201 protein-coding genes, 6 tRNA genes, 3 rRNA genes and 5 pseudogenes (2 of these 215 running past the window's edge) are annotated in these 229,353 nt (G+C 60.6%); 101 read left to right on the top strand and 114 right to left on the bottom strand.

Going from position 1 to position 229,353, the window contains the following annotated elements; translation table 11 throughout:
• The 3 genes in view from PSH91_RS04330 to PSH91_RS04320 are tightly spaced (at most 50 nt apart) and all read right to left on the bottom strand, a layout consistent with a single transcriptional unit that may run on beyond the window.
• A protein-coding gene (locus PSH91_RS04330) for a heme ABC transporter ATP-binding protein (RefSeq protein WP_305467402.1) crosses the window boundary here: on the bottom strand, positions 1-536 show its 5' portion. 232 nt of this gene lie to the left of the window's left edge; 536 of the gene's 768 nt are visible here — the first part of the coding sequence; its start codon is at positions 534-536; its stop codon lies beyond the left edge, outside the window.
• Positions 536-1,519, bottom strand: coding sequence for an iron ABC transporter permease (locus tag PSH91_RS04325; RefSeq protein WP_171061425.1), 984 nt, complete (start codon positions 1,517-1,519; stop codon positions 536-538). The genes PSH91_RS04330 and PSH91_RS04325 overlap by 1 nt, the downstream gene beginning before the upstream one ends.
• A gap of 50 nt (positions 1,520-1,569) precedes the next feature.
• The gene (locus PSH91_RS04320; protein WP_107322943.1) at positions 1,570-2,448 is read right to left on the bottom strand and encodes a hemin ABC transporter substrate-binding protein; all 879 of its coding nucleotides are present in this window, start codon (positions 2,446-2,448) and stop codon (positions 1,570-1,572) included.
• Positions 2,449-2,711: 263 nt separating this feature from the next.
• Between PSH91_RS04320 and PSH91_RS04315 the strand changes: the two genes are divergently transcribed.
• Positions 2,712-3,035: a Rieske (2Fe-2S) protein gene (locus PSH91_RS04315; RefSeq protein ID WP_107322944.1), complete on the top strand. Its 324-nt coding sequence runs from the start codon at positions 2,712-2,714 to the stop codon at positions 3,033-3,035.
• Here PSH91_RS04315 and sfsA read toward each other — a convergent pair.
• Together sfsA and PSH91_RS04305 are read right to left on the bottom strand one after the other, a co-directional pair.
• Positions 2,985-3,725, bottom strand: a complete 741-nt coding sequence (gene sfsA / locus PSH91_RS04310; protein WP_107322945.1) for a DNA/RNA nuclease SfsA — start codon at positions 3,723-3,725, stop codon at positions 2,985-2,987. The two genes, PSH91_RS04315 and sfsA, sit on opposite strands and share 51 nt — an antisense overlap.
• A complete protein-coding gene (locus PSH91_RS04305) occupies positions 3,725-4,897 on the bottom strand; it encodes a pyridoxal phosphate-dependent aminotransferase (protein ID WP_047229843.1) in 1,173 nt (390 codons plus the stop codon). The genes sfsA and PSH91_RS04305 overlap by 1 nt, the downstream gene beginning before the upstream one ends.
• Before the next feature lie 342 nt (positions 4,898-5,239).
• Here PSH91_RS04305 and dksA point away from each other — a divergent pair, with 342 nt between their 5' ends.
• The 15 genes from dksA (at position 5,240) to PSH91_RS04230 (ending at position 25,360) form a co-directional block, all read left to right on the top strand.
• The gene (dksA, locus tag PSH91_RS04300) at positions 5,240-5,683 is read left to right on the top strand and encodes an RNA polymerase-binding protein DksA (protein WP_047229844.1); all 444 of its coding nucleotides are present in this window, start codon (positions 5,240-5,242) and stop codon (positions 5,681-5,683) included.
• Between the two features lie 233 nt (positions 5,684-5,916).
• Complete coding sequence (gene gluQRS / locus PSH91_RS04295) at positions 5,917-6,807, top strand: tRNA glutamyl-Q(34) synthetase GluQRS (RefSeq protein ID WP_047229881.1); 891 nt, start codon at positions 5,917-5,919, stop codon at positions 6,805-6,807.
• A 77-nt stretch (positions 6,808-6,884) separates the two neighbouring features.
• Positions 6,885-7,061 (top strand): hypothetical protein, encoded by a 177-nt coding sequence (locus PSH91_RS04290; RefSeq protein ID WP_003176118.1) that lies wholly within the window; start codon positions 6,885-6,887, stop codon positions 7,059-7,061.
• Positions 7,045-9,999, top strand: a complete 2,955-nt coding sequence (locus tag PSH91_RS04285; RefSeq protein WP_305467397.1) for a sensor histidine kinase — start codon at positions 7,045-7,047, stop codon at positions 9,997-9,999. Before PSH91_RS04290 ends, PSH91_RS04285 begins: the two co-directional genes overlap by 17 nt.
• 22 nt (positions 10,000-10,021) lie before the next feature.
• Positions 10,022-11,452 carry a sigma-54 dependent transcriptional regulator gene (locus PSH91_RS04280; RefSeq protein ID WP_076386346.1) on the top strand — a complete coding sequence of 477 codons (1,431 nt, stop codon included), beginning with the start codon at positions 10,022-10,024 and terminating at the stop codon, positions 11,450-11,452.
• 714 nt (positions 11,453-12,166) lie between these two features.
• Positions 12,167-13,564, top strand: coding sequence for a polynucleotide adenylyltransferase PcnB (locus PSH91_RS04275; protein ID WP_047229847.1), 1,398 nt, complete (start codon positions 12,167-12,169; stop codon positions 13,562-13,564).
• Positions 13,565-13,567: 3 nt separating this feature from the next.
• On the top strand, positions 13,568-14,053 hold the full coding sequence (folK, locus tag PSH91_RS04270; RefSeq protein WP_047229848.1) for a 2-amino-4-hydroxy-6-hydroxymethyldihydropteridine diphosphokinase: 486 nt from the start codon (positions 13,568-13,570) through the stop codon (positions 14,051-14,053).
• Between the two features lie 402 nt (positions 14,054-14,455).
• The gene (gene panB, locus PSH91_RS04265; protein WP_047229849.1) at positions 14,456-15,256 is read left to right on the top strand and encodes a 3-methyl-2-oxobutanoate hydroxymethyltransferase; all 801 of its coding nucleotides are present in this window, start codon (positions 14,456-14,458) and stop codon (positions 15,254-15,256) included.
• Positions 15,253-16,113: a pantoate--beta-alanine ligase gene (panC, locus tag PSH91_RS04260; RefSeq protein ID WP_305467394.1), complete on the top strand. Its 861-nt coding sequence runs from the start codon at positions 15,253-15,255 to the stop codon at positions 16,111-16,113. The genes panB and panC overlap by 4 nt, the downstream gene beginning before the upstream one ends.
• Before the next feature lie 240 nt (positions 16,114-16,353).
• The gene (panD, locus tag PSH91_RS04255) at positions 16,354-16,734 is read left to right on the top strand and encodes an aspartate 1-decarboxylase (protein ID WP_047229851.1); all 381 of its coding nucleotides are present in this window, start codon (positions 16,354-16,356) and stop codon (positions 16,732-16,734) included.
• A gap of 316 nt (positions 16,735-17,050) precedes the next feature.
• The gene (gene pgi / locus PSH91_RS04250; protein WP_076386350.1) at positions 17,051-18,715 is read left to right on the top strand and encodes a glucose-6-phosphate isomerase; all 1,665 of its coding nucleotides are present in this window, start codon (positions 17,051-17,053) and stop codon (positions 18,713-18,715) included.
• Between the two features lie 205 nt (positions 18,716-18,920).
• Positions 18,921-20,858, top strand: a complete 1,938-nt coding sequence (gene acs / locus PSH91_RS04245) for an acetate--CoA ligase (RefSeq protein WP_047229853.1) — start codon at positions 18,921-18,923, stop codon at positions 20,856-20,858.
• A 134-nt stretch (positions 20,859-20,992) separates the two neighbouring features.
• Positions 20,993-22,009: a class I SAM-dependent rRNA methyltransferase gene (locus PSH91_RS04240; protein ID WP_047229854.1), complete on the top strand. Its 1,017-nt coding sequence runs from the start codon at positions 20,993-20,995 to the stop codon at positions 22,007-22,009.
• 119 nt (positions 22,010-22,128) lie between these two features.
• The gene (locus PSH91_RS04235) at positions 22,129-25,062 is read left to right on the top strand and encodes a DUF748 domain-containing protein (RefSeq protein ID WP_305467392.1); all 2,934 of its coding nucleotides are present in this window, start codon (positions 22,129-22,131) and stop codon (positions 25,060-25,062) included.
• Position 25,063: 1 nt separating this feature from the next.
• Complete coding sequence (locus tag PSH91_RS04230; protein WP_047229856.1) at positions 25,064-25,360, top strand: DUF2845 domain-containing protein; 297 nt, start codon at positions 25,064-25,066, stop codon at positions 25,358-25,360.
• A 323-nt stretch (positions 25,361-25,683) separates the two neighbouring features.
• Here the strand turns inward: PSH91_RS04230 and PSH91_RS04225 are convergent, their stop codons facing one another.
• Positions 25,684-26,037, bottom strand: a complete 354-nt coding sequence (locus PSH91_RS04225; protein WP_047229857.1) for a BON domain-containing protein — start codon at positions 26,035-26,037, stop codon at positions 25,684-25,686.
• Positions 26,038-26,317: 280 nt separating this feature from the next.
• Positions 26,318-26,737 (bottom strand): pilin, encoded by a 420-nt coding sequence (locus PSH91_RS04220; RefSeq protein WP_047229858.1) that lies wholly within the window; start codon positions 26,735-26,737, stop codon positions 26,318-26,320.
• 225 nt (positions 26,738-26,962) lie between these two features.
• Between PSH91_RS04220 and pilB the strand changes: the two genes are divergently transcribed.
• From pilB to yacG, 5 genes are read left to right on the top strand one after another with little or no spacing between them, the layout of a single operon-like run.
• Entirely contained in the window at positions 26,963-28,663 is a 1,701-nt protein-coding gene (pilB, locus tag PSH91_RS04215; protein ID WP_047229859.1) for a type IV-A pilus assembly ATPase PilB, read from the top strand.
• Between the two features lie 2 nt (positions 28,664-28,665).
• A complete protein-coding gene (locus PSH91_RS04210; protein ID WP_076386354.1) occupies positions 28,666-29,883 on the top strand; it encodes a type II secretion system F family protein in 1,218 nt (405 codons plus the stop codon).
• A gap of 1 nt (position 29,884) precedes the next feature.
• On the top strand, positions 29,885-30,754 hold the full coding sequence (locus tag PSH91_RS04205) for an A24 family peptidase (protein WP_047229861.1): 870 nt from the start codon (positions 29,885-29,887) through the stop codon (positions 30,752-30,754).
• Between the two features lie 11 nt (positions 30,755-30,765).
• Positions 30,766-31,389: a dephospho-CoA kinase gene (gene coaE / locus PSH91_RS04200; RefSeq protein WP_047229862.1), complete on the top strand. Its 624-nt coding sequence runs from the start codon at positions 30,766-30,768 to the stop codon at positions 31,387-31,389.
• A complete protein-coding gene (gene yacG / locus PSH91_RS04195) occupies positions 31,386-31,586 on the top strand; it encodes a DNA gyrase inhibitor YacG (protein WP_047229863.1) in 201 nt (66 codons plus the stop codon). Before coaE ends, yacG begins: the two co-directional genes overlap by 4 nt.
• Before the next feature lie 32 nt (positions 31,587-31,618).
• On the opposite strand, the gene PSH91_RS04190 is transcribed toward yacG, so the two are convergent.
• Positions 31,619-31,834 (bottom strand): hypothetical protein, encoded by a 216-nt coding sequence (locus PSH91_RS04190; RefSeq protein WP_092402997.1) that lies wholly within the window; start codon positions 31,832-31,834, stop codon positions 31,619-31,621.
• A 63-nt stretch (positions 31,835-31,897) separates the two neighbouring features.
• On the bottom strand, positions 31,898-32,584 hold the full coding sequence (locus tag PSH91_RS04185; protein ID WP_047229865.1) for an energy-coupling factor ABC transporter permease: 687 nt from the start codon (positions 32,582-32,584) through the stop codon (positions 31,898-31,900).
• A 145-nt stretch (positions 32,585-32,729) separates the two neighbouring features.
• Between PSH91_RS04185 and PSH91_RS04180 the strand changes: the two genes are divergently transcribed.
• Genes PSH91_RS04180 through PSH91_RS04165 form a run of 4 tightly spaced genes read left to right on the top strand, consistent with a single transcriptional unit; the run spans position 32,730 to position 35,465 of the window.
• Complete coding sequence (locus PSH91_RS04180; RefSeq protein WP_305467387.1) at positions 32,730-33,356, top strand: DUF1780 domain-containing protein; 627 nt, start codon at positions 32,730-32,732, stop codon at positions 33,354-33,356.
• On the top strand, positions 33,353-33,880 hold the full coding sequence (locus PSH91_RS04175) for an MOSC domain-containing protein (RefSeq protein ID WP_047229867.1): 528 nt from the start codon (positions 33,353-33,355) through the stop codon (positions 33,878-33,880). The genes PSH91_RS04180 and PSH91_RS04175 overlap by 4 nt, the downstream gene beginning before the upstream one ends.
• Positions 33,881-33,932: 52 nt before the next feature.
• Entirely contained in the window at positions 33,933-34,106 is a 174-nt protein-coding gene (locus tag PSH91_RS04170; protein ID WP_076386361.1) for a DUF3094 family protein, read from the top strand.
• 60 nt (positions 34,107-34,166) lie between these two features.
• Entirely contained in the window at positions 34,167-35,465 is a 1,299-nt protein-coding gene (locus PSH91_RS04165) for an NAD(P)/FAD-dependent oxidoreductase (RefSeq protein ID WP_047229869.1), read from the top strand.
• A gap of 90 nt (positions 35,466-35,555) precedes the next feature.
• Here the strand turns inward: PSH91_RS04165 and PSH91_RS26655 are convergent.
• From PSH91_RS26655 to rluD, 9 genes and pseudogenes are all read right to left on the bottom strand, one after another.
• Positions 35,556-36,155 (bottom strand): annotated as a pseudogene (locus tag PSH91_RS26655) (methyl-accepting chemotaxis protein); the annotation flags it as partial.
• A gap of 303 nt (positions 36,156-36,458) precedes the next feature.
• A pseudogene (locus PSH91_RS26650) lies at positions 36,459-37,181 on the bottom strand (MCP four helix bundle domain-containing protein); the annotation flags it as partial.
• A 144-nt stretch (positions 37,182-37,325) separates the two neighbouring features.
• Positions 37,326-37,402, bottom strand: a tRNA-Pro gene (locus tag PSH91_RS04155).
• Between the two features lie 94 nt (positions 37,403-37,496).
• Positions 37,497-37,572: transfer RNA gene (locus tag PSH91_RS04150), tRNA-Lys, on the bottom strand.
• A 5-nt stretch (positions 37,573-37,577) separates the two neighbouring features.
• Positions 37,578-37,654, bottom strand: a tRNA-Pro gene (locus PSH91_RS04145).
• Positions 37,655-37,661: 7 nt separating this feature from the next.
• Positions 37,662-37,737: transfer RNA gene (locus tag PSH91_RS04140), tRNA-Asn, on the bottom strand.
• Positions 37,738-38,053: 316 nt separating this feature from the next.
• Positions 38,054-40,618, bottom strand: a complete 2,565-nt coding sequence (clpB, locus tag PSH91_RS04135; protein ID WP_047229871.1) for an ATP-dependent chaperone ClpB — start codon at positions 40,616-40,618, stop codon at positions 38,054-38,056.
• A gap of 130 nt (positions 40,619-40,748) precedes the next feature.
• Positions 40,749-41,474: a peptidoglycan editing factor PgeF gene (pgeF, locus tag PSH91_RS04130; protein ID WP_305467384.1), complete on the bottom strand. Its 726-nt coding sequence runs from the start codon at positions 41,472-41,474 to the stop codon at positions 40,749-40,751.
• A complete protein-coding gene (gene rluD, locus PSH91_RS04125) occupies positions 41,471-42,433 on the bottom strand; it encodes a 23S rRNA pseudouridine(1911/1915/1917) synthase RluD (RefSeq protein ID WP_047229873.1) in 963 nt (320 codons plus the stop codon). Before rluD ends, pgeF begins: the two co-directional genes overlap by 4 nt.
• A gap of 151 nt (positions 42,434-42,584) precedes the next feature.
• On the opposite strand from rluD, the gene PSH91_RS04120 reads away from it, so the two are divergent.
• From PSH91_RS04120 to PSH91_RS04105, 4 genes are all read left to right on the top strand, one after another.
• The gene (locus tag PSH91_RS04120) at positions 42,585-43,601 is read left to right on the top strand and encodes an outer membrane protein assembly factor BamD (protein ID WP_047229874.1); all 1,017 of its coding nucleotides are present in this window, start codon (positions 42,585-42,587) and stop codon (positions 43,599-43,601) included.
• A 123-nt stretch (positions 43,602-43,724) separates the two neighbouring features.
• The gene (locus PSH91_RS04115; protein WP_047229875.1) at positions 43,725-43,958 is read left to right on the top strand and encodes a PP0621 family protein; all 234 of its coding nucleotides are present in this window, start codon (positions 43,725-43,727) and stop codon (positions 43,956-43,958) included.
• A complete protein-coding gene (locus tag PSH91_RS04110) occupies positions 43,948-45,540 on the top strand; it encodes a nitrogen regulation protein NR(II) (RefSeq protein ID WP_139051188.1) in 1,593 nt (530 codons plus the stop codon). Before PSH91_RS04115 ends, PSH91_RS04110 begins: the two co-directional genes overlap by 11 nt.
• Positions 45,537-46,883, top strand: coding sequence for a sigma-54 dependent transcriptional regulator (locus PSH91_RS04105; RefSeq protein ID WP_076386371.1), 1,347 nt, complete (start codon positions 45,537-45,539; stop codon positions 46,881-46,883). Before PSH91_RS04110 ends, PSH91_RS04105 begins: the two co-directional genes overlap by 4 nt.
• Before the next feature lie 96 nt (positions 46,884-46,979).
• Here PSH91_RS04105 and PSH91_RS04100 read toward each other — a convergent pair whose 3' ends face one another.
• The 8 genes from PSH91_RS04100 to PSH91_RS04065 all read right to left on the bottom strand — a co-directional run bounded on the left by PSH91_RS04100 (position 46,980) and on the right by PSH91_RS04065 (position 55,465).
• A complete protein-coding gene (locus tag PSH91_RS04100) occupies positions 46,980-47,345 on the bottom strand; it encodes a DUF6124 family protein (protein WP_139051190.1) in 366 nt (121 codons plus the stop codon).
• Positions 47,346-48,678: 1,333 nt separating this feature from the next.
• On the bottom strand, positions 48,679-49,779 hold the full coding sequence (gene thiO, locus PSH91_RS04095) for a glycine oxidase ThiO (protein ID WP_047230179.1): 1,101 nt from the start codon (positions 49,777-49,779) through the stop codon (positions 48,679-48,681).
• A gap of 55 nt (positions 49,780-49,834) precedes the next feature.
• Positions 49,835-50,236, bottom strand: a complete 402-nt coding sequence (locus PSH91_RS04090) for a type IV pilin protein (RefSeq protein ID WP_076386375.1) — start codon at positions 50,234-50,236, stop codon at positions 49,835-49,837.
• Positions 50,237-50,246: 10 nt separating this feature from the next.
• Complete coding sequence (locus PSH91_RS04085) at positions 50,247-53,348, bottom strand: pilus assembly protein (RefSeq protein ID WP_160893360.1); 3,102 nt, start codon at positions 53,346-53,348, stop codon at positions 50,247-50,249.
• Entirely contained in the window at positions 53,335-53,814 is a 480-nt protein-coding gene (locus PSH91_RS04080; RefSeq protein WP_076386379.1) for a PilX N-terminal domain-containing pilus assembly protein, read from the bottom strand. Before PSH91_RS04080 ends, PSH91_RS04085 begins: the two co-directional genes overlap by 14 nt.
• A 9-nt stretch (positions 53,815-53,823) precedes the next feature.
• Positions 53,824-54,537, bottom strand: coding sequence for a PilW family protein (locus PSH91_RS04075; protein ID WP_160893358.1), 714 nt, complete (start codon positions 54,535-54,537; stop codon positions 53,824-53,826).
• Entirely contained in the window at positions 54,534-54,995 is a 462-nt protein-coding gene (pilV, locus tag PSH91_RS04070) for a type IV pilus modification protein PilV (protein ID WP_047230174.1), read from the bottom strand. Before pilV ends, PSH91_RS04075 begins: the two co-directional genes overlap by 4 nt.
• Positions 54,992-55,465 (bottom strand): GspH/FimT family protein, encoded by a 474-nt coding sequence (locus tag PSH91_RS04065; protein ID WP_047230173.1) that lies wholly within the window; start codon positions 55,463-55,465, stop codon positions 54,992-54,994. Before PSH91_RS04065 ends, pilV begins: the two co-directional genes overlap by 4 nt.
• Before the next feature lie 114 nt (positions 55,466-55,579).
• On the opposite strand from PSH91_RS04065, the gene PSH91_RS04060 reads away from it, so the two are divergent.
• A complete protein-coding gene (locus tag PSH91_RS04060) occupies positions 55,580-56,095 on the top strand; it encodes a GspH/FimT family pseudopilin (protein WP_305467377.1) in 516 nt (171 codons plus the stop codon).
• Here PSH91_RS04060 and ispH read toward each other — a convergent pair.
• The 6 genes from ispH to murJ all read right to left on the bottom strand — a co-directional run bounded on the left by ispH (position 56,072) and on the right by murJ (position 63,550).
• Complete coding sequence (gene ispH, locus PSH91_RS04055; RefSeq protein WP_047230171.1) at positions 56,072-57,019, bottom strand: 4-hydroxy-3-methylbut-2-enyl diphosphate reductase; 948 nt, start codon at positions 57,017-57,019, stop codon at positions 56,072-56,074. The two genes, PSH91_RS04060 and ispH, sit on opposite strands and share 24 nt — an antisense overlap.
• 128 nt (positions 57,020-57,147) lie before the next feature.
• The gene (gene fkpB / locus PSH91_RS04050) at positions 57,148-57,591 is read right to left on the bottom strand and encodes an FKBP-type peptidyl-prolyl cis-trans isomerase (RefSeq protein ID WP_281459551.1); all 444 of its coding nucleotides are present in this window, start codon (positions 57,589-57,591) and stop codon (positions 57,148-57,150) included.
• Positions 57,584-58,105, bottom strand: a complete 522-nt coding sequence (lspA, locus tag PSH91_RS04045) for a signal peptidase II (protein WP_047230169.1) — start codon at positions 58,103-58,105, stop codon at positions 57,584-57,586. Before lspA ends, fkpB begins: the two co-directional genes overlap by 8 nt.
• A complete protein-coding gene (ileS, locus tag PSH91_RS04040) occupies positions 58,098-60,929 on the bottom strand; it encodes an isoleucine--tRNA ligase (RefSeq protein WP_305467374.1) in 2,832 nt (943 codons plus the stop codon). The genes lspA and ileS overlap by 8 nt, the downstream gene beginning before the upstream one ends.
• Positions 60,930-60,942: 13 nt before the next feature.
• Complete coding sequence (gene ribF / locus PSH91_RS04035) at positions 60,943-61,881, bottom strand: bifunctional riboflavin kinase/FAD synthetase (protein ID WP_047230167.1); 939 nt, start codon at positions 61,879-61,881, stop codon at positions 60,943-60,945.
• 130 nt (positions 61,882-62,011) lie between these two features.
• On the bottom strand, positions 62,012-63,550 hold the full coding sequence (gene murJ / locus PSH91_RS04030) for a murein biosynthesis integral membrane protein MurJ (RefSeq protein ID WP_076386390.1): 1,539 nt from the start codon (positions 63,548-63,550) through the stop codon (positions 62,012-62,014).
• 254 nt (positions 63,551-63,804) lie between these two features.
• Between murJ and rpsT the strand changes: the two genes are divergently transcribed.
• The gene (gene rpsT / locus PSH91_RS04025; RefSeq protein WP_003185593.1) at positions 63,805-64,083 is read left to right on the top strand and encodes a 30S ribosomal protein S20; all 279 of its coding nucleotides are present in this window, start codon (positions 63,805-63,807) and stop codon (positions 64,081-64,083) included.
• A gap of 181 nt (positions 64,084-64,264) precedes the next feature.
• Here the strand turns inward: rpsT and PSH91_RS04020 are convergent, their stop codons facing one another.
• The 5 genes from PSH91_RS04020 to rplU all read right to left on the bottom strand — a co-directional run bounded on the left by PSH91_RS04020 (position 64,265) and on the right by rplU (position 68,157).
• Complete coding sequence (locus tag PSH91_RS04020) at positions 64,265-64,729, bottom strand: CreA family protein (RefSeq protein WP_305467372.1); 465 nt, start codon at positions 64,727-64,729, stop codon at positions 64,265-64,267.
• A 9-nt stretch (positions 64,730-64,738) separates the two neighbouring features.
• Positions 64,739-65,857: a glutamate 5-kinase gene (gene proB / locus PSH91_RS04015; RefSeq protein ID WP_047230164.1), complete on the bottom strand. Its 1,119-nt coding sequence runs from the start codon at positions 65,855-65,857 to the stop codon at positions 64,739-64,741.
• A 278-nt stretch (positions 65,858-66,135) separates the two neighbouring features.
• Positions 66,136-67,359 (bottom strand): Obg family GTPase CgtA, encoded by a 1,224-nt coding sequence (gene cgtA / locus PSH91_RS04010; protein ID WP_047230163.1) that lies wholly within the window; start codon positions 67,357-67,359, stop codon positions 66,136-66,138.
• A 190-nt stretch (positions 67,360-67,549) separates the two neighbouring features.
• Positions 67,550-67,807, bottom strand: a complete 258-nt coding sequence (gene rpmA / locus PSH91_RS04005; RefSeq protein WP_003205738.1) for a 50S ribosomal protein L27 — start codon at positions 67,805-67,807, stop codon at positions 67,550-67,552.
• 35 nt (positions 67,808-67,842) lie between these two features.
• Entirely contained in the window at positions 67,843-68,157 is a 315-nt protein-coding gene (gene rplU / locus PSH91_RS04000) for a 50S ribosomal protein L21 (RefSeq protein WP_003176051.1), read from the bottom strand.
• A 239-nt stretch (positions 68,158-68,396) separates the two neighbouring features.
• On the opposite strand from rplU, the gene PSH91_RS03995 reads away from it, so the two are divergent.
• The 3 genes from PSH91_RS03995 (at position 68,397) to PSH91_RS03985 (ending at position 70,355) form a co-directional block, all read left to right on the top strand.
• Positions 68,397-69,365 (top strand): polyprenyl synthetase family protein, encoded by a 969-nt coding sequence (locus PSH91_RS03995; protein WP_076386394.1) that lies wholly within the window; start codon positions 68,397-68,399, stop codon positions 69,363-69,365.
• Positions 69,366-69,553: 188 nt separating this feature from the next.
• Entirely contained in the window at positions 69,554-69,895 is a 342-nt protein-coding gene (locus PSH91_RS03990; RefSeq protein ID WP_076386396.1) for a zinc ribbon domain-containing protein YjdM, read from the top strand.
• A 202-nt stretch (positions 69,896-70,097) separates the two neighbouring features.
• Complete coding sequence (locus PSH91_RS03985; RefSeq protein WP_047230160.1) at positions 70,098-70,355, top strand: hypothetical protein; 258 nt, start codon at positions 70,098-70,100, stop codon at positions 70,353-70,355.
• Positions 70,356-70,482: 127 nt separating this feature from the next.
• Here PSH91_RS03985 and PSH91_RS03980 read toward each other — a convergent pair whose 3' ends face one another.
• From PSH91_RS03980 to PSH91_RS03965, 4 genes are all read right to left on the bottom strand, one after another.
• The gene (locus tag PSH91_RS03980) at positions 70,483-71,100 is read right to left on the bottom strand and encodes an FKBP-type peptidyl-prolyl cis-trans isomerase (protein WP_025215564.1); all 618 of its coding nucleotides are present in this window, start codon (positions 71,098-71,100) and stop codon (positions 70,483-70,485) included.
• 205 nt (positions 71,101-71,305) lie between these two features.
• Positions 71,306-71,794, bottom strand: coding sequence for a TIGR00645 family protein (locus PSH91_RS03975; protein WP_047230159.1), 489 nt, complete (start codon positions 71,792-71,794; stop codon positions 71,306-71,308).
• Between the two features lie 132 nt (positions 71,795-71,926).
• On the bottom strand, positions 71,927-72,268 hold the full coding sequence (locus tag PSH91_RS03970; RefSeq protein WP_047230158.1) for a hypothetical protein: 342 nt from the start codon (positions 72,266-72,268) through the stop codon (positions 71,927-71,929).
• A gap of 346 nt (positions 72,269-72,614) precedes the next feature.
• On the bottom strand, positions 72,615-75,053 hold the full coding sequence (locus PSH91_RS03965; protein ID WP_047230157.1) for a Lon protease family protein: 2,439 nt from the start codon (positions 75,051-75,053) through the stop codon (positions 72,615-72,617).
• A 272-nt stretch (positions 75,054-75,325) separates the two neighbouring features.
• On the opposite strand from PSH91_RS03965, the gene PSH91_RS03960 reads away from it, so the two are divergent.
• The 4 genes from PSH91_RS03960 (at position 75,326) to PSH91_RS03945 (ending at position 78,791) form a co-directional block, all read left to right on the top strand.
• Entirely contained in the window at positions 75,326-75,814 is a 489-nt protein-coding gene (locus tag PSH91_RS03960; RefSeq protein WP_047230156.1) for a DUF3015 domain-containing protein, read from the top strand.
• A gap of 89 nt (positions 75,815-75,903) precedes the next feature.
• Entirely contained in the window at positions 75,904-77,757 is a 1,854-nt protein-coding gene (locus PSH91_RS03955; protein ID WP_305467369.1) for a DUF4105 domain-containing protein, read from the top strand.
• Positions 77,758-77,875: 118 nt separating this feature from the next.
• Positions 77,876-78,229 carry a hypothetical protein gene (locus PSH91_RS03950; protein WP_047230154.1) on the top strand — a complete coding sequence of 118 codons (354 nt, stop codon included), beginning with the start codon at positions 77,876-77,878 and terminating at the stop codon, positions 78,227-78,229.
• Positions 78,230-78,299: 70 nt separating this feature from the next.
• A complete protein-coding gene (locus PSH91_RS03945; RefSeq protein WP_047230153.1) occupies positions 78,300-78,791 on the top strand; it encodes a GreA/GreB family elongation factor in 492 nt (163 codons plus the stop codon).
• A gap of 290 nt (positions 78,792-79,081) precedes the next feature.
• On the opposite strand, the gene ettA is transcribed toward PSH91_RS03945, so the two are convergent.
• The gene (gene ettA / locus PSH91_RS03940) at positions 79,082-80,746 is read right to left on the bottom strand and encodes an energy-dependent translational throttle protein EttA (RefSeq protein ID WP_047230152.1); all 1,665 of its coding nucleotides are present in this window, start codon (positions 80,744-80,746) and stop codon (positions 79,082-79,084) included.
• Positions 80,747-81,016: 270 nt separating this feature from the next.
• Between ettA and PSH91_RS03935 the strand changes: the two genes are divergently transcribed.
• The 3 genes from PSH91_RS03935 (at position 81,017) to PSH91_RS03925 (ending at position 87,089) form a co-directional block, all read left to right on the top strand.
• On the top strand, positions 81,017-84,865 hold the full coding sequence (locus PSH91_RS03935) for an EAL domain-containing protein (RefSeq protein WP_047230151.1): 3,849 nt from the start codon (positions 81,017-81,019) through the stop codon (positions 84,863-84,865).
• A 239-nt stretch (positions 84,866-85,104) separates the two neighbouring features.
• A complete protein-coding gene (glyA, locus tag PSH91_RS03930) occupies positions 85,105-86,358 on the top strand; it encodes a serine hydroxymethyltransferase (RefSeq protein ID WP_047230150.1) in 1,254 nt (417 codons plus the stop codon).
• 200 nt (positions 86,359-86,558) lie between these two features.
• Positions 86,559-87,089 (top strand): hypothetical protein, encoded by a 531-nt coding sequence (locus PSH91_RS03925; RefSeq protein ID WP_305467368.1) that lies wholly within the window; start codon positions 86,559-86,561, stop codon positions 87,087-87,089.
• On the opposite strand, the gene PSH91_RS03920 is transcribed toward PSH91_RS03925, so the two are convergent.
• Complete coding sequence (locus PSH91_RS03920; RefSeq protein ID WP_156893538.1) at positions 87,070-87,231, bottom strand: hypothetical protein; 162 nt, start codon at positions 87,229-87,231, stop codon at positions 87,070-87,072. The genes PSH91_RS03925 and PSH91_RS03920 overlap by 20 nt on opposite strands.
• Before the next feature lie 150 nt (positions 87,232-87,381).
• On the opposite strand from PSH91_RS03920, the gene PSH91_RS03915 reads away from it, so the two are divergent.
• Genes PSH91_RS03915 through PSH91_RS03905 form a run of 3 tightly spaced genes read left to right on the top strand, consistent with a single transcriptional unit; the run spans position 87,382 to position 90,201 of the window.
• Complete coding sequence (locus tag PSH91_RS03915) at positions 87,382-88,695, top strand: C4-dicarboxylate transporter DctA (protein WP_076386402.1); 1,314 nt, start codon at positions 87,382-87,384, stop codon at positions 88,693-88,695.
• A gap of 59 nt (positions 88,696-88,754) precedes the next feature.
• Complete coding sequence (locus PSH91_RS03910; RefSeq protein WP_047230147.1) at positions 88,755-89,459, top strand: FadR/GntR family transcriptional regulator; 705 nt, start codon at positions 88,755-88,757, stop codon at positions 89,457-89,459.
• A gap of 22 nt (positions 89,460-89,481) precedes the next feature.
• A complete protein-coding gene (locus PSH91_RS03905) occupies positions 89,482-90,201 on the top strand; it encodes a GntR family transcriptional regulator (RefSeq protein ID WP_305467365.1) in 720 nt (239 codons plus the stop codon).
• Here the strand turns inward: PSH91_RS03905 and yjiA are convergent.
• The 4 genes and pseudogenes from yjiA to PSH91_RS03885 all read right to left on the bottom strand — a co-directional run.
• Positions 90,193-91,161, bottom strand: coding sequence for a GTPase (gene yjiA, locus PSH91_RS03900; RefSeq protein WP_047230146.1), 969 nt, complete (start codon positions 91,159-91,161; stop codon positions 90,193-90,195). The genes PSH91_RS03905 and yjiA overlap by 9 nt on opposite strands.
• Positions 91,162-91,465: 304 nt before the next feature.
• Entirely contained in the window at positions 91,466-91,663 is a 198-nt protein-coding gene (locus tag PSH91_RS03895; RefSeq protein WP_047230563.1) for a YbdD/YjiX family protein, read from the bottom strand.
• A gap of 50 nt (positions 91,664-91,713) precedes the next feature.
• Positions 91,714-92,352: a carbon starvation CstA 5TM domain-containing protein gene (locus PSH91_RS03890; protein WP_305468496.1), complete on the bottom strand. Its 639-nt coding sequence runs from the start codon at positions 92,350-92,352 to the stop codon at positions 91,714-91,716.
• 222 nt (positions 92,353-92,574) lie between these two features.
• A pseudogene (locus PSH91_RS03885) lies at positions 92,575-93,746 on the bottom strand (carbon starvation CstA family protein); the annotation flags it as partial.
• A 159-nt stretch (positions 93,747-93,905) separates the two neighbouring features.
• On the opposite strand from PSH91_RS03885, the gene PSH91_RS03880 reads away from it, so the two are divergent.
• Positions 93,906-94,274 carry a PilZ domain-containing protein gene (locus PSH91_RS03880; RefSeq protein WP_076386406.1) on the top strand — a complete coding sequence of 123 codons (369 nt, stop codon included), beginning with the start codon at positions 93,906-93,908 and terminating at the stop codon, positions 94,272-94,274.
• A gap of 31 nt (positions 94,275-94,305) precedes the next feature.
• Here the strand turns inward: PSH91_RS03880 and radA are convergent, their stop codons facing one another.
• The 3 genes from radA to katB form a co-directional block, all read right to left on the bottom strand.
• Positions 94,306-95,673: a DNA repair protein RadA gene (radA, locus tag PSH91_RS03875; RefSeq protein WP_030140305.1), complete on the bottom strand. Its 1,368-nt coding sequence runs from the start codon at positions 95,671-95,673 to the stop codon at positions 94,306-94,308.
• 43 nt (positions 95,674-95,716) lie between these two features.
• Positions 95,717-96,268 carry an ankyrin repeat domain-containing protein gene (locus PSH91_RS03870; RefSeq protein WP_370695174.1) on the bottom strand — a complete coding sequence of 184 codons (552 nt, stop codon included), beginning with the start codon at positions 96,266-96,268 and terminating at the stop codon, positions 95,717-95,719.
• Between the two features lie 148 nt (positions 96,269-96,416).
• Positions 96,417-97,958 carry a catalase KatB gene (gene katB, locus PSH91_RS03865; RefSeq protein ID WP_047229581.1) on the bottom strand — a complete coding sequence of 514 codons (1,542 nt, stop codon included), beginning with the start codon at positions 97,956-97,958 and terminating at the stop codon, positions 96,417-96,419.
• Positions 97,959-98,240: 282 nt separating this feature from the next.
• Here katB and mscL point away from each other — a divergent pair, with 282 nt between their 5' ends.
• The gene (gene mscL / locus PSH91_RS03860) at positions 98,241-98,654 is read left to right on the top strand and encodes a large-conductance mechanosensitive channel protein MscL (RefSeq protein ID WP_047229580.1); all 414 of its coding nucleotides are present in this window, start codon (positions 98,241-98,243) and stop codon (positions 98,652-98,654) included.
• A gap of 56 nt (positions 98,655-98,710) precedes the next feature.
• Here mscL and PSH91_RS03855 read toward each other — a convergent pair whose 3' ends face one another.
• Entirely contained in the window at positions 98,711-99,487 is a 777-nt protein-coding gene (locus tag PSH91_RS03855; protein ID WP_076386408.1) for a ferredoxin--NADP reductase, read from the bottom strand.
• Between the two features lie 291 nt (positions 99,488-99,778).
• On the opposite strand from PSH91_RS03855, the gene PSH91_RS03850 reads away from it, so the two are divergent.
• Together PSH91_RS03850 and PSH91_RS03845 are read left to right on the top strand one after the other, a co-directional pair.
• Positions 99,779-100,492, top strand: coding sequence for an autoinducer binding domain-containing protein (locus tag PSH91_RS03850; RefSeq protein WP_047229578.1), 714 nt, complete (start codon positions 99,779-99,781; stop codon positions 100,490-100,492).
• Positions 100,493-100,674: 182 nt separating this feature from the next.
• Positions 100,675-101,814 carry a methyltransferase gene (locus PSH91_RS03845; protein ID WP_076386410.1) on the top strand — a complete coding sequence of 380 codons (1,140 nt, stop codon included), beginning with the start codon at positions 100,675-100,677 and terminating at the stop codon, positions 101,812-101,814.
• A gap of 20 nt (positions 101,815-101,834) precedes the next feature.
• On the opposite strand, the gene PSH91_RS03840 is transcribed toward PSH91_RS03845, so the two are convergent.
• Genes PSH91_RS03840 through PSH91_RS03830 form a run of 3 tightly spaced genes read right to left on the bottom strand, consistent with a single transcriptional unit; the run spans position 101,835 to position 104,471 of the window.
• Complete coding sequence (locus tag PSH91_RS03840) at positions 101,835-101,999, bottom strand: DUF2474 domain-containing protein (RefSeq protein WP_076386412.1); 165 nt, start codon at positions 101,997-101,999, stop codon at positions 101,835-101,837.
• 21 nt (positions 102,000-102,020) lie between these two features.
• On the bottom strand, positions 102,021-103,028 hold the full coding sequence (cydB, locus tag PSH91_RS03835; protein ID WP_047229576.1) for a cytochrome d ubiquinol oxidase subunit II: 1,008 nt from the start codon (positions 103,026-103,028) through the stop codon (positions 102,021-102,023).
• Between the two features lie 3 nt (positions 103,029-103,031).
• A complete protein-coding gene (locus tag PSH91_RS03830; RefSeq protein WP_047229575.1) occupies positions 103,032-104,471 on the bottom strand; it encodes a cytochrome ubiquinol oxidase subunit I in 1,440 nt (479 codons plus the stop codon).
• 503 nt (positions 104,472-104,974) lie between these two features.
• On the opposite strand from PSH91_RS03830, the gene PSH91_RS03825 reads away from it, so the two are divergent.
• Complete coding sequence (locus tag PSH91_RS03825; protein WP_047229574.1) at positions 104,975-106,213, top strand: MFS transporter; 1,239 nt, start codon at positions 104,975-104,977, stop codon at positions 106,211-106,213.
• Here the strand turns inward: PSH91_RS03825 and PSH91_RS03820 are convergent.
• Genes PSH91_RS03820 through PSH91_RS03810 form a run of 3 tightly spaced genes read right to left on the bottom strand, consistent with a single transcriptional unit; the run spans position 106,210 to position 109,918 of the window.
• Positions 106,210-108,411 (bottom strand): xanthine dehydrogenase family protein molybdopterin-binding subunit, encoded by a 2,202-nt coding sequence (locus tag PSH91_RS03820; RefSeq protein WP_305467357.1) that lies wholly within the window; start codon positions 108,409-108,411, stop codon positions 106,210-106,212. The two genes, PSH91_RS03825 and PSH91_RS03820, sit on opposite strands and share 4 nt — an antisense overlap.
• Positions 108,411-109,400 (bottom strand): xanthine dehydrogenase family protein subunit M, encoded by a 990-nt coding sequence (locus PSH91_RS03815; RefSeq protein WP_305467355.1) that lies wholly within the window; start codon positions 109,398-109,400, stop codon positions 108,411-108,413. Before PSH91_RS03815 ends, PSH91_RS03820 begins: the two co-directional genes overlap by 1 nt.
• Positions 109,397-109,918 carry a (2Fe-2S)-binding protein gene (locus PSH91_RS03810; RefSeq protein WP_047229571.1) on the bottom strand — a complete coding sequence of 174 codons (522 nt, stop codon included), beginning with the start codon at positions 109,916-109,918 and terminating at the stop codon, positions 109,397-109,399. Before PSH91_RS03810 ends, PSH91_RS03815 begins: the two co-directional genes overlap by 4 nt.
• A gap of 203 nt (positions 109,919-110,121) precedes the next feature.
• Between PSH91_RS03810 and PSH91_RS03805 the strand changes: the two genes are divergently transcribed.
• Together PSH91_RS03805 and PSH91_RS03800 are read left to right on the top strand one after the other, a co-directional pair.
• Entirely contained in the window at positions 110,122-110,400 is a 279-nt protein-coding gene (locus tag PSH91_RS03805; protein WP_188252417.1) for a type II toxin-antitoxin system RelE/ParE family toxin, read from the top strand.
• Between the two features lie 14 nt (positions 110,401-110,414).
• Complete coding sequence (locus PSH91_RS03800) at positions 110,415-110,702, top strand: HigA family addiction module antitoxin (protein ID WP_139051201.1); 288 nt, start codon at positions 110,415-110,417, stop codon at positions 110,700-110,702.
• A gap of 6 nt (positions 110,703-110,708) precedes the next feature.
• Here the strand turns inward: PSH91_RS03800 and PSH91_RS03795 are convergent, their stop codons facing one another.
• A complete protein-coding gene (locus PSH91_RS03795) occupies positions 110,709-111,275 on the bottom strand; it encodes a DJ-1 family glyoxalase III (RefSeq protein ID WP_047229570.1) in 567 nt (188 codons plus the stop codon).
• Positions 111,276-111,350: 75 nt separating this feature from the next.
• Complete coding sequence (locus tag PSH91_RS03790; RefSeq protein ID WP_076386416.1) at positions 111,351-111,806, bottom strand: DUF4879 domain-containing protein; 456 nt, start codon at positions 111,804-111,806, stop codon at positions 111,351-111,353.
• Between the two features lie 204 nt (positions 111,807-112,010).
• Here PSH91_RS03790 and PSH91_RS03785 point away from each other — a divergent pair, with 204 nt between their 5' ends.
• From PSH91_RS03785 to PSH91_RS03770, 4 genes are all read left to right on the top strand, one after another.
• Positions 112,011-113,306: an NCS2 family permease gene (locus PSH91_RS03785; RefSeq protein WP_305467351.1), complete on the top strand. Its 1,296-nt coding sequence runs from the start codon at positions 112,011-112,013 to the stop codon at positions 113,304-113,306.
• Entirely contained in the window at positions 113,303-114,382 is a 1,080-nt protein-coding gene (gene trmA, locus PSH91_RS03780; protein WP_305467349.1) for a tRNA (uridine(54)-C5)-methyltransferase TrmA, read from the top strand. Before PSH91_RS03785 ends, trmA begins: the two co-directional genes overlap by 4 nt.
• A 295-nt stretch (positions 114,383-114,677) precedes the next feature.
• Positions 114,678-115,118, top strand: a complete 441-nt coding sequence (aroQ, locus tag PSH91_RS03775) for a type II 3-dehydroquinate dehydratase (protein ID WP_305467346.1) — start codon at positions 114,678-114,680, stop codon at positions 115,116-115,118.
• 5 nt (positions 115,119-115,123) lie between these two features.
• Positions 115,124-115,975: a shikimate dehydrogenase gene (locus tag PSH91_RS03770; RefSeq protein ID WP_370695173.1), complete on the top strand. Its 852-nt coding sequence runs from the start codon at positions 115,124-115,126 to the stop codon at positions 115,973-115,975.
• Between the two features lie 110 nt (positions 115,976-116,085).
• Here the strand turns inward: PSH91_RS03770 and PSH91_RS03765 are convergent, their stop codons facing one another.
• Together PSH91_RS03765 and quiC are read right to left on the bottom strand one after the other, a co-directional pair.
• Positions 116,086-116,763 carry a TetR/AcrR family transcriptional regulator gene (locus tag PSH91_RS03765; protein ID WP_047229564.1) on the bottom strand — a complete coding sequence of 226 codons (678 nt, stop codon included), beginning with the start codon at positions 116,761-116,763 and terminating at the stop codon, positions 116,086-116,088.
• Between the two features lie 105 nt (positions 116,764-116,868).
• A complete protein-coding gene (gene quiC, locus PSH91_RS03760; protein WP_305467344.1) occupies positions 116,869-118,770 on the bottom strand; it encodes a 3-dehydroshikimate dehydratase QuiC in 1,902 nt (633 codons plus the stop codon).
• A 273-nt stretch (positions 118,771-119,043) separates the two neighbouring features.
• On the opposite strand from quiC, the gene PSH91_RS03755 reads away from it, so the two are divergent.
• The gene (locus PSH91_RS03755; protein ID WP_107322969.1) at positions 119,044-120,381 is read left to right on the top strand and encodes an MFS transporter; all 1,338 of its coding nucleotides are present in this window, start codon (positions 119,044-119,046) and stop codon (positions 120,379-120,381) included.
• A 136-nt stretch (positions 120,382-120,517) separates the two neighbouring features.
• Here the strand turns inward: PSH91_RS03755 and PSH91_RS03750 are convergent, their stop codons facing one another.
• Entirely contained in the window at positions 120,518-121,396 is an 879-nt protein-coding gene (locus PSH91_RS03750; protein WP_047229561.1) for a DMT family transporter, read from the bottom strand.
• Between the two features lie 51 nt (positions 121,397-121,447).
• The gene (locus PSH91_RS03745; RefSeq protein WP_305467341.1) at positions 121,448-122,224 is read right to left on the bottom strand and encodes an IclR family transcriptional regulator; all 777 of its coding nucleotides are present in this window, start codon (positions 122,222-122,224) and stop codon (positions 121,448-121,450) included.
• 233 nt (positions 122,225-122,457) lie between these two features.
• Between PSH91_RS03745 and PSH91_RS03740 the strand changes: the two genes are divergently transcribed.
• A complete protein-coding gene (locus PSH91_RS03740) occupies positions 122,458-123,342 on the top strand; it encodes a neutral zinc metallopeptidase (RefSeq protein ID WP_173407405.1) in 885 nt (294 codons plus the stop codon).
• Positions 123,342-124,289 carry an alpha/beta hydrolase gene (locus tag PSH91_RS03735; protein ID WP_173407406.1) on the top strand — a complete coding sequence of 316 codons (948 nt, stop codon included), beginning with the start codon at positions 123,342-123,344 and terminating at the stop codon, positions 124,287-124,289. Before PSH91_RS03740 ends, PSH91_RS03735 begins: the two co-directional genes overlap by 1 nt.
• A 140-nt stretch (positions 124,290-124,429) precedes the next feature.
• Here the strand turns inward: PSH91_RS03735 and PSH91_RS03730 are convergent, their stop codons facing one another.
• The 4 genes from PSH91_RS03730 to PSH91_RS03715 form a co-directional block, all read right to left on the bottom strand.
• On the bottom strand, positions 124,430-125,023 hold the full coding sequence (locus PSH91_RS03730) for an HAD family hydrolase (RefSeq protein WP_047229557.1): 594 nt from the start codon (positions 125,021-125,023) through the stop codon (positions 124,430-124,432).
• The gene (tesB, locus tag PSH91_RS03725; RefSeq protein WP_047229556.1) at positions 125,020-125,889 is read right to left on the bottom strand and encodes an acyl-CoA thioesterase II; all 870 of its coding nucleotides are present in this window, start codon (positions 125,887-125,889) and stop codon (positions 125,020-125,022) included. The genes PSH91_RS03730 and tesB overlap by 4 nt, the downstream gene beginning before the upstream one ends.
• 102 nt (positions 125,890-125,991) lie before the next feature.
• Positions 125,992-126,561: a GNAT family N-acetyltransferase gene (locus PSH91_RS03720; RefSeq protein ID WP_047229555.1), complete on the bottom strand. Its 570-nt coding sequence runs from the start codon at positions 126,559-126,561 to the stop codon at positions 125,992-125,994.
• A 200-nt stretch (positions 126,562-126,761) separates the two neighbouring features.
• On the bottom strand, positions 126,762-127,427 hold the full coding sequence (locus PSH91_RS03715; RefSeq protein WP_076386424.1) for a GntR family transcriptional regulator: 666 nt from the start codon (positions 127,425-127,427) through the stop codon (positions 126,762-126,764).
• Positions 127,428-127,705: 278 nt separating this feature from the next.
• On the opposite strand from PSH91_RS03715, the gene PSH91_RS03710 reads away from it, so the two are divergent.
• From PSH91_RS03710 to PSH91_RS03675, 8 genes are all read left to right on the top strand, one after another.
• Entirely contained in the window at positions 127,706-128,938 is a 1,233-nt protein-coding gene (locus PSH91_RS03710) for an NRAMP family divalent metal transporter (protein ID WP_076386749.1), read from the top strand.
• A 28-nt stretch (positions 128,939-128,966) separates the two neighbouring features.
• Positions 128,967-129,737, top strand: a complete 771-nt coding sequence (locus PSH91_RS03705) for a LamB/YcsF family protein (protein ID WP_305467337.1) — start codon at positions 128,967-128,969, stop codon at positions 129,735-129,737.
• Complete coding sequence (locus PSH91_RS03700; RefSeq protein ID WP_305467335.1) at positions 129,734-130,540, top strand: putative hydro-lyase; 807 nt, start codon at positions 129,734-129,736, stop codon at positions 130,538-130,540. The genes PSH91_RS03705 and PSH91_RS03700 overlap by 4 nt, the downstream gene beginning before the upstream one ends.
• 9 nt (positions 130,541-130,549) lie before the next feature.
• The gene (locus PSH91_RS03695; RefSeq protein WP_305467333.1) at positions 130,550-132,166 is read left to right on the top strand and encodes a 5-oxoprolinase/urea amidolyase family protein; all 1,617 of its coding nucleotides are present in this window, start codon (positions 130,550-130,552) and stop codon (positions 132,164-132,166) included.
• Positions 132,163-133,902 carry a biotin carboxylase N-terminal domain-containing protein gene (locus PSH91_RS03690; RefSeq protein WP_076386432.1) on the top strand — a complete coding sequence of 580 codons (1,740 nt, stop codon included), beginning with the start codon at positions 132,163-132,165 and terminating at the stop codon, positions 133,900-133,902. Before PSH91_RS03695 ends, PSH91_RS03690 begins: the two co-directional genes overlap by 4 nt.
• A 152-nt stretch (positions 133,903-134,054) precedes the next feature.
• Entirely contained in the window at positions 134,055-135,296 is a 1,242-nt protein-coding gene (locus PSH91_RS03685; RefSeq protein ID WP_047229549.1) for an OprD family porin, read from the top strand.
• A gap of 56 nt (positions 135,297-135,352) precedes the next feature.
• Positions 135,353-137,236 (top strand): methyl-accepting chemotaxis protein, encoded by a 1,884-nt coding sequence (locus tag PSH91_RS03680; protein WP_047229548.1) that lies wholly within the window; start codon positions 135,353-135,355, stop codon positions 137,234-137,236.
• 76 nt (positions 137,237-137,312) lie between these two features.
• The gene (locus tag PSH91_RS03675) at positions 137,313-138,554 is read left to right on the top strand and encodes a TIGR03862 family flavoprotein (protein ID WP_305467329.1); all 1,242 of its coding nucleotides are present in this window, start codon (positions 137,313-137,315) and stop codon (positions 138,552-138,554) included.
• A 112-nt stretch (positions 138,555-138,666) separates the two neighbouring features.
• On the opposite strand, the gene PSH91_RS03670 is transcribed toward PSH91_RS03675, so the two are convergent.
• Positions 138,667-140,004, bottom strand: a complete 1,338-nt coding sequence (locus PSH91_RS03670) for a DEAD/DEAH box helicase (protein ID WP_047229546.1) — start codon at positions 140,002-140,004, stop codon at positions 138,667-138,669.
• A 57-nt stretch (positions 140,005-140,061) separates the two neighbouring features.
• Positions 140,062-140,964 carry a drug/metabolite exporter YedA gene (gene yedA / locus PSH91_RS03665; protein WP_076386438.1) on the bottom strand — a complete coding sequence of 301 codons (903 nt, stop codon included), beginning with the start codon at positions 140,962-140,964 and terminating at the stop codon, positions 140,062-140,064.
• Positions 140,965-141,125: 161 nt separating this feature from the next.
• Here yedA and PSH91_RS03660 point away from each other — a divergent pair, with 161 nt between their 5' ends.
• Positions 141,126-141,578 carry an Lrp/AsnC family transcriptional regulator gene (locus PSH91_RS03660; protein WP_047229544.1) on the top strand — a complete coding sequence of 151 codons (453 nt, stop codon included), beginning with the start codon at positions 141,126-141,128 and terminating at the stop codon, positions 141,576-141,578.
• Between the two features lie 133 nt (positions 141,579-141,711).
• Here the strand turns inward: PSH91_RS03660 and PSH91_RS03655 are convergent, their stop codons facing one another.
• The 3 genes from PSH91_RS03655 to PSH91_RS03645 all read right to left on the bottom strand — a co-directional run bounded on the left by PSH91_RS03655 (position 141,712) and on the right by PSH91_RS03645 (position 143,712).
• Positions 141,712-142,323 carry a PolC-type DNA polymerase III gene (locus PSH91_RS03655; RefSeq protein WP_047229543.1) on the bottom strand — a complete coding sequence of 204 codons (612 nt, stop codon included), beginning with the start codon at positions 142,321-142,323 and terminating at the stop codon, positions 141,712-141,714.
• A 22-nt stretch (positions 142,324-142,345) separates the two neighbouring features.
• On the bottom strand, positions 142,346-142,825 hold the full coding sequence (locus tag PSH91_RS03650) for an NYN domain-containing protein (RefSeq protein ID WP_003185707.1): 480 nt from the start codon (positions 142,823-142,825) through the stop codon (positions 142,346-142,348).
• Between the two features lie 125 nt (positions 142,826-142,950).
• Positions 142,951-143,712, bottom strand: a complete 762-nt coding sequence (locus PSH91_RS03645) for a DUF2076 domain-containing protein (RefSeq protein ID WP_305467325.1) — start codon at positions 143,710-143,712, stop codon at positions 142,951-142,953.
• 177 nt (positions 143,713-143,889) lie between these two features.
• Between PSH91_RS03645 and PSH91_RS03640 the strand changes: the two genes are divergently transcribed.
• Both PSH91_RS03640 and PSH91_RS03635 read left to right on the top strand, forming a co-directional pair.
• Complete coding sequence (locus PSH91_RS03640) at positions 143,890-144,552, top strand: membrane protein (RefSeq protein WP_047229541.1); 663 nt, start codon at positions 143,890-143,892, stop codon at positions 144,550-144,552.
• Positions 144,553-144,643: 91 nt separating this feature from the next.
• Complete coding sequence (locus PSH91_RS03635) at positions 144,644-145,723, top strand: endonuclease/exonuclease/phosphatase family protein (RefSeq protein WP_047229540.1); 1,080 nt, start codon at positions 144,644-144,646, stop codon at positions 145,721-145,723.
• A gap of 59 nt (positions 145,724-145,782) precedes the next feature.
• Here the strand turns inward: PSH91_RS03635 and PSH91_RS03630 are convergent, their stop codons facing one another.
• The 3 genes from PSH91_RS03630 to hrpB form a co-directional block, all read right to left on the bottom strand.
• Entirely contained in the window at positions 145,783-146,943 is a 1,161-nt protein-coding gene (locus PSH91_RS03630) for a mandelate racemase/muconate lactonizing enzyme family protein (RefSeq protein WP_139051215.1), read from the bottom strand.
• A 162-nt stretch (positions 146,944-147,105) separates the two neighbouring features.
• Complete coding sequence (locus PSH91_RS03625; RefSeq protein ID WP_139051216.1) at positions 147,106-148,158, bottom strand: LacI family DNA-binding transcriptional regulator; 1,053 nt, start codon at positions 148,156-148,158, stop codon at positions 147,106-147,108.
• A 110-nt stretch (positions 148,159-148,268) separates the two neighbouring features.
• Complete coding sequence (gene hrpB, locus PSH91_RS03620) at positions 148,269-150,785, bottom strand: ATP-dependent helicase HrpB (RefSeq protein WP_076386450.1); 2,517 nt, start codon at positions 150,783-150,785, stop codon at positions 148,269-148,271.
• Between the two features lie 95 nt (positions 150,786-150,880).
• On the opposite strand from hrpB, the gene PSH91_RS03615 reads away from it, so the two are divergent.
• Together PSH91_RS03615 and PSH91_RS03610 are read left to right on the top strand one after the other, a co-directional pair.
• A complete protein-coding gene (locus PSH91_RS03615) occupies positions 150,881-151,300 on the top strand; it encodes a hypothetical protein (RefSeq protein WP_047229536.1) in 420 nt (139 codons plus the stop codon).
• Positions 151,301-151,328: 28 nt separating this feature from the next.
• A complete protein-coding gene (locus tag PSH91_RS03610) occupies positions 151,329-152,222 on the top strand; it encodes a cation diffusion facilitator family transporter (RefSeq protein WP_047229535.1) in 894 nt (297 codons plus the stop codon).
• 135 nt (positions 152,223-152,357) lie between these two features.
• Here PSH91_RS03610 and PSH91_RS03605 read toward each other — a convergent pair whose 3' ends face one another.
• Complete coding sequence (locus tag PSH91_RS03605; RefSeq protein ID WP_047229534.1) at positions 152,358-153,338, bottom strand: DUF6515 family protein; 981 nt, start codon at positions 153,336-153,338, stop codon at positions 152,358-152,360.
• A 415-nt stretch (positions 153,339-153,753) separates the two neighbouring features.
• Here PSH91_RS03605 and PSH91_RS03600 point away from each other — a divergent pair, with 415 nt between their 5' ends.
• Complete coding sequence (locus PSH91_RS03600; RefSeq protein WP_047229533.1) at positions 153,754-154,233, top strand: Lrp/AsnC family transcriptional regulator; 480 nt, start codon at positions 153,754-153,756, stop codon at positions 154,231-154,233.
• Positions 154,234-154,326: 93 nt separating this feature from the next.
• Here PSH91_RS03600 and PSH91_RS03595 read toward each other — a convergent pair whose 3' ends face one another.
• Positions 154,327-155,238 (bottom strand): LysR family transcriptional regulator, encoded by a 912-nt coding sequence (locus PSH91_RS03595; RefSeq protein WP_076386452.1) that lies wholly within the window; start codon positions 155,236-155,238, stop codon positions 154,327-154,329.
• Positions 155,239-155,347: 109 nt separating this feature from the next.
• Positions 155,348-155,938, bottom strand: a complete 591-nt coding sequence (locus PSH91_RS03590; protein WP_047229531.1) for an NAD(P)H-dependent oxidoreductase — start codon at positions 155,936-155,938, stop codon at positions 155,348-155,350.
• A gap of 196 nt (positions 155,939-156,134) precedes the next feature.
• Between PSH91_RS03590 and PSH91_RS03585 the strand changes: the two genes are divergently transcribed.
• Positions 156,135-156,449 (top strand): putative quinol monooxygenase, encoded by a 315-nt coding sequence (locus PSH91_RS03585; RefSeq protein WP_305467317.1) that lies wholly within the window; start codon positions 156,135-156,137, stop codon positions 156,447-156,449.
• Here PSH91_RS03585 and PSH91_RS03580 read toward each other — a convergent pair.
• Positions 156,439-157,203 carry a sulfite exporter TauE/SafE family protein gene (locus PSH91_RS03580; protein WP_305467316.1) on the bottom strand — a complete coding sequence of 255 codons (765 nt, stop codon included), beginning with the start codon at positions 157,201-157,203 and terminating at the stop codon, positions 156,439-156,441. The two genes, PSH91_RS03585 and PSH91_RS03580, sit on opposite strands and share 11 nt — an antisense overlap.
• A 217-nt stretch (positions 157,204-157,420) precedes the next feature.
• On the opposite strand from PSH91_RS03580, the gene PSH91_RS03575 reads away from it, so the two are divergent.
• Both PSH91_RS03575 and PSH91_RS03570 read left to right on the top strand, forming a co-directional pair.
• Positions 157,421-158,305 (top strand): LysR substrate-binding domain-containing protein, encoded by an 885-nt coding sequence (locus PSH91_RS03575; RefSeq protein ID WP_047229528.1) that lies wholly within the window; start codon positions 157,421-157,423, stop codon positions 158,303-158,305.
• A 97-nt stretch (positions 158,306-158,402) separates the two neighbouring features.
• Entirely contained in the window at positions 158,403-158,747 is a 345-nt protein-coding gene (locus PSH91_RS03570) for a cupin domain-containing protein (RefSeq protein ID WP_047229527.1), read from the top strand.
• A gap of 88 nt (positions 158,748-158,835) precedes the next feature.
• Here the strand turns inward: PSH91_RS03570 and mmsB are convergent, their stop codons facing one another.
• Together mmsB and PSH91_RS03560 are read right to left on the bottom strand one after the other, a co-directional pair.
• Positions 158,836-159,723, bottom strand: a complete 888-nt coding sequence (mmsB, locus tag PSH91_RS03565; RefSeq protein ID WP_047229526.1) for a 3-hydroxyisobutyrate dehydrogenase — start codon at positions 159,721-159,723, stop codon at positions 158,836-158,838.
• A gap of 10 nt (positions 159,724-159,733) precedes the next feature.
• A complete protein-coding gene (locus tag PSH91_RS03560; protein WP_047229525.1) occupies positions 159,734-161,260 on the bottom strand; it encodes a CoA-acylating methylmalonate-semialdehyde dehydrogenase in 1,527 nt (508 codons plus the stop codon).
• Between the two features lie 143 nt (positions 161,261-161,403).
• On the opposite strand from PSH91_RS03560, the gene PSH91_RS03555 reads away from it, so the two are divergent.
• Positions 161,404-162,351: a LysR family transcriptional regulator gene (locus PSH91_RS03555; RefSeq protein WP_107322983.1), complete on the top strand. Its 948-nt coding sequence runs from the start codon at positions 161,404-161,406 to the stop codon at positions 162,349-162,351.
• Positions 162,352-162,593: 242 nt separating this feature from the next.
• Here the strand turns inward: PSH91_RS03555 and PSH91_RS03550 are convergent, their stop codons facing one another.
• Together PSH91_RS03550 and PSH91_RS03545 are read right to left on the bottom strand one after the other, a co-directional pair.
• Entirely contained in the window at positions 162,594-163,808 is a 1,215-nt protein-coding gene (locus tag PSH91_RS03550; RefSeq protein ID WP_305467311.1) for a lysozyme inhibitor LprI family protein, read from the bottom strand.
• A gap of 226 nt (positions 163,809-164,034) precedes the next feature.
• Positions 164,035-164,252: pseudogene (locus PSH91_RS03545) on the bottom strand (hypothetical protein).
• 137 nt (positions 164,253-164,389) lie between these two features.
• Here PSH91_RS03545 and PSH91_RS03540 point away from each other — a divergent pair.
• From PSH91_RS03540 to PSH91_RS03530, 3 genes and pseudogenes are all read left to right on the top strand, one after another.
• The gene (locus PSH91_RS03540) at positions 164,390-165,733 is read left to right on the top strand and encodes an STAS-like domain-containing protein (RefSeq protein WP_305467309.1); all 1,344 of its coding nucleotides are present in this window, start codon (positions 164,390-164,392) and stop codon (positions 165,731-165,733) included.
• Between the two features lie 156 nt (positions 165,734-165,889).
• On the top strand, positions 165,890-166,660 hold the full coding sequence (locus PSH91_RS03535; RefSeq protein WP_305467307.1) for a hypothetical protein: 771 nt from the start codon (positions 165,890-165,892) through the stop codon (positions 166,658-166,660).
• Positions 166,661-167,336: 676 nt separating this feature from the next.
• A pseudogene (locus tag PSH91_RS03530) lies at positions 167,337-167,474 on the top strand (LysR family transcriptional regulator); the annotation flags it as partial.
• On the opposite strand, the gene PSH91_RS03525 reads toward PSH91_RS03530, so the two are convergent.
• From PSH91_RS03525 to PSH91_RS03465, 13 genes are all read right to left on the bottom strand, one after another.
• Positions 167,471-167,974: an OmpA family protein gene (locus PSH91_RS03525; protein WP_107322984.1), complete on the bottom strand. Its 504-nt coding sequence runs from the start codon at positions 167,972-167,974 to the stop codon at positions 167,471-167,473. The pseudogene PSH91_RS03530 and the gene PSH91_RS03525 overlap by 4 nt on opposite strands.
• Positions 167,975-167,977: 3 nt before the next feature.
• Positions 167,978-169,246 (bottom strand): diguanylate cyclase domain-containing protein, encoded by a 1,269-nt coding sequence (locus PSH91_RS03520; protein WP_107322985.1) that lies wholly within the window; start codon positions 169,244-169,246, stop codon positions 167,978-167,980.
• Positions 169,243-169,818 carry a YfiR family protein gene (locus tag PSH91_RS03515; RefSeq protein ID WP_076386458.1) on the bottom strand — a complete coding sequence of 192 codons (576 nt, stop codon included), beginning with the start codon at positions 169,816-169,818 and terminating at the stop codon, positions 169,243-169,245. The genes PSH91_RS03520 and PSH91_RS03515 overlap by 4 nt, the downstream gene beginning before the upstream one ends.
• 139 nt (positions 169,819-169,957) lie before the next feature.
• Positions 169,958-172,054 (bottom strand): exodeoxyribonuclease V subunit alpha, encoded by a 2,097-nt coding sequence (recD, locus tag PSH91_RS03510; RefSeq protein WP_305467305.1) that lies wholly within the window; start codon positions 172,052-172,054, stop codon positions 169,958-169,960.
• Positions 172,051-175,740, bottom strand: a complete 3,690-nt coding sequence (gene recB, locus PSH91_RS03505; protein WP_305467303.1) for an exodeoxyribonuclease V subunit beta — start codon at positions 175,738-175,740, stop codon at positions 172,051-172,053. Before recB ends, recD begins: the two co-directional genes overlap by 4 nt.
• Positions 175,737-179,189 (bottom strand): exodeoxyribonuclease V subunit gamma, encoded by a 3,453-nt coding sequence (gene recC / locus PSH91_RS03500; RefSeq protein ID WP_305467301.1) that lies wholly within the window; start codon positions 179,187-179,189, stop codon positions 175,737-175,739. The genes recB and recC overlap by 4 nt, the downstream gene beginning before the upstream one ends.
• A 154-nt stretch (positions 179,190-179,343) precedes the next feature.
• Positions 179,344-179,459, bottom strand: a 5S ribosomal RNA gene (rrf, locus tag PSH91_RS03495).
• Between the two features lie 150 nt (positions 179,460-179,609).
• Positions 179,610-182,496, bottom strand: a 23S ribosomal RNA gene (locus PSH91_RS03490).
• 239 nt (positions 182,497-182,735) lie between these two features.
• A tRNA-Ala gene (locus PSH91_RS03485) sits at positions 182,736-182,811 on the bottom strand.
• A gap of 10 nt (positions 182,812-182,821) precedes the next feature.
• Positions 182,822-182,898, bottom strand: a tRNA-Ile gene (locus tag PSH91_RS03480).
• A 123-nt stretch (positions 182,899-183,021) separates the two neighbouring features.
• A 16S ribosomal RNA gene (locus PSH91_RS03475) occupies positions 183,022-184,556 on the bottom strand.
• Together the 16S, 23S and 5S rRNA genes with 2 tRNA genes alongside form the textbook arrangement of a ribosomal RNA operon.
• 629 nt (positions 184,557-185,185) lie before the next feature.
• Positions 185,186-186,679: a CoA-acylating methylmalonate-semialdehyde dehydrogenase gene (locus PSH91_RS03470; protein WP_305467299.1), complete on the bottom strand. Its 1,494-nt coding sequence runs from the start codon at positions 186,677-186,679 to the stop codon at positions 185,186-185,188.
• 72 nt (positions 186,680-186,751) lie between these two features.
• Positions 186,752-188,101, bottom strand: coding sequence for an aspartate aminotransferase family protein (locus PSH91_RS03465; protein ID WP_076386464.1), 1,350 nt, complete (start codon positions 188,099-188,101; stop codon positions 186,752-186,754).
• Positions 188,102-188,223: 122 nt separating this feature from the next.
• Between PSH91_RS03465 and PSH91_RS03460 the strand changes: the two genes are divergently transcribed.
• The 6 genes from PSH91_RS03460 (at position 188,224) to PSH91_RS03435 (ending at position 194,649) form a co-directional block, all read left to right on the top strand.
• Positions 188,224-189,144 (top strand): LysR family transcriptional regulator, encoded by a 921-nt coding sequence (locus tag PSH91_RS03460; RefSeq protein WP_047227434.1) that lies wholly within the window; start codon positions 188,224-188,226, stop codon positions 189,142-189,144.
• Between the two features lie 131 nt (positions 189,145-189,275).
• Positions 189,276-189,926, top strand: coding sequence for a TetR/AcrR family transcriptional regulator (locus PSH91_RS03455; RefSeq protein ID WP_047227433.1), 651 nt, complete (start codon positions 189,276-189,278; stop codon positions 189,924-189,926).
• A gap of 7 nt (positions 189,927-189,933) precedes the next feature.
• Positions 189,934-190,515 (top strand): YigZ family protein, encoded by a 582-nt coding sequence (locus PSH91_RS03450; RefSeq protein WP_139051233.1) that lies wholly within the window; start codon positions 189,934-189,936, stop codon positions 190,513-190,515.
• A 537-nt stretch (positions 190,516-191,052) separates the two neighbouring features.
• Positions 191,053-192,606: an ABC transporter ATP-binding protein gene (locus tag PSH91_RS03445; protein ID WP_305467296.1), complete on the top strand. Its 1,554-nt coding sequence runs from the start codon at positions 191,053-191,055 to the stop codon at positions 192,604-192,606.
• Between the two features lie 10 nt (positions 192,607-192,616).
• Positions 192,617-193,723, top strand: coding sequence for an ABC transporter permease (locus PSH91_RS03440; RefSeq protein WP_305467294.1), 1,107 nt, complete (start codon positions 192,617-192,619; stop codon positions 193,721-193,723).
• The gene (locus PSH91_RS03435) at positions 193,723-194,649 is read left to right on the top strand and encodes an ABC transporter permease (protein WP_047227429.1); all 927 of its coding nucleotides are present in this window, start codon (positions 193,723-193,725) and stop codon (positions 194,647-194,649) included. The genes PSH91_RS03440 and PSH91_RS03435 overlap by 1 nt, the downstream gene beginning before the upstream one ends.
• 66 nt (positions 194,650-194,715) lie before the next feature.
• Here PSH91_RS03435 and PSH91_RS03430 read toward each other — a convergent pair whose 3' ends face one another.
• Positions 194,716-195,156 carry a hypothetical protein gene (locus PSH91_RS03430; protein WP_047227428.1) on the bottom strand — a complete coding sequence of 147 codons (441 nt, stop codon included), beginning with the start codon at positions 195,154-195,156 and terminating at the stop codon, positions 194,716-194,718.
• 81 nt (positions 195,157-195,237) lie between these two features.
• Here PSH91_RS03430 and PSH91_RS03425 point away from each other — a divergent pair, with 81 nt between their 5' ends.
• From PSH91_RS03425 to PSH91_RS03415, 3 genes are all read left to right on the top strand, one after another.
• Positions 195,238-195,588, top strand: coding sequence for a MerR family transcriptional regulator (locus PSH91_RS03425; RefSeq protein WP_047227427.1), 351 nt, complete (start codon positions 195,238-195,240; stop codon positions 195,586-195,588).
• 25 nt (positions 195,589-195,613) lie between these two features.
• Positions 195,614-196,300 carry an SDR family oxidoreductase gene (locus PSH91_RS03420; RefSeq protein WP_047227426.1) on the top strand — a complete coding sequence of 229 codons (687 nt, stop codon included), beginning with the start codon at positions 195,614-195,616 and terminating at the stop codon, positions 196,298-196,300.
• A 247-nt stretch (positions 196,301-196,547) separates the two neighbouring features.
• Positions 196,548-197,906 (top strand): 8-oxoguanine deaminase, encoded by a 1,359-nt coding sequence (locus tag PSH91_RS03415; RefSeq protein WP_047227425.1) that lies wholly within the window; start codon positions 196,548-196,550, stop codon positions 197,904-197,906.
• A 102-nt stretch (positions 197,907-198,008) separates the two neighbouring features.
• Here the strand turns inward: PSH91_RS03415 and PSH91_RS03410 are convergent, their stop codons facing one another.
• Positions 198,009-199,100: a calcium:proton antiporter gene (locus PSH91_RS03410; RefSeq protein ID WP_047227424.1), complete on the bottom strand. Its 1,092-nt coding sequence runs from the start codon at positions 199,098-199,100 to the stop codon at positions 198,009-198,011.
• Between the two features lie 291 nt (positions 199,101-199,391).
• Between PSH91_RS03410 and PSH91_RS03405 the strand changes: the two genes are divergently transcribed.
• From PSH91_RS03405 to PSH91_RS03395, 3 genes are all read left to right on the top strand, one after another.
• On the top strand, positions 199,392-200,474 hold the full coding sequence (locus PSH91_RS03405) for a BMP family ABC transporter substrate-binding protein (protein ID WP_305467291.1): 1,083 nt from the start codon (positions 199,392-199,394) through the stop codon (positions 200,472-200,474).
• 144 nt (positions 200,475-200,618) lie between these two features.
• Positions 200,619-201,584 (top strand): 2-oxoglutarate and iron-dependent oxygenase domain-containing protein, encoded by a 966-nt coding sequence (locus PSH91_RS03400; RefSeq protein ID WP_305467289.1) that lies wholly within the window; start codon positions 200,619-200,621, stop codon positions 201,582-201,584.
• Positions 201,585-201,667: 83 nt separating this feature from the next.
• On the top strand, positions 201,668-202,621 hold the full coding sequence (locus PSH91_RS03395; protein ID WP_305467288.1) for an adenosine deaminase: 954 nt from the start codon (positions 201,668-201,670) through the stop codon (positions 202,619-202,621).
• Positions 202,622-202,741: 120 nt separating this feature from the next.
• Here PSH91_RS03395 and PSH91_RS03390 read toward each other — a convergent pair whose 3' ends face one another.
• From PSH91_RS03390 to PSH91_RS03380, 3 genes are all read right to left on the bottom strand, one after another.
• Complete coding sequence (locus tag PSH91_RS03390; RefSeq protein ID WP_139051239.1) at positions 202,742-204,124, bottom strand: MFS transporter; 1,383 nt, start codon at positions 204,122-204,124, stop codon at positions 202,742-202,744.
• 88 nt (positions 204,125-204,212) lie between these two features.
• Entirely contained in the window at positions 204,213-204,947 is a 735-nt protein-coding gene (locus PSH91_RS03385; RefSeq protein WP_047227419.1) for a helix-turn-helix transcriptional regulator, read from the bottom strand.
• Positions 204,948-205,148: 201 nt separating this feature from the next.
• On the bottom strand, positions 205,149-206,078 hold the full coding sequence (locus PSH91_RS03380) for a LysR family transcriptional regulator (RefSeq protein WP_305467287.1): 930 nt from the start codon (positions 206,076-206,078) through the stop codon (positions 205,149-205,151).
• 113 nt (positions 206,079-206,191) lie between these two features.
• On the opposite strand from PSH91_RS03380, the gene PSH91_RS03375 reads away from it, so the two are divergent.
• Together PSH91_RS03375 and PSH91_RS03370 are read left to right on the top strand one after the other, a co-directional pair.
• Positions 206,192-207,205 (top strand): zinc-binding alcohol dehydrogenase family protein, encoded by a 1,014-nt coding sequence (locus tag PSH91_RS03375; protein ID WP_047227417.1) that lies wholly within the window; start codon positions 206,192-206,194, stop codon positions 207,203-207,205.
• 222 nt (positions 207,206-207,427) lie between these two features.
• On the top strand, positions 207,428-207,598 hold the full coding sequence (locus PSH91_RS03370; protein ID WP_171061426.1) for a hypothetical protein: 171 nt from the start codon (positions 207,428-207,430) through the stop codon (positions 207,596-207,598).
• Between the two features lies 1 nt (position 207,599).
• Here the strand turns inward: PSH91_RS03370 and PSH91_RS03365 are convergent, their stop codons facing one another.
• Positions 207,600-208,802 carry a multidrug effflux MFS transporter gene (locus tag PSH91_RS03365; protein ID WP_076382806.1) on the bottom strand — a complete coding sequence of 401 codons (1,203 nt, stop codon included), beginning with the start codon at positions 208,800-208,802 and terminating at the stop codon, positions 207,600-207,602.
• A gap of 96 nt (positions 208,803-208,898) precedes the next feature.
• On the bottom strand, positions 208,899-209,096 hold the full coding sequence (locus PSH91_RS03360) for a heavy-metal-associated domain-containing protein (protein ID WP_047227415.1): 198 nt from the start codon (positions 209,094-209,096) through the stop codon (positions 208,899-208,901).
• 148 nt (positions 209,097-209,244) lie between these two features.
• Between PSH91_RS03360 and PSH91_RS03355 the strand changes: the two genes are divergently transcribed.
• From PSH91_RS03355 to cueR, 3 genes are all read left to right on the top strand, one after another.
• The gene (locus PSH91_RS03355; RefSeq protein ID WP_047227414.1) at positions 209,245-209,628 is read left to right on the top strand and encodes a hypothetical protein; all 384 of its coding nucleotides are present in this window, start codon (positions 209,245-209,247) and stop codon (positions 209,626-209,628) included.
• A 128-nt stretch (positions 209,629-209,756) separates the two neighbouring features.
• Positions 209,757-212,150: a heavy metal translocating P-type ATPase gene (locus PSH91_RS03350; protein WP_305467286.1), complete on the top strand. Its 2,394-nt coding sequence runs from the start codon at positions 209,757-209,759 to the stop codon at positions 212,148-212,150.
• Positions 212,147-212,560: a Cu(I)-responsive transcriptional regulator gene (gene cueR / locus PSH91_RS03345; RefSeq protein WP_047227412.1), complete on the top strand. Its 414-nt coding sequence runs from the start codon at positions 212,147-212,149 to the stop codon at positions 212,558-212,560. The genes PSH91_RS03350 and cueR overlap by 4 nt, the downstream gene beginning before the upstream one ends.
• Before the next feature lie 874 nt (positions 212,561-213,434).
• Here cueR and PSH91_RS03340 read toward each other — a convergent pair.
• Both PSH91_RS03340 and PSH91_RS03335 read right to left on the bottom strand, forming a co-directional pair.
• Entirely contained in the window at positions 213,435-214,328 is an 894-nt protein-coding gene (locus PSH91_RS03340; protein WP_047227411.1) for a PA4780 family RIO1-like protein kinase, read from the bottom strand.
• Positions 214,329-214,553: 225 nt separating this feature from the next.
• Positions 214,554-215,345 carry a helix-turn-helix transcriptional regulator gene (locus PSH91_RS03335; protein ID WP_305467284.1) on the bottom strand — a complete coding sequence of 264 codons (792 nt, stop codon included), beginning with the start codon at positions 215,343-215,345 and terminating at the stop codon, positions 214,554-214,556.
• A 79-nt stretch (positions 215,346-215,424) separates the two neighbouring features.
• Here PSH91_RS03335 and PSH91_RS03330 point away from each other — a divergent pair, with 79 nt between their 5' ends.
• Positions 215,425-216,453, top strand: coding sequence for a bile acid:sodium symporter family protein (locus tag PSH91_RS03330; protein ID WP_305467282.1), 1,029 nt, complete (start codon positions 215,425-215,427; stop codon positions 216,451-216,453).
• Here PSH91_RS03330 and PSH91_RS03325 read toward each other — a convergent pair.
• The gene (locus tag PSH91_RS03325; RefSeq protein WP_305467281.1) at positions 216,440-217,717 is read right to left on the bottom strand and encodes an acetyl-CoA C-acetyltransferase; all 1,278 of its coding nucleotides are present in this window, start codon (positions 217,715-217,717) and stop codon (positions 216,440-216,442) included. The genes PSH91_RS03330 and PSH91_RS03325 overlap by 14 nt on opposite strands.
• 145 nt (positions 217,718-217,862) lie before the next feature.
• Here PSH91_RS03325 and PSH91_RS03320 point away from each other — a divergent pair, with 145 nt between their 5' ends.
• Both PSH91_RS03320 and PSH91_RS03315 read left to right on the top strand, forming a co-directional pair.
• The gene (locus PSH91_RS03320) at positions 217,863-219,215 is read left to right on the top strand and encodes a 3-oxoacyl-ACP reductase (protein ID WP_076382814.1); all 1,353 of its coding nucleotides are present in this window, start codon (positions 217,863-217,865) and stop codon (positions 219,213-219,215) included.
• A 2-nt stretch (positions 219,216-219,217) separates the two neighbouring features.
• Positions 219,218-220,072 carry a MaoC/PaaZ C-terminal domain-containing protein gene (locus PSH91_RS03315; protein WP_139048470.1) on the top strand — a complete coding sequence of 285 codons (855 nt, stop codon included), beginning with the start codon at positions 219,218-219,220 and terminating at the stop codon, positions 220,070-220,072.
• A 295-nt stretch (positions 220,073-220,367) separates the two neighbouring features.
• Here the strand turns inward: PSH91_RS03315 and PSH91_RS03310 are convergent, their stop codons facing one another.
• Genes PSH91_RS03310 through PSH91_RS03295 form a run of 4 tightly spaced genes read right to left on the bottom strand, consistent with a single transcriptional unit; the run spans position 220,368 to position 222,640 of the window.
• Positions 220,368-220,925 carry a DUF4136 domain-containing protein gene (locus tag PSH91_RS03310; protein ID WP_047227405.1) on the bottom strand — a complete coding sequence of 186 codons (558 nt, stop codon included), beginning with the start codon at positions 220,923-220,925 and terminating at the stop codon, positions 220,368-220,370.
• A gap of 20 nt (positions 220,926-220,945) precedes the next feature.
• Positions 220,946-221,563, bottom strand: a complete 618-nt coding sequence (locus PSH91_RS03305) for a DUF4136 domain-containing protein (protein ID WP_076382818.1) — start codon at positions 221,561-221,563, stop codon at positions 220,946-220,948.
• A gap of 25 nt (positions 221,564-221,588) precedes the next feature.
• Positions 221,589-222,338 (bottom strand): methyltransferase domain-containing protein, encoded by a 750-nt coding sequence (locus tag PSH91_RS03300; RefSeq protein ID WP_305467280.1) that lies wholly within the window; start codon positions 222,336-222,338, stop codon positions 221,589-221,591.
• On the bottom strand, positions 222,335-222,640 hold the full coding sequence (locus PSH91_RS03295) for a MazG-like family protein (RefSeq protein ID WP_076382820.1): 306 nt from the start codon (positions 222,638-222,640) through the stop codon (positions 222,335-222,337). Before PSH91_RS03295 ends, PSH91_RS03300 begins: the two co-directional genes overlap by 4 nt.
• A gap of 164 nt (positions 222,641-222,804) precedes the next feature.
• Between PSH91_RS03295 and PSH91_RS03290 the strand changes: the two genes are divergently transcribed.
• Both PSH91_RS03290 and PSH91_RS03285 read left to right on the top strand, forming a co-directional pair.
• Entirely contained in the window at positions 222,805-223,098 is a 294-nt protein-coding gene (locus PSH91_RS03290) for a hypothetical protein (protein ID WP_047227401.1), read from the top strand.
• A gap of 209 nt (positions 223,099-223,307) precedes the next feature.
• On the top strand, positions 223,308-224,657 hold the full coding sequence (locus PSH91_RS03285) for an MATE family efflux transporter (protein WP_305467278.1): 1,350 nt from the start codon (positions 223,308-223,310) through the stop codon (positions 224,655-224,657).
• A gap of 5 nt (positions 224,658-224,662) precedes the next feature.
• On the opposite strand, the gene PSH91_RS03280 is transcribed toward PSH91_RS03285, so the two are convergent.
• The 4 genes from PSH91_RS03280 to PSH91_RS03265 all read right to left on the bottom strand — a co-directional run.
• Positions 224,663-225,460 (bottom strand): DUF4123 domain-containing protein, encoded by a 798-nt coding sequence (locus tag PSH91_RS03280; RefSeq protein WP_305467276.1) that lies wholly within the window; start codon positions 225,458-225,460, stop codon positions 224,663-224,665.
• Complete coding sequence (locus tag PSH91_RS03275; RefSeq protein WP_305467274.1) at positions 225,457-226,773, bottom strand: type VI secretion system Vgr family protein; 1,317 nt, start codon at positions 226,771-226,773, stop codon at positions 225,457-225,459. The genes PSH91_RS03280 and PSH91_RS03275 overlap by 4 nt, the downstream gene beginning before the upstream one ends.
• A 234-nt stretch (positions 226,774-227,007) precedes the next feature.
• Positions 227,008-228,921, bottom strand: coding sequence for an arginine decarboxylase (gene speA, locus PSH91_RS03270; RefSeq protein WP_047227397.1), 1,914 nt, complete (start codon positions 228,919-228,921; stop codon positions 227,008-227,010).
• Between the two features lie 223 nt (positions 228,922-229,144).
• A protein-coding gene (locus tag PSH91_RS03265; RefSeq protein ID WP_047227396.1) for a translation initiation factor Sui1 crosses the window boundary here: on the bottom strand, positions 229,145-229,353 show its 3' portion. Its footprint extends 163 nt past the window's final position; 209 of the gene's 372 nt are visible here — the last part of the coding sequence; the start codon falls outside the window, past its right edge — the gene reads right to left on this strand; the stop codon is at positions 229,145-229,147.

The raw sequence follows: 229,353 nt of genomic DNA, 5'->3' as shown, positions 1-229,353 counted from the left end.
TGCAGGATGGTGTGCTGGTGCAGTGGATCGAGCATCGAGGTCGGTTCGTCGAGCAGCAGGGTCTGCCCCGCTTCCCCTGGCCACAACTGTGCCAAGACCCGCGCCAGGTGCACCCGCTGACGCTCGCCTCCCGACAGCGCCAGGTAACTGCGACCGTGCAGATGTGCCGCGTCTGCAGCGTGCAACGCCAAGGCAACGATTTGCTCGTCACGCACTCGACCACACTGATGAGGCAGGCGCCCCATGCCGACCACTTCTTCGACGCGGAAGGCAAAATCCAGGGTCGATGACTGCGGCAATACCGCCAGGCGGCGGGCACGCTCGGCGCCGTCCCACTGGGACAAAGGCCGATCATCGAGCCAGACCTGTCCCTGCGCAGGAGGCAATTGACCGCACAGCCCCGCCAGCAAAGTACTTTTACCTGCACCGTTGGGCCCGAGCACGCCCAGCACCTGGCCGGGATGCAGCTCAAGATTGACATCAGCCAACACGGTCTCGCGACCCCGCTGGATGTGCAGATTCTGCGCTCGTAACATCAGGCGCGTCCTCGCAGCAATAAATAGAGGAAGAACGGCGCCCCGATGAATGCCGTGACGATGCCGATCGGCAGTTCCGCCGGAGCCAGCGCCAGACGCGCCACCAGATCGGCGAACAGCAGCAGGCTCGCCCCCGCCAGCACCGAAGCCGGCAACAGAACGCGATGATCGGGGCCGGCCATCAACCGTACCAAATGCGGCACTACCAGCCCGACAAAGCCGATCATGCCCGCCGCCGCCACTGCCGCGCCAACCCCCAGGGCCGTGCAAAACACCAGTTCACGCTTGAGCCCTTCGACATCAACGCCCAAATGGGCGGCTTCGGATTCACCCAGCAACAGAGCATTGAGTGCCCGGGCCCGTCGTGGCAGCCAGAGTGCTACGCCAACGCTGACCAGCAACAGCGGCCACAACCGCGCATAGCTGGCACCATTCAGGCTCCCCAGGTTCCAGAACGTCAAGGTGCGCAGGGTCGCGTCGTCCGCCAGGTAAGTGAACAGGCCCACCGCCGAGCCGGACAGCGCGGTCAGGGCGATACCGGCCAGGAGCATGGTCGCGACATGGGTCTGGCCGTTGCGCCGGCCGAGGCGATAAACCAATGCCGTAACCCCAAGCCCGCCGAGGAACGCACACAATGACAGCACATAGGGGCCGAACGCTTCGGGCAAGCCGCCCAGCGCCGAGCCGCCAACAATGGCGAACGCCGCGCCCAGCGCCGCACCGCTGGACACCCCGACCAGCCCCGGGTCGGCCAACGGGTTGCGGAACAGCCCCTGCATCGCCACCCCGGATAATGCCAATACCCCGCCCACCGCCAACCCCAACAGCGTGCGTGGCAGACGGATCTGACCGAGGATCAGTTCGGCCTGCTCCAGACCCTCGGCGGCCACTGGCAAGCCCATCAAGCGCAACGCGGCGCGCAAGGTATCGAACAGCGGCAAACTCACCGGCCCCAGGGCCAGGGACAGCCAGATCGCCAGCAGACACAACAGGGCCAGGCCAATGAACAAGGTGCGCGGTTTGACCAGAGGGGTCATGGTGCCTTGGCCGGTTCGGTCGGGTAAAAACCGGCCGTCAGCTTCACCAGACTTTGCGGTAACCGGGGGCCTAGCCCGCCGACCAACAGTGTCGGGTCAAGCTCGATAACGCGCCCGGCCCTGGCGGCACGGGTGGAGGAAAGAATCGGATTTTCCCTGAACAACGCCGCACGCGCTTCTTCGCCACTCAACGCGCGATCGGCGAACACCAGTACTTCGGGATTCAGGCTGGCCAGGCTCTCCACCGAAAATGCCTTGTAACCATGGTGTGTCGCCAAGTTGTGACCGCCGGCCTGCTGCACCAGCCAATCGGCGGAGGTGCCCAGGCCTGCGACCATCGGCTTGCCGCCGGAGCTTGCGACCAACAGCAACACGCCGGGGGCCTGTTGCTCAAGCTGGATTTTACTCACTCGAGCTTTCTGTTGGCTGAGCTGCTGTTGATAACTGTCGAACAACTGCGCGGCTTTGGCCTCGGCGCCCAGCAGTTGACCCAGGTGCCGCAGATTGCCCTGAAGGGTCGACAGGTCGGGCGTGGCCGAGAACAGTTCAACCTGTACCCCGGCGCTGCGGATCTGCGACAGCACCGGTGGCGGCCCCATTTCTTCGGTGCCTACGAGGATCTGCGGACGCAGGCTCAATACCCCCTCGGCCGAAAGTTGTCGCTGATAACCGATGCTGGGTAAATCCCGCAAGGCTTCGGGATGCTGGCTGGTGGTGTCCACGCCCACCAGTTTCGACTCACCGCCCAGCGCGCTGACCCATTCGGACACTGCCCCGCCGGCACTGACCCAGCGCTGCGGCAGTTCAGCCGCCACCAAGCCCTGGCTGGCCAACATGACAACACAGAGCGTGACAACACGGATATTCAGGCGCATCGGGCAGCTTCCTCGAAGAAATGTTCACAGGGCCGGGCATGAACCCCGCAGGCAAAGTATCCTCAGCCCCCTGCGAAGGAGGCGCCATTTGATAATTGTTTTCATTTGGACGTCAAGCACGAACCTTTGGGGGGTTGCCTCTGTGGGAGCGAGCCTGCTCGCGATTAGCGGTGTGTCGACCCATTGCTGCTGGCTGATCGACCGCTATCGCGAGCAGGCTCGCTCCCACATAAACTCGCCCACTCATAACCATAGAGACCCACATGAAGTTTCTTTGTACCGGCGCCGAATTGCCCGACAACAGCAGTCGCGGTTTCGACCTCGATGGGCGCAAGCTGCTGGCGGTGCGTCGCGCCGGCCAGGTGTATGTCTATCTCAACCGCTGCCCGCACCGCGGCGTACCGCTGGAATGGCGGCCCAATGAGTTTCTCGACCCCAGCGCCAGCCTGATCCAGTGCGCCACCCACGGCGCACTGTTTCTGATTGAAAGCGGTGAATGCGTCGCCGGCCCTTGCGCCGGGCAGTCCCTGGCTGCGTTAGAGAGCCGGGAGGACGAGCAAGGCATCTGGGTCGAGCAGCACCGGTAACGGCCGATCCACCCACATTTGCTCGGGCGTCAGCGTCACCCCGTAGGCCAGCACTTCCACGCCCGCGGCCACAGCGTCGCGCAACGCCGCCGCGTACAGCGGGTCGATTTCCTGTGCCGGGCGCACGGCGTCGATCCCGCTCAGGTTGACACAATACAACTGCACCGCCCGCACGCCGTCCCGGGCCAGGTGAGCGAGTTCGCGCAGATGCCTGGCTCCCCGCTGGGTCACCGCATCGGGAAACGCCGCCACGGTCGTGCCGTCAAAACCCAACGTGACACTTTTGACTTCGACCCAGGCAGAGCCTTCGTCGTAGTCCAGTCGGAAATCGATACGACTGTTTTCCTGACCGTAAGCCACTTCACGCTTGAGCCCGGTAAAACCGTTCAGCTCGCTGATGACCCCGGCACGCAGGGCCTCTTCGATTAGCGGGTTGGCTCGCGCGGTATTGATGCAGGCCAACCGCCCCTGGGGGGTTTCGCCTATTTCCCAGGTGCCGGGCAATTTGCGCTTGGGGTCGCTGGAACGACTGAACCAGACTCGCGCACCTTCGGCCATGCAATTGAGCATCGAACCGGTGTTGGGGCAATGAATCGTCAGCAGTTCGCCATGAACGGTCTCGATATCGGCAAGAAAACGCTTATAACGTCGAATCAGCCGGCCTTCTTCCAGCGCAGGTGAAAAAAGCATCAGCCTTGCCAACTCCGCAGTCCGCGCTCGATTCGCTCCACCGCTTCCTGGAGCCGCGGCAAGCTCTGGGTGTAGGCGAAACGCACATGGTGCCCAGCCTGATGGCGACCGAAATCCAGCCCCGGCGTGAACGCCACATGCTCGGTCTCCAGAAAGTGCTGGCAGAACGCAAAAGCATCGCCGCCGAATGCACTAATGTCGGCATACAGGTAAAACGCCCCTTCCGGCTCCACTGCGATGCCGAACCCCAGATCACGCAAGGCCGGTAGCAGAAAGTCGCGCCGCAGCGCGAACTCGGCCCGGCGCTGCTCGAATATCTCGATTGTCGCCGGTTCGAAACAGGCCAACGCCGCGTACTGGGCCATGCTCGGCGCACTGATGTAAAGGTTCTGCGCCAGCTTCTCCAGCTCACCAACAGCCGCCGAAGGGGCCACCAGCCAGCCCAGTCGCCAGCCGGTCATGCCGAAATACTTGGAAAAGCTATTAAGGACGAAAGCTTCGTTGTCGACTTCCAGCACGCTCGCGGCATCGGTGCCATAAGTCAGGCCGTGATAGATCTCATCCACCACCAAGTGACCGTTGTGGCCCTTGATTGCCTTGGACAGGCCGGCCAGTTCGTCTCGGCTGAGAATCGTCCCGGTCGGGTTGGCCGGCGACGCGACCAGCGCCCCCACGCTGTTCGAGTCCCAATAGCGGTTCACCAGGTCCGGGGTCAGCTGGTAGCGCACGTCCGGGCCTACCGGCACCAATTGAGCTGTACCTTCCACCAGCCGCAGAAAGTGGCGATTGCAGGGGTAACCGGGGTCCGCCAACAGCCAGTGCTTGCCCGGGTCCACCAGCAACGCGCTGGTCAGCAGCAACGCGCCGGATCCGCCCGGCGTGACCAGGATGCGCCGTGGGTCTATGTCCACACCGTAGCGCTGCCCATAGAAACCGGCGATGGCTTCGCGCAGCTCGGGGATGCCACGGGCCGCCGTGTAACGGGTCTTTCCCGCCGCCAGCGCGGCCTGGCCGGCCTGGATGATCGGCTCAGCCGTGGTGAAGTCCGGCTCGCCGATCTCCAGGTGGATGACATCGTGCCCGGCGGCCTGCAGCTCATTGGCACGGGCCAGGAGCGCCATCACATGGAAAGGTTCGATGGCGCGGCTACGCGCACTGTAGGGCTGAGCCATTAGCCTTCCTTCTGGTAAAAAAGAACCGATTCTACCTAACTCTCCGGCCAACCCAGAAACAACTGCGCAAGCGAGCACGAACTCAGGGCCCGGCCGCTTGCAGCAAATGTCTCCAGCGATCGGCTCAGGCTTGACTAGAATCAAGCATTGAGCAGGTTTGTCACTCCACCGGACTGAACTTGACCACGCTTTGCAAGCCCCGGCCACCGCAGGCTCGACAACCGGGAGTAGCGCGGCCCGATTTGATCTGGTAAGTTCGCCCGCTTGCAGCCGCAGGGCCGGCAGGTGTCGGTGATGGAGCAATCCTGCGTAGTGGATTACAAGAGTAGAGGCGGTCCATTCATGCCCACCCAAGCAAAGCAGAATCAAAATCAGTCGCTCAGCGGGTTTGAGCCGTACGTGCCGCAAGCTGGCGAAGAGTACATGGGCGCCCCCATGCGCGCGCACTTCACCAAGATCCTGAACAAGTGGAAACAGGACTTGATGCAGGAAGTCGACCGCACTGTGGATCACATGAAAGACGAAGCGGCGAACTTCCCTGACCCGGCCGACCGTGCCAGCCAGGAAGAAGAATTCAGCCTCGAACTACGCGCCCGCGACCGTGAGCGCAAGCTCATCAAGAAAATCGACAAGACGTTGCAACTGATCGAAGACGAAGAATACGGTTGGTGCGAGTCCTGCGGCGTCGAGATCGGCGTCAAGCGGCTGGAAGCACGTCCGACCGCCGACATGTGTGTCGACTGCAAGACCCTGGCGGAAATCAAGGAAAAACAGGTCGGCAAGTAAATTGCCTGGGCTGTCATCGAAAAACGGAGCGTTCACACGCTCCGTTTTTTGTTTCTGATACTTCCCGCACACCCGGTTCCCTTGTGGGAGCGAGCCTGCTCGCGATAGCGGTGGGTCAGCCACATCAATGCCCACTGATAAGACGCTATCGCGAGCAGGCTCGCTCCCACAGAGGGGTGGCTTCGTCAGCAGGATATGTATTCCAACAGCCCGGACCCAGTAACATTCGCTTTATGACCGCCACTGCCCCCTACATCGGCCGCTTCGCCCCCACACCCAGCGGCCACCTGCACTTTGGCTCCCTGGTCGCCGCGCTGGCGTCCTATCTGGATGCCCGGGCCGCGGGCGGGCGCTGGTTGCTGCGCATGGAGGACCTTGACCCACCACGGGAAGAGCCTGGCGCGCAAGCGGCAATCTTGAAGGCACTGCAAAGCTACGGGTTTGAATGGGACGGCGAGATGGTCCGTCAGAGTGAGCGCCATGAGGCCTACGACCAGGTCATCAATCGCCTGCTCAGCCAGGGTCTGGCCTATGCCTGCACCTGCTCGCGCAAACAACTGGAGCCGTATCAGGGCATTTATCCGGGCCTGTGCCGCAACGCCGGTCACGACACCAAAGACGCGGCCATCCGCCTGCGCGTTCCTGAGTTGGCGTATCACTTCAACGACCGAGTACAAGGCCCGTTCCGCCAGCACTTGGGCCGTGAAGTCGGCGATTTCGTGATTCGCCGTCGCGACGGGCTCTATGCTTATCAACTGGCGGTGGTGCTGGACGACGCCTGGCAGGGGGTCACCGATATCGTGCGCGGTGCCGACCTGCTGGACTCCACGCCACGTCAGCTGTACCTGCAAGAGCTGCTTGGCTTGCCACAACCGCGCTACCTGCATGTGCCGCTGATCACCCAGCCGGACGGGCATAAACTCGGCAAGTCCTACCGCTCGCCACCGCTGGCGGCCGATCAGGCCACGCCATTGTTGTTGCGGGCACTGCGCGCGCTGGGCCAACAGCCAGGCCCCGAACGGGTCGACGCCAGCCCCCGGGACCTGCTGGACTGGGGCATTCGCCATTGGGATGCGGGGAAGATACCGCGCACTTTGACCCTGCCAGAGGCGCAAATACGTTGACGGCGCTTGCAGCTTGGCCCCCATCCGTTACCATCGCCGCACGTTTTCGGGCACGCGTTTAAAAAAGAGAGGCCGGGATGTACATCTATCGCTTGGTCCTGCTCCTGGTAGTGGGGATTTATCTGTTCTCCCCGGCCATCATGGATTGGTGGATCGACGCCACGGGTGCCTGGTATCGGCCCTATCTGCTTTGGCTGATCCTGATCGTCGTGACCTTCATCCTGCAGAGCCAAAAAGATGCCGATGAGCTTTAGCCTGACCCAGATGATCCTGATCAGCGCAGCCTACCTGGCAGTGCTGTTCGGCGTCGCCTGGATCAGCGAACGGGGCATGATCCCCCGGGCGATCATCCGCCACCCGCTGACCTACACCCTGTCGCTGGGCGTCTATGCCAGCGCGTGGGCGTTCTATGGCACGGTCGGGCTGGCCTATCAGTACGGCTACGGTTTTCTGTCCAGCTACCTGGGTGTATCGGGGGCATTCCTGCTGGCACCGGTGCTGCTCTACCCGATCCTGAAAATCACCCGCACCTACCAGCTATCATCCCTGGCCGACCTGTTCGCCTTTCGCTTTCGCAGCACCTGGGCCGGCGCGCTGACCACGATTTTCATGCTGGTGGGCGTATTGCCGTTGCTGGCCCTGCAGATCCAGGCGGTGGCCGACTCCATCAGCATCCTCACCCGCGAACCGGTGCAGCACCGGGTCGCACTGAGTTTCTGCGCGCTGATCATTCTCTTCACGATTTTCTTCGGTTCCCGCCACATCGCCACCCGGGAGAAACACGAAGGCCTGGTGTTCGCCATCGCCTTCGAATCGGTGATCAAACTGATCGCCATCGGCAGCGTCGGCCTCTATGCCCTGTACGGCGTATTCGATGGCCCGCAACAACTGGAGCTGTGGCTGCTGCAGAACCAGACCGCCCTCGCCGCCCTGCACACACCCCTGCAGGAAGGCCCGTGGCGCACGCTGTTGCTGGTGTTCTTCGCGTCAGCGATCGTCATGCCGCACATGTACCACATGACCTTTACCGAAAACCTCAACCCGCGCTCACTGGTGAGCGCGAGCTGGGGCCTGCCGCTGTTCCTGCTGCTGATGAGCCTGGCGGTGCCGCTGATCCTGTGGGCCGGACTGAAGCTGGGAGCCAGCACCAATCCTGAGTATTTCACCCTCGGCATCGGCATCGCCGCCAACAGCAAGGCCCTGGCGTTGCTGGCCTACATCGGTGGCCTGTCGGCGGCCAGCGGCCTGATCATCGTTACCACGCTGGCGCTGTCGGGCATGGCGCTCAACCATCTGGTGCTGCCGCTCTACCAGCCGCCAGCCGAGGGCAATATCTACCGCTGGCTGAAATGGACCCGCCGCGCACTGATCGTCGCCATCATCATGGCCGGCTACGGCTTTTACCTGATGCTGGGCGACGGACAGGACCTGGCCAACCTCGGCATTGTCGCGTTCGTCGCCACCTTGCAGTTCCTGCCCGGCGTACTGTCGGTGCTGTATTGGCCAACAGCCAACCGCCGTGGTTTTATCGCCGGTCTGCTCGCGGGGATCCTGGTGTGGCTGGTCGCCATGCTGTTGCCACTGCTGGGCAACATGCAGGGCTTCTATATCCCGTTGCTGAACATGATCTACGTGCTCGACGACACCAGTTGGCACATGGCGGCCATCGCCTCGCTGGCGGCGAACGTGCTGATGTTCACCCTGATTTCACTGTTCACCAACGCCAGCAGCGAAGAGGCCAGCGCCGCCGAAGCCTGCGCGGTGGACAACGTTCGCCGCCCTCAGCGCCGGGAACTGCACGCCGCCTCACCCCAGGAGTTCGCCACGCAACTGGCCAAGCCCCTGGGCGCCAAGGCCGCGCAAAAAGAAGTCGAACAGGCCCTGCGCGACCTCTACCTGCCCTTCGATGAACGCCGTCCATATGCCCTGCGTCGCCTGCGGGACCGGATCGAAGCCAACCTGTCCGGCCTGATGGGCCCCAGCGTGGCCCAGGACATGGTCGAGACGTTCCTGCCCTACAAGGCCGGCGGCGAGAACTATGTCACTGAAGACATCCACTTCATCGAGAGCCGCCTGGAAGACTACCACTCGCGCCTCACCGGCCTGGCCGCCGAACTGGACGCCTTGCGCCGTTATCACCGCCAGACCTTGCAGGAACTGCCGATGGGCGTGTGCTCCCTGGCCAAGGACCAGGAAATCCTGATGTGGAACAAGGCCATGGAGGAACTGACTGGAATCGCCGCCCAGCGCGTGGTCGGTTCACGCCTGAGTACCCTGAGTGAGCCGTGGAAAGGCCTGCTGCAAGGCTTCATCGACCTGCCGGATGAGCATTTGCACAAGCAGCACCTGGCCCTCGACGGCCAGACTCGCTGGTTGAACCTGCACAAGGCGGCGATCGACGAGCCGCTGGCGCCGGGTAACAGTGGCCTGGTATTGCTGGTGGAAGACCTCACCGATACTCAGATGCTCGAAGACAAGCTGGTCCACTCCGAACGGTTGGCAAGCATCGGTCGGCTGGCCGCCGGGGTGGCCCACGAAATCGGCAACCCGATCACCGGCATCGCCTGCCTGGCGCAAAACCTGCGCGAAGAGCGCGAGGACGACGGCGAACTGACGGAAATCAGCGGCCAGATCCTCGAACAGACCAAGCGTGTGTCGCGTATCGTCCAGTCACTGATGAGCTTCGCCCATGCCGGCGGCCACCAGCACAACGACGAGCCCGTCTGTCTGGCCGAAGTGGCCCAGGACGCCATTGGTCTGCTGGCCCTGAACCGGCGCAATTTCGAGGTGCAATTCTTCAACCTGTGCGACCCGGATCACTGGGTCGACGGCGATCCCCAGCGGCTCGCCCAGGTACTGATCAACCTGCTCTCCAACGCCCGCGACGCCTCACCTGCGGGCAGCGCGGTGCGGGTCAAGAGCGAAGCCAGCGAACACACGATCGACCTGATCGTCGAAGACGAAGGCAGCGGTATCCCCCAGAACATCATGGACCGATTGTTCGAACCTTTCTTCACCACCAAGGACCCGGGCGAAGGCACCGGTCTGGGCCTTGCACTGGTCTATTCCATCGTTGAAGAGCATTATGGACAAATCACCATCGACAGCCCGGCCGATGTACAAAGCCAACGCGGCACCCGTATACGGGTGACCTTGCCGCGTCATGTCGAAGCGACGTCCGCTGTGAACTGAGACCGTCGAGAGAATCGAATCAATGCCGCACATTTTGATCGTCGAAGACGAAACAATTATCCGCTCCGCCTTGCGCCGCCTGCTGGAGCGCAATCAGTACCAGGTCAGCGAAGCCGGTTCAGTGCAGGAAGCACAAGAACGTTTCAGCATTCCAACGTTTGACCTGATCGTCAGCGACCTGCGCTTGCCTGGCGCCCCCGGCACCGAACTGATCAAGCTCGGCCAGGGCACGCCGGTGCTGATCATGACCAGTTACGCCAGCCTGCGCTCGGCGGTGGACTCCATGAAAATGGGCGCGGTGGACTACATCGCCAAGCCGTTTGACCACGACGAGATGCTCCAGGCCGTGGCCCGCATCCTGCGCGACCGACAGACGGCGGCCAGCCATGCGCCGGAACCGGCGAGCAAGGCGACAGCCTCCACCAAAGGCGGCGCCGGCAACCATAACGGCGAAATCGGCATCATCGGCTCCTGCCCGCCCATGCAGGACTTGTACAGCAAGATCCGCAAAGTGGCGCCCACCGACTCCAATGTCCTGGTCCAGGGCGAGTCCGGCACCGGCAAGGAGCTGGTAGCCCGTGCGCTGCATAACCTGTCCCGACGGGCCAAGGCCCCGATGATTTCGGTGAACTGCGCGGCGATCCCGGAAAGCCTGATCGAGTCCGAACTGTTCGGTCACGAAAAGGGTGCGTTCACGGGTGCCAGCGCCGGGCGCGCCGGGCTGGTGGAAGCGGCGGACGGCGGGACGCTGTTCCTCGATGAAATCGGTGAACTCCCCCTTGAAGCCCAGGCACGTTTGCTGCGGGTGCTTCAGGAAGGCGAGATCCGTCGGGTCGGGTCGGTGCAGTCGCAGAAAGTCGACGTGCGCCTGATCGCGGCCACGCACCGCGATCTCAAGAGCCTGGCGAAGATCGGCCAGTTCCGTGAAGACCTGTATTACCGTTTGCACGTCATCGCCTTGAAGCTGCCGGCCCTGCGCGAGCGTGGCGCCGACGTCAACGAAATCGCCAATGCTTTCCTTGCCCGCCAGAGCGCGCGGGTCAACCGCACCGATCTCAAGTTCGCCCCGGATGCCGAACAGGCCATCCGTCACTACGCCTGGCCGGGTAACGTTCGAGAGCTGGAAAACGCGGTAGAGCGAGCAGTGATCCTCTGCGAGAGCCCGGAAATCTCGGCCGACCTGCTAGGCATCGACATCGAGCTCAGTGACCTGGACGATGACGAGTTCATCGGCCTGGCCCCGCAACAGGGTGGTGCCAACAACTCCAGTCACGAGCCTACCGAAGACTTGTCCCTGGAAGATTACTTCCAGCATTTCGTCCTCGAACACCAGGACCACATGACTGAGACCGAACTGGCGCGCAAGCTGGGGGTTAGCCGCAAATGCCTGTGGGAACGCCGCCAGCGCCTGGGTATCCCACGCCGCAAGACCGGGGTCGCCAGCGAAAGCTGAGGTGCGCGGGTAACACCGCCCAATGTGAAAAAACTGTTACCTCAGCTTTTTCACGTAACAGAAGCCGGGGTTTACGGTAACGAAACCCCGGCTTTTTTTCGCCCCGAAATAACCAGCAACCCCGCCAGCCCCCGACTTTGCTGGGGTTCGCAAAAGTTGGCACGCACCCTGCTATAGCTTTGGTACAAGAACAATAACAAACCGTGTAAACGACAATAAAAATAAGACGAATCGACTCACGCACAATAAAAACAAGACGGCGAGAGGCGCAGCTAACTGATTCTTTTGGAGAGGCGTTGTATTTGGGGCTTGCCCCACAACCAGGCCGAGAACAATAAAACTGTCCCAAGACAGGTGCCTGAACTGGTTGGATCGATTGATCACTGCAACACAGCGACCAAAGCAATCCGTTTGCTCTTGACTCCCGAATGGGAGTGTCACGCAGGGAAAACCTCGTGGCGCGGGCACTCAACAAAAACAAGAAGCCCGAAATCAATAATAAAAACAGAGCACGCAACTAATTCTGGGGGAGCTTCGGCTCCCCCTGTGGTTTCCGGCATTCCCCTTCCCTTAAAGCCTACAAGGCTTGTCGCTCAAGCTTGCAGCTCAAAACTGCTCCGTCCTACACCATCCCTCGACTAAATGCTAGAATCCCCGCCCATCATGCGGTCACTCTTCGTTTTTGGCCGAATATTCCTTCAAACAGTGCATCCCATGCTGAAGAAGCTGTTCCAGTCATTCCGTTCTCCCTTGCGTCGTACGCAACACATTCGCAGCACGCCTGAAGTGCTCAACAGTGGCCAGCATTCGTTGCAAAAGGCCCAGTTCAGCCGTTACGCGGTGAACATCGTCGAACGCCTGCAGAACGCCGGCTACCAGGCTTATCTGGTGGGCGGATGTGTGCGTGACATGCTGCTCAACATCACGCCCAAGGATTTCGACGTCGCCACCAGCGCCACGCCGGAACAGATCCGCGCCGAATTTCGCAACGCACGGATCATTGGCCGGCGCTTCAAGCTGGTCCACATCCACTTCGGCCGCGAAATCATCGAAGTGGCGACATTTCGCGCCAACCACCCGCAAAACGATGAAGAAGAAGACAGTAGCCAGTCTTCGCGCAACGAGAGCGGGCGCATCCTGCGCGATAACGTCTACGGCACGCTGGAAGAAGACGCGCAACGCCGCGACTTCACCATCAACGCCCTGTATTACGACCCGGTCAGCGAACGCATCCTCGACTACGCCAATGGCGTACACGACATCCGCAATCGCCTGATCCGCCTGATCGGCGACCCCAAGCAGCGTTACCAGGAAGACCCGGTGCGCATGCTGCGAGCCGTGCGTTTCGCCGCCAAGCTGGATTTCGGCATCGAAAAACACAGCGCCACGCCGATCCGCGAATTGGCGCCGATGCTGCGGGAAATCCCGTCGGCCCGTCTGTTCGAGGAAGTGCTCAAGTTGTTCCTGTCGGGCAACGCGGCGGACACCTTTGAAATGCTGGTGGACCTGCAACTGTTCGACCCGCTGTTCCCGGCCAGCGCCGAAGCGCTGGAGCACAACCCGACCTACACCCACACCCTGATCAGCGAAGCGTTGATCAACACCGATCTGCGCATCAAGCAGAACAAACCGGTGACCCCGGCCTTCCTGTTTGCCGCACTGCTCTGGCCTGCCCTCCCGGCCCGGGTGCTGCGCCTGCAGGAGCGCGGCATGCCGCCAATCCCTGCCATGCAGGAAGCCGCCCACGAGCTGATCAGCGAACAGTGCCAGCGCATCGCGATTCCGAAACGCTTCACGATGCCGATCCGCGAAATCTGGGACATGCAGGAACGCCTGCCACGGCGCAGCGGCAAACGTGCCGACCTGCTGCTGGACAACCCGCGTTTCCGGGCTGGCTACGACTTCCTGCTACTGCGTGAAAGCGCCGGCGAACAAACCGATGGCCTCGGTGAATGGTGGACTGACTACCAGGACGCCAACGACAGCGAGCGCCGCGACATGATCCGCGAACTCAGTGGTAAGGACGACGGTGCCAGCGGCCCGCGCAAGCGTCGTCGCAGCAGCGGCGCCAAGCGTAAACGTGCCGGTGTCCCGAGCGCTTCGGACGAGTAATCGATGGAGCGCATCTACATCGGCATGGGCAGCAACCTCGCCGAGCCCGCCGAACAATTGCGCAGCGCTGTCCAGGCGCTGGCGCAACTGCCCGACACGCAACTGGCGGGCGTGTCAGCGTTCTACCAGAGCGACTCCCTGCTGCCCGGCCAGCCACGCTACACCAATGCGGTCGCGGCGCTGGACAGTCGCCTGGCGCCGCTGGACCTGCTCGATGCGCTGCAAGCCATCGAAACCGGGCAAGGTCGCGAACGCCTGGAGCGCTGGGGTCCGCGCACCCTGGACCTGGACATTCTCCTGTTCGGCGATCGCCTGATCGACGAGCCCCGCCTGAAAGTCCCTCACTACCACATGCATGCCCGGGCCTTCGTACTCTATCCCCTCGCAGAACTGGCACCCGCCGACCTGCGCCTGAGCGATGGACGCCTGCTCAAGGACCTGCTTGCAGTGTGCCCGTTTGTCGGCCTGGAACGCTTGCCCTCCAACTGACGTAGATAGCCTGTGGGAGCGAGCCTGCTCGCGACAGCGGTGATTCAGCCAATGCAAATGTCGACTGACACACCGCAACCGCGTGCAGGCTCGCTCCCACAAGATTCGGACCCTACAGTCACTTTCGAGACTCTCCCCCACGCTGAAACGCATCAGTAACCCCGGTAACACCCGGCGGTAACACATCCAATTGACTTCCCGGGTACTCCTCACGACTATAGGCGTCCCGTCGCCGCCAACGCGGCGCTAAAGGGCGCAATCCAGGCCTTACAAGCACCACGCATAGAGGGTGCGCCTGTATAAATGACGAATCATGCGCGTTACTCGCAGTAGTTCAAGGAGGTGTTCTCAGTCAGGGAAACCGATTGAGAACATCCCCTGGCGCCTAATGAGGACTTTTTCATGCCAGCTATTACCCTTACCACGCTGCAAGGTCTCAAGCAAAAAGGTGAAAAAATCACCATGCTGACCTGCTATGACGCAACTTTCGCCCACGCCTGCAATGAGGCCGGTGTCGAAGTGCTGCTGGTGGGCGATTCCCTCGGCATGGTGCTGCAAGGTCACGACAGCACGCTGCCGGTGACCACCGCCGAGATGGCCTATCACGTGGCCGCCGTCAAACGCGGTAACACCGATGCACTGATCCTTGCCGACCTGCCATTCATGGCCTACGCCACCCTCGAACAAACCATGACCAACAGCGCCATGCTGATGCAGGCCGGCGCCCACATGGTGAAAGTAGAAGGCGCGTTGTGGCTGGCCGATTCCATTCGCCTGCTGGCCGAACGCGGCATCCCGGTGTGCGCACACCTGGGCTTGACGCCCCAAGCGGTGAACATCCTCGGTGGCTACAAGGTTCAGGGCCGCAATGAAAACCAGGCCCGTCAGATGCGCGCCGATGCGATCGCGCTGGAGCAGGCGGGTGCCGCGATGTTGCTGCTCGAATGCGTGCCCAGCGAACTGGCGGAGGAAATCACCCAGGCGGTGAAGATCCCGGTCATCGGCATCGGCGCCGGCAGCGCCACCGACGGCCAGGTACTGGTGCTGCATGACATGCTCGGCTTGTCGATCACCGGTCGCGTACCCAAGTTCGTGAAGAACTTCATGGCCGGGCAAGCGACCATCCAGGCCGCCCTGGGCGCCTACGTTGCCGAAGTCAAAGCGGCGACCTTCCCTGGCGTCGAGCACGGATTTTCTGCATGAACACCGTCAAAACCGTACGCGAACTGCGGGCCGCCGTGGCCCGCGCCCGCAGCGAAGGCAAACGCATTGCTTTCGTGCCGACCATGGGCAACCTGCACAGCGGCCATATGGCGCTGATCACCAAAGCGGCGCAGCGGGCCGACTTCGTGGTGGCGAGCATTTTCGTCAACCCGCTGCAATTTGGTGCCGGCGAAGACCTGGACAAATACCCGCGCACTTTGGCTGCCGATCAGGAAAAACTGCTCCAGGCCGGCTGCCATCTGCTGTTCGCTCCAACCGTCGAAGAAATGTACCCCGACGGCATGGCCGGACAGACCCGGGTCAGTGTCCCGCAACTGTCCGAAGGCCTGTGCGGCGCCAGCCGTCCGGGGCATTTCGAGGGCGTGGCAACGGTGGTCAGCAAACTGTTCAACATGGTCCAGCCTGACCTTGCGGTGTTCGGCCAGAAGGACTTCCAGCAACTGGCGGTGATCCGCGCGCTGGTCCATGACCTGAACATGCCGATCCAGATCATCGGCGAGCCGACCGTTCGCGCCGAAGATGGCCTGGCGCTGTCGTCACGCAACGGCTTCCTCAGCCCTGAACAACGCGCGGTGGCACCAGAGGTCTATCGCAGCCTGAGCCAGATTGCCGAGGCGATCAGGCTGGGGCGGCGGGATTTCCCGGTGCTGGTGGCCGAGCAGGTCAAGCAACTGGAAACTGCCGGCTTGCGTCCTGATTATCTGGAAGTCCGCCACGCCCGTACCTTGCGTCCGGCCACGGCCGAGGATCGTGATCTGGTGATTCTGGTTGCCGCTTTCCTGGGCACCACCCGGTTGATCGATAACCTGCACCTGGACCTCGACGCACTCGCCTGAACACCCTAGCCCAATGGGGGCCTTGTGGGAGCCAGGCTTGCTCGCGATAGCAGTCTAAAAGTCGACATATGTGTTGAATTTGACGGCGTCATCGCGAGCAAGCTTTGCTCCCACAGCCTTCGCTTCCACAAGGGATAGACGGTGTTTTACAGACTGCATTCTCACATCTCTTGTGTATTGCTGCCTCCAGAGCCTTCGGGCAAACTGCCCGCCGTTCGGACCCGACCAGAGGAAACATTCATGCACGCCATCATGCTCAAGGCCAAGCTGCACCGCGCCGAAGTCACTCACGCCGTGCTCGACTACGAAGGCTCCTGCGCCATTGATGGTGAGTGGCTGGACCTGTCGGGTATCCGCGAATACGAACAGATCCAGATCTACAACGTCGACAACGGTGAACGCTTCACCACCTATGCAATCCGTGGCGAAGAAGGCTCGCGAATGATTTCGGTCAACGGCGCTGCGGCGCACAAGGCCAAGGTGGGTGACCGGGTGATCATCTGCGCCTACGCCCATTACAGCGAAGCCGAACTGGCCAACTTCAAGCCCCGCATGCTGTACATGGCCCCGGGCAACGAACTGAGCCACACCAGCAATGCCATCCCGGTTCAGGTCGCCTGACCGAACCCTGTGCCGCTCCCTCGGTGTGCAAGCTTGGGGAGCACGCTTTGCTCCCACAGCGGGCATTCCCCAGAATAGGGATTTTGTGCCAGGGAACATCGCCGCGCTTCCGTCTGTCGGACCAATCCCGCCCCTGTTGTATAAAAAAGTACCGGGAAACGGTCTGACAAAGCCAAGACAGATCGCAACGCGAGGTTTACTGTAGTCGCCCTGTGCCCATAGATCGTGTCGACGCAGTTGTCCGGACGCCCCCAGAGGCCATGCCGGAATTTTTAGTGTACAAAAGGTCGTTCAAGTAAAAAGGAAACCCGCAGCGATGGCGTATTACCGAACCCCTCACGACGTGACCGCTCTGCCTGCTTGGCAAGCGCTGAATGACCACCGCAAAGCCATGCAGGATTTCAGCATGCGCGAAGCGTTCCATGCCGATCCGCAGCGTTTCAATCAATTCACTCTGTCGAGCTGCGGCCTGTTTCTCGACTACTCAAAGAACCTGATCAACGCCCAGACCCGTGACCTGCTGGTGTGCCTGGCCAATGAAGTCGACCTCAAGGGCGCGATCAAGGCGCTGTTCGAAGGCGAAATCGTCAATGCCTCCGAGAGCCGCCCGGCCCTGCATACCGCGCTGCGCCGCCCTGTGGGCGATAAACTGCTGGTGAACGGCACCGACGTCATGCCCGACGTACACAAGGTGTTGAACCAGATCACTGATCTGGTGGGGCGCATCCATGACGGCCTGTGGCGCGGCTACACCGAGAAACCGATTACCGACGTGGTGAACATCGGCATCGGTGGCTCTTTCCTCGGCCCGGAACTGGTCTCCGAAGCGCTGCTGTCTTACGCGCAAAAAGGCGTGCGCTGTCACTACCTGGCGAACATCGACGGCAGCGAGTTCCATGAACTGACCATGAAGTTGCGCGCCGAGACCACGCTGTTCATCGTCTCGTCGAAATCCTTCAACACCCTCGAAACCCTGAAGAACGCCCAGGCTGCCCGTGCCTGGTACCTGGCCCAGGGCGGTTCCGAAGCCGAGCTGTACCGCCACTTCATCGCCGTATCGAGCAATAACGCCGCCGCCGTGGCCTTCGGCATCCGCGAAGAAAACATCTTCCCGATGTGGGATTGGGTCGGCGGGCGCTACTCGCTGTGGTCGGCCATCGGCTTGCCGATCGCCCTGGCCATCGGCATGTCGAACTTCAAGGAATTGCTCTCCGGCGCCTATTCCATGGACCAGCATTTCCAGAGCGCGCCGTTCGAACAGAACATGCCGGTACTGCTGGCGCTGCTGGGCGTGTGGTACGGCAACTTCTGGGGCGCGCAAAGCCACGCGATCCTGCCGTACGACCACTACCTGCGCAACATCACCAAGCACTTGCAGCAACTGGACATGGAATCCAACGGCAAGAGTGTGCGCCAGGACGGCACGCCGGTGTCTACCGACACAGGTCCTGTGATCTGGGGCGGCGTCGGTTGCAATGGTCAGCACGCCTACCACCAGTTGCTGCACCAGGGCACCCAATTGATCCCGGCAGACTTCATCGTGCCGATCGTCAGCTTCAACCCGGTTTCCGATCACCACCAGTGGCTGTACGCCAACTGCCTGTCCCAGAGCCAGGCACTGATGCTGGGCAAGACCCGCGCCGAAGCCGAAGCGGAACTGCGTGACAAAGGTGCGAGCGAAGAAGACGTGCAGAAACTGGCCTCCCACAAGGTGATCCCGGGCAACCGTCCGAGCAACACCTTGGTGGTCGAACGCATCAGCCCACGTCGCCTTGGCGCATTGGTAGCGCTGTATGAACATAAAGTGTTCGTGCAAAGCGTGGTCTGGGGTATCAACGCGTTCGACCAATGGGGCGTGGAGCTGGGCAAGGAATTGGGCAAGGGCGTCTACAACCGTCTGGTGGGCAGCGAAGAAAGCGCGGCCGAAGACCCTTCGACCCAGGGCTTGATCAACTACTTCCGCGGGCGTCATCGCGGCTGATCCTCAAGTAGTTATCAAGGCCCGCGTTACCTTTGTGGGAGCGAGCCTGCTCGCGATGGCGGTGGATCAGTTGACACAGATGTTGACTGACACAGCGCCATCGCGAGCAGGCTCGCTCCCACAGTTGATTTGTACATGACTTGAACCCTCCGGCTACTCGGCGCATCTTTATGACTTGTCGCAAAAACAAGAATAAGGAACCGTCATGTTCGATATCAGCCAGTACCCCCAAGCCGATGCCGTCCGCCGGGCTGCGCAACTGAGTCAGGACGAGTACACGCGGCTCTACAAAGAATCCATCGAACATCCCAGCGCTTTCTGGGGCGAGCAGGCCACGCGCTTTCTCGACTGGATGACGCCTTGGCAAACCGTCCAGCGCTATGACCTCAAGATCGGCGACGCCACCTGGTTCGCCGGGGGCAAGCTGAACGTCAGCGCCAACTGCATCGACCGCCACCTGGAGACACGTGGCGACCAGACGGCGATCATCTGGGAAGGCGACAACCCCGCCGAATCGGCAGAAATCACCTACAAAAAACTTCATCACCATGTTTGCCGCCTGGCCAACGTGCTGAAAAGCCGCGGCGTGAAGAAAGGCGATCGGGTCTGCATCTACATGCCGATGATCCCTGAAGCGGCCTACGCCATGCTTGCCTGCACACGGATTGGCGCGGTGCATTCGGTGGTGTTCGGCGGTTTTTCACCGGACTCGCTGCGCGACCGGATTCTCGACGCCGATTGCCGCACCGTGATCACAGCCGACGAAGGCGTGCGCGGCGGACGATTCATACCGCTCAAACGCAACGTCGATAAGGCCCTGGAAAGTTGCCCGAACGTCAGCACCGTGCTGGTGGTCGAGCGCACCCAGGGCGAAGTGGCCTGGGTCGAAGGCCGCGACCTGTGGTACCACCAGGCCATGCACGACATGAGCGACGATTGCCCGCCGGAACCGATGGACGCCGAGGACCCGCTGTTCATCCTCTACACCTCCGGCAGCACCGGCAAGCCCAAGGGCGTACTGCACACCACCGGTGGTTATCTGCTGCAAGCGGCGATGACGTTCAAGTACGTGCTCGATTACCGCGACAACGAAGTGTTCTGGTGCACCGCCGACGTCGGCTGGGTCACCGGTCACAGTTACATCGTCTACGGCCCGCTAGCCAACGGCGCCACCACGCTGATCTTCGAAGGCGTACCGAGCTACCCCAGCAGTTCGCGCTTCTGGCAGGTGATCGACAAACATCAAGTCAATATTTTCTACACGGCCCCGACTGCCCTGCGAGCGCTGATGCGCGAAGGTGCCGGACCGTTGCAGGAAACGTCGCGCAAAAGCCTGCGATTGCTCGGCAGCGTCGGTGAGCCGATCAACCCGGAAGCGTGGGAATGGTACTTCAACGTGGTCGGCGAACAGCGCTGCCCGATTGTCGACACCTGGTGGCAGACCGAGACCGGCGGCATCATGCTCAGCCCGCTGGTGAGTGCGCCGCGGCTCAAGCCGGGCTGCGCCACCCGACCGATGTTTGGCGTGCAACCGGTGTTGCTGGATGAAACCGGCAAGGAAATCCATGGCGCCGGCAGCGGTGTGCTGGCGATCAAGGCGAGCTGGCCGGGGCAGATTCGCAGCGTTTATGGCGACCACTCCCGCATGGTCGACACCTATTTCAAGCCCTACCCCGGCTATTACTTCACCGGCGACGGCGCCCGTCGAGACGAAGATGGCGATTACTGGATCACCGGGCGCATCGACGATGTGATCAACGTCTCCGGTCACCGCATCGGCACTGCCGAAATAGAAAGTGCCTTGGTGCTGCACGACAACATCGCCGAAGCGGCAGTGGTCGGTTACCCCCACGACCTCAAAGGCCAGGGCATCTACGCTTTCGTCACGCCGATGGACGGAATCGAGGCCAACGACGCGTTGAAAAAGGAATTGCTGGACCACGTCAGCAAGGAGATCGGCAGCTTCGCCAAACCGGAACTGATCCAGTGGGCGCCGGCACTGCCCAAGACCCGCTCGGGCAAGATCATGCGGCGCATCCTGCGCAAGATTGCCTGCAACGAGCTCGACAGCCTCGGTGATACCTCGACCCTGGCCGATCCAAGCGTGGTGGAGGGGCTGATCGACAAGCGCCTTAATCGCTGAGCGAATGACTCGGTTCCCCTGAGGCATCGAGTCCTTGCGTCGCTGGACTGTGGGAGCACAGCTTGCTCCCACAAATCCCCTCGCCACAGAAACTGCTAAACTCCCGCGCCTCATTTCCTTAAGGCGCGCCCGGCATGTCTTCCTTGAATCAGGCGCTGCGCGCCGCCCTCGATCAGCGTCAGGACCTGCTCGGCCAATTGCACCAGCAAGGCACCGATTGCTATCGCTTGTTCCATGGCAGCCAGGAAGGCGCCCCTGGCCTGACGGTCGACCGCTACGGCCCGCAATTGCTGGTGCAAAGTTTCCATCAGTCACTGGAACGCGATGCCTTGCTGCAATTGCACGGTATCGTCAACGAGTGCCTGGGCCTGGACACCCTGCTGGTCTACAACGATCGCGCCCGGGGCAATTCGCGCGTCGACCGCCAGGACACCGTTTACCAGGCTGACGAAGCCGCCCTGCAAGACCTTGTCGGCCGTGAATGGGGCCTGAACTACCGCGTGCGCGGGCGCCATGCCGGGCAGGATCCATTGCTGTTTCTCGACCTGCGCAACGCCCGGGGCTGGGTCAAGGAACACAGCCGTCACAAAAGCGTGCTGAACCTGTTCGCCTACACCTGCGGCGTCGGCCTGAGCGCCGCGGCCGGTGGCGCGCGCGAGGTGTGCAACCTGGACTTTGCCGAAGGCAACCTGGCGGTGGGGCGCGAGAACGGTTTGCTCAACCCTGATCTGCCGCCCATGGATTTCGTGCAATCGGATTACTTCCCGGCCATCCGCCAACTGGCCGGCCTGCCCATCAGTCAGCGACGCGGGCAGAAGCTGCCAGGTTATGTGCGCCTGGAGCAACGCCAGTACGACCTGGTGTTGCTCGACCCGCCCGCCTGGGCCAAGAGCGCGTTCGGCACTGTCGACCTCTTGCGCGATTACCAGAGCCTGCTCAAGCCGGCGCTGCTCACCACCGCTGAAAATGGCGTGCTGATCTGTTGCAACAACCTGGCAAAAGTCTCCATGGACGACTGGCGCGAGCAGGTGCTGCGCTGCGCGGAAAAGGCCGGCCGCCCGGTGCGCGAATGGAAAATACTGACACCCGGCAGCGATTTCCCCTCGCGGGACCAGCAGCCGCCACTCAAGACGTTGATCCTTCAGCTCTGAACCAGCGGTTCAACTCCTACGCCGAAAACGGACAAATCTGATAAATCACAGTGGCTTCGGAACCGTAAACGCATGCCATACTCCAAGGCACTCCGAATTCACACCAGATGAAGCCGCACATGCCCAAAGGATTGATTCGCGCTTTCGGCGCCCTGTTGACCGTACTGGCCCTCTACAGCCTGCTGGGTTTTCTGATATTACCCGGTGTCGCCTTGCGGATCGCCAATCAACAACTGGCCGACCATGCAACGGTGCCAGCCCAGATTCAGCGTATCGAGCTCAATCCCTTCAGCCTCGAAGTCACGCTTTGGGGCCTGAATGTCGGCGAACCGGGCAAGGAGCAGGTCGCCTTCGAACGGCTGTACACCAACCTGCAGCTCGACAGCCTCTGGTCCGGCGCCCTGCACCTGACCGATATCGAGCTGGACAAGCCCAAGACCGAGATCATGTTCGCCAAGGACGGTCAGTTGAACCTGTTGGGCCTGTTCAAGCTGCCGGCCAGCGAAACCACCCCGGTCGACCCCGACGCCAAGCCGTTTCCCCTGCGAATCGACCGGATCAAACTGGCCGGCGGTTACCTGCATTTTCAGGACCTGCGTCCCAGCGAGCCCATCGAGTTTCTGTACGACACCCTTGATTTCGAGCTCAAGAACCTCAGCACACTGCCCGACGACAACGCCGACATGACCCTGGTGGCCGTCAGCCCTCAAGGCGGCCGGGTCGACTGGACCGGCAACTTCAGCCTCACGCCGATCGCCTCCGAGGGCAAGATCAAAGTCACCGACGGCCAGATGAAAGTCTGGTGGCCCTACGTACGCGACGCGGTACCGCTGGTGCTGGAAAACGGCGTGCTGAACCTGAGTACCGACTACAAGCTCAACCTGGCCAAGGGCACCGAACTGCTGCTCAACAACGTGGCCGTCAGCATGGCCCCCTTCTCCATCAAGGCGCCGGATGGCCGTCCATTGGCGAAGCTCGAACGCCTGGATGTGAGTGATACAACCGTCGACCTGGCCAAGCAACAAGTCATCGTCGGCAAGATCCGCAGCCAGAAGCTGGAAACCTGGGCCGCGCGCGAGGCGGATGGGCAACTGGACTGGCAAAAACTCTTCGCCAGTCAGCCGGCCAAACCGCAGGTCAAGGTCGAGCCGGCGTCGGCCCCGGCAGCCGCCGACTCGCCCGAGCCTGAACCCCAGGCACCGAGCAAGCCCTGGCAGGTGCTGTTGAAGGACGTGCAACTGCGCAATTACCAGGTGCACCTGGCCGACCGTCAGGCGCAGCCGGCGGTGGCCCTGGAGGTCGGCCCGCTGAACCTCGACCTGCAGAACTACGACACCCTCAACGGCTCACCCTTTACCCTCAAGCTGGATACCGGGATAGGCAAACAGGGCAAGATCCTGGCTGACGGCGAGGTCAACCTGAACCCGATCACCGCCCGGCTCAAGGTCAAGACCCAGGACATCGACCTGCGGGTCGCCCAGGCCTACATCAACCCGTTCATTCGCCTGGAACTGCGCTCCGGGATGCTCGGCAGCGACCTGGCGGTGGACCTCAAGAGCACCGAGCCACTGGCATTCGCCGTCACCGGTCGCGCCCAGGTCGATCAACTGCACACCCTCGATACCCTCAGGACCCGGGACTTCATCAAGTGGAAACAGTTGGTGCTCGAAGGGCTCAACTATCAGCACGGCGACAGCCTGTCGATCGACAAGGTCAACCTGTACCAGCCTTACGCGCGATTCATGATCAACCCAGACCGCACCACCAACGTCGATGACCTGCTGATCCCGCAACCGGCCGACAGTGGTACGAACAACAGCCCGGCAAAACCGGCATCCCAGGAGAAACCGCTGGGCATCCACGTCGGCGGCATTGCCATCAACGATGGCTCGGCCAACTTCGCCGACTTCAGCCTGACGCCGAACTTCGCCACGGCTATCCAGCAGCTCAACGGCCAGATCGGCACCATCGACAGCCGCCAGGCCAAGCCGGCCACCGTGGACATCAACGGCAAGGTCGACCGCTACGCGCCTGTCACCATCAAAGGGGCGCTCAACCCCTTCGACCCGATGGCCAGCCTCGACATCGCCACCAGTTTCAAACGGGTCGAACTGACGACCCTGACACCCTATTCCGGCAAATTCGCCGGCTATCGCATCCGCAAGGGCCGACTCAACCTCGACCTGCACTACCGGATCACCAAAGGCAAGTTGCTGGCCGACAACAAAGTGGTGGTCGAGCAACTGCAACTGGGGGAAAAGGTCGACAGCCCGGACGCCGTGAGCCTGCCGCTCAAGCTGGCCGTCGCGCTGCTGAAGGATTCCGAAGGCAGGATTTCCATCGAGCTGCCGGTTTCCGGCGACCTCAATGACCCGCAATTCAGCGTGATGCCAATTGTCTGGCAAACCCTGCGCAACCTGGTGGTACGGGCGGCCCAGGCGCCATTCAAACTCATCGGTGGGCTGGTGGCCGGGGGTGCCTCGCAAGACTTGGGCAGCGTGTCATTCGCCCCGGGCTCAAGCGAACTGAACCCGGACAACGAAGGCACGCTGCTCAAGTTGTCCGAAGCCCTCGGTAAACGTCCGGAGTTGCGCCTGGAGATCGAAGGCACCGCCGCCCAAAGCAGCGACGGTCCGCTGCTCGCCGCCCAGCGTCTGGAACGCGAATACCAGTACAACTACTACAAGATGCTGCAGCGCAGAGGCGACAAAGTCCCTGCCAAGGCCTCGCTGCTGGAGGTGCCCGAGGATGAAAAGGCACCGCTGCTCGAAGGCATCTATCGCACCCGTCTCAAGACCCAGCCACCGGTCGAATGGACGCAACTGGATAAAAAGGCCCGCACGGAAAAACTGCGCGAAGGCGTGATCTCGTTCTGGAGTGGCAACGAAGTGCTGTTGCGCCAGCTGGGACAGGAGCGCGCCAGCAGCATCAAGGATTTCCTGGTGGACAAAGGGCAATTGGCCGATGACCGTGTGTATTTCATCGACGCCAGCCTCGGTCAGGCCGAAAGCGACGGGCGCGTGATCACCCCCATGCATCTGGACGCCGAATAAGATGAAACGTCTGTACGGGCTTAGCCTGATCTTGCTGCTCGCCAGCGGCCAGACGTCGGCAGCCGATACATTGCGCTGTGGCAGCCAGTTGATCAGCGTCGGTGACCGCTCCAGCGAAGTCCTGCAAAAATGCGGGCAACCCGCGGCGCGGGATGACCTGGGCTACAAACGCAGCGTCAATCGCCGGGAAGAATACCCGGTGGAAGAATGGACCTACGGCCCCAACAGTGGCATGTACCAGTACCTGCGTTTCGAGGGGAATCGGTTGGTGCAGATCACCAGCAAGCGGGGGCGCTGAGCGGTTCTGTCATTCAGGTTGAGATGGCGTGGGATGTGCCGCCGCCAATCGCGAGCAGGCTCCCTCCCACATTCGAACGCATCTTGCCGAAGAAGCTCGTCCACTGTGGGAGCGAGCCTGCTCGCGAAATCGGCCAGTCGATTTCCCAGATGGGTCCCTGAATACTTTTCCATTGCGCAATAGAACAGGCCCCCGGCACGAATGCCGGGGGCCTGTAATGGCCACTTCCGTGTGGCCTTCGCATGAACTCCAAAGCAACGGCAAACGTATGTCTCAGCCCGCTTGCCGTGCCTTCTCCCGGTCCAGGCGAGAAGCCTTGAGTCTTACTCGGATTTCAGGCCGTCAGCCGAAACGTCTCGGACGCCTTTGATTTTCTTGGTAATCGCCACGGCGGTGTCTTTTTGCGCGTCGGTCAGGACAGTAGTCGACGACAGCGACACTACGCCTTTATTGGTTTCTACCTTGATATCGGAACCTGGGATGCCTTTTTCAGTGACCAGATCGGCTTTGACCTTGGTGGTGATCCAGGTATCAGAAACATCTTCTTTGGCTTCTGTCACTTCACCAGCAGCCAGCATCATCGGAGCCTGAGTTGCTTGAGTGGTCTCGGCGAAAGCGCTAGCCATGGTCAGAGTCAGGGCGGTGGCAGCTGCGGCAGTGATAGCGAACTTCTTCATACGAGTAACTCCTGTTTTTCTCAAAAACTGCCGGAGGTGTTTCCCGGCAGGGTTATCAGGAGTAGTGCGAAGGCTGTGCCAGTTTTCACGAATTAATTAATTCTTTTAAAATCAAATAGTTAAGCGAAACGGCAATTTTCACAATCATGCAAAATGCATGGCCTGCTGATTTGGGACATGCAAGTTGCGGCTTTTTCGGCGCTCCCTAAGTTTATGAATTGTTGAGGTTTTCCTGGGCAAGGGGAAAAGCCCCTCGCCACCGGCTCAACCAGACCCAAAATCAGGGTGCAGCGGCCCCCGTGCAACCGGCGGGCAAGAATTCCTGGACGGCCGTCGAAGCGCAGGTCCAGACACCGGCTGCTGAACGGGAAAGGGTGATTGCCTTGCCGAGAACGGGAGCTGGCGCATTCAGCAGGGTGCATGCAATGGTTCCGGTTCCGTCCGCTGCAGTACCTGAAGCGGTCAGGGTGCAATTGCTGGTGGGCGATGTTCCGCCGATGTTGGCTAACGTCGGGTTGGTTCCCTGGTTCATGACGTCCTCGAACGGCACCTTCAACGCGGAGACTTCCGCCAGCCCCGCCGTAGCTTTCGCCCGCGCTTGATACTTGGAATACTGCGGCAACGCAAACGTCGCCAGGATGCCGATGATCGCCACAACGATCAGCAACTCGATCAAGGTAAAACCGTTTTGCTTATTCATAGATAATCTCCAAAGCATGAGGTGGAGTCTCATGACCTGAGGAGGCCATTGCATGGCATGTGCCAACCCTGTCGCGCCCGCTGGCAAGGGACTTCGACCCGCCGCGTCCCTATGTCCTACCCCAACAAGCGCACTATCTGACGTTTTTTGTCACTGCGCCCCGCTGGTTTGGTCTGGATGCTTGACTAGGCTATAAGTCATGAACTGTCCGCGTCCGGGATTCCCATGAATGACATCGCCTTAAGCGGTCTGGCCAAGCAATTGGTGCTGGCCGAACTGATCACCGAGCAAAGTGCGCAGCAGGCGTACCAACAAGCCCAAAGCAGTCGCATGCCCCTGGTCAGTTACCTGGTGCAGAACAAACTGGTCCAGAGTCGCCAGGTGGCGGAAATTGCCTCGGAGCATTTCGGCGTCGCCCTGCTGGACCTCAACAGCCTGGACAAGGAAACCCAACCCACCGGCCTTGTCAGCGAAAAACTGGTGCGCCAGCATCACGCCCTGCCGCTGTGGCGGCGTGGCAACAAGCTGTTCGTGGGCATCTCCGACCCCACCAATCACCAGGCCATCAATGACATTCAGTTCAGCACCGGCCTGACCACCGAAGCCATCCTGGTGGAGGACGACAAGCTCAGCGACGCCATCGAAAAGTTTTTCGAATCCACCAGCACCGGCCTGGAAGGCATGGGCGATGTCGACCTCGACGGCCTGGACATCGAGTCGATCGATGATCACAAGCAAGACTCCATCGCCGGCCAGGACACCGACGATGCGCCGGTGGTGCGGTTCGTCAACAAGATGCTGCTGGACGCGATCAAGGGCGGCTCCTCCGACCTGCACTTTGAACCCTATGAAAAAATCTACCGGGTGCGGGTGCGTACCGACGGCATGCTGCGAGAGGTGGCCCGCCCGCCGATCCAGTTGGCCACCCGCATCGCCGCGCGCCTGAAGGTCATGGCCAGCCTTGATATTTCCGAGCGGCGCAAACCCCAGGACGGACGCCTGAAAATGCGCCTGTCGAAAAACAAGTCCATCGACTTCCGGGTCAACACCCTGCCGACGCTCTGGGGTGAAAAAGTGGTGATCCGGATCCTCGACCCCTCCAGCGCGCAGATGGGTATCGATGCCCTGGGCTACGAGCCGGACCAGAAAGAGCTGTACATGGCGGCGCTCAAACAACCACAAGGGTTGATCCTGGTGACCGGGCCCACCGGCTCTGGCAAAACCGTGTCGCTCTATACCGGGCTCAATATCCTCAACACTGTGGACATCAATATTTCCACCGCTGAGGATCCGGTGGAAATCAACATGGAAGGCATCAACCAGGTCAACGTGAATCCGCGCCAGGGTCTGGATTTCGCCCAGGCCCTGCGCTCGTTCCTGCGCCAGGACCCGGACGTGATCATGGTGGGCGAGATCCGCGACCTGGAAACCGCCGAAATCGCCATCAAGGCCGCCCAGACCGGACACATGGTGCTCTCCACCCTGCACACCAACAGCGCCGCCGAAACCCTGATCCGCCTGCACAACATGGGCATTCCCGGCTTCAACATCGCCACGGCGGTCCACCTGATCATCGCCCAGCGACTGGCGCGCAAGCTGTGCCCGCATTGCAAAAGGGCCATCGAGATTCCCGAGGAAACCCTGCTCAAGGAAGGCTTCCCCCGGGAACGCATCGGCTCGTTCACGATCTATGAGCCGGTCGGTTGCGAACAGTGCAACAACGGCTACAAGGGGCGCGTGGGGGTTTACGAAGTGGTCAGGAATACGCCCGAGCTGCAACGGCTGATCATGGCCGAGGGCAACTCGTTGGAAATCGACCTGCAAATGCGCAAGGACGGTTTTAATGACCTGCGCGCCTCGGGACTGCTCAAAGTGATGCAAGGCATCACCAGCCTCGAAGAAATCAACCGGGTCACCAAGGATTGAACATGGCGGTCAAGGCAATAAAAACCGACGTTTACACGTGGGAAGGCAAAGACCGCAAAGGCACGAAAATGACCGGCGAACTGACTGGGCAGAGCCCGGCCCTGGTCAAGGCCCAGTTGCGCAAACAAGGCATCAACCCAGGCAAGGTTCGCAAGAAGTCCACCTCGATATTCAGCAAGGGCAAGCGTATCAAGCCATTGGATATCGCCCTGTTCACTCGTCAGATGGCGACCATGCTCAAGGCCGGCGTGCCCTTGTTGCAGGCGTTCGACATCATTGGCGAAGGCTTCGACAACGCCAACATGCGCAAGCTGGTGGACGAGGTGAAACAGGAAGTCGCCGCCGGCAACAGCTTCGCCGCGTCGTTGCGCAAGAGCCCGCAATACTTCGACGAACTGTACTGCAACCTGGTGGACGCCGGTGAACAGGCCGGCGCCCTGGATACGCTGCTGGAGCGCGTCGCGACCTACAAGGAAAAAAGCGAAGCCCTCAAGGCCAAGATCAAGAAGGCCATGACCTACCCGGCGGCCGTGGTGCTCGTCGCCGCCGTGGTCACGGGTATTCTGCTGGTCAAGGTGGTGCCGCAGTTCGAATCGGTATTCTCCGGGTTCGGCGCCCAACTGCCGGCCTTCACGGTGATGGTCATCGGCCTGTCGGAGTTCATGCAGCAGTGGTGGTGGATGCTGCTGGGCGGCGCGGTGGCGGCGTTCTTCGGTGTCAAACATGCACTCAAGCGCTCCCAGGGCTTGCGTGACTGGCGCGATAAATGGCTGCTCAAACTGCCGCTGATCGGCACCCTGATGTACAAATCCGCCGTGGCCCGCTACGCCCGGACCCTGTCCACGACATTCGCGGCCGGCGTGCCGCTGGTGGAAGCCCTGGACTCGGTATCAGGCGCCACCGGTAACGTGGTGTTCAAACGCGCGGTACAACGCATCCGGCAGGATGTCTCGACCGGCATGCAATTGAATTTTTCCATGCGTGCTTCAGGCATATTCCCGAACATGGCGATCCAGATGACCGCCATCGGCGAGGAGTCCGGCGCGCTGGACGACATGCTCGACAAAGTGGCGAGCTTTTATGAAGCCGAGGTGGACAATCTGGTGGACAATCTCACCAGCCTGATGGAACCGTTCATCATGGTGGTCCTGGGGGTGGTCGTCGGCGGCCTGGTGGTTGCCATGTACCTGCCCATCTTTCAACTCGGCTCTGCGATCTGACATGCCCCTGACCGAATTTTTCGCGCTGTATCCCCTGGCCTTTGTGCTCGCCGCTTTACTGCTCGGACTGATCATCGGCAGTTTCCTCAACGTCCTAGTGTGGCGCCTGCCCAAGATGCTCTCGCGCGAATGGCGGCTGCAAGCCCATGACTTGCTGGGCCTGCCCGCCGAAGCCCCTGGCCCGGTCTACAACCTGATGCTGCCGCATTCCCAGTGCCCGCACTGCGGCCACCGCATCCGGGCCTGGGAAAACATTCCGCTATTGAGTTACCTGGCATTGCGCGGTCGTTGCTCCAGTTGTGCCGCGCCCATCGGCCGGCGCTATCCCCTGACCGAACTGGCCTGCGGCATCCTGTCGGCGTTCGTCGCCTGGTATTTCGGCTTTGGCTGGCAGGCCGCAATGGTGATGGTGCTGACCTGGGGCCTACTGGGCATGAGCCTGATCGATGCCGAGCACCAATTGTTGCCCGACACCCTGGTGCTGCCATTGTTGTGGCTGGGCTTGATCGTCAACAGCTTCGGCTTGTTCGTCCCCTTGAATCAGGCGATGTGGGGCGCCGTGGCCGGCTATCTGGCGCTGTGGTCGGTGTTCTGGGTGTTCAAATTGATCACTGGCAAGGAAGGCATGGGCTACGGGGATTTCAAGCTGCTGGCGATGCTGGGCGCCTGGGGTGGCTGGCAGATCCTGCCGCTGACGTTGCTGTTGTCATCGCTGGTGGGCGCCGTTATCGGGGTCATTGTGCTGCGCCTGCGTGATGCTCCGACATCGACGCAAATCCCCTTTGGGCCCTATCTGGCCATTGCCGGCTGGATTGCCTTGCTCTGGGGTGGTCAAATAACCGACTTCTATTGGCAGTCTGTCGGTTCCTAATGTCGATTTTAATGAATAGTCCCGCAGAAAAACCCTGGATTCTCGGCCTGACTGGCGGTATCGGCAGCGGCAAAAGCGCGGCGGCCCAGCACTTTATCGACCTGGGCGTACACGTCGTCGACGCCGATCACGCGGCGCGCTGGGTGGTCGAACCCGGACGCCCGGCGCTGGCCAAGATCGCCGAACATTTTGGCCCCGGCGTATTGCAGGCCGACGGCACACTGGACCGAGCGGCCCTGCGCCAACTGATTTTCGAAGATGCCGAGCAACGCCGCTGGCTCGAGGCGCTGCTGCATCCGTTGATCGCCGAGGAAATCGCTCATCATCTGGCCCAGGCACAATCACCCTACGCGATTCTGGTGTCGCCGCTGTTGATCGAGTCCGGCCAGTACGCCATGACCCAGCGGATCCTGGTGATCGATGTACCGGAACAACTACAGATCGAACGCACCTTGCAGCGCGACAAGACCAGCGAGCAACAGGTCCAGGCGATCCTCAAGGCCCAGTCCAGCCGTCAGGATCGCTTGAGCCATGCCGACGACGTGGTGGTCAATGACCGCGACCTCGCCTGGCTGCACAGCGAGGTCGAGCGCCTGCATCACTTTTACCTTACTTTGCGTGGAGGCCAGTCATGAGCCAAACCCCAACCGTTGATTGCCCAACCTGTGGCGCCCCTGTGGAATGGAGCCCGGAAAACACCTTCCGGCCCTTCTGCTCCGACCGCTGCAAACTGATCGACCTGGGCGCCTGGGCGTCGGAAGAACACAAGATCCCGGTCAGCCCCGATGCCGAGGACGACCTGTTCAGCGAAGAGTTCGAGCCTCGCCACTAGGGAGCCATGAGTTTCCCCACCGCGTTGTCGCCTTAAGGCCGCATGAAGCCGTAGTCCTGTTCATCGTCGAGATTCTCCGCCAGGAAACTCAGTTCATCGGCCAGGTCTTCAACACTGCGCACCGCCTTGCTCTGCTGCACGATCGCACTGAGCAAGGCCCGCAGGCTAAGGCCCGGGTCGAAGCCGATTTCCACTGCCGCATCCTGGCTGCGCCTGATCTCTTGTCTCGCCCACTCATAAACACTCATGGTTGTGCTCCTGGAATTTTTCCAGAGCATGAAGCGCACCCGGCTGCTCAGCCTTGATGTGAATCAAGGCTTGTCGTCATCCTTCCAGGGGGCCGACAGATAGCGCGTACGGTTGAAGGTCTCCAGCCATTCGGGGCTGAACACCACCAACGCACTGACCACCATGCCGTTGATAAACGCCTCGGGAAAGATGATCAGCCAGAGGTAGCCGATGAAATCTTCCAGCCAGTAAGGCATGGCGAACACCCCGTCGTACCACAGCAGGCCAAGCCCCACCAGCAAGCACAACAACGCCGAAAGCGCGGCGGCGAGAAATCCCGAACAGAAGATGTACACGAACAGATTGCGCGGTTGGGCGCGTTCCACCAGGATCGCGCAGCACTCGGTGACCAGCACCGGCAGCAAAATCAGCAACGCACCGTTGATACCCACCGCCGCCATGTCCTGGCGTCCCAGCAGCACCAGGGCCAGCTGGGCGCAAAGGCCGCCGAGAATCGCCAGCGGCCAGTCCAGCAGCAGTGTCACGGCGGTCATGCCGATGAAGTGATACGAGACGCCGGTATCGAAATCCCGTCGCACCAGCCACAACATGAACACGGCCAGGACTGTGCCGAACAGCAAGTGCTGGCGACGGCTGTCGGTGAACAGCTCCACCCATGGCGCCCGTGCTACGGCCCAGGCCAGCACCGGCACATAAATCAGCCAGCCGACCGTCAACGTCTGCGCAGACAGCAGTTCGGCACCGATCATGGCGCTACTCCTCTGGCTTGTCCTTGCATCAAAGACTCCATGATCACCTCAGGATTCAAGCCAGCAGTCTACACCCCACCCTTAACCGGCCATAAATCAATGCAACGCTTCCAGCTTGTCGCAATTGAACGCTAAGCTTGGGCTCATGGATGATTCCGATTATTTACGCCTGCTGACCATCGCGGCCGAGCAAGCCAACGCCTTTCTCTCCAATGCCCGCAAATGGGAGCGTGAGCGTTGGGTCTGCCAGCGTCTGCTGCAAGGGCTGAACGTACCCTATCGCGCCGACGAGTTCGCCCCTGCGGGAGAGCCGCCGGACGTATTGTTTCGCGATGCCAACTTCGAGGTGTTTTTTGTCCTCGACGAAGGCCGTCGCCTCAATGACGAATGGCGCGACGAGCTGCAGCGCCGCCGTAGCGCTTTCTCCCTGAGCCAACTGGTGCGCCGCGAAGCCAAGCCCCGACGCATCCCGGCCAATGAATTCCTGCTGCGCCTGGCCCCGACCCTGCGCAAGAAAGCCCACAACTACACCGAACGCGGCATGGATCTGGGGGAGCTGGACATCATCGCCTTCGCCAGCCTCAAGCGCGAAGTGCTGGACCTCAACAGCCATTTCCCGCCGCCGACCGAATACCTGCGCCAGGGTTGGCGCTCGCTGTCGCTGGTGGGGCCGACGTTTGGCCGGGTGCTGTTCGCCCATCCCGATGCGCCGGATTTCCTGCGCAGCAATCTGGGGCGCAGCATCGTGTTCGATGTCGGGATCAGCCTGTGAGCCCGTTGCAGGAACTGATTGCCGCTGTGCCCCAGCAAGGCCGCGTACGCTGGATAGGCGTGCGACCCCAGGGCCATGCACCCATGATTGCACTGGACGCCGTGGAGGCACGCCTGGAAGCCGGTCTGACGGGCGATCATGCCCGTCCCGGCGTGCGCAATGCCCGGCAAGTCACCTTGATTCAGTGGGAACACCTGGCCGTGATCGGTTCACTGATGGGCCGCCCGGTGGATCAGCCGGTGTTGCCGCAAGAGCTGCGACGCAACCTGGTGGTCAGCGGTATCAATCTGTTCAGCCTCAAGGGCCGGCGCTTTCGCATCGGCCAGGCCATCTTCGAAACCACCGGCTGGTGCCAGCCGTGCGCGCGACTGGAGCGCAACCTCGGCGAAGGGACGTTCCAGGCCGTGCGCGGCCATGGCGGAATCACCGCACGGGTGTTAAAAAGTGGAATCATTCGCCTGGACGACAGCTTGAGTGTCGAACCTGTTCCGGCGAGCGGCTACGCTGCTTTCAATGCCGGATAGCCAGACGCTGTAGCGTCTATACCTTTCGCAACGTCTACCTGCCGAGGCCTTTATGACCAGCCGCCTGAACCCGGAAGACCAGAAGCATGTCGAAGAGTACCTGCAACTGTCCCAGCACCGAGTCGAGCGCCGGCCTTTCCGGCCGTGGATGCTCCTGGTGGTGGTACTGGCCATCACCATCGGCCTGGGCCTGTTGAGCCGACTGATCAGTTACCTGACGCTATGAGCCGCTTGATGCTCGCGCGGGTAACGGCACCGATTTCCTTTAGCCTTGCGAGATATCCCCATGACTCATCGTATTGTCATCGTTGGCGGCGGCGCCGGCGGTCTGGAGTTGGCTACCCGTCTGGGTAAGACTCTGGGCAAGCGCGGCACGGCCAGTGTGATGCTGGTCGACGCGAACCTGACCCATATCTGGAAACCGCTGTTGCACGAAGTGGCTGCCGGTTCCCTGAACTCCTCCGAAGACGAACTCAACTACGTCGCCCAGGCAAAATGGAACCATTTCGGGTTCCAGCTGGGGCGCATGAGCGGTCTGGATCGCGAGCGCAAGAGCATCCAGCTGGCCGCCACCTATGACGAGGCGGGCCTGGAACTACTGCCGGCTCGTGAACTGGGTTACGACACTCTGGTGATCGCCGTCGGCAGCACCACCAATGACTTCGGCACCGAAGGCGCGGCGCAGCATTGCCTGTTCCTCGACACGCGCAAACAGGCCGAGCGTTTCCATCAGCAATTGCTCAACCATTATCTGCGCGCCCATGCCGGGCAAACCGACGTGGTCGAACGCATCAGCGTTGCCATCGTCGGCGCCGGTGCGACGGGGGTTGAACTGGCGGCCGAGCTGCACAACGCCGCCCATGAGCTGGCAGCCTATGGCCTGGACCGGATCAAACCGGAGAACATGCACATCACCCTGATCGAAGCCGGACCGCGAGTCCTGCCGGCCTTGCCGGAGCGCATCGGCGGCCCTGTGCACAAGACCCTGGAGAAACTTGGGGTCAATGTCATGACCAACGCCGCTGTTGGCCAGGTGACAGCCGACAGCCTGATCACCGTCGATGGCAAGGTCATCGACGCGAGCCTGAAAGTCTGGGCCGCCGGGATTCGCGCCCCGGACTTCCTCAAGGAAATCGACGGTCTGGAGACCAACCGGATCAACCAGCTGCAGGTGCTGCCGACGCTGCAGACCACCCGTGACGAGAACATCTTCGCCTTCGGCGATTGCGCCGCCTGCCCGCAACCCGGCAGCGATCGCAACGTTCCGCCCCGTGCCCAGGCCGCGCATCAGCAAGCCTCGCTGCTGGCCAAATCCCTGAAGCTGCGGATCGAAGGCAAGGCCCTGCCGGAATACAAATACACCGACTACGGTTCATTGATTTCGCTGTCGCGCTTCTCAGCGGTGGGTAACTTGATGGGCAACCTGACCGGCAGTGTGATGCTCGAAGGCTGGCTGGCGCGGATGTTCTATGTCTCGCTGTACCGCATGCACCAGATGGCGCTGTACGGCATGTTCCGCACGGCCATGCTGATGCTGGGCAGCAAGATCGGGCGTGGGACCGAGCCTCGGCTGAAGCTGCATTGAGTCAGCAGTACTGACATCGAATGCTCGCGATGGGGGCGGTACAGTCAATACTTGAGCTCGGGCAGGATCACTGTCCGAGCCATCCATCGATCAAACCTGAAACCGCTGCACCATGGTGCGCAATGAATTCGCCAGTTGCGACAACTCATGGCTGGACGCGCTGGTCTGGTCCGCACCGGTGGCCGAGCGCACCGACAGATCCCGAATGTTCACCAGGTTGCGATCCACCTCCCGAGCCACTTGCGCCTGTTCTTCAGCGGCGCTGGCGATCACCAGATTGCGTTCGTGGATCTCGTTGACCGACGCCGTGATGGTCTGTAGCGCCTCCCCTGCCCGCTCCGCCATTGCCAGAGTGCTGGCGGCACGACTGGAGCTGGCCTGCATCGAATCCAGCGCCTGGGTGGCGCCGCTGCGCATGCCCTGGACCATCTGCTCGATTTCCTGGGTCGATTGCTGCGTGCGATAAGCCAGCGCCCGCACCTCATCGGCCACCACCGCAAACCCACGACCGCTTTCGCCAGCCCGGGCCGCCTCGATGGCCGCGTTGAGGGCCAGCAGGTTGGTCTGCTCGGCGATGGCCCGGATCACGTCCAGCACCTTGCCGATATCCTGCGATTGGTTGGCCAGGGACTGCACCAGGCCGCCAGTCACCTGCACATCACTGGCCAGGGCGCCGATGGCGTCGACCGTGTCGCTGACCCGCTGCTGCCCAAGGGACGCCGACTCACTGGACTGACGCGTGGCATCGGAGGTGGAAACCGCATTGCGCGCGACTTCCTCCACGGCGGTGGTCATCTCGGTGACGGCGGTGGCGGCCTGTTCAATTTCGTTATTCTGCTGTTGCAGGCTGTGGGTGCTATCGACCGTGACCGCGTTCAGCTCATCGGCGGCGGTCGCCAGTTGGGTAGCTGAGCCGCTGATGCCCTGCAAGGTTTCACGCAGGTTCTGCTGCATGGTCGCCAGCGCCTTGAGTAAGCGGCTGACTTCGTCGCTGCCGTGGGTCTTGATCGGTCGGGTCAGGTCACCTCGGGCGACGTTTTCGGCGGCATTCAACGCCTCGCCCAAAGGCTTGACGATACTGCGAGTAAGCAGCATGGCCAGGGCCACCGTCGCCAAGGCGGCGAGCACAATGAACAGGCTGACGATCATCCGGGAATTGACGTAGTGTTCCTGGGATTTCTGGCTCTCGATGGAGACTTGTCTGGAGAACAGTTCCGCCAGATCGTTGAGCTGTTTGCCGGAACCGTCCACCACGGTCTTCATGTCCACCAGCAGCAGCTTGATCAACTCGTCCCGACGCCCCTGCTCTGCCAGGGCGAAGGATTGGGCGATGCCCGTGCGGTAAGCAGCAAAGGTTTGCTTGAACTGGTCATAAAGCGCCTTGCCTTCAGGCGTGATGACGAGCTTTTCGTAACTGACGATTTTTTCGCTCAGTTCTTTGTCGCGGGTGTCCATTTGCCCACGGTACACCGGGATGTTCTTCGGGTCCTGGTCCAAGGCCATGCGCAGGGAAATGGTGCGGATGCGCAACATCAATTCACGGATCTCGTCACCGCCGCGAATACTGGGCAACCACTGAGTTTCTACCGCGACTTCACTGTCACGGATACTCGACATCTGTCCTAGCGCAAACACCCCGAGCAACGCCACCAACACGGCGATCAAAGCGAACCCCAACGCGGCACGGGGGGCGATATTCAGTTGACGAAGAACCATGGGGAGCGCCTTTTTTATTTTGGCCTGAAGTGGGGCCACGCCCCTGTCGGTGGGTTATCGGCAGGTTGTACGATGACTTAAGGCAATCTGCTTTATCGCAGGCAAAAAAAATCCCCGTATCTTTCGATACGAGGATTTTTAATATGGTCGGGGTAAGGGGATTCGAACTCCTGACATCCTGCTCCCAAAGCAGGCGCGCTACCGGACTGCGCTATACCCCGGTAAAAAAAAGGCGACCTTCGCAAGTCGCCTTCCTCGATCAGCGCTTTTGGCCTCTGATCTTAAGATTCGATTCCAGCGAACTGGTTTCAAAAATGGTGGGTCGTGTGGGATTCGAACCTACGACCAATTGGTTAAAAGCCAACTGCTCTACCAACTGAGCTAACGACCCAAAAATGGTCGGGGTAAGGGGATTCGAACTCCTGACATCCTGCTCCCAAAGCAGGCGCGCTACCGGACTGCGCTATACCCCGATTGAAATGGCTCCGTGACCAGGACTCGAACCTGGGACCCAATGATTAACAGTCATTTGCTCTACCGACTGAGCTATCACGGAACTGATATTTCAAGTTACTGCTATTTGAAGCTACAACATTGAAGCCAGCTTCAACCTCTTCTACCCGTTCGCATCGCTGCGTTCGTGTGTCTGAGGCGCGCTATTCTACAATCTTAAAAACCTCTGTCAACCCCTTAAATTGCTTTCAAGACAATGATTTGCAACTTATTTCGGGTTGCTTCTCACAGAGAAGTGGCCCTTGGGGGTGACGTACTGCGGGGCGCACTTTACAAGCCTTTTCCTTTGAGTTCAACGGCCTGATGAAAAAAATGGCCTCGCAGTGCGAGGCCATTCCAATCACCCGATCCGCAGGCTTTCAGTTGAAGACGATTTCGTCGTTCTCCACCGTGCCGGTCACGGTTTCGCCCGGCATGAAGCGCCCGGACAGAATCAACTGTGCCAGCGGGTTTTCGATCCAGCGCTGGATGGCACGTTTGAGTGGCCGCGCGCCATAGACCGGGTCGTAACCCACCGCGATCAGCTTATCCAGTGCCTCGTCACTCAATTGCAGCTTCAGCTCGCGCTCGGTCAGACGGCTACGCAGACGTCCCAGCTGGATCTCGGTGATGCCCGCGATCTGATCACGAGCCAGCGGCTCGAAGATCACCACTTCGTCCACCCGGTTGATGAACTCCGGTCGGAAGTGAGTGGAGATTGCATCCATCACCGCCGCGCGTTGCGCCTCGCGATCACCCACCAGCTCCTGGATCTGCGCCGAGCCCAGGTTGGAGGTCATCACGATCACGGTATTGCGGAAGTCCACCGTGCGTCCGTGGCTGTCGGTCAAACGACCATCCTCCAACACTTGCAGCAGAATGTTGAACACATCCGGGTGGGCCTTCTCGACTTCATCGAGCAGGATCACCGAGTACGGCTTGCGTCGCACAGCCTCGGTCAGGTAACCGCCCTCTTCGTAGCCGACATAGCCCGGTGGTGCGCCGATCAGCCGCGCCACGGAATGCTTCTCCATGAACTCGGACATGTCGATGCGCACCATGGCCTCTTCGGTGTCGAAGAGAAACTCGGCCAGCGCCTTGCACAACTCGGTTTTACCGACACCGGTCGGGCCGAGGAACATGAACGAGCCACTCGGACGGTTAGGGTCCGACAGCCCGGCTCGAGACCGGCGCACGGCGTTGGAAACCGCCACTACCGCTTCTTCCTGACCGATCACGCGCTGGTGCAGCAGGCTTTCCATCTTCAGCAGTTTGTCGCGCTCGCCTTCGAGCATTTTCGACACCGGAATGCCGGTCCACTTGGAAACCACTTCGGCAATTTCTTCTTCGGTGACCTTGCTGCGCAGCAACTGGTTTTCGCTCTTGCCGTGCTGGTCGACCATTTGCAGGCTGCGCTCCAGATCCGGGATCACCCCATATTGCAGCTCGGCCATGCGGTTGAGGTCGCCTTTACGACGGGCCGCTTCCAGTTCCTGGCGGGACTGTTCGATCTTTTGCTGGATCTGCGCCGAGCCCTGGACTTCAGCTTTCTCCGAATTCCAGATTTCCTCGAGATCGGAATACTCGCGCTCGTGGCGAACAATCTCTTCCTGCAACCTTTCCAGGCGCTTCTTCGCCGCTTCGTCGCTTTCTTTCTTCAAGGCCTGGGATTCGACCTTGAGTTGAATCAGGCGCCGCTCCAGACGATCCAGCACTTCCGGTTTGGAATCGATTTCCATGCGGATGCGGCTGGCGGCTTCGTCGATCAGGTCAATGGCCTTGTCCGGCAACTGACGGTCGGTGATGTAGCGATGGCTGAGCTTGGCCGCCGCAATGATCGCGCCATCGGTAATCGCCACCTTGTGGTGAACCTCATAGCGTTCTTTAAGGCCACGCAGGATGGCAATGGTGTCTTCTTCGCTGGGCTCTTCCACCAGCACTTTCTGGAAACGCCGCTCCAGCGCCGCGTCCTTCTCTATGTATTGGCGGTACTCGTTGAGCGTTGTCGCACCGACGCAATGCAGCTCGCCACGGGCCAGCGCAGGCTTGAGCATGTTGCCGGCGTCCATCGAGCCTTCGCCCTTGCCCGCACCGACCATGGTGTGCAACTCGTCGATGAACAGAATGATCTGCCCTTCCTGCTTGGACAATTCATTAAGCAAGGCTTTGAGCCGCTCTTCGAACTCGCCGCGGTACTTGGCACCGGCAATCAACGAACCCATGTCCAGGGACAACAGTCGCTTGCCCTTGAGGCCATCCGGCACTTCGCCATTGATGATGCGCTGGGCCAGGCCTTCGGCGATGGCGGTTTTACCCACGCCAGGCTCACCGATCAGCACCGGGTTATTCTTGGTGCGACGCTGCAGCACCTGGATTGTGCGGCGGATTTCGTCGTCACGGCCGATCACCGGGTCAAGCTTGCCTTCCTCGGCACGCTTGGTCAGGTCGACGGTGTATTTGTCCAGCGCCTGGCGGGACTCCTCGTGGTTGGCGTCGTTTACCGCTTCGCCGCCACGCAGGTTGTTGATGGCATTTTCCAGGGCCTTCTTGCTCACGCCCTGGCCGAGCAACAGCTTGCCCAGCTTGCTGTTCTCGTCCATGGCGGCAAGCAGCACCAACTCACTGGAGATGAACTGATCGCCCTTCTGCTGGGCCAGGCGGTCGGCCTGGTTGAGCAGGCGCGCCAGATCCTGGGACATGTTCACGTCCCCTGTCGGATTCTGGATCTTGGGTAGCTGGTCGAGCTCTTTGGCCAGCTCTTTACGCAGGCTGCTCACGTCAAAGCCCACCTGCATCAGCAGTGGCTTGATGGAGCCGCCCTGCTGCTCGAGCATGGCTTGCATCAGATGCGCCGGCTCAATGCCGGGATGGTCCAGGCCGACAGCCAATGACTGGGCATCGGACAGGGCCAATTGCAACTTACTGGTTAAACGGTCAATACGCATGGGTCACCTTCCTTTTGAGCAGGCCGGACCTTAAAAACATCCTGAATGAAGAAACCTGCCAGATACCGCTATAGATGTGGACGATTCTGGAAGATTCAAGCAGTGCGCTATTGATACAGATCAGAGAAGTCTAGCGGTCGAGCCAGATCAGGGAGGCGAAGCGACCGGTACGCGAGTTGCGCCGATAGGAAAAGAAGCGTGGGTCGGTCACCGTGCACTGGCCGCCACCATAGACCGCCGTGACACCGCGCGCCGCCAGCCGTTGGCGGGCCAGTGCATAAATATCGGCCAGGAACTTGCCGGCAGTGTCGCCAGGCACGAAGGCGTCTGCCGCCCTAGGCAGTTGCGCCATGAACGCTTCACGCACCTCTGGCCCCACTTCAAAGGCTTGCGGACCGATGGCCGGGCCGAGCCAGGCAAGGATTTCGTCGGCCGGGACCTGGAGACTGTCGAGAGTCGCTTCCAGTACGCCGTTGGCCAGCCCGCGCCAACCGGCATGGGCTGCCGCGACGCGGGTGCCGGCACGGTTGCAGAACAGCACCGGCAGGCAGTCCGCCGTCATCGCCGTGCAGGCGATACCCGGTGTGACGGTCCAGCTGGCATCGGCGATGGCCACCTGAGCCGGATCAGCCTCGACCACGGTAATACCGTGGACCTGCTGCAACCAGGCCGGACGGATGGCAAATCGATCGGTGAGGCGGCGACGGTTCTCAGCGACGGCCGTGGGTTCATCGCCCACATGGTCGCCCAGGTTGAGGCTGTCGAACGGAGCCAGGCTGACGCCGCCAGTACGGGTAGTGACGCAGGCCTTTACCCAGGCCGGCGCGGGCCAGTCGGGTATCAGCCAGTCATTCATCCGATGAACGCCTCGCGGTCCTGCTTGAGCAACGTCAGCAGCCAGACGAAGTCATCCGGCAGCGGCGATTCCCAGCTCATGCGCTTGCCGGTGGTCGGATGATCCAGCTCCAGGAAACGTGCATGCAGCGCCTGGCGCGGGAAGTTTTTCAACGACTCGACCATGGTGATGCTCGCGGCCGGCGGAATGCGGAAACGTCCGCCATAGGCCGGATCGCCCACCAACGGGAAGTTGATGTGGGCCATGTGCACGCGGATCTGGTGGGTACGACCGGTTTCCAGCTTGACTCGCACATGCGTATGGGAACGAAAACGCTCCAGCACGCGGTAGTGGCTGACCGCCTGCTTGCCGCCTTCCATCACCGCCATGCGCTGGCGCTGCTGGCCGTGACGACCGATGGGGGCGTTGATCTTGCCACCGGCGGTGACCACGCCGATCACGATGCATTCATAAATGCGGCTGACGCTGCGACTTTGCAGCTGTGTGACCAGTTGTGTCTGCGCCTGAATGGTCTTGGCCACCACCATCAGACCGGTGGTGTCCTTGTCCAGGCGGTGCACGATGCCCGCGCGGGGCACGTTGACGATGTCCGGCACGTGGTGCAACAAGGCGTTGAGCAGGGTGCCATCGGCATGACCGGCGGCCGGATGCACCACCAGGCCCGCAGGCTTGTTGATCACCAGGATGTCGTCGTCTTCATAGACGATGTCCAGGGCAATGTCCTGGGCGACCCATTCTCCCTGGGCCTCCTGCTCGGCAGTCAGTTCGAGGATGGCGCCGCCATGGACGATGTCGCGCGGGCGGATCACCGCCCCATCCACAGTCAGGCGGCCGTCCTTGATCCAGGCGGAAAGGCGCGAGCGCGAGTGCTCGGCGAAGAGTTGTGCGGCGACTTGATCGAGGCGTTGGCCGCCCAATTCGGACGGCACCTCTGCGCGAAGTTCTATTTTATCGGACATGCTCGGACTAGGCGTCGGCACAGCCTTTGGTTTCGGCTGCGCGCTTGTGGTTAAATACGGCGTCTTTTGCCCCGAGGCTTCTCAACGGGGCGCTCATCATAACAGGACGGCCCCGCCCAAGACAGCGGCCGTCATAGGGACGCAAGCCGCCATGCAAGTGAAACACCTGCTGCTGATCGCCATCCTCGCATTGACTGCTGCTTGCTCGTCGAAGGAAGTCGTAGACGAAAACCTGAGCGAAGTCGAACTGTACCAACAGGCGCAGACCGACCTGGACAACAACAGCTATACCAGCGCCACGGCCAAGCTCAAGGCCCTGGAGTCGCGGTATCCGTTTGGTCGCTATGCCGATCAGGCCCAGCTGGAGCTGATCTACGCCAACTACAAGAACGCCGAGCCGGAAGCTGCGAAATCCGCCGCCGAGCGCTTCATTCGTCTGCATCCGCAGCACCCGAACGTCGATTACGCTTACTACCTCAAGGGCCTGACCTCCTTCGACCAAGACGTCGGCCTGCTGGCGCGCTTCCTGCCGCTGGACATGACCAAGCGGGACCCGGGCGCCGCGCGCGACTCCTACAACGAGTTCGCCCAGCTGACCAGCCGTTTCCCCAACAGCCGTTATTCGCCGGACGCCAAGCAGCGCATGATCTACCTGCGCAACCTGCTGGCCGCCTACGAAATCCACGTGGCTGACTACTACCTGACCCGTCAGGCCTACGTCGCTGCCGCCAACCGTGGCCGCTACGTGGTGGAAAACTTCCAGGAAACCCCCTCGGTGGGCGACGGCCTGGCAGTGATGACCGAAGCCTACCAGCGCCTGCACCTGGACGACCTGGCCGCCACCAGCCTGGAAACCCTCAAGCTCAACTACCCGGATCACCCGTCCCTGGAGGATGGTCAGTTCACTCCACGAGTTGACGAGGCCGACAACCGTTCGTGGCTGAGCAAGGCGACCCTGGGCCTGATCGAATCCCGTCCACCTCTGCCGCCGGGCGAAACCCGCGCCAACCAGGACGTTCAGCGCCAGTTCCAGGATGCCAAGGAAGCCATTCCAAACGAGCTCAAGCCCAAGGACGAAAATGGCGACGTGCTCGAAGAAGAAGAGCCTGAGAGCGAATCCAGCGATCGCTCCTGGTTCAGCTACATGACCTTCGGCCTGTTCGACTGAGGCCAGGTGTCAGCAAAAGGGAGGCCCGCGGGTCTCCCTTTTTTGTGCCTGGATTTTATAGCGCTGTGCGCCGTTCCTGTCCTTGGCTAAACTGCCTGATCATTAGCCAAAAAGCCGCCCATCATGCTTCGTTTACTGTTCTGGATCGCCCTGATTGCCGCCGCGATATGGTTGTGGCGCAAGTTCAAGGGGACCTCTGCCGCGCCGAACTCCCCTCGGGAACAGGACGCACCACCCATGGTCCGTTGCGCCCATTGCGGCGTGCACCTGCCGCGAGATCGGGCACTGGCCCTCGAACAACAGTGGTATTGCAGCCAGGCTCACCTCGAGCAAGGCCCGGGCACTCGTGACCGCTGAGCAAGCCTCAAGCCCTCGCGTCAAACAGGCGCAGCGCCTGCTGCGTCTCTATCACCTGTACCGTCTAAGCATCGGCATCACCCTGGTGCTGCTGATCTCCAGCAACATGGACAACCGCCTGCTGGAGTTCGCCAACGACGATTTGCTGCGCAGCGGCAGCTGGTTGTATCTGGTGCTGAATATCCTGCTGGTGGTGTTTCTTGAAAATACCCGCCGCCCAGCCCGGCTGTTCGGCCTGGCTCTGACCGACGTGCTGTTGTTGTCGTGGCTGTTCTACGCTGCCGGCGGCGCCCCCAGCGCCATCGGCAACCTGCTCATCGTCTCGGTGGCCATCGGCAATACGTTGTTGCGAGGCCGAATTGGCCTGTTGATTGCAGCTGTCGCTACGCTGGGCATCGTCGGGTCGAGCTTCTTCCTTGACCTCAGCGATTCGAGCCGTCCCAGCAGTTATCTGCAGGCCGGTACCCTGGGGGCCTTGTGTTTTGCCGCCGCGCTGCTGGTGCAAGGCCTGACCCGACGCCTGGAAGCCAGTGAAATCCTCGCCGAACAACGGGCCAGCGAAGTAGTCGGTCTGGAAGCGCTCAACGCACTGATCCTGCAACGCATGCGCACCGGCATCCTGGTGCTCGATCGCCAGCGCCGGGTGCAATTGGCTAACGAAAGCGCATTGAACCTGTTGGGCATGCACGACCTGGTCGGCCAGCGGCTCGACGACTGCTCCGGCGCCCTGGTGGAGCGGCTACAGCTGTGGTTGAACAACCCCAGCCTGCGTCCGCAAAGCCTGACCATTAACGGCACCGGCCTGACCTTGCAACCGAGTTTCATTGCCCTGGGGCATCACGATCAGCATCAGATCCTGGTCTTCCTCGAAGACCTGGCCCAAGTGGCCCAACACGCCCAGCAGTTGAAACTCGCCTCCCTGGGGCGCCTCACCGCCGGTATCGCCCATGAAATCCGCAACCCGCTGGGAGCGATCAGCCATGCGGCGCAATTGCTGCGCGAGTCCGAGGAACTGAACAGCGCGGATCGGCGTCTGACGCAGATCATCCAGGATCACTCCCAACGAATGAACCGCGTCATTGAAAACGTCCTGCAACTGTCCCGCCGCCAGCAGACCACGCCGCAGCGCCTGGATCTGCGGATCTGGCTCGACCAGTTCGTCCGACAAGCCCGGGAAAACGCGGCTGGGCATCAGCACTTGCACCTGAGCATCGACCCGGGTGACTACCTCACGCTGATGGACCCCGATCAGTTGACCCAGGTGCTCGACAACCTGCTGCGCAACGCCTGGCGTCACAGCGCGATGGCCCATGAAGAGGCCGAGGTCTGGCTGAAGCTGTTCATCGACCCCCACAGCCAGCTGTCCACGCTGGACATTATCGACAACGGCCCCGGCGTGACACCGGACCAGCAAGCGCATTTGTTCGAACCTTTCTTCACCACCAGCAGCCAGGGCACCGGCCTTGGGCTCTATCTGTCCCGTGAGCTGTGCGAAAGCAACCAGGCCCGCCTAGACTTCAAACCACGCCAAGGCGGCGGCTGCTTTCGCATCACTTTTGCTCACGGACGGAAACAGATTTGACTACGCGCTCACGGCAACGAATCCTGATCGTCGATGACGAACCGGACATCCGCGAACTCCTGGACATTACCCTGGGCCGGATGAAACTCGACACCCGCAGCGCCGAGAACCTTGCCCAGGCCCGGGCCCTGCTGGCTGAAGACACCTTTGACCTGTGCCTGACCGACATGCGCCTGCCCGACGGCACTGGCCTGGAGCTGGTGCAACATATCCAGCAACGCTACCCGCAATTGCCCGTAGCAATGATCACCGCCTACGGGAGCCTGGAAACCGCCATCGACGCCCTCAAGGCCGGCGCCTTCGACTTTCTGACCAAACCGGTCGACCTGGGACGGCTGCGTGAGCTGGTCACCAGCGCATTACGCCTGCCGTCGGTCGCCATCCCGGCGGCGTCCATCGAGCGCTGTCTGCTGGGCGACTCCCCGCCGATGCACAACGTCCGCAAACAGATCGAAAAACTCGCTCGCAGTCAGGCGCCGGTCTACATCAGCGGGGAATCGGGTTGCGGCAAGGAACTGGTCGCCCGGTTGATCCATGAGCAAGGCCCGCGTTCCGCCCAGCGTTTTGTGCCGGTCAACTGTGGGGCGATTCCCACGGAGCTGATGGAAAGCGAGTTTTTCGGCCATCGAAAAGGCAGCTTCAGCGGCGCCATCGAAGACAAACCGGGGCTGTTCCAGGCCGCCCACGGCGGGACCTTGTTCCTTGACGAAGTGGCCGACCTGCCCCTGGCGATGCAAGTCAAATTGCTGCGCGCCATCCAGGAAAAAGCCGTGCGGGCCGTTGGCGGCCAGCAGGAAGAAGTGGTGGATGTACGAATTCTTTGCGCCACCCACAAGGACCTGGACGCCGAAGTCACCGCCGGGCGCTTTCGCCAGGATCTGTACTATCGACTCAACGTCATCGAACTGCGCGTCCCGCCGCTGCGCGAACGCCGCGAAGACATCGAATCGCTCGCCAATCACACCCTCCAGCGCCTGGCCGCCAACACCGGCAGCCCCGCGGTCAAGCTCCATCCCCAAGCCCTGGACGCCCTTCGAAACTACCGCTTTCCGGGCAACGTTCGGGAACTGGAAAACATGCTCGAACGCGCCTACACCCTTTGCGAGCACCAGTTGATCGAAGCCCACGACCTGCGCCTGGCCGAGGGCATCAGCACCACCGACGCAGGCAGCCCCGACCTGATGCGGGTCGATAACCTGGAAGACTATCTGGAGGACGTCGAACGCAAACTCATCCTCCAGGCTTTGGAGGAAACCCGCTGGAACCGCACGGCGGCGGCCCAGCGGTTGAAGTTGTCGTTTCGGTCGATGCGGTATCGGTTGAAGAAGTTGGGGTTGGATTGAGGCGCGGTCCTGAAGCCCCCTACTTAACCTGTGGCGAGGGAGCTTGCTCCCTCGCCACAGGTTCGGCGTTCGCCTTGGCTGATTTGCACCCCTTCTCTAGCCCTCCGGCACTGGTACCCGTTCGTCCAGAACACGATTGGCCAGTAATTCACTCAACTCAATCAACTGCTGTACCCCCAAGGCGATATGCCGTCGCGAGCCTTCAAGCTCGAAGGCCAGGTCGCTGACGGTTGCGTTGGCTGAGGCCAGGGTTTCGCTGAGGTTGGCGAGCAGGCATTCGGTGTCTATGCCGTCCACGACGGTGAATAGCTGGTTTGAGGCGGGTTTCTTTTTGGCTTCGGGCTTTGGGCCGAGGTAATAGTCGAGGGCGCGCTTGGCGGCTTCATCAAGCTGTTTTGGGTTAAGGCTGGAGTATGGGGACTCGTTATTGGTTTCTGAAGCGGATGGAGATTTGTCACACATTGCGGTACTCCAAAGGAAGGAATGGATTACCAAGTTTGCGGGCCGCGACGCCCGGTCGCTGAATTGGCAGCGACGGGAAAAGGTTAACGAGAGACCTTCCCACCCGGCAACCGCCAGAACTCGTCGGAAAATTCGGCTCGAATTAGGGGCCTTGTCCGACCATTCCCACAAATTCTGGTTGGCTGTGAAGGCGCTATTGTGAGTGTGTATATCCATTTCTGCGGTAACGGCTACTTAGGGTTCCGCCCTTACGGCGGCTCACTTTTGAACAGCGCAAAAGTAAGCAAAACGCTTCTGCCCCACCACTCGGCACCTCGCTTAGGCTCGGTGTGCCCTCACTCCGGCATTGCTCCGTGGACCCGCCGCGAAGGGCCATCCATGGCCCAGCGCGGCTATCCCGGCATCCATGCCGGGATGCCCACTCCACAATGCCTGCGTTCGGCCAGCGTGGTTAACGGGGCGCCGAGATCAACGTCCTCCGCGAGGCGGCCTGACAGCCGGCCTGGTTTTGGGCGAACGCGTTTCTCCTGTGGGAGCGAGCCTGCTCGCGATAGCGACACCTCGGTTGCATCGAGGGTGGATGGGCTGACATCGCGAGCAGGCTCGCTCCCACACTGGGATAGGGCTACGCCCGCAAGAGACAGGTCGGCTGTCAGACCGCTTTCGCGAGCAGGCTTTGCTCCCACAGGTCCGGCTCAACATGTCTGATGGGTGTACACCCGCAAAAAACAGGCCGACTGTCAGGCCGCCTCGCGAGCAAGCTTTGCTCCCACAGGTCCGGCTCACAGGTCTGATGGGTGTACACCCGCAAGAACAGGCCGGCTGTCAGGCCGCCTCGCGAGCAGGCTTTGCTCCCACAGGTCCGATGGGTGTACACCCGCAAAAAACAGGCCGGCTGTCAGGCCGCCTCGCTTTTGATTTTGATCTGGGGCGCCCCGTTAACCACGCTGGCCGAACGCAGGTATTGTGGAGTGGGCACCTCGGCATGGATGCCGAGGTAGCCGCGCTGGGCCATGGATGGCCCTTCGCGGCGGGCCCACGGAGCAATGCCGGAGTGAGGGCATGCCGAGCCTAGGCGAGGCACCGAGTGGTGGGGCAAGAGCGTTTTGGTTACTTTTGCGCTCTTCAAAAGTGACCCGCCGTAAGGGCGGAACCATAAGTAGCCGTTACCGCAGAAACGGATATATACCCAACCAACAAAACCCTGGCCGGCTGTCAGGCCGCCATCGCGAGCAGGCTCGCTCCCACAGTTGGATCCGGGTACAACCGTGAGAGACAGGCCGGCTGTCAGGCCGCCTCGTCACCAAGCTCACCCCCAAGCCAAAGCCGAACCCTACAACCGCCCCGCCGGCGCATACGGCGCAGGATCAATCACCGGCTCACGCCCCAACATCACATCAACAAACAACCGACACGACGCCGGAGCCAACACCAACCCATTGCGATAATGCCCACAGTTCAACCACAACCCGGAAAACCCCGGCACTTCACCAATATAGGGAATGCCCTCCGGCGATCCAGGCCGCAAGCCGGCCCAATGCCCGACCACCTCGGCGTCCGCCAGCGCAGGAATCAGCTGCTGCGCCGACGCCTTCAAACTATCGAGCGCAACATCGGTCGGGGTCTTGTCGAAGCCTTCGCGCTCCAGCGTACTGCCCACCAGAATATGCCCGTCGCGACGCGGAATCGCATAACGGCCCTTGGCCAGGACCATGCTCGATAGAAAATCCGACGCACATTTGTACAGAATCATCTGGCCCTTGACCGGCTCGACCGGCAACTTCAGCCCCAGAGTCTTGAGCAATTCACCGCTCCAGGCGCCCGCCGCCAGGACCACCTGATCGCCAAGGATCGGCCCCTCGGAGCTGTTAACCCCCACAATACGCCCACCGTCGCGGATGAACCCGCCGACCTCGCATTGCTCATGCAGCGTGACATTGGGTAGCGCCAGCAACGCAGCCTTGAGGGACTTCACCAACCGGGGATTGCGCACATTGGCCACATCGGCCATGTGGATCGCCCGGGAGAAACCCGCGCCCAGTACTGGCACCGCGTCATGGACAGCCGAGATTTCCACAGCCCGCAACGGGCGCCCTTCCCGCTCGGCCCAGGCCAGTGCTTCGGCCTGATCGTCCAGGTCCAGCCAATACAGACCGGTGACATGCACCTGCGGATCAACCCCCGTGGCCGCGAACAGACGCTGGGCCAGCTGTGGATAAAAGTCCTGCGACCAGTGGGCCAGTGCGGTGACCGCCGGGCTGTAGCGCCAGGGGTACAGCGGCGAAACAATACCGCCGCCGGCCCAGGACGATTCCTGGCCGACACTGGAGCGGTCCAGCAGCACCACGCGCTGCCCTTCGGACGCGAGATTGAACGCCGTCAGCAGGCCAATGACTCCGCCGCCGACAATCACCACTTGCTGTTGCCTGGTCATGTTCTATTTCAACTCACAAGACAAAGGGCGCAGGACAGCGCCCGAAAAAATAAACTCAGCGACCCCAGCAATCCTTGGCAGTCAGCCCGGCAGCAGCGTTGATGATGCTTCGCGCGCCCGTGTTGTTGATGGTGAAATCACCGCACTTGTCGGTGGCCATGGACGAGGCGCTGTTGCGCACGGCAGTCAGGGTGAAACTCTGATCCATGAGCGTCTGGGTAATGGTGTAGAAATCATTACCGCTGCTCAGCCCGGTCGCGTTGGTGTAGACATTGTTCTTGGAGTAATGGCGCTCAAGAATCTGCGCCTGCTCCGATAGCAGCCCGGCGATTTCGGCCCTTCGGCCCTTTTTCATGTATTCGGTCAGGCTCGGATAGCCGACGGTGATCACGATACCGATGATGGCGATCACGATCATGATTTCGATCAAGGTGAAACCCCGGTTGGATCTGCGCATACCTTATCTCTCATTGTATTTGCCGCCACATGATGCGGCGGCTGCCGCCGACGGATTTCCCCAGCAGGTCGGTGATACCGCCACCGGAGTCGTTCACGATCATGTTGGTGGCCCCGTTGGCACTGACGACAGCGCTCAAGGTCGGGATCCCGCCCGTGAAAATCACTCCGCTGGAGACCGTGTCGAGGCTGTTGAGCATGCCGTCACCGTTGGTGTCGAGCACCGCGTAGTTGAGCATCTTACCGTTGAACGCATCCACCTCGATCAGTTTGCCAGTACCAAAGCTGGCGCAGGGATCGGTGGTGTCCACCGCGGCCGTGGTGAAAACCACGCGCCCGAGCACCAGACTGGCCGGGTTGATCACCCGTTCCCCAGTCAATGCGTTGTTGTACACCAAGGGCAGATACCAGCCATTTTTTGCAGGATACGTCACGTCGGTCTGGCTGGTCGTCACGAATTGCCCGGTGCTGCCTGAGAACACCCCGGTGATCGACTGGGCTTGCAGGCTCGAAACCGGGATTTGTCCGGTACCGCCGACGGCGTCCCAGATCGAATAGAACCCCTGCAGATCCTTATTGAGCTTGTCCACCGCTTCGTTGAATTTGCCCGTGCCGAAAAAAACCTGGGTCCCGCCCTGAGGGTTTTCCGCCAGCAACGGCTGGACGGTGATGGGCTGGGTTGCACCACCGGGCGCGGTGAACAACGGCTGCCCGGCAAACGCAACGCCCCAGGCGGTGGGGGAAGTGCCGCTGAGGTCGAATTTCCACATCCGCCCTTTCAAGTCGCCACCGTACGCGGCCTGCACCACGTTCTGGGAATTGACCCGAAGCTTGACCGACGACAGGCCGTTACCCGTCTCGCTGTTATTGACCGTGATTTTCCTGATCAGCGAACCATCTCGGATATCCACCACGTACAGCGCCGCCACGCCGGTGTTGCTGCCATAGCCATTGGCGATGAACGCGGCCCAGCGACCATCGGCCAGGCGCGCGACTTCGGGACGCGCATAGGCGTAGCCCAGGTCATTGAAGGCGTTGGCCGTATTGGCGACGGTCGGTGCGCTGATTTCCCACAACGCCCGGAGCGCATTGCCTGCCGCTGCGTCGAACAATTGCACCGCATAGAACGCTTTGCCCCCGGCTCCGGTCCCGCCCAGGGCAACGGTCTTCCAGGCATTGCCCAATTGCGCATCGAATACGCCGATCTGCCCATCCACCAGGAACTTGTGACTCACGCCGTTGATGTAATTGGTGTCAGCGATGTCCCGCAACGAGGGCAGGACGCTCGAGGGCATATAAGCGTAACGCCGCGTGCCGTTTGCGCTGTTGATGACGCTGAAGAAACCATCGTTGGCATTCACCACGAGATTGGCGTTCATGTTCGCCGCCTTGGTTGCCAGGTAAGTGCTGTAGCTGGTGTCGTTCAGCAGGTCCGAGGCGGTCTGGTCGTTCGGCGAGGCCAGGAGCAGTGGCGAGTTGATAATGTCCCCCAGCAACGCGCTGCGCACCTTCAGCCCGGTTTTATTGACACCTTTGCTCCATTCCACCAGATCGCTGCCGGTGATCCCCGTGGGCAGGCCCTGGCTGAGGCTGGTTTGCTGGGCCGGTGAAAAGTTGCCGTAGGCCAAGGTTACCGGCGTGTTGGTCGCGGTGTTCCAGGACTGATAGGTCGGTGCCGTGGCACCCGGCACGATGCTGGTGTTGGTGGTCCATTGCACGGCCGCCGTATCGACCGTCCCCGCCGAGGTAAAACCGAATGCGCGGATGGTGCCTCGCCAGTCCTTGGGGTCATAGGTGGTCTGGTAATAGCTGGAGGTGGTGGACAACGTTGCACCGTTGGTGGTGCCGCCGCCCCCCGATCCGGCCTTGGAGGTGATGTCACTCAAGGCCGATGACAAGGCCGAGTTCAGGCCTTCGCTGTCGGACGCTGGATAATATTTACCCGCGCCGTAGCGAGCGGCGTCGGACAGCATCGTATTGGTGACGGCAAAACCCACGGTGTAGGTATTGAGGTACTGCCGGGGAAAATCCGTGGCATTCCAGCTCTGGCCAGTGACGTCGGTGCCGGTGGAACGCATGTCGATGTCGAAAGCGAACTTGGCGATATCGTCCAGATAAAGCGTATCGCCCTCAGCGTCACCGTTGCGGTCAGCACCATCGTTGGTACTGATGCCATCCCAGTTCGGCAGACGGGATCCGCCTAACGGATCGTTGGTGGGAAAGGTACGGTCGTAGGTGGGCAAGCCGTCGGTGATCACCACACCGAAATTCTTCTGGCACCGGTACTGGATCGGGCTGGTGTAGGTGCTGGGGCTATTGTTGTGGTACGGCGCCATGCCCCTGAAATAACGGGTGACCTCGTAATAGCTCTCGGCCAATGGCGTATTGGCGACCGCGCCCAGACCGTTGATGGCGTTGATCAGGGCACTGTAGTTGGCGTTGGCCTGGGTCTGGGTCACGCTGCCGCTGACGGGTGACAGATCGCTGACGACACGGGCGATGTAGCCCCCCGGGCCGGAGTTGCTGAAGTTGGGAGGATTGAAGGTGGCAAGCCCGATGCGCAAGGCACGGTTGTTGGCGACCAGGTCGTTGGAGACATCCCGTGCCACGTTGATTCGATAATCCCTGGGGATTGAGCCATTGGTGTAGTCCCGGTTCGAGCCGTTGGCCAGGGTTACCAGATACGCCAGGTACTTGGCGGTGTAGCGTGTATCGCCCCCACCCACCGGGTCTGGCAGCCGCAGACAGATCCGACCAAGGCCGGGCCGGTAGAAACCGTACCAGCCAGACGAGCAACCGCCCCGCAACAGGCTCATTAACAGAATGTTCGAGTCATCCAGATCCAGTTCATACCTATCGTTGCAATTGCTACTGGCGCTGCATGCATAAGTGCGCGTTTGCGTCACCGTCGGATCAAACCCCGACGCCCAAATGATGTTGTTCATACTCCCCGAGTCATCGATCAGCAGCATCACGTTGGGCGTGACTGCGGCGGCACTCAGCAACGGCGAATCCGAAGGCGTGAAAGCATAGGCCGGTGCAGCCAGGTACAGGCTGAGCAGCACACCCCACAACGCCTGCTTCCAATCGCGACGCACCTTAATATTTCGCATAGATGCTCTCCACGACGCTGCGCTGGTTATTTCCCACCACGGCCACCGCCGTGATCCGGTACAGCGTCGCCGACGTATTGATCGGCACGTTGACCGCCGTCAGCGTGGTGCCCAGATTCTGCACGCCATAGAACCCGCCAGGGACGGCGATCCAGGTCACCCCCGACGATGAATTGCGCCCGGCCGTCGTGAGGGTTGCCGATTCAGCCGGCGGCGCACACTGGGTCGCGGTGGTACACACCGGCAGGGAGTAGGCCTCGGCCTGTACCGCGCTTTCACCAACCCGCAGCGCTGCCTCGGCCAACTGGAAGGACTGGTTGCGTAGCATGACGCTACTGGTCATTTTTTCCTGAAGGGTGGCGCTCTGCATCGACGACAGGCCGATCAGCGTCAGGAGCAGCAGGAAAACCAGGCTGACCAGCAATGCCATACCGCGCTGGCGATGCTTGATGGGCGTTGAATTCATCAGTCGCCCTCACAGAAGCCGGTTGCGCAAAGCGGCAACCACGTTGAAGGTCTGCTCACGCACGTTGTTCTTCGGATCAAAGAGCGTGAGGGTCAGGCGCACGCTGCGGATCAGGGCCGGATTGCTCGGGTTGCGGCTGTAGCTCGATGCCGCGATGTCTGTCGCGCTGCTGGCCACCCCAAATGTCACATCGAATGCCCGGACGTTATCCACCAGCACCGCCTGGGTCGGGTTGCCAGCCCCGGTGCCCATCAACAACTGGTTATTGCTGAAACTGTAGACCAGCCGCCGTATCGGAAACGCCATTTGCCCGGCCGCCGGTATCCGCGCCCCGGTATAGGCGGTCGCCGTGTTGCGACAATCCGAGATCACGGTCCAGGTCGGCACGCCGCCGCTGTTGCCGACATCCGTCGTCACCAGGGTCAGCTTCAGATTGGCATTGTCCCAGCTGATCGGCGTGACCTTGCTGGCATTGAAATCCCCCGCCGAGGACGCGTCGAGGACGGTCTCCAGGCAACCGAACATGCCCACCATACGAAGCTCCTGGACCATCTTGCTCAGAGCGAACCGCGCATCCTCCTGCATCACCGCCGCCGCACCCTGGCTGACGTAGGTGTTTTTGGCGGCGATGAAAATCTGCACCACACCCAGCACGACAATCAGGCTGAGCACCAAAGCGATCATCAGCTCAATCAGGCCGAATCCCCGGCAATGCCTGTTCATGGCGTCGCCCCGGGTGGGTCGACGGCGACGCGACTGGTCAGCACGAAACTGCGTCGCGCCTCGGCGGCGTTGGTCGTGTTGGCGGCCCGGGCGTCATCCCAGGAGATGGTAATGGTGTAGACCCGCTGGTGCAGCGCAACAGTGCCGGTGGCCGTGGCGCCGCCGAAGCTGACGATGTTGGTCTTGAAATCGTAGAGATCCTGGTCCCGGGCTACGTTGAGATTGGGTGAACTGGGCGGCGTAACCGTGTAATCGGCGCCGGAGTTGGCACGAATGCGGTCGAGCATGTCGTAGGCGATGAAGCTGGCCTGGCTGGTCATGCGCGAGCTGTCGGTATATTTGAGGGCATTGAGCTGAACCATCGCCGCTCCCAGCAAGCCCACGCCAAGAATCAGCACCGCCACCAGCACCTCGATCAGTGTCATGCCATCCTGTGCCTGTTTACTGCAACCCTTCATCCGCAACTTCCACCCAATACGATTCGTCCATTGAGGCAAACACTCAGTGTCCTGCTCTGCGCCCCCCTTACATAATTGAAAGTCACCGGCGTGGCCGGTGCCGACAACCCGCCGAGGTTGTTGAAATCAATGCTGGTCACGTCTGAGGTTAGCGTCAGAGTCGCGCCGCTGCTCATCGCTGGAACAACCCGCAATACATTGGGCTCAGCGCCAGTACTGTCATACACCGTCAGCTCGCTGCTCCATACGCTGCCCTGGACCGTGGGGCGAATCCGTGTGGTGACACCACGGTCGATCGCCGTCATCCGGGCGAAGTTCAGTGCCCGGCGCAGGTCGTCAATATCGGTATCGGCCTTGGTGCCCTGCACCGAACCGGTAAGGGCCGGTACCGCCAGGGTGATCAGGAGCAGCAGCACGCCAAGGGCGACCAGCACCTCAATCAGCGTGAAACCTTTTGTACGAAGATCCATCGATGCCCTCCGTCGCCATTGGCTATACCTGCTTCTACACGCTAGAACAAACGACTGCCTGTGGCGAGGGAGCTTGCTCCCTCTCTACAACAAGCCCTCCAGGGAGGAGACGTCATGTATCAACAGGGCTTTAGCCTGATCGAACTGCTCATGGGACTGGCGATTGCCGCGATTGTTCTGCCGTGGGCCGGTTCCGGATACAAAGCCCTGGTGGAATCCACTGACCGCGACGACGCCGCACGGCTGCTGGCCAGCGGTCTGCGCAGCGCCCGCAGCGAAGCAATCACGCGCAATCGGACAGTGACGATTCAAGGAATAGACAACGATTGGAGCCTGGGCTGGCAAATCATGCTGGACGGCGATGACCAGCAACTGCTGACGCAGCACAGCCGCCATGCTCGAATCATTGGCAACGGGCCGGTAAAACACTCGGTGAGATTCGCAAGCCAGGGGGAGCCGCTCCTGCCCAGCGGCGCATTTCAGGCGGGAACGTTACACGTTTGTGCACACCATAAGCCGGTCAGTCACCACCAGGTGGTCCTGTCGCGCAGCGGCCGCGTCAGCCTGCGCAGCGAGAAAACCGAGCAGGCCTTGTGCGAAATGGACTCAAAGCAAGGAGCGCACGCGTAGTTCCTTGGGCATGGAGAAGGTGACGTTCTCCTCGCGACCGGACAATTCATCGGCACCGGTTGCCCCCCAGGCCTGCAGTTGCTGGATCACGCCGCGCACCAACACTTCCGGCGCTGAAGCACCGGCGGTAATGCCGATACGCTCGACGCCGTCAAACCAGCTGCGCTGCATGTCTTCAGCGCCGTCGATCAGGTACGCCGGAGTGGACATGCGCTCGGCCAGCTCACGCAGGCGATTGGAGTTGGAGCTGTTCGGGCTACCGACTACCAGCACGACATCACACTCGTCGGCCAGTTGCTTGACCGCATCCTGACGATTCTGGGTGGCGTAGCAGATGTCATCCTTGCGTGGCCCACCGATGGCCGGGAAGCGCGCACGCAGGGCGTCGATCACTCGACTGGTATCGTCCATGGACAGGGTGGTCTGGGTGACAAACGCCAGCTTTTCCGGGTTACGCACCTGAAGGGCGGCGACGTCCTCTTCATCCTCGACCAGGTAGATCGCGCCACCATTGCTGGCGTCGTACTGGCCCATGGTGCCTTCGACTTCCGGATGGCCCTCGTGGCCGATCAGAATGCACTCACGACCGTCACGGCTGTAACGGGCCACTTCGATATGGACCTTGGTCACCAAGGGGCAGGTCGCGTCGAATACCTTCAGGCCACGGCCGGCGGCTTCGGTACGCACTGCCTGGGAAACCCCGTGGGCACTGAAGATCACGATGACGTCGTCTGGCACCTGGTCCAGTTCCTCGACGAAGATCGCCCCGCGGCTACGCAGGTCTTCGACGACAAATTTGTTGTGGACCACTTCATGGCGCACATAGATGGGCGGCCCGAAAACTTCCAGGGCGCGGTTGACGATTTCGATCGCCCGGTCCACGCCGGCGCAGAAGCCACGGGGGTTGGCGAGTTTGATTTGCATGCTGTGCCTCGTGTCTGTGGGAGCGAGCCTGCTCGCGATGCGGCAGAACAGTCAACTCGATGGTGGCTGTGATTCAGCCATCGCGAGCAGGCTCGCTCCCACAGGTATGGTGGGGGCGGTAACTGCCGTTAAATCTCAACTGCCTTCACTTCGATGATTTCCACTTCGAAGTTCAAGGTCTTGCCCGCCAACGGATGATTGAAGTCCACGGTCACCTGGGCGTCGTCGAACGCCTTCACCACGCCCGGCAGTTCGGTATTGGCCGCATCGTTGAAGATCACCAGCAACCCTTCGGACAGTTCCATGTCCTGGAACTGGGAGCGTGGCATGGTCTGCACGTTTTGCGGGTTGGGCTGACCAAAGGCGTTTTCCGGTGGAACCACCACGGTGCGCTTGTCACCGGCCTTGAAACCGAAGATCGCCGCCTCGAAGCCCGGCAGCAGGTTGCCGTCGCCAACCTTGAACACGGCCGGAGCCTTGTCAAAGGTGCTGTCGACGGTGTCGCCGTTTTCCAGGTGCAGGGCGAAGTGAAGCTTCACTTCAGTGTTTTGAGCGATACGCTGCTCAGTCATGGACGGCTTCTCCGGGTTTCTTGCTCTTGAACATGTCCAGGGCGAGCATTACGGCGCCCACGGTGATGGCGCTGTCGGCAAAGTTGAACGCCGGGAAGTACCAGCGGTTCTGCCAATGCACCAGGATGAAATCGATCACGTGGCCCAAGGCAATCCGGTCATAAAGATTGCCCAGCGCGCCCCCAAGCACCAATGCCAGCGCCACGGCGAGCCAGGTCTCATCGCGACCCAGGCGTTTGAGCCAGACCACCAGCACGCCGCTGACCACGACAGCGATCAGGGCGAACAGCCAGCGCTGCCAGCCCGAACTGTCGGCCAGGAAGCTGAACGCCGCGCCCGTGTTGTAAGCCAGGGTCCAGCTGAAGTAGTCGGGGATGACCACGATCTGCTGGTACATGGTCAGCGAGTTTTCGAAGTGGAACTTGCTGGCCTGGTCAATGACCAGCACCAGCAAGCTCAACCACAGCCAGCTCAGCCGGCCGAAACGGCTCGCCACGTTAGACGCACTAGGCATAGTGACGAACCTCACCAGTGCCGCTGATGTTGTCGACGCAACGGCCGCAGATCTCCGGATGCTCCGGACTCACGCCGACGTCTTCGCGGCAGTGCCAGCAACGGGCGCACTTGGTGTGGTTCGACTTGACGATCTTCAGCTTCAGGCCGCTGACTTCAGTGACGACCGCATCGGCCGGCGCCTGCACCAACGGTGCGACACTGGCGGTGGAAGTGATCAGCACGAAACGCAGCTCGTTGCTCAGCTTGGCCAGATCGGCACTCAGGGCTTCTTCGGCGTAGAGCGTCACTTCGGCCTGCAGGTTGCCACCGACGGCCTTGGCCGCGCGCTGGATCTCCATTTCCTTGTTGACCGCCGCCTTGACCGCCATGATCCGGTCCCAATAGGCACGGTCCAGCTCGAAACCTTGCGGCAGTTCGGTCAGGCCTTCGTACCAGGTGTTGAGCATCACCGACTCGTTGCGCTCGCCCGGCAGGTACTGCCACAGCTCGTCGGCGGTGAATGCCAGGATCGGCGCGATCCAGCGCACCAGGGCTTCGCTGATGTGGAACAGCGCGGTCTGGCACGAACGGCGCGCCTTGCTGTTGGCGCCAGTGGTGTACTGACGGTCCTTGATGATGTCGAGGTAGAAACCACCCAGCTCCTGCACGCAGAAGTTGTGGATCTTGGAGTAGACGTTCCAGAAACGATACTCACCGTAATGCTCCTGCAATTCGCGTTGCAGCAACAGGGTACGGTCCACGGCCCAGCGGTCCAACGCGAGCATTTCTTCGGCTGGCAGCAGGTCGGTGGCCGGGTTGAAACCGGTCAGGTTCGAGAGCAGGAAGCGCGCGGTGTTACGGATCCGCCGGTAGGCGTCCGCGCTGCGCTGCAGGATCTGCTCGGAAACGGCCATCTCGCCGGAATAGTCGGTGGAGGCGACCCACAAGCGCATGATGTCGGCGCCCAGGGTGTCGTTGACCTTCTGCGGGGCGATCACGTTGCCCAGGGACTTGGACATCTTGCGGCCGGACTCATCGACGGTGAAGCCGTGGGTCAGCAACTCGCGGTACGGTGCGTGGTTGTCGATGGCGCAACCGGTCAGCAACGAGGAGTGGAACCAGCCGCGATGCTGGTCCGAACCTTCCAGGTACAGGTCGGCACGCGGGCCGGTTTCATGGCCCATCGGGTGCGAGCCACGCAGCACATGCCAGTGGGTGGTGCCGGAATCGAACCAGACGTCCAGGGTGTCGCTGATCTTGTCGTACAGCGGCGCTTCGTCGCCCAACAGTTCGGCGGCGTCCATCTTGAACCAGGCTTCGATGCCTTCGACTTCGACGCGCTTGGCCACCTCTTCCATCAGTTCGACGGTGCGTGGGTGCAGTTCGCCGCTTTCCTTGTTCAGGAAGAACGGGATCGGCACGCCCCAATTGCGCTGGCGGGAGATGCACCAGTCAGGACGGTTGGCGATCATCGAGTGCAGGCGCGCCTGGCCCCAGGCCGGCACGAACTTGGTGTCCTCGATGGCTTTGAGGGAGCGCTGGCGCAGGGTGTCGCCAGTGGTTGGCTGCTTGTCCATGCCGATGAACCACTGCGCGGTGGCGCGGTAGATCAGCGGGGTCTTGTGGCGCCAGCAGTGCATGTAGCTGTGTTCGATGACGGTGGTGTGCAGCAGCGCGCCGACTTCGGTCAGCTTGTCGACGATGGCCGGGTTGGCTTTCCAGATGAACTGGCCGCCAAAGAACTCCAGCGACGGCACGTACACGCCATTGCTCTGTACCGGGTTGAGGATGTCGTCGTTGACCATGCCGTACTTCTTGCAGGTCACGAAGTCGTCAACGCCATAGGCCGGCGCGGAGTGAACCACACCAGTGCCTGCGCCCAGCTCTACGTAGTCGGCCAGGTACACCGGCGACAGGCGGTCATAGAACGGATGACGGAAATTGATCAGTTCCAGCGTCGAACCTGGCGCGGTAGCCAGCACCGAGCCTTCGAGGTTGTAGCGGGCCAGGCAGGACTCGACCAGTTCTTCGGCCAATACCAGCAGCCTGTCGCCAACATCGACCAGGGCGTAGTTGAATTCCGGGTGAACGTTCAACGCCTGGTTGGCCGGGATGGTCCACGGGGTGGTGGTCCAGATCACGATCGACGCCGGTTTGCTCAGCTTGCCCAGGCCGAAAGCGGCGGCGAGCTTGTCTTCATCGGCGATCGGGAACGCGACGTCGATGGTCGACGACTTCTTGTTTTCGTACTCGACTTCCGCCTCGGCCAAGGCCGAACCGCAATCGAAGCACCAGTTCACGGGCTTGAGGCCCTTGAACACAAAGCCGCCCTCGACGATTTTCGCCAAGGCCCGGATTTCGCCGGCTTCGTTTTTGAAGTCCATGGTCTTGTAAGGGTTGGCGAAGTCGCCCAGCACGCCGAGGCGGATGAATTCGGACTTCTGCCCTTCGATCTGCTCGGTGGCGTAGGCACGGCACAATTCGCGGGTCTTGTCCGCGCCCAGGTTCTTGCCGTGGGTCACTTCAACCTTGTGCTCGATCGGCAGGCCATGGCAATCCCAGCCCGGGATATACGGCGCGTCGAAACCCGACAGGGTCTTGGAGCGCACGATCATGTCCTTGAGAATCTTGTTCAGCGCGTGACCGATGTGGATCGTGCCGTTGGCGTACGGAGGGCCGTCGTGCAGGACGAACTTCGGACGATCCTTGCCAATCTCGCGCAACTTTCCGTACAGGCCAATGCTGTCCCAACGCTGCAGAATCTGTGGTTCGCGCTGAGGCAGGCCGGCCTTCATAGGGAAGGCGGTGTCCGGAAGGTTTAGCGTGGCTTTATAGTCGGTCATTTAAGGCTCTTCATTAGCGATTGGCGCTGGTTGCGACAAGGGCACGGGCGGCGGCGATATCTGCATGGATCGCCGTCTTGAGCGCCTCCAGAGAGGCAAAACGCTGCTCTTCACGCAGCTTTTGGTGGAAAACCACCGTCAAACGCCGGTCATACAGATCGCCGGCAAAATCCAGAACATGTACTTCGAGGTGGGCCTTGCCATCCCCCTGGACCGTGGGCCGGACGCCGATATTGGCGACACCGGGCCAGGTCTTGCCGTCGATCTCGACACTCACCAGGAACACCCCGGTCAGCGGTACACGACGACGCTTGAGTTGCACGTTGGCCGTCGGCGTGCCCAGTTGGCGCGCCAGTTTCTGCCCGTGCAGGATCCGTCCGGCAATCCGGTACGGCCGGCCGAGCAAACGCTCGGCCAATTCGAAGTCGGCAGCCGCCAGGGCATTGCGGACCTGGGTACTGCTGACGCGCATGCCATCCATCTCGACGGTCTGCGCCGCTTCGACGGTAAAGCCCCGGGCCTTGCCGGCCTGTTGCAGGTAATCGAAATCCCCTGCCCGGTCGCAGCCGAAACGGAAATCATCACCGACTTCCAGATGTTTTATGTCCAGACCGCCCACCAGGATGGTCTCGACGAATTCGGCGGCACTGAGCTTGCTCAGGCGCTGATTGAAGGCCAGGCACAAGACCCGGTCGACGCCTTCGGCGGCCAGCAGATGCAGCTTGTCCCGCAGCCGGGCCAGACGGGCCGGCGCGGTGTCCGGGGCGAAAAATTCCCGGGGTTGCGGCTCGAAGATCACCACGCAACTGGGCACGCCCAATTCCTGGGCACGCTCGCGCAACCGCGCCAGGATAGCCTGGTGGCCACGGTGAACACCGTCAAAGTTGCCAATAGTGGCGACACAGCCCCGATGCTGGGGGCGCAGGTTGTGGAGGCCTCGAACCAGCTGCATAACGCGCTTCTTGCTCATAAAGTGGCCGATTATAACCACACCCGGCGGCCGACGACAGGCAACACCGTAACCCAAAGTGATCGAGCCGACAAAACCACTGCCCGGCCCGGGATTATCGAGGGTAAACCCCTCAGCTCAAGCCCTTGCGGTTGAAGTCGCGCAGGCGAAAGCCCATCAGCAGCAGCATGCCGAAATACGCCACCACACCCGCCGCGACCAGTACACCCAGGCGCAGGAAACGCTCGAGCATCTGTCCTTCACCCCAGGCTGGCATGAAATGCATCGCCCCCAGCAGCACCGCCGACATCACCCCCACGGCCACCAGCAGCTTGAGGCCGAACTTGCCCCAGCCCGGCTGCGGCTGATACATCTTCTGCTTGCGCAGTTGGTAAAACAGCAGCCCGGCGTTGAGACACGCGCCGGCACTGATCGCCAGGGCCAGGCCAGCGTGGGCCAGCGGGCCGATCAGCAACAGGTTGAACAATTGGGTCATCACCAGGGTAAAAATGGCGATTTTCACCGGCGTGCGAATGTTCTGCTGGGCGTAGAAGCCTGGCGCCAGCACCTTGATCACAATGATCCCGAGCAAGCCCACCGAGTAAGCGATCAGCGCACGCTGGGTCATCAGCGCGTCAAAAGCGTTGAACTGGCCGTACTGGAACAACGAGACGGTCAGCGGCTCGGCCAGGATGCCCAGCGCCAGGGCACAAGGCAACACCAGCACGAAGCACAGGCGCAGGCCCCAGTCGAGGATGCGCGAGTACTCCTGGCGGTCCTGGCTGGCGTAAGTCTTGGCCAGGGTCGGCAACAGGATCGTGCCCAGGGCCACGCCCAACACACCGGACGGCAACTCCATGAGGCGGTCGGCGTAGTACATCCACGACACCGAGCCGGCCACCAGGAACGAGGCGAAAATGGTGTTGATGATCAGGGAAATCTGACTCACCGAAACCCCGAGGATCGCCGGCAACATCTGCTTCATCACCCGCCACACGCCGCTGTCGCGCAGATTCAGGCGCGGCAGCACCAGCATGCCGATTTTCTTCAGGTGAGGCAGCTGATACAGCAACTGCGCCAGGCCACCCACCAGCACCGCCCAACCAAGTGCCATCACCGGCGGGTCGAAGTACGGCGTCAGGAACACCGCAAAGACGATCATGCTGACGTTGAGCAGGGTCGGCACGAAGGCCGGCACCGAGAAACGGTTCCAGGTATTGAGGATCGCCCCGGCCAGGGACGACAGGGAAATCAGCAATATATAAGGAAAGGTCACCCGCAACAGGTCCGAGGTGAGCTGGAATTTTTCCGGGGTATCGGTAAAACCCGGTGCCGTGGCCCAGATCACCCAGGGCGCGGCGAGCATGCCGGCGACCGTAACCAGCGCCAGCACCAGCGTCAGCAAACCCGTGACGTAGGCAATGAACGTGCGGGTCGCTTCGTCGCCTTTCTGGCTTTTATATTCCGCCAGGATCGGCACGAAGGCTTGGGAAAACGCCCCTTCGGCGAAGATTCGCCGCAACAGATTGGGCAACTTGAAGGCGATGAAGAAGGCGTCGGTGGCCATCCCGGCACCGAATATCCGAGCGATCAGCGTGTCACGAACGAACCCCAGGACGCGTGAAAGCATCGTGATAGAGCTGACGGCAGCCAACGATTTGAGCAGATTCATGAAAAGAGTTTTTGCCTGTCGATAAACAGCAGGCGAACAACGCGCCCACTTATGCGATACTCCGCGCCGCTAAACAGTGCAGAGCCAAAGCCCGCGAGTTTACAGGTCGCACGCCGGAAAGAAATCATCCGGTGCGTTGTACCTGCCATTCAGCGGAACGCGTCACCCGCCCTTGACAAGACATCAACTCATCGGCATGATTCGCGGCCTATTTTGTTTGCTATTTCCTAAAAAGTCTTTCGAGGAGCTCGACGGTGGCCAACACACCTTCCGCCAAAAAACGTGCAAAACAGGCTGAGAAGCGTCGCAGCCACAACGCCAGCCTGCGTTCCATGGTCCGTACCTACATCAAAAACGTAGTTAAGGCCATCGACGCAAAAGACGCTGAAAAAGCACAAGCTGCTTACGTTCTGGCTGTGCCAGTTATCGACCGTATGGCCGATAAAGGCATCATCCACAAGAACAAGGCTGCTCGCCATAAGAGCCGCCTGAATGGCCACGTAAAGGCCCTGAACGTTGCCGCTGCTGCCTAAGCGACGCGCTCGTTAAAAAACCGACCTTAGGGTCGGTTTTTTATTGCCTGGGATTTACCACACATATCGCAAAAAATGTGGGAGCGAGCCTGCTCGCGATAGCTGACTAACACTCAATACAAGCTGACTGTTATATAGCTATCGCGAGCAGGCTCGCTCCCACACTGGGATTTGCGTCAGGTTATTGGGTACGAGCCCACGGCAGGATCGGGATCGCCGTCACCGCATTCTGCGGACTGCCTTCGATCACACGGTCGCTGTAGACCAGGTACACCAGCGTATTACGCTTCTTGTCGAGGAAGCGCACCACCTGCATGGTCTTGAATACCAACGACGTGCGCTCCCTGAACACCTCCTCGCCGTCCTTGAGCTCCCCCTTGAAGCTGATGGGACCGACCTGGCGGCAGGCAATGGATGCCTCGGCGCGATCCTCAGCCAGACCCAGGCCGCCCTTCACACCACCGGTCTTGGCCCGGGACAGATAACACGTCACCCCGCCCACCTTCGGATCATCGAAGGCCTCAACGACGATCCGGTCATTTGGCCCGACAAACTTGAACACCGTCGACACCTGGCCAATTTCCTCGGCCGAGGCCAGCAGCGGCAATGCCACCAGCAAGCCGATCAATCCTTTTGCCAAACCCATGATTTTTCCTTAGACGAGAATCAGGTTGTCACGGTGAACCAGCTCTGGCTCGGCCATGTAACCCAACAGACCGACAATCGCATCAGACGATTGACCGATGATTTTTTGTGCTTCGAGCGCGCTGTAGTTGGCCAGGCCGCGAGCGATTTCGCGACCATCCGGCGCCACGCACACCACCATTTCGCCGCGACGAAAACTGCCCTGGACCAGCTTCACGCCCACCGGCAGCAGACTTTTATTGCCCTGGGACAGCGCCGACACCGCCCCCGCATCCAGCACCAGCGTGCCACGGGTTTGCAGATGCCCGGCCAGCCATTGCTTCCGGGCCGCCAACATACCGCGCTCAGGGGACAGCAACGTGCCAATGCGCTCGCCCGCCTTCAGGCGATCCAGCACTCGCTCCAGCCGACCACCGACAATGATGGTGTGAGCCCCGGAGCGAGCAGCCAGACGGGCGGCGCGCAGCTTGGTCTGCATGCCGCCACGCCCCAGCGCACCACCGGTACCGCCTGCCACCGCGTCCAGCGCCGGATCATCGGCACGGGCTTCGTAGATCAGCTTGGCATCAGGATTGTTGCGCGGGTCGGCGTCGAACATACCGTCGCGATCCGTGAGAATCACCAGCAGGTCCGCCTCCACCAGGTTCGCCACTAACGCGGCCAGAGTGTCGTTGTCGCCGAAACGAATCTCGTCGGTAACCACAGTGTCGTTTTCGTTGATCACCGGGATGACTTTCAGCTCGACCAGCGCCCGCAAGGTACTGCGAGCATTGAGGTAGCGCTTGCGGTCGGACAGGTCGTCATGGGTCAGCAGGATCTGCGCCGTATGGCGACCGTGCTCGGCAAAGCTCGACTCCCAGGCCTGCACCAGCCCCATCTGACCGATGGCGGCAGCGGCCTGCAACTCGTGCATCGCGCTGGGTCGCGATGTCCAGCCCAACCGGCTCATGCCAGCGGCTACAGCCCCCGAAGAGACCAAGACCAGTTCGACGCCAGCCTCATGCAAAGCCACCATCTGCTCGACCCACACCGCCATTGCCTTGCGATCCAAGCCCTTGCCATCCGCCGTCAGCAATGCGCTGCCGATCTTCACGACCCAGCGCTGCGCACCCGTCACCTTGCTCCGCATCATCTTCAACCTTTGCCAGCGAACGGCGCGACCCAGCACCGCCCATGAGATTATTCGTATTTGCGTTTTACAGATACCAAAACGCCGCTCGAATGAGCGGCGCCTTGGAAACTGGCTGGTTGCGATGATAACACCGCGCTGAAACACTTAAACCTGTGGGAGCGAGCTTGCTCGCGATTGCATTGGGTCAGCAATATTGATACCGGCTGTCACACCGCTATCGCGAGCAAGCTCGCCCCCACAGGTCCTGGCTTCAACTGAGTGACATCAGCACACGATCAGTCGCGAACGTAGATGATTTCCGGACCGTCTTCGTCATCCACGTCTTCTTCGTCCCAATCGTCGTCACCGATGTCATGGACCGACTTCACGCCGCTGCGACGCAGGGCACGCTGATCATCCAGCGCCTGCAACTGAGCACGCGCCTCGTCTTCGATACGCTGATCGAGCTCGGCCAGTTCTTCCTTGTAGGCAGGGTCATTGGCCAGGCGATCGGCACGATCTTCCATGTAACGCATGATGTCGTGGCACAGGCGCTCGGTGCCTTCTTTGGCAATGGCCGAGATCACGTAGACCGGACCTTCCCACTCCAGGCGATCGACGATTTCCTTGACCCGCTCCTCGTGCTCTTCTTCGAGGATCTGGTCGCACTTGTTCAGCACCAACCAGCGATCACGCTCTGCCAGGGCCGGGCTGAACTTGGTCAGCTCGCTGACAATGACTTCGGCCGCATCAGCAGCACTGGTTTCATCCAGCGGCGCCATGTCCACGAGGTGCAGCAACAGCCGGGTACGGGACAAGTGCTTGAGGAAGCGAATCCCCAGGCCGGCGCCATCGGACGCACCTTCGATCAGCCCCGGAATGTCCGCAACCACAAAGCTCTTCCAGCGGTCGACACTGACCACGCCCAGGTTCGGCACCAGGGTGGTGAACGGGTAATCGGCGACTTTCGGCTTGGCTGCCGATACCGAGCGAATGAAGGTGCTCTTGCCGGCGTTCGGCAGACCCAGCAGGCCCACGTCGGCCAGCACTTTCATTTCCAGCTTCAGGTCACGCTGCTCGCCTGGCTTGCCTGGCGTGGTCTGGCGCGGCGCACGGTTGGTACTGGACTTGAAACGGGTGTTACCCAGACCGTGCCAGCCACCATGGGCCACCAGCAGACGCTGGCCAGCCTTGGTCAGGTCGCCAATGACTTCCTGGGTGGCGGAGTCGATCACCGTGGTGCCGACCGGCACGCGCAGGATCAGGTCTTCGCCCTTTTTGCCGGTGCAGTCGGTGCTGCCGCCATTGGAGCCACGCTCGGCATCGAAGTGACGGGTATAACGGTAGTCCACCAGGGTGTTGAGGTTTTCGTCGGCGAGCATGTAGATCGAGCCGCCATCGCCGCCATCACCACCGTTCGGACCACCGTTCTCAATGAATTTTTCTCGACGGAAACTCATGCAACCATTGCCGCCGTCGCCGGCCTTTACTCGAATCGATACTTCATCAACAAACTTCATGACACACGCCTCTCGCCATACGGACGAGCCAAAAAAACAAGACATAAGACTCTTGCAAAAATGAGCGCAGCGACCTGATGACACGCCCCAACCGCAGCGCCGACAGCCCATACAAACAGTTTTGCAAGAGACTCACCCCACAAACGAAAAAGCCCCGTCGCAAGACAGGGCTTTTCCAGCGGTCTCGCAATTAAGCTGCGATAACGCTTACGTAACGACGACCGAAGGCGCCTTTTACTTCGAACTTGATCACGCCTTCGACTTTAGCGAAGAGGGTGTGATCCTTACCCATACCTACGCCGTAGCCAGCGTGGAATTGGGTGCCGCGCTGACGCACGATGATGTTGCCCGCTTTGATAGCCTGGCCGCCATACATCTTGACGCCAAGGCGTTTGGCTTCTGAGTCGCGACCGTTACGGGTACTACCACCAGCTTTTTTGTGTGCCATGAGTTCAATTCTCCTAGTGAGGAATTAGGCTGAAATTAAGCCTGAATACCGGTGATTTTGATCTCGGTGTACCACTGGCGGTGGCCCATACGCTTCATGTGGTGCTTACGGCGACGGAACTTGATGATGCGGACTTTATCGTGACGACCTTGGGAGATCACTTCAGCCACAACGGTAGCGCCAGCAACGACTGGAGCGCCGATATTCACGTCATCGCCATTGGCGACCAACAGAACGCGATCAAAAGTCACGGATTCGCCAGTAGCGATTTCCAGTTTTTCGATCTTCAGGTATTCACCTGGGGCGACCTTGTATTGCTTGCCACCAGTAACAATTACTGCGTACGACATGGTATTTCTCCGATAATCCTGCTCACCCAGCGCTTTATAAGAAGAGGTATTGGCTGGCATGGCTGCATGGGCTGGAAGGCCCGGATGCAATTGCGTAAGGCAGGTGCTGCCCAGGAAGTTCAGGGTGCGCGATTGTACGCAAGCCGCAAGCGCCTTGCAAGAGGCCGTCCATCGCGCCTTGACAGGCCCAGGCGTGGGTCCTAGCATGCCGCGCAACCCTTCTGGAGCACCTGTCGCTGATGCAACCCCAAGCTTTCTACCGCGCGGTGGCGGACGATTTTAGCGCCGTCGACGGCATCATCAAGAAGCAGCTGACTTCCCGAGTGCCGCTGGTATCGAAAATCGGCGATTACATTACTTCGGCCGGGGGCAAACGCCTGCGTCCTTTGTTGGTGCTGTTGTGTGGCAAGGCCTTGGGCCGCGAAGGCGACGACATGCGCCTGCTGGCCGCCACCATCGAATTCCTGCACACCGCGACCCTGCTGCATGACGACGTGGTCGACATGTCCGGCATGCGCCGCGGCCGCTCGACCGCCAACGCCATGTGGGGCAACGCCCCAAGCGTGCTGGTGGGCGACTTCCTGTATTCGCGCTCGTTCGAAATGATGGTAGAGCTGGGCTCGATGCCGGTGATGAAGATCCTGTCCCAGGCCACGCGCATCATCGCCGAAGGCGAAGTGCTGCAGCTGTCCAAGGTGCGCGACGCCAGCACCACGGAAGAAACCTATATGGAAGTCATCCGCGGCAAGACGGCGATGCTCTTCGAAGCCTCGACCCACAGCGCCGCCGCCCTGGCCGGCGCCAGCGCCGAGCAAAGCGAAGCGTTGCGCACCTTTGGCGATCACCTGGGCGTGGCCTTCCAGTTGGTGGACGACCTGCTGGACTACAAGGGCGACGCCGAGACTTTGGGCAAGAACGTCGGGGACGACCTGGCCGAAGGCAAGCCGACCCTGCCGCTGATCTACACCATGCGCGAAGGCACTCCTGAGCAGGCGGCACTGGTACGCCAGGCGATCCAGAAAGGCGGGATCGAAGACCTGGAGAGCATCCGGGAAGCGGTTGAAGCCTCCGGCTCGCTGGACTACACCGCAAAACTGGCCCGCGACTACGTCGCCCGCGCAATCAAATGCCTCGACGCCCTGCCGGCCAGCGAATACCGCGATGCGTTGGTGGAACTGAGCGAGTTTGCGGTGGCTCGCACCCATTGATGGCATGAAGCCCCTGTGGGAGCGAGCTTGCTCGCGATAGCGTTGGGTCAGTAAGCTTGATGCTGATTGGCAGACAGCTATCGCGAGCAAGCTCGCTCCCACAAGGGTATTTCACTGCCCTGCCCTTCGCGGCCTAAAACCCTATATAATGTGCGCCCTTTTACCCTCCTGATACCCAAGGAACCTTAGTGAGCACGTTGCCTCCCTGCCCGAAATGCAATTCCGAATACACCTACGAAGACGGTACTCAACTGGTCTGCCCGGAGTGTGCCCACGAATGGTCTGCCAGCGGTGAAGCTGAAACGGCGTCCGATGAGACGGTGAAGAAGGATTCGGTCGGCAATGTCCTGCAGGACGGCGACACCATCACTGTGATCAAGGACCTGAAGGTCAAAGGCACGTCGCTGGTGGTCAAGGTGGGCACCAAGGTCAAGAACATCCGTTTGTGCGATGGTGATCACGACATCGACTGCAAGATCGACGGCATCGGCCCGATGAAGCTCAAGTCCGAGTTCGTCAGAAAAGTCTGAGCCGTGCGTATTCCATCCCACGCCCCGCGTGGGATGGTGCTTCACCCTCCCCGCTCCACCCCCCGTTTACGCCTCCGAGCCAAGCGCGAGCCGATTGAGCTGCCGCAACCCACCGTCAGAAAAACAATTCGAACACCAATAGAGCCTTGCTATTTAGCGAATAAGAATTATTCTCATAACGCCCATCAAGGAGATGAGAACCATGACTTATTTGATCGATGCCTGGCTGGACCGCCCACACCCTTACCTGAGAATCCTGCATCGGGAAACCGGGGAAGTCTGTGCGGTGCTTGAAGAAGAAGCCCTGAACGAACTGCAGGACCAGGGGGATCTGGACCTCAACAGCCTCAATTCCAGCGAGCCGCTGGTGCTCAAGGAACTGGTGCGCAATCTGTTCCTGTTCTGTTACGCCCGGGCGTTGCGCCCTACGGCGGATTTCAATGGCAGGTTTCATGGATGAAGCGCGCAAACCCTGTGGGAGCGAGCCTGCTCGCGATAGCGGTGTGACACTCAACATCAATATTGACTGACCGACCGTCATCGCGAGCAGGCTCGCTCCCACAAAAGCCTGCTTAAGCGTTGATGCCTTACAGAACGTCCAACAGCTCGACGTCAAACACCAGTACGCTGTGCGGCGGAATGCTGCCAACGCCTTGAGCGCCGTAGGCCAGTTCGCTTGGCACGTACAAACGCCATTTGCTGCCGGCGTTCATCAATTGCAAGGCTTCGGTCCAGCCTGGGATCACGCCACCCACCGGGAATTCGGCAGGCTGGCCACGATCGTAGGAGCTGTCGAACACAGTGCCGTCGATCAGAGTGCCATGGTAATGGGTACGCACCTGGTCTTCACGGCTCGGCTTGGCGCCTTCGCCCTGAGTCAGCACTTCAAATTGCAGACCCGAGGCCAGGGTGGTGATGCCTTCGCGCTTGGCGTTTTCAGCCAGGAATGCACGACCTTCGCCAGCGGCGGCTTCTGCCTTGGCGGCAGCTTCGGCCTGCATGATTTCGCGAATGACTTTGAAGCTGGCGGACATCTCGTCCTGGCCCACACGGCTCGGCTTGCCGGCGAAGGCGTCGGTCAGGCCAGCCAGGATTGCGTCCAGGCTCACGCCCGGTGGCGGGTTGTCGCGCAGTTGGTCGCCCAACTGACGGCCAATGCCGTAGCTGACGCGGGTTTCGTCGGTGGACAGGTTAACTTCGGACATGATGCTGCTCCGCTGTGCGGACGGCTCGGGAATTTGCCGTGCTTGACACAGCGCCTCCCGGAGCGCCCGGAACCAAAAGGGCGAGCAGACTAGCACAGATGCCGCAGCGGGTGACGAGCCCCCTGATCAAAGCGCCGCCACCAGAAACGACAACGCCCGCCTGCTTTGCAACAGACGGGCGGTGCGCCGCAGCGATGAACGGACCTCAGTGCTTGGTCAGTTTATCCAGGTAACCCATGGCAAACGCCGAAACCACGAAGGTCATGTGGATGATCACGTACCACATCAGGTGCTCGGGATCGACGTTCTTGGCATCCATGAAGATGCGCAGCAGGTGAATCGAGGAAATGGCAACGATCGAGGCCGCAACCTTCATTTTCAGCGAGGACGAATCCATGGTCCCGAGCCAGTTGAGCTTTTCCTTGTCGGAATCGATGTCCAGTTGCGAGACGAAGTTCTCATAGCCGGAAATCATCACCATCACCAACAGGCCGCCCACCAGCGCCATGTCGATCAGCGACAGCAGCACCAGAATCAGCTCGGATTCGGCCATGGCAAACACATTGGGAATGATGTGAAAGACTTCCTGGAAGAACTTCAGGGCCAGGGCCAGCAAGCCGAGGGACAGCCCGAAATAGATCGGCGCCAGCAGCCAACGGGAGGCGTACATTGCATTTTCGATAAAGCGTTCCATTGAGTCTCACACCAGGGCTGAAAAATCGCGGCGAGTATATCAGTCACGACCTGGGTCATAAACGCCAGGCCCATCCGCGACTTCAGCCCTTGGAGCTAAACCGTACTGCCAGCGCCCGCACGATGACGGCTTTCAATGCAACGGGCGAAACTCGAAGCCGTCAACGCTGCGACAACGGCCTCCATTGATTTCCCGCAATTGGGCCTGCATGTGCAGGCACCAGATCTGCGGGTCGTCGGCCAGCTCATAACCATGCGTTGTCAGGCTTTGCACAATGGTGTCGAGAATGGACTCAGCGGCATTCGGGCCGGGAAAAGGGCCTTGGGCCTTGATGGCCGAAGGTTGTTCGCCAGCCATTCCGGCGGCGAAGAGTAAGGTCCACATACCGGTATCTCCCGCCAGCGGACGGATGGCGCATTCGATACGGGTCACAAGGCCCAGGCATTGACGAGTGAGGCAAAGGTTGCGCGACATGGCGGCGCCCCTCGATAGATCCGGTATTCAGCCTCAGGACAAGGCTGTTTCGATCCGATGATGGCTCTCGTTATCCTTGAACTGAGGATAGAAGAAAAGTTCCGGCCGCAAGTCCCGCCGAGACCAGAATGCGCCGAATGGTCATAGTGTGAATATTGACGCCAAAGTGGTGGCACTTTTTAGCCATCACCACAAACAATTGTGGGAGCGAGCCTGTGGGAGCAAAGCTCGCTCGCGATGACGTCGTCACAGACAACACCTCTGTTGGCTGTAAAACCGCTATCGCGAGCAAGCTTTGCTCCCACAAAGCTCGCTCCCACATTGACTTACTCCGACCTGGAACGCATCAAGCCGGCTTGGCCTCCGCCAGCGCCTGTTGCGCCAGTTCCTTTTCCGCTTCCTTGATGTCGTCTTCGCTGATCATCTCCGCGATCACCCGCAGCCGTTCCACCACCCGGGCATTGACGCTCCCTTCGGGGAACTCACCATTTTCATCCGGCTCGCCGGCAGGCTCACCCACCAGCAGGCTCAGGGCTTCGTCGGCCTGGCGCACCGCATAAACATGGAACTGCCCGGCGCGCACGGCGGCGAGCACCTTCTCGTCGAGCATCAGGGTGGCGACGTTGGCCTGGGGGATGATCGCCCCCTGCTCGCCGGTCAGCCCACGGGCTTCGCAGAGGCGGAAGAAGCCTTCGATCTTCTCGTTGACCCCGCCCACCGCCTGCACTTCACCGAACTGGTTGATCGAGCCGGTGATAGCGAAACACTGCTTGAGCGGCGTCTTCGACAAGGCAGAAATCAGCGTACACGCTTCCCCCAGGGACGCGCTGTCGCCGTCCACGTAGCCGTAGGATTGCTCCAGGGCGATGCTGGCCGAGATCGCCAGAGGAAACTCCTGGGCGTACCGGCTGCCCAGGTAACCGGTGAGGATCATCACGCCCTTGGAGTGGATCGGCTGGCCGAGGTTGACCTCTCGCTCGATGTCGACGATGCCGCTGCCGCCGGGGTAGACCGTGGCGGAAATCCGCGCCGGCACGCCGAACGCCGAATCCCCCACCTCCAGCACCGTCAAGCCGTTGCACTTGCCCACAGCCGCGCCGTCGGTGTCGATCAGGATGATCCCCGCCAGCATGTCGTCGAGAATCCGCGCCGAGACGCGCCCGGTACGGGTGGCCTTGGCCTTGAGGGCGCGTTCGATGTGACCGGCATCAGTCATCTCGTCACCGGCCAACTGACGAATGAAATCCGCCTCGCTGACCAGCTGGAACAGATCGCCAATCCGCGCCGACAAACGCCCCTGATGTTCGGCCAGGCGCGCACTGTAGGTGGCCAGGCGCGCCACCGCATCGGCGGTCAACGGGGCCATGCCCTCCTCCGAAGTACGGGTCTTGAGCAACTGGGCGAACTGCTCCAGGCTTTCATCCCCCATCGGAATGTCTTCGTCGAAATCCACTAGCACGCGAAACATTTCCTGGAAGTCCGAATCCAGGTCCTGCAAGGCGTAGTAGAGCTGGCGGGCGCCGATGATCACCACTTTGACTTGCAGTGGAATGTGCTGCGGGGTCAGGGTGACCGTGGCCAGACGCCCCAGCTCGCCCAGTGGCGACTCCATTTTCAGTTTGCGCGATTGCAGGGCACGTTTTAGTGCATCCCACACGAACGGCTCGCCAAGCATTTTTTCTGCTTCAAGGATCAGGAAACCACCGTTGGCCCGATGCAACGCCCCCGGGCGCAGTTGTCGATAGGTGGTGTAGAGCGCGCCCTGGTCAGTGCTGTATTCAATGCGCCCAAACAGGTTGTCGTAGGTCGGGTGCGGTTCAAACACCACCGGCGCGCCACCGCTGGTTGGGTGCCCTACCATCAGGCTCGGGGCGTATTGCTCCTCCAGGAGCTTGCGGGCAATGGCGTCGGTCTTGCTGTCGTCCACCAACTGCTCGACCACCGTTTTGAGCAAGTAGACCTGCATGGCTTGCAAGTAGCCGCAGACCGCGGCGTTCTCTGCGTACTTTTCCGACAGCGGCGCCAGCAACGGTTGCAGGGCCAGGGTGATGGTTTCTTCGTTAAGTTGACGCAACTGGTTGCTGGACTCGCGCTTCCACTGCGGCAGGCTGGCGAGCTCTTCGTTCAGGCGTTCTTCCAGGCCCGAGATGTCGTCATGAAAACGCTCGCGCTCGGACTCCGGCAACTGGGCGAATTCCGCTTCGTCCAGGGCCTTGCCCTCGCTCATCGGCGTGAAGGCGATGTTGCTGCTGTCGCGGTACAGGGCGACATCCTTCTCCAGCGCCAGGCGCTCGATGACATCCAGGGCGCGGTCGTAGCGCTGGTTGAAAGCACGGTCGATGGCGCTTTTCTTCTGTTGATAGGACGGATGCTCGAACACTGCCGGGAAAGTCGCCAGGAGGTTGTCGATCAGGCCGTTGATGTCGGCGATGAAAGCCCCCGCCGTACCCGATGGCAGCTCCAGGGCGCGGGGTTCGCGGGGCTCATCGAAATTATTGACGTAGACCCAGTCCGCCGGGGTCTGCATACGCTTGCCTTCGGCCTTGAGATAACGCTTTACGAACGAAAACCGGCCAGTGCCGGGCTCTCCCATGACAAATACGTTGTAACCGGGGCGCGGCATGGCCACGCCGAACTGCAATGCTTCGACCGCACGCTCCTGGCCAAGCACACCGCGGAAGGGTTCCAGATCATTGGTGGTAGAGAAGCTGAACTGTTCAGCGGAAAACGGGCGGGTCAGCGCTTCGGGCGCTAGACGCAAGCTGGCAGCAACAGGATCAGGCATCGGGCTTCCTTACATCAGGCGGGGCAGATAGCGGCATTCTGGCGCTGCCTGCACCTGACTGGCAAGAAGCGCCTCAGGCCAAAGCATAGTCCAGGGGCATCCCCTGAGCCCGAGCCCGTAAATTCATGACACTGCTGTTACTTTTTGCAAAATGTCACGGAACCCCAGGATCGTGCCTAAACTCCAAATTGCGCGGCTGGAACAATAACCGGCCCACTGGCCTGTAGGGTCAGACCCTGTCCATTGGTATGCACATAAAAGAGAACATAGCTATGAAACGGATTCTTCTCGGTACTCTCTTCACCGCTGTATCCCTCAACGCCATGGCTCAGGCGCCAGGCGGTCCGGATTGCGGCTGGGGCAACATGCTGTTCGAAGGTCAGCGTGGCACCCCAGCTCACTTCCTGGCATCCACCACCAACGGCACCTCGGGCAACGCCACCTTCGGCATGACATCCGGCACCAACGGTTGCTCGACCAACGCGGCACTGACCTACGGTGGCAAGTCCTGGCTGGCCATGAATGGCATGATGAACGAGCTGTCCGAAGACATGGCCAAGGGCCAAGGCGAAGCGCTCACCACCTACGCCGTAGTACTGGGCGTGGCACCGGAAGACCGTGCGCATTTCTCCGCTGTCACTCACGAGCACTTCCAGCAGATCTTCAGCAAGGCTGATGTGACCGCAGAAGACGTGCATACCAACACCCTGGCCGTGCTGAAAAGCGACCCACGCCTGGCCAAGTACGCCACTCCAGCTTAAGCTCGACACCACTCGCTCCTCTCGGGGAGCGGGTTTTCTTTTTGGGGCCCCTTCCGGTCTTTATTTTTCGATTGTCCAAGTAGCCAACTATGCTCAAACGCCTTGCCTGGCTGGCGCTCTGTGTGTGCGCCCCGTTGTCCGCCGCACCTCATGTCGACCCTCAACGCTTGCAGCAACTGGCCAACGACCGTTTCTGGATTTCCCTGGGCCACTACGAAACCGCCAAGCTCGGTGGCTGGCGCAGCTATATCAGCGACAAAAGATTTTTCCTCGCTCCCGACGGCAACGAACATCCCGACCACGAACTGGCCGCCACGGTGCAAGCGCTGTACGGCCCGGCCAGTGCTGGTCAGCAACACGCCCAATGTGTGTACCCGGCGCGAACACGCTGGCTGAAGGCGCAGCTCAACCTGACGGATCTGCCGACGGTTGACTGCAGCGAATTCACCCAATGGTTCAAGGATGTCGCGCCCCACAGCGCGGTGATGATTTTTCCGGCCGCCTACCTGAACAGCCCTTCTTCGATGTTTGGCCACACCCTGCTGCGCATCGACCAGGCCGATGTGCAAAGCGACAAGACCGCGCTGCTCAGCTATGCGATCAACTTCGGTGCCTATATCGAAGGCTCGGACAACAGCATTCTGTATGCCTGGAAAGGCCTGATGGGCGGTTACCCGGGCCTGTTCGCCCTGGTGCCCTATCAGGAAAAGCTCTCCGAGTACCGCAGCCTGGAAAACCGCGACCTGTGGGAATACCGCCTCAATCTGAGCCAGGTGGAAACCGAGCGCATGGTCGAGCATGTGTGGGAACTCAAGCAGATTGAGTTCGACTATTTTTTCTTCGACGAAAACTGCTCCTATCGCCTGCTCGAACTGCTGCAAGTGGCCCGTCCCAGCCTGCGGCTGACCGAACAATTCCCGTTGACGGCGATTCCCACCGACACCGTGAAGGCGGTGAAAGAAGCCGGCCTGGTGGAAAGCATCGAATACCGGCCCTCCCGTGAGCGGGAACTGCTCAGCCGCGCCGAACCACTCACCGACGACGAGCAGCAGTGGGTGCTGAAAGTCAGCGCCGACCAGAAACAACTGCAGACTTCAGCATTCAAGGCATTGCCTCGCGCTCGCCAGGCTCTGATCATCGACGCCGCCTATCGCCTGGAGCGCTACCGCGCCAACGGCCAGGAACGCGACCCACAGCGCGCCCAGCGCAGTTTCGAACTGTTGCGGGCGATCAACCAGAACCCCGCGCCGGAACTCGACATCCCGCAACCGGGCCTGCCCGAGGATGGCCACGAGTCGCGCACCTGGCAGGCTGGCCTCGGCACTCGTGGCGACCGGGCGTTCGGCGAATATGGCCTGCGCATGGCCTATCACGACCTCAACGACAACGCCGAGAGTTTCCCGTTGGGCGCACAGATCGAGATCCTGCAACTGAAGCTGCGCCAGTACGAAGGCAATGACTGGCAGGTGCAACAGCTGGACCTTGCGACCATTCGCTCCCTGACTCCGCGCAACGAACTGCTGCAGCCGCTGTCCTGGCAAGTCACCGGCGGCCTGGAGCGGGTGTCGGGCAAGCACGACGACGAAACCCTGGTCAGCCACGTCAATGGCGGAGCCGGCGGCACCTGGGCACTGGGTGACGACATGCTGGGGTTTGCCTTGGGCACGGTGCGGGTCGAACACAACAACGACTTCGCCCAGTTCATCGCTCCGGCCGCAGGCTTCAACACTGGCGTGCTGTGGAAAAACCCGCTGGGCAACTTGAGCCTGGAGGCCAAAGGCGACTATTTCATCAACGGCGAAGTGCGCCGTAGCGTGAGCCTGAACCAGCAGTGGGAACTGTCACGCAACCTCGGTCTGCGCCTGAGTGCCCAGCGCGAGTTCAGCCATCTGGCGTCACCGGAGAACGAAGTGATGCTGGAGGTGAAGTGGTATCACTATTGACCGGGGCATACCCCGCACTCACCTAAGCGAACAGATTCATCACAGCGGTTTCACATCGGCCTGACGAATCCACTTCTAAACTTCTCTTATGAGTGGATCAGGCAGGAATGCAAAAAAAATGAGGCGCGCGGTGGTGCTGAGTGTGGTGATGTTGCTCGGTGGCTGCGAAACCACCCACGAAAACCTGATCGCCCGGGGTTACCCTCCGGCATTCGCCGACGGCTTTGATGACGGTTGCAGCAGCGGCCGGCAGGCAGCCGGCGTGATCACCGGCCAGTTCAGGAAGGACGTGCCACGGTATCTCAAGGACGCTCCCTATGCCGAAGGCTGGAGCGACGGTTTCCGTCAATGCCAGGCCATGCGCGAAAGTGAGGAGCGTAACGCTTACCGCGAACGCCATTGGGACGAGCGAGAACGGGCCTGGCAGCAGCAGAAGGACCAGGACGCCGCCCGGGCTTATCGCTCACAGTGAGTCGCGTACAGACATCCGCTGAAACCAAAAGCCTGCGACCATGGCCCAAACTCCAATAGAGGAGAACATCATGAGTCGCGCCTTCGTCAATGAGGACAACGCCGCTGCCCAGGCCGATCAGCCGGTCGAACGCCAGGTCAGCGCGCAACCCAATTACGTCACGCCCGCCGGACTCGCCCAATTACAGGCCCGGGTCGCTGAGCTGCAGGCGCTGCACAGCCAGCAGGTGGCCAGGGGAGAACTGGCGGACAAGCAGCGAATCGCGGATATCGAACGGGATCTGCGGTATTTCAATCAGCGTTTGCAAAGCGCGCAGGTCGTTACGCCAACCTCATTGGATCAGGTGCGGATCGGGCATTGGGTGACCTTTGTCGATGAGCATGACCACGAGCAGCGAGTGCAGTTGGTGGGTGAAGATCAGGCCGATGCGGCCAGCGGACTGGTCAATTGGGGCTCGCCGCTGGGGCGGGCGTTGCTGGGGACGAAAGTTGGCGATGAAGTGATCTGGAAACGGCCGGTGGGGGATTTGACCATTGAAGTGGTGGCGATAGAACCGGGGTGATCTTGCCGGCCTCATCGCGAGCAGGCTCGCTCCCACAGGAATCGCGCCCCACCGTGCAGCTTGTGACTGACCCAAAACCAGCGTGGGAGCGAGCCCCACCGTGCAGCTTGTGACTGACCCAAAACCACTGTGGGAGCGAGCCCCACCGTGCAGCTTGTGACTGACCCAAAACCACTGTGGGAGCGAGCCTGCTCGCGATGGCGGCGGGTCAGGCAACTTACGCTGGCTGATCCACCACTATCGCGAGCAGGCTCGCTCCCACAGGGTTTGTCGCTCGGTCGCCGGCCGAATCAGGCCAGCTTCTTGTGCCTTACGCGGTGCGGCTGGGCAGCGGCTTCGCCCAGGCGTTTCTTGCGATCGGCCTCATACTCGGTGTAGTTGCCTTCGAAGAACACCGCTTGCGAGTCGTCTTCGTACGCCAGGATGTGGGTCGCCACACGGTCGAGGAACCACCGGTCGTGGGAGATCACAATCGCTGCGCCCGGGAAGTCCAGCAGGGCTTCTTCCAGGGAACGCAGGGTTTCGACGTCGAGGTCGTTGGACGGTTCGTCGAGCAGCAGGACGTTGCCGCCCTCCTTCAAGGTCAACGCCAGGTGCAAGCGACCGCGTTCACCACCGGACAAGTCCTTGACGAACTTCTGCTGGTCGCCGCCCTTGAAGTTGAAGCGCCCCACGTAGGTGCGCGACGGAATTTCATAGTTGCCGATGCGGATCTGGTCGGAACCGTCGGAGATCTGCTGGAACACGGTCTTGCTGCCGTCCAGGTCTTCGCGGCTCTGGTCGACACAGGCCAGCTGCACGGTTTCGCCGATTTCGATGGTGCCCGAATCCGGTGTTTCCTTGCCCATCAGCATGCGGAACAGCGTGGATTTACCCGCACCGTTACCACCGATCACACCGACAATGGCGCCTTTGGGCATGGCGAACGACAGGTTGTCGATCAGCACGCGGTCGCCATAGCCCTTGGTGACGTTCTTGAATTCGATGACCTTGTCGCCCAGGCGCGGACCGGCCGGGATGTAGATCTCGTTGGTTTCACTGCGCTTCTGGAATTCCTGGGACTGCATTTCCTCGAAGCGTTGCAGACGTGCCTTGGATTTGGACTGGCGGGCCTTGGCGCCTTTGCGCACCCACTCCAGTTCTTCCTTCATGGCTTTTTCATGGGCCGACTGCTGCTTGGATTCCTGGGCCAGACGATCGGACTTGGCTTCAAGCCAGCCCGAGTAGTTGCCTTCGTAAGGAATACCCGCGCCGCGGTCCAGTTCCAGGATCCAGCCGGCGACGTTGTCCAGGAAGTAACGGTCGTGCGTGATCGCGACCACAGTGCCCGGGAAATCGTGCAGGAAGTGTTCGAGCCAGGCGACAGAATCGGCGTCCAGGTGGTTGGTTGGCTCGTCGAGCAACAGCATGTCCGGCGCCGACAGCAGCAGGCGGCACAGAGCCACACGACGCTTTTCACCACCAGAGAGGTGTTCAACCTTGGCATCCCAGGCCGGCAGGCGCAGCGCATCGGCGGCGACTTCCAGCTGGCGATCCAGGTTATGGCCATCGCTGGCCTGCAGGATCGCTTCGAGCTTGGCCTGTTCGGCGGCCAGCTTGTCGAAGTCGGCATCCGGTTCGGCGTAGGCCGCGTAGACCTCGTCCAGGCGCGCCTGGGCATCCTTGATCACGCTGACCGCCTCCTCGACCACTTCCCGTACGGTCTTGGTCGGATCCAGCTGAGGCTCTTGAGGCAGGTAACCGATGTTCAAGTCGGGCATCGGACGGGCTTCACCGTCGAACTCGTTGTCGACACCGGCCATGATTTTCAGCAGCGTGGACTTACCCGAACCGTTGAGGCCCAGTACGCCGATCTTGGCCCCGGGGAAGAACGACAGTGAAATGTTTTTCAGGATTTCCCGCTTCGGCGGAACAACTTTGCTCAGCCGATGCATGGTGAAGACGTATTGAGCCATGGTGAACCTAGCGTCAGTGACAGGTGAAAAGAACGGGCCAGGCCATGCGCGGCGCCGGCGCTTGACGGTTATCAATGCCGGCGGGCAGATAAAGCCTGGGGATCGGAGCTTGCGCGCTCTTGTTTGACCGGCAAAGCTACCTCAACCATCGGTCAAGGTCCAGCCACCAGGGGCTGGCACTTTGCCACAAGTCAAGGCATGCTAGCCGCCCTTTGGGCGTCCGGCTTATAGTGCACGTCGCGCCAGTCCAGCAAACTGCAGGATTACAGCTTGTCCAACGTCACGCCGACCCTGTCCCCACGCGCACCGACTGCTGCGAGCGGCTCGCCCCTGCGCGGGACATTGAAGGGCGCGCTGGCCACACTGGTGCTCTTGCTGCTTGGATTGCTCTTCTGGCAGTTGCTTGATCAATTGCGCGAAACCCAGCAGCAACAGCGCCAGTACACCATCGATTACACCGCCGACCTGGCCGCGCAAGTCAGCCTGAACATGGCCTTGAATGCGCAGATCGCCCTCAACCTGCTACCGATCGTCGAACAACCGCAGAGCGCCGACGAACAGCAGGCCCTGCTGCGCAAACTCCAGCAATCGTTGCCCGAGCTACGCAGCCTGGCGTTGCTGAGCCCTTCCGGCCGGGTGCTCAGCGACAGTGATCCTGCCAGCCACGATGCCGATTACCTGGCAGAGCTGGTACGGCGCAGTCGGGCCCAGGCGCACTATTTCAGCAATGCCGATGACGGCTCCGTGGTGCATCTGTTGTTGCACCAGGCCAGCGGCAGCAGCCGCAGCTATTGGGCGCTGCGCCTGACCCCAACCTTCTTCTCGACCCTGACCAAGCAGGCCGATACAGGCATGCGCCCACTGTGGCTGGTGGAAAACCGCCTCAACCAGCAAATCATCAGCCGGGACGAAAGCCTGCCCTCGGCCAGCCCTACCCGGCTGTCCCCGGATGATCTGAGCAACACCGTGCTGACCGTGCCCCTGAGCAGCAGCGACTGGCAATTGCGTGGACTGTTCGACCGGCGCCAGGTGCTGGAGCAATTGCTGCCGGCCTTCATCGGCAAATGCCTGCTAGGCCTGGCGTTTTCAATGCTGCCGGTGATCGCGCTCTTGAGCATGCGCCGTCGCCAGCGTCAGTTGCACGAGGGCCGCCGACGCTACCAGGATATTTTCGAAGGCACCGGCGTCGCGCTCTGCGTGCTTGACCTGTCGAGCCTCAAGGCATTTTTTGAAAGGACCGGCCTGCGCAACGGCGACCAGTTGCGCGCCTGGTTGGCCATCCCTCACCAGCTTGAACAACTGCAGCAGGAAGTTCACGTCACCGAGGTCAATCAGATGGCGTTGAAGCTGCTCAACGTCAACTCCTGCGAGCGGGCCTGGCAACTGCTGGTCGGCAATGCTGCCCAGGACAACAACCCAGTGGGTTCGAAGCTGCTCGAAGCGCTGCTCGACCAGCACAAGCAGTTGGAGCTGGAAATCAAGCTGCAGGACGCCCATGGCCGTGATCAGCACCTATGGCTGGTGCTGCGTCTGCCGGAAAAACAGCAGGACTACAACGCCGTCATCCTGAGCATCAGCGACATTACCAGCCGCAAGCTGATCGAACTGTCGCTGCTCGAACGCGAAGGCTTCTGGTCCGACGTGGTGCGCACCGTACCGGACCATCTCTATGTGCAAGACGTGATCAGCCAGCGGATGATCTTCAGCAACCATCACCTGGGACAGACCCTGGGGTACGACCGCACCGAACTGCACCAGATGGGCGAATACTTCTGGGAAATCCTGCTGCACAGCGAAGACGCCGACCACTATCACAACTTGCGCCAGGCACAACGCCAGGCCGGGTATGCGCAACTGCTGCAATGCCAACTGCGCTTTCGCCATCGCAATGGCAAGTGGCGGCGCTTCGACATTCGCGAACAAGCCCTGGCCCGGGACCGGCACGATCAGGTGACACGGATCATCGGCGTAGCCAAAGACATCACCGAACAGATCGAAGCCAGCGAATCGCTGCGCGACAGCGAACAACGCTACCGGATGCTCGCCGAAAGCATCAGCGACGTGATTTTCTCCACCAACAGCAAGCTTTCGCTCAACTACGTCAGCCCCTCGGTGCAAGCAGTGCTGGGCTACAGCGCTGACTGGATATTCCAGAACGGCTGGCAATCGACCATCGCCAACCCGCAACAACTGACCGGCATCTACACCTTGATGGATCGGGTCAGCAAAGCCCTCGACAAGCCTGAGCAACTGGCCGAGTTGCGCAACCAGATGCAGACCCAGCTGTTTCTGTTCGACTGCCTGCGCGCCGACGGGCGCAAGATCCCCATCGAGCTGCGGCTGGTACTGGTGTGGGATGAGCACGGCGCGTTCGAAGGCGTGCTGGGCGTGGGCCGCGATATCAGCCAGCAACGACGCGCCGAAAAAGACCTGCGCATGGCCGCCACGGTATTCGAGCATTCGACCTCTGCGATCCTGATCACCGACCCGGCCGGTTACATTGTCCAGGCCAACGAAGCCTTCAGCCGCGTCAGCGGGTATGCGGTGTCGCAGGTGCTGGACCAGTTGCCCAACATGCTGACCGTGGACGAGCAGCAGGAAGCCCACCTGCGCTACGTGCTCAAGCAGTTGCAGCAACACAGCACGTGGGAAGGCGAGGTCTGGCTCAAGCGCCGCAATGGCGAGCACTATCCGGCCTGGGTCGGCATTACGGCGGTGCTGGACGATGAAGGCGACCTGGCCAGCTACGTGTGCTTCTTCAGCGACATCAGCGAACGCAAGGCCAGCGAACAGCGCATCCATCGCCTGGCCTACTACGACGCGTTGACCCACCTGCCCAACCGCACGCTGTTTCAGGATCGCCTGCACACCGCGCTGCAATCGGCCGAGCGCCAGAAAAACTGGGTCGTGCTGATGTTCCTCGACTTGGACCGCTTCAAGCCGATCAACGACTCCCTGGGCCACGCCGCCGGCGACCGGATGCTCAAGGAAATGGCCACGCGGCTGCTCGGCTGCGTGGCCGACGACGACACCGTGGCGCGCATGGGCGGCGACGAATTCACCCTGCTGCTGCAACCGCGTTCCAGCCGCGAAATGGCGCTCAACCGGGCGATCAACGTGGCCGAGCAGATCCTCGCCAGCCTGGTCCGACCGTTCGTACTGGAAGGTCGGGAGTTCTTCGTCACCGCCAGCATCGGTATCGCCCTGAGCCCTCAGGACGGCAACGAGCTGAGTCAGCTGATGAAGAACGCCGACACGGCCATGTATCACGCCAAGGAGCGCGGCAAGAACAACTTCCAGTTCTACCAGGCCGACATGAACGCCAGCGCCCTGGAACGACTGGAGCTGGAAAGCGACCTGCGCCACGCCCTGGAGCAGAATGAGTTCGTGCTGTATTACCAGCCACAGTTCAGCGGCGACGGCAAACGCCTGACCGGCGCCGAGGCCTTGCTGCGCTGGCGCCATCCACGACGCGGGCTGGTGCCGCCAGGGGACTTCATCCCGGTCCTCGAAGAGCTCGGGTTGGTGGTGGACGTCGGTGACTGGGTGATCAGCGAAGCCTCTCGGCAGCTCAAGACCTGGCACCAGGCCAAGGTCCGGGTGCCGAAAGTCTCGGTCAACATTTCGGCCCGGCAGTTCTCCGATGGCCAGCTCGGCACGCGCATCGCCAACATCCTGCGTAGCACCGGCCTGCCGCCGGCCTGTCTGGAACTGGAACTGACCGAAAGCATCCTGATGCGTGAAGTCAGCGAGGCGATGCAGATCCTGGCCGGGCTGAAAAACCTGGGCCTGAGCATCGCCGTGGATGACTTCGGCACCGGTTATTCGTCCCTCAACTACCTCAAGCAATTCCCCATCGACGTGTTGAAAATCGACCGCACCTTTGTCGATGGCCTGCCATCCGGCGAACAGGACGCCCAGATCGCCCGGGCGATCATCGCCATGGCCCACAGCCTCAACCTGGCGGTGATTGCCGAAGGGGTCGAAACCCACGAGCAACTGGACTTTCTGCGCGAGCACGGCTGCGATGAAGTCCAGGGCTACCTGTTCGGCCGGCCGATGCCGGCCAACCGGTTTGAGGCGCAGTTCAGCAATGATGCGCTGTTCATGCTCGACTGAAAGCTTGTGCTGGCCGGGCGGGCCTCATCGCGAGCAGGCTCGCTCCCACAATTGCTTTTGGCTGTCCTTGGAATAGACATACACCACAGCCCCCCTGTGGGAGCGAGCCTGCTCGCGATGAGGCCAGTACAGGCAGCGTGAATCCCATTCGTCCGCGACATGACGTCCTTTCATATGCCTTCCAAAACCGGTTGGGTTAGAATGCCCCCCTTTTCTGCCCCCGATCCTTGAGGACCGCCATGTTCAGCCGTGATTTGACTATTGCCAAGTACGACGCCGATCTCTTTGCCGCCATGGAGCAAGAAGCTCAGCGCCAGGAAGAGCACATTGAGCTGATCGCTTCGGAAAACTACACCAGCCCCGCGGTGATGGAAGCTCAAGGCTCGGTACTGACCAACAAGTACGCCGAAGGCTATCCAGGCAAGCGCTACTACGGTGGTTGCGAGTTCGTCGACGTGGTCGAGCAACTGGCCATCGACCGCGCCAAGGAACTGTTCGGTGCCGACTATGCCAACGTCCAGCCTCACGCCGGTTCCCAGGCCAACGCCGCTGTCTACCTGGCGCTGCTGTCGGCCGGTGACACCATTCTGGGCATGAGCCTGGCCCACGGCGGTCACCTGACCCACGGCGCCAGCGTTTCGTCCTCGGGCAAGCTGTACAACGCCATCCAGTACGGCATCGACGGCAATGGCCTGATCGACTACGACGAAGTCGAGCGCCTGGCACTCGAGCACAAGCCGAAAATGATCGTGGCCGGTTTCTCCGCCTACTCGCAGATCCTCGACTTCCCACGTTTCCGCGAAATCGCCGACAAGGTCGGTGCCTACCTGTTCGTGGACATGGCGCACGTTGCGGGCCTGGTTGCCGCTGGCGTCTACCCCAACCCCGTGCCATTCGCCGACGTCGTCACCACCACCACCCACAAGACCCTGCGCGGCCCACGTGGTGGCCTGATCCTGGCTCGCGCCAACGCCGACATCGAGAAAAAGCTCAACTCCGCCGTATTCCCCGGCGCCCAGGGTGGCCCGCTGGAACACGTGATCGCCGCCAAGGCGATCTGCTTCAAGGAAGCGCTGCAGCCTGAGTTCAAGGCTTACCAGCAACAAGTGGTGAAAAACGCCAAGGCCATGGCCGGCGTATTCATCGAGCGTGGCTTCGACGTAGTGTCCGGCGGGACCGAGAACCACCTGTTCTTGCTGTCGCTGATCAAGCAGGACATCTCCGGCAAAGACGCCGACGCAGCGCTGGGCAAGGCGTTCATCACCGTGAACAAGAACTCGGTGCCCAATGACCCACGCTCCCCGTTCGTCACCTCCGGCCTGCGCTTTGGCACCCCGGCCGTGACCACCCGTGGTTTCAAAGAAGCCGAGTGCAAGGAGCTGGCTGGCTGGATCTGCGACATCCTGGCGGACCTGAACAACGAAGCGGTGATCGACGCCGTTCGCGAGAAGGTCAAGGCGATCTGCAAAAAGCTGCCAGTATACGGCGCTTAATCAGCCCGTTACACCTCAGTAAGAAAGGCCTCCATTGAAAGATGGGGGCCTTTTTCATGGGCGCAAACAATTACCCCAAATAATTAACCCCCACGCTTATCTAATGTCTTGCAATACACACACCACCACCGACAGCTAATAAATCAATAATATCGCTCCATAACTGCACACTTCATAAACCCAACGAGGAGTCGAATCACATGGACCGTGATCAATCTTTTAACGCCACACTTCGAATGTTTGACAACCACGTCAACCTGCTTGAAATACTTCATGGCAAACCCGCGATGGCCACCGTGAGTTTATTCAGCGGCGGCTTCTTTACCGGCCGCCCGCAAACCCACGACCACTCCAGCCTGCTCGGCATGCGCCCCAAAAATCAGGGTCAATCCAGCAACCCATTGAAATTGCATTTGCGACACACCCCGAACGGCTACAACCTGGTCATTAAAAACACGGGGGAACATGAAAACAAACTTGTCGGTAAACGCTGGCTTGAGGTTCTCGGCGCACAGGACTCCGGCACGGATGATCCGATGTTCTTTACCCTCGTTGATCATCAGAACAACGCCATCACCCGGCAGAATATTTCCACGCCGCATTTACCTGTCTCGCTCATGACAAAAAACAAAAAATATATCGGCGGATTGAAAGTTCGAGGCTCGCCTTATATTTATCTCGCCGAGACAGAAGAAAAATCGAAAGTAACATTCATCCTAAGTGTTCTTTAAAGAACATGTCGATATCTTTGTGGCGAGTGGGCTGATCCCTCGCCACAGGGAGCTGTGGCGCACTGCTTGCCACCCACATTTTTTTCACTGCAACAAACGGCTCAAGCACAAGGGTTCCGGCCAAACTGGTAAGACCGGTCATGCCAAATCTCTACAGATCAGCTTGCACAGCAGCGAAAACAGGGCCTAGACTGCGCCTGCACTGGACAAACCGGTAAGACCACAATAATGAAGTCCTGACGCCAACAGCTCTATTGACGGCGAAAAGGACACCGAACCAGGAATCCCTCCCATGCTCAAATGGTGCTCGCGTTCGATCTTCCTTCAAGTTGTCCTCGGATTGGTGCTCGGCATCGTCTGTGGACTGACCCTTCCCGAATACTCCGCACAGCTCAAACCCCTCGGCGACGGCTTTATCAAGCTGATCAAGATGCTCATCGGCCTGATCGTGTTCTGTGTGGTAGTCAGCGGCATCTCGGGTGCCGGAGACCTCAAGAAGGTCGGGCGCATTGGCCTCAAGTCGGTCATCTACTTCGAAGTATTGACCACCATCGCCTTGGTCATCGGTCTGGTGCTTGCCTTCAGCACCGGTATCGGCAGTGGTGCGAACATCCACCTGGAACAACTCTCCAGCGCGGACATGGGGGATATCGCCCAGCGTGGCGAGCACCTGGTCACCACCACCCAGTTCCTCATGAACCTGATCCCAACCTCGGTGCTCGGGGCCTTCGCTGAAAACAACATTCTGCAAGTGCTGTTGTTCTCCGTGCTGTTTGGCAGCGCCTTGAACCTGGTGGGCGATGCAGCGTCCGGCATCTCGCGGTTGATCAACGAACTGAGCCACGTGATCTTCCGCATCATGGGCATGATCGTGCGTCTGGCCCCCATTGGGGTCTTCGGGGCCATCGCCTTCACTACCAGCAAATATGGCCTGGACTCACTGCAACACCTGGGCAGCCTGGTGGGCCTGTTCTACCTGACCTGCATCGCCTTCGTTGCGCTGATCCTCGGCTTGGTGATGCGTGTCTCGGGCCTGCCGATGTTGCCGTTTCTCAAATACCTGCGTGAAGAGCTGCTTATCGTGCTCGGTACGGCCTCTTCCGACGCCGTGCTGCCACAGATCATGCGCAAGCTTGAGCACCTGGGGATCGGCAGTTCCACCGTCGGCCTGGTGATTCCGACCGGCTACTCGTTCAATCTGGACGGTTTTTCGATCTATCTGACCCTGGCGATTGTGTTCATTGCCAACGCCACCGGCACACCTCTGGCCATGAGTGATTTGCTGACCATCCTGCTGGTGTCACTGATCACCTCCAAGGGCGCCCACGGGATTCCCGGCTCGGCGCTGGTGATCCTGGCTGCCACGTTGACGGCCGTCCCGGCGATCCCGGTGGTTGGCCTGGTGCTGGTACTAGCGGTGGATTGGTTCATGGGCATCGGCCGGGCCCTGACCAACCTGATTGGCAACTGCGTGGCCACCGTGGCGATTGCCCGCTGGGAAAAAGACATCGATGTCCCTCGGGCGCGCAAGGTACTGTCCGGCCAACACGGTTATACCTTCCAATCCAGGAAACCGGTGGGCACTGCCCATCAGCAGCAATTCTGAAAGACTGCGGTGCCGGCCCGCGAACCGGTACCGCCTGATTGATTTTCGAGGAGTCACCAGTGATCAGTTCATCAACCGTCGTCAATTCCGTAGTGGAGAAACTACGTGCCGCCCTCGCTCGGGGCCAATGGCGCTCGGGCGACATGCTGCCCGGCCAGCGCGAGCTGGCCGAGCAATTGGGCATCAGCCGACCAAGCCTGCGCGAAGCGGTGATTGTCCTGGAAACCCTGGGGCTGGTGCGTTCGATGCCCGGCAAGGGCGTCGTGGTGCTGGAGGCCAACTTCACCGACACCGCCAATGAAGGCAGCGCCATGGCCGGCGCCAGCCTGGAGGACGTGCTGCAACTGCGCTACACCCTGGAGCCTTTCATCGTCGGTCTTGTGGCGCAATCCATCAGCAGCAAGGAGGTCGGCCAGTTGCGCCTGACCCTCATGGACATGCGCGAAGCGTTGGAGGCCAACGACAGCGACGCCTGCGCCAATGCCTACATTGCCTTCCATGAAGAGCTGTTTGCCTTGACGTCCAACCCGATTTTTCAAAACGTGGTCCAGCAGACCAGCAACGCGCTCAAGCAAAGCGCCGATGTGTTGCGCAATTCACCCCAGCATCTGGCCGAACGCCTGGAGGAAAACGAAGCCGTGGTGCGCGCCATCCGCGCCAAGAACAGCGCCCAGGCCAGCACCGAAATGCGCCGGCATATCCTCAGGGAAGGCCAGCGCATGGGCATCGAACTGAACATTCCGGACGACAACCTCGGCACTTGAGCCACACCCTGCGGAGACCGCCATGAACAACCTCATGCCCCACCCGGATCAGCCTGAGCGTAACGTGCTCGCGTCCCTGTCGCTGCCCGGTCGGGCCGGCAAACCGTCGGTGGACGATATCTACCCGCAGATCTTCGACGCCATCCTAGAACAACGCATTGCTCCGGCCAGCCGTTTCACCGAGGAAAGCCTGGGGGATGTGTTCGGTGTCAGTCGCAGCATCATTCGCCGTGTCCTGGCGCGCCTGTCCCACCAGCAAGTGGTGATCCTGCGGCCCAACCATCGGCCCCAGGTGGCGGCACCGGACCTGGAACAGACCCGGCAAATCCTGCATGCCCGGCGCCTGGCCGAACAGACCCTGGTGCGCCTGGCCTGCAAGGCGCCGCAGCCCAAGGACCTGCAGCGCCTACGCGATCTGATAGAGCGCGAGCGCCAGTGCCTGGATCGCGGCGAACGCGGCCCGGCGATTCGCCTGTCCGGCGAGTTTCACCTGCAATTGGCGACCATGGCCGGGAATGCGCCGTTGGCGCAGTTTCTCGGCAGCCTCGTGCCATTAACCTCGCTGGCCCTGGCGCGGCATGAGCTCAAGTCCCGCAGACATTGCGCCTGGCAGGAGCATTTGGCGATCGTAGACGCGATAGAACGTGGCAACGCTGATCAAGCGTTGCAACGGATGAGCGAGCACCTGGACCATCTTGAGCAAAAGCTGCTGATGGCCGCAGGCACCGGGACGTCAAAGTAGCGCGGCTTCGAAGCCTGCGCGGATCTTCTCTTCGGGCAACTCGTCGGCGATGAACACAATGACGCTCTCCCGTGCTTCGCCTGGCGCCCATTCGGTGTCCCAGTCAAAACCGTACAGTTTGAGTACGCCCTGGAACACCAGTCGACGGGATTCGCCAGCGATGCTCAGTACCCCCTTGTAGCGCAGCAACTGCTTGCCGTGCTCCTCCAGCAACTGGTTCATGAACTCGCTGAGTTTGTCGATATCCAGCGGTTTGTCGGTGCGAAGCACGAGGCTGCTGATGCGGTCCCCGGTGCTTGCCTTGCCCACCGGTCGCAGGCTGAACCCCGCCCCCAGGTCTGCGTTGAGATTGAAGCCGCGGATGTCGAGCAATTCGGCCAGATCGATCTTGCCGTGCTCCACCACCCTGATCGGCGCCCGTCGGTTGATCCGCGTCAGTCGTTCGCCAAGGGCTTGGACATGGGCTGCGTCCACCAGATCGGTCTTGCTCAGCAGCAGACGGTCGGCAAATCCGACCTGGGCCTGGGCAATGGCCTGGGTCAGGTGGATCTCGGCGTGAGCGGCGTCCACCAGGGTCAGGATACCGTCGAGGATGTAGCGCTCGCGCAGGTCCTCATCGATAAAAAATGTCTGGGCCACAGGGGCCGGATCGGCCAGGCCGGTGCATTCGATCACCAGGCGATCAAAGGCAATTTCGCCGCTGTCCAGCCGTTCGAGTAGCAGGTACAGGGCTTTGGTCAGGTCAGTGTGAATGGTGCAGCACACGCAGCCATTGGCCAGGGTCATGACTTGCACCGGCTCATCGCCCAACAGCTGGGTATCGATGCCGGCATCGCTGAATTCATTCTCGATCACGGCGATTTTCAGGCCGTGCTCGGCCTTGAGCAAATGACGCAAAAGCGTGGTCTTGCCGGCGCCGAGAAAGCCGCTGAGGATGGTGACCGGGATGGGAGAGGACAACGTGATTCTCCTGTTGCGAAATTAAAAGAAGAGCACAGAACCCATGTGGAGGCGAGGCAAACTGTTGCGACGCCATCGCGAGCAGGCTCGCTCCCACAAGGGGATCTGGGGTGTAGGCAAATTCTGAGATCCCCCACAAGGGGGATCGGTGGTGTATGCAAATCCCGAGGCCGCCCCAAAACAACTGTGGGAGCGAGCCTGCTCGCGATGGCGGTCGGTCAGTCAACATCATCGTAACTGACCCGACGCCATCGCGAGCAGGCTCGCTCCCACAGGGTTACCTCATCAACCTGAAATCAGTTGATCAACAGCACTTGGGCCCGGCCTTGCCACCGTATCGGGCTTCCTGGCGTTCGCGGAAGAACGCCTCGTAGTCCATCAACGGTTTGTCCGGGTGTTTGCTTTGCATGTGCTCGACGTAGTTGTCGTAGTCGGGCATGCCGACCATCAGACGGGCGGCCTGACCGAGGTATTTACCGAGGCGACTCAAGTCATTGAACATCGTTGCAATCCTCGATTCAGGCGTCCGGCACGGCCTGGAAGGGCGCTTCTTTATCCGTGCGTTCCTTGTGACCCCAGGCAGCGATGCCGACCTTGAGCGCGTAGAACAGGATGCTGAAGACCACCAGCAGGAACAACACCGTCAGCGTTGCGTTGGTGTAAGCGTTGTACACCACGTGCTGCATCTGCTCGATGCTCTTGGCCGGGGCCAGGATCTGGCCGGCGGCCAGGGCATCGTTGTATTTGCGCGCCAGGGCCAGGAAGCCGATCGCCGGGTTGGCGTCGAACAGCTTGATCAGGGCCTGCCGTGGTGGTGCAGATCAGCAGCCAGACCGCCGGCAGCATGGTCACCCAGACGTAGCGCTGGCGCTTCATCTTGATCAGTACCACGGTGCCGAGCATCAGGGCGATACCGGCCAGCATCTGGTTGGAGATGCCGAACAGCGGCCACAAGGTGTTGATGCCGCCCAGCGGATCGATCACGCCCTGGTACAACAGGTAGCCCCACAGCGCCACACAGCCGGCGGTGGCGATCAGGTTGGCGACCCAGGATTCGGTCCGCTTGAGGGCTGGTACGAACGAGCCCAACAGGTCCTGCAGCATGAAGCGCCCGGCACGGGTGCCGGCGTCTACCGCCGTGAGGATGAACAGCGCCTCGAACAGGATTGCGAAGTGGTACCAGAACGCCATGGTGTTCTCACCCGGCAACACCGAGTGCAGGATCTGCGCGATCCCCACCGCCAGCGTCGGCGCACCGCCGGCACGGGCCAGGATGGTGGTCTCGCCGATGTCATTGGCCACCGCCTGCAGCGCTTCGGGGGTGATTGCAAAGCCCCAGCTGCTGACAGTCTGCGCCACGCTCACCACATCGCCGCCGACGATCGCCGCCGGGCTGTTCATGGCGAAGTACACACCCGGCTCGATCACCGAAGCGGCGACCATTGCCATGATGGCCACGAACGACTCCATCAGCATGCCGCCGTAACCGATGTAGCGGGCGTTGACTTCGTTATCGAGCATCTTCGGCGTGGTGCCCGAAGAGATCAGCGCGTGGAAACCCGAAACCGCGCCACAGGCGATGGTGATGAACAGGAACGGGAACAGCCCGCCCTTCCACACCGGGCCCGTGCCGTCGGTGAACTGGGTCAGTGCCGGCATTTTCAGCTCGGGCATGGTGACCAGGATGCCGATCGCCAGGGCGACGATGGTGCCGATCTTCAAGAAGGTGGACAGGTAGTCGCGCGGCGCCAGGATCAGCCAGATCGGCAACACCGCGGCAACAAAACCGTAGCCGATCAGCATCCAGGTGATTTGCACGCCGGTGAAGGTGAAGGCCTCGGCCCAGACCGGGTCTGCGGCCACTTGCCCGCCGAGCCAGATCGAACCCAGCAGCAACAGCACGCCGATGAGGGAGATTTCACCAATGCGGCCCGGGCGGATGTAGCGCATGTAGATGCCCATGAACATCGCGATCGGGATGGTCGCCATCACCGTGAAGATCCCCCACGGGCTCTCGGCCAGGGCCTTGACCACGATCAGCGCCAGCACCGCGAGGATGATGATCATGATCAGAAGCAGCCGAACAGCGCGATGGTGCCGGGAACGCGGCCCATCTCTTCGCGGACCATGTCGCCCAGGGAGCGACCGTTGCGACGAGTGGACAGGAACAGGACCATGAAGTCCTGCACGGCACCGGCCAGCACCACCCCGGCGATCAGCCAGAGCGTACCGGGCAGGTAGCCCATCTGCGCCGCCAGTACCGGCCCGACCAGCGGCCCCGCACCGGCAATGGCCGCGAAGTGGTGGCCGAACAGGATGTGTTTGTTGGTCGGGACATAGTCCAGGCCATCGTTGTTGAGCACGGCGGGGGTGGCCCGGCGCGCATCGAGTTGCATCACGTTATTGGCGATGAACAGGCTGTAGTAGCGGTAGGCGACCAGGTAGATGGCCACGGCTGCGACGACGATCCAGAGGGCGTTGATCGCCTCTCCCCGACGCAATGCCACGACGCCCAGGGCGCTCGCTCCCAAGACGGCCAGCAGTAGCCAGGGTATGTGGCGCAGCAGGCTATTATTATTTGTCATTTTTATATTCCGGCCAGGGTGGACAAGAAAGACAGCCATCGGAGTTTAGCGCTAACGAGAACAAAGGCCACCCCCGACATTTGTCTGCCAGCAGCCCAACGGTGACGACGGCGCGCCAGTTGGGTCTATAGTCAATCAATCTTCAGAAAGGAATACGTAATGAGCGAACGCCGCCGCTTCGTACGAATCGAGTTCCATGCCCGAACCGAGCTGAGTCAGGGCAAGGACGAGGACAAACTGACTTGGCCGGTCGAACTGCTGGACCTGTCTCTCAAGGGCCTGCTGATCAAAAAGCCCGAGCCCTGGCTTGGCAATCCCGAGAAGACTTTCGTAGCCGACATTCACTTGAGCAACGACGTGGAAGTGCGGATGGAGGTTCGGTTGACCCACGACGACCATGGCCATCTGGGCTTTGTCTGCGAGCATATCGACCTGGACTCCATCGCCCATCTGCGCCGGCTGGTGGAGTTGAACCTCGCCGATCAGGCTGAGCTGGAGCGGGAGTTGGCGGCGTTGGTACAGATCTGAATAACCCTGCACCACACAGCAGGCCTCGGAGTTATTCGAACAACGCATCCAGCGCCTGTTCCAGGCGGGTCACGGCAATGATCTGCAACCCGGCAGGCGCTTCCTTCGGCGCGTTGCCCTTGGGCACGATGGCGCGTTTGAAACCGTGCTTGGCCGCCTCCTTGAGCCGCTCCTGTCCGCTGGGCACCGGCCGGACTTCCCCCGACAGCCCCACTTCACCGAACACCAGCAGATCATGGGGCAGCGGCCGATTGCGCAGGCTGGACATGACCGCCGCCATCAACGCCAGGTCAGACGCGGTTTCCAATACTTTGACGCCGCCCACCACGTTGAGGAAAACATCCTGATCGTGGGTAGGAATGCCACCGTGTCGATGCAGGACCGCCAGCAACATGGCGAGCCGATTCTGATCCAGCCCCAAGGTGACCCGACGCGGGTTCGCCAAATGGCTGTCATCCACCAGCGCCTGAACCTCCACCAGCATCGGTCGGGTGCCTTCCCAGGTCGCCATGACCACACTGCCCGGCACTTCTTCCTGGGCGCGCGTGAGAAAAATCGCCGAAGGATTCGAGACTTCTTTCAAGCCTCTGTCGGTCATGCCGAACACACCCAATTCATTGACGGCGCCAAAGCGATTCTTCACTGCCCGCAACAAACGCAGGCGACCGTCGGATTCGCCCTCGAAATACAACACGGTATCCACCATGTGCTCCAGCACCCGCGGGCCTGCCAGCGCGCCTTCCTTGGTGACGTGGCCCACCAGGAAAATCGCCGTACCGCTCTGCTTGGCATACCGCACCAGCAACGCCGCGCTTTCACGCACCTGTGACACGCCGCCCGGCGCCGATTGCAGTTGTTCGGTGAAAATCGTCTGGATTGAGTCGATCACCATGACCTTGGGTTTTTCCAGGCGGGCCGTGGCGATGATGGTTTCGATGCACGTCTCGGTCATGACCCGCAGTTGATCCTGGGGCAGCCCCAGACGCCGGGCGCGCATGGCGACTTGCTGCTGGGATTCCTCGCCAGTGACGTACAGCGCCGGCATGCGCGTGGCCAGGTTGCACAAGGTTTGCAACAGGATGGTGGACTTGCCGATGCCCGGGTCCCCGCCAATCAGCACGACCGAACCGTCCACCAGGCCACCGCCCAATACGCGGTCCAGCTCGCCGGACGCGGTGGAAAACCGTGGAATTTCCTCGACGCTGACTTCGGCGAGGGTCTTGATTTGCGCCTGCTGACCGGCCCACCCCGTGCGACCGGTGGGGGCTGCGGCACCGCCACTCTCGACCATGGTTTCGGTCAAGGTGTTCCAGGCACCGCACTCACTGCACTGGCCGGCCCATTTGGGAAAGGTCGAGCCGCACTCGGTGCAGCCATACATGCGCTTTGCCTTGGCCATCTGAACTCCGGGATAAAAACCGCGATGATAGCCCACGCGGGGGTCAGCGCGGGGCCGGCATTCTGATTTCACCGTTGGCCAGGTTCGCCGCGGTATTGCCCAGCGGATCCTGGGCCTGCAGGTCCGCCCCTTTGGCCGCCAAAGCGTCGAGCAACTCGACGCGCTTGAACAGGCCGGCGTACATCGCTGCGGTCTGTCCGGCGCCGTTGCGCTGGTCCGGGTTGCAATCGGTGGACAACAAACGGCGCGCGATCTGCACTTGGCCCTTGAAAATGGCGCCCATCAGCGCCGTGTTGCCCCGGTTGTCCTGGGTGCAGGCATCGGCGCCAGCGGCCAGCAGCCGCTCCACCGCCGCGCCATGGCCGTGGTAAGCGGCCAGGATCAGCGCGGTGTAGCCTTTTTCGTCCTGGGTGTTGAGCGAGTAACCAGCCTCGATAAAGGTCTCGAGCATCGGCACGTCGCCCCGCCGGGCGGCGTCGAAGTAATAAGTTTGCAACTGCTCTTGTACAACCACCGGGTCGGTGGGCATGGGCTGATCGGCCCATACGCTCAACGACCCGATTGCGAGCATCGAAAACAGGAAGTTACGCAGCATGACGTCTCCTTGGCGCAAGGCTGTAGATGCAGGGTTGCGGGAGCATGGCTTGCCCGCAACGCAGACGACTCGGTCTGGCTTCAGACCGCAGCGCCTGCTTCGCGAGCAAGCTTTGCTCCCACGGGTTATGCACGTGCCAGGCTGTGGATCAGTCGCTGAGTTTTTCCGCCAGCGCCTTGACCCGGGTCAGATCGCCTTTGGCGACACGGGCTACACCAGTGCCGTATTCAGGATCAGCCTTGTAGAGGAACGACAGGATGATGTGCTTGCTCTCCTCATCGGTGGTCGCCAGCGATCCGCCGAAGCTTTCGATCAGGTCATTGCGCTCTTTCTGGTTGAACGAGCGGTACAGGTCACCGGCTTGCTTGAAGTTCTGCTCACGCTGGATCTTCGCCTGCTGGGTACTGCCAGTCAGCGCGGTCTGGCTGTAGCGTGCCGTTGGCTGTTCCTGGCGAGGCATCAGGCGGCTCGGCTGATAATTCACGCCGGTGCTGGTGGCGCCCGAATTCATCGCGCCGTCCTGGTTGCCATTGTTGACCGCCACCTTCGGCGCATTGATGGGCAACTGAAGCGCGTTGGGTCCTACTCGATACATTTGCGTATCGGCATAGGAGAACACCCGCCCCTGCAACAGTCGATCTTCCGACGGCTCGATGCCCGGAACAAGATTGGCCGGCGCCATCGCCACTTGCTCGGTTTCCTGGAAAACATTCGCCGGGTTACGGTTCAAAACCATTTGCCCGACTTTGCGTTCAGGCACACCCGGCCAGATTTTTGTCGCATCAAGAGGATCGAAATCAAACGTGGAAAGGTCCTGCGGGTTCAGCACCTGAACGTACAAGTCCCATTTCGGGAAGTCGCCCTTATTAATATGACTCACCAGATCGTTAGTCATATGGCTGTAATCTTGCCCCTGAACTTTCACAACTTCTTTCGGATCGAGATTTTTCAGGCCCTGCAAACTTTTCCAATGAAACTTTACGTAGTGAACTTCACCCTTTGCATTCACCAACTTGTAGGCATGCACACCGTTACCGTCCATTTCACGATAACTGGCCGGCGTGCCGGAATTGGAATACAACTCGGTCAGCGTGCGCGTTGCTTCGGGCACGTGAGAAAAGAAATCGAAACGGCGGGCGTCATCATCCAAGTTTGTCCGAGGGTCGGGTTTGAAAGCATGGACCATGTCTGGAAACTTGATGGCATCGCGAATGAAGAAGGTCGGGAAGTTGTTACCCACCAGATCCCAGTTACCCTCGGCCGTGTAGAACTTGGTGGCAAAGCCACGGGGGTCACGCAGGGTTTCCGGCGAATGGTTGCCATGCACTACAGCAGAAAAACGCACGAACACCGGCGTGGCCTGGCCAGCGGCGAAGACTTTGGCCTTGGTCAGATCACTGAGGTCGTCGGTGACTGTAAATGTGCCATGGGCACCGGTTCCTCGTGCATGCACCACGCGCTCGGGGATGCGCTCGCGGTCGAAGCGCTGGAGTTTCTGGATCAGTTGCACGTCTTGCAACAAGGTCGGCCCGTTAGGACCGGCTGTTTGCGAGTTCTGGTTGTCGCCCACGGCCGCACCGTTATCGCGGGTCAGGGTGGCCGCGTTGACGGACAAGGACAACAGGCTGGCGGTGAGCACAAAAAAAGCACGGCGAGGGGTGAAAGTCCCGCCGCCAAGGGAAATGTTCATAGGCGTTTCCTCTGATGTTATAGAGCGCATCCATGTGCGCCTTGCAGAGGCTAGTGCTCTAAAAAGAAAAACCTAAATAGAAATGCCGCACCGATCCGATAGAAAAATCCTTATAGGGAATCGGCTCGGGACCGCGTATCACGCGCGATTGATGGCACTTTGTAAACTTTTCCCCCTGTCCCGAGTCGATAACTGAAGCTTTGTAAGCAGGCGTTTCGAGCAGGACGCGTTTGGCTGATTTACACTGCCACCATCCACTTCATCTGTCACAAGGAACAACTCATGGGCGTGATTAACGAGTTCAAGGCCTTCGCGGTCAAAGGCAATGTCGTCGACATGGCCGTCGGGATCATTATCGGTGCTGCTTTCGGCAAAATCGTTTCGTCCTTCGTTGGCGACGTCATCATGCCTCCGATCGGCCTTTTGATTGGCGGGGTGGACTTCAGCGACCTGGCCATCACACTCAAGGCGGCACAAGGCGATGCGCCGGCGGTGGTATTGGCCTATGGCAAATTCATTCAAAGCACCATTGATTTCATCATTGTGGCGTTCGCCATTTTCATGGGCGTCAAGGCCATCAACCGTCTCAAGCGCGAAGAAGCCGTTGCTCCCAGCGCGCCACCGGTTCCAACCAAGGAAGAACTGTTGCTGAGCGAAATTCGCGACCTGCTCAAGGCCCAGAACGAGAGGCCCTGACTCACGCTTCGCCGCCTGTGGCGTGGGTTTTTATCTCCTCGCCACAGGCGCCTTTTCTACCAATAGTTTTCCACGGCCACCTGACCTGGCCGACGGCTGAGACTCAGTTGCAGGCCCCTGGCCTTGAGCAGCTTGCGCGTGTCATCGATCATCTGCGGATTGCCGCACAACATCACCCGCGAGTGTTCCGGCGTCAGCTCGATGTCAGCCGCCCTTTCCAACTCGCCATTTTCGATCAGTGTCGTGATTCGTCCGCTGAGCGCACCGGGATGCTGTTCACGGGTGACGGTCGCGATGAAACGAAACTTGTGGGCGTAGCCGGCCAGGTAGTCGCGCTGGGTCAACCCTTTGATCAGCTCCTGATATGCCAGCTCCCGTGCCTCGCGGACGCTGTACACCAGGACGATCGTCTCGAATTTTTCCCATGCTTCGAAATCCTGGAGAATCGAGAGGAACGGTGCGACGCCCGTTCCCGTGGACAGCAGCCACAAATCGCGCCCGTCAACGAAACGATCAAGCGTCAGGTAGCCAAAGGCCTGGCGATCAACCAGCAGGCTGTCGCCTGGCTGCAGCCGACTCAGTTCGCTGGTGAACTCGCCGTCCGGTACCACGATGGAAAAAAACTCGAGGAATTCATCGAACGGCGAAGACACCATGGAATATGCCCGCCAAACGATGGTGCCATCCGCTTTAGCGACCCCGAGCCGGGCGAACTGGCCCGCCCGAAAACGAAAACCGCGATCCCGTGTGGTACGCAACGTAAACAAATGAGGTGCCACGGGCTGCACATCGAGCAAGGTTTGACGGGTGAACTTCTCTGAGCTGTCGATCATGAGCCACTCCAACGAGACAAGACTTACAGTGTCCCGCAAAGTGAGCCCCTTCACCACTGACAACGAGTAGTGGCACTTTAGCTACTAATGCCTCCGTCGCCGAGCATATCTTCTACCAGACTTATACAAAACTATCCCAACTGTAAAATCATACTCAAAAAGTTTATTTCTTAAACATTTCAAACTGTAAGCAAATAAAAAAAAGCTCACTGCAATTTAAGAATAGTCCTACACTAAAAATTCGCATCATGGATTGGATCCGCATGGACGAACTCAACCCAGGAGAGAGCGATGGACAAGTGGAAGGACTTGCTGTTGAGGAAGTTATCCTGTGAAAAGGACTTACAGACGGCCTATCGTCTAGTCCTGAATTTCTTTAACAATCAGGGATTTGAATATTGTGCATTCTCAGCCTATCTCGGAAGCCCGGACAAGCATACCAACAAGGTAAACCTGAATAACTACCCTTATGGATGGGACAGACTATATGAACAGAACGGCTATGCATCGAACGACCCACTAGTAGCACATTGCAATCAATCACCGCTTCCAATCTTGTGGGATGAGACTGTTTTTGCTCAGGCCCCCAAGTTGTGGCGAGAACTTAATCGTCAGGGACTCAAGTATGGCTGGACCCAGGCCGTTCATGATGAACAGGGGGCACACTGCAGCCTTTTCAGCCTGGCCCGGACTCATTGCCCCATCGATATCGACGAGCATTACGCAAATCTGGGCTATGCCATTTTCGCCAGTCAAAGATTGCATGCGCTGGCCAGCAAAAAACTGGCTGACGCTGCCGCGACTCCACAAAAATGTCATTTATCACCCAGAGAGATCGAAGTATTGAGGTGGTCGGCCGAAGGCAAGACGGCTTCGGAAGTGGGCAGAATCCTCTGCCTCTCCGAGCGCACCGTGAACTTCCATGTGTGCAGTTGCATGCGAAAGCTGAACGTCAACAACAAAATCTCAGCGGTAGCCAAGGCGGCCCACATCCATGTGATCTGAACCGTGCGGCGCACTTACCAACCTGAAAAAACCCGCGAGTAATGCCTGGCAAAAAAACGTACCATTTACGGCTCCACTTGAATGATGACGCGCCCAGTACGCGACGAAGTTCATTCAGGCGGTCCCGCTGAGACACCTGCCCCGGGGCAGCGGGACATTCGTTGATCTCCAGAGTCCCAGCCATGCCCTTGCTCGACAGTCCCTTCGCCCAACTTGACCTGATCCGCCAACCCGAACAGCAGAACGAACCGCTGCAAGCCTTTGACGCAGCCGACGAATACCTGCTCGCGTATCTGGCCGAGCAACAGCCGCTCGCCGATACCCGGGTCCTGGTCCTCAATGACAGCTTTGGTGCCCTGGCGGCGAGCCTTGCCGGCAAGGTTGAAGTCATCAGCAGCAGCGACTCGTACCTGGCCTTGCAGGCGCTGGAGAAAAACCTGGTGCGCAACGGCCTGCCCTTTGATGCAGTGCCGACGTTGCCGGCCAGTGAACCGTTGACCGGACCTTTCAACCGCGTCCTGATCAAAGTGCCGAAAACCCTGGCCCTGCTGGAAGAACAGTTGATTCGCCTGCAAGGCCAATTGGCCCCCGGCGCCCAGGTGATTGCTGCTGCGATGGTCAAGCATCTGCCACGGGCCGCCGGTGACCTGCTGGAACGCTACGTTGGCCCGGTGCAGGCCTCGCTGGCAGTGAAAAAAGCTCGCTTGTTGATCGCCACGCCAGAAGCGCTCCAGCCAGAAACCCGAGTGCCGACCGCATCCCCCTACCCCACGCGCTATTGGTTGGAAGAGCCAAAGATCGAATTGCTCAACCACGCCAACGTGTTCTGTCGCGAAGGCCTGGACATCGGCACCCGGGCATTTCTGCCGCATCTGCCAAAGAACCTGGGCACCGCCCGCGTCGCGGACCTGGGGTGCGGCAACGGTGTACTGGCAATCGCCAGCGCCCTGCAGAATCCCGAGGCCCACTACACCCTGGTGGATGAATCGTACATGGCCGTGCAGTCGGCCGCCGAGAACTGGCGCGCCGCCCTGGGCGAGCGTGAGGTGACCATACGAGCTGGGGACGGTCTGGCCGGGCAAGAGCCGCAATCATTGGACGTAGTGCTGTGTAATCCGCCTTTCCACCAACAGCAGGTGGTGGGCGACTTCCTCGCCTGGCGGATGTTTCAGCAGGCGCGCGAAGCACTGGTGGTCGGCGGCGCGCTGTACATCGTCGGCAATCGGCACCTGGGCTACCACAGCAAACTGGCGCGGTTGTTCCGGGGTGTCGAACAAGTGGCCGCAACCCCGAAATTCGTCATCCTCAAGGCCCGCAAATAATTTGACCCTGCCCGGGAGCGTCAGTGGGTGGTCAGCCCTGCGGCGTTCATGAACATCCGCATCAGGCTGGCGACGATAAACAGCGCCAGTACACTGCCGGCCCAGATCAGCGCCAGCCAGCCAAGTCGCTGCCAGAGCGGCTTCTTTTCAGCCGCTTCGATGTCTTTCAGATCAGGCTTGGCCATTTTCAATGCCTCGCAGGTCAATCAATGGTAGCCGTCGTCATGGGTCACCTTGCCCCGGAACACGTAGTAGCTCCAGAAGGTGTACACCAGAATCAAAGGAATGATGAACAGCGTCCCGACCAGCATGAACCCCTGGCTCTGTGGCGGTGACGCCGCGTCCCAGATGGAGATGGATGGCGGCACGATGTTCGGCCACAAGCTGATGCCCAGACCGCTGTAACCGAGGAAGATCAGCGCCAGCGTCAGAATGAACGGCGTGTAGTTGGCGTTGCGGGCAACGGCGCGAAACAACCCGTACATGGTCACCAGCACCAGGATCGGTACCGGCAGGAACCAGAACAGATTCGGCAGGGTAAACCAGCGCGCCGCGATATCGGCGTGAGCCAGCGGAGTCCAGATACTGACGATACCGATCACCGCCAGCACCCCGAACGCCAGCGGCCTGGCCAGGTTATGCATCTGCTCCTGCAACTTGCCTTCGGTTTTCATGATCAGCCAAGTGCAGCCGAGCAAGGCGTAGGCGACGATCAAGGCCAGGCCACAGAAGACGGTGAACGGTGTGAACCAGTCCAGGGAGCCGCCGGCGAACTGGCGATCGACCACTTCGAATCCATCAATGAACGCCCCCAACGCCACTCCCTGGAAGAAGGTGGCCGTCAGGGAACCGCCGATGAACGCCTTGTCCCACAGATGGCGCTTGTGAGCCTTGGCCTTGAAGCGAAACTCAAAGGCCACGCCGCGGAAAATCAGCCCGATGAGCATCAGGATCAGCGGCAGGTACAGCGCCGAAAGCACTACCGAATAAGCCAGCGGAAACGCCCCGAACAGGCCCGCGCCACCCAGCACCAACCAGGTTTCGTTACCGTCCCAGACCGGCGCTACGGTGTTCATCATCACGTCACGATCACGCTCAGCCTTGATGAAGGGGAAAAGAATACCGATCCCCAGGTCAAAGCCATCCATGATCACGTACATCATGATGCCGAAGATGATGACCACGGCCCAGATCAGCGGAAGATCAATACCCATGACTCAATTCCCCTTGTGCGAGCTGTCGTTATGGTCCACTTCGTCGTCGCCATCATCGGCGGCCGACAATGGACGGGCCGGGGTACGTTTCTGACCCGGGCCACCGTCGGCCGGCTCATCTTCATGGGCTTCCGGCCCTTTGCGCACCAGGCGCATCATGTAGCTCAGCCCCGCACCGAACAGCGCGAAATACACCACGACGAACAGCACAAGCGTGATGCTCATCTGCGCAAAGCTGTGGCCGGACGAAGCATCGGCCGTGCGCATCAGGCCGTAGACCACCCAGGGCTGGCGACCGATTTCGGTGGTGAACCAGCCTGCCAGGATCGCGATCAGGCCGGACGGCCCCATCCACAAGACCATATGAAGGAACGGTCGAGACTGGTAGAGCCGGTCGTTGCGGCGCAACCAGAGACTGCACAGACCGGTGAAGATCATCAGCAGCCCCAGGCCCACCATGATCCGGAACGACCAGAACACAATGGTCGAATTCGGTCGGTCTTCAGGCGGAAACTCCTTGAGGGCCGGCACCTGCTTGTCCAGGCTATGGGTCAGGATCAGGCTGCCCAGGTAGGGGATTTCCACGGCGAATCGGGTCTTTTCCGCCTGCATGTCCGGCCAGCCAAACAGGATCAGCGGGGTAGGCTCATTGCCGACGTTTTCCCAGTGACCTTCGATGGCCGCGATCTTGGCCGGTTGATGCTTGAGGGTGTTGAGGCCATGGAAGTCGCCAATGACGGCCTGGATCGGCGCCACCAGCAACGCCATCCACATCGCCATCGAGAGCATGCGGCGAATGGCCGGGGTATCCCGACCGCGCAACAAGTGCCAGGCCGCCGACGAACCGACGAAAAACGCCGTGGCGACAAACGCTGCCGTGGACATGTGCAACAGGCGATAGGGGAACGAGGGGTTGAACACCACCGCCAGCCAGTCCACCGGGATGACCCGGCCATCGATGATTTCGTAGCCCTGGGGAGTCTGCATCCAGCTGTTGGAGGACAGGATCCAGAACGTCGAGATCAGCGTGCCGATCGCTACCATGACTGTGGAAAAGAAATGCAGACCGCGCCCGACGCGGTTCCAACCGAACAGCATCACCCCCAGGAACCCGGCTTCGAGGAAGAACGCCGTGAGCACCTCGTAAGTCAGCAGCGGCCCGGTGACCGCACCGGCAAAGTCAGAGAAACGGCTCCAGTTGGTGCCGAACTGATAGGCCATGACCAAACCGGATACCACACCCATGCCGAAGTTGACGGCAAAGATCTTCGACCAGAAGTGGTACAGGTCGCGGTAGGTGTCGTCGCGGGTCTTGAGCCACAAGCCCTCGAGTACCGCCAGGTAACTCGCCAGGCCGATGGTGATGGCCGGGAACAGGATATGGAACGAGATGGTGAACGCGAACTGGATTCGGGCGAGATCGAGCGCCTCCAAACCGAACATAAGTCTTCCTCTGTCAGGTAAAACCGGCTGCGGGCGGGGCTTGCATCGCAACCTCCAGGGATATGGAGTGCGATGCTTTTCAAATCGTTCTTTTTTTAAACCGTCACAACGCAGGAACGTGGCCGGATGGCCGCCAGCCCAAGCCCCCGGAGGGTATTGACCTGGATCAAGCAATGCTCAAAGAGTAGTCGCATTATGGCCGCCGGACGGCGTGGTCTTTTGTCGCGTGACAGGTTGTCTCAGTGCTGCAATCCTGCTCTAAGCCAAGATTTCTTGAATCTTGAGGAGTGCACTGTTGTGGCGAGGGGATATCCCCGCTCGAGTGCGCAGCGCTCGCAAAAGCTTGGGGCCGCTTCGCACCCCAGCGGGGATAAATCCCCTCGCCAAAAAAAAAGCGTGCTATGTGAAAAGTAGATGCTTGGCTAACTATTTTTCCAGCAACCGCAACCTCCAGTTACAACTCGGTGATAATCTCGATGCCCTCATCACCGGACCCGTCATAGATGCCCAGCCAAGCGCCATTGCTGCTCCGCCACCACCGCCCCTTCATCGCCTTCTGGCTGGCCCGGATTTTCACCGCCAGTGGCTTCCAGATGCTCACCGTGGCCATCGGCTGGAACCTCTATCAACTGACCGGCAACGTATTGGACCTGGGTCTTGTAGGGTTGGTGGAGTTTGCTCCGCGTGTGCTGTTCATGCTGCACACCGGGCATGTGGCCGACCGCTATGATCGCCGCAAGGTCGCGGCGATCTGCCAGTCGTTGCAGGCGATGATTGCCCTGGCGCTGGTCATCGGCAGCGCCACCGATAACGTCACCCGGGAGATGATCTTCATCCTCGCCTTCCTGCTGGGCGCCGCCCGCTCCTTTGAGATGCCGACCACCCAAGCGCTGCTGCCGAGCATCGTGCCGGCCGCGCTGTTTCCCCGCGCCGTGGCCGCCGCGCAGTCGGCCCAGCAGTCCGCGACCATCGTCGCCCCTGCACTGGGCGGTCTGCTCTATGCCTTCGGCAGCGTCTGGGTCTATGGGCCGACCGTGTTGCTCTACGTCATCGCCTGCTGCCTGATGCTCAACCTGCCCGCCCGCCAGACGCCGCTGAACAAAGGCAAGGCAACCATGGATTCGTTGCTGGCCGGGATTCGCTTCATCCGCAGCCGCCCGGACATTCTCGGGGCGATTTCCCTGGACCTGTTCGCGGTACTGCTGGGCGGCGCGACCGCGCTCTTGCCGGTGTTCGCCAAGGATATTCTGCTTACCGGTCCCTGGGGCCTGGGCCTGCTGCGCTCGGCTCCGGCGGTGGGGGCCTTGCTGATGTCGCTATGGCTGGCGCGGTTTGCCGTGGAGCGCAAGGTCGGTCGGGTGATGTTCACCGCCGTGGGCGTGTTCGGCGTCGCCACCATTGCCTTCGGCCTCTCCACTTCGTTCTGGTTTTCCCTGGCGGTGCTGGTGGTGCTAGGCGCGGCGGACATGATCAGCATGGTGATCCGCGCCTCCTTCGTGCAGTTGGAAACGCCAGACGAAATGCGCGGCCGGGTCAGCGCCGTGAACGGACTGTTCATCGGTGCCTCGAACCAGTTGGGCGAGTTCGAGTCCGGCCTGACCGCCCACTGGTTCGGCACCGTGCCGGCGGTGGTCATGGGCGGTGTCGGCACACTGCTGGTGACCGGGGTCTGGATCAAACTGTTCCCGACCCTGGCCAACCGTGACCGGATGCACGAACCGGTGGACGCTGCGAAAACCTAGAGCAATTTATCCAGCGTGATGGGAAAGTCCCGGACCCGTTTGCCGGTGGCGTGATAAATCGCATTGGCCACGGCCGCCGCCACACCAACGATGCCAATCTCACCGACGCCCTTGGAGCCGAGGGCATTGACGATCTCGTCGTGCTCGTCGACAAAAAACACGTCAATGTCCCCGATGTCGGCGTTCACCGGCACATGGTATTCCGCCAGGCTGTGATTCATGTGCCGGCCCAACGCATGGTCAGTCAAGGTTTCTTCGTGCAAGGCCATGCCGACGCCCCAGACCACGCCGCCGAGGATCTGGCTGCGCGCGGTTTTCGGGTTGATCACCCGTCCGGCGGCGATGGCGCTGACCACCCGATTGACCTTCACCGTGCCCAAGTCCTCATCCACCAGCACTTCGACAAACACCGCCGAATGCGTGGCCGTGGCGTAGGCTTGGCGTTTTTCCTCCGGCTCGGCAGTGACCTGAACCTGCAAGGGCGTCTCGCCGTTTTTTTGCGCCAACTCTGCCAACGAGACACAGGCCTCGCCCAACCGTAGCTGACCGTCGGCAAACGTCACTTGCTCAAGGGTCGCGCCAGCAAAGGCCGGACAGCTCTGCCGCGCCACAGCCAGGAGTTTTTCCTTCAGGGCTTCACAGGCCTGCTGCACAGCGGTGCCCACCGACGAGACGGTGAACGAGCCGCCCTGCAGCGGCGCAGTCGGCAGCGACGAATCACCGAGGATAAAGGTGACGTTTTCCAGGGAAACGCCTGACGCTTGGGCGGCGATCTGGGTCATGACTGTGTAGGTGCCAGTACCGATGTCAGTGGTGGCACTGCTGACGGTCAACTGACCGTTGGCATCCAGCGAGGCCCGAGCGCTGGCCTTCTGCTGCATGGCCTCCCACACACCGCCCGCCATGCCCCAACCGACCAACTGCCGACCTTCACGCATGCTGCGCGGTTCCGGGTTGCGCTTGTCCCAGCCAAAACGACGGGCACCTTGGGCATAGCACTCACGCAACTCCTTGCTGGAATATGGCTTGTCTTCGTTCTCGTTACGCTCGGCATAGTTGAGCAACCGCAGTTGAACCGGATCGATCGCCAGGGCATAGGCCAGTTCATCCATGGCGCACTCCAGGCCGATCAGTCCCAGGGCAGCGCCGGGAGCGCGCATGTCCAGCGGCGTATAGACGTCCAACGGCACCAGTTTGTAGGTCAATTCAACGTTGTCGCAGTGATAGAGCATGCCGCTCCACTCCACCACATGCTCGGTGAAATCTTCAAAGCGCGAGGTCTGGCCGATGGCGGTATGCGCCACCGCCAACAGTCGCCCGTTGGCCGCGGCCCCCAGTTGCAGGCGCTGAAAGGTCCGTGGTCGATAGCCAAAGGTAAACATCTGCTGGCGCGTCAGACTGACCCGCACCGAGCGTTTGAGCGTCAGCGCTGCCATCACCGCCAGGGGCAGTTGGTACTGTGGCCGCAGCCCGGAACCGAAGGCGCCGCCCACATAGGCGGCAAACACTCGCACCTGCTCTTTCTCAAGCCCGAAGACCTTTTGCACATAGGCCTGGCAGTTTTGCGTGCCTTGGGTCTTGTCGTGGATGTGCAGGCTGCCGTCAGGCTGATACAGCACGGTGGAGGCATGAGGCTCCATCGGGTTGTGGTGTTCGATCGGTGTGCTGTAGGACACGTCCACACTGAGGGCCGAACTGGCGTACTCGCCCTGAAAATTCCCACGGGGCTTGGGCAATTCTGCCGGCGCCGGATGGGCTTCGTTTTGCAGGATTGCCAGATCGGTCTGATGGTCCCGGGCTTCATATTCGATTTCAATAAGCGAACCGGCGTAACGGGCCAGCTCGAGGTTTTCAGCGACCACCAAGGCCAACGGCTGGCCGCTGTAGAGTACCTGATCGTTGTACAGCGGTCGAAACGGCGAACCCTCTGCCGCATCGGCGTCCTCGTAAGGCTCGTCGTAGCTGGCGATCCTGGGGCGGTTGGTGTGGTCGATCACCGTGACCACCCCGGGCAACGCCAACGCTCGGGTGGCATCGATGCGCAGCACGCGGCCACGGGCGATGCTGCTGGAGACGACGCTGCCGTGCAGCAAACCGTCCTCGGGGTATTCGCCGGCATATCGGGCCTGGCCGGTGACCTTGAGCAGGCCATCGACCCGGTCAAGTGGTTGCCCTATGGATTTGCTCGAAGCATTCATCAGGCTTGTCCTCCCACCAGTGCGGCATCGCTCAAGGCGCGGACCACCGCCCGGCGCGCCAGTCTGACCTTGAAGCCGTTATGTTCCAGCGGCTCGGCGTTTTGCAACAGCGCGTCAGCGGCAGCAGTGAAGGTTTCGCGGCTGACGGTCTGACCGGTCAGCCAGCTCTCCACGGCCCGGTCGCGCCAGGGTTTGTGGGCCACGCCGCCGAGGGCCAGGCGCGCCTGGCGGATCACCGGCCCGTCCAGCTCGAGCGCCGCCGCTACCGAAACCAGCGCAAAGGCGTAGGAGGCCCGGTCCCGAATTTTCAAGTAATGGCTGTGTTCAGCGAAACCGGCGGCAGGCAACTCAATGGCGGTGATCAGTTCATCATCGGCCAGTTGGTTGTCCCGTTCCGGGGCATCGCCGGGCAGACGGTGAAAGTCAGCGAACTCGATGGTCCGTGCCCCGCCCCGACCGATAACATGCACCACGGCCTCCAAGGCAGCCAGTGCCACGCACATGTCGGAAGGGTGCGTGGCGACACATTGATCACTGGCGCCGAATATCGCGTGCATACGGTTCAAGCCGTCCCGAGCCGGACAGCCGCTGCCTGGCCGTCGCTTGTTGCACGGCACGTTGGCGTCATAGAAGTAATAACAGCGGGTGCGTTGCAGGAGGTTACCGCCGGTGCTGGCCATGTTGCGCAACTGCGGCGAGGCGCCCGCCAGGATTGCCTGGGAAAGCAGCGGATAGCGGCGCTGGATCCAGGGATGCCAAGCCATATCGGCATTGCTCACCAACGCGCCGATCATCACCCCACCGGAAGGGGTTTCGCTGAGGTCCGCCAGGGGCAGCCCGGTAATGTCGATCAGGTGCTCGGGGCGGGTGAGGTTTTCTTTCATCAGGTCCAGCAGGTTGGTGCCACCGGCAATGAAGCGTGAAACCGGGCTCGACAAGTCGACGGCGGCCTGCACGGTGTCGGGCTTGCTGTATTGGAAAGGGTTCATTGATCACCTCCCTGCTGACAGAGCGGCAATGCCTCTTCGATAGCGTCACGAATGTTGTTGTAGGCGCCGCACCGGCAGAGATTGCCGCTCATCAGTTCGCTGATCTGCGCCCCAGTCTGTGCCCGGCCTTCATTGGCCAATCCCACCGCGGAACAGATCTGCCCAGGCGTGCAGTAACCGCACTGGAAGGCGTCGTGCTTGATGAAAGCCTGCTGCATGGGATGCAACTGATCACCGTTGGCCAACCCCTCGATGGTGGTCAGCTCAGCGCCGTCGCACATCACCGCCAGGGTCAGGCAGGCGTTGATCCGCTTGCCATCGCGCAGCACCGTACAGGCACCACATTGACCGTGGTCGCAACCTTTCTTGCTGCCCACCAGATCCAGTTGCTCACGCAGCAGGTCCAGCAGCGTGGTCCAGGGCAGCACGTGCAGTTCGCGCGCCTGACCATTGAGCGTCAAGCGGATCGGATGGCGGACGAAGGACGCCGGTGTCGCTTCGGACAGGGTCGCGCTCATAAACACCTCACGGTTGGTCGTACACTCGCGGCGTTTTCGCAAACCGCCGTCATAAGGGGTACGACTTCGGGGTGGGGTGAGCGTTCAAGGCAATTTCGACGCGCCGAAAAAGCCTTGGCCATCGCAGGACACACAGATTTGCCTGGCATGTGCGGTATATATGTACCGCACCGAGTGTAATGTATCGCCTTACACTCGATTCCATGATTAAATCCTTCCGACACAAAGGCCTCAGGATCTTCTATGAAACGGGTTCGACCCGTGGAATCCGGGCTGACCATGGAAACCGCCTGGCTCGCATGCTCCAGTTCATGGACCGGGCGCAGTCGCCTGACGACTTGGATATCCCCGGATGGCGACTGCATCCACTCAGAGGTGAGCTGGTTGAATACTGGTCGCTGAGTGTTTCGGGAAACTGGCGGATTATTTTTCGTTTTAGCGGATCGGATATCGAACTGGTCGATTATCTGGACTACCACTGACAGGAGGCTGGAACATGCCCATGCACAATCCGCCACACCCTGGCGAAACGCTACTGATGGATGTGTTACCCGAACTGGGCATCACAGTCACCGAGCTGGCGCGGCATTTGGGCTTCGCCCGACCGCATCTCTCTCGGGTATTGCACGGCCATGCCCCCGTCAGCCCCGATCTGGCCGTGCGCCTGGAACGGGCCGGGATCGGCAAGGCCAGGGTCTGGCTGGGTGTTCAGACGGACTATGATCTGTGGCAAGCCGAGCAGCGTGAACAACCTTTGATCGAACGCTTACCTCACCACGCCTGATGCCTGTCAGGCCAGCAACTCCGCCGCCACCACGCCCCTCACGCCCTTGCCACAGAGCTGTTCCACCAGCGTCAAGGCAAACGCCAGCGCGGCAGCCGAGCCTTGGGCGGTGATGCAGTTGCCGTCCACCACCACCGGCTGATCGACAAAATTGCAACCGGACAGTTGCTGGCTCACGGCGGGCAGGCAGGTCATGCGGCGCTGGCGCAGTACGCCGAACGCCTGCAAGGCAAGGGCCGGGGCTTCGGCGATGGCGGCGAAGAAACGTCCAGTGGCGGCCTGGTCCTTGATCAGTTGTCGCAGTGGCTGATGGGCCGCCAGGTGTTGGGCGCCGATGATGCCGCCGGGCAGGACGATCAGATCAAAGTCCTGCGCCAACAAGTCCACCAGCATACCGTCGGCGGTCAGGCGCGTGCCGCGGGCACAGGTGAGCATCCGCCGCCCTTCGATACTTGCCACCACCACTTCGACCTGAGCTCGACGCAGCACGTCGATCAGCGTAACGGTCTGCAAGTCGTCGACACCTTCGGCGACGGCTATCAGGGCTCGGGGGATCTTGGTTCCAGGCATCATCGGTGTTCTCCGCTGGGTGGTTTATGAAGCCTAGTCAGGTTTGCCGGGCCGCGTGCGGCTTGTCAGGCTGGAAGGTCATTTGATGTACAGCTGGGTCGACATCCGGTTGCCTGGTGCGTTGATCGACTGGTTGCTGAAGCTGAAGGTGCCTTCCTGCTTGCCCTTCAGATCGAAGACATACAAATAGCCAACCGTTTTGCTCCGCACGGAACAATCATTCAGGTTGCCATTGCTGAACGCACAGACCGGCGAGCGGGTGCCATCGACTTCAAAGCCGTCCAGCGTGACGTGAGGCTGACGGCCATACCCCACCTCCAGCACATAGACCTTGATACTCGGGCCGCTGTGATTGCAACGGGTCTGTTCTTGCCCTTGGGCGATGTCCTCGAAGCCGCAGGCGGGCGACTCGACCTTGAGCACCTTGACCTCGCTCAGGGGCGGCGCCGAAGCGGCATTGACGGCCTGCCCGGGTAACCCCAGGCCCAGCGCACACCCCCATGCGACCAATAGGTGTTTTTTCATACGATGCATAAAGACCTCCCGGAACCGCGCGCAGTATGGCCGACTTGGCGCTTGGGCAAAACATCGACGACGATCGCAGCCACAGCGCCACGCTGCTGGTATGATGCGCGGCTTTTTCCGACCCACAGAAAATTCCCGAGCGCCCCTGGCGGTCTGTGCTTTGCTGTTGAGGTCGATACATTCACGGCGCCCGGCGCGCCACGGGGAGCAGACATGCTGGAAAGGCTGTTTCAACTCAAGGCACACAACACCAACGTGCGAACCGAGATTCTGGCGGGCGTCACCACCTTCCTGGCCATGGCCTACATTCTGTTCGTCAACCCGAGCATCCTCGGCGAAACCGGCATGGACAAAGGTGCGTTGTTCGTCGCCACCTGCCTGGCGGCGGCCATCGGCTCCACCACCATGGGCCTGATCGCCAACTACCCGATCGCCCTCGCGCCGGGCATGGGCCTGAATGCGTTTTTCACCTACACCGTGGTCCTGCACATGGGCCATACCTGGCAGGTGGCGCTGGGTGCGGTGTTCATTTCCGCCGTGTTGTTCTTCCTGCTGTCGATCTTTCGTATCCGCGAGTGGATCATCAACAGCATCCCGCTGCCCCTGCGCTCGGCCATCGCCGCCGGTATCGGCCTGTTCCTGGCGCTGATCGCCCTGAATAACGCCGGCATCGTGGTGAAAAACCCGGCAACCATGGTCGGCCTCGGTGATTTGAAACAACCCGCGCCGATCCTCGCTACCCTCGGCTTCGTCCTGATCGTCGCCCTCGAAGCGCTGAAAGTGCGCGGTGCCGTGCTCATCGGCATCCTGGCAGTCACCATCGTTTCGATCCTGATGGGCTTCACCCCGTTCGGCGGCGTGATGTCGATGCCGCCGTCCCTGGCGCCGACCTTCCTGCAACTGGACATCAAGGGCGCCCTGGACATCGGTCTGGTGAGCGTGATTTTCGCCTTCCTGTTCGTCGACCTGTTCGACAATTCCGGCACCCTGATCGGCGTCGCCAAGCGCGCCGGACTGATGGGCAAGGACGGCCACATGCCGAAGATGGGGCGGGCACTGATCGCCGACAGCACCGCCGCCATGGCCGGTTCGCTGCTGGGCACCTCCACCACCACCAGCTACATCGAGTCGGCGGCGGGCGTCAGCGCCGGCGGCCGCACCGGCCTGACCGCCATCGTCGTGGCGATCCTGTTTCTGCTGGCGTTGTTCTTTTCGCCACTGGCCTCCAGTGTCCCGGCCTTCGCCACCGCACCGGCGCTGTTGTTCGTCGCCGTGCTGATGACCTCAGGCCTGGCGGAAATCGACTGGGACGACATCACCGTGGCCGCTCCCGTGGTGATTACCGCGCTGGCGATGCCGTTCACCTATTCCATCGCCAACGGCATTGCCTTCGGCTTCATCGCCTGGACCGCCATCAAACTGGTGTCTGGCCGTGGCCGTGAGCTGAACCCGGCGCTGGTCATCCTGTCGATTCTGTTCGTGATCAAGTTGGGTTGGTTCAACGCATGACTTTTGACTCCCAGGCCTACGCCACTCAGCTCCAGGACAAGGTCAGCCGCTTGCGTGACCTGCTGGCCCCGTTCGATGCGCCGGAGCCAGCGGTGTTCGACTCACCGCTGGAGCACTTCCGCCTGCGGGCCGAATTCCGCCTGTGGCGCGAGGCCGGCGAACGGCATTACGCGATGTTCTCCCAAGACGACAAGCGCACGCCGATCCTCATCGAGCAGTTTCCCATCGCCAGCCTGCGCATCAACCAGTTGATGCCGCAACTCAAGGCGGCCTGGCAAGCCAGCGCGCCGCTGAGTCATAAGCTGTTCCAGGTGGAGTTCCTGACCACCCTGGCCGGCGATGCGATGATCACCCTGTGTTACCACCGCCCGCTGGATGAGCACTGGCACGCAGCGGCCACGAAACTGGCGAGCGACCTCGGTGTGAGTATCATCGGGCGCTCCAAAGGCAAACGGGAAGTGATCGGCCATGATTACGTGGTGGAGAAACTCGACGTCGGTGGCCGCACTTTCAGCTATCGCCAACCTGAAGGCGCCTTCACCCAGCCCAACGGCACCGTGAACCAGAAGATGCTCAACTGGGCCTACGAGGCCTTGGGCGATCGCAGCGACGACCTGCTGGAGTTGTACTGCGGCAACGGCAACTTCACCCTGCCTTTGGCCACCCGCGTGCGCAAAGTGCTGGCGACCGAAATCAGCAAGACGTCGGTGAACGCCGCGCTGAGCAACCTCAGCGGAAACGCTGTGGATAACGTGACTCTGGTGCGCCTGTCCGCTGAAGAACTGACCGAAGCCCTGAACGAAGTCCGCCCGTTCCGTCGCTTGCACGGCATCGACCTCAAGAGCTACGCATTCGGCAGCGTCTTCGTCGACCCGCCCCGCGCCGGCATGGACCCGGACACCTGCGAACTGACCCGGCGTTTCGAGAACATCCTCTACATCTCGTGCAACCCGGAAACCCTCGCCGCCAACATCGCGCAACTGCACGACACCCACCGCATCACGCGCTGCGCGATGTTCGATCAATTCCCTTGGACCCATCACATGGAATCCGGGGTGTTGTTGACGCGGCGCTAAACGCTGCGGGGCTGGACAGGGCAAAGCTATATGGGAGCAAGGCTTGCCCGCGATACAGGCAATGCGGTCGTTCAGAATTTGAGCCGCCTGTATCGCGGGCAAGCCTTGCTCCCACAGATAAATCCCCTCGCCACCAGTGCCCTCCCTCACCTCCCGACCAAGATCATGTTCGATCATCGAACACTTATTGCCCGATGCCATCGGCTTTGTTTGACCAAATTAACCATCTAGTACAATTTATCTCCACCGGCTGAAATCCGCCGACACCAACAATAAAAATTGTGGAGAAATTGCGATGCCTCCGATCGTTCTGGTGCTCAACGGCCCGAACCTGAACCTGCTCGGTACCCGCGAGCTGGCGACTTATGGCCACGAAACCCTGGCGGACATCTCCGCACTGTGCGGCCGCGCCGCTGAAGAATTCGGCCTGGCGGTAGAGTTTCGCCAGACCAATCAGGAAGGCGAATTGCTCGACTGGGTGCATGGCGCCCGCGGTCGGTGTGCCGGCATCGTCATCAACCCGGCAGCCTGGACCCACACCTCGGTAGCGATCCGTGATGCGCTGGTCGCCAGCGAAGTCCCGGTGATCGAGGTGCACCTGTCCAACGTTCACGCCCGCGAAACGTTCCGTCATCACTCCTTTGTTTCATCGGTCGCCATCGGTGTGATGTGCGGGTTTGGCAGCCATGGTTATCGCCTGGCGCTGGAGCATTTCAGTCAGCGGTTGAAGGGTTGATGAGCATGTCGAATATCACCGTGCTTGCCGGCCTGATTGGTGCGGGCATCCAGGCTTCGCGCACCCCTGCGCTCCATGAGCGCGAGGGCGATGCCCAGGGCATGCGTTACCTCTATCGACTGATCGACCTGGACGCCCTGGGACTCGACAGCGGCGCCCTGCCCGATTTGCTCAAGGCCGCCGAGCGCATGAACTTCACCGGCCTGAACATCACCTTTCCCTGCAAACAGGCGATCATCCCGTTGCTCGACGAGCTGTCGCCCGAGGCCAGGGGCATTGGCGCGGTGAATACCGTGGTGTTCAAGGAGGGCAAACGCATCGGCCACAACACCGACTGCCTGGGGTTCGCCGAAGGGTTTCGCCGCGGCCTGGGTGAAGTGGCGCGCAAGCACGTGGTCCAGATGGGTGCCGGCGGCGCAGGCGCGGCGGTGGCCCACGCGCTGTTGGCAGAAGGCATACAGACGCTGAGCATTTTTGATGTTGAAGTCAGCCGTGCCGAAGCACTGGCAAACAACCTGAATCAACACTTCGGTCCTGGCCGCGCCCGGGCCGGACATGATTTGCCTACAGCGATGGCCGAGGCGGACGGCCTGGTGAATACCACGCCCATGGGCATGGCGAAACTGCCGGGCATGCCGGTGCCGGTGGAGCTGCTGCGGGGCCAATTGTGGGTCGCGGAAATTGTCTACTTCCCCCTGGAAACCGAACTGCTGCGCAACGCCCGCGCCCTGGGTTGCCGCACGCTGGATGGCGGCAACATGGCCGTGTTCCAGGCGGTGAAGGCGTTCGAGCTGTTCAGCGGCGTAGCGCCGGATGCGCAGCGGATGCTGGAGCATTTCCAGAGCATGAATCACTGAAACCACCCTTGTGGGAGCGAGCCTGCTCGCGATAGCGGTATGTCAGCCACATCAACACTGACTGATTCACCGCTATCGCGAGCAGGCTCGCTCCCACAAAGGTTTCAAGGTCAGGCCTGCAGATACCGCAACACCGACTCACAAATCATCTGGCGATGACGCTGCTTGATCGCTTCGTCCGGCAAATCGATCTGAAAAATCTCACCGAATGTGTGGCGGTTGGACACGCGGTAAAAGCAGAACGAACTGATCAGCAGATGCACATCCAGCGGTTCCAGGCCGGCGCGGAACACCCCCTCTTCGGCACCTCGGCGCAGGATCACGCCCAGGGAATCAAGGATGGTATTGGTCATTGCCTTGATGGCGCCCGATTGCTTGACGTACTCGGCGTTGTGAATGTTTTCGATGCAGACGATGCGCACGAAATCCACATTGCGGTCATGGTGGTCGAAGGTGAATTCCACCAGGCGCCGGATCGCATCGACCGGGGCCAGTTCCGCCAAGTGCAGGCGGCTCTCAGTGTTGCGGATATCGCCGTAGAGTTTTTCCAGCACCTCGACGTACAACTGCTCCTTGCTGCCGAAGTAGTAGTAGATCATGCGCTTGGAGGTGTGGATGCGCTCAGCAATGGCGTCGACCCGAGCGCCGGACAGGCCCTGCTGGACGAACTCGACGATGGCTTCCTGAAGAATGTTTTCCCGGGTTTTCTCCGGGTTGTTCTTGCGACTCTTGCGCGGCTCGACGACAGGTTCGTCGAGGTCTGCGGAAAGCTCTGAATTCGTAGTCATTGCGGGGCTCACGGCCATCACTGCACAGGTTGGCGATTATGGGCCGCACCGCGCAGTCAAGCCAAGCCACGGGGTTGCCCCTTTACCGCCGCGTTTACGATTTGCCTACAACTTGGCGTGCCGCAAGCCACCGCTGCGGGACTTGGCCATGGCTGCCAGCCTTACCGCGACATTGGCGGCGCCGTAGCCGGCATAGCCGTTCTTGCGCTGGATGATTTCAAAGAAGAAGCGCCCTTCGAACGGCTCGGTGTAGACGTGAAACAATTCACCGCCCTGGGCATCTCGGTCGTACAACACGTTGAAATAAGCCAGCTCGCTGAGAAACTCATCATCGAAATCGAAACGCGCCGCGAGGTCATCGTAATAGTTGAGCGGAATGTCCAGCAGCGGCACACCGGCCTCTTTGGCGCGGCTGACCTGGGCAAAGATGTCATCGCAGTCGAAGGCGATGTGGTGCACGCCGGAGCCGCGATAACTGGACAGCGCATGGGAGATCGCGGTGTTACGGTTCTCGGAAATATTGAGCGGTAAGCGGATCGAACTGCAACGGCTACGCAGGGCGCGACTCTTTACCAGGCCATACGGGTCGGGCAGCACCACTTCGTCGTCGGCTTCGAAATCCAGCAGGCTCTTGTAGAACAGCACCCAGCTGTCGAGGCTATCGGCCGGCAGCGCCATTGCCATGTGGTCGATGCGCTTGAGTCCGGCACCGATGACAGCGCCCGGTTGCAGGTTGAAATCGGTGCCGTAGACGTCGGCGTCCTGATCCACCAGGTAAATCAGGCTGCCGTCCGGTGCACGCACCGCCGCCAACTCCAACTCGTTGGGCCCCACCAGGCCGCGATAAGGCTGGCCCTTGTAGGCCACGGCCCGCTCCAGGGCGCTGGCGCTGTTTTTGACCCGCACGGCGGTGGCGCACAGCGATGGCCCGTGAGCTTCGAAAAAGCTGTGGGCAAACGAATAGGGTTCGCAATTGAGGATCAGGTTGATGTCGCCCTGGCGCAGCAGGCTCACGTTCTTGGAGCGATGCTGGCCGGCCTTGACGAACCCCAACCGTTCCAGCCAATGGGACAGCTTCGCGCCAAGACTGTCGTCCACGGCAAACTCAAGGAATTCGATACCGTTGTATTCGCTGGCCGGTGGCGTGGCGAACAGGATGTCAGCATGGCTTGCCGGTTCGGCCTCTTCGGCCAGCCGCTGGCGGGTCTTCTCCTCCAGGTACAGCAACGAACGCAGGCCGTCGGCGGCATTGGCCCGTGGTGGCGCGGCGCGGAAACCGTCGTTGAAAATCTCCAGCGACAATGGCCCGGTGTAGCCACTCTTGATGATCGGTGCCAGGAAGCCCGGTAGATCGAACTCGCCCTGGCCTGGGAAGCAACGGAAATGCCGACTCCATTCCAGGACATCCATCGCCAGGATCGGCGCATCAGCCATTTGCACGAAGAAAATCTTGTCACCGGGGATCTGGGCAATCGCACTCGGATCGCCCTTGAGGGACAAGGTATGGAAGCTGTCGAGCAACACCCCCAGACTGGGGTGGTCGGCCTGACGCACGATGTTCCAGACCTGTTGATAAGTATTGACGTGCCGGCCCCAGGCCAGCGCCTCGTAACCGATGCGCAAGCCTCGCGCCCCGGCTCGTTCGGCCAGCAATCGCAGGTCATCCACCAAAATCTGCTCATCACCCAGGCTGTCGGCCGAGGCATTACTGCACACCAGCACCAGGTCGGTGCCCAGCTCCTGCATCAGGTCGAACTTGCGCTCGGCCCGCTCCAGATTGCGCGCAAGGCGTTCGCGACGGCAACCTTCAAAATCCCGAAACGGTTGGAAAAGCGTGATGTCGATGCCCAGGTCGGCGCACATCTGCCTGATTTCCCGAGGGCTGCCATCGTAATAGAGAAGGTCGTTCTCGAAGATCTCCACGCCGTCGAAACCGGCGGCGGCAATGGCTTCAAGTTTCTCCGGCAGGGTACCGCTCAAGGACACGGTGGCAATGGAACGCTGCATGGCTTCGGCTCCCGGGACAGGCATCGGCTACACACAGGTGTGCCGCTTTTGAAAGAGTGAGCCGATTATTGAGCTGGAGGTTTGTTTCAGCAATTTAATATGTACCATCCGGTTAGTTTTTTGGGCGATTATCGAACACAATGCCCGATCAACGAATTGACGGTTTTTTGCTCACTGCGCACCATCGGCCCCTCATTGAGGCCGCCCTGATCGTCGGCACCTTTGAACAGACCCAAGACCACACCATAAGAATTTCAAAAACGGGTACACGCTATGATTCCCTCCCAAAGCTCCCGCCTGCCCCCCGTCCTGGGTGCCACAACCGCTGGCGTCGGTGACAAGATCCGCGGCGCCCTGGCCGTGGGCAAAACCCGTTGGGGCATGCTCGCCCTGGTGTTTTTCGCCACCACCCTGAACTACATCGACCGCGCCGCACTGGGCGTGATGCAGCCCATTCTCGCCAAGGAAATGAGCTGGACGGCGATGGATTACGCCAACATCAACTTCTGGTTCCAGGTTGGTTATGCCATCGGTTTCGTGCTGCAAGGCCGACTGATCGACCGGATCGGCGTCAAGCGTGTGTTCTTCTGCGCCGTACTGCTCTGGAGCCTGGCGACCGGCGCCCATGGCCTGGCCACGTCGGCGGTGGGCTTCATGGTCTGCCGATTCATCCTGGGCCTGACCGAAGCCGCCAACTACCCGGCCTGCGTGAAGACCACACGGCTATGGTTCCCGGCCGGTGAACGGGCCGTGGCGACCGGTATTTTCAACGCCGGAACCAACGTTGGCGCGATGTTCACGCCAATGCTGCTGCCGCTGGTCCTGCAGGTGTGGGGCTGGCAGGCTGCGTTCCTGTGCATGGCCGCGCTGGGCGGGATCTGGCTGGTGTTCTGGGGCCTGAAATACTTCAACCCGGAGGATCATCCCAGCGTCAAACAGGCGGAACTGGACTACATCCAGGCCCAGGACGAACCCGATCAGGTCCGCGTGCCCTTCTCCCGTATCCTGCGCATGCGCGGCACCTGGGCGTTCGCCCTGGCCTACTCGATCACCGCACCGGTGTTCTGGTTCTACCTCTACTGGTTGCCGCCGTTCCTGAACCAGCAATACAACCTGGGCATCAACGTGACCCAGATGGGCATCCCGCTGATCATCATTTACCTCACCGCCGATTTCGGCAGCGTGGGCGGCGGGATTCTGTCTTCATTCCTGATCGGTCGCGGTCTGAACCCGATCAAGGCGCGGCTGATTTCCATGTTGCTGTTCGCCTGCTGCATCATCGGCGTGATCCTGGCCGCCGGTTCCAGCAGCCTGTGGATGGCGGTGTTTGCCATCTCCCTGGCCATCGGCGCGCACCAGGCCTGGACCGCCAACATCTGGAGCCTCGTGATGGACTACACGCCCAAGCACATGATGAGCACGGTGTTCGGCTTTGGCGGCATGTGCGCCGCCGTCGGCGGGATGTTCATGACCCAGTTGGTGGGCCACATCCTCACGGTGACCCACAACAACTACACCGTACTGTTCACCCTGATCCCGGCGATGTACTTCATTGCCCTGATCTGGTTGTACTTCATGGCACCGCGCAAGGTGCCGACGCTGGAAAGCTGATACCAGTCAGCCCGGGATTCATCCCCATGTGGGAGCACGGCTTACCCCCGATGCAGGCACCTCGGTTCACTCAGGACCGTATCGTCTTCATCGCGGGCAAGCCTTGCTCCCACAATCGATCCCACCACGGTGCGCGTTAGCTCCGCCGCTGTTGCCACGCCGCCGCCAGCCCGCTGAGGCAGATCAGCACGATGCCGAACACCGTGGTCAACGTCGGCGTATGGCTGAACAGCAACCAGCCCAGCAGGCCGGCAAATACGATCTGGCAATACCCGAACGGTGCCAACAGCGCCGGGGCGGCGAAGCGGAAGGCCTGGGTCAGCATCAGGTGCGCCGTCATCCCACACGCTCCCAACGCAAGCATCATTGCCCCATGCACCAGGCTTGGCACCTGCCAGAAGAACGGCACCAGGGCGCTCATCACCAACGTATTGCACAAGCCGGCGAAGAAGTTGCTGGTGGTCGGGCTATCAATCTCACTGAGCTTGCGAGTGAGCAATTGATAGAAACAGAAAAACAGCGCCGAACAGAACGGCAATAACACCGCTGGCGTGAACAGGTCACCGCCCGGATGGACAATGATCAACACCCCGATAAAGCCGAAGATCACCGCGATCCACTGGCCGCGTGTCACGTGTTCGCCCAGCAAAGGCACCGACAATGCAGTGACCAGCACGGGCGCCAGGAAGTTGACCGCGGTCGCCTCCGCCAAAGGAATGTATAGCAGCGCCGTGGTGAAGAACAGGCTGGTGCCCAACAGACACAACGCACGCGCCAACTGCCATAACGGACGCTTGGTACGCAGCACCCGCAGCCCCGAACGCGGCAGGAAAATCCCGGCCATCAACAGCGTGTGCACCACATAACGCGCCCACACCACCATGATGATCGGATAGAACCCTGAAAGGTATTTGGACAAGGCGTCATGGCTGGAGAACAGGAACGTCGCGCAGAGTATCAACAGGATGCCCTTGAAGGCCTGATTGACGCCGGAAAGCGGAGTGCTGACGGTCATGTAGGAATCCTGTGTTGCTTGATGTAGGGAGCCGATGTCTGCGACGGCGATTCAGCTGAACAACTCCGATGCCTGGCTGGCGTGTGACAATTCCTCGGTAAACGCAAGCAAGGTCGGCGCCAGCTCATGCAGCCTCAATCGCGTCATCCGGGCGGTGGGTCCGGCGATGCTGAGCACGCCCAAGACCCGGCCATCCAGCGGATGACGCACCACGGCCGCAATGGCTGAGGTGCCGACCGCCGAACTTTCCTCGACACAGGCATAGCCCTGCTCCCGGGCCTGACGCAGGTATTGAAGCAGTTCAACGCTGTCACGCGGCGCGTTGGGGCCCACGTCCGCCGGCATTTTCAGGGCCTGGCGGTCCACCAGCGACAGCGCCTCGGCATCGCTCATGCACGCCAGCCAGGCATGGCCCGACGCGGTATAGACCAATGGCGTCTCGCGGCCCATGTCAGGGTCGTAGCGCAACCCGGAGCGAGCGCCCTGGGACTTGGCAATCCAGGTCTGGCGATCACCCTCGATCACACCCAGGCGTACCAGTTCACCGCTTTCCCGAGCCAGACGATCGAGCACCGGCTGCACGATGTCGGCACCACTGCGCGACAGGTAGCGAAAGCCCAGGGCGACCAGGCGGGTCGACAAGTGATAACGCAGGTTCTCGGGATTCTGGCGCACGTAACCCAGGCGCGTCAGTTCAGCAAGCAGGCGGTGCGTGGCGCTCTTGGGAATCTGTAATTGTTCGGCCAACCCTTGCAGAGCCCAGCCGTGGGGATCGCTGGCGAGACTTTCCAGCACATTGAAAACCCGTTCGATTTGACTGCCGGCCATGAAAAATCCAGAGGAGAGAGGCTGATTCCAAAATATGCGAAGTGTAATGCAAATTCTGGAACCCGACATTCATTGTTGACGGATGAACCAAAACCCGTGGCGATTGCCTGAGAGCTCAGGCGTACAGCCTGCGCCTTCAAACGCTAGACTCACTGCGAATGTCTGTCCGTGAACTGGCGGCAACCCCACTCAGCGGCAACACTCTTCACACGGTCAATCAGAGGATTTCCCACATGTTATGGAAAAAAGGTCGCCGCAGTGACAACGTGGTGGACGCCCGCGGTGACGGTGGCGGCGGTGGTGGGATGCGTTTCGGTGGCGGCAAGGGGCTGAGCCTGACGGCCATTGTCCTGATCGTCGGTATCGGCTGGATCACCGGCCAGGACCCCATGCAGATTCTCGGGCAACTGGCCGGGCAGATGGACCAGACCTCGGCCCCCTCCTCCCAAACCCGGCAGGCGCCGCCCGCGAACGATGAACAGGCCGAGTTCGTGCGCTCAATCCTGGGTGATACCGAAGACACCTGGGGCCAGGTCTTCCAGCAGGCCGGGCGCCAGTACCAGCAACCCAAACTGGTGCTGTTCAGCGGTCGGGTCAACTCGGCCTGCGGCCTCGCTTCATCAGCCACCGGCCCGTTCTATTGCCCGGCCGATAAACAGGTCTACCTGGACATGAGTTTCTTCCAGGAAATGTCCCAACGGTTCTCCGCCGCTGGGGATTTCGCCCAGGCCTACGTCATCGCCCATGAGGTCGGGCATCACGTTCAGACCCTGCTCGGGGTGTCGGCAAAAATCCAGGAAGCTCGCCATCAGGGCCGCCAGATGGAAGGCGATGGTGGTCTGCTGGTCCGTCAGGAATTACAGGCCGACTGCCTGGCGGGCGTCTGGGCCAACCATGCACAGAAGCGCCTGAACTGGCTGGAGCCGGGGGACATTGAAGAGGCCTTGACCGCCGCCAACGCCATCGGTGATGACCGCCTTCAGCAGCAGGGCCAGGGCCGGGTAGTGCCGGACTCCTTCACCCACGGCACCTCGGCGCAACGGGTTCGCTGGTTCAAGACCGGGTTTGCCCAGGGTCAGGTCAGCCAATGCGACACCTTCGCGGCAAAAAATCTGTAATGAAGTGGGGCGCCCTCCTCAGCCTGCTGCTGTGCTGCACTTTTACCCAGGCAGACGAACAGGGCGTGGGCGTGGTCGCTCAAGGGCGACTGCAGCTCAAGGGCGGCGCCATGGTCGTCGGCGTGAGTCCACCCCCGGCGTCTATCCAGCGCGTGTTGATCATCCTCCATGGCCGGCTGCGCAACGCCCAGACCTATCTGCACAGCGCCGAAAAGGCCGCCGCACACGCCGGTCAACTGACCACGACCCTGATCATCGCCCCGCAGTTTCTCAACGAACATGACGTTGCCCGCCATCAGTTGCCCAATGACCTGTTGCGCTGGCAAGGCAACGACTGGATGGCCGGCGGCTTATCCACGGGGCCCAAGGCGGTCAGTTCCTTTCAAGTCATCGACGACATCGTCGCCCGGGTCAGTGACCGGCAGCAGTTTCCCGAGGTGAAAGAGATCGTCATCGCGGGCCATTCCGGCGGCGCGCAGGTCGCGCAGCGCTACGCCCTGCTCGCTCGCGGTCAAACCCGGATCGCCCCCAGATTCGTCATCGCCAACCCGTCCTCCTATGCCTATTTCGATGCGCAGCGCCCCATGGCCTTCGACCCGGCCGGTTGTCCCGGCTTCAACCATTGGAAGTACGGCCTGCAGAACTTGCCCGCCTATGCCGCCGGGCAACCCCCCGCTCAACTGGAAGACAACTACATCAAACGCGACATCGTTTATCTGCTTGGGCAACAAGACATCGACCCTGAGCACCCTGCGCTGGATAAAGGCTGTGAAGCGCAGACCCAAGGGCCGTATCGGTTACTGCGCGGGCAGTTCTTTTTCGACTACCTGACCCGGCGTCATCCCGAGGGGCTGAGCCAGCGGCTGATCGAAGTGCCGGGGGTGGGGCATAACGGGGATGGGATGTTCAATTCGGCTGAGGGGCAGAAGGCGCTGTTTGGTCAGTGAGTTCTGTAGGAGTAGACAGGGCCTCATCGCGAGCAGGCTCGCTCCCACAAGGGGATCGGTGTCGATCAAAAGTGGGTCCACCGCAGATCTACTGTGGGAGCGAGCCTGCTCGCGATAGCTATCTATCAGCCAACCCTCTTTCAAGCCGACAGCATCCGCCGCAACTCCCCGCAATCACGCGCATGCCAGTCCGCCAGCTCCGGCCAAGGATTGTCCGGCAGGTTCACCAGCACCGTCCGCGCACCCGCCGCACGGCCGCAGTCCAGGTCGAAACGGTAGTCACCCACCATCACCATCGCCTCAGGCGCCACACTCCAGGCCTCGGCCAGTTTCAACAGGCCGCCGGGATGGGGCTTGGGCGGCGCTTCGTCGCGGCCCAGCACATCTTCCACGGCGAAACAGTCCGCCAGACCGATAGCTTGCAGGGTCACGTGGGCCAGTTCGCGGGCGTTGCGCGTCAGGATCCCCAGGCGGTAACCCCGCTGCGCCAGCTCGCGTACCAGCTCGACCGCTCCCGGCGCAGGCCGGGAGCCCAGCGCCAGGTCCCGCTCGTGTTCCAGCAACCAGGCATGCTTGGCTGCGGCTTCGTCGGCCGGCAATGCCGCCAGGTGGGTCAGAATGTCGTCTTCGGCCGGGATCGCCAGGGCCACGCGAATCGCCGCAAAATCATGCACGGCGATGGTCAGCGTACCGTCCATGTCGAACACCCAGTGCCGCACATCCGCCAGACTCATGCCCAGTCCTTGCGGTGGCGAATCAGGCCTTCCTGGGTCACCGACGCCACCAGTTGTCCGGCGCGATTGAACACGCTGCCACGAGAGAACCCACGGGAGTTGCCGGCCCACGGGCTGTCCATCGCATAGAGCAACCAGTCATCGGCACGCAGGTCGGCGTGGAACCACAAGGCGTGGTCGAGGCTGGCGACCTGCATGTCCTTTTGCCAAACCGATTTGCCGTGGGGCAGCATCGAGGTGGTCAACAGACCGAAATCCGAGGCGTAGGCCAGCAGGTATTTATGCAGGGCCGGTGAGTCCGCCAGGGCACCATCGGCCCGGAACCACACGTACTTGACCGGATCGGCCGGCTGCGGATTGTAGGGATCTTTCTCGGTGACCGGGCGCACCTCGATCGGTTTGGGGCACAGCAGTTTTTCCCGCATGTGCTCGGGCAGCAGGTGCGCCCGCTGCTGGGTCAGTTCCAGCTCCGAAGGCAGGTTCTCCGGCCCGACCACCTGGGGCATGGAGTTCTGGTGCTCAAAACCCTGCTCGTCGTATTGAAACGAAGCGCTGCACGTGAAAATCGGGTTGCCCTTCTGGATCGCCGTGACCCGGCGGGTGCTGAAACTGCCGCCGTCACGCACCCGGTCCACCTGGTAGACCACCGGCAAGGCCGCATCGCCCGGACGCAGGAAATAACCGTGCATCGAATGCACATGACGGGCCTCTTCCACGGTCTGGCTGGCCGCCGACAGTGACTGGCCAAGCACCTGGCCGCCGAACAACTGGCGAAACCCCAGGTCCTGGCTGCGACCGCGAAACAGGTTCTCTTCGATGGGTTCCAGGGTCAGCAGGTCGACCAGATCTTCCAACACGTGGCTCATTCAGACTTTCCTCACACAGCTCAACCGCGCAGTCGGTGCTGCGACGGTGGATCGATTGTTGGCCCGGGCCATTGTGGCGGGCATTGTAAACGTCCGTGTCGGCTAACCGTGCAGGGTCTGTAGCCACTGTTCACGGTTGATACGATAGAGCACATGTTGACGCAATGGATGACCGACGGCGAGCTTTGGGTGTTCAAAGTCATCGGCCGGGTCATGATGCATGCCGATGGCTTGCATGACTTTCTGCGATGGCAGGTTATCGACGGCGGCGAACGCCACCACCTCATCCAGCCCCAGGCGATCAAACGCACACCGCAGGGCCGTCCATGCGGCTTCGCTGGCATAACCCAGGCCCCAATGCTCACGGGCCAGACGCCAGCCGATCTCGATCGCCGGAGTGAAGTGCGCGTCGAACCCGACCACGCCCAGGCCGGTAAAGCCGATAAAGGCCCCGGTGTCCTTGCGCTGCAGGGCCCACAAACCAAAGCCATGCTCGGCAAAATGCCCCCGCACGCGCCCGATCAGTGCGGCGCTTTCCAGGCGGCTCAGGGGCGCCGGAAAATAACGCATCACCTGCGCATCGGCAGACATGGCGGCAAACTCCGGCAAGTCCGCGTCGCGCCACTGGCGCAGTATCAACCGCGCGCTTTGCAGTTCCAGTATCGGCTCCATTTGCTTCCTCTCCATGCCCCAACGCCTACTCAAGCGAAATCGCCACGCCCAAATAAACGGCCCACGGCCGCTGCCGGGATCAAGGTGGGAGACGCAGGCGCCGTGCCCAGCTTGATCGAGTGAGCCACGCGGCTGCGCCAGGTATCAATTATCGACAGGCTTGGCTTGGCTGGCGAGGAGTTCGTCGCGCTCGTAGGGTGCTACCGGTTCAGACTGCGTTCGTAAGCGGCCAGAACGGTGCGCTCCGACTGCACCAGATAGGCTTCAAGCAGCCGGGTTGCCTCCTCTGATCGCCCTTCTTCGATACAACGCAGGATTGAAACGTTCATATCGACATAGGGCATATGCAGGAACTCCGGATCTTTGAGCAGGCCGAATGCCAGCCGCAGCTCGGCTGATATCTGACCGTAGAACACCACCAATCGCGGGCTGTCGGCGAGTTCGACGATAGCCTTGTGGAACATCATGTTGGCGGTGCCGACAGCCTTCCAGTCCTTGACTTCACGCGCTCGCATGCCCGCCTCCACCGCCTCACGCATATGCAGCGTTCCCGGATGCAGCGGGTAACCCTGGGCAATGGCCTTGCATTCGATAAAGCGACGGACACGATAGATGTCGATGATCGACGCCATATCGGGCACCGCCACGCTCACCCCGCGATTGGGCTCATGTTTGAGCAACCCCTCGCGGGTCAGGACCCTGAACGCTTCCCTCAAGGTGTTGCGGGAAATCTGCAGGCTTTCGGCCAGGGCCGCTTCGGACAATCGTTGACCCGGAACCAGTTCACCTTCGACCAGCATTCTGCGGACCTCCTGGGTAATGGATTCTCCCAGCGAGCGAGGAAGGGAAGGTGAAACGTCGTTCATGTGCAATCCAGAATAAGAATAAGAGAAAGTCACTTTGATGTTCCATGAGAGCCCCGCCCATGGCAAGGAGCAAGGGTGTCGCCTGCATCATTAAGTAACACCCACGAGTGACAAGGTTACAATTTGGTGCGAATTGTAGCCTTACACCAAACTGATTGTTGAACAATTCAGACGCTATAGATCAACACTTCTAGGCCGATGTTTGAGTCCTGGCACGCTCGTTGCTCAATAAAAAAATATCTCCCACCGTAGGAATTGATGCCGTGACACAGACAGCCGTGACACAGACCGCTCAAGATTTTACAAAGACGCGACGCGCTTCCCTGATCGCAGCAATTTTCATGATGGCGACGTCCGCCATCGGCCCTGGCTTCATCACCCAGACCGCCACGTTCACGGCCAAAATGGGTGCGGCATTTGCGTTCGGTATCCTGGCGTCGATTCTGATCGACTTCGTGGTTCAACTTAACGTCTGGCGTATCGTCACCCTGACCCGAATGCGTGCCGCAGACGTGGCCAACAACGCGATTCCAGGCAGTGGTTACCTGCTGGCGGTGCTGGTGATTTTCGGCGGGCTGGTGTTCAACGTCGGCAACATCGCCGGTGCCGGGCTGGGCCTGAACGCGTTGATGGGGCTTGATGCAAAATGGGGCGGCGGTCTCAGCGCCTTGCTGGCTATCGGCATCTTCCTTTCCCACCGCGCCGGAGTGGCCGTCGACCGACTGATCGTCGTGCTGGGACTGGTGATGATCGCCCTGACCCTGTTCGTGGCCTTCGCTTCCAACCCGCCACTGGGCGAAGCCCTCTATCAAACCGTCCTTCCGGACCAGATCAACTTCGCCACCATTACCACCATTGTCGGCGGCACGGTCGGCGGTTACATCACTTATGCGGGGGCTCACAAACTGCTGGACCGCGGGACTACCGGGGTAGAAAACCTCCAGGCAGTGACCAAGGCAGCCTTGGGCGGCATCATGGTCACCGGCCTCATGCGCTACATCCTGTTTCTCGCCATCCTCGGCGTCGTTGCCAGCGGCGTAGTCATCGACACCTCGGGCCAGGGCGCCAATCCGGCCGCACAAGCCTTCCAGGCAGCAGCCGGGCAGTTCGGCCTGCGCGTCTTCGGTCTCATCCTCTGGGCCGCCAGTATCACCAGCGTGATCGGCGCCGCTTACACCTCCATTTCCTTTATCACCGTGTTCAAGCCGGACATCACTGAGCAGGGGCGCAACCGCGCCACCACCGTGTTCATCGCTCTGTCGCTGCTGATCTTTGCCCTGATGGGAACGGCTCCCGCCGCACTGCTGCTCTTCGCGGGCGGTTTCAATGGCCTGATACTGCCAATCGGCCTGAGCATCTTTATCTACGTCGGCTGGCGCCGGTCCGACCTCATGGGCGGTTACCATTACCCACGCTGGCTGTTGGTGCTGGGCGCCCTGACCTGCCTGCTGACCTGGTACATGGCAATCAAATCCGTTGGGCCGATCTTCGCCTTCCTCAACGTTGCCTGAGCCCGATAACGAACAAGGAGTCACGTGAATGCCAACCATAGATATCAATAGCGACCTGGGCGAAAGCTTTGGCGCCTGGCGCATGGGCGACGATGCCGCGATGCTCGATGTCGTGACCAGCGCCAATGTCGCCTGCGGTTTCCACGCCGGCGACCCGGCCGGCATCTTGCGGACACTGAAAGCGGCGGTGGCCAAAAATGTCACCATTGGTGCCCATGTCGCTTACCCGGACAAAGTGGGCTTTGGCCGCCGAAACATGGACGTGGCCAGCGATGAGCTGACTGCCGACGTGATCTACCAGATCGGCGCGCTGCAAGGCCTGGCCAAGGCCGCCGGCACCTGCGTGCGCTATGTGAAGCCCCATGGCGCCTTGTACAACACCATTGCTCACGATCGCCGTCAGGCGCTGGCCGTGATCGAAGCCATCCGCGCGATCGACTCCAACCTCATATTGGTTGCCCTGGCCGGCTCAAGCCTGATCGAACTGGCCCGTAACGAGGGTTTGCAGTGTGTCGCCGAAGCGTTCGCTGACCGTGCCTATACGCCACAGGGCACCCTCGTCTCTCGCCGCGAACCAGGCGCGGTGCTGCACGATCCCAAGCTCGTCGCCCAACGTATGCTGCGCCTCGTTGAAGACGGCTGCCTCGAAGCGATCGATGGCAGCCTGACCAAAATCCAGGCCGACTCGATCTGTGTCCATGGCGACAGCCCCGCAGCGGTGGAAATGGCCCGCGAGCTGCGCCGGGTATTGGAACAGGCGCACATGTCCTTGCAGCCCTTTGCCGGAGCACGCCCATGAATGCCCTGGATCTCGCCCGCCAGGCGGCGATTGCCGCTGCCCGGGATGCACGCAGCACTTACCGTAACGGCCGGGTCGCCCCCACGGCGGGTATCGCGCCGGGCATGACCCAGGCCAACCTGATCGCCCTGCCGCGCGCCTGGGCGTACGACTTCCTGCTGTATGCCCAGCGCAATCCCAAAGCCTGCCCGATCCTTGACGTCAGCGACGCCGGCAGCCCGAGTACGCTGCTGGCTGAAGGGGCGGACCTGCGCACTGACATCCCGCTGTACCGCATCTGGCGTGATGGAAAGCTGGCCGAGGAAGTCAGCGATGCCACTCAGGCCTGGGCTGAACACGACGACATGGTGGCCTTTTTGATCGGCTGCAGCTTCACCTTTGAAACCGCCCTGCAAGAGGCCGGCATCGAAGTGCGGCATATCACCGATGGTTGCAACGTACCGATGTACCGGACCAACCGTGCCTGCCGCCCGGCCGGACGTCTACAGGGTGAAATGGTGGTATCGATGCGACCGATCCCCGCCGATCGCGTGGCTGAGGCGAGCACTATTTCCGGACGCTATCCCTCAGTCCATGGCGCCCCGGTGCACATCGGCGAACCCGCGCTGCTCGGCATCCAGGACCTGGGGCGCCCCGACTTCGGCGATGCCGTACGCATCGAACCCGGCGAGATCCCGGTGTTCTGGGCCTGCGGCGTCACTCCCCAGGCCGCGGTCATGGCCTCGGGCGTGCCCTTCGCCATCACCCATTCGCCGGGCCATATGTTCATCACCGATGTGCCTGACAGCATCTACCAGGTCTAGGAGTCTCCCGTGCGTTTTCTACCGGTCAACCTGGACGCCCTGCTCGTCGAATTGAAAGACCTCGACGAGACACTGGCGTTGTTCGACGCCCTGATGGCCGAGCCGATTTCTGGCGTGGAGGAAATCATTCCTGCCGCACGAACGCTGCTGATCCAATTTCGCCCCAGCGCCATTGCGCAGCAGGCGCTCGTCAATCGTATCGCTAGCCAAGACCTGAGCCAGCGCCGCGCGATCGAGCATCGCCGGGTGGAAATTCCCGTCCATTACAATGGCGAAGACCTCGACGAGGTCGCCACGCTGCTGGGGATCAGCCGCGCCGAGGTGGTCCAACGCCACACCGCCCATGACTACAGCGTGGCCTTCTGCGGATTCGCGCCGGGCTTCGCCTACCTCACCGGCGGTGCGGGTTTCCAGGTGCCTCGCCGACAAACTCCACGTACCCGCATACCCGCGGGTGCGGTTGCCCTGGCGGGGGAATTCAGCGGTGTTTATCCGCAAGCCAGCCCCGGCGGATGGCAGATCATCGGCGTCACGCCTTTGCAGATGTGGGACCTGAACCGCGCTGAATCGGCCTTGCTGCGTCCGGGCTATAAAGTGCGCTTCACCGATGCAGGCCCGCTCCCGGCGGGTGGTCTGCCCGCCCCCACAGCACCGGCAAGTGCCGCCGCGCCCAGCGGCGCCTATCTGGAAATCATCACCCCCGGTTTGCACAGCGTACTGCAGGATATGGGCCGTCCCGGCCAGACCGGCCAAGGCGTATCCCGTTCCGGCGCGCTGGACCTGGGCGCGCTGCGGGCAGCCAACCGCGCGGTCGGCAACCGCTCGGACATGGCCTGTGTGGAATCGGTACTCGGCGGCCTGAGCTTCGTTTGCCATGGCCGTGCCGTGATCGCCGTCACCGGTGCGCAAACCCCGGTCACAATCACCAACGCCAGTGGCCTGCAATGGCAGGCAAGTCACTACCAGCCCATCGAGCTGGACGCGGGTGACCGCGTCAGCCTGGGTTCCCCCCTCGCGGGGCTGCGCAGCTACCTGGCGATTCGCGGCGGCTTTGACGTCACTCCGGTGCTGGGCAGCCTGTCCACAGACACCCTGGCCCAGGTCGGCCCCCCGGCGCTCGCCGCCGGCGACCTATTGGGCTTTACGACACTGACAACGGGAATCAGCGTATCGCTGAACGAAGCCCCAGCCTTTGAACTGCCTACTGCTGCCAACATCGTCACCCTTGACGTGGTAATGGGGCCGCGTACCGACTGGTTTACCGAAGACGCCATCCAGCGTCTGAGCAGCCAGCTCTGGCGCGTCACCTCACAGTCCAACCGCGTCGGTATTCGTCTGGCCGGTGAAATACCGCTAGCGCGAAGCAACCACCATGAGTTGCCCAGCGAAGGCACCTCCGTGGGCGCCATTCAGGTCCCGGCCAGCGGCCAACCGGTTCTGTTTCTCGCCGATCACCCGTTGACCGGTGGCTATCCAGTGATCGCCGCAGTCGCCAGCTACCATCTCGACCTGGCTGGCCAGATCCCTATCAATGCGCAGATTCGCTTCAACCCTGTGGACGGCTTCAAAGAGATTCAACCCGTTACACAAGCTTCTTCAACTGCCGATGTGAAAAAAATTCCATGAAAAAATTACTGATTGCCAACCGTGGTGAAATTGCCGTCCGCATCGCCCGCGCCTGCCGCGACTACGGCGTGCAGTCTGTCGCGGTCTATGCCGACGCGGACATCGACGCCCTGCACGTGCGCCAGGCCGACGAAGCCTACTCACTGAATGGCCAGCGCCCGGCCGAAACCTACCTGGATATCGGCAAATTGATTGCCGTGGCCAAACGCAGCGGCGCCGATGCCGTGCACCCCGGCTATGGTTTTCTGTCTGAACGGGCCGACTTCGCCCGGGCGGTGATCGACGCAGGGTTGATCTGGATCGGTCCCAACCCGCAGACCATCGACGTGCTCGGCGACAAGGTCGAGGCGCGAAAAATTGCCCAACTGGTCGGGGCGCCTCTGGTAGCCGGTACGCCTGGCCCGGTCGAAAGCGCCGCCGAAGTATTGGCCTTTGCCGAACAGCACGGCCTGCCAATTGCCATCAAGGCTGCCTTTGGCGGCGGTGGACGCGGCATGAAAGTCGCCTGGCGCATGGATGAAGTGGCTGAATTGTTCGCCTCCGCCGTGCGCGAAGCGCAAGCGGCCTTTGGTCGTGGCGAGTGCTATGTCGAACAGTTCCTCGACCGTCCTCGGCACATCGAAGCGCAGATCCTCGCCGACAAACACGGCAAGGTCGTCGTCGTCGGCACGCGTGACTGCTCCTTGCAGCGGCGCAATCAGAAGCTGGTGGAGGAAGCGCCGGCGCCCTTTATCAGCGACGAACAGCGCCAGCGTATTCATCAATCCGCTCAGGATATCTGCGCCAAAGCCGGCTACGTCGGTGCCGGCACGGTGGAGTTCCTGCTCAGCCAGGATGGCACCCTGTCGTTCCTTGAGGTCAATACCCGCTTGCAGGTCGAGCACCCGGTGACCGAAGAGACCACTGGGGTGGATCTGGTGATCGAACAACTGCGGATCGCCGACGGTTTGCCGTTGTCCTTCAGTGAGACGCCGACCCCACGTGGCCATAGCTTCGAATTTCGCATCAATGCAGAAGACCCAGGCAAGGGCTTCCTGCCCACCCCCGGTCAGATCACCGATTTCCTGCCACCGTCTGGCCCGGGTGTGCGCCTGGACAGCGGCGTGATAAGCGGCTCGCGAGTGCCCAGCACCTTCGACTCGATGATGGCCAAACTGATCGTCACCGGCGCCACCCGCGAACAGGCTATTGTCCGCGCCCGACGCGCCTTGGCGGAATTCAACATTGAAGGCATTGCCTCGGTGCTGCCGTTCCACCGGGCCGTGATGGACCATGACGACTTCACCGGTGCCGATAAATTCGCCGTGCATACGCGCTGGATCGAAACCGATTTCGCCGAACAGATCACGCTCGCCCCACGTACCGCGGTATCGGCCGACCCAGGCATCCTGCGCACGTTTGTCGAGATCGACGGCAAGCGCCACGAACTGGGCCTTCCGGCTGCGCTGCTGCGAGGCGTCAGCCTGAATGCAGCGGGTACCGCCAGCGAAAACACGGCCCCCTCCGAGGTCACTGATCCGCAGGCGGTACTGACGCCCGTGGCGGGTAATCTGCATACCTGGGTCGTCGAAGACGGCGAGTCGGTGAGCACCGGGCAAGTGATCGCGGTTGTAGAAGCCATGAAAATGGAAACCTCGGTCCTCGCACCTTGTGAAGGCCAGGTGCAGATCGCCAAACAGGCAGGCGACTATTTTGAAGCCGGCTCCGTCATTGGCCGCATCAAAACAGCTCTCTGATTTAAAACTTTTCTTTTCGCAGTCAGTACGCGCAACTGGGTAATAACCCGGTTGCCGCGTGCTGCCCGCAGAAAACTGTAGATGTAACTTTGCAATCAAAATAACGATAAAACCCAACACATAAATCTGCTGTTATCTGGAGCATAAAGAGCATGTCAATCAATAAGACTTTGGCTATTGCGGGTACTTGCGCGTTGATTTTCCCTTTTACGGCATCTGCAGATTTTATTGCCGACAGTAAGGCCAGTGTGGAACTGCGTAACTTCTACTTCAATCGTGACTTTCGCAACGGTCCTCCCACGGCCCAGCGGGACTCGGCAAAAGAATGGGCCCAGGGCGCCATGTTGCGATTCGAGTCAGGTTATACCGCCGGCACCGTGGGCCTGGGCATCGACGCGGTTGGCATGCTCGGCCTCAAGCTTGACGGCGGTGATGGTTCCGGTGGCACGGGCCTGTTGCCGGCTGACCTTAGTTCGAAAAACGGCCGCGGCTCACAGGACGAATATTCCAAACTTGAGTTGACGGCCAAGGCGAAGGTGTCGGAAACCGCTCTAAAGGTTGGCTCACTCGCCTTCCGTACGCCCGTGGTATCGAGCAATGACACACGCCTGTTGCCCTCCACCTTCGAAGGCGCGCTACTGACCTCCAAGGACATTGATCAGTTGGTCCTGCAAGGCGGCAAGCTGGAGCAAATCAAGTTCAACAGTTCCTCGAACTATCAGGACTTCACGGGTAACCGCATCGGCGGTGTCAGTGATGACTTCCGCTTTGCCGGCGGTACTTACAGTTTCAACAAAGCCCTTAGCACAAGTCTGTTCTACGGCAATCTGGAAAATGTCTATCGACAGTTCTTTGGCGGCGTCGTCTATGAAATCCCTCTTGCCGCGCAGCAGTCGCTGAAGTTCGATCTACGTTATTCGAAAAGTACCGATGACGGTAACTTCCGCCCCCTCGATAACCGCGCCGCGAACGGACTGGTTGCCTACACTCTGGGCGCCAACGTGTTCACCGCCGCCTATCAACGCATGAGCGGTGACGATCCCTTCCCGTACATTGCCAATAGCGACCCATACCTGGTCAACTTCGTCCAGATCAATGACTTTGCCAACACCCAAGAGCGCTCCTGGCAGCTGCGTTATGACTACAACTTCGCCGCGCTGGGCATTCCTGGGCTGACGTTCATGAGTCGTTATGTCCAGGGTGACAACGCGTTGGTCGGGGGCAGTAATACGGGCAAAGAGTGGGAGCGCGATACGGATATCGGTTACGTGGTCCAAAGCGGTTCGCTGAAAAACCTCGGGGTCAAACTCAGAAACGCTACGGTTCGTTCGAACTTCAGCAATGACCTGGATGAAACCCGCCTGATCGTCAGTTACACATTAGCCCTTTGGTAATTCGCTGACGGCGACCTTTGTCCCTGCGCAACCGATCCTTATTCAGAGAAAGCGCAATGAAAAATCTCAGGTTTAACCAGAAGATACTACTGATTGCTTCGTTGCTTATCATGACGGTGTTTTCCGCATTCACCGTATTGAATGACGTTCGGTTGCGTGACGACAACGTAAAAAAAATCGAGGAACACACTCGATCGCTCTCGACATCGATGGCACATGATATCCAGAGCTGGTTGGACGGAAGACTGATTCTGCTGAAGGGATTTGCCGAACTCATCGGCCGCGATCCCTCGCCGCAAAACATACTCGACAAGTTGCAAAGCCAAGTGCTCATGAGCCAGTTTATCGCCGGTTATGTGGGCACCCGTGACGGTGGGTTCCAGATCCATCCCCCGCGGGAGATGCCAGCCGATTACGACAGTCGGCAACGGCGCTGGTACATAGACGCCGTAGACCATGGCGTGGCAATGACCGAACCCTACGTAGGGGCCGGGATCGACTACCCGATTATCACCCAGGCGGTCGCCCTCCACGCCGGGCAGCAAACGCTCGGCGTCCTGGGCGCCAGTCTGAACATCGAGACGATTTCCCAAACGCTCAACGCGCAAGCCTTCGAGGGCAGTGGATACGCTTTTCTGGTGAGTAAGGAAGGCAAAATACTGGTTCACCCCGACAAGGCACTGATCGGCAAGACACTGTCCGATCTGTTTCCGGGCAATACCCCGACGCTCAATGATCGATTGGTGGAAGCCACTACGGTCGATGGCGTGAAATTCACACTGTTCTCTGCGATCAAAGGCCTGCCGATGAAAGACTGGTACATCGGCATCGTCCTGGACAAACAGGCAGCCATGGCCAGTCTTGCTGCGTTCCGCAGTTCGGCGATCATCACCACAATCGTTGCCGGTCTGGCCACCCTGTTGCTGCTCGGGCTGCTTATTCGCGTGTTGATGAAGCCCCTGCGCCTTATCAGTCACGCGATGGAAGATATCGCCCAGGGCGACGGAGACCTGACCCGACGCCTGTCGATCCTGTCGAATGATGAATTCGGCCAACTGGCCGTGAGTTTCAATCGCTTCGGCGACCGGATCCATGCCTCCATCACCGAAGTCTCATCAACGACGAACTCCCTGAAAGAGGCCACCCGCAAGGTCCTGACGGCCTCCAACTCCTCGGTTGGGAAGTCGGAACACCAATCCGGCTTTACCAGCAACGTGGCGGCGGCCATTGAGGAGCTTGGGGCGTCGGCGCAAGAAATCGCCTCGAGTGCCTCGGCGGCGTCCAGAGGCGCCTCGAGCGCCAGGGCGCAGATCGATTCGAGCTGCATGCTCGTCGAGAACACGGTCAATGCGATGAGTTGCCTGCAAGAAAACATCGAAGAAACCCGCGCACAGATCGAAGAGCTCAACGCCAAAAGCGCCAATATCGGCAAGGTGCTGGAGGTCATCTCGACGATCTCCGGAAAAACCAACCTGCTGGCCTTGAACGCTGCCATCGAGGCAGCCCGGGCCGGAGCGGCCGGGCGCGGGTTTGCCGTGGTGGCGGACGAGGTCAGAAGCCTTGCCCACCACACCCAGACAGCGACCGAAGAAATCAGGGCGGTGATCGAGGCACTGCAGGAGGGAGCTACCCAGGCTGCCAAGACCATGCTGCGCAGCCATGAAATCGGCAGCCAAAGTGTACGTGTGGCGACCCAGGCCGGGGACAGCCTGCTGACCGTGGTGTCACGCATCATCGAGATCGATGAGATGTGCCTGACGGTCGCCGCTGCAACCGAGGAACAAACCAGCGCTGTCGACCAGCTCACTCGGGATGTTCATGAGATCAGCCAGTTGAATCGCCATGCCACCGACAACTTGTGCTCGACCCTCACGGCGTGTGGAGAACTGGATTTTGAAGTCGGACGACTCCGGAGTGTGGTCGATACTTTCAAGTTGTAGACACACACGCCATGCCCCTCGGCCAGTGAACCGAGCTGATAGAATGCCCGCCCTGATCCGCCAGACATAGCTCACCATGACCCAAGCGCCCAAGCCTTCCATCCCAAACGTCGCCATCATCGGCGGCGGCCCAGCCGGCCTGATGGCGGCCGAGGTGTTGAGCCGGGCCGGGATCCAGGTCGACCTGTATGACGGCATGCCTTCGGTGGGCAGGAAATTCCTGCTGGCCGGTGTCGGCGGCATGAACATCACCCACTCGGAAGACTTCTCGCCGTTCCTGTCCCGCTACGGCGAGCGCGCGCCCAATATCGCCCCGCTGCTGCGGGCATTCGGCGCCAACGAGTTATGCCAATGGATTCACGGATTGGGCATCGAGACCTTTGTCGGCAGTTCCGGGCGGGTATTTCCTACCGACATGAAAGCCGCCCCGCTGCTGCGCGCCTGGCTCAAACGCCTGCGCGATGCCGGCGTGATGATCCATACCCGCCATCGCTGGCTGGGCTGGAACCCCGACGGCAGCTTGCTAGTCGCCGCTGCGGACGGAGAAAAAACACTGCGCCCCACTGCGACATTGCTGGCGCTGGGCGGTGGCAGTTGGTCACGCCTGGGCTCCGATGGTGCCTGGATGCTGCCACTGGAACAGCGCGGTGTAGGCCTTGCGCCCTTGCAGCCGAGCAATTGCGGATTCGAAGTGCCGGCCTGGAGCGATCTGATGGTCAGCAAATTCGCCGGCGCCCCGCTGAAAAATATCGCCATCGGCCTGAATGACGATGTACCGCGCCTCGGTGAATGCGTGATCACCGCCACCGGCATCGAAGGCAGCCTGATCTATGCCCTGTCGGCGCCGATTCGCGAAGCCATCAACCAGCACGGTAGCGCGACGATCCATCTGGACCTGCTGCCGGGCCGGCCTGTGGATAAAATCCAGCAAGCCCTGAGCAAGCCACGCGGTTCACGCTCAATGGCCAAGCACCTGCACAGTCAATTGGGGATCGACGGGGTCAAGGCTGCGTTGCTGCGCGAGCAAACGCCTGCCGATTGTTTCGCCGACCCGGCGCGGCTGGCCCAGGCAATCAAGGCCTTGCCCATCACCCTGGTGAAACCCCGCCCGCTGGACGAAGCTATCAGCAGTGCCGGTGGCGTGACCTTCGAAGCCCTGGACGAACGCCTGATGCTCAAGCAGATGCCTGGCGTGTTCTGCGCCGGGGAAATGCTCGACTGGGAAGCACCGACCGGCGGCTATCTGCTCACGGCCTGCTTTGCCAGCGGCCAGGCGGCTGGGCTGGGAATGTTGGAGTGGTTACAGCGCAAGGTTTGAAAACCCAGGCGCGGCTATCGCGAGCAGGCTCGCTCCCACATTTGATTTGTGTACACCGTCAATGTGGGAGCGAGCCTGCTCGCGATGGCGGCCTGTCAAACGCTGCGGGTCATCAAGGCTTACGCTTGCGCGGCCCGGTGTTGAACACCGGCACTTTACGCACTGGCTTGACCGAGGGCTCCACGGGCGAGGCGTCGCCGCTGTCGACCCACTTGCCCAGGTTGCGCTTGCCGCCACCGCCCGAGGCTTTCGGTTTCTTCGGTTTTTTCGGCTTCTTGATGACCTGGCCGCTGGCATCGGTCTCCGGCACCCGGTGTTCTGGCTCGAAGTCCTGTTCCATCTGCCGTGGCAACGTCTGACGGGTCAGAGTTTCGATGGCTGACAGCAGATTCACTTCATCGGCGCAGACCAGGGAAATCGCTTCCCCGGTGGAACCCGCCCGGCCAGTACGACCGATACGGTGGATGTAATCCTCGGCGACAATCGGCAAATCGAAATTCACCACCAGCGGCAAGTCTTCGATATCCAGCCCACGAGCGGCGACGTCGGTGGCCACCAGGATCTGGATCTCACTGGCCTTGAAACGGTCCAGCGCGCGCTGGCGGGTGGCCTGGGGTTTATCGCCGTGGATGCCGTCGGCATTGACACTCATGCCCTGGAGTTTTTCCACCAGCGCATCGACACCGTTGCGGGTCTTGGCAAATACCAGCACCTGTTTCCACTTGTTCTTGCGCATCAGGTGCACAAACAACTCTGGCTTGCGCTTCTTGTCCACCGTCACCACCCATTGCTTGACGGTGTTGGCGGCCACGTTGCGCGGGCTCACTTCGATGCTCAACGGGTCGTTGAGCATTTGCCCGGCCAGCAAGCGGATCGCGTCGGAGAAGGTTGCCGAGAACAGCAGCGTCTGGCGCTTCTTCGGCAGCGCTTTGTAGATATTCGCCAGTTCCTCGGAGAAGCCCAGGTCGAGCATGCGGTCGGCTTCGTCCAGCACCAGGGTCTGCAGCTGATTGAACTTCAGCGCGTTCTGGCGGAACAGGTCGAGCAAGCGTCCCGGCGTGGCGACCAGCAGATCAACCCCTTTGCGCAGCTTCATCATCTGCGGGTTGATGCTGACACCGCCGTACACCGCATAGGTGCTCAATGGCAGGTTCTGCGCGTATTGGCGCACGCTTTCGTGGACCTGCTCGGCCAGTTCACGGGTCGGCACCAGAATCAGCGCCCGTACCGAGTTGGCGCTGACCTTCGGCCCCTCGGTGGTCAGCAACTGCAACAGCGGCACGGCGAAACCGGCGGTCTTGCCGGTGCCGGTCTGGGCCGCGGCCATCAGGTCGCGACCGGCCAACACCGCCGGCATGGCTTGGGCCTGCACCGGGGTTGGGGTCTGGTAGCCGAGCGTCTCGAGGGCGCGCAGCAAGGGTTCGATCAGGCCAAGGGTGGCGAAAGTCATGGAAGTACCGTAGGAAAATCAGCGCAAGGTGTGCAATGCGCGGCAGTTTACCCTAAATCAGGATTCGGCCGGCGCAGGCTTGGGTTTGCGCCACTGGGGCAATCCAATCAACACCACGGCACTGATGATCACCAACATCGCCAGGGCCTCTTCGATCCCGATGGTTTCACCGGCGAACACAATGCCCAGCAACACCGCCACCGCCGGGTTGACGTAGGCATAGCTGGTGGCCGCCGCCGGACGTACGTGCTTGAGCAGGTACATGTAGGCGTTGAAGGCAATGATCGAACCGAAGCAGGTCAGGTAAGCCAGCGCGATCCAGCCTTCCAGCGGCGGCATGCTGTCCAGGTGTTCGCCGCTGGCCACGCTGCCGATCAATAGCACCACACCGCCCACCAGCATTTCCACGGCACTGGCCATCGCCCCCGCAGGCAGCGGCAAATGTTTGCTCAGCACCGAACCGAAGGCCCAGGACGCCGCCGCGAACAGCAGCAAGGTCGCGCCCAGTGGACTCGATTGCAGGTTGGAACCGAGGTTGAGCATGGCAATGCCGATCAACCCCAGCACAATCCCCGCCCACTCCAGACGGGTATTACGGGCGCCCCAGAAATATCCGCAGAGCAAGGTAAATAACGGCACCGTCGCCACGGCCAGCGCCGCCACCCCGGACGCCACACCTGTGTGTTCGGCGACACTGACCGCGCCATTGCCGAAACTGAGCAACAACACGCCGATGACAGCCCCCGCCTTCCACTGCGCCCAAGTCGGTGCCGGCGCCCCACGCCAGCGCAGGAAACCGTACATCAGCGAGCCGGCGATCACGAAGCGAATCCCGGCCAGCAGCAGCGGCGGCCAATGCTCCACACCGATGCGAATCACCAGGTAGGTCGACCCCCAGATGACGTACAAGGCAAAAAATGCAGCGATCAATGGCAAGGGGAAACGGCGTGGGCCAGGCATGGTCAGCTCGAAGTCAGGACAATGAAAGACGCTATTCTAGAAAGGCGACAGGCGGAAAATAAGTTACAAAACCTGTTTATCCGAACCGTACACTTTTAAAAACACGGAGATCAGCGTTATAAACCGTACTTTCGAAAGTCAGCCCCTTGGAAGCCCGAACCGTGGATAAATACGACCGCATGCTGCTCAGCGCCCTGTTGGAAAACGGTCGTGCGTCCTATGCCGAACTGGCCCGCAAAGTGAACCTGTCGGCCCCGGCCGTGGCCGAGCGGGTCAGCAAGCTGGAAACCAGCGGCGTGATCACTGGCTACCAGGCGAAAGTCGACATGGCGAAAATCGGCTTGCCGGTGCAGTGCGTCATCGAACTGCGCATGAACCAGCACGGCAACCAGAAGACTTACGATGAACTGTGCAGGATCCCGCAACTGACCGAATGCCACCGGGTGACGGGCGACCCGTGCGTGATCATGCAGGCGGCGGTCGGCTCGATGCCGGAACTGGAAGAGCTGATCAACCGCATCGCCAAGTTCGGTTTCAGCAAGACCTCGATCGTGCTGTCCAGCGCGATTGAAAAGCGGGTGCCGTTGGGGCAGTTGGAAGGTAACGGGAAGTAATCGCGCCAACACACATCAGAACGGTGGGAGCGAGCCTGCTCGCGATGGCGGTGTATCAGTCAACTTAGTTGCCGACTGAACCGACGCTATCGCGAGCAGGCTCGCTCCCACAGTGGCTTGTTGGGGGGTGTTTTCAGAACCCGCGATGCCGCTTGAGGTGCTCGTTGATCTTCGCCGCCGGCACTTTCTGCAAACTGCACAGCAAATCGTGGGACAACTCCCGCAGCCCGTGCTGTTGCCGCAGTTGCGTCGCCAGGTGCGCGGTGAGGTTGGCGGCCATTTCGGCGTCGGCCATGGCCCGGTGAGCCTGGCCGGTGTGGGGCAGGCCGGCGAAGGTGTTGAGCGTGCCGAGCTTGTGGTTCGGCGCCGTCGGCATCAGGCGCCGGGCCAGCAGCAGTGAACAGGCAAAATTCTGCAAGCGGGTGCGTTTGATCCGGCCTAGCTCGAAATCCCAGAACTTCTGGTCGAATGCGGCGTTGTGGGCCAGCAGCGGCGTGATGCCGACGAACTCGTTGACCTCGTTCATCACCTTTTCCGCCGGCGGGGCGCTGCGCAGCATGGCGTTGCTGATGCCGGTCAGTTGCTCGATGAACGCAGGCACGCGCACACCGGCGTTCATCAGGCTCTGATAGCGATCCACAATCCGGCCCTGTTCGAGAATCACCACGGCGATTTCGGTGGCCCGGCAACTGCTGCTCGGCGTGATGCCGGTGGTTTCAAAGTCGATGACTGCGATGCGTTCCAAACCTGTCTGAACTCCGTAAAAATCAATTCTTGAGCAGCAACGCGCCTTCGATCGGCACGTAGCGGCTGGCGGCGCGAATCAGCGAGTTGGCCGTCAGCCCCGGTACGCCATAAGCCACCGCCTGGACCCCGTGTTTGCTGATGATACGTTCGAGCAGCATGTCGAAATCGCCATCACCGGAGGCCAACACCACTTCGTCAACGTGATCAGCGGCGTCCATGATGTCCAGGGTGATGCCCACGTCCCAGTCACCCTTGGCCGAGCCGTCGCTGCGCTGGATGTAAGGCTTGAGCTTCACGACAAACCCCAGGTTGCGCAGGATCTGCTGGAATTGCTGCTGCTTACTGTCGCCGCGATCGATCGCATACGCGTAGGCCTCGACGATCTGCCCCTGCTTGCTGACATCGGCCCACAAGGCCGCGTAGTTGAAATGGCAACCATAAGCCTGGCGCACGGTGTAGTAGAGGTTCTGGACATCGGCGAACACTGCGATTTTTTTCACCGCGTTTCCTCTTGAATGCACAAGCCGGCAGAGCGGGCCCGAAAAGTTGCCCAGTATGCCAGCCCAGAGGAATGTTCCGCGAATAATCGGTCCGAGGCACCTGGGCGCCCCGGACGAATGGCAGGTCAGACGAAGGAGTCGTCATCGCCGAAGAAGGATGAATCGTCGCTGTAGTCGGCGTCGGCGAAACCGCCCTGGTCGTTGCCATAGGCATCGCTACCAGCGACGTTTGAGTCATTGCCCCAGCCGCCGTCACTGCTTGCCGTGTCGTTGACCGGTTGGGCCGGCTCTGGCTCGATGACCTCGACGACTTCCTGAGGCTGCTGGGCACCGTGGAACAGACTGCTGATGCCCTGGGCGAGCATCACGCCCCCGGCCACACCAGCCGCGGTTTTCAGCGCGCCGCTCATGAAGCTGCCGGCCCCTGGAGCCTGCTGTTGCGCGGCGCCGTAGTTAGCGGGCGGCGCGGCGTAGTTCTGCTGGGGTGGCGCATTGAAGCCAGGCCGCGCCGGTTCGCGCCAGCCGCCACCGCTGGCGGGCGAAGCGCCTGGAGCGGACGTTGGCCGTGGGTCGCGCGAGCTGCCACCGAAAATACTCGAGAGAAAACCACCACCGCTGGGCGCTGGAGGCTGTTGCCGGGCCTGTTGCAGGTCCGCTTGCAACTGCTCGATCTGCTGGGTCAGTTGCCTGTTCTGCTCGTCGAGGCTTTTGAGCGCCGTCTCTTGCACCAGAATCGCCTGGGTCATGAAATAGCCCGCCGCGGGCTGGCGGGTCATATGTTCCTTGATCCGCGCCTCGGCCTGGACATCGCGCGGGGCTGCATCCTTTTCGGCCTGTTGCAGCCGTGAAAACAGTCCATCGATCAGGGTTTGTTCTTCGCTGTTCATGGCGACCTCATCAGATTGCCGGGTAGAAAAACCATGCCGGCCCTACAGGACCGGTGCCAGCAGTAATGGGGCTGGGCACAGAGGTTTCAATGGTCTTTACCTGATGTTTACGTTTGCTTGTGCAGGCGCCTGATCGGTTAAAGTGTCGGACCGCTTTTTGACCTGCGATACCGACTCATGAATCCGTTTGACGTGCTGCGCGACTCTTTGTATTTCTTCAAACGCCATCTTGGCCGGATCGCCCAGCTGTGCCTGCCGCTGGTGATCCTCGAGGCCGTGCTGCAACAAGGCGTGGACAGCGTCGTGGGCCCCGAAGGTTTTTCCGGCTACAGCCTGATCGTCGGGCTGCTGATATACCCGCTCTACACCGCCGCGCTGATTCTGTTTCTCGACGCTCGCAGTCGCGGTGAATCGCCCCGTCCCCGTGACCTTCTCGCGACGGCCCTGACCCTGTGGCCACGCTTTGCCCTGCTGACCGCACTCAATACGTTGCTGATTCTGGTGGGCATTTCGTTGTACTTCCTGCCGGGCCTTTGGCTGATGGTGGTCCTGGCCTTTGGCGAATACCTGCTGGTGCTGCGCGGCCTGACTCCGCTGGCAGCAATGAAGGAAAGCCTGCGCCTGAGCCGCGGCAGTTTCTGGCGCATCCTGTTGTGCATTCTTTGCGTGATGGTCCCGCTCTGGCTGCTCAAGGGCGCCAGCCTGTCGGTGTACCCGCCGCCCCAGAACCCGTTGATCACCTTGCTGATCGACAGCGTTCACAGTTTCCTGCAGCTGTTCACCACCGTGGTGCTGTTCCGGATGTTCATGCTGGTCGCGGAAAAACCTGACAGCCGTTGACGACTGCTGCGCAGGTTACGGGCTTGGGCTCGGCAACTGCTCTCGGTTATGCTCAGGATCACTTTTGCGTATTGCCCATTTAAGTCGAGCCATGACCCGTCTATTGCGCTACACCTTGCTGGGCCTGTTGTTGATTCTCGGCCTGGCCGCCCTGTCGATCTATAGCCTGACCTGGCGCCCACAATCCCGGGAAGCACTGCCGGTCAGTTGCCCCGCCAACACCGCAACGCTCGTGCCTGGCCAGGCCTTGAAGGTGATGACCTGGAACGTCCAGTTCCTGGCCGGCAAGCGCTACGTGTTCTGGCACGACCTGGCCCAAGGTGACGATGAAAGCCCGACCCTCGAAGACATGGCCTTCAGCCTCGACGAAGTGGCAAGGGTCATTCGCGACGAGCAACCGGACGTCGTGTTGCTCCAGGAACTGGACGACGGCGCCAAGGCGAGCGACTACCAGAACCAGCTCAAGTTGTTGCAGGAACGATTGACCGACCTGTATCCGTGCAGCACCAGCGCCTTTGACTGGAAAGCCGATTTCATCCCCGACCCGCATATCTTCGGCAGCGTCGGCCGGCAGTTGGCGACGTTGAGCCGTTACCGCATCGATCAAGCGGAACGGGTGCAGTTGCCAGTGGCCGGGGCCAATTTCATCAGCCGTCAGTTCCAGCCGAAAAACGCTTTGTTGGTCAGTCACCTGCCGCTGAGCAGTGGTGGCCACCTGGTCGTGCTCAACACCCACCTGGAACGGGCCACGCAGCCGGATGAAACCCTGCCGAACCAGGTCAAGGCCGTGAGCAAGGTACTGGACAAACTTGAATCGCGAGGCAAACCCTGGCTGATCGGTGGCGACTTCAATCTGCTACCCCTGGGCCAATACCGGCGCCTGCCAGCCGCGCAGCGCACGCCCTACTCCGCCGACAGCCCTCTGCACCTGCTGTGGGACAAATACCCGATGATCCCCACCAACAACGAAGCTAGCGGCATCGATCGCAGCCACTGGCTGACCCACTACCCGAACGACCCCGGCCTCAACGGCCCTGACCGCACTGTCGACTACCTGTTCTACAGCCCTCGGATCAAGCGGGTCGAGGCTCGGGTGCGGCAAGACGATACCTTGCGTATCTCCGATCATTTGCCGGTGATTGCCCGATTCCTGTTGCCGGCCACGCCGTGATGCCAAGCCACATTCGCCGTCAGACGAGTGTGGCGCTGGTCCGCGTAACCCACGCTTGATCAGGGTCGAGTACCTGTCTCGGCTTCCTGAACCGTCCAGGGTTTGACTTGTTCGCTCAGCGTCAGTCCCAAACCGGGGCGAGTGGGCACCAGCATCCGACCGTCGCGGGTTTCCAGGCGCTCGTTGAACAGCGGCTCAAGCCATTCGAAATGCTCGACCCAGGGCTCGGTCGGATAAGCGGCTGCCAGGTGAACGTGCAGTTCCATGGCGAAATGGGGAGCCAGCATCAGGCCCGCCTGCTCGGCCATTGATGCGACCTTCAGGTAAGGGGTGATGCCGCCTACTCGTGGCGCGTCGGGCATCAGGAAATCAGCGCCGCGCTGTTTGATGAACTCGGCGTGTTCAGCAACGCTGGTGAGCATTTCACCCGTGGCAATCGGTGTATCGAACTGCTGCGCCAACGCGGCATGGCCTTCAGCGTCATAGCAGTCCAGCGGCTCTTCAATCCAGATCAGGTTGTACGCTTCAAACTGCCGACACATGCGCTGGGCCGTCGGGCGATCCCATTGCTGGTTGGCATCCACCATCAACGGGAAGTTGTCACCCAAGTGCTTGCGCACCGCACTGACCCGTTCAATGTCGATGGCGCAATCCGGTTGCCCGACCTTCAACTTGATGCCGCCAATTCCCTTTTCTCGCGAGAGGTCAGTGTTCTTCATCAACTGATCAAGCGGGGTGTGAAGGAAGCCACCGGAAGTGTTGTAGCAACGCACCGAGTCACGTTGAGCACCGAGCAAGCGCGCCAGCGACAGGTTGGCGCGCTTGGCCTTCAGATCCCACAACGCCACGTCGAACGCCCCGATGGCCTGGGTCGACATACCGCTGCGGCCCACCGACGCGCCAGCCCAACACAGCTTGGTCCAGAGTTTGGCAATGTCACTGGGGTTTTCCCCGATCAGCGCCGGGGCGATTTCCTTGGCATGAGCGAATTGTCCCGGCCCGCCGGCACGTTTGGAGTAACTGAAACCCAGGCCCTGATGCCCATCGACGGTCTCGATTTCGGCAAACAGGATGGCGATTTCAGTCATCGGCTTTTGCCGTCCGGTAAGGACCTTGGCATCACTGATGGGATTGGCCAGCGGCAGGATGACCGAAGCGACACGAACCCAGGCGATTCGGTCGTCATCGGAGGACTTGAGCGATTGTTCTTGTACGAGCATGGGGCTCTCCTTGGACAGGCTCTGAAGGCGACGATGATTGCGCAATCATCACGAGACATAAAAAAGACCTTCGTCGATGCTTCAGAAGGTCTCTTGCCTCGATACTACACTGATTGCGCAATCATTCAATCCCGTAAATCCCCGGAAAATCGACTGCCAGGCTCAGGTACTGGCGCGGTCGATGAACGTGAAGCCGGTGTCAATTCGCACGGGTTTGAGATGGGCGCCGGGATTGTCGAATCGTTCAAGCAGTGCCTCAGCCACTTGCAGGCCAATCTTGCCGCCATCGACGCTGACGGTCGACAGTGCCGGGTAAACCTGCGCCGCGCTGCTGAGATCCCCGAAGCCCATGACGGCCAGCTCAGCGGGCACCTTCAAGCCAAGGCTGGCGGCTTGCGCCAACACACCTTGAGCCACGGTATCGGAGCTGCACACCACGATGTCGGGGCGCACCGGCAGATCCAGCAGCCGCCGCAGCCCCTCGCGCCCCACCTCCAGCGTGGCGGGGGGCGCCAGGACTTCCATGGGCACCTCTTCAATGCCCTGGCGCTGCAGCTCGGCGATAAGACTGTTGCAGCGACGCAGGCCACGCGGGTCGCTGATGGTCACCACGGAAAAGCGCTGGTAACCCTTTTCAAGCAAATGTCGCGCGGTCTCTTGCCCGACTTTTTCATGGGAGAAGCCAACCAGCATGTCCAAAGGGTCTTCACTCAGATCCCAGGCCTCGACCACGGGAATTCCCGCCTGGGCGAGTCGCAAGCGACTTGATTCGGTATGGAGCGTACCGGTCAATACGATGCCGTCCGGACGACGACCGAGTACGGCTTCAAGCAGTTTCTCTTCCTGCTCCGCGCTGTAGCCGGTCAGACCGAGCAGGGTTTGATAGCCCGCTTGGGTCAGGCGGTCCATCAGCGATTGCACGGTGTCTGCAAAAATGGAGTTAGCGATGGTTGGAAGGAAAATCGCCACCAGACGACTTTTGTTGCTCGCCAGGCTACCCGCCAGCATGTTCGGCACATAGCCCGATTGGCGCACCGCTTCGCGGACCTTCTCCCGCGTGTTCTCGCTCACCAGTTCCGGGCGATGCAAAGCCCTGGAAACGGTCATTGGCGAGACGCCTGCAATCTTTGCCACATCGATCAACGTCAGGCTCGAACCCCTGGTGGCCAAGGTCATCGGTGCCTGGGAGGTGGGCGCTGCTGGTTTCTTTGCCATGAACTGTTCCGAATCTGAAGCCAAGTAACCGGGACTGCGTATAAAGCAGTTGATGGGTCGGTGAATCTACCATTTGCGCCCCCGTGCTGGCGGGCCAAACCGGCGGTTTATCACTTGCGGGGTTTGATCCGGGCCGTGGCTTCGGCCACCAGCGGATCGTCCGGCCAGTAATGCTTGGGATAACGTCCCTTGAGGTCTTTCTTCACTTCGGCATAGGTGCTGCGCCAGAAATTCGCCAGATCCTGGGTCACCTGCACCGGTCGCCGCGCCGGTGACAACAGGTGCAGTTTGACGACCTGTCGGCCGCCGGCAATGCGTGGGGTGTCGGCCAGGCCGAACAGTTCCTGCAAGCGTACCGCGAGAATCGGCGGGTGTTCGCTGTAGTCCAGGCGAATCGACGAGCCCGAGGGCACGCTCAGATGATGGGGTGCCCATTCATCCAGCCGTTGCGGCAAGGGCCAGGGCAGCAGGTTGTGGACGATACTCGACAGGTCCAGGTTGGCGAAATGGCTGAGGCGTGACACGCGTCCCAGGTACGGCATCAACCATTGCTCAAGCGTGTTCAGTAGCGCCCCGTCGCTGACATCTGGCCAATCACTCTCGCTCTTGGCCTCCAGATCGAGCCGGCGCAACAGTGCCACCCGCGCCTGCCATTGCCGCAGCTCCGGCGTCCAGGGCAGCAACTCCAGTCCCTTGCGCCGTACCAGGTTCACCAGCGCCTGGCTGCGCGCCGACTCATCCAGCCCGGTCAGTGGCTCACGGCTGAGCACCAGTTCGCCGACCTTGCGCTGGCGCTCGGCCCGCAGCACGCCCTCACGCTCGTCCCAATCCAGTTGATCCACCGTGCGCACCTGTTCGGCCAGCACCGAATCAAACAGCGCCGGATCGAAGTCCGTCGCCAGGTAGATCCGTTCTTCCCGCTGCCCCTGACGGCTGCCCAGGTCGGCGATCACCAGCCACGGCTGTTTCATCAGGCTGTCCGCTTCGGCAAACAACGCTGCACGGCCGTTGGCCAGGCGATACTCCGCCCCGCCGGGCCGCCGCTGTTGAGCGACGCGATCCGGGTAGGCCAACGCCAGTAAAGCGCCCAGCCAGCGCGGATGTTCGGGGTCGGCGACGGCGTCTTCGGCCTTGCCCCGCAGGTAACCGCGATATTGCCGGGCCAGTTGCCGCGCCCGCTGTACCCCGCCCTGGGCGCCACGGGCCGCCCGCTCTTCACCGGACAGCAACGCCAGGCGCGTGTGCAGGTCCGCCCCGGCGCCGCGCAGAATGTCTCGCTCACCCAACAGCGCCGCGACGTTGCACGCCATGTCCGCCAGCCCCAGCGACTGCCCCCGCAGCAGCAAATGCGCGATGCGCGGGTGAGCCGGCAGTTCGGCCATGGCTTGGCCATGACGGGTCAGTTGCTCGCCGTCCAGCGCGCCCAGGCGTTGCAGCAGCTCCTGCGCCTGGGCATAAGCGGCGGTGGGCGGGATGTCGAGCCAGACCAATTGCTGCGGCGTCACGCCCCAACGCCCCAATTGCAGAGCCAGCCCGGCCAGGTCCGCCGAAAGAATCTCTGCGCTGCCATAAGCGGCCAGTTGTTCGTGCTGGTCTTCGGACCACAACCGATAGCACACCCCCGGTTCCAGACGCCCGGCCCGCCCGGCCCGCTGAGTGGCGCTGGCCCGGGAAATCCGCTGGGTGTCGAGGCGGGTCATGCCGCTGCCCGGATCGAAACGTGGCACTCGCGCCAATCCGGCATCGATCACCACCCGCACGCCATTGATGGTCAGGCTGGTTTCGGCGATGTTGGTGGCCAGCACCACTTTGCGCTGGCCGGGCGGCGCCGGGTCGATGGCCGCGCGTTGGGCGGCGAGGTCCAGCTCGCCATGCAACGGACAAAGCAGCACATTGCCGCCTTCACCCAAGGCATCGGCCAGTTGCTGATGAACCCGGCGGATCTCCGCTTGCCCGGGCAAGAACACCAGTACGCTGCCGGTTTCATCGTGCAGCGCTTCGAGCACGGTCTGCACCAGGCGCGGCTCGATGAACTCGCCGGGCTGGAACGGCCGGCCCCAGCGCACCGTCACCGGGAACATGCGCCCCTCACTGCGCAGGATCGGCGCGTCGTCCAACAACCCGGCCAGACGCTCGCCTTCCAGCGTCGCGGACATCAGGAGGATTTTCAGCGGCTGGTCGTCGCGAAACAGCTCGCGGCCATTGAGACTCAAGGCCAGGGCCAGGTCGGCGTCGAGACTGCGTTCGTGGAATTCATCAAAAATCAGCAGGCCCACGCCCTCCAGCGCCGGGTCGTCCTGCAAGCGCCTGGTGAGGATGCCTTCGGTGACCACTTCAATGCGGGTCTTGGGGCCCACCTTGCTGTCGAGACGAATTCGGTAGCCGACGGTTTCACCGACCTTTTCCCCCAGCTCGCTGGCCAGTCGCTCGGCCGCCGCCCGTGCCGCCAGGCGCCGGGGCTCAAGCATCAGAATCGTCTGCCCGGCCAGCCAGGACTCATTCAACAGGGCCAAGGGGACGCGGGTGGTTTTACCAGCGCCGGGCGGCGCTTCGAGCACGGCTTCGTGACGCGACGCCAAGGCTTGACGCAGGGCAGGTAAAACTTCATCAATCGGCAAAGAAATCATGCTGGCTCCAAAACAGAGGGCCGAGTATAACGGCGAACTGTTTAGCGTGGTCTGGACTCCAACCAGCAACGCCTTTACCTGCTCAGGAGATTGCTATGCGTATTCCCTTTCGCGTGATCGGCGGCGTTCTGGTCGCCTCCCTGCTGACCCAGATCAGCGCCTGCGGCTCGATCTTCTACCCCGACCGTCGCGGCCAGATCGACGGCAAGATCGACCCGGCGATTGCCGCGCTGGACGCCGTCGGCCTGCTGTTCTACATCATCCCCGGCCTGATCGCGTTCGCCGTGGACTTCGCCACCGGGGCGATTTATTTCGAGCCCGGCAGAAGCGTCCAGATCGAGCCAGAAAAACTCAAGCCGGCGATCAACGCCGACGGCAGCGTCAACAACCAAAAGCTGCAAGCGATTTTGGAGAGCGAACTGGGCCGCAGCTTCCCCCTGGACGACCCACGTTTGATCCAAAGCAAGGGCAACGCCCAGCAACTGGCCGCCCTCGGGCTTAAACCGGCCGCGTGATGGGCGCTATTGAAGGAACGACCGCGCCATGACCACCAGCACCGAACATGCCCGTCTGCTGCGTCTGGCCACCCGTGCTTCGGTGGCCGTGGCGCTTATTCTGGTCATTGCCAAGGCACTGGCCTGGTGGCTGAGCGGCTCGGTGAGCATGCTCGCCGGCCTGACCGACTCGGCGCTGGACGGCGTCACGTCGCTGCTCAACCTGCTGGCGGTGCATTACGCATTGCGCCCCGCCGACGAGGACCATCGTTACGGCCACGGCAAAGCCGAGTCCCTGGCCGGCATGGCCCAGGCATTGTTCATCGGCGGCAGTGCCGTGTTGATTGCGCTACAGGCGTTTGAGCGTCTGAAAAACCCGGTCCCGGTGGAAGCGGCCTGGCTCAGTGTCGGCGTGATCGTATTCTCCCTGGGGCTGACCCTGGCCTTGTTGGCGCTGCAACATCGGGTCGTCCGCGCCACCGGCTCCAACGCCGTGCGCGCTGACTCGCTGCACTATCGCTCGGATCTGTTGCTCAACGGCAGCATCTTGGTCGCCCTGGTGCTGGCCGGGTTGGGCTGGCATCAACTGGATGCCTGGTTCGGCCTGGGCATCGCCGTCTACATCCTGTGGAGCGCGATCCAGATCGCCCGGGAAAGCTTCGCGGTATTGATGGATGAGGAACTGCCGCCCGACGTCAGCCAGCGCATGCTGGAACTGGCCTGCGCGGTGCCCGGGGTACTGGGTGCCCACGATCTGCGCACGCGGATCTCAGGTAACCATTGGTTCGTGCAACTGCATCTGGAACTGCCGGGAGAACTGACCCTGTCAGTAGCCCACGGCATCAGCGACCAGGCCGCCGATGCCATACACCGCGCCTATCCGAAGGCGGAAGTGTTGGTGCATGCCGATCCGTCGGAAGTGGTGAAGCGCACCAGCGCCTGACGCCGAACACAGAACCCCGTGGCGAGGGAGCTTGCTCCCGCTGGCCTGCGCAGCAGGCCCAAGATTTTACGGTCGCTGCGCAACCGAGCGGGAGCAAGCTCCCTCGCCACAGGGGAGTGTTTTTCTTTCGAGTGATCAGTACGTCACCTGATACCCACGACTGCTCAAGCAACTCCCTTGGGCCTGACGATAGGTCTGTACCACTTGCGGCGCGGGCGGGTAGGTGTAGTTGCGCGGATCGAAACCGCTCTGCTGCACCGCCCAGCGATAGCATTCGTAGCCATCCTGATTGACCTGCTCGGGAGACTGGCCGTTGGCTGGATAAGCCACCACATCGTAGCTGTTGCCTTGGGGCTGGGGCTGCGGGTTGCTCACCGGCGCGTCAACGACGACGTAGTCCCGGGTGTTGGCTTCGTAGATGTAATAGGCACCGGCGGCGAGGAAAAACAGCGAGCCGCCGATCCAGACTTCCCGGGCATAATCGGGCAGATAACGGGTACGGATTCCGCGCGGCGGCTCAATCACGATATAGCGCGGCCCTTGGGGGCGATACCAGTAACCGCCCGAATAAAAATAGTCATGGCCACGGTAAGGCACGCGGTAGTGACGATCCGGAAAACGATCGATTACATACCCAGGACGATATTGCGGCCCCGGCCCCCAGCCGTTGCCATGACCGTCCGGCCGACCGGACCAGTGCTGATCAGGGCGAGAGTCATGGCTGGGGCGTGGCCCACCGCTCGGATAACCATCACTGCGGCGCGGAATATCGCGGTAGTAACCCGGCCTCGGCTCCTGGGTCTGGGTCACGCTGTCGGGGCGGCCCTGGATCGGCAGGCTGTTACCCGGTGGCTGCGGCGGACGACCATTGGGGTCTTGCGGCGGGCGGTTGTAGGGCTGGCCGCCTTGAGCGTGAGGCTGGACCTCAAACTGGCGGCTGTTGTCGCCGCGAATGATCTCGTTGCTCTGTGGCCGGGGTTGGCCTGAATAACCCTGGCCATTGCCACCTCGCCCGTCCGGGCCGCCACGATTTTGCTGATCGTCGGCCACTCCCTGCGCACTGACACTTGCCCACAACAGACCAACACCTGCCAAACGCCAGATGCGCGACTTCATGAAATTCCTCACAACGGTTCAGGGCCTGATGAATGAGACTGGAAAAGCCTAGGCCGGTTCTGCGACAGATTATCAGTCGCCGCCATTATTTCGCAGGCATAAAAAAGGGAGGCCCGTCGGCCTCCCCTTGAGAACTTCGTCCGTGCGCGACGCTTTTGACGTCGGCTCACCTCACGCCGTCTTCTGGACAGTGTGCAGCTCGGGGGTCTGCCAGACACCGGTGGGTGCTGCGACCGCGGCCGGCCGGATTAGGCGGGCCGCACTGGACTGTTTGTCCGAGCAGTGATCTTGGTGATAAGAATAGGCTCGGAGCACCGACGAATGATTGCGAAGATTGCGTAAATAAACATCACTTGCGCAATTTTTTACCTGCGATAGATAATATCCAGCAATTATCCAGACAAAGGCCCGACCAATGAGCAAACTCGACCGTTACGACCTGAGCATTCTGGCGGAATTGCAGCGCGACGCGCGCATCTCCAATCAGGAGCTGGCCGAACGCATCGGCCTGTCGCCGTCCCCCTGCTCGCGGCGGGTCAAGCAATTGGAAGACGACGGCTACATTACCCGTCAGGTCGCCCTGCTCGACCGCAAAATGCTCGGCCTGAGCCTGACGGCCTACGTGCTCATCGGCATGGACCGCCACACCCCTGAACGTTTCGAGAACTTCGAAGCCGCTATCCGCAATTTGCCCCAGGTGTTGGAATGCAGCCTGGTGACCGGCATGGATGCGGATTACCAGCTCAAGGTCGTGGTGCCGGACATGGACCATTATCAGAAACTGCTGCTGGGGCATCTGACCCGGATTGACGGGGTCACCAGTGTGCGGTCCAGCTTCGTGTTGAACCAGGTGCTCAACAGCACCGAACTGCCGCTGACTCATCTGCGCGGCTGACGACAAACGAGCGCCGCTTCACAGCCGCTCACCGACGTACGCGCGCATCGGCCAGCCCCCGAACCCAAACCACACTCGCCTTGAAGCCACGAATCAGCCTTTGAATTCCCGCGAGGCGTATTCGGCGAGCTTGCCCTGGATAAAGTCCAGAAAGCACTGGATCCTCAGGGCCAGTTGGGAGTTGCGGTAATACACCGCGTTGATCGGTTGGCGATATCCGCTGTTGGCATCGGCCAGCAGCACCTTGAGCTGGCCGGCACGGATGTCTTCACGGGTCATGAAGTCCGACAGGCACGCTATGCCCTGCCCTTGCAGCGCCAAGTGACGCACGGTTTCGCCACTGGACGCGCTGATGGCAGGCTGGATCGGCCAACGATCACCGTGCTCGTGGCGCAGCGGCCACTGATTGAGGCCCTCATTCTGGGCAAACCCCAACAGTGCATGCCGGGCGAGTTCGGCGACAGTGGCAGGTGTACCGTGCTGCTTCAGATAGGCCGGGCTGGCCAGGATATGCAGCGGACTGCACCCCAGGGATCGGGCATGTAGCGTCGAGTCGCTGAGGGTGCCGATGCGGATCGCTATGTCGGTACTTTGCTCGAGCAAATCGATGATCAGGTCGTTGCTGTTGAGTTCGAGCTGGATATCCGGGTAGAGCCCGCGGAACTCTTCGATATGCGGCACGATAGCGTGCAACATGAAAGGCGAAGCCGCATTGATCCGCAACCGCCCCGCCGGGTTTTTCTGGCGAGACGACAGGCGCTCCTCCAGCTCATCCATCTGGTCGAGAATGCCCTTGGCCTGCTCGAAGAAATACTTGCCCTCTTCGGTCAGGTCCATGCGCCGCGTGGTGCGGTTGATCAGCGTGGTATCGAGCTTGGCTTCCAGGCGCGACAAGGTACGACTGACCGCAGACGGCGTCTGCCCGACCTGCTCGGCGGCGGCGGATATCGACCCGCACTCGATCACGCAGACGAAAATCTGCAATTCGTCGGATCTGGCTTTCACGTATCCCCCTGTCGACTGCGCTCTCTTGTGGCGAGGGAATCTATCCCCGCCGGGCCGCAAAGCGGACCCGAGCCCCAGGATAGTATCGGGATACGTGACAAAAGAAAGGTCACGCCTTCAGGCCGAACACCTCAATCAAGTGCTGCTCATAACGCGCCACATCGGCCTCGATATTCGGGCGTTTCATCACGTCCACAGACAGGAAGGTTGGCAATCCGCTCATGCCCAGGAACTGGTTGGCCTTGTGGAACGGAAAGTACACAGCGTCCACACCCTTGGCTTCAAAGAAGTCGGTCGGGTCATCGAAGGCTTGCTGCGGGGCGTTCCAGGTCAGCGACAACATGTATTGCTTGCCCTGCAACAAACCACCGCTGCCGTATTTCTGCGAAGCATCGGAGCGGGTGCGGCCGTCGCTGGCATAGAGGCTGCCATGGCCTTCGGTGAAGACCTCATCGACGTATTTCTTGACGGTCCACGGCGCGCCCATCCACCAGCCTGGCATCTGGTAAATGATCACGTCGGCCCAGAGGAATTTGGCAACTTCTTCCTTGATGTCGTAACCACCGTCGATGAACGTGGTTTTCACATCGAACCCGCCACGGTCCAACACGCTGACCGCCGCATCATGGAGGGTGGCGTTATAGCGACCGTCGGAGTGAGCGAATTGTTTACCACCGTTGAGCAGCAGGACTTTTTTCATGGAGAGCCTCATCGGATTCCAGGGGACACGGTTGAACGGTCACCCAATGGAAAGATTGAAAATGATGGCGGCAGAGTACCGATGAGCTTGCGGCGGAGTAAGCACTGCAACGGCAAAACTGATTTGACCTATACGCACGAATAGGTAGCCAATTCTTGCCGTAGCATTCGCATACTTTTATTCAGGAGCCTCTCCGATGAGCGAATTGCACGGTTTCATCCTGCACGCCAAGACCCGTCCGGAAAAAGCCGAAGCCTTCGAAACGCTGTTTCGTGCCTACGTGGAACCGAGCCGTGCCGAACCCGGTTGCATCGAATATCACATGCTGCGAGACCGGCAAGACCCGACCCTGTTTATCTTCTATGAAATCTGGCAATCCCACGCTCATCTGGACGTGCATTCGAACCTGCCGCACATGAAGCAGTTTTTTGAGCAGCGCATGGAATACCTGGAGCGCGATTTCGAGATCCGCCGCGTCGACATGCTCAGCCCGTCCTCGGCTAGCCGCTGATCAGCAAATGGCCGCCGAGCACAGCGAGGCCAATGAAAAACACCCGCCTGAACAGCACGGCGCTGATGCGCTGACGCAGCCATTGCCCCAGCCACATCCCCAACAGCGCTGGCGCCAGGGCCAGCACCGAAGCACTTAATTCGCCACCGCCCAAGGCGCCGCGCCACAGCAGGCCGGCCGCCAGGGCCAGTGTCGAAACCGTGAATGACAACCCCAACGCCTGCACCAGTTCGTCCTTGCTCAAGCCCAACGCTTGCAGGTACGGCACCGCCGGGATGACGAACACACCCGTCGCACAAGTGATGAGGCCAGTGAGCAGACCGCACAACGGCGCTGCCCACGGCTCAACACTGGCAGCGACCCGCAATGTCGGCAGCAACAGCCCGCTCAGCGCGTACAGCAATAACGCGCCACCCAATGCTCGCACCGCCCAAGGTCCCCCCACCGTATCGAACCACAACGTGCCCAGAGCGGTGCCGATGCAAATCGCCAGCAACAGTGGCCACAAGCGCCTGATCAGGGTTTGCAGATGACCGCCAAAGGTCAGTTGCCAGATATTGGTCAGCGTGGCCGGGATGACGAGCAACGCCGCAGCCTGTGTCGGAGCCATAGCCAGGCCGAGCAGGCCCATGGAAATGGTCGGCAGGCCGAGGCCGATCACACCCTTGATGGTGCCGGCCAGCAGGAAAGTGCCTATGACCAGAAAAGAAAGGGCAGGGCCAAGATTTTGATAGAAAGCCATGAGTGTGTTCATGGGGCTATCGTGGGCCCTGGCGGTCGGGTTTTGAATCTGCCATATACTGAGATAGCCTCTGGCCGAGCAAGAGGCTGAAGAATTTGCTGAGGCTGTAGACGCCATCGCGAGCAGGCTCGCTCCCACCTTGGATCCTGCATTGTTCTCGTGGGAGCGAGCCTGCTCGCGATGACAATGTTCCAGACACCCCAGAACCCGGCACAGGATCACATCCCCCATGCACTTCGACCTCACCGACCTGCGCCTCTACCTGCACATCCTCGACACCGGCAACATCACTGCCGGCGCTGCCCGCAGCCATCTGTCCCTGGCAGCGGCCAGTGCCCGGGTCCGGGCCATGGAGGCCTCCCTGGGGATCGAGTTGCTCGAACGCGGGCGGCGCGGTGTAACACCCACATCGGCCGGCCAGGCACTGGCGCAACATGCCCGGGTGTTGCTGCAACATGCCGAACACCTGCAACAGGACCTCGGCGAATACGCCCGCGGCGTCAAAGGCCGGGTGCGGTTGTTGTGCAACACCAGCGCCATGACCGAATACCTGCCGGAATTGCTGGCCGACTTTCTCAAGGCCCATTCCAACCTCGACATCGATCTGCAGGAATTGCCCAGTTCACGGATCACCCATGCGCTGCGTCAGGGTGCGGCGGACCTGGGTATCATCTCCGACGCGGTGGACATCGCCGGCCTTGAAACCCGGCCCTTCCGCGATGATCCGCTGGTATTGATCCTGCCCTCGGAACATCCCCTGGCTGACGGTCGTCCGCTGAACTTCAATGAGACCCTCGGCCATGATTATGTAGGCCTGAACGCTTCCAGTGCGCTGGCGATTTACCTCGAAGAACAGGCGCTGCACACCGGACGACGCATGCACATTCGCATTCGCGCCGACGGTTTTGATGGCGTGATTCGCATGGTCGCTCATGGTGCGGGCATTGCCATCGTGCCAAAGGCCGCGATCGCGCGGCGCCCGCCCGAACCTTCCTGGCAATGGGTCTCGCTGCAAGAGGCCTGGGCTCAACGCTCACTGCGGCTGTGCGCCCGCCGCTTCGACAACTTGCCCGCCTACGCCAAAGCCCTTGCCACGCACCTGACCGCTCGCTGATGCGCGCTTCTGGATAGGCCGGTGTCGAGCACAGGCATCTGCCCGATCATGTCGCGCGTTAGGGTGCCTGCTCTCTTCTGTCCCTTTCGGAGTTCACATGACCGCCCCCATCACCGTCCTGCGCGATACCCATCCGCTGCCCGTACTCGATGCCTGCAAATGGGAAAAACTCGAAGGCGATCCGCACACCGTCAACCTCAACGCCTACACCAGCGAAGACGGCAGCAAGATCATGGGCACCTGGATCTGTACACCGGGCAAGTGGCGCGTCGACTATGTGAAGTGGGAGTACTGCCATTTCCAGGAAGGCTACTGCATCATCACCCCCGATGGCATGGAGCCGATCCATCTGCGGGCCGGTGACATCTTCGTCATCGAGCCTGGCATGAAAGGCACGTGGGAAGTGGTCGAGACCGTGCGTAAATACTTCGTCTTCGCCTGAAACAAAAAACCGAGAGACCACCCGACATGGTCTCTCGGAAAACAGCTTTCCAAATTGCACAGGCTCTGTGGCGTCGGTGCCCCAGCTCTTATTGCGGCTTGCGATAGCTGTTAACAATCGCCGAAAAATCCTTGCCGCCCTCGCCCCGCTGACTCATCGCCTGGTACAACTGCTGCGCAACCGCGCCTAGCACCACCGGCTGATGAACCTGCCGCGCCGCTTCGGTAGCCAGGCCCAGGTCCTTGAGCATCAGCTCGGCACCAAAGCCCCCGGTGTAGCCACGGGACGCCGGTGCTGTTTCGATCACGCCAGGCCACGGGTTGTAGGTGTCTGAACTCCAGCAACGGCCTGTTGAGCTGTTGATGATCCCGGCCAGTACCTGCGTATCGATCCCCAGGGCATCGCCCAGGGCCATGGCTTCGCTGACGCCTACCATGGAAATCCCCAACAGCAGGTTGTTGCAGATCTTGGCGATCTGCCCGGTGCCGACGTCGCCGCAATGCACGATATTACGGCCCATCTGCGCCAGCACCGGTTGCAGGGTGGCGAACAATTCAGCGGTGGCACCCACCATGAAGGTCAACGTGCCGGCCGCTGCGCCACCGGTGCCGCCGGAGACTGGCGCGTCGGCCATTGCTACGCCTTGTTTGGCGGCTGCGGCGGCAACATCGCGAGCGGTCTGCGGGTCGATGGTGCTGCAATCCACCGCGGGCGTACCGGCGGCGATGCCGGCCAGTACACCGTCGTCACCCAGCCAGACACTGCGTACATGAGCAGCAGCCGGCAACATGGTGATCACCAGGGCCACGCCCTGGGCCGCATCGCGAGGTGAGGCGCTGATGGTGCCGCCCAATGTGGCCAGTTCAGCCAGCACCGTCTGGTTCAGGTCGAACAGGTTCAGCGAGTGGCCGGCCTTGAGCAGATTGCGCGCCATGGGGGCGCCCATGTTGCCCAGACCGATAAATGCGATCTTCATGTCCGGCTCCTTAACGCAGATTGATGGTGGTGTTCACACCGTCATTGACGCTGTCATCATCGAACCAGCGTGCGGTAACGGTCTTGGTCTGAGTGTAGAACTGCACCACTTGTTTGCCGTATGGGCCCAGGTCGCCAAGCTTCGAACCACGGGAGCCGGTGAAGCTGAAAAACGGCACAGGTACCGGAATCGGGATGTTGATCCCCACCTGACCGACGTCGATTTCGCTCTGGAATTTACGCGCCGCCGCCCCGCTTTGCGTGAACAGGCCGGTGCCGTTGCCAAACGGGTTGGCATTGACCAGGGCGATTGCCTGATCAAGGGTGTCGACTTCCAGCACCACCAACACCGGGCCGAAGATTTCTTCGGTGTAAATACGCATCCTGGTAGTCACGCCGGAAAACAGGGTCGGGCCGACGAAGTTGCCTTGCTCGAAACCCGGCACGCTGATGTCACGGCCATCAAGTTCCAGCTTGGCCCCTTCCTGTACGCCACTCTCGATCAATTCAAGAATCCGCGCCTTGGCCCGCTTGGAAATGACCGGGCCGACATCCGTGCCCGGCTCACTGCCGGCGTTGACCTTGAGCTTCTGCGCCAGAGCCTTGAGCTCGGGCAGCCATTGTTTGGCCGCGCCCACCATGACCACCACCGAAGTGGCCATGCAACGCTGGCCCGCCGCCCCGAAACCGGCGCCGACCAAAGCATTGAGGGTCTGTTCGCGATTGGCATCAGGCAACACCACCGCATGGTTCTTGGCGCCCATCATCGATTGCACGCGCTTGCCATGCCGACCCGCCAGGTCATACACGTGAGTGCCGACCGCCGTTGAGCCGACAAAGGAAACCGCCTTGATGTCCTTGTGGGTGCAGAGGGCATCCACCACATCCTTGCCGCCATGCACCACGTTGAGCACGCCCGCCGGCACGCCAGCCTCGATGGCCAGCTCCACCAGCAGCATGGTCGACAGCGGGTCCTGCTCCGACGGTTTGAGCACGAAGGTGTTACCGCAGGCGATGGCCATCGGGAACATCCACAGCGGAATCATCGCCGGGAAATTGAACGGGGTAATGCCCGCGCACACACCAATCGGTTGGCGCAACGTGTAGGTATCGACGCCGCCGGCAACGTTCTCGGCAAACTCGCCCATTTGCAGGGTGCCGATGGAACAGGCGTGTTCGACCACTTCCAGGCCACGGAAAATATCGCCCTCGGCATCAGCGATAGTCTTGCCCTGCTCGGCGCTCAGTACGGCGGCGATGCGTTTGGAGTGCTCGCGAATCAGCGCCTGGAGCTTGAGCATGATGCGCATCCGCGCACCGATGGGGGTCAGCTTCCAGGTCTGGAAAGCACGCTGGGCGGCGGCAATGGCGGCATCGACTTCCGACGCCGTGGCGAACGGGACTTTCGCCAGTACCTGCTGGGTGGCCGGGTTGACGATGTCGTGCCATTCGCTGGACTGGGATTCAACCCACTCGCCGTCGATCAACAATTTTACGGTTTGCAGGGCAGTGTCGCTGGGCGTAAGGGAAACGTTCATGCTGGCCTCCGGGACTTGTTCTTATAGAGAGCGCTGGTTCAGCACAGATCAAGGTGCATAGACAGACACCTTGGTGATGAGACGGTTTTTGGAGTATAGATGTGCAAACTTCTAATAAGAACGCACATAAAAACCGGTCCATCATGCAAAAAAACATCACCTCCCTGGGGTCGCTGAATTGGGACGACCTCAAGTTTTTCCTCGAAGTGGCCCGCACCCGCAAGGCCAGCACGGCGGCCAAGCGCCTGGCCGTCGACTACACCACGGTGTCGCGACGCATCAGCTCGCTGGAAACGTCATTGGGGACGCTGCTGTTCGAAAAATCCCGGACCAACGGTTTTGTCCTGACCGCCGAAGGCCAGCGTCTGCTGGGTTACGCCGAATCGATCGAAAGCACCCTGCACATGGCCTGCGAACAGGTGTCAGGCTCTGGGGTGGCGTTGTCCGGCCACGTGCGCATGGGCTGTACCGAGGGCTTCGGCAGCTTCTTCATCACGCCGCAACTGAGTCATTTCGTCGATGCCTACCCGGCCATTTCCGTGGACATCCTGCCGCTGCCGCACTTCATCAGCCTTTCCAAGCGCGAAGCCGACATCGTCATCGCCCTCGAACGCCCCGAACATGGCCCGTATGTGTGCTGCAAACTATGCGACTACCGACTGCAGCTCTACGCCACCCAGCCATACCTGGACAGCCATCCTCCCATCCACCGACCGGCGGACCTGAGCAAGCATTCGTTCATCAGCTACGTGGATGATCTGGCGTTCAGTTCCGAGCTGCTCTATCTGGCGAATGTATTGCCGGGCGCCCATGCTCACCTGCGCAGCACCAGCGTGATTGCGCAGTTCGTGGCAGCGCAGCAAGGACGATCATTGGCGATCCTGCCGTGCTTCCTCGCCGCCCAGGATCCGCGCCTGCTGCCGGTGCTGCCGGAGGAAATCACCGTCACCCGGCAGTTCTGGATGTACTGCCGGGAGGATTTGAGGAAGCTCAAACGCATCACGCTGTTGTGGGATTACATCCGCGAAGTGACTGAGCAGAATCAGCCATTGTTGATGGGCGAGAGCCGAGAGATGGTATTCGCCGATTGACAGATTTTTCAAGGAATCAGGTAGCCGGATCGTAACGAGGTCAGCAGGTGTTTGCCAACGGTTTGTGTCAGTGGTTGATACATGACTTGTAACACTTAAGAGAGGACTCATAGTCCCCATCCAGAGTCGCGCATGGGCACGCAATAAGGCCCACGCGAAGGCACCCACGGGGGTACGTGCGGACGCACCCGGATTGAGGTGGTCATTCAGATTTTGCCCCAAATTCTCAAGGGAAAAGTTGTTTATTTTATGAACCAACTAAAAGCAGTCGTCTCTTCAGCCCCGAACGCCATCCAGTTAATTAAGACATCCTTTGGGTCCGTCACCAATGTGCCCGACTCTGAGTCCCACTCAAAATCAGTGGACTGAAGTAACCCGGCGCCACTAAACACCTTGAGCGCGCCGAAGCAAAAAGGTGTCCACGCACCACTTGGCCCCATTCGCCCCTTTACGTATATTTCCTCGGTCCTTGCACTGAAGAAGTGTTCGACTGTTGAGTAGTCAGCGACATCAAGAACGTCCTGCAAGGTCATAATGCCAAGCGGTACCGAGACAGCGAAAGCAGGGGACAGGCCTTCGTATATTTCTCCTTGGATTAAGGCTACGACCACCTCCTTTACTGCATCGTTGTCATTGAACGAAATTTCTACCTGTGTTTCCTCATAACGGTACAAGCAACTGTTACCAAACTCGTAACTCGGCGGGCCTAACCATTCTGTAACTTTTTCACGAGGGACTGAGCATTCAATACGATCGAACAGGTTACGAGGCGTCTTGGGGTGCACCACGACGATATCTGAGGGTTCAACGCCGTCTTCGGACGAAAGCGCTGCGATACGTTCTCGCGTTATCGCCTCGTACTTTGAGTTCGCCATTAACGGCCTGATCGACCCGCCTTCCCATTGCTGGGACTCCCTTGAAGCTTCCATGAGCCTAAAGGTTTCCCAAGCAGCTTGAGACTGAAGCAATGCTTGAGTCGCTTGCTGGTCCAGACCACTGAGTTTTATGCCTACTATCGTTGCAAGCTCATCATCCGCCTGTGCCGCCTTCTGCTTGGACAGCTCATTCAGTTCAGCCTGGGATAGTTCGTCCGTGTACTCACCATGTGTGTATTTATGCTTCTTACTCACAGCTTCATAATCAGACACTAATTTTTGAGCCCGGGTCGTGAATGTTTGCGCAATTTGAATAGCGTTATCTGCAACATCACCAAATGCGTGCGCCCGTAGAGCATCAAGGTCGGCCATGGTTTTCCCGGTCTTGTTCAGTTTTTCCTGAAGATCGACCAGCTTATGGTATTGGTCCAACTTTTCGCTCTCGGGCTTCCCCTCCAGTTTCCGTTTTACTGCGTATTCGAGAAATCGGCAGACGCCGTAGCCAATAGGTAATAGGACTGCCGTTCCCCAAGGAGTCTGAAGGAAGGCTGTAAGTGCAGCAAAATCAGTAGGGAATGCCATAAGCGGCTGTGCCTTCCGTGGGATTATTGATGGAGAAGGCTACCTCATTGAGGAGCGTTGGCACAGGGCCACCCGTATCACAAACTCACTCAGTACAGCCACCGAGTAGAACGCAGACGACATCCCCAAAGGTTTCTCCCAGAGGACCACCCTGACTAACTCCAATAGCGACAAGGAGTAAACCAAGGAATCGAAAGGTGACACGGTGGATAGCCAGATTCCGGGCCTACGACTGCCGTAGTCGCATAATGGCGTCAGTAATTCCTCGGGCATTCGTACCCAGCGTTTCCATGACTGCTGTAGCGTTAGCCGCAACACTCCCTACACCATTCTCTGAGAGCCACTTGTAATCTCTTCCATGGCAGCACCCAAGGCGTGCTGGTGGTGCAGAAGCAATGTCAGTGCGTCGGCAGTGGCCATCCTGCAATCCAGGTTATCTGCCATGGGCATCGTCCTCGAGTGGTCATACGGGAATCCTAGTTCACATTGCAGCCCTCTACGACACCAAGATGGCAAGAGGCCATTGCGCTGATCATTAGATTCTGGGTACATTCATTGCGCAGATAAATGAGAGAGCCGTCATGAAATCGATGCGTGATCAGTTATACGGAATTAAGAGAAAATTCAAGAAGGACTCCAAGGTCACTCTCGTATTGCCTAGCGAGTTCACTTTCAACCGGAGCGAAATCAAGCACTTCGATCACGTCCTATCAGTTTTTAATTGGAATCTACGCAACATTCCGGTTGAAATAGACTTTCGTTCGTGCAGCAGCGCCAACTATCAGGCCGTATCTTTATTAATTTTATATTGTTGGAGACTCAAGCAGCAAGGTTGTACTGTGTCAGTTCTATTGGACAACGAAGATGATCCGAACGGTAGTAGGGTCTGGAGAATGCTAGGTGCGCAAGGGTTGTTTGCAGTCTGTACGAACCCGCAAATAAACTTCAATTCAAATGAACACAAACCTCTTTTTGCCATTAGAAACTCCGATGACTTTAAAGCCGCGCTAAAATCTCTAGACGACTTCACCTTAAACTTCGGAGTCGAATATCAAAAGACACTCCGATATGTGATATCCGAGCTTTTATATAACGTACATGAGCATGGCATATCAGATTTCCATTGGCGAGGAAAAAGATACCCCACGCCATCACTACTACAGTTCACGTGGTACGAAAAAGTAAACGAACTGCACTTTATTGTTGGTGATATCGGGATTGGCGTAAAAAACCATATCAGCAAGGCTTATCCAGGTATTTCTACTGACGAAGAGGCTATCCGACTGGCTATCCAGCCAGAAATATCAGGAACTTTCACCACGAAAGACCCATATGCGACGCGAAACAATGCTGGCATGGGCTTGTTTATTTCGTCGAACATCCTAAAGAAACTACGCGGAGACATGCACATCATATCCGGCAACGGTGCTGTACATATCTCACCGACAGATACTACGGCAAAAACCTTAGACGCGAACTGGCCGGGGACATTTGTACTAGTAACAGTCCGGCTTGATCGAGGAACTGAGATTGCCTTAGATGCGATGATGAGTGAGTTTCGCGATCATGCGAAGGCAGAAATCGCTGCAAGAACCAACGCCGCAACTATGCAGCAACTGTATGTTGGTATGTACAACTACTTTGGAAAAAATGCTGATCTGAAATCGGAAGCCATCAACTATCGAGACAAACATATCATTCCTGCGCTTTCGGAAGGAAAATCACTACTATTAGATTTCGTAGATGTAGACTCATCAACGCATAGCTTTCTTAATGCTTTATTAGCCACCCCTATCCGGCGCATGGGCTTAATTGCATACAAAAAAATCAGGATAGTAAATGCAACAAAAGAAATCAGGGAGACAATAGACTATATTCTTGATGACAATACTGGAGACGTAGCTCCCTCAGATCAAGAAGAGTGAACTCAGCCTCCCAAACATCAAGCATCTAAATCAATCTAATCACTAGCACATTGCTCCAACTTAGACCATCCAACCCAAGGTTGCTCACAGAATGTGTGCTCTCGAAATAAAAGACATGCAGGTTCTATGAATCAAAACAGACAAATAATCGCCCGAATGGATCGCTACGTTTTTGTTTTCTGCCTATTTTCGGCTCCGATTGGTGCAATTTTCGTATGGGCTGAGGTAAGCAATTGGCCTGCGTGGGTTCAAGCGGTTGGGAGCATTGAGGCAATCATCGCTTCCTCCATGATTGCTACAAGCACTCATCGAAGAACCATTAATGCGCAACGAGAGAAAGAAGCCACTGACCATGCAAGAGTATTCACCAACCTTAAAAGCTTGATAGAAAAAACTTACTCTTATCTTGTCTACATCCGTGACCATGCTGTCGGGGGACTGGATAAAGGGAAGTCGGCATCAATATTTCCGCGCAACCTTGGAAGCTCCGATCAGCATTGGTCTAGCTATGGGTTTAAGGCTGCAGACATCAGAAGAAGCATGTCGCTATTTGAAAAGCATCTTGAGCAGCTCTCGACGCTTAGCATCGCCGAGGTGGGTGACGCAGTTATTGCTAGCGAAATTGCCAGTTTTATCTCCCACTGCAAAACTCTAGTTGAGGAAATAAACGTTGGCTGGGACGTTCCCGAGTTAAGCAGCGACAGGTCGGAAAAAGACGAAGAAACATACTCCAGCGATCCCTTCAACTACCGGCCTGGCACGCCAAACTTATCTCCGTCCCAAAAGAGAATTGGCCTATCCCATGCTATCGCACGCGGATATATGACCTACTATTTTAGCAGTGATCTTCCTGCCGTAATTACCAAGCTGCATGAAAGTTTAATAAATGAAATTAATGAAAAAATCTCAAGCAAAAAAGTTACCTAACTATTAGCAATCTCCCCCTCAACATCAGGCGCATCTATTCCCGGCATTCTTAGCCGAAAAGAGTCGTCCGAGAATGTAGTTTCCTGCTAATTTCTACCGGTCACAAATGGCAGTTAATGGCCTTTCTCTATCGGCCATAAGCCCCTTTGAAATCCACTTATACCCAAGCCTTTCAAAATCTGACATCCAAGGCTAAATGCTGTAGGGAAGTATGGTGCGCGGGCTAGGTTGCAAAAAGACAGATGCCGCTAGGTGAGTGCTCGACCAAGGTCTGTACCCCTCCCTGAGGCACGGTAGCCACCGGCATTTCTCCTGTGCGCTGTGGCCTAGGGAGGGTGTCAGTCAGGGGGTGGAGGGTACGCATAGCACAGTGCAGCACAGAGCGCCTCCAAGTGGAACGCCCTGATTAAGCCCGATAGCTGATCTGAAGCACCCAGTGCGGCCCTTCTGTTGCTGGTCCTGAGGGAAACAGAAGTGGACTCAGTGGTGCTACCTGTCGCCCTCAAACGCAGGTAGTAGATACCGTTACGCCTGTAGTGATATGGCATAGCGAGCCTTGTGGCAGGCCTCTGAGATGCGAGGAGACTTGTGACAGTGGTTGTGACAGCAGGTCGCGGTAAAGTGAGGTTCATCTCGGTTAAGCCCCGTATTCATTGGGTTAACCTGAATTCCTTGAAAATTCTGGATGTACTGCCGGGAGGATTTGAGGAAGCTCAAACGCATCACGCTGTTGTGGGATTACATCCGCGAAGTGACTGAACAGAATCAGCCATTGTTGATGGGCGAGAGCCGAGAGATGGTATTCGCCGACTAGTCGGCGATGACCACGATGGCGACGCGACGGTTTTCGGTGCGCCCCTCGACCGTGTCGTTGGAGGCGACTGGCCTGCTACTGCCCAGCCCCCGTGTTTGAACGTTTTCTTCGCGCATGCCCACGCCAATCAATACCTTGCTCACGCTGTAGGCCCGACGTATCGACAGTTGTTCGTTATAGGTTTGCGAGCCTGATGCGTCGGTATGACCATCGATCCGCACCCGCTCGATTCCGGCCCCCAGCAGAGCCTTGCCGATTCGCTCGACAATCTCGGTACTGGCCGGGTTGAGGGTTTCCACATCGCTGCCAAACAGTACTTTGCCGGACAGGCCGAAAGCCCATCCCTCATCGGTCAATTCGAACCCTTGTTGTTTGAGCACGGCGACTTGCGCCGGGGTAAGACCTTTTTGGGGTGTCGTCTGGCAGCCGGACAGGGCCAGAACGGTGATGAACAAAAGCGCGGCGAAGCGCTGCAGGGAGAGTTGAGGATATAGGCGCACGAGTCAGCTCCTGGCTTGAAGATCAGCAACCGGGTGCTCCGACCCAGCCGTGTGTTGACCGCCTCTGGCGAGGCGTTTGGCCTGATACATCGCCGCATCGGCGGCGTTGAGCAAGGCGCCTGGTGTAGCGCCATGATCAGGATAAACGGCGATGCCGACACTCAGAGAGGTCAGCACCGAGGCATTGCCGGGCAATTGAATGGGCATTTCCATGCTGGCTATGATTTTCTCGGCAATCCGTTCGGCATCCTCGGTCCGGTGCAAGGGTGCAAGCAGCACGGCAAATTCGTCCCCGCCCAGGCGCGCCACCAAGTCACCTTCACGCAACTGCGCCCGGACCCGTGTCGCCACCGCCGTCAGCACCGCATCACCGGCAGCATGGCCGAAGTTATCGTTGATACCCTTGAACCGGTCACTGTCCAGATAGAGCACGGCGACCTGCTCGTCGAGTTTGTTGGCATTGCGCAGTGCACGGATCAGCCGGCCTTCGAAAAATGCCCGATTCGGCAATCCGGTCAGGCTGTCGTGACTGGCCTGGTGAGCCAGGGTTTCGTTCTCGCTTTGCAGGTGGGTTTGCCAGGACTCCAGCTCATCAAGCAGCGCGTTGAAGTCATTGCCCAGGTTATCCAGCTCGGCGATAGCGGCCGGCGGTACGCGTCGGTCGAGGGCGCGTTCGCTGCGCGCGGCATGGGCCACCTCGGCGAGGCTGCGCAGCGGCCCGGTGATTGCGCGTAACTGGCGCCGCGCCAGATACAACGCCACCCAGGCGCTCACCGCCGTGCACAGGACAATTCCCGCCAGGCCGCTAAGCAAAAACCGCAAAAGGCTGCCGCCATGTCCCGACAGTAGAACTGCGCCTATATTCTGTCCCTGATGGATGATTGGCAGGCTGATGGGCTTTTCCAGGAAGGTTTTGGCGATGTGCCTTTCCAATTCCGACAACAAGCCTGTTTCCGGCCGCTGCCAGCGAGCCAGCAGACGGCCGTGCTCGTTGAACACCTCGGCATCGGCGACCTCTTCGGTGGAGGCAATCACAGCCAGCGCCTCGGTCGCCGCCACTGAGTCATCGAACACCACGGCCGCTTCAACGGTATAGCTGATCGAGCGGGCGATCAGGTGCAGGTTGTGATCGGCATAGACTCGCAGCGCCAGTACACCAAGCAACGTCAGGGAGACACTGGCCATGGTGATCGCCACCAACGCGACAATCAGGTGACCGCGACCAATGACCGAGCCCAGTGTGGGACGGATCCGTGCCGTGGGCAGATTCATGGGGCTGCTGGCCTGCGACGTGAAAGCTGTAAAACGCTGGGGTGAATGCGCACGCCACTGCGCGCCACCGAATCCAGGTTGACCTCGAACGAGACCTGTTCGTCAGCGACCCGCAGACAGAACAGGCTACCGACGGTGCACTGATCGCCGCCTTCACTGATGCTCAACACAGGTTTACCGATCAAGGACGCGAACAGCCGGGTGCGCTCGTCATGGGTCAATCTGCCGATGTAGATCGCGTTGCAATCAGTGGCAATACTGGGGTGGTCGGCCAGCACCCGCTGCACAGTCACAGGCCGGCCAGTGGCCTGAGTCGTACCCTTGACCAAATCGTCTGTGTATTGAGTCGGCCCGACAATGCACAGCTGCAATTGCGCTGGTTCCACGGGCCAGCGGGCGTAGCTGAGAATTCCCAACACAACCTGGGTGACGGATTCGGCCCGCTGTTCAGCCCGGGTCGTGGTGGCCTGATCCTGGGCGACAACCACAGGCGCCAGTAAGCACAGCAGGCCGGCAAGCAAATATTGCCTCCAGCCCTTGCGGCGCACTGTCTCCTGAACAGCCACACTCATGGAAAGTCTCTTGGTCGATGCAATAAGTGCCGGAAAGATAGCACAGTGCCAAAAAGCCAGCGAGGCAGCGCCCTACGACGCTTACGACACAAGCGTGCAGAACAGCCGCCCTGGGCACTGAATCGCGAAAGTCGATCGCTCAGACAGCTCCTTCCAGCGCCAGCATCAACCCGCTCAAGCGCTTGACCTTGCGCTGAACCGCCTCTTCAAAGACGCCCGCTCGCGGCTCAATCAGACTGAACCAGTGCTTGCCCCGAGTAATGGCGGTGTACACCAATTCTTTCGTCAGCACCGGGTTCAGCGCATCCGGAAGAATCAAAGCCGTATGGGCGAACTCCGAACCTTGGGATTTGTGCACCGTCATGGCAAAGACAGTTTCTACATCGTTCAGGCGACTGGGCAGGACGAAACGCACACCGCCCTGGCCATCGTTACGAGGGAACGCCACCCGCAGAACCTGCTTGCCGGCGTCCGGCCCATCACGCTCGGGCAGTTTGAGCGCGATACCGATATCGCCATTCATCAGGCCCAACCCGTAGTCGTTGCGGGTCATCAGAACCGGGCGCCCTTCGTACCATTGATGATCGCTGTCGATAAGCTGGGCCTTGAGCAGTGCGGCGGTGATGCGCTGGTTCAACCCCGCGACGCCCCACGGGCCTTTGCGTACGGCACAAAGCAGCTGGAACTCGTCGAAAGCCGACAGGACTTCCCGAGCCCAATCGGTCCAGCAGCTGTCCTCAAGCGGTCGGGAAATGGCCGGGCGGCGCTGACGCAACAGGCTCAAGTAATGCCGATAACCCTTCGGCCCTTCTGCCTTGCCGTCGAGTAACAAGCGCTCCAGCGCCCCATCGTGTTCGCCCCTCAGCGCCAGGGAAAACAGGTCGGTGAATTCGCCTTCGAGCAGCAGTTGACGGGCCTGTTCCGGTTGCTGCTGGTTGACCCGACGCGCCAGTTGACCGATCCCGCTGCCCTCACCGAAGCGCCGCGAATGCCTGAGCATAACCACTTGCTGGGCCAGGGCATGAGTGCCATCGAGGTCTTGCCGCAGATCACTGGCCGCCAGGTTTTCGCCGCTGACCGACTCCAGCCAGGCCAGGGTCCGGGGGCTGTACCAACCCTCCTCGGCGTCCCGACACAGGTCCCCCAGTACCGCACCGGCCTCAACAGAAGCCAGTTGGTCCTTATCACCCAGCAATACCAGTCGCGCATGAGTCGGCAGCGCATCCAGCAGATTGGCCATCATCTCCAGATCGATCATGGAGGCTTCATCGATCACCAACACATCCAGTGGCAAGCGATTGCCCCCATGATGGCGAAAATGTCGGGTACCAGGCCGACTGCCCAACAAACGATGGACCGTGGTGACATCACAGGGAATACGCTCGCGCACGGCGTCAACCACATCGAGGGTGCGGACCTGCTGGCTGATGGACTCGGTCAGACGCGCCGCCGCCTTGCCTGTGGGCGCGGCCAGGCGGATCCGCAGCGGTTTGCCTGCCTCGACAGCGGGCGCCTGAAGCAAGGCGAGCAAGCGCACAACCGTGGTGGTCTTGCCGGTACCCGGGCCGCCAGTGATGATACTGAAGGCTCCACGGGTCGCCAGCGCACAGGCCAGTTTTTGCCAATCGATCGGGCCAGCGGCGTTGGCCGGCCCGAACAACCCGTTCAAACGCTCGCGAAGATCATCAGGTGCCGCTTCATGTTCGGCAAGCCGTTGTCGCAACGCCTCATCGATCCGCCGCTCATAAGCCCAATAACGACGCAGATAAAGCCGCTTACCTGATAACACCAAAGGGCGTTGCCGCGCTTCTTCATGCTCATCGACGGCCAAGGCCACCAGAGCACTGGAAGCCAGGACCTTGCACCAGTGAGCCCCATCGAGGGTCCGTAGTATTTGCGAGGGCAACAACTCTACCCCCGTTTGCGAGTCGCCTTCAGGCGGCAGTGACAGGGCGAAATCCGGCTCCTTGAGCGTTTCGAACAGATCCAGGCAGACATGCCCGTGACCCAACTGATGGCTGGTGAGCGCCGCAGCAAGCAGCACCAACGGATCATCTTCAGGCGCGAGCTCATGGAGGAAGGCGACGAATGCCTTGTCCAGGGCACGCAACCATCCTCGCTCGACCCAGCGGGTGAGCAACAGCAGCAAGTCATCCGCACGGCTCAGCGGAGCCAGGTCCATCAGGCTCTCGTCATCAGACGATGTGGGTAACAGATCGGCAAAAGAACGTTTCATAGCAGCTCCCCCTGTTCCCATGCCGGTTCAGCCTTTGGCTCGCAAACCCCTTGGAACATGCGGTCCAGTTGCTCGATCAGCGCCCGTGGAGGCTTGGTGAAGTAAACGCCCTGACTGGCTGAGCGGGTACCGCGCAGGAACAGATACAACGCCCCACCGACATGCCGGTCGTAGTCATAGCCGGGCAGGCGCGCCTTGAGCTGACGGTGCAGGGCCAACAGGTACAACACGTATTGCAGGTCGTAGCGATTGTCGAGGATTGACTGTTCCATGGCCTGCTCGGTGTAGGCCATGTCATCGACACCCAGCCAGTTGGACTTGTAATCGGCCACGTAATACCGGCCCTCGTGCTCGAACGTCAAATCGATGAAGCCCTTGAACATCCCGTTGAGCAACACCGGCTCAGCGGCCACGCGAGCGACACCGCCATGGGTGAATTGGCAAACCAGTTGGTCGAGCTTGAGCACATCGACCTTGTGGCTGGCAAACCAGAACTCCATCTCGACCTGAAACCGGGACAGGTTCTCGAGCACCACCGGCGCCTGGTCACCACCTATGTGCATAGGCAGTTTGATCAGGTGTTGCAGCCAGTCACCCAGGGTAGCGATCCAGCCTTTCCAACCTCGACGATTGCAGCGCCGGGCTATGGCATCCTCGATGGCGGTTGGCGTAGCTTCAAATCCTTCGCCAGCGGCCCACTCCAGCAGGCCATGAAGGAATGTGCCGGGACCAGGGCCGCGAGGGAAGCGGTGAATATCGCCACCCACGGCAACAATTTCCCTTGGGGCATCGGGGTCAAGCCGCTCATCGTCGAACAGCTTCTGAGCCTGCGGGTTCTCCGGCGCATCATTGCTGCCCGCACTCAGGCTTTCCCCGATACGCAAGGCGCTGTAGGAGGCGATCCACCAGTTTTCGCTGGCTTTGCGTAGGGGAATCAAAGGCTCAAGCAATACCGCTTCGTTGCGAGGCGGCCGGTAATGCTCGTCGGTGGCCTGGGGCATCTCCTGATAGCTGACCACTGCGCTGCCTTGTTGCAGGTCCTCCAGCCAGCGCTTCAACTCCACCGATTCGACTAACGGCACACCACCGCCCAACAGATAGCCCAATGCGGACAGGTGCAGGATCGAGCTGTTGTTATTGCCCCGTTTGAGATCAGCCACACCCAGCCAGCAAGCGTGTTGTGCGCGGGTCAGGGCCACGTAGAGAAGCCGCAGATCCTCGGCCAGACGCTCGTCATCGGCCTTGGCGATCAACTCGGCGGTAGGCTTGAGGCTGATCTGTGCCTTGCAGGCTTCATCGTGGTAATGCAAAGGCAACCGACTGCCATCCACCGGTTTCGTCGAACAGATGAAGGGCAAAAACACCAGTGGATATTCAAGTCCCTTGGACTTGTGAATCGTGACCACCTTGACCAGTTGCTCATCGCTTTCCAGGCGCAGGATCTGTTCTTCACCAGCCTGCCCGGACAGCGCCAAGTGCTCGGACAGATGCCGAATCAAAGCTTGCTCGCCATCCAGCTCACCGGCGGCCTGTTGCAACAGCTCGCAAAGATGCAGCAAATTGGTCAGCACCCGCTCGCCGTCGCTGCGCGTCATCAAGGCCTGGGGCAGCTCGAAATCATGTAGCAGGCGACGCAGCATGGGCAACACGCCCTGGGTACGCCAGACCGTACGATAGCCTCGGAACTGCATGACCCGACGCTCCCAGGCCAGCTCATCCTGATTGAGACGTTCCAGCTCCGTCAGCGCAAGATTCAGCGTGATGCTGGCCAGTGCTGCCCGCAGTGGCCGCTCGACATCCGGCTCGGCGCAGGCCCTGAGCCAGATCAGCAGGTCCCGCGCTTCCTGTGAAGCGAAGACCGAGTCTTTGTCGGACAGATAGACACTGCGCACTCCCCGCGCGGACAGCTCGTCGCGCACGGCCTGAGCTTCTTTGCCGTCACGCACCAGGATGGCGATATCCGCCGGGCGTAATCCCTGGAGCGTCTTTTCATCGACCGTAAAGCCATCGCGCCCCGATTGGCCGCCATTGAGCAACGCGGTGATCTCACTGGCACAAGCCGCCGCCATGTGCTTCCGATACACCGCCCCGGAAAGCGGCTGATCAGAAGACAGGTGCCAGATATTCATTGCGGCAACGGGTAGCCCGTTGACTTGCAAGGACTCCTTGCGCCCTTGGGACTCAACGGGCTGGAACGGCACCGGGTTCTTGCCCGACGGTTCACGAAACAGAAAAGCACCGCGCCCTTCAGGGCGAGATTCGGCATTCTGGAAAATATGGTTCACCGCACTGACCATGGCGTGGCTGGAACGGAAGTTTGTTCCCAGCGTATGCAGCCTGCCGGCGGTGGCTTCGCGGGCGCGCAGGTAGGTATAGATGTCAGCGCCGCGAAAAGCGTAAATGGCCTGCTTCGGGTCACCAATCAGGAACAGCCCGGTGTCGGGGTTGCTTTCTGCGATGTGGTAGATGCTTTCGAAGATGCGATATTGAATCGGGTCGGTGTCCTGGAACTCATCGATCAGCGCCACCGGAAACTGTTCGCGGATCAAGCTCGCCAGCCGCTCTCCGCCCTCGGCCTGAAGGGCCGCGTCCAGACGCAGCAGCATATCGTCGAAGCCCATCTCCGCGCGGCGCCGTTTCTCCGCCTCGAAACGTGCCCCCACCCATTGCGCGGCATGTTGCAGCACTGCGGCATCGGGAGTGGGCAAGGCTTCCAGGCTGGCCTTGAGACCGGACATGGCGTCCAGCCCGGGATGACTGGGCACTTCGCCTTTCCAGGCCTCGGCCATGCCCTCGGGGGTCAGGCGTGTGAATCCGCTGCCGATGTCCAACAGCTCAAGGCTTTCGTCCTCCACCCAGGCATTGATTTTCTGGAACCACGGTTCGAAGTACCGGGCCTGCATCTTGCGCCCGTCGACGCTTTTGTTGGCGACACCTTGCTGACAGATCTCCAGCAGCTCCACGGCCCATTGCCGCCACGGCGCCTTGAGATCGAGCAAGGCGGCGCTGCGCTCCTGAAGCGATGCGGCGATCAGTTCGGCGGGTTCAAGCCCCTCAGCAGCATCGCGTTCGCTGGAAAACAGGCCTCTGACTCGCGGCAGCAGCGCAGCGGGCCCACCCCAATGTGTCCGCACCCAATTCAGCGCCTCGCCTTGCATCGAGTAGCAGAACAGCCGCCAATAGTCGCGCAGCACTTCGCCGAGCAAGTCGCTGTGATCGGTTTCCAGGGTCTGGGTAAACAGGCTACCGCTGTCAAAAGCATGTTCACGCAGCATGCGCTGACACCAGCTATGGATGGTCGACACTGCTGCTTCATCCATCCATTGCGCAGCGATGTCCAACCGGTTCGCACAGCCAGACCACTGCGTTGCATCGAACTCATCCCGCAACTCGGCGATCAGCGAATCCGGGGCGGCAATTTCATCACGAAAGAAGCGCGCCGCCTGGGCCAGACGCATGCGGATACGTTCACGCAACTCCTTGGTGGCAGCGTCCGTAAAGGTCACCACCAGGATCTGCGGAGGAAGCAGTTCGCGACCAAAGCCGGTAGCCGGGCCGCCATGCCCCAGTACCAGACGCAGGTACAACGCCGAAATGGTAAAGGTCTTGCCGGTACCGGCGCTGGCCTCGATCAATTGACTGCCACGTAGCGGGAAGGCCAGGGCGAGTGGAGGCTGGCGAGTCATGAGCTTACCTCCTCGCCGGCCAATGAACGCCATGGTGCTTCGAGCAGTGGCCGGTAAAGAGCATCGCACCAGTCGGGGAATGTCTCGTCGGCCGTCAAGGCATCGAAGTCAGCAAACTGCCGGGCCAACGCCGGACTTTCCCGCCGCTCACCCTCAGAGTTCTGCCCGTCGCCTTCGTAGGCTTTTCGAGCAGCCGCATCGGCTTTGGCTGGATCGCTCTGGCCGAGCCAGGCGAAGGCGGTCTTCACGGCGACGGGAAGCGGCTGACGCATACCCGCCTGCCAGGCTTGCAATAGATCGCCGAGCAACCGTCGTGCCACGGGCTCTTCAAAAGGAGCCAGCAGCAAGCTGTCATCACTGGCCACCAGTGCCGTCGTCATCGAAAAGCCGTTAGCGCACGCAACAAGATGATTGACCCAAGGACGAATCAGACGATGCCATTTACGGGTCTTGGGGGAGCCAATACCGTTGGGTATCGCGCTGATGGTGAGAACCGCTCCATCAGCACGCTGGTGCAGGCCACTCAGCCAGCCCTCGACGCTCACGCCATGCAATTGCAAGCTGACAGGCAAGGCACTGGTCAACGGCGTGGGCCATAACGCCAGAAGCTGCTGGTAACGCTGGAGCAAATCAGGCAAGGGCTCGATCAATTCACGTTGCATGCATTCACCGAAGCCGGCCATCGGTAACAGGCCGCTGTTCTGCAGTCTTTTGGCATGAGTGGCCAGTGCCAGATCCGGTTGATCGAGGTGAACCAGGGCGGCCTCCAGCAAGCTGTCGCTCAGGCTGTAGCGTTGCAGCGCATCGAGAACGAAGGGTTCGTCATCTGCCAAAGGGGCCTCGATGGCCTCGAAGAATATTTTGAGTCGTTGACTGAAGAAGTGCCGGACGGGATTGCGCAGAAAGTCCTGCAGTTGCCCAAGGCCCAAGGGCTCTTCCTGAGCATAGGGTTCCAGCACCTGGCTTTGGGCGGCGTGTTCGTGGGCACCGTGGAGCATTCGCCATTCACTGGCGTAACTGAACAACGCACTGCCTTGATGAAAATAACGAGCACTGAACGGTTGCAGCGGATGTTCCTGGGTCAACGCCTCAAGAAGGTCCCCGCGGTCATCCGCCAACCGCCAACCGCTGGCGAGATGATCCCGCAGTTGGCCGACCAATACTGAAGCAGGACGGTCGCTGTTGTCGCGGATGCTGCGTCCGACCCAACTGATATAGAGCTTTTCCCGGGCTGAAAGCAGTGCCTCCAATAACAGATATCGATCATCTTCGCGTCGGGAACGATCCCCGGGGCGATAGTCGCTGCCCATGAGATCGAAATCCAGGGGCGGTTGTGCTCGCGGGTAATCACCATCGTTCATACCCAGCAGACACACCAGTTTGAAAGGAATCGCGCGCATCGGCATCAGGGTGCAGAAGTTGACCGCTCCGGCCAGGAAACGCTGGGACAGTCGGCCCTGATCCAACCCTGCCAACCAGGCCTCACGGACAACAGTCAGGGGCAACTCATCCTGCAGGGCAACCGACTCACAGGTCTCCAGCCAGGTTTCACGCAAGTCTTCGAGTTGGGCCAGCAGATAGTCGTCATGTTCGTTGCTCGCCTGGAAAAACAGTTGCATCAGATCATGCAGGCGCGAGCCCCATTCTTGCGGTGATGCAGGCCGGGTGAGTTCCTGATGAGCGACTTGCAAAGCATCCAGCAACGCAACCAGAGGACCGATCAACGCCGCATCCAGGCCACCAATTTCATCATAGGGTTCGATGCCGTCATAAGCGCCCGCGCTGCCGACGGCATACCCCAGCAGCATGCGCCGAAGACCGAAACGCCAGCTGTTCTGCTCAAGCTCCGCGGGTAATCCCAGTCCGGCACGATGTTCGGCACTCATGCCCCAGCGGATACCGGCGCCCTCGATCCAGCGGTGCAGCGTAGGCAAGTCAGCTTCATCGATACCGAACCGCTCACGCAACGCCGGAACATCGAGCAGATCGAGGATTTCGCTGACCGGAAAGCGGCTATCCGGCAGCTTGAGCAAGTGTTCGACAGCGATCAATAACGGATCACGTCCACGCTGGCCCTGATCAGTGAGGGTGAAAGGAATGAAACGGGGATCAGTTCTTTCAAGCTGACCGAACACAGCGCGTATATGCGGTGCGTAGCTGTCGATGTCCGGGACCATGACGATGATATCCCGGGGGCGCAGGCTCGGATCCGCACTGAAGCGGGCCAGCAGCTGATCGTGGAGGATCTCAACCTCGCGCTGAGCACTGTGGGCTACATGGAAACGGATAGACCCGTCCTGCTCCGTATCCACCGCTGGCCAGTGTTCCCGGGTTTCGTTCAGGGGGCGCAGCTCGAGAATGTCATCCTGCAGTTGGCCGAGAAGGGTCGTGGGATTCCCCTCGCTGAACAGGTCGATCCGTCCATCGCGAAATACCGAGCGATAACTGTTGGGATCGTCGTAGCTGTCGAGCAGGTTGATATAGTCACGCCCCTGCTTGCCCCACGCAGCCAATAATGGATGAGCATGCTGGTGCAAGGTCTGCGGGTCGAGGACAACGGGCATTCCGGCCTTGCGGGCCTGGCGTTTGTATTGGTGGCGTAGCAGGTCCTTGTCCGCGACGATGTCCGCCCAATGGTGGCGACATGGGTTATGAACGCACAGCAGAACCTGGCTAAACCGTGACAGACCGGCAAGTGCTTCAAGGACTTGGGCCGGCAGAGAAGAAATGCCGAACACTATCACCCGCGCGGGCAGGTTCCTGGGAGCCACTTCCAAACTGTTGATACGCTCGATGTACCGTTGATGAACCCCAGCACGGCTTTGGGCCATGCCTTGCTCCCCTACATCCATCAAAAGGGCCCGCCACAGTTCGGCCTGCCAACAGTTTTCTGGCGCGAGCGGCTTGATTTCGCCCCGGACATTTCTTGTCTGGTGCCGACCTTCAGCCCAGTCCTCCAGCCAATCCGCCCGGTACACCTGATATTGGTCAAACAGATCGGCAAGACGCTCGGACAACTGATAACGCTTGCGCAAGTCGGTATCGTGGGTAAGGAAACGCCGCAGGGGCTCGAAATGGGGCTGCTCGATCAACTGTGGCAGAAGGCGCATCAGCCGCCATGTAAGTGGAGCCTTATCAAGCAACGACTTGGCCGGAATTTCGTCACGTCCCAGGACCGTTCGATAGAGTTGCCACATGAAACTGCCGGGCAACTGCACATCAATGGCGGCGGCGATACCGCAGCCACCGGTATCGTCATCTTCCGGATCCTCAGCCAATGCCAGCTTCAACCATTGGGCGATGCCATTGCTTTGAACCAGCGCGATTTCATTTTCAAGAGGCCCCAGCGGATAGCGCCGCATCAAGCTGATCACCAGGCTGCGCAACTCATCCAGGCGATTCCCGTGGACCACCATGAAAGCAGGGCTTAAGGACGTCGCGTCCGGCATAAAGGCATCCTTGAAAATGCAAAAGCTAGGGCCGAACCTTAGCACTGTCGGGGGGCTGTGACAGCCGGGAGCTGTCCGTGCTTGTCGTAAGAACTTTCCTGCGGGCAAAACAAAACCCCTACCTGCGTCAGCAGATAGGGGTTTCGGAATTTAATCTTGACGATGACCTACTCTCACATGGGGAAACCCCACACTACCATCGGCGATGCATCGTTTCACTACTGAGTTCGGGATGGGATCAGGTGGTTCCAATGCTCTATGGTCGTCAAGAAATTCGGTAGCCAGCGCGTGCCTTACGGTCACGTTCCAGCAAATGGGTATGCGATAGGTTTGTGTGTTGTGCGAACTTTCGGTTCATAGCGTCTTCACACACCGCAATCTGGTGCCCTGTATCGGGTCAACAAATTGCTTGGGTGTTATATGGTCAAGCCTCACGGGCAATTAGTATGGGTTAGCTCAACGCCTCACAGCGCTTACACACCCCACCTATCAACGTCGTAGTCTTCGACGGCCCTTCAGGGGACTCAAGGTCCCAGTGAGATCTCATCTTGAGGCAAGTTTCCCGCTTAGATGCTTTCAGCGGTTATCTTTTCCGAACATAGCTACCCGGCAATGCCACTGGCGTGACAACCGGAACACCAGAGGTTCGTCCACTCCGGTCCTCTCGTACTAGGAGCAGCCCCTCTCAAATCTCAAACGTCCACGGCAGATAGGGACCGAACTGTCTCACGACGTTCTAAACCCAGCTCGCGTACCACTTTAAATGGCGAACAGCCATACCCTTGGGACCGGCTTCAGCCCCAGGATGTGATGAGCCGACATCGAGGTGCCAAACACCGCCGTCGATATGAACTCTTGGGCGGTATCAGCCTGTTATCCCCGGAGTACCTTTTATCCGTTGAGCGATGGCCCTTCCATACAGAACCACCGGATCACTAAGACCTACTTTCGTACCTGCTCGACGTGTCTGTCTCGCAGTCAAGCGCGCTTTTGCCTTTATACTCTACGACCGATTTCCGACCGGTCTGAGCGCACCTTCGTACTCCTCCGTTACTCTTTAGGAGGAGACCGCCCCAGTCAAACTACCCACCATACACTGTCCTCGATCCGGATAACGGACCTGAGTTAGAACCTCAAAGTTGCCAGGGTGGTATTTCAAGGATGGCTCCACGCGAACTGGCGTCCACGCTTCAAAGCCTCCCACCTATCCTACACAAGCAAATTCAAAGTCCAGTGCAAAGCTATAGTAAAGGTTCACGGGGTCTTTCCGTCTAGCCGCGGATACACTGCATCTTCACAGCGATTTCAATTTCACTGAGTCTCGGGTGGAGACAGCGCCGCCATCGTTACGCCATTCGTGCAGGTCGGAACTTACCGACAAGGAATTTCGCTACCTTAGGACCGTTATAGTTACGGCCGCCGTTTACCGGGGCTTCGATCAAGAGCTTCGCGTTAGCTAACCCCATCATTAACCTTCCGGCACCGGGCAGGCGTCACACCCTATACGTCCACTTTCGTGTTTGCAGAGTGCTGTGTTTTTAATAAACAGTCGCAGCGGCCTGGTATCTTCGACCGGCGTGGGCTTACGCAGCAAGTGCTTCACCCTCACCGGCGCACCTTCTCCCGAAGTTACGGTGCCATTTTGCCTAGTTCCTTCACCCGAGTTCTCTCAAGCGCCTTGGTATTCTCTACCCAACCACCTGTGTCGGTTTGGGGTACGGTTCCTGGTTACCTGAAGCTTAGAAGCTTTTCTTGGAAGCATGGCATCAACCACTTCGTCACCCAAAGGGTAACTCGTCATCAGCTCTCGGCCTTAGAATCCCGGATTTACCTAAGATTCCAGCCTACCACCTTAAACTTGGACAACCAACGCCAAGCTGGCCTAGCCTTCTCCGTCCCTCCATCGCAATAACCAGAAGTACAGGAATATTAACCTGTTTTCCATCGACTACGCTTTTCAGCCTCGCCTTAGGGACCGACTAACCCTGCGTCGATTAACGTTGCGCAGGAAACCTTGGTCTTTCGGCGTGGGTGTTTTTCACACCCATTGTCGTTACTCATGTCAGCATTCGCACTTCTGATACCTCCAGCAAGCTTCTCAACTCACCTTCACAGGCTTACAGAACGCTCCTCTACCGCATCACCTAAGTGATACCCGTAGCTTCGGTGTATGGTTTGAGCCCCGTTACATCTTCCGCGCAGGCCGACTCGACTAGTGAGCTATTACGCTTTCTTTAAAGGGTGGCTGCTTCTAAGCCAACCTCCTAGCTGTCTAAGCCTTCCCACATCGTTTCCCACTTAACCATAACTTTGGGACCTTAGCTGACGGTCTGGGTTGTTTCCCTTTTCACGACGGACGTTAGCACCCGCCGTGTGTCTCCCATGCTCGGCACTTGTAGGTATTCGGAGTTTGCATCGGTTTGGTAAGTCGGGATGACCCCCTAGCGAAACAGGTCTTACCCCCTACAGTGATACATGAGGCGCTACCTAAATAGCTTTCGAGGAGAACCAGCTATCTCCGAGCTTGATTAGCCTTTCACTCCGATCCACAGGTCATCCGCTAACTTTTCAACGGTAGTCGGTTCGGTCCTCCAGTTAGTGTTACCCAACCTTCAACCTGCCCATGGATAGATCGCCCGGTTTCGGGTCTATTCCCAGCGACTAGACGCCCTATTAAGACTCGCTTTCGCTACGCCTCCCCTATTCGGTTAAGCTCGCCACTGAAAATAAGTCGCTGACCCATTATACAAAAGGTACGCAGTCACCCAACAAAGTGGGCTCCCACTGCTTGTACGCATACGGTTTCAGGATCTATTTCACTCCCTCTCCGGGGTTCTTTTCGCCTTTCCCTCACGGTACTAGTTCACTATCGGTCAGTCAGTAGTATTTAGCCTTGGAGGATGGTCCCCCCATATTCAGACAAAGTTTCTCGTGCTCCGTCCTACTCGATTTCATGACTAAGAGATTTTCGCGTACAGGGCTATCACCCACTATGGCCGCACTTTCCAGAGCGTTCCGCTAATCTCAAAGCCACTTAAGGGCTAGTCCCCGTTCGCTCGCCACTACTAAGGGAATCTCGGTTGATTTCTTTTCCTCAGGGTACTTAGATGTTTCAGTTCCCCTGGTTCGCCTCTTGCACCTATGTATTCAGTACAAGATAACCATCTTATGATGGCTGGGTTCCCCCATTCAGACATCTCCGGATCAAAGTCTGTTTGCCGACTCCCCGAAGCTTTTCGCAGGCTACCACGTCTTTCATCGCCTCTGACTGCCAAGGCATCCACCGTATGCGCTTCTTCACTTGACCATATAACCCCAAGCAATCTGGTTATACTGTGAAGACGACATTCGCCGAAAATTCGCATGCTCAAAGAGCAACTCACAAATTTTACCTTAGCCTGATCCGTTACCAGTGAAAGTAACGTTCAGTCTATCTTTCTATCACATACCCAAATTTTTAAAGAACGATCTAATCAAAAGACTAGAAATCAACATTCACCATCACATCGATGGAATGCTCATTTCTAAGCTTTCAGAAGCAGTTTATGGTGGAGCCAAGCGGGATCGAACCGCTGACCTCCTGCGTGCAAGGCAGGCGCTCTCCCAGCTGAGCTATGGCCCCATAACAAAATTGGTGGGTCTGGGCAGATTCGAACTGCCGACCTCACCCTTATCAGGGGTGCGCTCTAACCAACTGAGCTACAGACCCAATTTCGAGCGCGTAACTGTTAGCGTTGAGCTATCAGCTTGGAGCTTAAAGCTGCTTCTATCGTCTTCTTCAATGAATCAAGCAATTCGTGTGGGAGCTCATGGAGCAGCTGCGGTCGTCGATTAAGGAGGTGATCCAGCCGCAGGTTCCCCTACGGCTACCTTGTTACGACTTCACCCCAGTCATGAATCACACCGTGGTAACCGTCCCCCCGAAGGTTAGACTAGCTACTTCTGGTGCAACCCACTCCCATGGTGTGACGGGCGGTGTGTACAAGGCCCGGGAACGTATTCACCGCGACATTCTGATTCGCGATTACTAGCGATTCCGACTTCACGCAGTCGAGTTGCAGACTGCGATCCGGACTACGATCGGTTTTGTGGGATTAGCTCCACCTCGCGGCTTGGCAACCCTCTGTACCGACCATTGTAGCACGTGTGTAGCCCAGGCCGTAAGGCCATGATGACTTGACGTCATCCCCACCTTCCTCCGGTTTGTCACCGGCAGTCTCCTTAGAGTGCCCACCATTACGTGCTGGTAACTAAGGACAAGGGTTGCGCTCGTTACGGGACTTAACCCAACATCTCACGACACGAGCTGACGACAGCCATGCAGCACCTGTCTCAATGTTCCCGAAGGCACCAATCCATCTCTGGAAAGTTCATTGGATGTCAAGGCCTGGTAAGGTTCTTCGCGTTGCTTCGAATTAAACCACATGCTCCACCGCTTGTGCGGGCCCCCGTCAATTCATTTGAGTTTTAACCTTGCGGCCGTACTCCCCAGGCGGTCAACTTAATGCGTTAGCTGCGCCACTAAGAGCTCAAGGCTCCCAACGGCTAGTTGACATCGTTTACGGCGTGGACTACCAGGGTATCTAATCCTGTTTGCTCCCCACGCTTTCGCACCTCAGTGTCAGTATCAGTCCAGGTGGTCGCCTTCGCCACTGGTGTTCCTTCCTATATCTACGCATTTCACCGCTACACAGGAAATTCCACCACCCTCTACCATACTCTAGCTCGACAGTTTTGAATGCAGTTCCCAGGTTGAGCCCGGGGATTTCACATCCAACTTAACGAACCACCTACGCGCGCTTTACGCCCAGTAATTCCGATTAACGCTTGCACCCTCTGTATTACCGCGGCTGCTGGCACAGAGTTAGCCGGTGCTTATTCTGTCGGTAACGTCAAAACACTAACGTATTAGGTTAATGCCCTTCCTCCCAACTTAAAGTGCTTTACAATCCGAAGACCTTCTTCACACACGCGGCATGGCTGGATCAGGCTTTCGCCCATTGTCCAATATTCCCCACTGCTGCCTCCCGTAGGAGTCTGGACCGTGTCTCAGTTCCAGTGTGACTGATCATCCTCTCAGACCAGTTACGGATCGTCGCCTTGGTGAGCCATTACCTCACCAACTAGCTAATCCGACCTAGGCTCATCTGATAGCGCAAGGCCCGAAGGTCCCCTGCTTTCTCCCGTAGGACGTATGCGGTATTAGCGTCCGTTTCCGAGCGTTATCCCCCACTACCAGGCAGATTCCTAGGCTTTACTCACCCGTCCGCCGCTCTCAAGAGGTGCAAGCACCTCTCTACCGCTCGACTTGCATGTGTTAGGCCTGCCGCCAGCGTTCAATCTGAGCCATGATCAACTCTTCAGTTCAAACATCTTTGGGTTTTGAGAAAACCCTAAACTTGGCTCAGCAATCGTTGGTTACATCTTTGATTTCTCGCGGAGTAACTTGTGATGCTGATAATCTGTTGACTAGCAGTCTGACTCCACAAGCACCCACACGAATTGCTTGATTCAGTTGTTAAAGAGCGGTGGGTTGAGCCTTTCGTCTCAACCGAGGCGCGCATTCTACAGCGCCCGGTGTATCTGTCAAGCGGTTATTTTAAGAAGTTTTCAAAGTTTCCTCTGCAACTTCAACCACTTGCGCTTCCGATCTCTCGTTAGCGGGAGGCGAATTCTACAGCGTTACTCGCTGCTGTCAACACCTCTTTTTGACCGCTTTCGATCGAGAAGATCGAACCGTTAACGGAGCCAGGAAAACCGCCCCACTAACTGCTTCCCAAGCTTCGATGACCTGAAGCCCTGCGCCGCCTAAAATCGTTTAACTCATTGAAACCCAAGGAGTTTTCCGTTTCGGCTGCGCCGGAAGTGGGGCGAATTATAGACTTCCAGAATTTGCCGTCAACACCTATTTTCATATTTCTGTCACAACAGCCAAAAGCCCCCGCAAACACAGAGGCCGGTGTCCAAAGACACCGGCCTCTTCACCCACCTACCGCTTACAAGCTCGGGAAGGCGAACTGTGACGCCTCGTGGCTGGCACGCTGCGGCCAACGCTGGGTAATGGCCTTGCGACGGGTATAGAAGCGCACCCCGTCCGGACCATAGGCATGCAGATCGCCGAACAGCGAACGCTTCCACCCACCAAAGCTGTGGTAGGCCACGGGCACCGGCAAAGGAACGTTGACGCCTACCATGCCGACTTCGATTTCATCGCAGAACAACCGCGCCGCCTCACCATCACGGGTAAAGATGCATGTGCCGTTGCCATACTCGTGATCGTTGATCAGTTGCATCGCCTCTTCCAGGCTGTTGACCCGGACGATGCACAGCACCGGCCCGAAAATCTCTTCTTTATAGATGCGCATCTCAGGCGTCACGCGATCAAACAGGCAGCCGCCCAGGAAGAACCCCTCCTCATGCCCGACCACGCTCAAACCGCGACCATCGACAACCAGCGACGCACCCGCCGATACGCCATCTTCTATATAGCCGCTGACCTTGTCGCGATGCTGACCGGTCACCAATGGCCCCATGTCCAGTCCGCACGACGTACCCGCGCCGATTTTCAGTGACTGGATCTGCGGCACCAGCTTGGCGACCAGCGCATCCGCCACCTGATCGCCCACACACACCGCCACGGAGATTGCCATGCAGCGTTCGCCGCACGAACCGTAGGCCGCCCCCATCAGCGCACTGACGGCGTTATCCAGATCCGCATCCGGCATCAAGACCGCATGGTTCTTCGCCCCACCCAGTGCCTGCACGCGTTTGCCGCGCCGGGTGCCTTCGGCATAGATGTATTCGGCAATCGGCGTGGAGCCAACAAAACTCAGCGCCTTCACCTCCGGCGCTTCGATCAGTGCGTCCACTGCAGCTTTGTCGCCATGCACCACGCTCAACACGCCTTTGGGCAGCCCGGCTTCCAGAAGCAATTGGGCGATCAGCAACGTCGAACTAGGGTCACGCTCGGACGGTTTGAGGATGAAGCAGTTGCCACAAACGATCGCCAGCGGGTACATCCACAGCGGCACCATCGCCGGGAAGTTGAATGGCGTGATGCCCGCCACCACGCCCAAGGGCTGGAAGTCTGACCACGCGTCGATGTTCGGTCCTACGTTACGGCTGTATTCGCCCTTCAGAATCTCCGGTGCCGCACAGGCGAATTCGACGTTCTCGATCCCGCGCTTAAGCTCTCCAGCCGCGTCTTCCAGGGTCTTGCCGTGCTCTTCGCTAATCAACTGGGCGATGCGCGACTCGTTCTGCTCCAACAACTGCTTGAACCGGAACATTACCTGCGCTCGTTTGGCCGCCGGTGTGTTGCGCCAGGCAGGGAAAGCCGCCTTGGCGGCGTCGATAGCCTGCTGGACCGTCGCACGATCGGCCAAAGGCACCTGATGAATCGCCTGGCCGGTGGAAGGGTTGAACACGTCGGCGGTACGAACGCTGTCGCTCAACAGTTCGCCATTGATCAATTGCGCAATGAGGCTCATGGGGACTCCAGAATGTTATCCACAGGCGCCCGCTGCCGGACGCCCGTATTGAAAGCTATATAGAGGGACGCGTCAGTCGAGTTTGTTCAGCACTTCACCGACCGCATCGAACAAGCGATCCAGATCCTGTGGCTTGCTGTTGAACGTTGGCCCGAATTGCAGAGTGTCACCGCCGAAACGCACGTAGAACCCCTTTTTCCACAACGCCATGCCAGCCTCGAACGGGCGCACGATCGCGTCGCCATCGCGGGGCGCAATCTGGATTGCCCCGGCCAGGCCATAGTTGCGGATGTCGATGATGTTCTTCGCCCCCTTCAGGCCATGCAAGGCCTTCTCGAAATGCGGAGCCACCTCGGCCACGCTCTGCACAAGGTTTTCCTTTTGCAGCAGATCCAGTGCCGCCAAGCCTGCCGCGCATGCCACCGGATGCGCCGAATAGGTGTAGCCATGGGGGAATTCCACTGCGTACTCAGGCGTCGGCTGGTTCATGAACGTCTGGTAGATCTCGGAGCTGGCAATCACCGCGCCCATGGGGATCGCGCCATTGGTAACCTGCTTGGCAATGCACATGAGATCCGGGGTTACGCCGAAACTATCGGCACCGAACATCGAACCGGTACGGCCGAACCCGGTGATGACCTCGTCGAACACCAACAAGATGCTGTGCTGATCGCAGATTTCCCGCAGGCGCTTGAGATAACCCTCAGGCGGCACCAGTACGCCAGCGGAGCCGGCCATCGGTTCAACAAACACCGCGGCGATGTTGGAGGCATCGTGCAGTTCGATCAGCTTCAACAGCTCATCGGCCAAGGCGATACCACCCTCTTTTGGCATGCCACGGGAATAGGCATTGCTTGCCAGCAGCGTGTGGGGCAAGTGATCGACGTCCATCATCGCCTGGCCGAACAACTTGCGGTTGCCGCTGACGCCGCCGAGGCTGGTACCGGCGATATTCACGCCATGGTAACCACGAGCACGGCCGATCATCTTGGTCTTGGTCGCCTGGCCCTTGAGACGCCAGTAGGCGCGGACCATTTTCACCGCGGTATCGGCACACTCGGAACCGGAGTCGGTGAAAAACACATGGTTGAGGTTGCCCGGTGTCAGGCTGGTGATTTTTTCTGCCAACTGGAACGACAGCGGATGGCCGTACTGGAAGCCCGGCGAGTAGTCGAGGGTGCCCAACTGTTTGGCGACCGCTTCCTGGATTTCCTTGCGGGTGTGCCCGGCGCCGCACGTCCACAGGCCCGACAGCGAGTCGTAGACCTTGCGCCCTTTGTCATCCACCAGCCAACTGCCTTCGGCGGCGACGATCAGACGTGGATCGCGCTGGAAGTTGCGGTTGGCGGTGTAAGGCATCCAGTGGGCATCAAGCTTGAGCTGGCTGGCCAGGGAGCCGGCAGCATGTTCGGGCATGTTCATCGACAGAACCTCGCAGGAGAGAAGCGACAGGGATCCAAAGGCGTTCTTGCAGCTAACTTGCCACGGCGATAAAGTCGATGAAATCCAACTTTTCTAACCTTCAGTCAGCAGATCACTAAACTATGAGCGCGCGTCGTCCCGATCCACTGGCCCAAGTCAGCGACTTTGATATTCGTCTGTTGCGCATTTTTCGCAGCGTGGTGGAGTGCGGTGGATTCTCCGCAGCGGAGACGGTGCTTGGGATCGGTCGCTCCGCCATCAGCCAGCAGATGAGCGACCTTGAGCAGCGTCTTGGCCTACGGTTGTGCCAGCGCGGACGGGCGGGCTTTTCCCTGACGGAGGAAGGCCGCGAGGTCTATCAATCAGCGTTGCAGCTATTAAGTGCACTGGAAAGCTTTCGCACCGAAGTCAACGGCCTGCATCAACACTTGCGCGGCGAATTGATCATTGGCCTGACCGATAATCTCGTCACCCTGCCCCACATGCGCATCACCCATGCCCTGGCCCAATTGAAGGAACGCGGTCCAGACGTGCAGATTCAGATTCGCATGATCGCTCCCAACGAAGTCGAGCAAGGCGTACTCGACGGCCGATTGCATGTCGGCGTGGTGCCTCAGGCCAGTGCCCTTTCCGGGCTGGAGTATCAACCGCTCTACAGCGAACGTTCGCTGTTGTATTGCGCAGTCGGGCATCCGTTGTTTTATGTGGATGACCAACAACTGGACGACGCTCGCCTCAACAGCCAGGATGCCATCGCACCGACCTTCCGCCTGCCCGCCGAGATCCAGGCCCATTACCAGGCACTCAATTGCACTGCCAGTGCTTCGGACCGCGAAGGCATGGCGTTCCTGATTCTTACAGGGCGCTACATCGGTTACCTGCCGGATCATTACGCCAGCCTGTGGGTCCAGCAGGGACGGTTGCGCGCCCTCAAACCCACGGCCCGTTTCTATGATTTGAGCCTGGCGTCAGTCACGCGCAAGGGGCGTCGGCCTCATCTGGTGCTGGAGAGCTTTCTCCAGAGCCTGGCGGCAACCCGCTAACCCTTGGTCCGACATTGGCTGGGTTAGCCTGCCCCCAGCGAAAGGCTTTTAGCATGATGGCACTTGTCGGATCGCTGCCGGTGCGCTATCAACGCATTTGCTTGCCCCACAGACCCAGCCCGGAAACGCCCATGACCTTTGAAGTCCCTGCCCACGGTGGCAAGCCCACCAGCCGCATTCGTCAAAAAAACGAAGAGACCATCCTCAAGGCCGCCGAAGATGAATTCGCCCGTCACGGGTTCAAAGGCACCAGCATGAATGCCATTGCCTTGAAGGCCGGGCTGCCCAAGGCGAACCTGCATTATTACTTCACCAACAAGCTTGGGTTGTACGTGGCGGTGCTGAGCAACATCATCGAGTTGTGGGACAGCACCTTTAATACCCTCACCGCCGAGGATGATCCGGCCGAAGCCCTGACCCGCTACATCCGCGCCAAAATGGAGTTCTCCCGCCGCCATCCCCAGGCGTCCCGGCTTTTCGCCATGGAAGTGATCAGCGGCGGTGAATGCCTGACTGAATATTTCAACCAGGATTATCGCACCTGGTTCAACGGCCGCGCGGCAGTGTTCCAGGCCTGGATCGATGCCGGCAAGATGGACCCGATCGACCCCGTGCACCTGATCTTTCTATTGTGGGGAAGTACTCAGCATTACGCCGACTTCGCCACCCAGATCTGCCGCGTGACCGGTCGCAGCAAGCTGACCAAGCAGGACATGATCGATGCCGGCGACAACCTGATCCGCATCATTCTCAAGGGCTGCGGCCTGAAACCAACCTTTTAAGATCCTCATGCCTTTTACCCTCACCGGCTTTTGTGAATACCGCGAAGAGATTCGCAAAAGCCGCTTCATCACCCTCGCCGCCCCTATCACCAGCCCTGCCGACGCCGTGGCCTTTATAGAGCAGCACAGCGATCTGAACGCCACACACAACTGCTGGGCCTGGAAACTCGGCGACCAATACCGCAGCAACGACGACGGCGAACCGGGTGGCACCGCCGGGCGGCCGATCCTGGCGGCCATCGAAGCCCAGGCTTGCGATCAGGTCGTGGTGCTGGTGATCCGTTGGTACGGTGGAATCCAGTTGGGCACCGGAGGCTTGGCCCGGGCCTATGGCGGGGGCGCGAACAAATGCCTGCAAAACGCCGAGAAGGTTGAGTTGATCAGCCGTGTGGCGCTGCGCTGCACCTGCGGTTTCGCGGAACTGGCCCTGGTGAAACTGCGGGTCGCCGAGTGCGGCGGGCTGGTGAACACAGAAAGCTTTACAGCCAATGGCGTGGACTTGCAGGTGGCCGTGGGTGAAACGCAGATCGAAACATTGCAAAAGCAATTGGCGGACCTGAGCCGTGGACGGATTCTGCTGGCCCGTTGAGCGCGAGGGGGTCTGCGACTTTTCAGGGCAAACGCCATCGTGCGACTTGCCCACATCCACTGTGCACCCGACTGTGGATAACCTGAGCACATTTCGCTGTAACCCTTCTGTCATGCGGCTTTGCGGCCGTTGTTCGTTTTTTGATCAAAGCACTGTTTTCTGTACGAATTCTTCAGCAAAACAAATGCTTGCGAGGTTTTATCACCTTTAGAAGAAAGCCGGGCGCTGGTTATGCCAGACCTTCAGGCTTGCGCACAATAACTGTGGAACATCCTGTGGATAACCCGTTCATGGCTCACGCCGTCCCATGAAAGGCATGGCTCGCAGCCGCCTGATCATTTTTTAACCACCCGTTTCGGGGCACAAACAGCGCCTCTATCACCTGCTCGCCCCATTGCGGTGCCCTATCCACAGCGAGGGTGTTGGCGGGTAAGCCAAGCCGATAGGCAAAGCGCGGGGCTCGCTGACATTTCCTGACCTACTGGCCAGGAAATTGCTTTATCCACAGGCATTCATGTCCCCTGACCCGAGCCTGTCATGTCCGACCCCGATTCCATCCCGCGCCTGCAATTGCGCAAGATCAGCAAACGCTACCCAGGTTGCCTGGCCAATGACGCCATCGACCTGAGCATCCAGCCCGGCGAGATCCACGCGCTGCTCGGCGAAAACGGTGCTGGCAAAAGCACCCTGATGAAGATTATCTACGGCGTTACCCAAGCCGATTCGGGCGAGGTGATCTGGCAAGGCCAACGGGTCGACCTGCGCAACCCGGCCCAGGCCCGTAGCCTGGGCATCGGTATGGTGTTCCAGCATTTCTCGCTGTTTGAAACCCTGACCGTGGCGCAGAACATCGCCCTGGCCATGGGCGCGGCAGCCGGCACACCGGCGCAACTGGAGCCGCGAATCCGCGAAGTTTCCCAACGCTACGGCATGGCCCTGGAGCCGCAGCGATTGGTCCACAGCTTGTCGATTGGCGAACGTCAACGGGTGGAGATCATTCGCTGCTTGATGCAGGACATCCGTCTGCTGATTCTCGATGAACCTACCTCGGTGCTGACGCCCCAGGAAGCCGAAGAACTGTTCGTGACCCTGCGGCGCCTGGCGAGCGAAGGCTGCAGCATTTTGTTCATCAGCCACAAGTTGGGCGAGGTCCGCGCGTTGTGCCACAGCGCGACGGTGCTGCGCGGCGGACGGGTGTCAGGGCATTGCACACCAGCGCAGTGCTCGGACCGGGAACTGGCGCAGTTGATGGTCGGCGAAGCGGCCGGGCTGATCGCGGACTATCCCAAGGTCAGCGCAGACAAAGCGTTCCTTGAGATCCACAAACTGTCATGGCCAAACCCAGACCCGTTCGGTTGCTCGTTACGGGATATAGACCTTGAGGTACGCAGCGGCGAAATCGTCGGTATCGCCGGAGTGGCGGGGAATGGGCAGGACGAGTGGCTGGCGTTACTCAGCGGTGAAACGCAACTGCCCCGCCACAAAGGCGAGACGATCAGGTTCGATGGGCAACCTGTGGCGCATCTGCGCCCCGATGCCCGGCGCCGCCTCGGGCTGGCATTTGTTCCAGCCGAACGCCTGGGCCACGGCGCCGTGCCGCAATTGAGCCTGGCGGATAACACCCTGCTCAGCGCCTTCCAACAAGGGTTGATCAGTTGCGGCCTGATTCAACGGCGCAAGGTCGAGCACCTGGCCGAGGAGATTATCCGTCGTTTTGGGGTGAAGACGCCCGACACCAGAACCCCGGCGCGCAGCCTCTCGGGGGGCAACCTGCAAAAATTCATCCTCGGTCGGGAAATCCTTCAACAGCCCAGGCTGCTGGTGGCGGCGCATCCGACCTGGGGCGTAGACGTCGGCGCGGCGGCGACCATCCACAGGGCCCTGATTGCCTTACGCGATGCGGGTGCCGCCATCCTGGTGATCTCCGAAGACCTCGACGAACTGTTCCAGATCAGCGACCGCCTCGGCGCTTTGTGTGGCGGGCGTTTGTCCGCCTTGAGGCCCACTGTCCAAACCCGGCTTAGCGACGTCGGCGGCTGGATGGCCGGCCAGTTCGACGCCCCTCAATCCCCTGATCCCGCGACGGTCTAACGGAGTTTTTATGCTGCTGTCTCTTGAACCCCGCGGCCAACAATCGCGCCTGATGCTCTGGTGCTCGCCGCTGCTGGCCGCCGTATTGACCCTGGGCTGTGGCTCGCTGCTGTTCGCCGTCCTGGGGCATGATCCGTTGCAAACCTTGTACACCTTGTTGATCGCCCCGATCAGTGATCTATACGGTGTGTCCGAATGGCTGGTCAAAGCCTTGCCGATCCTGCTCTGCGCCCTCGGCCTGGCGGTGGCCTACCAGGCACGAATCTGGAACATTGGCGCCGAGGGACAATTGCTATTGGGCGCCCTGGCCGGCAGCGCCGTCGCGGTGAACATCATCGGCATGCAAAGCCGCTGGGCACTGGTGCTGATTCTGCTGACCGGCACCCTCGCCGGTGCCGCCTGGGCCGGGCTCACGGCGTGGCTACGCACGCGCTTCAATGCCAATGAAATCCTGACCAGCATCATGCTCAATTACATCGCACTTAACCTGCTGCTGTTCTGCGTTCACGGACCGCTGAAAGACCCGGCCGGGTTCAACTTTCCGGAGTCGGCGATGTTCGGCGATGCCATTCGCCTGCCATTGCTGGTGGAAGACGGGCGGCTTCATGCCGGGTTGTATTTCGCCCTGCTGGCACTGGTGGCGGTCTGGGTGTTGCTGCAGAAAAGTTTTGTCGGGTTTCAGATCAAAGTGCTGGGCCTGGACGCTCGGGCCGCCGGCTTCGCCGGCTTTCGCCAGAAGCCGCTGGTGTGGCTGGCGCTGTTGATCAGCGGTGCACTGGCCGGGCTCGCCGGTGTCTGCGAAGTGACCGGGCCAATCGGCCAACTGGTGCCGCAAGTGTCACCGGGCTACGGCTATGCGGCGATTACCGTGGCGTTCCTGGGACGTCTGAATCCCATCGGCATTCTGTTCGCCAGCCTGCTGATGGCCTTGTTGTACATCGGCGGCGAAAGCGCGCAGATGTCGCTGAACCTTCCCCAGGCAATCACCCAGCTGTTCCAGGGCATGATGCTGTTTTTCCTGTTGGCCTGCGACGTACTGATCCTGTATCGGCCGCGCCTGAACCTGCGCTGGGCCCGGCGCACCCGGACCACCGCCGTACAGGCAGGAGCGCTGTGATGGATATCGACCTGTTGAGCAATATTTTCTACGCCATGATCCGTTGCGGCACACCGTTGCTGCTGGTGGCTCTGGGTGAGCTGATCTGCGAGAAAAGTGGTGTTTTGAACCTGGGCCAGGAAGGCATGATGCTGTTCGGCGCGGTGATCGGTTTTATCGTCGCGTTCAACAGCGGCAACCTGTGGCTTGGCGTGCTGCTGGCGATGGCCGCCGGGATGCTGTTGTCGGCGCTGTTCGCGTTGGTAGCGCTGGTGTTCAATGCCAATCAAGTGGCCACCGGGTTGGCGCTGACGATTTTCGGCGTGGGGCTGTCGAGTTTTGTCGGCGCGGCCTGGGTCGGCAAGCCGCTGGCGGGGTTCGAGCCGCTGGCGATTCCCTACTTGAGCGACATCCCGTTGATCGGGCGGATGCTGTTTGCCCAGGATCTGCTGGTGTACCTGTCTTTTGCGCTGTTCGCCCTGGTGGCCTGGGTGATTGTGAAAAGTCGCGTCGGGCTGATTATCCAGGCGGTGGGGGAAAATCCCGATGCCGCCAGTGCCATGGGCCTGCCGGTACTGCGGGTGCGGACCCTGGCGGTGCTGTTCGGCGGTGCCATGGCCGGGCTGGCGGGTGCCTATCTGTCGCTGGCTTACACGCCGATGTGGGCCGAAAACATGAGCGCCGGGCGCGGCTGGATCGCCCTGGCGCTGGTAGTGTTCGCCAGTTGGCGAGTCTGGCGCCTGCTGCTGGGCGCCTACCTGTTCGGCCTCGCCAGCATCCTGCACCTGGTGGCCCAGGGCTTGGGGCTGGCGATTCCATCGAGCTTGCTGGCGATGCTGCCGTACGTCGCGACCATTGTGGTGTTGGTGTTGCTGTCCCGGGACGCGGTGCGCACGCGGCTGTACGCGCCGGTGTCGCTGGGACAGCCTTGGCAGGCGGGGCATTGAGGTAGACGGCGGCGCGCCTATCGCGAGCAGGCTCGCTCCCACATTTGATCGGGGTGACCGTCAGTTTCAGGCTCGCCCCATCTCTCCCTGTGGGAGCGAGCCTGCTCGCGATGAGGCCCGAACAGGCAATACCTGAACCAAGCCCCACACCAACTCGAAAAACAGGAAAACCCACAACACCGCACTAGCCCCATGAAGCAGTGCATACAGCATCCAGGCCGAAAACAAAAACCGCCCCGCCGCGTCATAACGCCCGTACAGCGGCTGCGGATCACGAATCCGCAGCACCGCCCACACGCAGACAATCGAGCCCAGCAGATTCACCATCAGCACATGCGCCGGCGCGAACGGCGGCAGTTCTCCAGGCAGGTCAAATAGCTGAGTCATACTCATCAACACACCATGCAACGCCGCAAAGCTCCACGGCGTGGCCAGCACGGCCGACACGATAAGGTCGTACCAGGCGCTGCCGCGCACCACCCGGCGATATTGCATCAAAGTCCACATACACCTTGCTCCAGATAATTGGGAAGCAAAGAGCCTAAAGCCTGGGGTATGCTCCAAGGTCAAGCCCTTCGGAGACCCACCATGCGCATCGGTGAACTCGCCCAAGCCTGTGCCGTCAGCCGTGACACCCTGCGCTTCTACGAGCAGCGCGGCCTGATCGCGGCGCAGCGCAGCGCCAATGGCTATCGCCACTACCCCGCCGACATGGTGCAACTGGTGCTCTACATCAAGACCGCCCAGCGCCTGGGTTTTACCCTGGGCGAGATCGGCGCCAGCGTCGCCGCCCTGTGGCAGGCGCAGGACCCTGACTGCGCCGTGACGCAATTGCTGCAAGACAAACTGAACCTGATCGAAACCCGCATGACCGAACTCGACGCGTTGCGCCATGAGCTGAAACAACGCCTCGGGCAACGCTGTCCATTAAATCCGTGACCTTTTTTCATCAAGGATGCTCCTCATGAATTCGGCAAAAAACGCATTGATCATTGGCGCCTCCCGGGGCCTGGGCCTCGGCCTGGTGAAGACGCTGCTCAGCGATGGCTGGAGCGTGACCGCCACCGTGCGCAACCCGCAGAACGCCGAGGCGTTGAAGGCACTGGGCCCAGTGCGGATCGAAAAGCTCGACATGGACGACCAGCAAGCCGTCATCACCCTGAGCCAGCAGCTCAAGGACGAAACCTTCGACCTGTTGTTCGTCAATGCCGGCGTCAAAGGCCCTGACAACCAGAGCCCCGGCGGTGCGACGCTGGCCGAAGTCGGCCAGTTGTTCTTCACCAACGCCGTGGCACCGATCAATCTGGCCCAGCGTTTCGTCGGCCAGATCCGCGACGGCAGTGGCGTGCTGGCATTCATGAGCTCCGTGCTGGGCAGCGTGACCATGCCTGACGCCCCGGAACTGGCGCTGTACAAGGCCAGCAAGGCGGCGCTCAATTCGATGACCAATAGCTTTGTCACTCAATTGGGCGAGCAGACATTGACGGTTCTGTCGCTGCACCCGGGCTGGGTGAAGACCGACATGGGTGGCGAAGGGGCGGACATTGATGTCGAGACCAGCACCCGCGGCCTGATTGATCAGGTCAATGCCTTTGCCGGCAAGGGTGGGCATCATTTCGTCAACTACAAGGGCGAGACGATTCCCTGGTAACCCAAGCCTTCCCCCTGTGGGAGCGAGCCTGCTCGCGATTGCGGCCTGACATTCACCATGATGTCGACTGACACACCGCTATCGCGAGCAGGCTCGCTCCCACATGGCTCCCGTTCAACTCTGGAAATGTGCCCCGCAACCTGAGTAAACTCAGCACCTCGCCCTACCCAACGGGCGACCCTGGATCAGCAGACAGGGCATCACTGAGCTGGCTAACCTGAACCCACTTTCAGAGGAGCCGGCCACCATGCCTGCGACCCGTACCTGGTTAAAAAATCCCCTCGCCATCTTCACGGCCAACGACCTCGATGCCCGTGGCGGTCTTGTCCTGCAAAACGGCGTGATCGTCGAATTGCTGAGGGCCGGCCAGCAACCCGCCCAGCCCTGCGACACAGTCTTCGACGCCGGCGAACATGTGATCCTGCCGGGGCTGATCAACACCCATCATCATTTCTACCAGACCCTGACTCGCGCCTGGGCACCGGTGGTGAACCAGCCCCTGTTCCCGTGGCTGAAAACCCTCTACCCGGTATGGGCGCGGTTGACACCGGAAAAGCTCGCTCTGGCGAGCAAAGTGGCGCTGGCCGAACTGTTGCTTTCAGGCTGCACCACAGCGGCCGATCACCATTACCTGTTCCCCGAAGGCTTGGAAAATGCCATCGATGTGCAGGTACAAAGTGTCCGTGAACTGGGCATGCGCGCGATGCTGACCCGCGGTTCCATGAGCCTGGGCGAAGCCGATGGTGGCTTGCCGCCACAACAGACCGTGCAGCAGGGCCACGTGATTCTCGAGGACAGCCTGCGGTTGATCAGCCAATACCATGAGCGCGGCGACGGGGCGCAAATCCAGATTGCCCTGGCGCCTTGCTCACCGTTTTCGGTCACGCCTGAAATCATGCGCGCCAGCGCCGAGCTGGCGGAGAAACTCGACGTACGCCTACACACTCACCTGGCCGAAACCCTCGACGAAGAGGACTTCTGCCTGCAACGCTTCGGCCTGCGCACCGTGGACTACCTGGACAGCGTCGGCTGGCTCGGCCCGCGCACCTGGCTGGCCCACGGCATTCATTTCAATCCTGAGGAAATCACCCGTCTCGGCGCCGCCGGCACCGGCATCTGCCATTGCCCAAGCTCCAACATGCGCCTGGCCTCGGGCATCTGCCCTACCCTGGAACTCACCGCCGCCGGCGCACCGCTGGGCCTGGGTGTGGACGGCTCGGCCTCCAACGATGCCTCGAACATGATCCTGGAAACCCGCCAGGCGTTGTACATTCAGCGCCTGCGCTATGGCGCGCAGGCGATCACCCCGCAGCGAGTGCTGGGCTGGGCAACCCGCGGCTCGGCACAACTGCTGGGGCGCAACGATATCGGTGAGCTGGCGGTGGGCAAACAGGCTGACTTGGCGCTGTTCAAACTCGACGAACTGCGCTTCTCCGGCAGTCACGATCCGGTTTCGGCCCTGCTGCTGTGCGGCGCGGACCGGGCGGACCGGGTGATGGTCAGTGGGCAATGGCGGGTCATCGACGGACAGGTCGAAGGGTTGGACCTGAAGGGGTTGATTGCTGATCACAGCCAGGCGGCGCGGGAGTTGATCGCCGGCGCCTGACCGGACGCTATCGCGGGCAAGCCTTGCTCCCACATCAAGGGTGGATGTATGAAGCAGCCTGCCGTGAGACCAGTGGGAGCAAGGCTTGCCCGCGATACTCTTCTAGAGTCCTAGCAACGACAACATGATAAACGTCGCGAACAACACAAAATGGGTCATGCCTTCAATGGCATTGGTTTCCCCATCGTTGAGGTTGATGGCGCAGACGATCAAGGTGATGAAGATCATCACCGTCTGCACCGGGGTCATTGCCATCTGGAACGGCTGGCCGGTGTAGAGCGCCATCGCTTCCATCACCGGCACGGTGAGGATCACGGTGGACAGCGAAGCCCCCAAGGCGATATTCACCACCGACTGCATACGGTTGGCCAACGCCGCGCGCAAGGCGGTGAGGATTTCCGGTGCCGCGGAAATGGCAGCCACCAGAATCGCCGTAACCACCGGCGGCGCCCCTGAACCTTCCAGCCCCAGGTCGATGGCTTTGGACATGACCTCGGCCAACGCTCCGATCACTACGACGCCAAACACCAGCGCCGCGATGGAGAACGTCAGGCTGATGGGTTTCGGCTGGTTTTCCACCGGCTCTTTCCGACGGCGTTTTTCCGGGTAGCTGTAGCTGAAAAAGTAACTGTGAGGCCCCACCTGCATGCGCAGGAACAGGGTGTACAGCACGATCATCGCGCCGATGGTGAATGCCGAATAGAGCTTCCAGCTCTCTTGGGGAATGAACTCCGGCACCACCATCGATACGCCCATGGCGGTGAGGATCATCACGCTGTAGGTGCGCGCCGAATCATCGTTGTAAGCCTGCTCGCCATGCTTGATTCCGCCCATCAGCGCCGCAAGACCAAGAATGCCGTTGATATCGAGCATCACCGCGGAATAGATGGTGTCGCGCACCAGCGTTGGCGAGGCTTCGTTGCTCATCATGATCGCCAGGATCACCACTTCTACCAGCACCGCCGACAGGGTCAGGATCATCGTGCCGTAGGGATCGCCGACCTTCTCTGCCAGCAGCTCGGCGTGATGGGCCACACGCATGGAAGCCGCGACGATAAAGCCGATCAGGACCAAACCGCCGAGCAACGCCACGATCTGTCCGCTGCCCAACAGCCAGTGCTCCAGCGGATAGGCGAGCACCGCGGCGATCAGCGCCAGCAACAGCAGTTTTTCTTGCTTGATCAAAGTCAGCATCGCGGGCCTATCACCGTGGGCGGGGTCATGAGCTACTGACTGTAGGGGGCGGCGAACGTTCGGGCGAAGTGACGCACCAGGGAGTGGCGAGTGGGTGGCAGGTGCACCTTTATCGATCTCAAGGACCTCATCGCGAGCAAGCTCGCTCCCACAGGTATTGCGTTGTCCTTGTGGGAGCGAGCTTGCTCGCGATGGCTGCCTCGAAAAGATCACAGATTTTGTTGTCCTATTGGTCAGCATTTTGCATTAGCGCTGTTCAGCCAACCTCACAACAAAATGGAGTTCGAGTTCATGCACAAGCGTCCCTTGAAGATGTTGCTTTGCGCCGTCGCTGCGACTGTCGGTCTGAGCGCCGGCCTGAATGCCATCGCTGCCGACCCGCTGAAGGTCGGTTTCGTCTATATCGGCCCCATCGGTGACCACGGCTGGACCTACCAGCATGAACAGGGACGCAAGGAACTGGTGGCGAAACTCGGCGACCGAATCACCACCAACTACGTGGAAAACGTGCCTGAAGGCGCCGACGCCGAGCGGGTGATCCGCAACATGGCCAAGGACAAGTACGACCTGATCTTCACCACGTCCTTCGGCTACATGAACCCGACACTGAAGGTCGCCAAGCAATTCCCCAAAGTGACCTTCGAACACGCCACCGGCTACAAGCAGGACAAGAACCTGGGCACGTACCTGGCTCGCACCTACGAAGGCCGCTACGTCGGCGGTTTCCTCGCGGCCAAGATGACCAAGACCAAAAAGATCGGCTACGTCGCCTCCTTCCCGATCCCGGAAGTCATCCGCGACATCAACGCCATCCAACTGGCCCTGAACAAATACAACCCCGGCACCGAAATCAAAGTGGTGTGGGTCAACTCCTGGTTCGATCCGGGCAAGGAAGCCGATGCCGCCAACGCACTGATCGACCAGGGCGTGGATGTGGTGTTCCAGCACACCGACAGCCCGGCGCCGATCCAGGCCGCCGAGCGGCGCGGCGTCTACGCCGTCGGCTACGCTTCGGACATGGCCCACTTCGGTCCCAAGGCGGTGCTGACCTCGATTGTCAACGACTGGGGCCCGCACTACATCCAGGCCACCCAAAGCGTGCTCGACCATAGCTGGAAATCCCAGGACTACTGGGGCGGCCTGAAGGAAGGCACGGTGAAACTGCCGATCAGCGACCTGGTGCCAGCGGCGGTCAAAGGCGAAGCCGAGCAGATCATCGCCGACATCGAGAGCGGTGCTTTCCATCCGTTTACCGGACCGATCAAGGACCAGGCCGGCGTCGAGAAAATCCCGGCGGGCGTGAGCGCTACCAATGTGGAACTGGCGTCGATGAATTACTACGTCGAAGGTATGAAGGCTGAGATTCCAAAGTAACCCCAGGCTCAACACAACACCCCATGTGGGAGCGAGCCTGCTCGCGATAGCGGACTGACATTCAACGTTGATGTCGACAGACAAATCGCTATCGCGAGCCGGCTCGCTCCCACATCGGCCCCCTCACACAATCAGGAAAGCCGCATGAACAGCCTTCCCATCATCGACATCAGCCCGCTCTACGGCGATAGCCCCAGCGCCTGGCAATCGGTCGCCAACCAGATCGACCAGGCCTGCCGCCAGTGGGGCTTTTTCTACATCAAGGGTCACCCCATCAGCCCGGCTCGCATCACCGAAGTCCTGGACCATGCCCAACGCTTCTTCAGGCTGCCGGTAGAAGAAAAACTCAGGATCGACATCACCCAGACCCGCCATCATCGCGGCTACGGCGCCGTCGCCACCGAACAACTGGACCCGGCCAAACCCAGCGACCTGAAAGAAACCTTCGACATGGGCCTGCACTTGCCGGCCGATCATCCCGACGTGCTGGCGCACAAGCCTCTGCGCGGTCCTAACCGACACCCGGATCTGGCGGGCTGGGAACCCCTGATGGAGCAGCATTACCGCGACATGCAGGCCCTTGCCCAAACCCTGCTGCGCGCCATGACCCTGGCCCTCGGCATCGAGCGGGACTTCTTCGACACGCGCTTCACCGAGCCTGTGAGCGTGCTGCGCCTGATTCACTATCCGCCGCGTCACACCGCCAGCTCTGCCGAACAGCAAGGTGCCGGCGCCCATACCGATTACGGCTGCATCACCCTGCTCTACCAGGACGCCGCTGGTGGCCTGCAAGTGCGCAACGTCAACGGCCAATGGATCGACGCGCCGCCCATCGACGGCACGTTCGTGGTCAACCTCGGCGACATGATGGCGCGCTGGAGCAACGACCGTTACCTGTCCACCCCCCACCGGGTGATCAGCCCGCTGGGGGTAGACCGCTACTCGATGCCGTTCTTTGCCGAGCCGCACCCCGATACGCAGATCCAATGCCTGCCCGGTTGTCAGGATGAGGGCCACCCACCGAAGTACCCGACCACCACCTGCGCCGAATTCCTGCTGTCACGCTTCGCTGACACCTATGCTTATCGGCGGGAACAACAGGCGGTGTAGTGGATCAGCCGGTCAGGTTTTACCAGACATTGCGGCCAGCCCCTGTAGAATGCCCGCCATCGATTCGCTGATGAGAAAAGAACATGTACGACTGGCTGAACGCCTTGCCCAAGGCTGAACTGCATTTGCATCTGGAAGGCTCGCTGGAGCCCGAGCTGCTGTTCGCCCTGGCCGAACGCAACAAGATCGCCCTGCCGTGGAGCGACGTGGACACCCTGCGCAAGGCCTATGCCTTCAACAATCTGCAGGAATTCCTCGACCTGTATTACCAGGGCGCCGACGTGTTGCGCACCTCCCAGGATTTCTACGACCTGACCTGGGCCTACCTGTTGCGCTGCAAGGCGCAGAACGTGATTCACACCGAACCGTTCTTCGACCCGCAGACTCACACCGACCGTGGTGTCCCGTTCGAAGTGGTGCTCAACGGCATCGCCGCGGCCCTCAAGGACGGTGAACAGCAACTGGGCATCACCAGCGGCCTGATCCTGAGTTTCCTGCGCCACCTGAGCGAAGAACAGGCCGAGAAAACCCTCGACCAGGCGCTGCCGTTCCGCGACGCGTTCGTGGCCGTGGGTCTGGACAGTTCGGAAATGGGTCACCCGCCGAGCAAGTTCCAGCGGGTATTCGACCGTGCACGCAACGAGGGCTTCCTGACCGTTGCCCACGCCGGTGAAGAAGGCCCGCCCGAGTACATCTGGCAAGCCCTGGACCTGTTGAAGATCCAGCGCATCGACCACGGCGTGCGGGCCATTGAAGATGAACGACTGATGCAGCGGATCATCGACGAACAGATCCCGCTGACGGTCTGCCCGTTGTCCAACACCAAGTTGTGTGTGTTCGACGACATGTCGCAACACAACATCCTCGACATGCTCGAACGCGGAGTGAAGGTGACGGTCAATTCCGATGACCCGGCGTACTTCGGCGGCTACGTCACCGAAAACTTCCACGCGCTGCACACCCATCTGGGGATGACCCAGGACCAGGCCACACGCCTGGCGCAGAACAGCTTGGATGCACGGCTGGTAAAAACCTAAGACGGGTGATGCCCCTTTGTGGGAGCGAGCCTGCTCGCGATAGCAGCATGACATTCGACATCGATGTCGCCTGACTTACCGCCATCGCGAGCAGGCTCGCTCCCACAAGAGTGAAGTGGTTTAACCGGCCACCGTACCCTCGCTCAACTCCTCCAATGTCTTGCCCCGCGTCTCCACGCCAAACAACCAGACCACCCCCGCCGCCACGGCGAAGCACAGCGCGCCCAGGGCGAACACACCGCCCTGTCCGGTAATGGGAAACACCAATCCGGTGACCAGGGGCCCGAGCAGCGAACCAATGCGACCGACAGCCGAGGCAAAACCCGAGCCCGTGGCCCGTGCCGAGGTGGGGTACAGCTCTGGCGTGTAGGTGTAGAGCACCGCCCACATGCCGAACAGGAAGAACTGCATCAAAAGCCCGGTGCCGATGAGCAGGCCCACGTTGCCGCCAAACACCGCGCTCTGACCATAAAGAAACGCCATCACCCCGCCACCCAGCAACGTGACCACGCACACCGGTTTACGTCCCCAGCGCTCCACTAGCCACGCCGCCATGAGGAAGCCGGGAATCCCGCCCAAGGAAATCAGCACGGTGTAATACACCGACTGGGTCACGGCGAATCCGGACTGCTGCAACAAGGCACTGAGCCAGGACGTCAGGCCATAAAAACCGAGCAAGGCGAAGAACCAGACGCTCCAGATCATCATCGTGCGCTGGCGATACAGCGGTGACCAGATCTGCGCCAGGGCCGAAAAGAAATTGCCCGGCGTGCTCTCGCCCCTCGGCAGACGAATCGGTTCAGGCAATTCTCCACGTCCCAACGAGGCTCGGACCTTGTCTTCGATTCGCTTGAGCACGGCGTCCGCCTCGTCCCCCCGGCCGGCCTGTTCCAGCCAGCGCGGCGACTCGGGAATGAAGAAGCGAATGACCAGGACGAACACCGCCGGCACCGCCAACACCAGGAAGATGTCGCGCCAGCCGATCACCGGCAACAGGAAATATGACAGCACGCCCGCCGCCACGAAACCCAACGGCCAGAAGCCATCCATCAACGCGATATAGCGGCCTCGGCGTGTGGCCGGGATCAGTTCCGAGAGCATCGACTGAGCGATCGGAAACTCCATGCCCATGCCGATACCCAGCAGGATGCGGAACAGCATCAGTGAATCGACGCTCTGGGCGGTCGAGCACAAATAACTGGCGACGCCCCACAACACGATGCTCCACTGGAACACCGGCTTGCGCCCGAACCGATCGGCCAGCATGCCCGACAGCGATGCTCCCAGTACCATGCCAAAGAAACTGGAGCTGGCGAGCAAACCTGCCTGGGCGGTGCTTAAGCCAAACTCGGCTTTGATCGAGCCCAGCAGGAACGTCATCATGGCCAGGTCCATGGAGTCGAAGAAAAACGCCAAGGCAATAATGATGAAAATAATCCGGTGGTAGCCGCTGATGGGCAGTCGCTCCAGACGTTCCGCCGCGCTGTAGCCGTGAGTATCCATGCTGTTTCCCCCAATCCAAAAAAATCCCAGGTTCGAGTGTGCGCGAACCTTGCTGGAGGCTATTGCTGAATACGACCTGTCGGCAGCCCTAGAACGCCATTTCCACGGTGTCCTGCGTGGCGAACCGATGGATTTCCTGCTGGCCAAGCACCGTTACCTGCAAGGCCCTGGAGTCGTTGGGCAAGCTCAGCCAACCGGACTGCATGAACAGTTGCAGCAACGCAGCACCCAAGGCGCCCCCCAGGTGCGGACGTCGCTCGCTCCAGTCCGGGCAGGCACAAGCGGTGCGGGCGTTGCGGTGGGCCAGCGCCTGGATGAACAGGCCGTGCCCGGCCAGCTCATTGGCACCTTTGTGAGTCACGATCACCCGCTGGTCGCCCTGCTCGATCCATCCGGCATCCAGCAGGCGCTGATACAGGTCGGCCGCCAGGGTGCCGCCCAGATGGTCTTCGCAAAGCCTGGCCCGCATCAACGAAGCGGGAGCCGACGGGGCCTTGCCCGGCATGACTCCGCGCTTGAAGACTTCCGGAAGCTGGCGCGGCGTACTGGCCAGGGTCGCGCTGGCCAGCGCTTCGACGGCAGCGCCGATCTCGGGTGCCGCCAGGCGGAAAAACCGTTTGCGGCCACGGGCTTCGACTTTCAACAGGCCACCGGCGGACAGACGGCCCAGATGAGCGCTGGCCGAAGACGGCGACAGCCCGGCCAGCAACGCCAGCTCTTCAGCCTGACGCGCAGTGCCGTCCATCAAGGCCCACATCATTGCGCTGCGTTTTGGGTCGGCCAGCAGCGTGGCGATCTGGCTGATGCAAGGTGCATGTTCCATGTATTCACTCCCTGTTGAATCATTCGTCTACTGCTCTGGCGCTAGTGACCAGCAATGGGGCCGCCCAAAGCGGCTCGACCGCCGCAAATCGCGCGCCGCTTCAGGCGGCCGCTAGTATAAGCGTGCGGATCGAGGTTTCCTGTCCTCCGGAAACCTTTGGAGGCGATTGTTCGTGAGGGAAAAGTCTCTATTTACGCGCGACTAATGGTCGTCCCCCGTCGAGAGGGCAAATTGTGCCGTCAACCGGCCACAACGCAGCTTGAGCATTTCCCGCAGCAGATTGATGGGTTTGCTCAGTTGCGCTCGGTGAGCACACAGCAGATTGAGCGGCGCGCGTTCGCATTGCAGATGCGGCAGAAGGATTTTCAAACGTCCGGCCAACACATCGGTTGAAACGTCCAGCCAGGACTTGTAAGCGATCCCCGCGCCTGCCACCGCCCAGCGACGCACCACATCGGCATCGTCGCTGAAGCGGTCGCCGCTGACGGTCAGGCTCATTTCCCGTTTGCCGTCATGAAAACGCCAACGGTCATGAACCCGCGTGCCGAGCATGTACAACAGGCAATTGTGCTGGGCCAGTTGCTCCAACTGAACAGGTTCGCCATGCCGAGCCAGGTAACTGGGCGATGCACACAGCACCCGGCGGTTATCCGGCGCGACCGGCAGGGCCACCAGGCTCGAATCTTTCGGCTCGCCATAACGCAACGCGACGTCCACCGGCTGCTTGAACAGATCAGCGATGCGATCACCCAGCAGCAGTCGCACGGTCAGCCCCGGATGCTCCTCCTGGAACGCGTCCAGCCAGGGCAGCAGCAGGTTGCGTCCCAAGTCCGAGGGGGCGGACAACTGCAACACCCCGCTGACCTGGCCCTGGCCGCTGGTCAATAACCTGCGTCCTTCGTCGAGGCTGCTCAGCGCCGCGCGGGCATACTCAAGGAAGCCTTCGCCCTCGGCCGTCAGGCGCAAACTGCGGGTAGAGCGCGCCAACAGCCGGGCGCCCAAGTGTTGTTCTATCCGCTTCAATGCGGCGCTGGCCACCGCCGCCGACAGGTCCATGACCCTGGCCGCGGCAGACAGGCTGCCCAGGTCTGCGGCCCGGACGAACAACTGCAAGTCGTCGAATCGAAGCATGACGGCCTCATTATCAAAAAAACATTGAAAGAGCCTGTTCTTTTAGCCGGTTTTATCTCGGCGATAAATAGCTAACCATTGGCTTCATCGAACTCACTTCAAGGAGCCGCCCTATGAAAGCCATCGCCTACTACCATTCGTTACCGATCACCGACCCGCAATCGCTGCAGGACATTGAACTGCCGGAACCCACCGCCGGCCCTCGGGACCTGCTGGTGGAAGTCAAAGCCATTTCGGTCAACCCGGTCGACACGAAAATTCGCCAGAACGTCCAGCCTGAAGACGGCGCAGCCAAAGTGCTGGGTTGGGACGTGGCCGGCGTGGTCAAGGCGGTGGGCAATGAGGTCACGCTGTTCAAGGCGGGCGACAAAGTGTTCTACGCCGGCTCCATTGCCCGCGCCGGCGGCAACAGTCAATTGCATGTGGTGGATGAACGTATCGTCGGCCAGATGCCCAAGACGCTCGGTTTCGCCGAAGCCGCTGCCCTGCCGCTGACGGCCATTACCGCGTGGGAATTGCTGTTCGAGCGCCTGCAAATCCAGGAAGGCCAGGAGGATCAGGGGCAAAGCCTGTTGATCGTCGGCGCTGCAGGAGGTGTCGGCTCGATACTGACGCAACTGGCCAGCCAGCTCACCGCACTGAAAGTGATTGGCAGCGCTTCCCGGCCGCAGACACAGGACTGGGTAAGAGGCCTGGGTGCCGATCTGGTCGTGGACCATAGCCATCCGCTGAGCGATGTATTAAAGCAGGCAGGCCAGGCTCAGGTGACCCATGTCGCCAGCCTGACCCACACCGATCTGCATCTGGATCAATTGGTGGAAGCCCTGGCGCCCCAAGGCAAACTGGCGCTGATCGATGATCCCAAGGCGCTGGATGTGACCAAACTCAAGCGCAAGAGCCTGTCGTTGCATTGGGAGTTCATGTACACCCGCTCACTGTTCGAAACGGCGGACATGATTGAGCAACATAACCTGCTCAACCGCGTCGCCGCGCTAATCGATGCCGGCACATTGCAGACCACCGTGGGCGAGCACTTTGGCACCATCAACGCCGAAAACCTGCGCCGGGCCCATGCCTTGCTGGAAAGCGGAAAAGCCAAAGGCAAGATTGTGCTTGAAGGTTTCTAACCACCGATAAGGGGGCGTTTTTCGTAGAGGCAAAGCTTGCTCGCGATGAAGGTCGCGCGGTTCCCCGTCAGGCCAAGTCGTCGCGTATCGCGAGCAAGCTTTGCTCCCACAAAAAAAACCTGCACCGTCAGTCTGAGAATTGACCCTTGTCACAATTGCGATCGCATTCAGGTCTACACTCGAGGCCTTTGCAGCACAATCTTTTACGTGAGGAGGTCAGCAATGAAGATCCTGATAAAAGAAGTGGCAAAATCCCAGTGGCAAGTGCGTCTTGACCAACACGTCGTGACCTTCCGCACCGAGGCCGAGGCCCAGGCTTTCGCCACCACCCTGCAAGCGCGTATTCACGCACCTCACCGCTACCCTGAACAGCAGCAGCGAGCGGCCGGCTGAATCAGTCCTGGCCACTGGCTTGTGCCAGTGTCCGGGCCTGTTGCAGGCGGCGGGTCAGCATCGCTGCACCCACCACCAATAACCCGCAAAGGCTGATGACCATCGCCATCGGCACGGCACTGCCATCGTGCAGCGCCGCCACCAATGCGGCGGCACCGGCGGCCACCGAAAACTGCAGGCATCCCAGCATCGCCGACGCGCTACCGGCACGAGCACCCTGTCCACTCATGGCGCAAGCCGAGGCATTGGGCAGGATGCAACCCAGGCTGGCGATGCAAATGAACAGCGGAATCAATAACGGCCACAACCGCTCAGGGTGCAAGGAACTGACCGCCAACAAACACAGCCCGGCGGCGAGATAGACCCACACCGCGCGCGACAGCAGGAATGCCGGCCCACGTTTGGACAACAACCGGGCGTTGACCTGTGCCACCAGGATAAAACCCGCCGCGTTGGTTCCGAACAGCCAGCCGAAGTGTTCGGCCGGCACACCGTAGAGCTTGATGAAGACGAAAGGCGAACCGGCAATGTAGGCAAACATCCCGGCGATAGCGATGCCTCCCGTCAAGGCATGCCCGAGGTAGACCGTGTCGGTCAACAGTCGACCATATTGGCGCAACGCCCCGGACAATGGTTGACGCGGCACATGGGCCGGCAGACTTTCCGGCAGCCACAATGCCACGGCCGTCGCCGCCAGTGCGCTGAACAGCGTCAGGGCAATGAAGATCGATTGCCAGCCATGCAGGTTCACCAACAGCCCGCCAAGCATTGGCGCGAGGATCGGCGCCAGCCCCATCACCAGCATCAGTTGCGAGAACACCTTGGCCGAGCCCACCGCGTCGCATTTGTCGCTGACCACCGCCCGGGAAATCACCATGCCGGCGCATCCGCCCAGAGCCTGGACGAAACGGGCACCGATCAGCCATTCCAGACTCGGCGCATAGGCACAGGCCAGAGAAGCCAGGGTGAACAGACCGACGCCCGTCAGCAATGGAATGCGCCGGCCGAAGCGATCCGCCACCGGCCCATAAGCCAGTTGCCCGATGGACAATCCGAGGAAATAAGCCGCCAGGGTCAGTTGGATGTGATTTTCGTCGGTGCCGAAGGCAGTCGCCATGGCCGGGAAAGCCGGCAGATAGAAATCGATCGCCAAGGGACCGAATGCGCTCAAGGCGCCAAGAATCAGAATGGTACGGAAGTTCATCGGGCGTCCAGGTTCAGGCGTCAGTCAGCAGCCCGACAGTCTAGCCCTGCCGGGCGCTCTTGAACATTCCGATAGGTCGCTAACTATTAAAAAATCTCAGGCGGGACTGGCCTCGTACCCCTCCTCTTTAATGGCTTGGAGCACGGCATCGACCGACAACGAACTCTGGACCTGAACGGTCCTGGCGCCCAGATCGATCTGCACCTGCGCCGCCGGATCCTTGGCCTGCACAGCCTGGGTGATGGCCTTGACGCAGTGACCGCAGGACATTCCCTGAACATTGAATGTTTGCATGAGATGACTCCTTGGGATTGAGGTTGCCAGCAGTTTCAAGCTTGCCATCATGGAAAGGTCAAGTTCTGACGAAAACTGCCGGGCTGGCAATCGCTGCCAAGCTCGGCCAAGCTGCACACATCAAGGATTTCACACCGGAGGTTCAGCCATGCGCTGGTCAGCGTTCAGCCTGTTTTGCATGCTCGGTTTGTCAGCGGTGAGCCCTCAGGCGTTGGCCGTCGGCGAAGACTACGGCGTGCTGATCATTTCCCGCGAGCGCCTGGAAGTGCCGACTTCCTGCGAAATCGGCATCTATATCGGCGATCAGCTCTCGGGGCGTTTGTTCCAGGAACAGAGCACCTCCTTCAACCTGCCACCCGGAAAATTCTCCTTGCGCTTGAAGCTGCTGCCAGGCCAGGCGCCGGGCTGCAGCCCGGGCATGCTTGCGCCGGGGTCGCAGGATGTGACGCTCAAGGCTGGCGACATACTGAAGTTCCGCATTGCCATGACCCAGGAAGGGATGTATCTCAAGCCGGCTGAGCTGGGTTATTGACCCCTTAGATAAAAAGTGGGAGCAAGCCCGCTCCCACAAAGTGTGTGTGCAAGCGTTTGGATTAGCGCTTGACCTTCCCGGCGTGGCAAGGTTGATCCTGTAGTCATTCACTACAGGGAGCCTGTCCGATGTCTGAATCCACCCTTTTCGATCTGCCGATTGCCGGGATGACCTGTGCCAGCTGCGCCGGGCGGGTCGAGCGCGCCTTGAGCAACGTCACAGGGGCCAGCGCCGTCAGCGTGAACCTGGCGACCGAACAGGCGCGGATCCAGGCGCCCGAGGGCAGCCTGCCAGCCTTGATGCAGGCCGTCGAACAGGCCGGCTACAGTGTCCCCGTCCAGACGCTGGAACTGTCCATCGAGGGAATGACCTGTGCCTCATGCGTCGGCCGGGTCGAGCGCGCCCTGAGCAAAGTCGCCGGGGTGAACCGTGTCAGCGTCAACCTCGCCAACGAACGGGCCCACCTGGACTTGCTCGGCCGGGTCGACCTGCAAACCCTGATCGATGCGGTCAAGGGCGCCGGTTATGACGCCAGTGTCTGGCAGGCCGAGCAACCCCATGACGCACAAAGCAATCGCCTGAATCGCGAGCGCCTGGCCTTGGTGCTGGCGATTTTGCTGTCCGTACCGTTAGTGCTGCCCATGCTTTTGCAACCGTTTGGCGTGCATTGGATGCTGCCGGCCTGGGTTCAATTCGCTTTGGCGACGCCGGTGCAGTTCATTTTCGGTGCGCGCTTCTATATCGCGGCCTACAAGGCCGTGCGTGCCGGGGCCGGGAACATGGATCTGCTGGTGGCCCTGGGCACCAGCGCGGGTTATGGCTTGAGCATTTATGAATGGGCCATCGCCCGCCCTGGCAGCATGCCGCACCTGTATTTCGAGGCCTCGGCCGTGGTGATTGCCCTGGTATTGCTCGGCAAATACCTGGAAAGCCGCGCCAAGCGCCAAACCGCCAGTGCTATCCGCGCCCTCGAAGCCTTGCGACCGGAGCGGGCGATTCAGGTCATTGACGGGCAGGAGCGGGACGTCGCCATCAGCGCCCTGCGCTTGAATGATCGGGTGCTGGTCAAGCCAGGCGAACGCTTCCCGGTGGACGGCGAAGTGCTGGAAGGCCAGAGTCACGCTGACGAAGCCTTGATCAGTGGCGAAAGCCTGCCGGTGCCCAAACAGCCCGGCGACAAGGTGACGGGCGGTGCCATCAACGGCGAAGGCCGCCTGCTGGTGCGCACCCTGGCCCTGGGCACGGAAACCGTCCTGGCGCGCATCATCCGCCTGGTGGAAGACGCCCAGGCGGCCAAGGCCCCCATTCAAAAGCTGGTGGATAAAGTCAGCCAGGTCTTCGTGCCGGTCGTGCTGGTGCTGGCATTGGCGACGTTGATCGGCTGGTGGTTGTATGGCGCCCCCCTGGAGACAGCGCTGATCAACGCTGTCGCCGTGCTGGTGATCGCCTGCCCGTGCGCCCTCGGTCTGGCGACACCCACAGCAATCATGGCCGGCACCGGGGTGGCTGCCCGCCATGGAATCCTGATCAAGGATGCCGAGGCCTTGGAGCGCGCCCATGAAGTCGACACCGTGGTGTTCGACAAGACCGGAACCTTGACTTCCGGCACACCACGCATCGCCCACTTGAGCGCCCTGGACGGTGACGAAGACAAGCTGCTGCAAATGGCCGGCGCACTGCAACGCGGCAGCGAACACCCCCTCGCCAAGGCGGTGCTGGATGCGTGTGCGGAGCGCGGCCTGGTTGTCCCGGACATCAACGACAGCCAGTCGCTGACCGGACGCGGTATTGCCGGCAGCCTGGACGGGCAGCGCCTGGCCCTCGGTAACCGACGTTTGCTGGACGAACTGGGCCTGGCCCCCGGTTCGCTGAGCGAGTCGGCCCAGGCCTGGGAGACCGAGGGCCGAACCCTGTCCTGGCTGATTGAGCAAAACGCCACGCCACGGGTGCTGGGCCTGTTCGCTTTCGGCGACACACTCAAGCCCGGCGCCCTGGCGGCCGTACACGCCCTGAATGAACGCCATATCGGCAGCCACCTGCTGACTGGCGACAACCGCGGCAGTGCCCGGGTGGTGGCCGAGGCATTGGGCATCGCCAACGTTCATGCCGAAGTACTGCCGGCCGACAAGTCCGCCATCGTCCAACAGTTGAAGACCCATGCGGTGGTGGCCATGGTAGGCGACGGTATCAACGACGCCCCGGCCCTCGCCGCCGCGGACATTGGCATTGCCATGGGCGGCGGCACCGACGTGGCAATGCACGCCGCCGGTATTACCCTCATGCGCGGCGATCCACGGCTGGTGCCCGCGGCGCTGGAGATCAGCCGCAAGACCTACGCCAAGATCCGTCAGAACCTGTTCTGGGCATTCGTCTACAACTTGATCGGTATTCCCCTGGCGGCATTCGGCTTCCTCAACCCGGTGCTGGCCGGCGCGGCCATGGCCTTGTCGAGCGTCAGCGTGGTGAGCAACGCGTTACTGTTGAAACTCTGGACACCCAAACACCTGGAGGACAAGCGATGAACATCGGCCAAGCGGCCCGCCAGAGCGGCCTGAGTGCGAAGATGATCCGGTACTACGAATCCATTGGCCTGCTCAAGGCAGCTCATCGCACCGACAGCGGCTACCGGATCTACGGTGCCGATGACCTGCACACCCTGGCCTTTATCAAGCGCTCCCGGGACCTTGGGTTTTCATTGGAAGAGGTCGGCAAATTGCTGACCCTCTGGCAGGACCGCCAACGCGCCAGCGCAGACGTCAAGGCCTTGGCCCGGCAACACATCGACGAACTGAACCAGAAAATCCGCGAACTGGCCGAACTGCGCGACACCCTCCAGGACCTGGTGGAACACTGCCACGGCGACCACCGCCCGGACTGCCCGATTCTCAAGGAACTGGCGTCGGGGTGTTGCGAGAAGACAGTGCATGCTTGAGCGAAGGTGAGAGTGAGCCTGCTCGCGATGACGCCAGCACATCCTACATCCATGCAAGCTGATACACCGCTATCGCGAGCAAGCTCGCTCCCACAGGGGATTTGTGCAGGACGCAGGATCCATATACCCCCGAGAACCAATGTGGGAGCGAGCCTGCTCGCGATGACGCCGGCATATCCTGCATCCATGCAAGCTGATCCACCGCTATCGCGAGCAGGCTCGCTCCCACAGGGGATTTGTGCAGGACGCAGGATCCATATACCCCCGAGAACCAATGTGGGAGCGAGCCTGCTCGCGATGACGCCGGCATATCCTGCATCCATGCAAGCTGATCCACCGCTATCGCGAGCAGGTTCGCTCCCACAGGGGATTGGTTCCGAACGCAGGATCCATATACCCCCGAGAACCAATGTGGGAGCGAGCCTGCTCGCGATGACGCCGGCATATCCTGCATCCATGCAAGCTGATCCACCGCTATCGCGAGCAAGCTCGCTCCCACAGGGGATTTGTGCAGGACGCAGGATCCATATACCCCCGAGAACCAATGTGGGAGCGAGCCTGCTCGCGATGACGCCGGCACATCCTACATCCATGCAAGCTGATACACCGCTATCGCGAGCAAGCTCGCTCCCACAGGGGATTTGTGCAGGACGCAGGATCCATATACCCCCGAGAACCAATGTGGGAGCGAGCCTGCTCGCGATGACGCCGGCATATCCTGCATCCATGCAAGCTGATCCACCGCTATCGCGAGCAGGCTCGCTCCCACAGGGAGTTGGTGGCGGACGCAGGTGTTGAGGGCCTCACAAAAACACTGTGGGATTTTTTGGGCGGCCACAAAAAACCCGGCCTGGGCCGGGTTCTGGTCAAGCGCTCACTGCATCCACGGCGGAGGCGGTTCTTCGGTTTTGCCGGGTGGAGCGTCGTCAGCGGCGCGGACGGCCTGGCGGCGTTCCTCGTCCAGACGGGCAGCCTCGATTTCACGCATGATCCCGCCGACATCCGCCAGCTCTTCCGGCTCATCGAACTCGCCGGTCAGCACGCTGGCCGGGTGCAAGGTGCCGGCCTCATACAACGCCCACATTTCCTTGGCGTACCGGGTGCGCTTGAGCTCCGGGGCAAACCGGCCGAAGTAGGACGCCATGTTGCCCACATCCCGCTCCAGCATGCTGAAGGCATGATTGTTGCCAGCGGCGTCCACCGCCTGCGGCAGATCGATGATCACCGGGCCCGTCGGCGTAAGCAGCACGTTGAACTCCGACAGGTCACCGTGCACCAGACCGGTACACAGCATCAACACGATCTGGGAGATCAGGAACGCGTGATACTCACGGGCCTGATCCGGCTCCAGTACCACATCGTTCAGACGCGGTGCCGCATCGCCGTACTCGTCAGCCACCAGTTCCATCAGCAGCACGCCTTCGAGGAAGTCGTACGGCTTGGGCACTCGCACGCCCGCGCCGGCCAACCGGAACAGCGCCGCCACTTCGGCATTCTGCCAGGCGTCTTCAGTTTCCTTGCGCCCGAACTTGGAGCCCTTGGCCATAGCCCGAGCCTGGCGGCTGTTACGCACCTTGCGGCCTTCCTGGTATTCGGCCGCCTGACGAAAACTTCGCTTGTTCGCCTCCTTGTAGACTTTGGCGCAACGTAGCTCGTTGCCGCAGCGCACCACATAAACAGCTGCTTCTTTACCACTCATGAGTGGGCGCAGCACCTCGTCGACCAGACCGTCCTCGATCAGGGGTTCAATGCGTTTTGGAGTCTTCATCAGCTTTTATTGTGGGTCCTTTATTACCGAACACGCGAATGACAGTCGTTATACGGCAATCCTCCCTCCACGGGGAGGGGTTGCCGACTTATGAACCCTTCGATGCACACAATGTGCCGGATTAAATCGACCGAGCCGATCATAGCCGAGACAGCGCATAGCGTTGGCAACTGAATGCAAAGGCATTTGCGACAAGAGCTGACAGCCATGCCCAGTGCAGCTGATTCAATGTTTAAACAACTCCCCCGGGGTCAATCCAAACATCCCCTTGAACGCCACTATGAAAGCGGACGTGGAATCGTAGCCACAGGACAACGCCGCGCCGGTCACGCTATCGCCTTTTTCCAACGACCCCAGGGACGACAACAGCCGCGTACGCTGGCGCCAGGCGCGAAAGCTCAGGCCGGTTTCGCGCTGGAACAGACGCATCAGGGTTTTTTCCGATGTGCCCAGGCGCTCGGCCCACACTTGCAAAGTCACGTTCTGGTCGGGCTGTTCGATCAGCTCGTTGCACAACGCCAGCAGACGCGCATGCCGGGGAAGTGGCAGGCAAAAGCCAACCTCCGGCAGTGTTGCCAACTGGTCCAGCAACACTTGCACCAGTCGTGCGTCCTGGGTATCGCCCTGGGAGTAATCGGCCGGCAACTGACAAAAAGCCTTGATCAGCTCCCGCGCCAGCGGCGTGACCTCCAGCACCCGGCAACGCTCATCGGCCCACGGGCAGGCGTCGCGGTGGACATAAAGGCTGCGCATTTCCGCCCGGGTGGAGGTCATCACATGATGCTCCAGGTCGGCAGGAATCCAGATGGCCCATTGTGGCGGGGCGAAAAAACTGCCTTCGGCGGTGTGCACACCCAGCACGCCACTGATGGCGTAGGAAAACTGCACCCAATCATGACGATGGGCCTGGGTCCACGAACCGGCGCTCAAGCTTTCGACACGGGCATAAAGCGGCCTGGGCAATTCCGTCAGGTCGGGAATGCGTCTTTCGAGTTGTTGGTGTCCGTTAGTCGGCATGGATTGGCCTTATGTCGCAAGACGGCTGCAAGTGCCGACGTTAGGCTAAGTCGACCTTTCTTACAACTTGCGGTGCCGTATGCACATTTTCAGACACCTCAAACGCCTGGTAACCGACTGGTTCCTGTGCGGCATGCTGCTTGCCACGTTGCTGGCGTATCTGTTTCCCAGCTTTGGCGCCACGGGTGGCGCCATGCATGCCGATTGGGTGGTCAATATCGGCATCTTTGTCGTGTTTTTCCTGCACGGGATAAACCTGTCCGGCGAGCAGATCCGCCACGGTCTGAGAAACACCCGACTGCACGTGATGGTGCAGGTCTTTACCTTCGGCGTGTTTCCGTTGATCTGGCTGGTCAGCGATTGGCTTCTGGGCCGCCATGTGCCGTCACTGCTGATGCTGGGGTTCTTCTACCTGTGCGTCCTGCCCTCGACCATTTCATCCTCGGTGGCCCTGACCGGCAGCGCCGGCGGTAACGTACCGGCGGCGATTCTGAACGCGAGCCTGTCCAGCGTGCTGGGGATTTTCCTGACGCCACTGCTGGTCAGTTTCGTGGTCGGCAGCGGCGCCGGGGGCATCGATCTGGGTGCGACTTTGCTCGACCTTTGCCTGATGTTGCTGCTGCCGCTGGTGCTCGGACAGTTACTGCGCCGCTGGCTGGCCGGTTTTTTCGGGCGGTACAAACGCTACACCAGCATCATCGACAAACTGGTGATCCTGCTGCTGGTCTACGCGGCGTTCTGCAATTCGATGGTGTCCGGGATCTGGCAACAACAAGGCAACACCGTACTGCTCAGTGCATTGCTTGGCAGTGCCGTGTTGCTGGCAATCATTTTGTGGATGACCACCCGTACCGCCCGGGCCCTGCGGTTCAGCAACGCCGATGAGATTGCCGCGGTGTTCTGCGCCAGCAAGAAATCCCTGGCGGCCGGGGTGCCGATGGCCGCGTTGATTTTCGGCAACAACCCCGGCCTGGGGCTGATCCTGTTGCCGATCATGATCTATCACCCGTTGCAGTTGATCGTCTGTTCGATCCTGGCCGAGCGCTACGCCAACCGCCAACGGGAACTCATTCATCAACAACGCGAGGCGTCCCTCAACGCTCGATGATTGCCGTCACACCCTGGCCACCGGCCGCGCAGATGGAAATCAGACCGCGGCCCCGCCCCGCCGCGTCCAGCAACTTGGCGAGGTTGGCGACGATTCTTCCACCCGTGGCGGCAAACGGGTGGCCGGCGGCCAGGGAGCTGCCTTTCACGTTCAGCCGTCTGCGGTCTATGCTGCCCAACGGAGCGTCGAGGCCCAGTCGCGTCTTGCAATAATCCGGGTCTTCCCAGGCTTTGAGCGTGCATAACACTTGAGCGGCAAATGCCTCGTGGATCTCGTAGTAATCAAAGTCCTGTAACGTCAGGCCGTTGCGCGCCAGTAACCGAGGCACGGCGTAGGCCGGCGCCATCAACAACCCTTCTGCTCCGTTGACGAAATCCACCGCTGCCGTTTCGCCGTCGCGCACATACGCCAGGATCGGCAACCCCCGGGACTTGGCCCACTCTTCGCTGCCCAGCAGCACCAGTGACGCGCCATCGGTCAATGGTGTGGAGTTGCCCGCCGTCATCGTGCCCTTGGCGCTTTTTTCGAAGGCCGGCTGGAGGGCGGTGAGTTTTTCCAGGGTCAGGTCCGGACGCAGGTTGTTGTCCCGTGTCAGGCCGAGAAACGGCGTCATCAAGTCGTTCTGCCAGCCTTCGGCGTAGGACGCGGCCATTTTCTGATGACTTTCCAGGGCCAATTGGTCCTGCTCCTCCCTGGGAATCTGCCAGGTCTGAGCCATCAGTTCGCAGTGCTGGCCCATGGACAGGCCGGTTCGTGGCTCGCCATTGCGCGGCAGTTCGGGAACGAGGTGCTGGGGACGCAGCTGCATGAAGGTCTTGATTTTCTCAGCGGTGGTTTTGGCGCGATTGGCTTGCAGCAGGATTCTGCGCAGCCCTTCGTTGACGCCAATCGGCGCATCCGAGGTGGTGTCTACGCCGCCGGCAATGGCACTGTCGATCTGCCCGAGGGCGATCTTGTTGGCCGTCAACAGCACAGTCTCCAACCCCGTGCCGCAAGCCTGTTGCAGATCGTAGGCCGGGGTGGTGGGCGATAGCCGCGAGCCGAGCACGCATTCGCGGGTCAGGTTCAGATCCCGGGAAAGCTTGAGCACCGCACCGGCGGCCACCTCACCGATGTGCAGGCCATGCAGGTTATAGCGCTCGATCAGCCCCTCGAGCGCGGCGGTCAGCATCGCCTGGTTGCTGGCGGTGGCATAGGCCCCGTTGGAGCGGGCGAAGGGGATGCGGTTACCACCAATGATCGCGACGCGGCGTAGCTGTGTCATGAAGAACTCCCTGTGTATGTCCGGATGCGCCAATGGGCCTGCGGAAACCCGGCTCCCGCACAAGCTTAGGCTTTATCTGGCCAATCGAACGACTGATTGCCAATCATGGTCCACACTTTGAACCTCATCAGCCGGAGTGTGTTCCATGTCAGACCGTTATATCGACTTCGCCAATTCGCCCCTGGGCCTGCGTCTGGTCGGTGCGCTGGGCCTGCCATCGCCGGCCCGCCTGGAGCGCTGGCAGGCCGGGCGGCTGCGGCCGATCGAAGGTGCGTTGCTGTTGGGCGGCGGGCCGTTGACCGAACAGATCGGCGCATTTGCCAAGCGCCTGACCGATGCGATCTTCATCTACGGGGGCGAACCGACACTGGCCACCGAATGGATCCCCGGTCACGGTCCGAAAATCAAGGCGGTGGTGTACGACGCCAGTCATCTGGCGCAGGCCGACCAGCTCAAGCAACTGCGCGAGTTCTTCCAACCCCTGATGAAGAACCTCGACCACAGCGCCCATGTCGTCATCCTCGGCCGCGCTCCGGAAGGTCTCGCCGATCCGTTTGCCGCCAGCACGCAGCGGGCCTTGGAGGGCTTCAGCCGTTCCCTGGCCAAAGAGTTGCGTCATGGCGGGACGCTGCAATTGCTGTATGTGGGTGACGGCGCCGAGGCCCAACTGGAAGGTGCGCTGCGGTTTTTCCTGTCGCCCAAGAGCGCCTACGTTTCCGGGCAGGTCATTCGCCTTGATGCCTGCCAGGCGCAGGTCCAGGACTGGACGCGTCCGCTCACCGGCCTCAAGGCTCTGGTCACCGGCGCGGCCCGCGGGATCGGCGCCTCCATTGCCGAAACCCTGTCCCGCGATGGCGCCGACGTGATCCTGCTGGACGTCCCGCAGGCCAAGGCCGATCTCGAAGCCCTGGCTGCACGCCTTAGCGGGCGCAGCGTGACGCTGGACATTTGTGCTGAAGACGCCGCTACACAGTTGACTGAACACCTGCCCGACGGCATCGACATCGTGGTGCACAACGCTGGCATCACCCGGGACAAGACGCTCGCCAACATGACCCCGGAGTTCTGGGACGCGGTGCTGGCGGTCAACCTCAACGCGCCGCAGGTGCTGACCAAGGCCCTGCTCGACAGTGGCACCCTGCGGGACAATGGCCGAGTAATTCTGCTGGCGTCCATCAGCGGCATCGCCGGCAATCGCGGCCAGACCAACTACGCAGCGAGCAAGGCCGGATTGATCGGTCTGGCCCAGGCCTGGGCGCCGGTCCTGCAACCTCGGGGGATCAGCATCAACGCCGTAGCCCCGGGTTTCATTGAAACCCGCATGACCGCCGACATCCCTTTCGCCCTGCGCGAAGCCGGGCGGCGCATGAGTTCCCTGGGCCAGGGCGGCCTGCCACAGGACGTCGCCGAAGCCGTGGCCTGGCTCGCCCAGCCGGGGACGGGCGCCGTTACCGGCCAAACGCTGCGGGTGTGCGGGCAAAGCCTCCTGGGAGCATGACCATGACGATCCAATGGCATGAAGTAAACGCCGCGCCCGGTATGTCCTCGCTGTACGTGAAAGCCGCGACACGGCGCAAGGTCACTGGAAAAACCTTGCCCCAGGACGGACTGCGCCAAGTGATACAGGTCGATCCGCAACGCCTGGCGGCCTATCGCAAGGTCTGCGGTTTTGCCGAAAACGGACTGCTGCCGCCGACCTACCCCCACGTACTGGCGTTTGCCCTGCAGATGCAATTGCTCACCGCCCGGGACTTTCCGTTCCCGTTGCTGGGGCTGATCCACTTGAGCAATCGCATCCGTTTACTGCGGCCCATGGGCGGGGTCAGCCAAGTGCAGGCTCGCGTCAACGTGCAGAATCTGCAAGCTCACCCCAAGGGCGCGGTGTTCGACCTTGTGACTCGCATTGATGATCAATTGGGGCCGTTGTGGGAGGCCGAGAGCCAGATGCTTTGCAAGGGCGTCCAGCTTGACGGCGCGTTGGTGGAAGAGCCGCTGCAAGAGATTCAGGCATTGACTGAAGTGGCGCACTGGACCGCGCCGGCTGACATTGGCCGGCAATATGCCAAGGTGTCCGGCGATTACAACCCGATCCACCTGAGCGGCCTCAGCGCCCGGCTGTTCGGCTTCCCCACCGCCATCGCCCACGGCCTGTGGAACAAGGCCAGGACCCTGGCGGCGCTGGACGAACACTTACCCGATGCCAACGTCGAGATCGATGTCACCTTCAAGAAACCGGTGCGCCTGCCCAGCGAAGTGACACTGCTGGCGAGTGCCGCGGGGTCCAGCGGAGACTTGCGATTGATCGGTTCGGGGGACTTGGAGCATATGGTGGGGAGCTGGCGGCCGGCTGGCTGAGGACCGGCATCTTTGTTGAATGTGCGATGGCTATCGCGAGCAGACTCGCTTCCACATGGGTTCTCGGGCGTTCATGGGGCCTGCGTGCGACACAAATCCCCTGTGGGAGCGAGCCTGCTCGCGATAGCGGTGGGTCAGCTTGCATCGATGTTGAATGGGCCGCCGTCATCGCGAGCAGACTCGCTTCCACATGGGTTCTCGGGCGTTCATGGGGCCTGCGTGCGACACAAATCCCCTGTGGGAGCGAGCCTGCTCGCGATAGCGGTGGGTCAGTTGGCGTCGATGCTGAGTCCGCCTACCGCGGCGGATAGTTCGCCAGGATCCGCGCAACCGTCTCACGCACTGCGGTGCTGCGATCCGTCGGATTGGGCGAGTTGCTGAGCATTCGTTCATCACTGCCACGCCACACCAGCTTGCCGTCCTTGCCATCGAGCAGGTCAATCTGCACCGTGGCGACCTTGTAGCTGATGTTGCGGGTTTCGTTGTACATCGGCCCGCCCCAATAGCCATTCCAAGGGCTGCCCCAACCACCGCCGTAGTTGGTCGTGATCTGTTGCTGGCGATCCTCGACGATCAGGTAGGCCTGGACCATCACATCCCCTCGCCCGCCAGCCTGGGCCGGGCGCAGACCGCGCTGGTCGAGTTGATCGGCAACCGCCTGACGGATCCGCTGTTCGGTCAGGTCGCTCTTGATGCGCGGATCATCGGGACGATATTGCAGCGCCGGCTCTTTCCAGCTCCAACTGCGGTAAGCCGAGAAATCCCGGCTGGTGTCAAAGTCGTGGTTGACCGGGGTACCCGCACAGGCGCCGAGCAACAGGGTAAAAGCCAGTAGAGCGATACGGCGAAACATGGTTTTTCTCCGTTGCGTAATCAACTTGGAGGATAAGCCGACAGGGCTTTTTCCACCGCTTCGCGAATGGCATCAGTGCGCGCGCTCTGACTGCCGCGCTGGCTGGTCTCGGCGCTGGCGCTCCACACCGGCTGACCATTACGGGCATCGAACAGGTCCACTCGCACCACCACGACCTGCTCCCGATAAGTGCGCACCACCGGCACCGAGTGATACATGCCATAGCCGGGGCCGTAGCGGTCGTAACGGTTATAGCCGCCGTAGTAACCGGAATCATAGTCGTCCCGAACCTGACGCACGCGCGTTTCCAGGCGCAGGTCGGCACTGACGAACAGGTCGGCCGGGCGGTTGTCATGCAATGGACGCAGGCCGCGTTGATCCAGGGCGTTGCTCACCGCTTCAGCCACCTGGGCCGAGTCCGCCCAAGCGGTGCCCGGTGGCAGTCGCCCGTTGAGCCAGGCCCAACTGCGATAGCGCCCGTAGTCACGGGGTGGCGCGGGGTAAGCGCTGCGGTCAAACACCGTGGCGGCCTGCGGCGGCGCCGGTGGCAGCGGGTTAGACGTGGCGACATACGGGTTGCTGCCCTGGCAGGCAGCCAGTCCCAGGCACAACACCAACAACCCTGAACGACCTTTCATTTCGCGCTCCGATTGCTCTTTCAGATCAGAGGGGACGGCAGACCCAGTGCAGATAACGCCCCAACCCGGCAAACGCCGGATGGCGGCGGTGAGCCAGCTCCATCTCCAGCAACTGCGCCAGCTCCACGCGGCCCTGGAACTCCACCGGCATGTAGTCATGGAAAACCCGCACGCCACTTTGAGTTTCGACCTGCCACACGCCTTCAAGTTGCGCCGCCAATTCCCGCGGATCAAGGGGTTGTTGCGGGGTCAGGCTCTGTTTTTCACCGGCCATGTCATTTTTGCGCAACTTGCGAAAATGCCCCTTGAGCAGGTTGCGATAAACCAGCGCGTCGCGGTTGTAGAACGCCAGGGACAACCAGCCGCCCGGGACCGTGAATTGATGCAGCACCGGCAGGATCGCATGGGGTTCGGCCAGCCATTCCAGCACCGCGTGGCACAGCACCAGGTCGTAAGGCTCAGTGAGCTGGTCGGGCAGCGCCTGCCACGGTGCCTGAATGAACGTTGCGCTCTGACCGGCATCGGCGAACCGCTGACGGGCACCTTCGAGCATGGGCTCGGCTGGCTCGGCCAGGGTCACCTGATGGCCGCGCTCGGCCAGCCACAACGACATGTGGCCCAAGCCGGCGCCTATGTCCAACACACGCAACGGACGCTCAGGCAGGGCTTCAAGCAGATCGGCCTGCAGTACCGCCAGACGGATCGCACCTTTGGCCCCACCGTAGATTTTTTCAGCAAAGCGCGTGGCGAGCTGATCGAAATGGCGATCGCTCATTGGCCGAACCGCCGCTCGCTGTCGGCCAGCTTGCTGCGCACCACAGCCTCCATATCCAACCCCAGCTCGCTGCACAGCAGCAACAAGTACAACACAATGTCACCGACTTCCTGCCCAGCGTGGGCCAGCTTGTCCGCCGGCAACTGGCGCGACTGGTCCTCGGTCAGCCACTGGAAAATCTCCACCAGTTCGGCCATTTCCACACTGGCGGCCATGGCGAGGTTTTTCGGGCTGTGAAATTGCCGCCAATCGTTATGGTCACGAATGGCATGCAGGCGTTCGGTCAATTCAACAAGGTTCATCGGGGTCTCCTGAATGCGCATAGCTTCGGGGGGATGACGAGGGAAGGCAAGCGTCTCGGTACGAAGCGGCGTTTTGCCCCATAATCGAACGATCTTGGCCTTCAGCCGCTCTTACAACCAGAAGCCCAAGGCTCGATTCCGATCTCTCTCATCAGGATGTACACATGCAGGTAGAAAGCTTTTTCGAATGGCTCGGCCAGGCGCTCGGTTCGGTGATCCGGTTTATCGTCGACCTGCTCAGCGGCCTGTTCAACACCCTGGCCAATGCTGGCGGCAACTTTGTCGATGGCCTGTCGCGCACACTGGGCATGGACACCTCGATCATCAGCATCATTGCGCTGATCCTCGGGCTGATGCTGCTGTACTCGGCAATCCGCGCCTTCATGCGGGCGTCGATCATCTTGGGCATTATCTGGTTGGTGCTGGGGTTGTGGTTGTTGAGCTGGATCATTCACTAGGGCCGAGAGCACTGTGTGGGAGCAAAGCTTGCTCGCGATACAGGCGCCTCGGCGCCCTGAAAGACCGCGTCATCTTCATCGCGGGCAAGCCTTGCTCCCACAGAGTTTCTTGAGATCGAACGCGGAGCGTCCCTAGAGGCATTCCCACGCGGAGCATGAGAACGATCATGCGAGAACCCGCTACAATCGCGCTCCGCCAAGGAGCTCGCATGTCCAACCTGATCACCGACTGGCGCGACCGTCTTACCCACCGCCGGGTATGGGCGCTGGCCGCGCCGATGATTCTCTCGAACATTTCCGTGCCGCTGGTGGCACTGGTGGACAGCACCGTCATCGGCCACTTGCCCCATGCCCATCAGTTAGGCGCGGTGGCGGTCGGGGCGAGTTTGTATACGGTGCTGGCCTGGGCCATGGGTTTCTTGCGCATGGGCTCCACCGGGTTCGCCGCCCAGGCAGCCGGGCGTGGGGATGGAGCGGCGTTGCGGCAGGTGTTGCTGCAAGGTCTGCTGCTGGCGATGGGGTTGGCGCTGGTGCTGGGGGCGGTCGGCGTGCCGTTGAGTGGCGTGGCGTTGCATTTCATGCAGCCATCCGCCGAGCTTGAGCAGTTGACCCGGGACTTTTTCCACACCCGGCTGTTTGGCTTGCCAGCGGCGCTGGCCAGTTATGCGCTGGTGGGCTGGTTTCTCGGTGCTCAGAATGCCCGGGCGCCGTTGGCGATCCTGCTGGTGACCAACCTGGTGAACATCGCCCTGAACCTGTGGTTCGTGATCGGCCTGGACTGGGGCGTGACCGGTTCGGCCCGGGCGTCGGTGATTGCCGAGTGGACCGGCGCCCTGGTCGGTCTGATCCTGGCGCGCAACACGCTGCAGGCCTGGCCGGGGCAGATCGCCTGGGCGGCCTTGGGGGTGTGGCAAAGCTGGCGGCCGTTGCTGGCGGTGAACCGGGACATTTTCATTCGCAGCCTGGCGCTGCAAGCGGTGTTCTTCCTGATCACGGTGCAAGGCGCGCGTCTGGGGGATGCGACCGTGGCAGCCAACGCGCTGCTGCTCAATGGTCTGCTGCTGACAGCCCACGCCCTGGACGGTCTGGCCCATGCCGTCGAAGCGCTGTGCGGTCACGCCATCGGCGCCCGCGACCGCCTGGCCCTGCGCCGCTCGCTGGTGGTGGCCTGCGGATGGTCATTGATTGCCAGCGTAGGGTTTGCCCTGCTGTTTCTGCTCGCCGGCCACCTGTTCATCGATATGCAGACCGATATTCCGGACGTGCGCGACACCGCTTACCGCTACCTGCCTTACCTGGCAGCGCTGCCGTTGATTGCGGTCTGGAGTTATTTGCTCGATGGCCTGTTCATCGGCGCCACTCGTGCCAGGGAAATGCGCAACGGCATGCTGTTGACCCTGTTGCTGGTGTCGCCGTTTGCCTGGGTACTGCAAGCGCTGGGCAACCACGGGCTGTGGATCACCTTCCTGCTGTTCATGGCTTTGCGCAGCCTGACCCTGGGTGCTTTCGCCTGGCGCATGCAACAGCGCGATAGCTGGTTCGGTGCCGGCGCCCATTGACCTTTTCAACCTTGATTGTCCTGCCACAGCCGCCGCAGGTGATCCAGGCGTTCGCGCTGCGAACCGCCTTTGAGCCCCGGCACGGGTCGGGCATTGGGGTACTGCAGGCGCAGCCATAACCAGTCGTCGAGTACCGGTCGTTCGGTGAACCCCAGGGTCAGCCCTTGCTGCAAGTCCTCCCAGAGCAGGCGGAAATCCCGCCCGGTAGAACAAGACCACTGCCAGACGTGGCGTTCCAGCAGACATCGCTGCAACTGACTCTGCTGCCAATGGCTGAGACTGTGTTCATTTTCCAGTGCCGGTACTGCCAGCCCCGGATTGCAGAGTTGCTGCCAGCCCTGGCTGCCGATGCTCCTGTCGCCCCAGGTCCCGCCGAACCAGCGCACCAGGCTGATCGGCCCCAGCCAGCAACTGAGTTCCCGAGGATCGCAACCGTCGAAGAAATAACTGGCCGTGTGAGGGTTGTAATAGTTCAGCAAGGCCTTGTGATGCAGGCCTAACGTCACCGTCAACATGCGCCGCAGATGCGCCAGTAATTGCGCCTCTGACGCTCCGCTGACCAACAACAGCCCCGGCCAGGCGCCGGCATCCAGGTGACACAGGCTGGCCAGTGCCGGCGATTGCTGCAAATCCACCAGCAACGGACCATGCTCCCTCAGCCCGTGCAATTCGGTGCCTTCGAACAAGGCAAAGCGCCGGATCTCGGCGAACTGCTCCTGCAAACGCTGCGCGGTGTCCGGCGCACCGGGTACGTCGAGCAGCAGCCATTGCGGCGCTGATGCAGACATGGCGGCAGCATTCATGGAGCAGCGCCCGCGCCGAGCTGCGTGAGCATGCGGCAGGTGCACAACGGCTGGCTACAGGGGTTGAAGCTGCCGCCCCCGGGCAACAGACACAACAACACCAACGGCTCGGCACTCTGGATCGCCGCCAACAGAAGCGGGTCGAAGCCAGAGGCCTCATGGACTGGTCGGGATGTTTCGCTCAGGAGTGACTCATCCCCTTCTTCCCGAGATGCCGGCGCGTCGAGCAATGCGCTGATCAATGGACGATCCGGGTCGCCCTCGATAAAACTCACCAGCACCTCGGTGCCCTTGCCAATGGCGTGCCCCCAAGCGGCCAGCTCAGGGGCCAACGGCAGCCAGCAATGACTGGGACTGGCTCCCTCCCCCTGATAGACCCAGTCGAACTGCACCGCCACTCGCCCCGCCACCTGCATCTGCGGCTCATCGACCGTGACCACCCAGCCGCGCTGCCGACTCAGCATGCGAGGTTTTGCCGCAACCCCGGTCGCCACGAACGGCCATCCCGCAGGAATGGCGCGAAAATGGTTGCCATACACGCCGGCCTGCGCGCGATGCTCGACTTTCATCAACAGCCAGGTCTGGTTCCAGCCTTCGACAGGGTGCCCTGCCAGCGACAGCGTCCGGCCGCAATGCAGCCCCATCAGATCGCTGCGGCCCAAGGCTACTTGCTCCCCCGAAACATCGCTTTGTACACGCCAGTTGCGCACCGCCGGAGCCGTTCCCTCGAGCCTGTAAAGCGTCTCGCCATCGGGCAGGGAATCGTCCGTGCTGTCAGCAAAAACCAGACAATGCCCATCCCGAGCCTGCTCGAAATGGAAGTAAATGCCCGCCTCGGCGCACACGCGTTGGAGAAATTGCAGATCTGACTCCCGATATTGGGTACAGAAATCGCGCAGCGGATAATCGCCACTCAAAGCCAGGCACACCTGGCGTCCGGCAATGCCGTGGGCCTTGAGCACCTGGCGAATGATTTGCGGCACTGAGCGGGCACTGAACACCCGTTGGCTGAATCGTTGCGCCAGGCACGCCAGCTTCGGCCCGATGCGTACCCGGCAACCAGCGCCCTGACGATGCTGGACAAGCTCGTGAATCTGCCCATGGATGCCCCGCCCTCCAGCGTCGAAACTCAACCAGACGCTGCGGTAGAGCAACCCGGCAAGGTCCAGGGGCGTATCGCCGATCAACAGCTCCACATCAAAGACAAAGGGTTCGCTGATGGCTTCGCTGCCCGTGAAGGCCACGACAACAAAGGATTCGGGCAGACCGGCTATCTCCAGACGAAATGACGGCTCGCTGGCTGGATCGGACATCGGCGTTTCTCTACAGGAGGGGCGGCTGAGGATTCTCGCTGAGAGCCATGGCCGAGTAGAGAGCCCAAGTACAAGTTAGGAAAGGGACTACACGAAATAAGGACACCACCGGTTAAATGCACCAGTGTTCGGAAATAACAGCGGCACAAATAAAAACGCCCTCCGGGACTATCCGAAAAAACCCGCAGCACACGGTGTATTTTCTGACAGTCCCGGAGGGCGTTCAGGCCGCCATCAGGAAGACAGGTAGGACGACCGCGTCAACCCCAGGCGCAGGGCATCCAGGAACTGGGTGCGTTCCGCGGCGCTGATACGGGCGCTGGCGCATTTGTCGCGGTAGTGGGTCATCAACTCCTCCGGCGACAGGTGCACGTAGCGCAGCATATCTTCGATGGTGTCGTGGGTTTCGATACCGGCGTGGTACACGCTGCCGTCGGCATTCTGGTAGATGTTCACCGAGTCGGTGTCACCGAACAGGTTGTGCATGTCGCCAAGGATTTCCTGGTAGGCACCCACCAGGAAGATGCCCAACAGGTAATCTTCGCCCGGATTGAGGGAATGCACCGGCAGGCTGGTTTCGATGCTCTGCTCGTCGACGTACTGCTTGATCTTGCCGTCGGAGTCGCAGGTCAGGTCTTGCAGCACGGCGCGGCGCAACGGCTCTTCATCGAGGCGATGCAGCGGCAGGATCGGCAGCACCTGACCGATGGCCCAGGTGTCCGGCAGGCTCTGGAACACCGAGAAGTTGCAGATGTACTTGTCGGCGAGCTTGTCGTTGAGCTCATCCAGCACCTGACGGTGGGAGCGCTGGCGGGCCTTCAACGAGTTATGCAGGCGACGGCACACCGCGAAGTAGCACTGCTCGGCCAGGGCTTTTTCGGCCAGGGTCAGCTTGCCGTCGGCGTACTGGGCGGCCACGTCACTCATGTAGTGGGTGGCGCGCCAGTAGGTCTCGGTGACCATCTCGATATCGGTCGGGCCCAGCAGGTCAACCAGCCACTGCACGGTCTCCGGCAGGCTTTCCTTGTTTTCGATCACCGGCACGTCGTCGTGGTGTTTCTCGACGTCGGTCACCTGCACCACCAGCATCGCGTGGTGGGCGGTCAGGGAGCGACCACTTTCCGAGAATATGTGCGGATGCGGCAGGCTCTGGGCATCGCAGAACTCCTTGAGCATGCCAACCACGACACCGGCGTAATCGTCCATGTCGTAGTTGATCGAACTGGCATTGCGCGAGTGCGTACCGTCGTAGTCCACGCCCAGGCCACCGCCAACATCGATGTGATCCACCGGCAGGCCGAGGTTGCGCAGCTCACCGTAGTAGCGGATCGCTTCCTTGAAGCCATGCTGGTAGTCCGCCAGGTTGGCGATCTGCGAGCCCATGTGGAAATGCAGCAGGCGGATGCCCTGATCCAGGCCAGCGGCGCGGAAGCGCTCGACCACCGACAGCAGTTGCGCGGCAGACAAGCCGAACTTGGACTTTTCGCCACCGGTATCGGCCCACTTGCTCGACGCCAGGGACGACAGGCGTACCCGCAGGCCGACCTGTGGCTTGACCTTGAGCGACGCGGCTTCTTCGATCACCAGGCCGACTTCGGATTCTTTCTCGATCACGATGAAGACGTTATGGCCCAGTTTCTGGCCCATCAGCGCCAGGCGAATGAACTCGCGGTCCTTGTAACCGTTGCAGACGATAGTCCCGCCCTTGGGCGCCAGGGCCAGCACTGCCAGCAGCTCGGGCTTGGAGCCGGCCTCAAGACCGATGGAAACGTTCTGGGTGGCGATGATGTTTTCGATCACCGCTTCCTGCTGGTTGACCTTGATCGGATAGAGCGCGGTGTACTGGCTCTGGTATTCCAGGCGCGCGATGTTGCTGTCGAACGCTCCGGTGAGCTGGCGCACGCGGTCTTGCAGGATGTCGGGGAAGCGCACCAGCAAGGGCAGCGACAGGCCGCTCTGGCGCAACTGGTCGACTTGCTCGAACAGGTCGATGGGCGAACTGCCTGGACCGTTCGGACGGACTTCGACGCGACCGGCGTCATTGATCGCGAAATACCCGGCCCCCCAATGGCGGATCCCGTAAACACTGCGGCTGTCCGCAACTGTCCATTGGCTGCCATCGTCTTTGCGTGTGCGTCGTACGGACATCGAAGTCCCCTATAAAGAAGTCAAAATGCACCATCCGGTAGGAGGCTGGAGCAGTCTAGAGAATGGAAATGACGATTTGCCTGTAAGCAAGGTAGACCCTGCTCACAGCGCTGAGTTTAGAAACCCGTTCAGAACAGGCTCTGTGAAAACCATGTGGGCGACTTCGAACCGTGCTTCGTAGAAAGGGTTCGAATCAAGCCGAGGGTGGTTTTCACAGAGGCTGCTAGCCGCCGGACTTTTTCGCCTTGAAGCCGTGTCGGGTCAGTTCCGCCAGCAGCAGCTCGACGTGATCGCCCTGGATCTCGATGATGCCGTCTTTCAAAGCACCACCGGTGCCACAGCGTTTCTTCAACGTGGTGGCCAGTTCCTTGAGCGCGTCCTCGGCCAGCGGCACGCCAGTGATCGTGGTCACCGTCTTGCCGCCGCGACCTT

Source organism: Pseudomonas sp. FP1154 (assembly GCF_030687245.1).
In the GTDB taxonomy this organism is placed as follows: Bacteria; Pseudomonadota; Gammaproteobacteria; order Pseudomonadales; family Pseudomonadaceae; genus Aquipseudomonas; species Aquipseudomonas rhizophila.
This window is presented reverse-complemented; position numbering and strand designations above follow the sequence as displayed.

What these genes read in the sequence shown, in the direction of transcription:
- PSH91_RS04320 (WP_107322943.1), bottom strand. Translation starts at nt 2,448, where the DNA reads ATGCGCCTGAATATCCGTGTTGTCACGCTCTGTGTTGTCATGTTGGCC.
- PSH91_RS04315 (WP_107322944.1), top strand. Translation starts at nt 2,712, where the DNA reads ATGAAGTTTCTTTGTACCGGCGCCGAATTGCCCGACAACAGCAGTCGC.
- sfsA (WP_107322945.1), bottom strand. Translation starts at nt 3,725, where the DNA reads ATGCTTTTTTCACCTGCGCTGGAAGAAGGCCGGCTGATTCGACGTTAT.
- PSH91_RS04305 (WP_047229843.1), bottom strand. Translation starts at nt 4,897, where the DNA reads ATGGCTCAGCCCTACAGTGCGCGTAGCCGCGCCATCGAACCTTTCCAT.
- dksA (WP_047229844.1), top strand. Translation starts at nt 5,240, where the DNA reads ATGCCCACCCAAGCAAAGCAGAATCAAAATCAGTCGCTCAGCGGGTTT.
- gluQRS (WP_047229881.1), top strand. Translation starts at nt 5,917, where the DNA reads ATGACCGCCACTGCCCCCTACATCGGCCGCTTCGCCCCCACACCCAGC.
- PSH91_RS04290 (WP_003176118.1), top strand. Translation starts at nt 6,885, where the DNA reads ATGTACATCTATCGCTTGGTCCTGCTCCTGGTAGTGGGGATTTATCTG.
- PSH91_RS04285 (WP_305467397.1), top strand. Translation starts at nt 7,045, where the DNA reads ATGCCGATGAGCTTTAGCCTGACCCAGATGATCCTGATCAGCGCAGCC.
- PSH91_RS04280 (WP_076386346.1), top strand. Translation starts at nt 10,022, where the DNA reads ATGCCGCACATTTTGATCGTCGAAGACGAAACAATTATCCGCTCCGCC.
- PSH91_RS04275 (WP_047229847.1), top strand. Translation starts at nt 12,167, where the DNA reads ATGCTGAAGAAGCTGTTCCAGTCATTCCGTTCTCCCTTGCGTCGTACG.
- folK (WP_047229848.1), top strand. Translation starts at nt 13,568, where the DNA reads ATGGAGCGCATCTACATCGGCATGGGCAGCAACCTCGCCGAGCCCGCC.
- panB (WP_047229849.1), top strand. Translation starts at nt 14,456, where the DNA reads ATGCCAGCTATTACCCTTACCACGCTGCAAGGTCTCAAGCAAAAAGGT.
- panC (WP_305467394.1), top strand. Translation starts at nt 15,253, where the DNA reads ATGAACACCGTCAAAACCGTACGCGAACTGCGGGCCGCCGTGGCCCGC.
- panD (WP_047229851.1), top strand. Translation starts at nt 16,354, where the DNA reads ATGCACGCCATCATGCTCAAGGCCAAGCTGCACCGCGCCGAAGTCACT.
- pgi (WP_076386350.1), top strand. Translation starts at nt 17,051, where the DNA reads ATGGCGTATTACCGAACCCCTCACGACGTGACCGCTCTGCCTGCTTGG.
- acs (WP_047229853.1), top strand. Translation starts at nt 18,921, where the DNA reads ATGTTCGATATCAGCCAGTACCCCCAAGCCGATGCCGTCCGCCGGGCT.
- PSH91_RS04240 (WP_047229854.1), top strand. Translation starts at nt 20,993, where the DNA reads ATGTCTTCCTTGAATCAGGCGCTGCGCGCCGCCCTCGATCAGCGTCAG.
- PSH91_RS04235 (WP_305467392.1), top strand. Translation starts at nt 22,129, where the DNA reads ATGCCCAAAGGATTGATTCGCGCTTTCGGCGCCCTGTTGACCGTACTG.
- PSH91_RS04230 (WP_047229856.1), top strand. Translation starts at nt 25,064, where the DNA reads ATGAAACGTCTGTACGGGCTTAGCCTGATCTTGCTGCTCGCCAGCGGC.
- PSH91_RS04225 (WP_047229857.1), bottom strand. Translation starts at nt 26,037, where the DNA reads ATGAAGAAGTTCGCTATCACTGCCGCAGCTGCCACCGCCCTGACTCTG.
- PSH91_RS04220 (WP_047229858.1), bottom strand. Translation starts at nt 26,737, where the DNA reads ATGAATAAGCAAAACGGTTTTACCTTGATCGAGTTGCTGATCGTTGTG.
- pilB (WP_047229859.1), top strand. Translation starts at nt 26,963, where the DNA reads ATGAATGACATCGCCTTAAGCGGTCTGGCCAAGCAATTGGTGCTGGCC.
- PSH91_RS04210 (WP_076386354.1), top strand. Translation starts at nt 28,666, where the DNA reads ATGGCGGTCAAGGCAATAAAAACCGACGTTTACACGTGGGAAGGCAAA.
- PSH91_RS04205 (WP_047229861.1), top strand. Translation starts at nt 29,885, where the DNA reads ATGCCCCTGACCGAATTTTTCGCGCTGTATCCCCTGGCCTTTGTGCTC.
- coaE (WP_047229862.1), top strand. Translation starts at nt 30,766, where the DNA reads ATGAATAGTCCCGCAGAAAAACCCTGGATTCTCGGCCTGACTGGCGGT.
- yacG (WP_047229863.1), top strand. Translation starts at nt 31,386, where the DNA reads ATGAGCCAAACCCCAACCGTTGATTGCCCAACCTGTGGCGCCCCTGTG.
- PSH91_RS04190 (WP_092402997.1), bottom strand. Translation starts at nt 31,834, where the DNA reads ATGAGTGTTTATGAGTGGGCGAGACAAGAGATCAGGCGCAGCCAGGAT.
- PSH91_RS04185 (WP_047229865.1), bottom strand. Translation starts at nt 32,584, where the DNA reads ATGATCGGTGCCGAACTGCTGTCTGCGCAGACGTTGACGGTCGGCTGG.
- PSH91_RS04180 (WP_305467387.1), top strand. Translation starts at nt 32,730, where the DNA reads ATGGATGATTCCGATTATTTACGCCTGCTGACCATCGCGGCCGAGCAA.
- PSH91_RS04170 (WP_076386361.1), top strand. Translation starts at nt 33,933, where the DNA reads ATGACCAGCCGCCTGAACCCGGAAGACCAGAAGCATGTCGAAGAGTAC.
- PSH91_RS04165 (WP_047229869.1), top strand. Translation starts at nt 34,167, where the DNA reads ATGACTCATCGTATTGTCATCGTTGGCGGCGGCGCCGGCGGTCTGGAG.
- clpB (WP_047229871.1), bottom strand. Translation starts at nt 40,618, where the DNA reads ATGCGTATTGACCGTTTAACCAGTAAGTTGCAATTGGCCCTGTCCGAT.
- pgeF (WP_305467384.1), bottom strand. Translation starts at nt 41,474, where the DNA reads ATGAATGACTGGCTGATACCCGACTGGCCCGCGCCGGCCTGGGTAAAG.
- rluD (WP_047229873.1), bottom strand. Translation starts at nt 42,433, where the DNA reads ATGTCCGATAAAATAGAACTTCGCGCAGAGGTGCCGTCCGAATTGGGC.
- PSH91_RS04120 (WP_047229874.1), top strand. Translation starts at nt 42,585, where the DNA reads ATGCAAGTGAAACACCTGCTGCTGATCGCCATCCTCGCATTGACTGCT.
- PSH91_RS04115 (WP_047229875.1), top strand. Translation starts at nt 43,725, where the DNA reads ATGCTTCGTTTACTGTTCTGGATCGCCCTGATTGCCGCCGCGATATGG.
- PSH91_RS04100 (WP_139051190.1), bottom strand. Translation starts at nt 47,345, where the DNA reads ATGTGTGACAAATCTCCATCCGCTTCAGAAACCAATAACGAGTCCCCA.
- thiO (WP_047230179.1), bottom strand. Translation starts at nt 49,779, where the DNA reads ATGACCAGGCAACAGCAAGTGGTGATTGTCGGCGGCGGAGTCATTGGC.
- PSH91_RS04090 (WP_076386375.1), bottom strand. Translation starts at nt 50,236, where the DNA reads ATGCGCAGATCCAACCGGGGTTTCACCTTGATCGAAATCATGATCGTG.
- PSH91_RS04085 (WP_160893360.1), bottom strand. Translation starts at nt 53,348, where the DNA reads ATGCGAAATATTAAGGTGCGTCGCGATTGGAAGCAGGCGTTGTGGGGT.
- PSH91_RS04080 (WP_076386379.1), bottom strand. Translation starts at nt 53,814, where the DNA reads ATGAATTCAACGCCCATCAAGCATCGCCAGCGCGGTATGGCATTGCTG.
- PSH91_RS04075 (WP_160893358.1), bottom strand. Translation starts at nt 54,537, where the DNA reads ATGAACAGGCATTGCCGGGGATTCGGCCTGATTGAGCTGATGATCGCT.
- pilV (WP_047230174.1), bottom strand. Translation starts at nt 54,995, where the DNA reads ATGAAGGGTTGCAGTAAACAGGCACAGGATGGCATGACACTGATCGAG.
- PSH91_RS04065 (WP_047230173.1), bottom strand. Translation starts at nt 55,465, where the DNA reads ATGGATCTTCGTACAAAAGGTTTCACGCTGATTGAGGTGCTGGTCGCC.
- PSH91_RS04060 (WP_305467377.1), top strand. Translation starts at nt 55,580, where the DNA reads ATGTATCAACAGGGCTTTAGCCTGATCGAACTGCTCATGGGACTGGCG.
- ispH (WP_047230171.1), bottom strand. Translation starts at nt 57,019, where the DNA reads ATGCAAATCAAACTCGCCAACCCCCGTGGCTTCTGCGCCGGCGTGGAC.
- fkpB (WP_281459551.1), bottom strand. Translation starts at nt 57,591, where the DNA reads ATGACTGAGCAGCGTATCGCTCAAAACACTGAAGTGAAGCTTCACTTC.
- lspA (WP_047230169.1), bottom strand. Translation starts at nt 58,105, where the DNA reads ATGCCTAGTGCGTCTAACGTGGCGAGCCGTTTCGGCCGGCTGAGCTGG.
- ileS (WP_305467374.1), bottom strand. Translation starts at nt 60,929, where the DNA reads ATGACCGACTATAAAGCCACGCTAAACCTTCCGGACACCGCCTTCCCT.
- ribF (WP_047230167.1), bottom strand. Translation starts at nt 61,881, where the DNA reads ATGCAGCTGGTTCGAGGCCTCCACAACCTGCGCCCCCAGCATCGGGGC.
- murJ (WP_076386390.1), bottom strand. Translation starts at nt 63,550, where the DNA reads ATGAATCTGCTCAAATCGTTGGCTGCCGTCAGCTCTATCACGATGCTT.
- PSH91_RS04020 (WP_305467372.1), bottom strand. Translation starts at nt 64,729, where the DNA reads ATGGGTTTGGCAAAAGGATTGATCGGCTTGCTGGTGGCATTGCCGCTG.
- proB (WP_047230164.1), bottom strand. Translation starts at nt 65,857, where the DNA reads ATGCGGAGCAAGGTGACGGGTGCGCAGCGCTGGGTCGTGAAGATCGGC.
- cgtA (WP_047230163.1), bottom strand. Translation starts at nt 67,359, where the DNA reads ATGAAGTTTGTTGATGAAGTATCGATTCGAGTAAAGGCCGGCGACGGC.
- rpmA (WP_003205738.1), bottom strand. Translation starts at nt 67,807, where the DNA reads ATGGCACACAAAAAAGCTGGTGGTAGTACCCGTAACGGTCGCGACTCA.
- rplU (WP_003176051.1), bottom strand. Translation starts at nt 68,157, where the DNA reads ATGTCGTACGCAGTAATTGTTACTGGTGGCAAGCAATACAAGGTCGCC.
- PSH91_RS03995 (WP_076386394.1), top strand. Translation starts at nt 68,397, where the DNA reads ATGCAACCCCAAGCTTTCTACCGCGCGGTGGCGGACGATTTTAGCGCC.
- PSH91_RS03985 (WP_047230160.1), top strand. Translation starts at nt 70,098, where the DNA reads ATGACTTATTTGATCGATGCCTGGCTGGACCGCCCACACCCTTACCTG.
- PSH91_RS03980 (WP_025215564.1), bottom strand. Translation starts at nt 71,100, where the DNA reads ATGTCCGAAGTTAACCTGTCCACCGACGAAACCCGCGTCAGCTACGGC.
- PSH91_RS03975 (WP_047230159.1), bottom strand. Translation starts at nt 71,794, where the DNA reads ATGGAACGCTTTATCGAAAATGCAATGTACGCCTCCCGTTGGCTGCTG.
- PSH91_RS03970 (WP_047230158.1), bottom strand. Translation starts at nt 72,268, where the DNA reads ATGTCGCGCAACCTTTGCCTCACTCGTCAATGCCTGGGCCTTGTGACC.
- PSH91_RS03965 (WP_047230157.1), bottom strand. Translation starts at nt 75,053, where the DNA reads ATGCCTGATCCTGTTGCTGCCAGCTTGCGTCTAGCGCCCGAAGCGCTG.
- PSH91_RS03960 (WP_047230156.1), top strand. Translation starts at nt 75,326, where the DNA reads ATGAAACGGATTCTTCTCGGTACTCTCTTCACCGCTGTATCCCTCAAC.
- PSH91_RS03955 (WP_305467369.1), top strand. Translation starts at nt 75,904, where the DNA reads ATGCTCAAACGCCTTGCCTGGCTGGCGCTCTGTGTGTGCGCCCCGTTG.
- PSH91_RS03950 (WP_047230154.1), top strand. Translation starts at nt 77,876, where the DNA reads ATGAGGCGCGCGGTGGTGCTGAGTGTGGTGATGTTGCTCGGTGGCTGC.
- PSH91_RS03945 (WP_047230153.1), top strand. Translation starts at nt 78,300, where the DNA reads ATGAGTCGCGCCTTCGTCAATGAGGACAACGCCGCTGCCCAGGCCGAT.
- ettA (WP_047230152.1), bottom strand. Translation starts at nt 80,746, where the DNA reads ATGGCTCAATACGTCTTCACCATGCATCGGCTGAGCAAAGTTGTTCCG.
- glyA (WP_047230150.1), top strand. Translation starts at nt 85,105, where the DNA reads ATGTTCAGCCGTGATTTGACTATTGCCAAGTACGACGCCGATCTCTTT.
- PSH91_RS03925 (WP_305467368.1), top strand. Translation starts at nt 86,559, where the DNA reads ATGGACCGTGATCAATCTTTTAACGCCACACTTCGAATGTTTGACAAC.
- PSH91_RS03920 (WP_156893538.1), bottom strand. Translation starts at nt 87,231, where the DNA reads ATGACCGGTCTTACCAGTTTGGCCGGAACCCTTGTGCTTGAGCCGTTT.
- PSH91_RS03915 (WP_076386402.1), top strand. Translation starts at nt 87,382, where the DNA reads ATGCTCAAATGGTGCTCGCGTTCGATCTTCCTTCAAGTTGTCCTCGGA.
- PSH91_RS03905 (WP_305467365.1), top strand. Translation starts at nt 89,482, where the DNA reads ATGAACAACCTCATGCCCCACCCGGATCAGCCTGAGCGTAACGTGCTC.
- PSH91_RS03895 (WP_047230563.1), bottom strand. Translation starts at nt 91,663, where the DNA reads ATGTTCAATGACTTGAGTCGCCTCGGTAAATACCTCGGTCAGGCCGCC.
- PSH91_RS03890 (WP_305468496.1), bottom strand. Translation starts at nt 92,352, where the DNA reads ATGGCGTTCTGGTACCACTTCGCAATCCTGTTCGAGGCGCTGTTCATC.
- PSH91_RS03880 (WP_076386406.1), top strand. Translation starts at nt 93,906, where the DNA reads ATGAGCGAACGCCGCCGCTTCGTACGAATCGAGTTCCATGCCCGAACC.
- radA (WP_030140305.1), bottom strand. Translation starts at nt 95,673, where the DNA reads ATGGCCAAGGCAAAGCGCATGTATGGCTGCACCGAGTGCGGCTCGACC.
- PSH91_RS03870 (WP_370695174.1), bottom strand. Translation starts at nt 96,268, where the DNA reads ATGCTGCGTAACTTCCTGTTTTCGATGCTCGCAATCGGGTCGTTGAGC.
- katB (WP_047229581.1), bottom strand. Translation starts at nt 97,958, where the DNA reads ATGAACATTTCCCTTGGCGGCGGGACTTTCACCCCTCGCCGTGCTTTT.
- mscL (WP_047229580.1), top strand. Translation starts at nt 98,241, where the DNA reads ATGGGCGTGATTAACGAGTTCAAGGCCTTCGCGGTCAAAGGCAATGTC.
- PSH91_RS03855 (WP_076386408.1), bottom strand. Translation starts at nt 99,487, where the DNA reads ATGATCGACAGCTCAGAGAAGTTCACCCGTCAAACCTTGCTCGATGTG.
- PSH91_RS03850 (WP_047229578.1), top strand. Translation starts at nt 99,779, where the DNA reads ATGGACAAGTGGAAGGACTTGCTGTTGAGGAAGTTATCCTGTGAAAAG.
- PSH91_RS03845 (WP_076386410.1), top strand. Translation starts at nt 100,675, where the DNA reads ATGCCCTTGCTCGACAGTCCCTTCGCCCAACTTGACCTGATCCGCCAA.
- PSH91_RS03840 (WP_076386412.1), bottom strand. Translation starts at nt 101,999, where the DNA reads ATGGCCAAGCCTGATCTGAAAGACATCGAAGCGGCTGAAAAGAAGCCG.
- cydB (WP_047229576.1), bottom strand. Translation starts at nt 103,028, where the DNA reads ATGGGTATTGATCTTCCGCTGATCTGGGCCGTGGTCATCATCTTCGGC.
- PSH91_RS03830 (WP_047229575.1), bottom strand. Translation starts at nt 104,471, where the DNA reads ATGTTCGGTTTGGAGGCGCTCGATCTCGCCCGAATCCAGTTCGCGTTC.
- PSH91_RS03825 (WP_047229574.1), top strand. Translation starts at nt 104,975, where the DNA reads ATGCCCAGCCAAGCGCCATTGCTGCTCCGCCACCACCGCCCCTTCATC.
- PSH91_RS03820 (WP_305467357.1), bottom strand. Translation starts at nt 108,411, where the DNA reads ATGAATGCTTCGAGCAAATCCATAGGGCAACCACTTGACCGGGTCGAT.
- PSH91_RS03815 (WP_305467355.1), bottom strand. Translation starts at nt 109,400, where the DNA reads ATGAACCCTTTCCAATACAGCAAGCCCGACACCGTGCAGGCCGCCGTC.
- PSH91_RS03810 (WP_047229571.1), bottom strand. Translation starts at nt 109,918, where the DNA reads ATGAGCGCGACCCTGTCCGAAGCGACACCGGCGTCCTTCGTCCGCCAT.
- PSH91_RS03805 (WP_188252417.1), top strand. Translation starts at nt 110,122, where the DNA reads ATGATTAAATCCTTCCGACACAAAGGCCTCAGGATCTTCTATGAAACG.
- PSH91_RS03800 (WP_139051201.1), top strand. Translation starts at nt 110,415, where the DNA reads ATGCCCATGCACAATCCGCCACACCCTGGCGAAACGCTACTGATGGAT.
- PSH91_RS03795 (WP_047229570.1), bottom strand. Translation starts at nt 111,275, where the DNA reads ATGATGCCTGGAACCAAGATCCCCCGAGCCCTGATAGCCGTCGCCGAA.
- PSH91_RS03790 (WP_076386416.1), bottom strand. Translation starts at nt 111,806, where the DNA reads ATGCATCGTATGAAAAAACACCTATTGGTCGCATGGGGGTGTGCGCTG.
- PSH91_RS03785 (WP_305467351.1), top strand. Translation starts at nt 112,011, where the DNA reads ATGCTGGAAAGGCTGTTTCAACTCAAGGCACACAACACCAACGTGCGA.
- trmA (WP_305467349.1), top strand. Translation starts at nt 113,303, where the DNA reads ATGACTTTTGACTCCCAGGCCTACGCCACTCAGCTCCAGGACAAGGTC.
- aroQ (WP_305467346.1), top strand. Translation starts at nt 114,678, where the DNA reads ATGCCTCCGATCGTTCTGGTGCTCAACGGCCCGAACCTGAACCTGCTC.
- PSH91_RS03770 (WP_370695173.1), top strand. Translation starts at nt 115,124, where the DNA reads ATGTCGAATATCACCGTGCTTGCCGGCCTGATTGGTGCGGGCATCCAG.
- PSH91_RS03765 (WP_047229564.1), bottom strand. Translation starts at nt 116,763, where the DNA reads ATGACTACGAATTCAGAGCTTTCCGCAGACCTCGACGAACCTGTCGTC.
- quiC (WP_305467344.1), bottom strand. Translation starts at nt 118,770, where the DNA reads ATGCAGCGTTCCATTGCCACCGTGTCCTTGAGCGGTACCCTGCCGGAG.
- PSH91_RS03755 (WP_107322969.1), top strand. Translation starts at nt 119,044, where the DNA reads ATGATTCCCTCCCAAAGCTCCCGCCTGCCCCCCGTCCTGGGTGCCACA.
- PSH91_RS03750 (WP_047229561.1), bottom strand. Translation starts at nt 121,396, where the DNA reads ATGACCGTCAGCACTCCGCTTTCCGGCGTCAATCAGGCCTTCAAGGGC.
- PSH91_RS03745 (WP_305467341.1), bottom strand. Translation starts at nt 122,224, where the DNA reads ATGGCCGGCAGTCAAATCGAACGGGTTTTCAATGTGCTGGAAAGTCTC.
- PSH91_RS03740 (WP_173407405.1), top strand. Translation starts at nt 122,458, where the DNA reads ATGTTATGGAAAAAAGGTCGCCGCAGTGACAACGTGGTGGACGCCCGC.
- PSH91_RS03735 (WP_173407406.1), top strand. Translation starts at nt 123,342, where the DNA reads ATGAAGTGGGGCGCCCTCCTCAGCCTGCTGCTGTGCTGCACTTTTACC.
- PSH91_RS03730 (WP_047229557.1), bottom strand. Translation starts at nt 125,023, where the DNA reads ATGAGTCTGGCGGATGTGCGGCACTGGGTGTTCGACATGGACGGTACG.
- tesB (WP_047229556.1), bottom strand. Translation starts at nt 125,889, where the DNA reads ATGAGCCACGTGTTGGAAGATCTGGTCGACCTGCTGACCCTGGAACCC.
- PSH91_RS03720 (WP_047229555.1), bottom strand. Translation starts at nt 126,561, where the DNA reads ATGGAGCCGATACTGGAACTGCAAAGCGCGCGGTTGATACTGCGCCAG.
- PSH91_RS03715 (WP_076386424.1), bottom strand. Translation starts at nt 127,427, where the DNA reads ATGAACGACGTTTCACCTTCCCTTCCTCGCTCGCTGGGAGAATCCATT.
- PSH91_RS03705 (WP_305467337.1), top strand. Translation starts at nt 128,967, where the DNA reads ATGCCAACCATAGATATCAATAGCGACCTGGGCGAAAGCTTTGGCGCC.
- PSH91_RS03700 (WP_305467335.1), top strand. Translation starts at nt 129,734, where the DNA reads ATGAATGCCCTGGATCTCGCCCGCCAGGCGGCGATTGCCGCTGCCCGG.
- PSH91_RS03690 (WP_076386432.1), top strand. Translation starts at nt 132,163, where the DNA reads ATGAAAAAATTACTGATTGCCAACCGTGGTGAAATTGCCGTCCGCATC.
- PSH91_RS03685 (WP_047229549.1), top strand. Translation starts at nt 134,055, where the DNA reads ATGTCAATCAATAAGACTTTGGCTATTGCGGGTACTTGCGCGTTGATT.
- PSH91_RS03680 (WP_047229548.1), top strand. Translation starts at nt 135,353, where the DNA reads ATGAAAAATCTCAGGTTTAACCAGAAGATACTACTGATTGCTTCGTTG.
- PSH91_RS03675 (WP_305467329.1), top strand. Translation starts at nt 137,313, where the DNA reads ATGACCCAAGCGCCCAAGCCTTCCATCCCAAACGTCGCCATCATCGGC.
- PSH91_RS03670 (WP_047229546.1), bottom strand. Translation starts at nt 140,004, where the DNA reads ATGACTTTCGCCACCCTTGGCCTGATCGAACCCTTGCTGCGCGCCCTC.
- yedA (WP_076386438.1), bottom strand. Translation starts at nt 140,964, where the DNA reads ATGCCTGGCCCACGCCGTTTCCCCTTGCCATTGATCGCTGCATTTTTT.
- PSH91_RS03645 (WP_305467325.1), bottom strand. Translation starts at nt 143,712, where the DNA reads ATGAACAGCGAAGAACAAACCCTGATCGATGGACTGTTTTCACGGCTG.
- PSH91_RS03640 (WP_047229541.1), top strand. Translation starts at nt 143,890, where the DNA reads ATGAATCCGTTTGACGTGCTGCGCGACTCTTTGTATTTCTTCAAACGC.
- PSH91_RS03635 (WP_047229540.1), top strand. Translation starts at nt 144,644, where the DNA reads ATGACCCGTCTATTGCGCTACACCTTGCTGGGCCTGTTGTTGATTCTC.
- PSH91_RS03630 (WP_139051215.1), bottom strand. Translation starts at nt 146,943, where the DNA reads ATGCTCGTACAAGAACAATCGCTCAAGTCCTCCGATGACGACCGAATC.
- PSH91_RS03625 (WP_139051216.1), bottom strand. Translation starts at nt 148,158, where the DNA reads ATGGCAAAGAAACCAGCAGCGCCCACCTCCCAGGCACCGATGACCTTG.
- hrpB (WP_076386450.1), bottom strand. Translation starts at nt 150,785, where the DNA reads ATGATTTCTTTGCCGATTGATGAAGTTTTACCTGCCCTGCGTCAAGCC.
- PSH91_RS03615 (WP_047229536.1), top strand. Translation starts at nt 150,881, where the DNA reads ATGCGTATTCCCTTTCGCGTGATCGGCGGCGTTCTGGTCGCCTCCCTG.
- PSH91_RS03610 (WP_047229535.1), top strand. Translation starts at nt 151,329, where the DNA reads ATGACCACCAGCACCGAACATGCCCGTCTGCTGCGTCTGGCCACCCGT.
- PSH91_RS03605 (WP_047229534.1), bottom strand. Translation starts at nt 153,338, where the DNA reads ATGAAGTCGCGCATCTGGCGTTTGGCAGGTGTTGGTCTGTTGTGGGCA.
- PSH91_RS03600 (WP_047229533.1), top strand. Translation starts at nt 153,754, where the DNA reads ATGAGCAAACTCGACCGTTACGACCTGAGCATTCTGGCGGAATTGCAG.
- PSH91_RS03590 (WP_047229531.1), bottom strand. Translation starts at nt 155,938, where the DNA reads ATGAAAAAAGTCCTGCTGCTCAACGGTGGTAAACAATTCGCTCACTCC.
- PSH91_RS03585 (WP_305467317.1), top strand. Translation starts at nt 156,135, where the DNA reads ATGAGCGAATTGCACGGTTTCATCCTGCACGCCAAGACCCGTCCGGAA.
- PSH91_RS03580 (WP_305467316.1), bottom strand. Translation starts at nt 157,203, where the DNA reads ATGAACACACTCATGGCTTTCTATCAAAATCTTGGCCCTGCCCTTTCT.
- PSH91_RS03575 (WP_047229528.1), top strand. Translation starts at nt 157,421, where the DNA reads ATGCACTTCGACCTCACCGACCTGCGCCTCTACCTGCACATCCTCGAC.
- PSH91_RS03570 (WP_047229527.1), top strand. Translation starts at nt 158,403, where the DNA reads ATGACCGCCCCCATCACCGTCCTGCGCGATACCCATCCGCTGCCCGTA.
- mmsB (WP_047229526.1), bottom strand. Translation starts at nt 159,723, where the DNA reads ATGAAGATCGCATTTATCGGTCTGGGCAACATGGGCGCCCCCATGGCG.
- PSH91_RS03560 (WP_047229525.1), bottom strand. Translation starts at nt 161,260, where the DNA reads ATGAACGTTTCCCTTACGCCCAGCGACACTGCCCTGCAAACCGTAAAA.
- PSH91_RS03555 (WP_107322983.1), top strand. Translation starts at nt 161,404, where the DNA reads ATGCAAAAAAACATCACCTCCCTGGGGTCGCTGAATTGGGACGACCTC.
- PSH91_RS03550 (WP_305467311.1), bottom strand. Translation starts at nt 163,808, where the DNA reads ATGGCATTCCCTACTGATTTTGCTGCACTTACAGCCTTCCTTCAGACT.
- PSH91_RS03540 (WP_305467309.1), top strand. Translation starts at nt 164,390, where the DNA reads ATGAAATCGATGCGTGATCAGTTATACGGAATTAAGAGAAAATTCAAG.
- PSH91_RS03535 (WP_305467307.1), top strand. Translation starts at nt 165,890, where the DNA reads ATGGATCGCTACGTTTTTGTTTTCTGCCTATTTTCGGCTCCGATTGGT.
- PSH91_RS03520 (WP_107322985.1), bottom strand. Translation starts at nt 169,246, where the DNA reads ATGAATCTGCCCACGGCACGGATCCGTCCCACACTGGGCTCGGTCATT.
- PSH91_RS03515 (WP_076386458.1), bottom strand. Translation starts at nt 169,818, where the DNA reads ATGAGTGTGGCTGTTCAGGAGACAGTGCGCCGCAAGGGCTGGAGGCAA.
- recD (WP_305467305.1), bottom strand. Translation starts at nt 172,054, where the DNA reads ATGAAACGTTCTTTTGCCGATCTGTTACCCACATCGTCTGATGACGAG.
- recB (WP_305467303.1), bottom strand. Translation starts at nt 175,740, where the DNA reads ATGACTCGCCAGCCTCCACTCGCCCTGGCCTTCCCGCTACGTGGCAGT.
- recC (WP_305467301.1), bottom strand. Translation starts at nt 179,189, where the DNA reads ATGCCGGACGCGACGTCCTTAAGCCCTGCTTTCATGGTGGTCCACGGG.
- PSH91_RS03470 (WP_305467299.1), bottom strand. Translation starts at nt 186,679, where the DNA reads ATGAGCCTCATTGCGCAATTGATCAATGGCGAACTGTTGAGCGACAGC.
- PSH91_RS03465 (WP_076386464.1), bottom strand. Translation starts at nt 188,101, where the DNA reads ATGAACATGCCCGAACATGCTGCCGGCTCCCTGGCCAGCCAGCTCAAG.
- PSH91_RS03460 (WP_047227434.1), top strand. Translation starts at nt 188,224, where the DNA reads ATGAGCGCGCGTCGTCCCGATCCACTGGCCCAAGTCAGCGACTTTGAT.
- PSH91_RS03455 (WP_047227433.1), top strand. Translation starts at nt 189,276, where the DNA reads ATGACCTTTGAAGTCCCTGCCCACGGTGGCAAGCCCACCAGCCGCATT.
- PSH91_RS03450 (WP_139051233.1), top strand. Translation starts at nt 189,934, where the DNA reads ATGCCTTTTACCCTCACCGGCTTTTGTGAATACCGCGAAGAGATTCGC.
- PSH91_RS03445 (WP_305467296.1), top strand. Translation starts at nt 191,053, where the DNA reads ATGTCCGACCCCGATTCCATCCCGCGCCTGCAATTGCGCAAGATCAGC.
- PSH91_RS03440 (WP_305467294.1), top strand. Translation starts at nt 192,617, where the DNA reads ATGCTGCTGTCTCTTGAACCCCGCGGCCAACAATCGCGCCTGATGCTC.
- PSH91_RS03435 (WP_047227429.1), top strand. Translation starts at nt 193,723, where the DNA reads ATGGATATCGACCTGTTGAGCAATATTTTCTACGCCATGATCCGTTGC.
- PSH91_RS03430 (WP_047227428.1), bottom strand. Translation starts at nt 195,156, where the DNA reads ATGTGGACTTTGATGCAATATCGCCGGGTGGTGCGCGGCAGCGCCTGG.
- PSH91_RS03425 (WP_047227427.1), top strand. Translation starts at nt 195,238, where the DNA reads ATGCGCATCGGTGAACTCGCCCAAGCCTGTGCCGTCAGCCGTGACACC.
- PSH91_RS03420 (WP_047227426.1), top strand. Translation starts at nt 195,614, where the DNA reads ATGAATTCGGCAAAAAACGCATTGATCATTGGCGCCTCCCGGGGCCTG.
- PSH91_RS03415 (WP_047227425.1), top strand. Translation starts at nt 196,548, where the DNA reads ATGCCTGCGACCCGTACCTGGTTAAAAAATCCCCTCGCCATCTTCACG.
- PSH91_RS03410 (WP_047227424.1), bottom strand. Translation starts at nt 199,100, where the DNA reads ATGCTGACTTTGATCAAGCAAGAAAAACTGCTGTTGCTGGCGCTGATC.
- PSH91_RS03405 (WP_305467291.1), top strand. Translation starts at nt 199,392, where the DNA reads ATGCACAAGCGTCCCTTGAAGATGTTGCTTTGCGCCGTCGCTGCGACT.
- PSH91_RS03400 (WP_305467289.1), top strand. Translation starts at nt 200,619, where the DNA reads ATGAACAGCCTTCCCATCATCGACATCAGCCCGCTCTACGGCGATAGC.
- PSH91_RS03395 (WP_305467288.1), top strand. Translation starts at nt 201,668, where the DNA reads ATGTACGACTGGCTGAACGCCTTGCCCAAGGCTGAACTGCATTTGCAT.
- PSH91_RS03390 (WP_139051239.1), bottom strand. Translation starts at nt 204,124, where the DNA reads ATGGATACTCACGGCTACAGCGCGGCGGAACGTCTGGAGCGACTGCCC.
- PSH91_RS03385 (WP_047227419.1), bottom strand. Translation starts at nt 204,947, where the DNA reads ATGGAACATGCACCTTGCATCAGCCAGATCGCCACGCTGCTGGCCGAC.
- PSH91_RS03380 (WP_305467287.1), bottom strand. Translation starts at nt 206,078, where the DNA reads ATGCTTCGATTCGACGACTTGCAGTTGTTCGTCCGGGCCGCAGACCTG.
- PSH91_RS03375 (WP_047227417.1), top strand. Translation starts at nt 206,192, where the DNA reads ATGAAAGCCATCGCCTACTACCATTCGTTACCGATCACCGACCCGCAA.
- PSH91_RS03370 (WP_171061426.1), top strand. Translation starts at nt 207,428, where the DNA reads ATGAAGATCCTGATAAAAGAAGTGGCAAAATCCCAGTGGCAAGTGCGT.
- PSH91_RS03365 (WP_076382806.1), bottom strand. Translation starts at nt 208,802, where the DNA reads ATGAACTTCCGTACCATTCTGATTCTTGGCGCCTTGAGCGCATTCGGT.
- PSH91_RS03360 (WP_047227415.1), bottom strand. Translation starts at nt 209,096, where the DNA reads ATGCAAACATTCAATGTTCAGGGAATGTCCTGCGGTCACTGCGTCAAG.
- PSH91_RS03355 (WP_047227414.1), top strand. Translation starts at nt 209,245, where the DNA reads ATGCGCTGGTCAGCGTTCAGCCTGTTTTGCATGCTCGGTTTGTCAGCG.
- PSH91_RS03350 (WP_305467286.1), top strand. Translation starts at nt 209,757, where the DNA reads ATGTCTGAATCCACCCTTTTCGATCTGCCGATTGCCGGGATGACCTGT.
- cueR (WP_047227412.1), top strand. Translation starts at nt 212,147, where the DNA reads ATGAACATCGGCCAAGCGGCCCGCCAGAGCGGCCTGAGTGCGAAGATG.
- PSH91_RS03340 (WP_047227411.1), bottom strand. Translation starts at nt 214,328, where the DNA reads ATGAAGACTCCAAAACGCATTGAACCCCTGATCGAGGACGGTCTGGTC.
- PSH91_RS03335 (WP_305467284.1), bottom strand. Translation starts at nt 215,345, where the DNA reads ATGCCGACTAACGGACACCAACAACTCGAAAGACGCATTCCCGACCTG.
- PSH91_RS03330 (WP_305467282.1), top strand. Translation starts at nt 215,425, where the DNA reads ATGCACATTTTCAGACACCTCAAACGCCTGGTAACCGACTGGTTCCTG.
- PSH91_RS03325 (WP_305467281.1), bottom strand. Translation starts at nt 217,717, where the DNA reads ATGACACAGCTACGCCGCGTCGCGATCATTGGTGGTAACCGCATCCCC.
- PSH91_RS03320 (WP_076382814.1), top strand. Translation starts at nt 217,863, where the DNA reads ATGTCAGACCGTTATATCGACTTCGCCAATTCGCCCCTGGGCCTGCGT.
- PSH91_RS03315 (WP_139048470.1), top strand. Translation starts at nt 219,218, where the DNA reads ATGACGATCCAATGGCATGAAGTAAACGCCGCGCCCGGTATGTCCTCG.
- PSH91_RS03310 (WP_047227405.1), bottom strand. Translation starts at nt 220,925, where the DNA reads ATGTTTCGCCGTATCGCTCTACTGGCTTTTACCCTGTTGCTCGGCGCC.
- PSH91_RS03305 (WP_076382818.1), bottom strand. Translation starts at nt 221,563, where the DNA reads ATGAAAGGTCGTTCAGGGTTGTTGGTGTTGTGCCTGGGACTGGCTGCC.
- PSH91_RS03300 (WP_305467280.1), bottom strand. Translation starts at nt 222,338, where the DNA reads ATGAGCGATCGCCATTTCGATCAGCTCGCCACGCGCTTTGCTGAAAAA.
- PSH91_RS03295 (WP_076382820.1), bottom strand. Translation starts at nt 222,640, where the DNA reads ATGAACCTTGTTGAATTGACCGAACGCCTGCATGCCATTCGTGACCAT.
- PSH91_RS03290 (WP_047227401.1), top strand. Translation starts at nt 222,805, where the DNA reads ATGCAGGTAGAAAGCTTTTTCGAATGGCTCGGCCAGGCGCTCGGTTCG.
- PSH91_RS03285 (WP_305467278.1), top strand. Translation starts at nt 223,308, where the DNA reads ATGTCCAACCTGATCACCGACTGGCGCGACCGTCTTACCCACCGCCGG.
- PSH91_RS03280 (WP_305467276.1), bottom strand. Translation starts at nt 225,460, where the DNA reads ATGAATGCTGCCGCCATGTCTGCATCAGCGCCGCAATGGCTGCTGCTC.
- PSH91_RS03275 (WP_305467274.1), bottom strand. Translation starts at nt 226,773, where the DNA reads ATGTCCGATCCAGCCAGCGAGCCGTCATTTCGTCTGGAGATAGCCGGT.
- speA (WP_047227397.1), bottom strand. Translation starts at nt 228,921, where the DNA reads ATGTCCGTACGACGCACACGCAAAGACGATGGCAGCCAATGGACAGTT.